Genomic DNA, 230,686 nt, shown 5'->3' with positions numbered 1-230,686 from the left:
AGATAGCTTTCAACTTGTTGCAGTGTATCAAGCACAACACCGACCATGATCAATAGCGATGTACCACCGAAAAACTGGGCAAAACCACTTGTCATACCCAGCAGATTAGCCATGGCAGGTAAAATCGCCACGATTGCCAGCATAACAGCACCAGGTAAGGTGATGCGGTCAAGAACAGTTCCAATGTATTCTGATGTCTGAAAACCTGGCTTAACACCCGGAATAAAGCCACCACTACGTTTCATGTCGTCAGCAATCTGAACCGGGTTAACCGAGATAGCTGTGTAGAAAAACGTAAAGATGATGATCAGTAAGGAAAACAGCAGATTGTACTGCCAGGTTGTATAGCTTTGAAATGCGTTTTGCACGCTAGCGGCAAAGTCACTCTTCTCGGCAAATAGACCTGCAACGTAGGTTGGAATAAACATCAGCGCCTGAGCGAAGATAATCGGCATGACACCGGCTGCATTCAACTTAAGCGGTAAATACTGACGTTGACCACCAACTACTTTATTACCAATAACCTGTTTTGCGTATTGAATGGGGATGCGACGGACAGCTTGTGTCAAAACAACAGCACCCATAATCACGAAAAATAGACCAACTAGCTCCAGGACGAAGATTAAGCTACCGCCCGTACCACGGGAAAGAGCTTCTCCATAAATAGCGCCTGGTAGACGCGATACGATCCCGATCATGATGATCATGGAGATACCATTGCCAATTCCTTTATCCGTAATCCGCTCACCAAGCCACATACAGAAAATGGTACCGGCTGTCAGAATGAACAACGAAGAAATGGTAAATAATCCCCGATCAATCAATAACGCTTCCTGAGGAATCGTCGTACGGATGTAGGTAATCGCCTGTACTGCCGTTACACCAATCGTAAGCACCCGAGTAATTTGATTCAATCGCTTACGCCCTGATTCGCCTTCCTTCTGCATTTTCTGGAAGTAAGGCAGTGCCAGGGTAAGCAATTGGATGGCAATCGAAGCCGAAATGTACGGCATGATTCCCAATGCGAAAATCGACGCTTTACTGAACGCTCCACCTAAAAAGGTGTCCAGCAAACCAAGTAATCCTTGCGGATTGAGGTTTAGTTTGTTGGGATCAACGCCAGGCAATACAATAGCCGAACCAAGACGAAACGCTGTTATAAATAACAACGTGTTCAGGATACGACCCCGCAGCTCGTCAATTGCAAAAATATTCTTAAACGTGGTGATGAGTCGATTCATAAAAGTATGTCGGCCGTTACGGTGCTCACAACTTAGTTAGCTGCTTCCTCTTTTGCATGTTTGTCAGGCACGATAGCCTTACCGCCAGCTTTCTCAATCGCTTCTTTAGCGCTGCTTGAAAAGGCATGAGCGTGGATTTCAACGGCTACAGTCAATTCTCCCCGGCTAAGTACTTTAACAAGGTCTTTTTTGCTCACCAGACCATGCTGGAGCAGAAAATCCATGTCAACTACCGTAGCTTTGGTTTCATCGACCAAGGCCTGAATCGAATCCAGGTTAAGAGGTTTGTATTCGACGCGGTTAATATTTTTAAAGCCGAATTTAGGTACACGACGTTGAAGAGGCATCTGACCACCTTCAAAGTGTGTTTTACGACTATAACCTGAGCGTGACTGCGCTCCTTTGTGACCACGCGTAGACGTACCGCCCATGCCTGATCCTTGTCCGCGTCCGACTCGCTTGCGCTCTCTAACGGAACCCTTTGCCGGTCTAAGGTTGCTTAAATTCATTTGATTGTTGGACAAAATAAGTAAAACAGGAACGGTAGAGTATCGTTAAATGGACACCCAACTGTTTATTGTACTGCTTTTGCCGCTATTTAGTGTTAAAAAGATGATTCTTTTGGCTCTTCGATGCCAGGGCAACCAAGGGTCGCCATGGCCTGAAAACCAAAAGAATCGCAAAGATAATTAAATTTCTTCAACCTTCACTAGGTGCTGCACCTTATTGATTGCTCCTTTCAGTGCGTCGTTGTATTCTAACTCGACACTGCGGTTGATTTTGCCCAAGCCTAACGACTTGATTGCGTTTTTCTGAGATAGCGGTCGTTTAATGGTGCTGCTGACCTGCGTGATGCGTACTCGTGCCATGTCTATTGCTCCTTTATATTAACCGTTAAATACTTTTGCCAAGCTGATCTGACGCTGGAAAGCTACCTGGTGTGGTAACCGCATTTTCAGCAGGGCGTCTAATGTCGCTTTTACTACGTTGTGAGGATTCGACGAGCCTTTCGACTTCGCCAGGATGTCGTGAATACCAGCCGATTCAAGAACGGCCCGCATAGCACCACCCGCAATAACACCAGTACCTGGAGCCGCTGGCTTCAGCAGGACGAAGCCACCGCTGAATTTGCCTTCCATTTCGTGGGGAACCGTACGCTTCAGAAGAGGAATCTGCACCAGGTTTTTCTTGGCATCTTCCACTCCTTTGGCAATGGCATCAGTTACTTCATTGGCTTTGCCTAATCCGTAACCAACGACACCGTTACCGTCTCCAACCACGACAATTGCCGAGAAGCTGAACCGGCGACCACCTTTTACCACCTTCGCTACGCGGTTGATGGCTACAACCTTTTCTTTAAGGTCGGCTTCGTTAAATTTTGTCGGTCTTGCTGAATTGATGTTCATCGCTTAGAACTTAAGGCCTCCCTCGCGGGCTGCATCGGCCAATGCTTTTACTTTACCGTGATATAAGTAGCCATTGCGGTCGAACACAGCAGCGCTGATATTCTTGGCAACTGCTTTCTCGGCCAACCGCTGGCCTACTTTCTTCGCCGTTTCGACGGTATTCCCTTCGGTTTCGCTTTTCAATTCAACCGATGAGGCAGATGCCAGTGTGTGGCCGCTAATATCGTCGATCAACTGCGCGTAAATCGCTTTGTTAGAGCGGAAAACGGATAGACGGGGACGCTCGGCAGTGCCAGAAACTTTCGCCCGGATACCAAACTTGATCCGCTGTCTTCTTTCTTGTTTATTCGTTGCCATGTTATTTGATTCCGACCAAATAGGCGTTTAAAATGTTTTTGGTTTTTAGTTTTCGATTTACTCCTGAACAGGTCAGCCATAAACCGAAAACTGAAAACCACTTTATTATTTCTTCGAAGAAGATTTACCAGCTTTCCGGCGAACTTGCTCACCGATAAAGCGGATACCTTTGCCTTTGTAAGGCTCAACTTTACGCAACGAACGGATTTTTGCGGCTACATCGCCCAAAAGTTGCTTATCTGAACCTTCCAGATAAACTTTTGGATTCTGACCTTTCTCCGTTACAGCCGTAACTTTGATTTCGGCTGGAACCGCTAAAAACACGTTGTGTGAATAGCCAAGTTGCAGTTCGAGAATATTATTAGCAACGGATGCTTTGTAACCCACCCCGATTACTTCGAGATCGAGTTTGAAGCCTTCGCTTACGCCCGTTACCATGTTATTGACCAGCGACCGATACAGACCGTGCAGGGCTTTGTGGCGCTTCTGCTCGGTTGGGCGGCTTACCTGGATATGACCGTCTTCAATGGCTACCGAAATGTCCGGGTCAACCGATTGGGTCAAGGTGCCTTTAGGGCCTTTTACCGTAACGACGTTCTGATTGTCGACAGACAACGTAACGTTGCTGGGTAGGGCGATTGGTTTCTTACCTATGCGTGACATCGTTCAGTTCGGATTAATATACGTAACACAATACTTCTCCACCAACGTTCAGCGTCTTCGCTTCTTTATCTGTCATCACGCCCTTAGAGGTAGAGATGATCGCTACACCTAGTCCATTCAGAATGCGTGGCAGGTTATCGGCTCCCCGATACTGACGCAGACCTGGACGGCTGATGCGTTGTAGGTCAACGATAGCAGGCTGCTTCGTCGTTGGGTTGTACTTGAGCGCAATCTTGATTGAGCCTTGTGGGGTGCTATCGTCGAACTTGTAGTTCTGGATGTACCCTTTTTCGTACAAAACCTTGGTAATCTCTTTTTTTATGTTCGAAGCAGGGATCTCTACAACCCGGTGCTTAGCCCGGATGGCGTTTCTAACACGAGTCAGAAAGTCTGCTATTGGATCTGTATTCATTCTTAGCGTTGCGTTACTTGCAAACCCCTCTTTTTGAGAAAGTTCGCAAAATTACGGAAACTGAATTACAAATAGAAATGGAATCTGGAATTACCAGCTTGCTTTAGTTACACCTGGAATCTTACCGGCCGATGCCATTTCCCGGAATGTTACCCGTGAAATACCAAACTTGCGCATGTAGCCCCGAGGACGACCCGTCAATTTGCACCGGTTGTGCAAACGAACAGCGGACGAATTTTTAGGCAGTTTATCCAGACCGATGTAGTCGCCGGCAGCTTTTAAAGCGGCCCGCTTTACAGCGTACTTAGCCACCAGTGCTTCGCGTTTCCGTTCCCGTGCTTTTATTGATTCTTTTGCCATTGTCTTAACCTTTTTGTCGGTTGTTATTTATCACTTTTAGCAAACGGCATACCCATTGCTTTCAGCAATTCGTAACTCTCATTGTCGGTGTTGGCCGTCGTCACAAACGTGATGTCCATCCCCGAAATGCGGGCTACTTTATCAATGCTGATTTCAGGGAAGATGATCTGCTCCTGCACACCGAAGGTGTAGTTGCCACGGCCGTCGAACCCTTTATCGCTAATGCCTTTGAAGTCACGAACGCGGGGCAGCGATACCGCCGTCAACCGGTCCAGGAATTCATACATCTTCACACCACGCAGCGTAACTTTCGCACCGATGGGCATTTTCTCCCGCAGTTTGAAGTTCGAGACAGCTTTCTTCGACAGTGTCGGAACAGCTTTCTGACCCGTGATGGTCGTCAATTCTTCGACGCCCACGTCCACCAATTTTTTATCGGCGACAGCGGCTCCAATACCTTTGTTGATGACAATCTTAGTTAGACGGGGCACTTGCATGACCGACTTATACTGAAACTTGTCCTTCAACTGAGGTACGATTTCGCTTAGATATTTTTCTTTCAGTCTTGGCGTTGCCATTTTCTTAGACCTGCTTAAGGTTATTTACGACCCGCGTCGGCGGACCGATCAGGAATAAAGTTGCCTGTCTTCTTGGAGAAGCGCTGCAGCTTTCCCTTTTCGTTTTCTTTACGACCCGTGCGGGTAGGTTCGCCGGTGGCCGGATCAACCAGTTTCAGGTTGCTGATGTGAATCGATCCTTCCGTTTTTTCCAGGCTCCCCTGCGGGTTAGAAGCCGTTGGCTTCAAGTGTTTGGTAATCATAGCGACGCCCTCAACACGAGCACGATCTTTCTCTACAATTACTTCTTTCACAACACCGCGCTGACCTTTCGAGTTACCACCAATCACGACGACGGTGTCGCCTGATTTGATATGGAATTTGTGCTTCGGTAGCGTTATTTTCTTCTCCATTGCCTTACAATACTTCCGGGGCTAACGATACGATTTTCATAAACTGCTTCTCGCGCAATTCACGAGCTACGGGTCCGAAAATCCGGGTGCCCCGTGGTTCATCGTTGTTATTGAGCAATACGGCAGCATTGTCTTCGAAGCGGATGTATGATCCATCTTTACGACGAACTTCCTTCTTGGTCCGAACAACAACGGCTTTCGATACCGTACCTTTTTTCATGCTACTGGACGACAGAGCCTGTTTCACCGTCACGACAATCTTGTCACCGACTGATGCATACCGCTTGCCTGTACCGCCCAGGACGCGGATAACCAGCACTTCCTTCGCGCCACTGTTATCGGCTACGCCTAATCTTGATTCTTGCTGTACCATGGCTTACTTCGCTTTTTCGATGATTTCGACTAAACGCCAACGCTTATTTTTGCTCATTGGGCGGGTTTCCATAACACGAACCGTGTCACCGATACCACACTCATTTTTCTCGTCATGAACCGTCAGTTTTTTCGTCTTGTTCATGAACTTGCCATACATCGGGTGCTTCACTTTGCGATCAATCGCAACAGTGATGGTTTTCTGCATTTTATTGCTGGTTACCCGTCCGATACGCTCTTTCCGAGCGTTGCGCTCCGAAGCCGATGCGGCAGTGCTCGTTGCTGGAGCAGTTGCTGTCGGCTGATCTGTTGCTGCTGCCGCCGGAGCTTGTTGGTCTACCTGCGGTGCTGGTGCTTGTTGCTCTTCCATTGTCGTGTCTTATTAGGCTTGCCGCGATTTAACCGTCAGTTCTGTGTTCAGACGAGTAATCCGTTTCCGGCTCTCGCGGATGCGCATTGGGTTCTCAATTGGAGATACCGCATGAGCGAACCTTAGTTTCAACAGTCGGTCTTGTTCAGCACCTAGCTCGGTACGTAACTCGTCGGCCGACAATCCTTTTAAATCTTCTTTTTTCATTTTGTTCGTCGCTTAGGGGTACTATTCTTCGCCTTGCTCCTGATAATCACGCCGGACAACAAATTTCGTCCGAACTGGCAATTTCTGAGCGGCCAGGCGCAGGGCTTCCATACCCGTTGCCAGATCAACGCCCGTTGTTTCGAACATAATCGTACCGGGCTTTACTACGGCTACCCAGTATTCTGGGGCACCTTTACCTTTACCCATCCGAACTTCGGCTGGCTTCTTGGTAATGGGTTTATCGGGGAAAATGCGAATCCAAACCTGACCTTCGCGTTTCATGGCCCGTGTTACTGAAATACGAGCGGCTTCAATCTGGCGGGCGGTGATCCGGCCGGGCTCCAGTGATTTGATGCCGAATGTACCGAAGGCAATCTCATGACCGCGTGAAGCGATACCTGGAATCCTGCCTTTATGCTGCTTACGGAATTTAGTTCTTTTTGGCTGTAACATAGCTCTAAAAGTTAGCGTCGATAGTGGTTAGTTGTTGATCAAGAGTAGTAAACTAATGACTGTGGACTGACGACTGACGACTGAATTTATCGTCTTGGACCTCCGCCACCACGGTTGCCACCCTGACCACCACCGCCACCGCGGTTTCCACCTGGGCCACCGGCATTGCCACCACGGTTTCCACCCTGGCCGCCACCGGCATTACCACCACGACCACCACGATCATTTCCACCACGGTTCCGACCACCACGGTCGTTGCCATCACGGTCGCCACGAGGGCCACGACGGTCGCCACGATCATTGGCTGCCGCTGTACGCTCACCGGCTTGCGCCTGGCTCATCATAGCAGCTGGAGACAGATCACGCTTGCCATATACTTCGCCTTTGAAAATCCACACTTTAATGCCGATTTTTCCGTAAACGGTTTGGGCTTCAGAAATAGCATAATCGATATCAGCACGCAGTGTGTGAAGAGGTACACGACCTTCTTTGTACTGCTCCGAGCGGGCAATTTCAGCACCACCCAGACGACCTGATACTTTTACCTTGATGCCTTGTGCACCTACCCGAATCGCTGATTGAATAGCCTGCTTCATGGCACGACGGAACGAAATACGAGCCTGTAACTGCTGAGCGATAGCCTCGCCAACCAGTTTAGCATCGATCTCAGGGCGTTTGATTTCGAAGATATTGATCTGGACATCTTTGCCCGTGATCTTTTTCAGCTCTTCTTTGATCTTATCAACTTCGCCACCACCTTTACCGATAACGATACCCGGACGAGCCGTGTGAATGGTTAGGGTTACGCGCTTCAGGGTACGTTCGATAACGACCCGCGCAATGGCACCTTTAGGGATACGGGCAGAGATATATTTACGAATTTTCTCGTCTTCAACAAGTTTGTCCGCAAACTCTTTACCGCCGTACCAGCTCGACTCCCAGCCCCGAACAATACCAAGTCGCAGGCCAATTGGATTTATTTTTTGTCCCATTTCTGTCTATTGTTCGTTTTCAGGGGTAGAAACTTCAGCCTGAGTCAATACAGTGTCCGCTGCGCTGTCAACCACAAGGGTAATGTGATTTGACCGCTTACGAATCCGGTGACCACGACCTTGTGGTGCTGGACGCAGACGCTTCAGCATCGGACCACCATCAACAAAAATCGTTTTTATGTAAAGATCCGCATCTTCGATACGGGCATCTTCATTTTTTTGCTGCCAGTTGGCAACGGCCGACAAAAGCACTTTCTGCAATACGTCGGCACCAGCCTGTGGCTGATATTTTAACAGGCCCAACGCCCGGCTAACGCGCTGACCACGAATGAGGTCGGCAATTAACCGCATCTTGCGGGGAGACGTGGGCACATCTTTAAGTTTTGCTACTGCTTCCATTTTTTTCAGTTTGTGGTTTGTGGTTTGTTGTTCGTGGTTTATAGTGATTTAGCTAACTACAAACCACAAACTACGAACTACGAACTGCTTATCGTTTGCCCTTGTCTTTCTTTGCGGTGTGTCCCCGGAAGTTACGCGTTGGCGAGAATTCGCCGAGCTTGTGACCTACCATGTTCTCCGTTACATAAACCGGGATAAACTTGTTGCCGTTGTGCACAGCGAAGGTATGGCCTACGAAATCCGGCGAAATCATCGAACGACGCGACCAGGTTTTGATGACCGATTTCTTGCCCGAATCATTCTGCGTCTGGACTTTATTGTCTAAACGAAAATCAATATAGGGGCCTTTTTTGAGTGAACGTGCCATTGTTATCTGTTACTTTTTGCGTCGGCTAATAATCATGCTTTCAGATGCCTTGTTCTTGTTCCGGGTCTTTTGACCTTTGGCGAACTGGCCATTACGTGAACGTGGGTGACCACCGGATGCCCGGCCTTCACCACCACCCATTGGGTGATCGACTGGGTTCATAACGACAGCCCGAACGCGGGGACGGCGACCTAACCAACGGCTACGGCCAGCTTTACCCATGACAACGTTCATATGGTCGGGATTCGATACCGAACCTACCGTTGCCATACCGGCGCTCAGAACCCGGCGTGTTTCACCCGAAGGCAAACGCAGGATAGCGTATTTATCTTCACGGCCTACCAACTGAGCATAGGTGCCAGCCGAACGAGCCATTGCACCACCTTTACCTGGTGTCAACTCGATGTTGTGAACGATCGTACCAATTGGCATCAGTGCCAAGGGAAGTGCGTTGCCAACGTCAGGAGTTGATCCTTCGCCCGACCGGATGGTCTGGCCAACGGTGATACCTTGTGGTGCGATGATGTAGCGTTTTTCACCGTCAGGATATTGCACCAGCGAGATGCGGGCCGAACGGTTTGGATCGTATTCTACAGTCAAAACTTCGGCAGGTTGGCCGACTTTGTCGCGCTTGAAGTCAATAATACGGTATTGCCGTTTATGACCTCCTCCAATGTAGCGCATAGTGCGGTGACCTTCGTTATTACGGCCACCGGTTCTCTTAATGGGCTCCAGCAGGCTTTTTTCCGGCTTGGAGGCTGTTATTTCCGCAAAGTCGGGTGCCACGCGAAAACGTGTACTCGGCGTTATTGGTCTTAGTTTTTTAACTCCCATGACTGATTAATTGGTAGAGCAGTGCTCGGTTTACAGGTCAGCGTAGATATCAATTACTTCGCCTTCAGCAACCGTAACAATTGCTTTCTTAGTGGTTGGGGTCTTACCCGATACAACACGTCCGTTGATGTTTTTGCTGCGTTTCTTTCCGTATACCCGGAATGTATTGACAGCTTCAACGTTTACGCCATACATTTTCTCGATGGCTTTGCCGATTTCGAGTTTGTTGGCTTTTAGTTCAACCTCAAAAGCATATTTGCCTTGCTTGTTAAGGCCCGTCATTTTCTCCGTGACGATTGGTCGTTTCAGTACGCTCATGGTTAATTTGCTCCCGATTATCGGTCGAACAACGTTTGAATGGTTGACAGGGCTTCTTCGCTAATGAGCAGTTGATCGGCGTTCATCAGGTCGTATGTATTGACCTGCGAAGCTGTCGTGACTTTCGTCTTCTGTACGTTCCGGCTCGACAAGACAACGTTCGTGTTGACGTCGGGCAGGATAAGCAGCGTTTTCTTACCCGTTACATTCAGATCGTTTAGGAACTGGATGTAATCTTTCGTGCGGGGAGCTTCCAGCGAGATGCTATCAATAACTGAAATCTTTTCTGCTTTCGCTTTTACAGCGTAAGCCGACTGGCGAGCCAGCGATTTCACTTTTTTGTTCAATTTGAAGCTATAGTCGCGGGGACGTGGACCGAAGATGGTACCACCACCAACAAATACGGGCGACTTGGCGCTACCTGCGCGGGCACCACCTGTACCTTTCTGCTTCTTGAGTTTACGCGTCGAGTGCGCATTCTCAGCCCGCTCTTTTGCTTTGTGCGTTCCTTGCCGTTGGTTGGCTAAGTATTGTTTCACGTCGAGGTAAATCGCGTGCTGGTTCGGCTCAATACCGAAGACCTCTTCCGGAAGCGTGACCTTTTTGCCTGTGTCCTCGCCTTTGCTGTTATATACGATTACTTCCATGACCTACTTCTCGATAATAACGTATGAATTTTTGGCTCCTGGAATTGAACCGCTAACAACGAGCAGATTTTGCTCAGGCAGAACGCGCAATACGCGAAGGTTTTGAACCTTCACACGGTTGCCGCCCATCCGGCCGGCCATCCGAAGACCTTTGAACACACGCGATGGGAACGAGCAGGCACCGATCGAACCTGGGTGACGACCCCGGTTATGCTGACCGTGCGTTTGACCGCCTACACCACCGAATCCGTGGCGTTTCACAACGCCCTGGAAACCACGACCTTTTGCTGTTCCGACTACGTCAACGAAGTCAGCTTCTGCAAATACATCGGCTACCGTAAGTGTTGCGCCCAGATCAAACGTTTGTTCGAATTCTTTGAATTCAACCAGTTTGCGCTTAGGCGTGGTACCCGCTTTTTTGAAGTGGCCCAACTCCGGCTTGTTGCTGTGCTTTTCTTTTTTGTCGCCATAACCCAGCTGCACAGCTGTGTAGCCATCTTTCTCGATGCTACGAACTTGAGTTACAACACAGGGACCCGTCTCAATCACTGTACATGCCAGAGCCTGCCCGTCCGCATTGTACACGCTGGTCATCCCGATTTTCTTGCCAATTAAACCAGACATTTGTGTTTGTTTAAAGTAAGCAGGTAAAAAATAGGTATTCATTTTCCGCTTCGGACCTTCCGAATCGGGCCGCAAAGGTAGGCAAATAATCAGACGAATCCTATATCTGCTTAACAATCAGGCCCCGAAACGACATAAAAAAAGGTCGGGCGCGCAGCACCTGACCTCAAATGGCAGACAAAACGATGCAATGCAAGGTTTGTTTGCCGAAAAAGTCAGATGTGGTTTCTACTAAATCGTAGCGATCTTAGCGGACCTTCACCCTCGTATGTCGTTGTCTCGATGTTCCGAGTTTGGGAGTGCAAAAGTAGGAAATAGTTTGGAGAAATAGAAAATTTATTTTAAAGAAAGTTTTTTGAAGCCAAATGGGTAGTTGATATGTCAATGGCGTAGCCTATAGTTCATTAACTTTTTGTAAGCTTATCTTTATATATTCTATTCATGAAGAAGCTACAAATCATTGTTTCGTCAACCTATAGTGACTTATTAAATGAGCGCCAAGCCTGCGTTGAACCAATACTGAGTTCAGGACACATACCGGCAGGTATGGAATTGTTTGCTGCAGGAAGCGAGAGCCAGCTTGAATGTTCGGTCGCTAGGCGACCAATAGTTGTAGGAACTGTTATTTTTTCTACAAACTTTTCGTCGATACACAACTAAGCGCTATCCCAGTTTCAGAGCTAGAATCCGTGGTGAAATTGACTTGTGGTCGCGCTAGCGACTTGATGTTTGTAGCTAAGACAGCTCAACGATATCTTTCGTCGCGTAGCGACGGAACTTCATTCCAATGGTTTGAAGAGATACCGATCGTCATAAGGCACTGCAAACTTTTGTAGGAATAATGTATACTCCTCGGCAAACGTTCGCTTTCGATGGTGCTCTTCCTGATTTAGAATATAATGAACGACTGAATCAATTTGGGACTGACTGTAGGAAAAAGCCCCGTATCCTGTCTGCCATTCAAAATGCCCCTTGACTAATCGCTTTTCATTTATCCATTTCGATGAATCACCCTTCAGGTCCTGCATCATATCAGAGATGGATTGCTTAGGATTGATACCCACGAAAACGTGGATGTGATCGGACATACCATTTATGGCGAGGAGCTTATGGCCTTGATTTTGCACGATGCCGGTCATGTATCGATACAAATCTTCTTTCCAGGCCTGTTGGATAAGGCCGTAGCGGTGTTTAACAGCAAAGACAGTATGTAAGTAAATTTGGGTATAGGTGTTTGGCATATACATCAGACGGGTGATTGTTGGTTCGGTCGCTAGGCGACCAGAGAATGGAAAAGCTTGTCAGGATGCTACAAACCTTTCGTCGCTAACGCGACTGTAATGGAAGCTGATGTACTACATATATTAAGATATTAAGAGCTTATTTGTCGGGATGAAAGCAAGTTGACATCTCGTACAGTAGGTTTATGTATTTTCTACATTTACTAGACAATTCCTGAAACGTCTGAATTCATTTCTCTACATGTCTCAATCTGTAACCCGTCGTCAAACGCTGACGGCTCTGACTGCCTCGGTGGGGGCAGCACTATCGACTGATTCGCTGGAAGCTGTGGCAGCACCATCCGCCCAGTCTCCATTTACGATTTGCCTCAACATGAGTACCATTCGGGGGCAGAAGCTCGGTTTCGTAAAAGAGCTGGAAGCCGCTTCGAAAGGGGGCTTCCGGTCGGTCGAAATATGGATTGAGACGCTACAGACGTACCTTAAATCGGGGGGGACAACGGCTGAGGCTCGAAAAATTCTCGCTGATCTGGGTATAAAAATCGAAAATGCCATTGGCTTCGCCCCCTGGATTATAGATGATGAAGCGGCCCGTGCTAAAGGACTTGCCCAACTTAGAGGTGAAATGGAGATGCTGGCCGAAGTAGGCTGCAAACGCGTAGCCACGCCACCGATTGGCGCCCAATCGCCCGGCAGCCCTAAGGTTGATCTGTACAAAGCCGCCGAACGGTATCGGGCTATTCTCGAAATTGGTGCTAAAACCGATGTGGTGCCGCAACTGGAATTATGGGGATTCTCGCCGAATCTGAGCCGGTTGAGTGAAGTGATGTTTGTGGCTATCGAGAGCGGTCACCCGTCGGCAAGGGTGTTGCTGGATATTTATCACTTATATAAAGGCGGTTCGGGGAATACTATGCTCCCACTGGTCGGCAAATCGGCCATCGAGGTATTCCACGTAAATGATTACACGGCCGATTTTACCCGTGAGAAAATAGTCGATGCGGATCGGGTGTTTCCGGGCGATGGCGTAGCGCCGATTCGTGAGACGCTCAAACTCATCAAGCGTACCGACCAGCCGATTGTTGTATCGCTGGAGGTGTTCAATAAAAATTATTACGCGCAGGATGCTCTGACCGTAACGAAAACGGCGATGGCGAAGATGAAAGCGATGGTGGCCGGACTTTAATAAGCCCAGGCCATCAGGCCACCATCCGCCGAAATCGTCTGCCCCGTTACGTAGCCCGATGCGGGCATGCACAGAAAGGAAACGACCGACGCTATTTCTTCCGGTTCGCCGACACGGTTCATCGGCGTTCGCTTCAGTATGCCCGCCAATTTCTCCGGGTTGGTCAGCACAGGCGTGGCCAATGGCGTTTTAATATACCAGGGAGCCACAGCGTTCACCCGGATACCATCGGGTGCCCACTCAACGGCGAGGTTTCGGGTGAGCTGCAGCATAGCCGCCTTAGTCATGCCGTATAGCGAACCGCTGCTGGTGTGTGCCAAACCCGATACCGACGAAATCATCACAATTTTGCCGGCCGATGATTCTTTTAAAAGCGGGTAAGCCGCCTGAGTGAGTTCATACGCTGATCGTAGATTCGTATTCAGCACATGGTCATACTCCGCCGGGCTATATTCCGAAGTAGGTTTACGGATGTTCGTTCCTGCATTGTTGACCAGAATATCCAGACTACCCCATATTACTTTTACTGCATCGATAACCTGAGTAGCTACCCCCGGCTGACTCACATCAGCGGCTATACCATCAACGATATGGCCTTGCTGGCGATAATCCGTTAACTGCTGCTGTAATAATGTATTATCTCGGGCAACGATAAATACCGATGCACCGAGGTCCAGAAATTGCCGGACAATGGCTTCGCCAATTCCTTTGGTTCCGCCCGTAACGAGGGCGCGTTGGCCATTAAGCGACCAGAGCGATTTGTTCATGAGTTAAAGGTCATTAATTTTAGCTTTTCTCCAAACTAAAATCATCTCATGAACAAACGAATGGGGCTTTTAGCGGTACTGACGCTCTCCACGAGTATGGTACTGGCTCAGAGTAAGCCCAAGCCGGAGGATGTACAAACGTTCACCCTGAAAAACGGCATGAAATTCATGGTTCTCGAAGACCATTCCATACCTAACGCCAACTTCTATTCATTCTGGAAAGTCGGCTCTCGCAATGAAGTACATGGTATAACCGGCCTATCTCATTTCTTTGAACACATGATGTTCAATGGAGCCAAGAAATACGGCCCCAAGCAGTTTGACCGCGTGATGGAGGCCAACGGCGGCTCGAACAATGCCTACACCACCGAAAATACGACCGTTTATACCGACTGGTTTCAGAGCGGTGCCCTTGAAACGATCTTTGACCTGGAGGCTGACCGGATTCGTGATCTGGCCATCGATCCCAAAATGGTGGAGAGCGAGCGGGGTGTGGTCTTGTCCGAACGAAGTACGGGTCTGGAGAACAGCAATTATCGGGTTATCAACGAACTGGTTCAATCGGTGGCGTTTGTAGAGCACCCATATATGTTTCCGGTGATTGGCTTTGAATCGGACATTAAAAAGTGGACGCAGGCTGACTTGGAGAAATACTTCAAAACGTATTACTCGCCCAATAACGCCGTCGCCGTTGTCGTGGGTGATGTAACGGTGGCGCAGGTAAAGAAACTGGCCGAGCAATACATCGGCTCGATTCCAGCCCAAAAATTACCCGATAGCCTGCGAACGGTAGAGCCGCCACAGAATGGTGAACGGCGGGCAACAACCTATAAAGATGTTGCGACGCCCAATATTCTGCTGGCGTATCATACCCCCGCCACGCGCCACCCCGATTATTATGCGCTCGATTTGCTCAGTGGGGTCTTGAGTTCCGGTAATTCGTCGCGGTTGGTCAAATCGCTGGTGCTGGATTCCACGGTAGCGTCTCGGGTGTTTACCAATGTAGAGATGTCATTCGACCCAAGCCTGTTTTCCGTGTACGCGATTGCCGGAAGTGGAGTCTCGGCTGAACAGCTGGAACGGTCCGTTCTGTATCAGATTGACAAGGTGATCCATGACGGCATTACTGATACGGAATTGCAGAAACTGAAAAATCAGAAGCTGATGGAGTTTTACCGGACAATGGAGTCCATCAACGGAAAAGCAAACTCGCTGGGTACCTACGAACTGTTCTTCGGCGATTATAAAAAGCTTTATGAAGCGCCGTCGCTCTACGAAAAGGTAACGAAGGAAGATGTGCAGCGCGTTGCTAAAACGTACCTCACCAGCCGCAACCGAACCGTCGGTTATCTGTTGCCGGAGCCCAAAGCAAATCCCGTTAAAAATAATTGATCATCAACTTTTTAACTCAGGCCTATAAGCCGGGCCCGCAACGGCGGACCGTGCCGATGCGGTTTTTGAAACCTTATAGGTCTCATACTATGAAATACGTACTTACTTTATTCATTACCCTTATAGTAACGGGAGCGTCGCTGGCGCAAACGTTCAAGGTGCCGCCGTACCAGAAATTCAAGCTCAGAAACGGCCTGACGGTTTATCTGATGGAGCAACATGAAGTGCCGCTCATCAATGTCTCGGCGGTATTCGATGCTGGGGCGGTGCAGGATGGCAGCCGGTATGGCCTGGCCAACATGACGGCGGAGGCTTTGCTGTTCGGTAGTTCGAAATACACGAAGGCCCAACTGGAAGAAAAAATTGAATACGTGGGAGCCAGCGTGGATACCTATGCCGGGAAAGAAGTAGCCAAACTGACCTCGTCGTTTGCGGTGAAAGATCAGGATTTACTGTTCGATATTATCCAGGATGTGATCACGAAGCCCACCTTCGATCAGGCTGAATTCGATAAGTACAAACAGCGGCAACTGCTTCAGTTGACTCAGCAGAAAGAAAGCCCAAGGGGCGTGGTTGGTTCTTATTTCAACAAGTTTGTCTTTGACGGTCATCCATACGCCAATCCGCTCACGGGTACGCCTGCATCGGTATCGGCGGTATCGGCCAGTGATGCCCGGCAGTTCTATCAGAAGAACTTTACCGCAGACCGGGGCGCGATTGCCATCGTCGGTGATTTCAATACGGCAGCTATGAAAAAGCGGATTACCGACTTGTTCGGTAACTGGAAAACGGCAGCAGCCACATCGCTCATACTCGCCGATCCAACGGTTGCATTCGATAAAAGTCGGGTGTTACTGGTCAATAAAGACGATGCCCGCGAAACTACGTTTTTGATTGGCGGGAAAGGCATCACGCAGAATAACCCCGATTTTATTCCTGTCACGGTTGTCAATACGATCCTGGGCGGACGTTTTACCTCCTGGCTGAATGATGCCCTGCGGGTAAACTCAGGGCTGACCTATGGGGCCAATAGTCGGTTCAGTACCTTTCGAAAAAGCGGCACATTTGCCATTTCGACCTTTACAAAAGTCAGCACCACCACGCAGGCCATTGACATGGCTTTGCAGGTACTCGACAGTTTGCATCGGACGGGCATCGATGAAAAAACGTTGTCATCGGCCAAAAACTACGTCAAAGCTGATTTTCCACCGCGCTATGAATCGGCCAGTGAGCTGGCTAATCTGCTGACCGATATGTTCAGCCTGGGCTTCGATGAGTCGTTCATTAACAACTTCCAGAAGAACGTCGATGGGCTGACGGTTGCCAAAACTCGCCAGATTATCGATCAGTATTTTCCCAAAGACAAGCTCCAGTTTGTGCTGATCGGCAAAGCCGAGACCATTCGGGATAAGGTGAAAAAATACGGAACCATCACCGAGAAAGAAATCAAAGCCGAAGGTTTTTAACAAACAATTCGGATCGCACGGGCGCCCCCGATCCTGTCCGTGTAGCCTCAATTCGCGGCTACACGGACAGGATCGGGGGCGCCCGTGCGATCCGCGCTACATATTCAACAAAAATAGTCTACCTTTGCCCCGAGTTTTCGGTGCCTGATGCTGCTTCGTGGCAGCCTGCAAGGCTTAATAGGGAAGTTGGTGTAAAACCAATGCTGTCCCCGCAACTGTAAGTCTTCAAAAAATCGGTTCAATCTACACAACCACTGCGCTATGGTTTAGCGTGGGAAGGTAAGAGCCGACAAGACGAGCCAGGAGACCTGCCGTAAACCATCCGTTGTTCTGGCGTTCGGAGGAAACGCCCCAATCGCGTGCTAATGGGCCACCAATTGGTTGGCCCGACGTTTTCGGGCACTCATTCGTAGTAAACAATTGAAACAGAACACCCTTCGCTGGTGGCTTATTACCCTATTGCTCGGTTTACTGGCCGGGCATGGTAGCTTCGCGCAAACGGATTCGTTGGCGCGGTCAGCAACCACTGTGTCTTTGTCGGCCGTAACCGTACGAGCCATTGCGCCCGAGCGGTTCTTAGCCGGTCAGAAACTTCAACGAATCGATTCGGCAACGTTGCTTCAATTTCGCTTTGGGTCATTGACGGATCTACTGTCGTTGAACACCCCTATAGCGTTTAAAAGCTATGGCCCTGGCCAACTGGCAACGGTGTCGTTTCGGGGAACATCGGCCAACCATACCGCCGTTCTTTGGAATGGCATCAACATTAACCAGCCAAATCTTGGTCAGACTGATTTCTCGACGCTGCCCGTAGCGGGTTTCGACCGATTAGCGGTTCAATATGGTTCGTCGGCCAGCGTTGTCGGGTCCGATGCGGTGGGCGGTAGCGTTTTGCTGGGAAGCAGTCCGGTTTGGCAGCCAGGTATACGCGTAACGTTTGGCCAGCAACTGGCTAGTTTTCAGAATAACCAGACCCAGTTGGGCGTGCAGTATAGTACGAGATTAGGAGCCGACTGGAACGTGTCGGGGAAGACGTTTGCCTACCGGAACCAGTTCAATAACGCGTATCCATCGGCTGAGCGCAAAAATTATTTCCTGGAACGATCGACAACCGCGCAACGGGGCCTCGTTCAGGATTTGTATTTTCTGCACAAAAGTGGTCGGCAAGTCTCCGTCAATGTCTGGCTGACGGATAATGATCTGATCCTGGCTCCGCAGGACACCATTGCCCGCGAACGCACGCGTACCCAATCGGCCCGATTTCTGACCACCTACGAGACCAACCACATAACCCTGCGTCTGGGCTGGACGCATGACATTCTGGACTATGCCAAAAGCAATTTCGCGTTGCCCAGTCACACCCAAACCGACCGGTTTATTGCTCGCGCCGAGCGGGAGTTCGTTTTAACACCCGCGAAAGCTAATCTATCGCTGAATCTTCGGGTAGGTGGCGAGTGGTCGCATTACCGAACCCAAACGGATGGCTACATAAACCCATTGATCGAAGAAGATCGGGGCGATTTATACGCCTTGCTCCGAATGCAGACCAGCCGGTGGCTGGTCTCGGCCACGGTACGGCAGGCTTTTGTTACGCGATTTAACCCACCCCTAACGCCCTCACTCGGTGCTGAATACCGGATTGTGCAGCGCCCAGGCTTTGGCTTAACGGCCAAGGGGGCCATCAGCCGGAGTTACCGGGTACCGACGCTCAACGAACGCTACTGGGCCGATCTAGGCAACCCCAACCTGATACCCGAAAGCGGACTGAATCTGGAAGCCGGGCTTGCTTCGACCTTTGTCTTTAATGAACGGCTCAATTTTACGGCCGAAGCCACGGTCTACCACAATCGGGTAGATAACTGGACCTACTGGAATCCAACGACCAATTACCATGTCGAGAATTTACAACTGGTTGTGGCGCGTGGGGGAGAGTTAACCACTTCGCTGGCGTATGTTCATAATGGCTGGCGAGCTGGCTTGCGACTGGGTTATGCCTTAACGCGTTCTTCGCAGGAGCGGGCCTATGATACGTATGCGGAGGACGTGATCGGGAAGCAACTAGTTTACGTGCCGATTCATACCGGAACGCTCAATGCCTATGTGCAGCGTGGCCAGACACGGCTGTCGGTACAAACACAAGCCAGCTCGCGCCGGTACATCACCTTCGACAACAGCCAGTTTTTTAAGGGCGTTACTTTAACGAACATACTCCTCGAAACGACAACTAAACTTGGGCCTGTGCCCGTTCGGGTGCAGGGACAGGTGAATAACGTATTCGATGCGCTGTCATTCAGTATAAAGCGAAACGCGTTGCCCGGGCGCAACTGGGCACTCAATGTAATTATCAATTTTCCATCTAATAAATCATGAAGTATCAAGTAACAAAAGGCATTGCACTGAGCCTGCTGGCCTTAAGCGTCTGGAACTGTAAAACGACTGATCCCGAGCCAACACCTTATGAATCAGGTGTATATATACTGAATGCTGGTAATTTTTTTAGCAACAACGGGACTATTTCCTTTTTGCCACGTACGGGCAACACGGTTGCTACCAACATTTTACAGACCGCCAATCCGTCTCTTTTGCCGAGTGGTGGCGTTCAGGGCTATACGGAAGTAAATGGGAAAGGCCTGATTTTGATCGATAATAGTTCTGCTGCTCAGGATAAGGTTGAAATTGTCGAAGCTGGTACCTTCAAGTCGCGCGCTACGCTGAAAACCCCCGATATTGAAAACCCGCGTCAGGTTATTGCCGCTGGCCCAAACAAGGCTTATGTGAGTTGCTGGGACGTTTCTGGCTCCGGTAATAACTTCTACAAAGATCCTGGCTACATTGCCGTTATTGATCTGAACACAGGTACACTGGTTAAGAAGATTCCGGCCGTTAAAGCGGTTGAAAAAATGGTTGTCGTTGGCTCAGAAGTATTCGTAGGGAGCAACACCTACAGCGGTGACCAAACATTGCTGGTTATCGATCTGAATACCGATACCGAAAAACAACGCGTTGCCTTTGGGTCAACGCCCGAGCCTATTGCGCTGGATGCAAACGGCAAACTGTGGCTACAGGCCGGTAAAGACCTGGTTCAAATGAACCCATCGGATCGGTCAGTTGCCAAACGACTGACGTTTGCTTCTACGCCTGGCTCGGTTACGATCAGTCCTGACAAACGAGCCTTCTATTATACCTTGAGTGGAAAAACATACCGTCTGCCCATTGAAGCAACGGCGTCTGCATCGGCCAACCAGGTTATCGCTCGTTCATTCAGCGCGTTAGGCGTTGACCCACAAACAGGACGTCTGTACGGAAGTCAATCTCCGCTCCTGTACACACAGGCTGGTTACGTACTGCGTTATGAGTCTACCGGCACGCTGGTCGATTCGGTAAAGGCTGAAATTGCGCCTTCAGGATTTTACTTCCGATGAGCCGGCAGCGGGCCATCATGAACTGGAGCGGGGGCAAAGATTCAGCCCTCGCCCTGTATCATAGCCTTCGGTCGGGTCGGTGGGATGTACGGACGTTGTTGACGAGTGTCAACGATGCCTATGGCCGGGTAAGCATGCACGGCGTTCGAACCGAGTCGATGGTGGCCCAGGCCGATCGGTTGGGCATTCCACTGCGGTTGCTCCGGTTGGCAGGTAATGTCTCCATGGAAGCGTACGACGCTCAGATGCAGAAGGAACTGCTGGACCTGACGCAGCAGGGAAATACTCATTCCATCTTTGGCGATATTTTTTTGGAAGACCTGCGTGCCTATCGGGAAACGCAGTTGCAGCGGGTCAACCTGTTAGGCGAGTTTCCACTCTGGCAGCGAAACACCACCGAGCTGGTTCACGAATTTGTCGATCTGGGTTTTCGAGCCGTGCTCGTTTGCGTAAATGAAAAGCAGTTGAGCGCCGAATTCATTGGGCGGGAACTCGATCTGGCTTTGCTGAAAGACTTGCCCAAAACGGTCGATCCTTGTGGCGAAAATGGCGAGTATCATTCCTTTGTGTATGATGGCCCAATTTTCTCCAGCCCCGTCTCTTTCACAAAAGGCGAAATCGTTCACCGAACCTATACTCGTTCTGACGGCACCGACACGCATACCGACCAGACCGATACCCGTTGGGACACGGGTTTCTGGTACCAGGACTTGCTCCTGAACGAGTAAAGCCAGCTTAAGTAAAAATACCCTAAACGTATAAAGGCGTACCGCGGTCATACCCCGTAGTACGCCTTTCTATGTTTGATTAAACTCGACCAAAAGCTTCGTATTGTGACTTTATTTTCATATTATTAAAGGAAATTTTACCACCGGGGCCTTCTGAAGCCCAAATAGTATTCATCACTTTATGAAACGTAGAGAAGCCATTCAACAAGCGGCCTTACTAATGGGCGGGATACTGTCGGCACCGACCCTGGCAGGCGCCATGGGCCGTGTGACCAACATGGGCCCGAGCGTTGCCGTCTCGCCCGACCAGGAAGCCCTGCTGGCTGAGGTTGCCGATGTCATCATTCCCACTACCACCACGCCGGGTGCCAAAGCGGCAGGTGCTGAAAAGTTCATAGTTCGGGTCATGCGCGATTGCTACCCGAAAGCTGATCAGGAGAAATTCTACGCGGGTCTGGCTAAGCTTGACACTGATAGTAAAACCAAATTCAGCAAGGGGTTTGCGGCTCTTGACACGGCCCAGAAAAATGAAATGGTCAAGCTGACCATGACGGAAGACAAACCGTTCTTCCTGCGCATGAAAGAGCTAACGACGACTGGCTACTTTACCTCCGAAATTGGTGCTACCAAAGCACTCGAATACCTGCCTGTCCCTGGTCAATTCAATGGCTGTATGCCCCTCAAACCTGGTCAGAAGGCATGGGCATTGTAACAAACCTGTGTCCTTCAATAATCTTTACCCCACAAGATAATGTATCTCAATATTGATTCTATAAAAGACCAGACTTACGATGCCATAGTGATCGGGTCGGGCATATCTGGCGGCTGGGCATCAAAAGAGCTAACCGAAAAAGGACTACGGGTGCTGATGCTTGAAAAAGGCCACCAGCTCGAACACGTCACCGACTACGAGTATGCCATGAAAGATCCCTGGCAAACCAAGTATAACGGTCGGCTTACGGAGGCCCAGAAAGAATCGCACCCCAAACTGGCCCGCGATTACCCGTATAATGAGATGACCCAGAATTACTGGATGAACGATTCGGATTCGCTTTATAAAGAAGTGAAACGGTTCGACTGGTACCGGCCAAATATCGTGGGCGGAAAATCCATTATGTGGGGGCGGCAATCGTATCGGTTGAGTGATATCGATTTCGGAGCCAATGAGCGAGATGGTATTGCGGTCGATTGGCCAATTCGGTATAAAGACGTTGCGCCCTGGTATAGTTATGTCGAGAAGTTCGTCGGCATTTCGGGAGAGAAACTGAACTTGCCCCAACTGCCCGACAGCGAATTCCTGCCACCCATGGAGATGTATTGCGTGGAAAAGGAAGTTCGTAAGCGGATTGAAAAGAATTTCCCCGGCCGCACGATGACCATTGGTCGGGTCGCTAACCTCTCCAAAGCGGGTCAGGCCCAATTGGGTGTGGGACGTGCGCCGTGCCAGTACCGCAACAAATGCTCGTTGGGTTGCCCATACGGCGCCTATTTCAGTACCCAATCCTGTACGCTTCCTCCGGCAGCCAAAACAGGCCGGTTGACGCTCCGGCCCGATTCGGTCGTTACGGAAGTTCTGTATGACGAAAACAAGAAAAAGGCCACGGGTGTCCGGATCGTTGATGCCGTAACCATGCAGCCTAAAGAGTATTACGCCAGCATCATTTTCGTTTGTGGCAGTACGCTGGGGTCGACATCGGTGCTGCTGAACTCAAAATCGAACCGTTTCCCCAATGGAATGGGTAATGATTCGGGCGAGTTGGGCCACAATCTGATGGATCACCACTTCCGTATCGGTGCCTCGGGTGATTGGGAAGGTGATCTGGATAAATATTACATCGGTCGTCGGGCAAACGGCATTTATGTTCCCCGCTACCGGAACATTGGTTCCGATAAGCGCGATTACATCCGCGGATTCGGGTACCAGGGTGGCGGCAGTCGGCAGGGCTGGCAGCGCAACGTTGCCGAAATGAGCTTTGGAGCCGATTATAAAGAGGAACTCACCAAACCCGGCCCATGGACAATGGGCTTAGGCGGTTTCGGGGAGACCCTTCCGTATCACGAGAACCGGATGTACCTCGACAAGAATGAAAAGGACAAATGGGGCATGCCGCTCGCCGTATTCGACGCTGAGTTGAAAGAAAATGAGAAGAAAATGCGGATCGATATGATGAACGATGCGAAGGAAATGCTTGAGTCGGCCGGGGTCAAGAACGTGAAAGCGTATGACCGGGGCTCGTATCTGGGCATGGCCATCCACGAAATGGGAACCGCTCGCATGGGCCGTGACCCTAAAACATCAGTTGTGAACGCTAACAACCAGCTCCACGCGGTTAAGAATGTGTTCGTAACCGACGGCTCGTGTATGACGTCGGCCTCCTGCGTAAATCCATCGTTAACGTATATGGCGTTGACCGCTCGTGCGGCAGACTTTGCCGTAAAGGAAATGAAGCGGAAAAGTATTTAAAGAGTGATGATAAAAAATCCCCCGCCGTACTGATTCGTCAGGATGGCGGGGGATTTTTAATGTATTTTCCGGATTAAATATGGCTCAGGCGCACGGCTCGATAAGCTACTTAGTAACTTTTGAAAGATCCTCCCCATTTATGCAATAGCTAATTCCAACGGGTAGTAGGTATAACAGACTCTTGGAGTAGTGAAAATAACCTTGACCATCCATCAAATGAGATCGTATATCCAATTCATTGCCTTTACTAGCTTGATGGCTTTAGGATGTAAAAATGAGTCGATACCCAAAGGGACGCCTGAATGCATTACCGATCTGATCAATCAGATCAAGAGCCAGGATAAGTGGGAGCCGCCAGCCAAAGTTTATCGCTATTCGTACAAGGGGCAAGTGGTTTACTTCATTCCGCAACGGTGTTGTGATATCCCCAGCATCTTACTTGACGAACAATGCAATACCGTTTGTTCTCCAGACGGTGGTATTAGTGGCAGGGGCGACGGAAAATGTGCTGACTTTTTCGCTTCCAGAACAGAAGAAAAACTGATTTGGGAAGACTCCCGGAAATAGGCTTCCGCCGTCTCAAGTAAATCTTAGATAATCTCAGGCCTCACTGACACGCCCTTATAAGGTCCATGCTTTAGTTTTGACACGTCTACTCAGTGTCTAACTTTTATAATTATGGACGATCAAACAACCCTTAGCCAGCTTTATCAGGATTTTAATGACCGAAATGTTGGCGCCATTTTACCTCTTTTGCATATGGACGTGACCTGGCCCAATGGGTGGGAAGGAGGTTACGTACACGGGCATGATGAAGTACGGGTGTATTGGCTCCGCCAATGGCAGGAGATCGACCCTACCGTAGTCCCGATCTCGTTTCACGTAAGACCCGGAGGAGAAATTGCCGTAGACGTTCATCAAGTCATTAAAGACTTAACTGGTCAGGTTCTGAGCGATGGTCAGGTAACCCATGTATACACCTTTGAGGACGGGAAAGTAAGAGCAATGATTATTGAACAGAAATAGAATACCTCTCTTTGCTTATTCTATATTCCTGGCGGTTATTAACTTTTACAACTGCCACATTAGCGTTAAACGCTTCAGGATAAAGTACAAAGGCCACATGACCGTCTGGTTTGGTAACTCCTGTACTTTATCCTGAAAGCCTACCTGTTAACAGCTCCTATAAAGGCCATACTTGGCTACATCGCTGTTGGCCTTGATTGACGTTAAAACAGTCGGCCCACAAAAATCAATAATACAGCACCGCCAACGGCAATCAGTAAGTTCATAAACAAGCCATCGTTCTCAGGATCGTTGCCAAGCTTGCGGGCAACAAAACCTCCGACAAAGCCACCCACGATGCCGAGAATGATGTTGATAAGAGCCGAATTATGGCTATCCATCAGCCGACTCGCAATGTAACCGGCAATGCCCCCAACTAAAATAGAATACAAAAAGCCCATGGTCTGACTGGTTAGAGAGTTAGTAATGTTACAGTGCAATGCTACACAAAAGATTGGCAATTGTACTATAGAGGGAATAATTGCGAAAAGAAAATGACTGTAAATGGGTATAAATCACCTACAATGTTATTTAACAGGGTAGGCATTTACTGTATCAGTTACTCGCTAACTCGCTCCTTTTTGAGCTGACTATATGACTCATTTCTTATCATCCAAACGCTCGGCTCTCACACGCCGAACAATCGCTCTATCAGCCGCCGGCCTGGTAATCGGCGGAGTTTTTGTCGGGGCTTATCAGAATCGAAACCTGAACGGGGCTTCCAATCAGTATCTGACAGGCCTGTTTGCTCAACTTACCGACGACGACAAGCACGATCCAAAGTATGCGGTAGGTAGTTTGAACGTAGCGCCGGGTCTGGAGGCAACCTTGTTTGCCGCTGAGCCAATGCTGTCTAATCCAACTGACATCGATGTGGATGCCCGTGGCCGGGTTTGGGTTTGTGAAGCGTATAACTACCGGCCTGCCATCAATGGCAACCCAACCCGCAAGGAAGGCGACCGTATTGTGATTCTGGAAGATCAGAATGGCGATGGAAAAGCGGACGTGTCGAAGGTCTTCTATCAGGGACCTGATATCGAGTCACCGCTCGGAATTTGGGTGCAGGGTAATAAAGTGATCGTGTCGGACAGCCCGAACGTTTGGGTCTTTACCGACGAAAACGGCGATGATAAAGCCGACAAAAAAGAACTGCTCTTTACGGGTATCGGCGGGGAGCAGCATGATCATGGTATGCACACGTTTGTCTTCGGGCCCGATGGTAAGTGGTATTTCAACTTCGGTAACGAAGGCGGACAACTGAAGGATAAAGACGGCAAACCAATCGTCGACATAGTCACCGGTAAAACGATCGATAAACAGAATTTCAAGATGGGTATGGTCTTTCGCTGCGATCCCGATGGGAAAAATGTGGAGGTGCTAGGCCAAAATTTCCGGAACAACTACGAAATAGCTGTCGATTCCTATGGCACGATGTGGCAGTCGGATAACGACGACGATGGCAACAAGAGCGTCCGGATCAACTATGTCATGGAGTATGGTAACTACGGCTACACCGACGAAATGACGGGCGCGGGCTGGCAGGCTAACCGGGAGAATATTGAGCCCGAAACACCCCGGCGCCACTGGCACCTAAATGATCCTGGGGTCGTACCTAATCTGCTGCAAACCGGGGCTGGTTCGCCAACGGGCATGATCGTATATGAAGGGAATCTGCTGCCGGAAGTGTTCCGGAATCAGATGATCCATTGCGATGCAGGCCCGAATGTGGTTCGGTCGTATCCGGTGCAAAAAGATGGCGCGGGCTATAAAGCCGAGATCGTCAACGTACTGGAAGGGGCTCGTGATCAGTGGTTCCGGCCCGCCGATGTGTGTGTGGCACCGGATGGCTCACTCATTATTGCTGACTGGTATGACCCCGGCGTGGGCGGCCACCAGGCGGGCGACCAGAGCCGGGGGCGCGTGTATCGGGTAGCCCCACCGAATTCGCCTTACAAAATGCCCAAGGTAGATCTGACAACGACCGAGGGCGCTATCGACGCCCTGCAAAGTCCTAATATGTCTATCCGTTATGCTGGCTGGCAGAAACTGTCCGGCATGGGAAAAAAGGCGGAGAAGGAATTGGCGAAACTTTACAAAACATCCACTAATCCCCGAATGCAGGCGCGTGCGCTCTGGCTGTTGAGTAAATTAGATAAAGGGCCGAAATACATCGAAACGGCCCTGAAAAGTGATAATTCTGATCTGCGCATCACCGCACTCCGTGCCGCCCGCGAGCTCAAATCAGACATTATTCCCTACGTAAAACAACTCGTCAACGACCCCGATCCGCAGGTGCGCCGGGAGTGTGCGATTGCACTACGCCGGAGCCAAAGCACGGAGGCTCCGGCCTTATGGGCGCAGCTGGCCAGTCAATACGATGGCAAAGACCGCTGGTATCTGGAAGCGCTGGGTATTGGCGCTGATACCAATTGGGATACGTATTACACTGCCTGGGTGAAACAGATGAACAACGACCCGCTGGCCAACGCGGGTGGTCGCGACATTGTGTGGCGTGCCCGCACGAAGGAGTCGGTGCCGATGCTGGCGAAGTTGGCGGGTGATCCGGCTGTCGATATCAACCAACGCTTGCGCTATTTCCGGGCGTTCGATTTTAATCCGGGTGCTACCGAAAAATCCAGTGCCCTATTGGGTATTTTACAGGCAAACAGTGGCTCCACGGAGGTAACTAAACTGGCTCTTCGTCACCTGGATCCTGCTTTCGTTAAAAATTCACCTGTGGCCACAAATGCCCTGAACAAACTCATGACCGACGTTTATGGAACCGCCGAATACGTTGAACTGGTCACGCGTTTTGAACCCGTATCCGAAAATGCGCATCTGGCCAAGCTGGCGGTTCAAAAACCATTGGAGGGCATAGGTCGTGATGCGGCCCGGCAATTGCTTAAGCAACAGGGCAGCCCCATGATTTGGGACGTACTCAATGGCAACGATCCGGAAGCAGCCGCCAACATGCTGGTCGCTTTGCGTCGGGTAGGTAACAAAGAGTCGATCGATATGTTGAAAACGGTGGCGCTGGACGAAAAACGGTCTGTTGCCTTACGCAAAGAAGCGACCCGGTCGTTGGGCGGTAGTTCAGAAGGGGCCGATATGGTTGTGGCCCTGCTCAAATCCGGCGACATCAAAGGCGATTATAAAAAAGCGGCTGTGCAGGGCGTGAGCAACGACTGGCGTAAAAATATTCGTCAGCAGGCCGCTAATTTCCTGGATGGCGGGCAAAGTGCCGAAGGGAAAAAATTACCGGCAATCAATGAATTGCTGGCTATGAATGGCGACGCTGCCCGCGGGGTTTCTGTTTTCAAGAACAACTGTAGCATCTGTCACCAGGTCAATGGCGAGGGGATGGACTTCGGGCCAAAGCTATCAGAAATCGGGTCAAAATTGCCCAAAGAAGGGCAGTATCTAGCTATCTTACATCCAGATGCGGGTATCAGCTTCGGCTACGAGGGCTGGGAAGTGAAATTTAAAGATGGAAGTGCTATGACCGGCATTGTATCCAGCAAAACCGAAACCGACCTGCAAATGAAGTTTCCGGGTGGAGTCATGCAGAATTTCAAAATGTCGGATGTCGTTTCGATGAAACAGTTGGACGCTTCCATGATGCCATCGGGTATACAGGAAGCCATGAGCACGCAGGAATTAGTGGATTTAGTGGATTATTTATCAAGTTTAAAAAAGAAATAGAAGCGGGATTTGTGTGATTTTTCTGATTGACTAGGACATTTGCTTTCAGCGAAAGCTTTATTTTGAATCATAGCCAGTCAGAAAAATCACACAAATTCCGGTTCATACAATCTCACATATGCAACGACGCAATTTCGTAAAATCAACAGTTGGTGCGGCTGGTTTAAGCCTGGCGGGTGCTGCCGTAACCGGCGAATCAGTAGCGGGCAGCGGGCAGTCGCAGCCGAATTCAATGGCCAAAAATACGTTCAAACTCAAATACGCCCCGCATTTTGGCATGTTTGAAAACAGCGCTGGTAAAGACCTTATCGATCAGCTCAAGTTTATGGCCGATATGGGTTTCACGGCTTTGGAAGACAATGGGATGATGGCGCGCGATCCGGCTATGCAGACTAAAATAGGGGAGGAAATGGCTCGCCTGGGGATGACCATGGGTGTATTCGTTCTTGAAAAAGGCGGTAACTCGCAGAATACCCTGGCAGCCGGGAAGCAGGAATACATTGATATTTTTCTGAACGGATGCCGCAAGGCCGTTGAAACCGCCAAGCGTTGCAATACCAAATTTACAACGGTTGTTCCGGGTGATTTTGAGCGGAACCTGCCTATCGGTATTCAAACGGGTAATGTCATTGACGCCCTGCGCCGTGGGGCCGACATTCTGGCACCGGCGGGCCTAACGATGGTACTCGAACCCCTGAGCGATTCTCCCAATCTGTTTTTGCGCACATCCGACCAAACCTACGAGATCTGCCGCGCCGTGAACAGCCCTTCGTGCAAGATTCTGTTCGACATTTATCACATGCAGAAGAACGAGGGACATATTATCCCCCATATCGATTGGTGCTGGAGTGAAATTGGCTATTTTCAGATTGGCGATAATCCCGGTCGTAATGAGCCAACGACGGGTGAAATCAACTACAAGAATATATTCAAGTACGTTTATCTGAAGCAAAAAGCCGCGGGTAAAGAGTTCATCTTCGGAATGGAGCACGGCAAATCGCAGAAGGGGAAAGAAGGGGAAGTTGCGCTCATCAAAGCCTACGTCGATTCCGATAGCTTTACGGTATAAAACGCAGTAGGATAAAACTATAAATGGGTGATTAAGCTTGTCGACAAGCCTGATCACCCATTTGTAGTTTTAATTTCTTGCTTAGAGAACAACCACTGAGTTCTCTTCAAATGAAACTCCGCTTGGAACGTATTTGTCAGCAGCCGTATCATTTGTCCATGTCGTACCATCCAAAACGTACCGGAACTGGTATTCGCCACCAACGGGCAATTCAACCGTAGTTTTGTAGGAACCATCTTTCTGTTTTTTCAGGGCCTGGGCATCCCAGCCATTGAATTCACCGGCCAGAGCGACCGTTTTAGCACCATTGACGGCTTCGGCCGACAATTCAAACGTTACTTTCGCAAGGGGCTTGCTTTTGAGGAATTGTTTGGCAACTGCCATAGGGGTTCACTGTTTGGTTTTCAATACAAAGTTATAATACAAAATCAGTAATATAATAGTTATCAGTAGGTTAAGCTTCGATATTCTTTATATAGTAATAATTAATATATCTTGTTTTATAATTGTTCGTCTAAAAAACGTACTATTTTATCTGTTATAGTTAAGTTAATCTATCAATTTGTTGGCAACAGATCGAACCGCCGTAAGCCGCTCTGAAAAAGGTCCGCTAACGAATGTATAAGAAAGCCTGCGCAGATCAAGCTCATTCCGAAACCGAGCCAGCATGTCAGCCCGTTGGTGTCCAAAATCACGCAATCCGTCGCTTACCCAGGGGACATCGATATCCAGCAGGACATAGGCGTCATATTGTATCTGACGCTCCAATTCGTATAGAATGGGTGGAACTTCCTGAAAATAGATAGCTGAATAAATCTGGGTCGTAAGCAGGTCCGTATCGCAAAATAGAATTCGGTTGGCCTGCTGCTCGGCAGCCTGGACGGCCTGTGTTTGCGCCCGGCCGATGTCAATTATATCACTAAGCGAAAAATCATTGGACGTGATCATTGTACGAGCCATCTCGGGTACAAAAGCAGTTTCGTATTCAGCGGCCAACTGGCGGGCTATTGTTGTTTTGCCAACGCTTTCGGGGCCGTACAAGCATAGTTTCCGGACGAAATACGGGCGAACAGGAGCCGGAATATAATCCCAGTAGCGGGCTGGATGTTGCCGGATGTTGGTAGCCGATACCGGAATTCTCCGGCGGGGTGGATCGAATGAAACGTGCCGTAAACCCGAATGATGCGCTAATGGGATCGCGTACTCTTCGGATGAAAAAAAGACACTTACTTCTGGAAAACGCCGTTTGATGAAAGCCGCCCACAATTTAGTGGCTTCCCAGAGCGGGAGCGTCGGGTCGTGAAAGTCGCCGGATTCGGCTACAACGTCGATGGTAGGATAGGAAGCCAATAAATCGGTTAGCCAGCGAAGTCGAAGGTCAGCCGGGATAGGATCATCCGGTGTAACCGTCATGGAGACTATGAGCCGGTCGCACTGCCTCCTGGCAAACTCAATCAACGCCAAATGCCCTTTATGAACCGGCATGAATTTGCCAAAAACCAAACCTGTGGTCATGCTTGTTTAATCTACACTTGAAAGCCTGACGAAAAAGCTAACGTACTGCTTATCTCCTAACGAAAATATACTCGCTCGTACCAAACGGATTCAGCGTTAGTCGACTCTCAGAGTTTGATACTACCTGTACCAATCGGCCATTTAATGACGACATGCATACCGCTATAATTCGTACCTTACTTCCTTCGATTTTGTAACTGCCACCGCCACAACCCAGAAAGCTATAATCGACAGGCTTCGTGTTTTCATAAAACTCGTTGAACTTGCCAGTATTATCGAAACTAACAAATACACCTTTATCAGAAGGCACATTGACGGTTGTACAAGTTGAATCACTTGTCGGTTTGCAGTAAGTGGTTAACTGCCAGACACCTACAAGCTCATTAGAATAGAGCATAGCATCCGGCTTTGAACACGATAGGATTGTTATTATTGAGGAAAGGAGTAGTATGTGTTTCATTATAAATATTTGTAATGATCTCAAAGCTAGACCCTTAGGGATCCTTATCGGTTGTAAGACAGTAGAGAATTAATCCCACCAAGTTAATTTACGACTTCTCGGACTACATATGACCGGTATTCCCGTGTCCAGTGCCAGGCTCCCTGAAAAGCAATCAGGCAAAAAATGGCGTACTCGACCCCAACCAGTTTTACGCCTTTGGTGAAATACATGAAGGTGCTGATGATGTCGACAAGCAGCCAGATCCACCAGCATTCGAGCTTTTTGTGAATCATCATAAATGTGCCGATAATACTCATTACGGTCGTGAACGAGTCGAGGTAAGGGAAAGCGCTGGGCTGACTGAATAGTACGGGAAACCAGATGTGCAGATTTTGGGCGAATGTGCCCAGAACCCCGGTAGCCACCAGCCCTCCGAGCAAAACCAGAACCAGCGGTCGTCCTATGAGCCGGGTAATACGGAGCTCATTATGCTGATCGGCCTCCTGGGCCTTAGGATGGGTCCAGCGCCACCAGCCTTGCAGGTTCGTGATGAAAAAGAAGACCTGCAGAAACATATCGGGGTAGAGCTGAATCTGAAAGAACAAAAAGAAAAACAGCAGGACGCTGGCGGCCCCGATTGGCCAGCTCCAGACGTTGGCACGAGCCGCCAGCCAGGTAGCTATCGACCCGGATAAAACCCCGAAAAATTCGAGGTAACTCATGGGATAATCCCACAGCGTAAAAAGAATGGTATGAATATCGAAAAACTCGACCATGAGTAAAAAATACGGTGGGTGTCTTCTATTTTAATGGTACGAAAGTACGGATTAACCATTTATCTAACCCCTTACCTATGCAACGTATTGCTATGCTTGGGGGCGGCTTCATTGGCCGCTTCTATGCCGAATCCATTCATGGCCAGCGCAGCCGGGATAAAGTTGTGGCCATTTATGCCCGTCGGGAAGAAACCGCCCAAAAATTTGCAACAGACTATGGCTGTGATTTTGCGTCGACCAACATGGAAGAGGTCATTGCGCATCCCGATGTGGACATGGTTTGTATTGCGCTTCCCAACAACATTCACGAAACGGCGGTCAACCTGTGCGCTAAACACAAGAAATCGGTGGTCTGTACGAAACCCCTTGGCCGTACGGCCGATGAAGCGTTACGGATGATGCAGACGGCTGAAGAAGCGGGCATTTTTGCCGGTTATCTGGAAGACTTATGCTACACCCCCAAGTTTCTGAAAGCGCTCGATAGTGTTAAAAACGGCGCCCTTGGCCGAATTCTCTGGGCCAAATCCCGCGAGACGCATCCGGGACCGCACTCCGACTGGTTCTGGGACAAAGAGCAGGCAGGGGGCGGCTGTATGCTCGATCTGGGTTGTCACTGTGTCGAAATAGCCCGAAATTTTATTGGTAAGGATGTAAAGCCGGTAGAGGTCATGTGCTGGGCCGCTACGCAGGTAAAACCCATCGATGCCGAAGACCATGCCATTGCGCTGGTGAAATACGAAAACGGCGCCATCGGGCAGTTTGAAGTAAGCTGGGCCTTCCGGGGCGGCATGGATCTCCGCGACGAAGTGATGGGGACCGAAGGCACTATCTGGATCAACAACTTCCTGCGAACGGGTTTCGAAATGTTCACGACGGGAAAAGGGGCCGATTACGTGGCCGAAAAAGCCGAATCTAACACGGGTTGGCTCTTTCCGGTTGGCGACGAGGTGAATGACCTGGGCTACAATCACATGTTTACCGACATGTTCAAATCGCAGGAGGAAGGCCGCGAACCCGCCGAGACATTCTATGATGGCTATGTCGTGAATGCTGTTCTCGACGCGGCCTATAAATCAGCGGAAACGAAGCAGTGGGAAAAAGTAAACTTACCCGTCTGGCGCGGACAGGAGGGGCTCAAGCCCGAATCCACGCTCGTCGAGTACGATGCTGATCACTACCTGATCAAACAGGAAATGACACACGATGGCCGGAACAAAGTGATCCTGAAGGAGAAGGCCAGCGGCAAGATTATTGAGCGGGATCTGGTATGATTTGGCGGTTTCGCCAACGTTGACCGGAAGCGCTCGATCCGTTAGCGAGCTATTGCTCATCAGTGGTCAAATTCGTTTCTTGCACGCTAAAATTTACCGATACGCTTATGTGGCTGGAGTCTAAAAAAATTGTTGTGGTTGGTGGCACAACCGGCATGGGCCTATCGGCTGCGCAGGCGTTTGTACGTGAGGGCGCACAGGTCGTCGTGGTGGGCCGTAACCCCGAAAGCTGTGCCGTAGCCGAAAGGCAGCTTGATGGCAACGGGCTGGCTATGTCCGGCGATGCATCCGATCCGCAGACGGCTCCCAAAGCTATTGCCTTGTGTCAGCAGATTTTCGGGGGTTTCGACGGACTCTTTCATGTGGCGGGCGGCAGTGGACGCCGTTTTGGCGATGGTCCCCTTCATGACCTTACGCTTGAGGGCTGGAATTACACAGTCAACCTGAACTTAACGTCCCTGATGCTCTCGAACCAGGCCGCCGTGCGGGCGTTCCGGGCGCAGGGTGGCGGTGGCGTCATTCTCAATATGGGTTCAGTACTGGGTTCCAGCCCATCGCCAACGTATTTTGCTACTCATGCTTACGCAGCCATGAAGTCGGCGGTAATTGGCTTTACCAAGTCGGTGGCGGCTTATTACGCCAACGATAATATTCGAGTCAACGTATTGGCACCCGCCCTGGTCGAAACCCCTATGGCGCAGCGAGCCACCCAGGATGAGCATATTGTCGCGTTCACGAAAACCAAGCAGCCGCTCGATGGCGGTCGCATTGGCCTGCCTTCTGACCTGGATGGTGCCGCCGTTTATTTTATGTCCGATTATTCGGCCTTCACCACGGGCCAGGTGCTAACCGTAGATGGCGGCTGGAGCGTGAGCGAAGGACAACTATGATTTACGATGTACGATGTACAATTTACGACTGTGTAGGGGTCTCTACTACGAATGAATAACGTGGAACTGAAAAATCGGACGAAGCAGTTTGCACTATGTATTATAGCGTTAGTGGGAAAATTGCCAAACACTCCGGCAGGTCGAACTATGAGAAATCAATTAAATCGTAGTGGAACCGCTATTGGGGCTAATTACCGGGCTGCTTGTAGGGCAAAATCAACCGCTGACTTTATTGCTAAAATTGACAATGTTGAAGAGTCTGACGAATCGTGTTACTGGCTTGAATTGATTGGTGAAGCTCAACTGCTACCCTGTGAAGTAGTAGGGCCGGTATGGCGTGAGGCAAACGAGCTTACTGCTATCTTCACAAAACAAGTATTACACTAAAACAGAAGAATCCTAAATAGTGGCAAATTGTATGCCTTACTAGTCAGACTGTTAGGTAAGAATCGTAAGCGGTAGCAACTCGTAATTCGTAACTCGTATATCGTAAATCAACACATGACCGCAATTGGCATTGACCTGGGGGGAACTTGGATTAAGGGCGTACTGATGGGCATCGAGACGGGCGATGTCCTGAAACAACTCTATCACCCGACTACCGGCGAGAAAGACTGGACGCAGGCGGTTGCCGAAACCGTTGCTGATTTGCGAAGGCAGTCGCCTGGATCGGTAGAGGCCATTGGGCTGTCGGCTCCTGGTTTGCCAAATAGCACCAATCAATGTATTGCCTTCATGCCAGGTCGGTTAAGCGGCCTCGAGGGGTTTCATTGGGGAAATTTTCTGAACGATACTGTCCATATTGTCAACGATGCGCATGCTGCCCTATTGGCCGAAAGTCGGTTTGGGGTGGCTAAGGGTCATCGTAACGTCGTTATGCTAACTCTTGGAACGGGCGTTGGGGGCGGGATACTGATTGACGGAAAGCTGTATCAGGGTAATTTCCAGAAAGCCGGCCATATGGGTCACGTAACCGTTGATGCCAATGGGGATCGGGATATAACTAGTATGCCTGGGAGTCTGGAAGATGCCATTGGGAATGCAACGATTGCCAAACGATCTTTGGGGCGGTTCACATCGACTTATGAACTGCTCGAAGCGTATAAAAAGGGTGATTATTTCGCGCAGTGGCTTTGGCTTTCGTCGGTTCGGAAACTGGCCGTTGGCATCAGTTCATTCGTAAATTGCTTCTCGCCTGATCTGGTCGTACTGGGTGGTGGCATCACACAGGCGGAAGAGGATCTGCTCTTGCCACTGGCGGAATTTATGAGTCTTTACGAGTGGCGTCCGGGCGGCCAATCGACACCAATCAAAATAGCTCGGTTTGGCGATATGGCGGGGGCCATTGGGGCCGCGAGTTTCGCTATAGAACAAGCGTATGCAACTAAGATGGATTGATTATCCAACTAATCCGAATGGTTACACTAGTTTAATTAGTTAGCTTTATTTCTTTAATCTGTGTTCCTGCCAGCCGATGGTAACTAATTACATTCAAAAATGCCGCCAGATTCTCGATACGGTGGAAGCACAAACAGCCCAGATTCAGGAAGCTGCCCGTTGGTTTGCCGATACGATTCTGGCCGGGCGTATGGTTCACGTATTTGGATCAGGTCATAGCCGGATCATGGTCGAAGAAATGTGGCCGCGTTATGGCTCATTTCCAGGATTCAACCCCATTGTCGAGTTGTCACTTACGTTTCATAACCTCGTTGTAGGCGCCAATGGACAACGGCAGGCCATGTTTCTCGAGAACGTACCGGGTCTGGCAGATCGCATTCTCCGGAATTACGACTTATCCGATCAGGATTCGGCCCTCGTCATTTCGTCATCCGGTTGCAATGTCGTACCGATTGAAATGGCTGAGTTGTTTCAGCAACAGGGCGTAAAGGTTGTCGCGTTGCTGACAAAAGAGCATTCGGAGCAGAGTACCAGCAAACGGGCCGATGGGAAGAAATTAAGCGATTTCGCCAACCTGATTCTGGATACGGGCGCCCCCGTTGGCGATGCCATGCTTACCGTACCCGGCCTCGATACACCCGTGGCACCGGGCAGTACTGTGGGTGGAGCCGTGATCGTAAACTGTATTAAAGCCGAGGTGGCCCGGTTGCTGACCGAAGCGGGTCATCCTCCTAAAGTACTTAGCGCGGGTGTAGTCGTTGGGGCAGAGCGAGCCGTTGACTTATTCGAGTCGGCTTACGATGAGCACGCACACCGGCTGGCCCGGCTCTACGCGCATGTCGGTATCCCAAGTTATGTGAGCCAGACAAACCGTTAATGGGCCATGATTGAAACGCCACGTCTGACCATTATCCCCCTCACGCTCGATCAGCTTCATCTTCATATTGCCAATAAGTATGAGCTGGAGCAAACCCTGGGCTTACAGAAAGGGTATCGGCAAGCCGTGGAGCCGGTGCGGAGTATTATCGTTTATTTTACGATACCCCGTTTGCAGGACCCTTCGCTGGATCCGCTTTTCCACACGATGTGGCTGGCCATCGATCGTCAGAAAAAACAGTTTGTGGCCGAAGCTAAATTCAAGGGTGAGCCCGACGAAACGGGAACCATTGAGATTGGGTACGGAACGTATCCAGGTCTGCATCGGCAAGGGTACATGACGGAGATGGTTGGCGGAATGGTGAACTGGGCTCGTCAGCAACCCGGCGTCCGTCGGGTGGTAGCTGATACCGAAGCGGAAAATGTAGCTTCCCAAAAAGTGTTGGAAAAGAATGGATTTCGCTTATTCGATCAGATAGAAAACATGCTGTGGTGGGAAATTAGTATATAAAGATCCCAACACCCTTTTTGACAACAAACCCCTACAGCCTTGCAGCCCGTTCCCATCAAAACCACCGTTGTCGGCTCGATGCCCTTTCCCGGATGGCTCGAATTTTCCAGCCAGAACCTTTCGCAATTCGGACCGGCCGATATCAACGAAATGATTGAAGATGCCGTTGTCGCATCGGTTCATGACCAGGTTTCGACGGGCTTGGATGTAATTACGGATGGGGAACAAACCCGTTTTGACTTCAACCTGTCCTTCTACGGCTACATTAACGGGATTCAGAATAACGAAACCGAATTGCGCCGGTTTGGTCCACCCGCACACGATCAGCGCGGTAAGCATAACATCGTCGAACCACTAACGGCCCCGAAAGGACTGGGTGTTGTTGAGGAATACCTCCGCCTGAAACGGCTTGCTCCCGAAGGACAAGGCCTGAAAGTGTCCATTCCCGGCCCCTATACGCTTAGTGGGCGGCTGCTGCCCGGCCATTTGTACGAAGATCGTTGGGCCGTGACGGAGGCTTTACTTCCTTTGGTAAATAAAGAAATTGCCGATTTAGTCGCTTTGGGCGTGCCGGAAATCTGCGTCGATGAGCCGTCAATGTCGTGTTATGCATATCGGGAAGACACCAGGCGTTTTGTCGATATCTTCAACCGAACGGTGGCGCCGGGCGTTGGCAAAACCCGCCTTTCTATGCATCTCTGTTTCGGAAATTACAAAGGTCGGTCGGTGGGTAAAAAATCCATTGCACCCATGCTTCCCGACTTTCTGGACATGACAGTTGATGAACTTCATTCCGAAATGACCATTCTCAACTTTTCTGAAGTGAACTTATTGGCCCGGTTCGCTGAAAAATTCGATGTGGCGGTAGGTGTCATCGACGTAAAAAGCTATTACATCGAAACGCCGGAAGATGTGGCCGAACGCATTCGTAAATGCCTGTCCTACGTTCCTGCTGAGAAACTGGCCGTTGCGCCCGATTGTGGCCTGAGCCAAACGGCCCGCTGGGCCACCAAACAAAAACTAACCAACATGGTGGCCGGGGCTAAGATTGTTCGTGGTGAACTCTAAACCGGGTTTTACTTAATTTAACGGATTCTTCTGGTTTAAGCCCCGAGAAATTAAGTTACTATTGAACGATCTCGCGGTTTAAATCAGAAGAATCCGCTAAATCAAGCAAATCCTGGTTCAGACGGTCTGATAACGCACAACGCTCTTTTGTCAATTTGCCAATGTTTTCCTTTACCAGCATCCGTGTTTTGGCGTTGTCGAAATGTTCACTGTAAGATGCCCGAAGCTCTTTGCGTTTCATGGCTTCCAGAAAACGCCGGACATCGTCGGGCGCTTCGAGCAGGAGGGGAGGTACTTCGGTCGGCTGGTCGGTATCGTCTTTCGCCACCATCGTGAAATACGAGGTGTTTGTGTGCTTGACCGTTCCTGTTTTCACGTTCTCGGCAATGACTTTGATTCCTACCACCAGTGAGGTTCGACCAACATAATTGACCGAGGCCAATAAAGATACTAACTCGCCTACATCGACCGGCTGCCGGAAGTTAACCCCATCGACCGATACCGTTACGCAATACTGACCCGCATGCTTTGCGGAACACGCATAGGCAACTTTATCCATCAGCGACAGCAATATACCGCCGTGCACGCGGCCTCCAAAGTTGGCATAAGACGGAATCATCAATTCGGTAAGTGTCGTGCGCGAATGGCTAACGGGTTTAGCTGTCATAACCGGGATTTATAGGAGTTGACTGATGGACTATGATTTTATCTTACAGCGCAATCTAACAATCTGCCTAATGCATTGGGCTTTGGGTAAATAAAAAAAGCCGCTAGTAAGCGGCTCTTCAAAATCAGAAAAATCATCTTTATCTCGTAAATCCTACCGGACCTTCGATGCAGTTTTAGACAGCAAAACTTTCTCCACAACCGCAGGTACGGGTTGCGTTAGGGTTTTTGAACTGGAAGCCTTTTCCATTCAGCCCGTCTGAAAAATCAAGTTCAGTACCCGCCAGATACAGTAAGCTCTTACGGTCTACCAGAATCTTAATGCCTTTATCTTCAACAAGATGGTCGGTTGGCTGCTGCGTGGCATCAAACTGAAGGTCATACATTAAGCCAGAACATCCACCGCCTTCTACAGCTACGCGGATGGCCGTATTTTCGGCAAGACCGTCTTTCTGACGGAGTTCAACAATCTTATTTTTGGCGATTTCTGAAACCGTAACCATAGTTGTAATCGAATCAATGTTGAGGCATATCAATGCTTTCTCTATAACTTTCGGCAAAACAGAAAAGTTCTTGTTGCATGTACCCGACCGCTTCTAGCTGTCGGTATATATATTATTAGCACCGACAGCTAGAAGCGGTCGGGTACAACATAACTATGTTAACCAACATCGAACACATCGGAATTGCCGTCCGCGATATGGCGGTATCCAATGACTTATTCGCCAAACTGTTGAATGTTCAACCCTATAAAGCCGAAACGGTTGCATCGGAAGGTGTAACAACGTCGTTCTTTAAGGTAAATCAAACGAAGATTGAACTGCTTGAAGCTACGAGCCCTGATAGCCCTATTGCAAAGTTTCTGGAGAAAAAAGGGGAAGGTATTCATCATATTGCCTTTGAAGTAGATGATATTCTTGCTGAAATTGACCGATTGAGAACCGAAGGATTTACCGTATTGAATGAGGTTCCCAAACGGGGAGCAGACAATAAATTGGTCTGCTTCCTGCATCCGAAGGGCACAAATGGGGTGCTGATTGAATTGTGCCAGGAGATAAAGGAGTACTAACGAATGAATAAACAGGAGAAAGGATTTTTAGTGGCCCTGCTGGCGCTGTTGACCGGTGTGGCTCATGCGCAACTACCGGGATATGCCGCCCGCTATACCCAGCTTGGCGTTGATGTGCTGCATTACGCGTTCTCGCTTACATTGAGCGATTCGACCAATCAGATTCAGGGCGAAACAGCCATACGATTTACCCGTGCCGATGACCGGCAAACGGTTTGGTTCGACCTGATCAGCCCCCGCGATTCGTCAGAAACCGGCATGCGTGTCCGCTCGGTGAGCTTACCCGACGGGAAAACGGTTCCGTTTAGTCAACGCAACGACCGGGTATTTATCAATCTGGCGGCTGCTCCCAACCAGCCTACCGAAGTCGTTGTCCGGTACGGCGGCACACCGGCACGGGGTCTGATTATTAGCCAGAATAAGTTTGGTGAACGTACTTTTTTCGGCGATAATTGGCCCAATAACGCCCGCAATTATCTGCCCGTCGTCGACCATCCTTCCGATAAAGCTACCTGTTCATTTGCGGTCACTGCTCCAGCGACTTATCGCATCATTGCCAATGGGAAACTGGTCAACGAAAGTGCTTTGCCGAACGGACGAAAGCTGACGCGCTGGCAGGAAAGTACGCCCATTCCAACCAAGGTAATGGTGATTGGCGCGGCAAAATTCGCCGTTGAAGAGGTCGGTTCCGTGAGTGGGGTACCCGTCCAAAGCTGGCTTTATCCCAGAGATAGCCAGAAGGGATTTGTCGATTACCGCCCGGCCAAGGAGATTTTGCAATATTTCATTAATAAGATCGGGCCGTATTCTTACGAAAAACTAGCCAATGTGGAGTCGACGACAATTTTTGGCGGAATGGAAAATGCCAGTTGCATCTTCTACAGCGAAAAAGTAATCGTTGGCAAGAAAGACTCCGACGTTGAAGCATTGCTGGCTCATGAAATAGCACACCAGTGGTTTGGTAACTCGGCTACCGAAGCCGACTGGTCGCAACTGTGGTTGAGTGAAGGATTCGCTACCTATTTTTCGGCGCTCTACCTCGAACATGCCTATGGCAAAGACACACTCAATGCCGTACTGAATCAAAACAAGAGCCAGATCTTTCGCTATGCGGCCTTAAAACCTAAAAGTACCATTGTCGATTCGACGTCGGCTAATTTGATGGACTTGCTGAATCCAAACTCGTACCAGAAGGGCGGTTGGGTTTTGCATATGCTGCGGCACGAACTTGGCGACGATGTGTTCTGGAAGGGCATACGTGCTTATTACGAGAAATTTCGGAACGCCAATGCCCAGAGCAGCGATTTGCAGACTGTCATGGAAACCGTTTCGGGTAAGAAATTAGGCTCCTTTTTTCAGCAATGGCTTCACCAGCCGGGCTATCCCGAAATTGTCTGGGGATCTAGTTACGATGCCGCCAAGAAAGCGTTGGTCATCGACGTTCGGCAGGCGCAGCGAACGGGCGCGCTGTTTGTTGTGCCGCTCACGTTCAGCATCCGGGGTGCCAATGGCCGCGAAACCAGCCGAACCGCCCGCCTGACCATGACTGAGCAAAACCAAACGTTTACTGTTCCCTTAGCCGCCAAGCCAGCCTCGGTCGTTATTGATCCGGATAATACAGTCCTGATGCGTTCGGTCGAAATGGGCAAGTAAATCGGTATCTTGCTCGTGAATTTATGTGCCAAACAGCCAAAGGTTGTTTGTGTATCAGACCTATTGCTACAACTACGACAACCATGCTCAAGCGCGTTTCCATCCAGAATTTCAAGAGCCTCAAGGACGTCACGCTCGACCTTCAGAAAGTCAATCTGCTCATCGGGCCGAATAACTCAGGCAAGACGAATTTTTTGAAGGCGTTGGAGGGATTTTCGATTAGTGGTTTAATGTCTGAAAATGTTGAATCATTAGAAGCGATTAGCTTTAAACATCAACAAGTTAGTATTACTTATCAGTTTGATTTTTCGCCTGACCCAAATGGATACATGGCTAAGAATTATGATATAGGTATTGAGAAAACTTATCATTATCGTCATAGGTACGAGTTGAGGAGTGATGATAATTTAACTTTTGTTGATACGGTTAAGGACGATTGGTTTACTGATGCAACTGGAGCCAAGTTAGATATAGAAGTACTTGGAGGACATCGGCGTGAATTTTTTGACTTTAAACTCACGAAAATTTTCCGGCCTGACCCCACCAAATTAGTTCAGCAAGTAAAGTTCTCTGCAGAGAACATTGAGCTTTTGGCAGATTGCTCGAATCTTATTTCATTTTACTATTACGTAGATTCTAATTTTAAAAGAAGTTCAAAAAGAATTCAGAATGACCTTTCCAAATGTATTCCCGAAATCGCATACTTTACTTTGCCACCTGTAAAAGTTGGTAATGAAAGTATGCTTGGCTTACGCTTTTTCGATAAAGGTGATAATGGTTACTGGGCTGATGAAGTATCCGAAGGCACTCTCTACTTCCTCGCTCTGCTCTGCATCATCAATCAGCCCAATCCACCCAAACTCCTGCTTCTTGAGGAACCTGAAAAGGGAATTCACCCGCGTCGGATTTTTGAGGTGATACAATTTATTTTTAGGCTGGCGGAGGAAAAGGACGTCCAGGTCATTATGACGACACACAGCCCAATTGTGGTTGATATGTTCAAAGACATGCCCGAATCCGTGTTCATCTTTGACAAAGATGACGAAGGTGCTACTCACGTCAAGAACCTACAGCATGATGTAATAGAACCAGAGACAACAAAAAGCAAAGAGTTGGGGATAGAGCCTCCGCATTATACGGATTCATTGGGTGATGCCTGGACAGTCGGTTTTTTGGGAGGAGTACCAAAATGAGCCGGATTATCACCTATGGTTTTTTCGGAGAAGATAGGGCTCAACGTAACTTTCTTGAAAAATACCTTCATCAGCACTATCCAGAAACATTCATTGAGGACGAGACCGAACGTTGGCGATTCAAAGCCGCAAACGGCACTCAGGTGGACAACCTACTGACGGAAGCTTTAAGACAACGGGCTTTACTCGGGTTAGATATATTGTTTGTCAGTCGTGACATAGATACCGAGCACAAACCAACAATTAAGACAAGGCAGGGAGTATATATAAGTAAGTGTGCAAACCACCCCGTAGTATTGATGCTTCCGGTGCAGTGTATCGAATATTGGCTTTGGTACATTAAACGCCATAGAGAAGAGGTAGGAAAGAACACCCCGTTAGAATCATATCCGCGTTTAGAAGCCAAGCAAGCCGTTTATGGAGATACAAATGTTGTTAGTAAGCAAATTCTTATAGCTGATGATATTTTGATCAATTTTGACGCTAACTGGTTAGAATCTCGTTCAGAGAGTTTTAGGCACTTCCACAATCAGGTAACCGACTTCCTCGCCCAATTCAGCAAGACCTAATAAACACGCCAGCGCCACGATCTCATGACCGTGGCGCTGGCGCGAATTACCCTTCTGATTAATTCAACGAGATCGTGCGCGTTGCCGACTCCACAGGCTTTGTGCTCAACGTAACCCCATGGACCGTTACGTTATTGCCAGAAGCGATTTCGACCGTATACGCTCCATCTTCCAGCGCAGATAAGTCAAATTGGAAACGGAAGCTTCCCTTCTTTTTGTCGACGGCTTGTTCACCCAACAGCTCTCCTTTTTCATCTTTTAGCCGAACGGTCATTGGCTTGCCTGGCTGACGTTCGACAAATACGTTGAGCTTGGCAGGTTTTGCCGATGGAAATACGGCGGCCTTAAACGAGTTTGTCGTCTCCGTTGGCTTAGTCGGTACGGTTGGGATTCGGGTAGCTGCAGAGGCTAACGTAGCGGTACTTAAGAGCAGCGCTGCGATTAATGTTTGGGCAATTGTTTTCATGATGTTTATAGTATTTGTTGGTTGTTAAAAAAGAACGAGTCAAAGATAGAGTGGCGCAAAGCGTTGATAACTAAGCGTTTGTATGGACTGTCTGAAATGCCCGACGAATGGTATAAATTGCCGCTTTAATCGTTTTTATAGGGTGGGGGCGTGGCTGTTGACGAAAGACCGCCAACGCTGGCCAAACGAACGGTTGGCTCAAAGCGTTTACTAGACGAAACAGAACCATAGATTGCCGCAACTGGCATTTACGAATATGAACTACTACAACTCCATCATAGACACCATTGGCAACACGCCCCTGGTGAAGCTCAACAAGGTTACCAAAGGCATTCGGGGGACGATTCTGGCGAAGGTCGAGTATTTCAATCCGGGCAATTCGGTGAAAGATCGTATCGCTGTGCGCATGATCGAAGACGCCGAAGCGCGGGGCGTACTAAAACCCGGTGGCACCATCATTGAAGGAACCAGCGGCAACACAGGTATGGGCTTGGCGCTGGCGGCCATTGGCAAGGGATACAAATGTATTTTTACGATGGCCGATAAACAGTCGCAGGAGAAGATCGACATTTTGCGGGCGGTGGGCGCAGAGGTGGTCGTTTGTCCCACGAATGTAGCGCCCGATGATCCACGCTCGTATTATTCCGTCGCCAAAAAGCTGAATCGGGACATTCCCAATTCGCTCTATCCGAATCAGTACGATAATCCGGCCAACACAGCTGCCCATTACGAAACGACCGGTCCCGAAATCTGGCGCGATACCGACGGCAAAATCACCCATTTTGCCGCGGGCGTTGGCACGGGTGGGACTATTTGCGGCACCTCGAAATTCCTGAAAGACCAGAATCCTAATCTAGTATCCATTGGCCTGGATACCTACGGCTCAGTATTTAAAAAATACAAGGAAACCGGCCAGTTCGATGAAGGGGAAATCTATCCCTACCTGACGGAAGGCATTGGCGAAGATATTCTCCCTCAGAATGTCGATTTTAGTGTGATCGACTATTTTGAGAAGGTGACTGACAAAGATGCGGCTATCATGGCCCGTCGGCTTTCCCGCGAAGAAGGACTGTTTGTGGGCTGGTCGTGCGGAACGGCGGTACATGGGGCGCTGGAATGGGCCAAAGAACACCTCACCGACGACGATGTGATGGTGATTTTGCTCCCGGATCACGGCACGCGTTACCTGGCCAAAATTTACAACGATACCTGGATGAAAGATCACGGTTTTCTGGAAGACCGCGCTTTCAAAACGGCCCGCGATATTATTCACCACAAAACGGGCCAGTCGCAGCTGACAACGATTGGGGCGGGTGTTTCGGTTAGCCAGGCCATTCAAGTGCTGAACCGGTATGGAATTTCGCAGATTCCGGTCACGGACGAAACCGGGCATATCGTTGGAAGCCTGACCGACTCAACGGTGCTGAACCGGCTCATCGACGATCCTGCCGTAAAAGACCATCCGGTTAGTGAAGTCATGGATAAGCCGTTCAAATTTGTCGGCCTCGATAATACCATCGACGCCCTGTCGTCCTTAATTGACCGCGACAACAAAGCCCTTTTAGTGCGCGATGAGCGCGAACAGGTACACATTATCACGCAAGCAGATTTATTGGCTGCCATGACAAATTAACACGTAGAGACGCATAGTTGCGTCTCCTGACCGGATGGTTTTGCTGACGCATGATGAGACGCACAGTTGCGTCTCTACTCTACCGTCGGTTATCGCCCCCTTCCATCATGCTCAGGTAGCTCATGTAGCGGCTTTCGGCAATGGTGCCTTCGGCAACGGCTTCTTTAATCGCGCAGCCGGGTTCGTTTATGTGTAGGCAGTTGTTGAACCGGCACTTGTTCAGCCGGTCGCGTATTTCGGGAAAGTAGTGGCCGATTTCGGTTTTCGACGTGTCCATCAGCCCCAGTTCTTTAATGCCCGGCGTGTCGATAATGTATGTATTAGGTGCCAGTTCAAACATTTCGGCAAAGGTTGTTGTATGAACACCTTTGTTGGCAAAGGTCGACACTTCGTTTGTCCGCAGGTTCAAATCCGGAGCAATGGCGTTCACCAGTGACGATTTCCCCACTCCTGAGTGACCCGCCACCAGCGTTACTTTCTGATCGAGTAAGGCACGGAATTCATTTATGCCTACCCCTTCAGTAGCCGACGTCGATAAACAATTGTAGCCAATGCGTTGGTATAGCTCGATAATTTCCTGTTGAAACTCCAGTCCCTCCTCATTCAGAATATCGATCTTATTGAAAACAATCGTCGTTGGGATACGGAATGATTCGGCTGAGACCAGAAATCGATCAATGAAGCCTGCCGACGTACGTGGCATGGCCAGCGTCGCCAACATCACCGCCTGGTCGATGTTAGCGGCCAGCATATGGCCGTGCGCCGTTTTATGAACCGACTGCCGGATGATGTAATTGTCGCGGGGAGTGATGTCGGTGATAATAGCTGTGTTTTCGGCTTCATCCTCTACATCAAACACTACCCGATCGCCCACAGCAATTGGATTCGTGACCTTCAGGCCCTTCAGTTTGAATTTTCCCTTTAGTCGGCCCCGGAAAATATGCCCGTCTGTGTTACGAATTTCGTACCAGGAGCCGGTGGACCGTAAGACTAAGCCGTTCTGCAATGTTTAATGAGTAAAAGAGTGAGACCGGGCCGCCGGTGCGGAGCGAAAGAGTAACAGCTAAATCGTTCTCGCCAGCTTAGGCGCTCGTTCGCTCGTTCACTCGTTCACTATTTAATTTCTGTATAACCTCCATAACCTTAGTCGTTGCCCCAATGTTCCGTTGCACGTACTGGCGACTAATTTGACTGGCTTTCTCTGCATTTTCATACTGTTTACCGAATGCAGAGGTTAACTCCGCAACGCTGCTAATCGGAAATGCGGCCCCCTCGTGCACCAGATCGACGGCTTCTTGGAATTTAGCGAATTCCGGCCCAAAAAATAACGGCATTCCGAAGGTCGCAGCTTCCAGAATATTGTGTAATCCCTGCTTGAACGCCCCGCCAATGTAGGCGAACTCACCGTATTGATAGAGTGATGAGAGCATACCGACGTTGTCGATGATAAGGATATCGGCTGTAGCCAGATCGACATTAGCTGCTTCTGAGAAGCGAATCGACCGTTTTGTCAATTGATTTCGCCACCGTTCGATTTCGTCGTCGTGAATTTCATGCGGAGCGATAATGACCTTAAGTGGTTTGGTAAAAGCGTTCAGAAAAGGGATCAAAACGGCCATATCGTCGGGCCAGACACTACCAACGACCAGTAATGGACTCGTGTTTTTGAACGCTTCGGCTATTGGAATGGCCTTTTTTGTGGTAACAACCTGAGCCACACGGTCAAACCGTGTATCGCCAGCAAGCGTTACGTTTGTGATGTCGATGCTGGTCAGTAAAGAAACCGATTCCTGATTCTGCACCAGAATATGATCAAAACAGTGAAGCATATTCCGATAAAACTGCCCCCACGGCTTGAAAAAAAGCTGACCTGGGCGGAAAATTGCCGAGAACGAAACGATTGGTACCTGAGCCGATTTTAACGCGCGGAGATAATTGTACCAGAACTCATATTTAATAAATAAGGCAATTTGTGGTTGTACCAACTGAATAAATTGCCGAGCATTGGCAGGCGTATCAGCAGGTAGATAAACGATGTAATCGGCACCGTCGTAGTCTTTGCGGACTTCGTAGCCAGAGGGCGAAAAAAACGTTAACAGAATTTTATAATTGGGGTAGGCCATGCGAAATGCTTCGATAACGGGACGTCCCTGCTCAAACTCACCTAAGGATGCGGCATGAAACCAGGCGATTGGTTTTTTGTTTCCGGCCAGTTGCTGCTGTAATTTGCGGGCCCAGTCGTGCCGGCCATCAACCCACAGCCGGGCTTTGGGTATGAAAGGTGATACCAGGTGCAACAGCGTCTGGTAGGCAACAATACCGGCGTTATAGAATCCTGAAAACAAGCGAAGAAAAGGTTGGTTATAGTACAAAGCTACACACTCATTTTTAAACCAAAGATCATCATGCAGTCCTACGAAACACTCACCGAAGCCCTTGACGGTTTACGCCAGCAAGGATTTACGCAGGATTATAACCTTAAGTCAGATCACCTGCACTGCCAGCCTGACGACATTCAATTACGGCCCGCCGACTTCGATGTCGTTGATGTGTACCGTTTTGAAGGAATGACCGACCCTGGTGATGAATCCGTTTTGTATGCCATTGAAGCAAAGAATGGTAACAAAGGTATACTCGTTGATGCCTATGGAGCCTACTCCGAGTCGATCTCACCTGAGATGGCTAAGAAACTGCAATACACCCCCGAAAGTTGACGAACTTTTACTAACCGAAATGGATTTACTGTCAATAGAAAGTATGTTGATACAATGAACTGGAATAAACTGACAAGTGACACTCAGCTTGACACGATTAAAGAGGAGTCGGCGAAGCAGCCTGTGTTGATTTTCAAACACAGCACGACTTGTTCTATCAGTGCCATGGCGCTCAGTCGGATGGAGCGTAATTGGAACGACCAGCTTGGGGTAAAACCTTACTACCTCGACTTGTTGGCCAATCGGCCTATTTCGGCTAAGATTGAGAATGAATTTGGCGTTGAGCACGAATCGCCCCAGGTGTTGTTGATTCGGAATGGCGAATGTGTTTATGATGCCTCGCACATGGGAATTTCGTTTGCGGGTCTACAGCAGGCGGTTTAATACAACCGTAAAGTGGACCGCCCGGGCGGTCCACTTTACGGTTATTCTTTCAATGTTATTCTGGCCCGATGGCAAACGCCCCCAATGGGCGGGTTGAACTTGGATACACTAACTTCAACTGCTTCCAAATCGCTGTAGGTTGTCCGAATTTCCTGAATAATCTGGTGAGCAATGTGCTCCAGCAATCGGGCGGGTTGCTTCATAACAGCCGCCGTAATCCGATACAAATCTTCGTAATTGACCGTAGCGCTTAGGCGGTCGCGCCGGGCCGCTTCCGTGAAGTCGGCTGTTACGATAATATCCACTGCGTATTTATTGCCAATTTTTTGTTCCTCGTCATAAAAGCCGTGGTACGAAAAAAACTCGAGGCCTTCCAGGGCAATTGTTCCCATAGGTTGTCAGATGATGAAGCACCCCGATCTTCCCGGCTAACGTAGCCATGGGAGCCAATCGGGGTGCTTCGTTACTTTATTATGAACCTGGTCAAACGCTTCTATAAGCCTGTTTTTGTTATTCTGACTGGGCCGCCGTTGCGGCAGGAAGAATAATAGAAAACAGGCTCATTAAATCTGGTCAAAAAAAGAGCCGCTCTTCTTGACGGAAACCTCCTCGGGTACGTCCTCTGTTGCCGGTCCTGACTCGGTCGTGTTTACTTCGGCTAGCACAGATGTCGAAGTGATTTCGTCACTGACGGCTGCGATTTCAGCGGTTGGCTGTGTGGCCTCCTCTTGCGGAGAGTGTAGCGCGTCGTCAAGCTTCTCGGTCACCGATTCATCGACAGGAATTGCCTCTGGAATAGACGTTTCGCGGTCGATCAATTCAGGGAGTTCAGCGGCTGCATGGACCTGTCCGTTCGATTCGGTTGAGGAGTCTGCTGTGGCCCCATCCTGAGATTCAGGCTCTTTCAGGTCGTCCTGAATCTGCGATGTTACCTCGTCAATTTTACCTTTCAGATTTTGCTTGGCAAACTTCTTTTCAAACCGGTCGACACTATCGACGGCGTTGCTGGCCAGCGTACGAATTTGAACCGCCAGGTTCTCTTTGTAGCTTTCCAGCGCTTTGAAATCGTGCTCTAATGATTTAATGTCGTTAAGGATATTGTCTTTCAAATAGCGGGCCTGGTTTTCAGCATCCTGAACCATCAGGGCCGAGCGTTTGCGGGCATCAGCTACGATCTCGTTGGCCTGTTGTTTGGCTTCGTCGACATATTTCTCCCCTGCTTTGTTGGCCTGCTCGGTGATTTGAGTGCTGGTATCTTCGGCCGTTTTAAGCGTACGAAACAGCGTCATTTCCACCTCTTTCAGCTTGCCTAGTTCTTTCTCGGCTATCTCAAGCTGCATCTTCAACATTTTATATTCGCCAGTTAAACGTTCCCATTCCTGGGACAACGAAACCAGAAATGCGTCAACGTCTTCTGTTTTGTAGCCGCGCAACCCTTTTTCAAATGTGTGTTGCCGGATTTCAATAGGCGTAATTTTCATTGGTGCGCTAAGGGTTTTTGTGTACTACTCGATAACCATGTAAAGGTGAATTAACGTCCTTCATACCTATTTTACAAAAAACAGGCCAAAAAAGAGGATAATCCTACTTAATCTAGCTGATTTAGTTCAATTTCCATACCGAAATCGTTCGATCATCGCTGGCTGAGAGTAATAATTCGTTGTAATCCGTCCAGAGAACCTTGTTGACCGAGGTACCATGACCAGCGTGCCTGGCCCGGTCAACAACCTTTAACAGCCTGTAAGAATCGGCATCCCAAATTTTTATGGACTTATCCATACTGGCCGTAGCCAGCAACGTGCCCGATGGGTTGAATGACAGGTGATTAATGGCAAACAGGTGGGCAACAATATCGTGTTGCAGGGCGTATCCCTGCTCCACATCCCAAACTTTCATGTGTGCATCGCGCCCGGCCGTAATCAGGTGCTGGAAATCGGGGGAATAAGCGAGTGTAAAAATGGAATTGCTATGCGCCTGAATAACCCGTTTGAGTTCATACGTTGTCAGGTCAAAAATACGAACAACATGGTCACTATAGCCAACGGCCAGCTCTCGTTCAACCGGATTTATGGCCAGGCATCGAGCCGACTGATCCGATGCCTTGATGTGTTTTCGGACCACGAGCGGGTTCGTTGTAACAACCGCTACCACCCCATCCGATAGCGCCAGAAAGGCATCGGTTTTATGAAACTTGATATCGAAGATCGCAGCTGTTGTCAACTTTAACGAAGCCACTTCCTGCTTCCTGATCGGATCAATAACATGGATACCTTCCTGGTTCTGGCCTACCCACAAAAGCCCACTGGCGGGGTGCAGGGCCAGGGCGTAGATAGACGTCGGTACTTTGGCGATCAGCTGGCCCAGATCGGGGCGGTTCAACTGCCATTGTACGACCTGACCATCGCCACCCGCCGAAAAAAACTGCTCGGCGAGGGGGCCACGTTCGAGTGTATAAACGGGGTCGCGGTGCCCACCAAACGTATCTATTTTTTCTACTACCACAGATTGAGATGACAAGTTGATGATCAAAGGTCGTTAATCCTTTCTTTTTCTCGAACGACTTCCGACTTTTGGTGGTGACTTTTCAACTAGACATTACCAGCGACTGTGTAGCCCGGCTCCAGGCTATCACCGAAGACGAATCGACGTTGCGGGCGGGGTTGCCGCTAACTGTGTCGGAACAGGAAGATTTAGCGGGCATTAGTCATCCATCCCAGCGTGTTGAGTGGCTGGCGTGCCGGGTGGCAATCAAGCAATTGACCGAGTCGCAGGGAATGCCCTATCATGGGCTTCAAAAAGATGAATTCGGGAAGCCGCATCTGATCGACTCCCCCTGGCACATTTCGCTGTCGCATACGGGCGGCTGGGCGGCTGCGGTAGTACACCGATCGCGGCCGGTCGGTATTGATATTGAGCCGATTCGGGAACAGTTTAAGCGCGTGGTGCCGCGTGTTTTGTCGGAAAGTGAAATTGCCCACGCTGCGGGGAACCCCAACCGACTGGCGGTTTACTGGTGTGCCAAAGAAGCGTTATACAAACTTTATGGGAAGCGGCAACTCACGTTTCGGGAGCATCTTCATATCGAACCCTTTGCCGACGGAGCCTCCCATTTGGTTGGTCATGTGCGTTTGCCAAACCACAAAGAGCAATTGATTATCCAATGCTTTCAGGCCGGACCTGGCCTGCTGGCCGTAGCGTATTGATATTTTTTCATTCTCACCGGGTTGAAACCCGGTGAGAATGAAAAAATATCAATACGCATCATGACTCCCTACCGTTGCGTATAATCCGAGAGCGGAAGGCCATCGCCATCGTCCCGAACCGTATTCAGGATTTGTTCTACTTCGCGGACCCGCTCCGTATCGCCGTTTTTTTCAAACGCCAGTGTCAGGTTTCGAAGCACCCGCCGAATGATGTCGGCATTCGTACACGGTTGATAAAACGTATCTAACCGTTTGATATTTAGCTGGTCAATGTACTGGTCGATGTCTTTTGTCGTAAAGACCAGCCCCCGGTTGAACACATTGATGTAAAACTGAACGCCAGTGCTGTTTTTATACGTCAACACAAACAGGTTAGGCAGGTTAACGCCATAAACAGGCAGGTTCAATCGTTTGGCAATGAGCATGTAGAGCACACAAAGCGTGATGGGGTTACCCCGTCGCGATTCGAGTACCTGATTGATCATTGAGTTGGCCGGGGAATGAAAATGCTTGGTATTCGGGGCAAATTTCAGTTTCGAGAAAAAGGCACTGTTCATCGCCTTGATCTGTTCGTCGGGGTGCATATCCGCTTTGAAATCGACCCAAACATCATAATATAACTGTTCTACCTCCTGTTTTAATCGGTCGAGTGAAAGGTCGGGATATTGATAAGTAGCTACGATCCATAGGCCTTCCAGCAGGTCCATTGCGCCCCCATTTTTCCAGTCGCGCATCCGGTCAAGAACGGATTCGTACTGAAGATCGTGGATGATCTCTTCAATCCGTTTTTGCAAATCGGGATTGAAGCTCCCTTCCCATTCCGATTCTAAAAAAGGGATCATTTGACCACCCATTTGTCGAATTCGCTGCTCAACGTGTTCAACGACCTCCCGGTCTTCGTCGTCCAGGAGCGAGATAAGGGCTTTCAATTCGTTGTCGTTCATTAGTTTGTGTCGCTTTAACAGAGTACCCCAGAATAAAAACTGTTTCCGAAACCTCCTGAATATACTACTTTTGTGCTGTTACAGGAGTTGCTATGCTAAAATAGCAACAAAAATTTTATAAAAAACGGTTTGACTCTCTCAGGCAATTCTCCCAAAATTCTGGTAACCGGTGGCGCCGGATTCATTGGCTCACACACGGTTGTATCGCTGGTCAACGCTGGTTTTGAGCCGGTCATTGTTGACGACTTTTCCAATTCCGAACGCTCCGCGCTCGACGGATTACGGGCAATTCTTGGTCACGACGTAACCTGTTATCCGGTCAACTGCAACGATGCCAGTGCCATGGAAGACATCTTCCGCAAGGAAAGTCCAACGGGTGTGATTCATTTTGCCGCTTATAAAGCAGTAGGAGAATCGGTGGCGCAACCGCTGAAATATTACCGCAATAATCTGGATTCGCTGATGCTTTTGCTGGAGCTGATGCCTGCTCACAACGTAAAGAATTTCGTCTTTTCGTCGTCCTGCACGGTCTATGGCCAGCCAGAGCAGTTGCCCGTAACGGAAGAAACGCCCCGCTTGCCAGCCCAGTCGCCTTATGGAAATACAAAGGCAATTGGCGAGGACATCATTCGGGATGCTGTGCACGCGAAGACACCTGTCAAGGCACTGGCGCTTCGGTACTTTAATCCCATTGGGGCGCATCCGTCGGCCGAAATTGGCGAATTACCGCTGGGCGTACCCGCCAACCTGGTGCCCTTCATTACCCAAACTGCGGCCGGTATCCGACCCAGCTTAACTGTATACGGTGATGATTATAATACACCAGATGGAACCTGCGTGCGCGATTACATCGATGTAATGGATCTGGCCGATGCACACGTGCAGGCGCTGAAGAAGCTCATTGAGGCCCAGGATGAATCGTCTTACGACGTTATCAATATTGGTACGGGCCGTGGCGAAACCGTCCTGAACGTGATCAAAACGTTCGAACAGGCCACAGGCGTCAAGGTAAACTACAGCGTTGGCCCCCGCCGGGCGGGTGACGTCGAACAGGTATATGCCGATGTCAGCAAAGCCAATCGTGTATTAGAGTGGCAAGCCAGGCGCTCACTGGCCGAGTCACTACGCGATGCCTGGCAGTGGCAGCAAAAACTGAGTGCAAAGCAATAACACCCTCGGGCGTTTGTGCTTATTAGGCCGTAATGATACTGACTCTAAAATAGATAACGCTAAAAATGAAACTTCTTATTACTGGTGGTGCCGGATTTATTGGCTCGCATGTTGTTCGGCTGTTCGTTACCAAATACCCTGAGTATCAGATATACAATCTCGATGCGCTGACCTATGCCGGTAACCTGGCAAACCTGTCGGATATTGAGCATGCACCGAACTATACGTTCATTAAAGGCGACATTACCGATGCTAAGTTTCTGGAGGATATGTTCGCTGAACTGTCGCTGGATGGCGTGATTCACCTGGCGGCCGAGTCGCACGTTGACCGGTCTATTACCGATCCGATGTCGTTCGTGATGACCAATGTGGTTGGTACGGTCAATCTGCTCAATGCGGCCAAGAACAGCTGGGCTGCCAGTGCATCAGGTTTTGAGGGAAAACGGTTCTACCATGTGTCGACCGATGAGGTGTATGGTTCGCTTCATAATCCCGAAGACTTTTTCACTGAGCAGACACCTTACGATCCACAATCGCCCTATTCGGCTTCAAAAGCGGCTTCGGACCATTTTGTGCGGGCCTACGGCAACACCTACAAATTACCGGTTGTACTGTCGAACTGTTCGAACAACTATGGCCCGAATCATTTCCCCGAGAAGCTGATTCCGCTGATGATTCACAACATACAGAGCAACAAGCCGCTGCCCGTATATGGCAAAGGCGAAAACGTGCGCGACTGGCTGTATGTCGTTGATCATGCCCGGGCTATCGATGCGGTTTTCCACAAAGGGAAAGAAGGCGAAACCTATAATATTGGCGGGTTCAACGAGTGGAAAAACATTGACATTGTGAACCTGCTTTGCCAGATCATGGACCGCAAGCTTGGTCGGCCGGAGGGTACGTCGGCTCAACTCATTACGTACGTTACCGACCGGGCCGGACACGATTTGCGCTACGCCATCGACGCGCATAAAATCATGAACGAGCTCGGCTGGCAGCCATCGCTTCAATTTGCGGAAGGCCTCGAAAAAACCGTTGACTGGTTCCTGGCTAACCAAACCTGGCTGGATAACGTCACCTCGGGCGCTTACCAGAGTTATTACCAGGGAATGTACGCGAACCGCTAAAGAGTAAATGCAAAAGCGGTCAGCCGTTCGTTCGCTCACTCACCAGTCACTCATTAAAAAATGAAAGGAATTATACTCGCCGGGGGCTCCGGCACCCGGCTTCATCCGCTTACATTGGCCGTATCCAAGCAATTAATGCCCATATACGACAAGCCGATGATCTATTACCCGCTGTCGATTCTGATGCTGGCGGGCATTCGCGATATTCTCATTATCTCGACGCCCCACGATCTGCCGCATTTCGAAAAGCTACTTGGCGATGGCACACGCATTGGCTGTACGTTCACCTATGCTGTTCAACCCAGTCCCGATGGTTTGGCGCAGGCGTTTATCATTGGGGAAGAATTTATTGGCGACGATAAAGTAGCACTCGTTCTGGGCGACAATATATTTTATGGCTCGGGTCTGTCGAAACTGCTTCAGGCCAACAACGATCCGGATGGCGGTGTCGTATATGCGTATCAGGTGCATGATCCCGAGCGGTATGGTGTCGTAGAGTTTGATGATGATTTCAACGTGTTATCCATTGAGGAGAAGCCAGAGCAGCCCAAGTCGAATTACGCCGTTCCGGGCTTGTATTTCTACGATAACGACGTTGTTAACATTGCTAAGAACATTAAGCCGTCGCCACGAGGAGAACTCGAGATTACGGACATCAACCGAGTATACCTGGAGCAGGGCAAACTTAAAGTAGGTGTACTCGACCGGGGAACCGCCTGGCTCGATACCGGAACGTTTGAGTCATTGATACAGGCTGGTCAATTCGTTCACGTCATTGAAGAGCGGCAGGGCCTGAAGATTGGCTGTATCGAAGAGATCGCTTACCGTATGAAATTCATTGATGCAGAGAAGCTCAGTACAATTGCCAAGCCGCTGGTTAAAAGCGGGTATGGCGCCTATCTGTTGAGCCTGTTGAAATAGAGTATTCCTGTCAAGTTAGAAAAAGCGGATACAAAAAACGCCGGAGCAAACTGCTCCGGCGTTTTTTCGTAAACCTAACCTATGAGAAATGTCCTGGCCAATGGCGGTGTGGGGCCTTAGCTACGATACAAAAGTAGTGCAGGATCCGCCGGTTACTGAGCGCAGAAACACCGGTTTTCAGACTGAGCCATGAAACAGGCAGAAGTCCGCACTTTAGTACGTAGAACTACGCATTGACAACTATTTTATATGGTTTAACTAGCTGACATTCAATGAAATTTACCGTTTTTTGATTTCGGTTTACAGCTTGTGCGTAAACATCGCTACCGTAATTTAGACTCGCTTTCCGATTTTATCCATCCAGACATCAACCTGTTCTATTTCGAATCTCTTTTTATATGGACGTTTTTACTAAAAATGCAGGGCGCATCCTCGACCCTCAGGAGACAAAAGCCATGACAGGCGCCTATCAGGAGCGCAAGCTAGAAGTAGGTCTATCTAAAGACGAATATATTCGTTCGGAGTATTTTGGTATCAACCAGGTTCAACATCTCCTCGATCAGCCTGGCTGTATCGGTTTGCGCATTCATCATGCCAAGCGCTGGGAAGATGCCGATGGCAAGCCTGCCGAGCCGGGCAAAGGCCAGCTCGTTCCCCGTGTGCTGTTGACTGGTGTCGATGCCAACGGGAAGGATATGCCTATTTACGCGGATAAATCGGGCATGAAAGATATGGCGGCAGATGGTGGCGGCAGATCTGTAGGAGATGGAATGCCTTGTCCACAGTATTGCTCAAATAATGGATAGATTAATCTATCTATTTCAAAAGCATCCGCTAAGTTTTGTTGCGGAGTCAATTTCGCTAATTCCGCTTCTATTAGGAATTGTATTTTGGAGATTGGCTAATAAAGAGGTAAAATACTTGACGATATATTTTGCGCTCATTTTTGTCAGAGATTTTACCTCTAATGTTTTTGCTTTTTATAAAAAAAGTAATTTATTTATTTATAATATATTTTCTGTAGTTGAAATACTTTTTTTGTACTTGTTATTTTATAAAATTTCAAATATCAATTCTGATTCCTTTAAAAAACAGGTATTATACGGAGGACTAATTGCCTTAGTTATAAGTGTATTATTATTTAAAATTAATGAGTTCTCTTCTTGGAGCTTTACAATTACTCGTATTTATGGTATCTCGATAATTATGAGTTTTTATTATCAACTGTTGACTAAATTACATGTTAGGAATATTGTCAATTATTCGTTGTTTTGGATAAGCGCAGGGCTTTTATTATACCAATCCGGCACATTTTTCATTTTTCTTTTAGGTGACGTTGTTTTATCGACTAGATCAAAACCGGAAATATTTCAACAATATTGGGATACCAACTTAATTTTTTACATAGTGTTTTGCCTTTTGGCTTCTGTTGGGATTTGGTTCAGTAAATACGATAAAGAAAATTTCATATAATCTCATACTTTATATTTTGTCTTTTTTATGTATTGCGTCCTAAACCATTTATACATATGAAAAAATTAATCCTATCAGCGGCTATAATTGCTGCTATGACCTTTGCCTGTCAAAATGACAAAGCAGGCCAAGTTACCCCCACAACCACTACTAATAATTTATCTGCCGATGAATTGAAGGTGGCTAGTAGCATCGGCCGTTTGGGTTCATCCTCCGAAGCCTTTGCTCAGGCTACAGCCTATCAAAAGGCAAATCCAAACAGCACATATGCTGTTACTATTAGCAGGGCAACTCTGGAAACTATTTTAGGTCAATCGCATACGGTTGGAATTCGGGCTTACTACGTTAAAAATAGCGAAGGAAAGCTGGACTTAGCGTTGGTGGGCATCGATAAGAATTTAAACAATCGCTACATAACCAATGCTATGTTCAGCGGAGGAAAATCTACTAGCGAAGAAAGTTTAAAACAGCAAATGGCTTCCTTTCAGAACGAAAACCCAACGGCTATTCGAGCGGTTGCTTTTGGCCGTCAGCTTCTGCTGGATATGCTTAGCCAGACTAACGGTGTTGGACTTCGCTTCTATTTCGTGACCGACAAGGATGGAAACCGTAATTTAATATTCGTTGCTGTCGACAGCCAGTCAAAAGACCTTCGTTATAACAGCCCAAATGCTCGTGCAACAGAAGATGGGGATGCAGGTACAAATGGCTTTCCTTGCCCACAACATTGTGGAAATTGACGCTCAAATTTGACTCTTTTTGCAAAGCCGGAGACGAAGTTTCTCCGGCTTTACCATTCTACCATTCACTCAATTGTTTTCCTTCCACATTGACATTCAATTATATATTTTTGAACTTTACTGATACAGCTTCTTTATAGCTAACGATAATGTCGATTGACTCCGGTTTTGTGATTGCCGTCGGTACGGCGGTGTTGCTGATAATGGCTGTGTTCATTATCATCTTCGTCGCCTATTACCAACAAAAACAGGCAAAACAGCAACTGGCCTACAAGGAAATGCAGGCGCAGCACCGGCGCGACCTGATGGCTGCCACGTTTCGGGGGCAGGAGGAAGAACGAAAACGGCTGGCCGAAGACATGCACGATGGCATTGGTACCATGTTATCGGTGACGAAAATGAGCCTCAATCAGCTGGAGCGGCAAGTGGGGGGCGATGTGCAACTGAGCTTTCAGTTTCAGAAAACCCGCTCGATGATCGATGAAACCATGACCAATGTTCGGCGAATCAGCCGAAACCTGGTCCCAACCACGCTCGAACGGTTTGGCTTGCTGGCCGCCCTGGAAGAATTGGCCGACCGCGCTACCGATAACGAAGTCGAAATCCAGCTAGCCTACACCGAGCCCGAAATGCCATTTCCGCCTGCTTTGGATCTGATGCTTTACCGCATTGCGCAGGAGTTAGTCAACAATGCCATTCGGCACGCCCGCGCCCGGCACATTATTATTCAATTATTCAGCGTCAACAATGAGGTGCGCCTGTCGGTGATTGACGATGGCGTTGGCTTCGATTTTGACGCCGTAACGGAAAATAAACAGGGCGGTCTGGGCCTGCGAAATATCGAAAGCCGATTGAGTGTGGTCAACGGCCACGTCACATTCGATGTTGCGCCGGGCCGTGGGTCGCAGATTCATGTACAGGTGCGTTTGCACGATGCGCAACCTGTTGATTTATTGAGTTAATTTGTTTTCCAAAGCCGCTTTCTTTACCCCCACAATCCCTACTCCTAACTCCTCTTCTGTTATGCGAAAAATTAAATTGGCTCTCTGCGACGATCATACCTTGTTCCGGGTTGGCATGTCGACTATACTCGGGCAGATTCATGATTTTGAACTGGTAATGGAAGCGGCCAATGGGCAGGAGCTGATCGATAAAATTGCCCGCAAATTGCCGGATGTCGTCCTGCTCGACTTACAGATGCCGGTGATGGATGGCACCGCTACGGCCGACTATCTGCGGGATAATTTCCCCCTCATCAAAATCGTCGTGTTAACCATGCACGACGAAGACCGGATGGTGCTTCACCTGCTCGAAAAGGGCGTGAGCGGCTACCTGCTGAAAGATGCCGAAGCCGGAGAGGTCGAAAAAGCCGTTCGGAAGGTAATGGACGAAGGCGTTTACCTGAACGAATTCGTTTCGAAGGCCATGCTGCGTAAGATGACCAACAAAACAACGGTAGCCAAGCCAATCAATTCGTTCTATAACAGTAAAATCCTTCTTTCCGAGCGCGAAAAAGAAGTCCTGATGCTCATCTGCGAAGGCCTTTCCACGTTGGAAATTAGCGAGAAAATATTCCTGAGCCCGCGCACTGTCGAAGGACACCGCTTACGTATTCTCGAAAAAACCGGCACTAAAAATACGGCGGGCATGGTTGCCTACGCATTTAAAAATAGCCTGGTTTAGAAAGCCGCGTTAAAGGCTCCCCGTCTTGCCGCCATCTACCGGAAGGTTAATTCCATTGATGGAGGCTGCTGCGGGTGTGCATAAAAACGCGATGGCTGCTCCTACTTCTTCCGGCGTAACGAATCGCCCGGTTGGGATTTCGGCTTCCATCTGTTGGGCTGTTTCGTCTTCCGATTTACCGGACGCCTTCGCTCGCATAGACAAAACAGATGCTAAACGAGCCGTTTGTGTATAGCCCGGCAGTACATTGTTCACCGTAATGCCAAAGCGGGCGATCTCCAGTGAAAGCGTTTTCGCCCATTGGGCAACGGCTCCGCGAATGGTGTTCGAGACGCCTAAGCCCACAATGGGCTGTTTGACGGAGGTGGAAATAACGTTGACAATTCGGCCAAACCCCGCTTTCTTCATCGCCGGAAAAACGGCCTGTACCAACGCCTGATTCGTTAGCAAATGATTATGGAATGTCTGCACAAACTCATCGGCTTTTGCATCGATCAATGGCCCACCCGCAGGACCGCCCGTGTTATTAATTAAAATGTGTACCTCCGGGAATTGGGCCAGATGCTGATCGACAGCAGATAGGACCGCCCCTGGCTGGCTAAAATCGGCTACCAGATAACGGTGGATTTGCCCTTGAGCCGTGTCCAGATCGGCCAGCGTTGCGTTGAGCGTTTCCTCATTTCGAGCCATCAATACGATCGTAGCGCCGAGGAGTGCCAATTCGACGGCCGCAGCGCGACCAATTCCCTGTGTGCTGCCGCAAACGAGGGCAGTTTTTCCAGTTAACGTTAGATTCATAACAGAAGAGCGCTTTGGTTCATACCGATCATCAAGACAAACAACGGCCAAAATAGCTAAAAAAACCTCTGGCGTAGTTTTACGTTTACAAAGTATTAGTTTTGGGCAACTTTGCTTCTAACATCAACCATTTGCATTTAAACAGGCCATGTCAAAGACATTAATTATCGTAGTGGTTATTGCCCTCGCTTTGGGTATGTACGGCTGTAGTTCTTATAACGGGTTGGTTCAGACAGATACGAACGTTCAGGAAAAGTGGGCGCAGGTTCAGACCCAATACCAGCGTCGGGCCGATCTGATTCCCAACCTGGTACGGACGGTACAGGGGGCCGCTAATTTTGAGAAGAGTACCCTGACGGCCGTTATTCAGGCCCGTGCCAGCGCAACACAGGTGAAATTTACGGCAGACCAACTGACACCCGAAAACGTCCAGAAATTTCAGGCCGCTCAGGATCAGTTAAGTGGCTCGCTGTCGCGCTTGCTGGCGGTGGCCGAAAGCTACCCGAACCTGAAAGCGAATCAGAACTTCTCGGAGTTGCAGGCTCAGCTGGAAGGAACTGAAAACCGGATCGCCGTTTCGCGGAATGATTTTAATGGTGCTGTGAAAACCTATAACCAATCGGTGCGGTCGTTCCCGAACAACATTTTTGCCGGTATCTTTGGCTTCCCCGTGAAAGGCTTCTTCGAAGCGTCACAGGCGGCCCAGAGCGCCCCAACGGTACAGTTTTAAGTTGTAGAGTCTTACCGGTTGTCTAGTTGTAGCGCGCTGTCGATGCAGTGAAGTCTGTAGCTAGACAACTTCTTTCTTTATAACGCCCATTCTATGAACAACCCTTTCACGCCCGACGAACAAAAGCGCATTGTGGAAGCCATCCGGCAGGCCGAGAAGGCTACATCGGGCGAAATTCGGGTGCATGTCGAACCGCACTGCGCTAATGCGGACCCTGTCCAACGGGCCATTGAGGTCTTTGCACACTTAGGCATGCATCAAACCAAGGAACAGAATGGGGTATTGTTTTACCTTGCGTATACTGACCGGAAGTTCGCTGTACTGGGCGACAAAGGCATCGATGCTAAAGTACCCGGCGACTTTTGGGAAAGCACCAAAGGCCTGCTTCGCAGCCATTTTGCTGCTGGAAATTATGCCGAAGGACTAAGCCTGGGTATTCAACGTGCCGGGCAACAGTTAAAACAGTACTTTCCTTACGCCAGCGACGACACCAACGAACTCGCCGACGATATTTCGTTTGACTGACACTGCTGTGAACGTACTCACCTTTTTTGCGAACACTACCCGACTGCTACGGCTCGGGTTTCTCTTCGTTCTCCTTGTTGTTGTAGCTCCCACGCTACAAGCGCAGGATACGGCAACGGATACCGGAACTTCCACCAATACGGCCATTCCAGACAAGCCAAATCCGCCCCGTCTGGTCAATGACTTTGTGGGTATTCTAAGTAGCACCGAGAAGGCGCAGCTGGAACAGAAGCTTCGTACCTACAACGACTCTACATCTACGCAGATCACGATTGTCATTGTAAAAACGACAGAGCCTTACCCCATTGGCGACTTCGCCTTTCAGGTGGGCCGCAAGTGGGGCGTGGGGCAATCCGGTAAAAACAACGGACTCGTACTGGCCTGGGCCACGCAAACCCGCAAAATCTTTATTGCACCGGGCTATGGTCTGGAAGGCGCTATTCCTGATGCCATTGCCAAACGCATTATTACCAATACCCTTGCGCCCGCCTTCAAACAGCAACAGTACTACCAGGGGCTGGACGAGGCTACCACAGAAATTATCCGGCGTGCCAGTGGCGAATACAAAGCTGATCCTGATACCAATAGCGATGGTGGAGGAGGAGGCTTTATTTTTATCATACTCATCGGTATCATTATTGTCTTTATAATCATCCGGCGGAACCGGGGCGGTGGCAACAACAACAGTCGTGGTGGCGGCTGGGGAGGGCCTATCTTTTTTCCAACAACCTATTCGGGCTGGGGCGGCTCCGGGGGCGGCAGTAGCTGGGGTGGGGGCGGAAGCAGCGGGGGCGGCTTCGGTGGCTTTGGCGGTGGTAGTTTCGGGGGTGGTGGCGCGGGTGGCGATTACTAACCAGACTACAGCCCGTATAGTATGGGCCGCCAATAAATGCGCTTAACGAGCCGTTCAACGAAAAATAGGCCCAGAATCGGATGAATGAGCCTATTTTTGCCGGTTAAGTCATTTTCACTGTATGTTTTCCGGCATTGGGCGATACGCTCTACTCATTCTACTTTTTCCGTCTTACATTGTCGCTCAAACAAATCCGGTTGCGCCAAACACAGCTCAGTCGGATGTTGTTCAGCCAGATTCGATACGAGCTGGTTTGCCTGATCAGGATGTAGTCGATGAGACACTAGCCACTGATCAGTCGGTTATTTTTGCTCCTTCTGCCAAGCGGAGAACCATTCGGGCCGTTGAAATAAAGGATAAGCTGAAGATCGATGGCCGGCTAGATGAAGCCGACTGGAAGCGGAGTACGCTCATCCGGCGGTTTGTGCAGGTCGACCCGCAGCAGGGCCGTCCGGCTACATTTGGTACCGATGTACGAGTGCTGTTTAACCGTCAATTCTTATACATAGCGGCTGTTAATCACGATACGCTCGGGCGGAAAGCCCTGCGGGTTCGCAACTTTAAGCGTGATTTCAATAGTCGGTCACACGATTTATTCGGTGTGTCCATTGATGGGTTTAACGACCGGCGCAATGCCATGACCTTTGTGGCCAATCCACACGGCACTCAGCGGGATCTGCTTTCCTTTGACGATCTGCTGTACGACGAAGATTGGGACGGTTTCTGGAAAGTACGGACCAGCCGTACGGATTCGGGCTGGGTTGCCGAAATGCAGATTCCCTGGCAAACGCTGCGGTATGCCCGCTCGGCAGACTCGATACAGACGTGGGGTATCAACTTCTTTCGTAACCGACGGTATTCGAACGAGCTGTCATCCTGGTCGCCTTTTCCCAGAGCTTTCACATCGAGCCGGATGGAGTATGCCGGGTTAATTACGGGCCTGAAGCCGCCCCCGCCTTCGCCCAATATTCGCATTCAGCCGTATGTGTTGATCAGTGATGATCGGGCCGATGGAACAGAGGTTGGCCACGGGCAGAGTGCTAAACTCAAGCTCGGGGGTGATCTTAAATGGGCCATTAACCCCAACACCGTACTCGACCTTACCCTCAACACGGATTTTGCCCAGGCAGACGTAGACCGCCAAGTAAACAACCTGACTCGTTTTTCGGTGTTGTTTCCTGAGCGTCGGGCGTTTTTCCTGGAAAACGCCAGCCTGTTTGGCGCGGGTTTACCGGGTAACAATAACACCGGCGAAGGAGGAAGTATGATTATCAAACCATTCTTCAGTCGCACCATTGGCCTGGCAACGCTCCCCGACGGTACCAGCGCTCCCGTGCCCATCGACGCCGGAGCGCGGCTGGTGTATCGTTCGATCAACCGCAATTATGGCGGGATGGTTATCCGGCAACGGGGCATTCCGGGTAGCCCGGCAACTGACTTTGTCGTTGGCCGGTATGTCGAAAATGTGGGTCGCCAAAACCGGATTGGTGCCTTGTTCACGTTGAAAAACGTGCATAGTACGGATAGTAGCGGAGGTCGTCAGAATGGGACGTTTGCCCTCGATGGATTCTTTCGTCTGAGTCAAAAATGGACGTATAACGCCATGTTGATTGGTTCGGCTAGTTCGGGCGGTACTGACCAGGGTATATCGGCCTACAGCCAGCTTATTTACCGGACCAATCAGGTGGTGGGATGGTGGACGCAATCACTTGTAACAAAAGGCTTCAACCCGGAAATGGGCTTCGTGTCGCGGGGTGATGTGATCGCTACGACACCGGGGCTATACCTGGTTAATCGCGCGAAATGGTTGCCTAAATGGGTACGTAATTTTGAGCCGGGCGCTTTCCTTGAGCTCTACCACAAAGCGTCGACGGGTTATTTGCAGGAAGCGCAATACAATTTCAACCCCATCTGGCTGACATTCCAGAACGGCGGAAATCTAGGTCTGTTTGTGAATCCAACTTATCAGCGTTTGGATGATGGAGACTATCGTCCGCTGGATCTAGCTATTGTCTCTGCTAAATACCGGTATGTCCGTTATAGTGTCATGTTCGGCACGGACCCCTCGAAGAAAGTATCGTTTCAACTCAATGGGGAAACGGGAGGCTATTATGACGGAAAGCTGAACTACGCTCGGACGTCGCTCATTCTGGCGCCTATTCCACATGCGGCTTTTACGTTCAATGCCGAAGTCAACGAGTTTAAGAATGTAGGCGGCTACACGGGCACCATATCGTTATACAGCGTGGAGAGCCGGATGGCCGTTAATCCGCGTTTGCAGCTAATCAGCTTTATTCAACGGAATACGTATAATGACAAGAATGCCTTAAATATTCGGCTCGCCTGGGAGTTTCAGCCGCTTTCCTTTTTGTATGTCGTCTATAACTACGGCACCTACGCCGGTTCTGTCCGAACAACAGACCGGCAGCAGGAGCAGCATATCATCGGCAAACTGTCATATTTGAAGCAGTTCTGAACCGGAATTTAGTGGATTGTTCTAATTAATCCCGGTTTAGATGACCTGTTTCTCAATCAGCAGAATAAACAGGTGAATCACTTTGATGTGAATCTCCTGGATTCGGTCGGCATAGCCGAAGTGGGGTACCCGAATCTCAACGTCGGCCTGGCCCGCGAGTTTGCCGCCATCTTTGCCGGTCAGCAGAATGACCTTCATGCCTTTTTGGCGAGCTGCGTCGACGGCCCGGATTATGTTGCCCGAATTGCCGCTTGTGCTCAAGCCTAATAGTACGTCACCCTCATTGCCGAGGCCTTCTATGAAGCGGGAAAACACAAACTCATAGCCATAGTCATTACTTACGCAGGAAATATGACTGACATCGGAGATGGCGATAGCCGCCAGCGCCCGGCGATTATCACGATACCGCCCCGATAGCTCTTCGGCAAAGTGCATGGCATCGCAATGAGAGCCGCCGTTGCCGCAGGATATAATTTTATGACCATTTTTAAGCGCGTTGGCCATTAGCACGGCCGCCTGTTCAATAGCCGAAAGTTGATCGGGGTTACTAAGAAATGTATCCAGAACTGACTGGGCTTCGGTCAGTTCCTGGCGAATAATATCGAGCATGGGATAAAGAAGTAAGTAGTGAAGTCGTAAACCCGTGAGGCCGAGCGACGTAAACATACTGCCAGCTTACGACTTTATGATCAAAAGACCCAATTTCGGTACGGAAGATTCCAGCGTATGGCAAAACTGGCCACCTGATCCGTATAACTATCAGGTTTATACTGGCTATCCTGGTAGCGATACAGGTAGCGCCCTTCCAGAAATATGTTGTGCCGGATCATGTAAGAAGCCCGAACATCGGCGTAGGTAACAACTGTTTTGCGGCCCTGGCCAATATAATTTCCTTCATCGCGAAAGCGAAATGTATAATCCTTCAGAATGTTTCCTCCGTAGTTAATAGTCGGGTCCGGATCGGTTCCGTACATCATTACGCCAAAAATACCATTGGCCGACAGGCGTTTGCGCTGGTACCGCACAATTCCCAACCCCTCCATAAAATTGCCGCCCAGCGGATGGGCCAGCGGCTGGCTATAGTGAGCATAATTGGTTTGGCCGGAGGTGACCGTTGGCGATGCTTCGTGCGAGTACGTATACGGGCGAGCCAGGTTGAACTCCGTTTGCAGATCGAGATTTGGTACCGAAAACGCGTCGATGTATTTCGCTCCTACCTGAAGCGCAAACTTATTGGTCCAGTCGCCTTTGCCCGCCAGCAGTGGTTTTAACCGGAATTCGTCCAGCATGAATTGGGTATAAACCAGAAAATGAGACAGAAAATTAGCTTTGAAGTCAATACCGATGAAGGCGTTGTCGCTACTGCCCAGGCTGGATTCAACGTAGCGGTATAAAATGATTGGGTTCAGGTAGCTTAGATCCAGCCGATCCCGGCTAAATACCTCAGCCTCAAACACGCCCAGGTTCATGTGGTCGTTCAGATTGATGCTCAGGTGGTGCATGGCCGCAAATTTGGGCGGAATCAGCTTGTCGTCCTGAGGCCTGGGAGCCTGGGTATTTTGTAAGGAAGTGAAGAGGTTCGTATATTGAATCCGGCGACCCAGCTTTGTGGATAGCTTCAGGAATAAATAAGCAGGACTATTGTCGGACAAAAACAATGATCGAAAGCCATTCCCAAAGAAATTCCGGTCGTGGCCAAACTGCACATTGATGACTTTAAGAGTATTGAACGTGATGTAGCCACGAGCCGTCAAAAAGTCCGCACCTGTCGTTCGATAGGGCTTTACAAAGCCTTCGCCCGGAGCCGTGGGTTGGGCTATCGCGGATACATTTTTATCCTGGCCATATGTCAGGCCATATTGCCGGATATATTCAGGGTAAATGGCCTGATTATCGGCGAAGAACGTGTAAAAGCCAAGTTTACGACCAATGGTTCCCCGTATCTCAATCCCTCTGGTATTGACAAATTGGGCCTGACTGCCGGTACTCAACGTCGTGGTTGAACCGGAGACATTTTCGGCACCAAAGCCAAAATAGAGAACAGGGTTAACGTGCAGATCAACATCGGGCGTTTGTAAACTATAGAAGTCCGCTTTCTTATGGTAAAAATGCTTCAGAAACGGCTGTTTGCTATCGCCAGGTGCTTCCTGCGGTTTTAGATGACGCGTAAACGGATCGGGCTTCAGCGAATCGTACGGCGCCACCCATTCCCAGCTGTCATTGCGCAGGTAATCGAAGTTAAAGTAGTCTGTATCTGAAAAATCCCGATTAGGGTGAGCCGCTACGCTATCGGTAAGTTGAATGATGCTCTGCCGATTGTAGGGCTTTACGGAGCTATGAAAGCCTTCTGCCCACTTGTTTTGGCGAATTTCGAGCCGATCTATTATATGGTAATAATCGGCGTTGAGCGGCACAAATGGGCTTTGCGCCCGAACCGAAAACGAAAGAAAAAGCGAACAGAAAAGATAAACGTTAATGCGCATGTAACTAACTGACTGGCGGTGTTATTAGGCTGATTGTTGTGGATCGATACAGGCTAAAGGCCGGTTAAATTAGGTATTTGGTTTGGATATACGCCAACCTTACGGCTAAATTACAGCGAAAGAAGCCTTTATACTATGTTTGTTTTTACACAACAGCCCTCATTGGCCAACCAGTACATTGCTGAACTTCGGGATGTATCGATACAACAGGACCGGATGCGCTTTCGGCGGAATTTGGAAAGACTTGGTGAATTGATGGCCTATGAAATCTCAAAAACGTTGTCGTATCAAACCATAGCCGTACAAACGCCCCTTGGTGTTTCGCACACGCAAGTTCTTCGTAAACAGCCCGTATTAGCCACAATTATGCGGGCCGGATTGCCCTTCCATCAGGGATTTATTAACTATTTCGATCAGGCTGAGAATGCCTTTGCTGGTGCTTATCGGGGCTATAGCTCCGGGGATAACGACGAATTTGAGATTGCTATGGACTATATCGTGAGCCCAGACTTAAGTGGGAAAACACTTGTCCTTTGCGACCCGATGCTGGCCACGGGCCGTTCGCTCGAAAAAGTTTATCATGCCTTGTTGCGCTACGGAATTCCTGCCCAAACACATATTGCAGCGGTCATTGCCAGCCCCGAGGGCGTTCGTCATGTGCAGCAACAACTGCCCCAGTGCCATTTGTGGCTCGGTGCGATAGACGACCACTTGAACGAACATTCGTATATAATACCCGGTCTAGGCGATTCGGGCGATCTGTCATACGGCGGAAAAGTATAGGCTATATCTAAGATTAAATAAAATAAAATTACGTATACAAGGTCTATCAGTTAGGTTCATATAATAAGAATTTTATAAATAACCGTCTAATTGCCATACTGTTAGCCTCTCATTTCTCCCATATTTGATATACCCGGCGTGCGTAACGCATTGGGCCGAAGCTTTACGTCCTGGCTGAAGATATAGGTCGTATCACCAGCTTGACGGCTGTCGCTTCGGATTCACTTGTGTATACCTCTTTATATCTTAAACCAAACTGGATCATGACTGAATTTCTACCGAAACGCAGTGCATCGGCTGTAGCCGTGCTGGCAATGCTGTGGCTACCAATGAGTGGTTGGGCACAAACGACAACTAAAGAAGATGCGAAGAACGCTAAAGTCACAACGGATCTACTCCCCCTCACGACCAATCCGACCAGCACGCAGACGCAAGTAGATGCGCTGCAAAAAACGAATTTGTTTCAGCAGCTTGGCAACACAATTGCTATTGAAGCGCTCCCGGTTGCTGGTCAGGACGCCCAGACTTTGTTACAGGCCTTACAGGCGTTGGGCCTTCAATACGGAAAAATTTACCAACAGGTTGTATTTGGTTTTCTGCCGGTTGATAAGTTGGGCCAGTTAAAGAATATTCCCAACCTTAAACTTGCGCGTCCGTCCTATAAACCCACGAAGAATACAGGGTCCGTCACGTCGCAGGGCGATGTGGCCTTACGGGCCAACACAGCGCGCTCGACCTACAACGTGAGTGGGGCGGGTATAAAAGTGGGTATACTTTCCGACTCCTATAACGCCCTGAATGGTGCAGCTGCCGGGGTTGCTTCCGGCGATTTGCCGGCGGGTGTACAGGTACTCACGGACTATCTAGCTTCCGATGCTACCGACGAGGGACGGGCTATGGCCGAAATTGTCCATGATATTGCCCCTGGCTCACCCATTGCGTTCAGCACGGCTTTTGTCGGGGGCGAAGCGGGGTTTGCCCAGAACATCAGGGGATTGGCTGCGGCTGGCTGTAAAATCATTACCGACGATGTCGGCTACTTTGCCGAACCATTTTTTCAGGATGGTCTGATTGCTCAGGCCGTCGATGCGGTAGTCGCTAACAATAATGTAGCCTACTTTACCGCAGCAGGAAACTCCGGCCGGTCTTCCTATCAGAGCCCGTACAATAGCACGTCGTTTAGTGACCCGGCTTATGCTCCCGGTACGTTTACGGCGCATAATTTCAGCGGTGGCGATACACGTCAGACCGTTACCATTCCAGCAGGAGGACAGATCATCATAAGCTTTCAGTGGGATGATCCGTTTTTCTCGGTTAGCGGAGCTCCAGGTGCCCGGACGGATATGGATTTGCTGGTTTATGTTAACAACATTTATCGGCCCACGCTTTCATCCGTCAACAATAATATAGGAGGGGACCCCGTCGAAATTATCGGCCTAAGTAATTCGGGAGGTTCACCGGTCAGTGTAGAATTAGTGCTGGTTAAACATGCCGGTCCTGATCCGACTCTGGTGAAGTGGGTTAATTTTGGCAGCACGGCCGCTACCGAATATGATACGCGAAGTTCAACAGCCATTGGTCACGAAAACACACGACTGGGGGTTAGTGTGGGCGCTGCTCCCTGGTATAATACGCCCGCTTTTAACTCAGCCCTGACCACGGCGATCATCGAGCCGTTTTCATCGGCTGGTGGTACACCGATCCTTTTTGATACCAATGGACAGCGTATTGGAACCGTTGTTCGGCAGAAACCCGACATCACATCCGTAGATGGTGGTAATACCACCTTCTTCTATGCTGACTCGCCTTCGGATTCTGATGCATTCCCCAACTTTTTCGGGACATCAGCGGCTGCTCCTCATGCTGCGGGCGTAGCCGCTTTGATGCAGGAAAAGTCGGGGAATACGTTATCGCCCGCTAACATCACCTCGATACTGAAGCAGACCGCTCTGGACATGGACGATCCGCTGACGCCTAACTTCGATACTGGTTTCGACTTTCGAACGGGTTCTGGCTTCATTCAGGCCGATGCCGCCCTACAGGCGACACCTGGCGGTAATACACCACCAACGGTTGCCAACGTCATTGGGCCTCAAAGCGCAACTGTAGGGCAGGCGTTTACGCTGGCCATCGCATCCAACACCTTTACCGATGCCGAAACACCTGGCAGTCTGACGATAACGGTAAGTGGCTTGCCAGCGGGCCTAACGTTTTCGGGAAATACCATTAGTGGAACGCCTACTGCACCCGGAGTGAGTACGGTTACGGTTACGGCGACAGATCCGGGAGGTTTGTCTGTAAGCACCACCTTTGTGCTGACGGTAAGCCCAGCAACGGTTGTTAACACGCCCCCAACCGTCGCCAATGTGATTAGCGACCGGACGGCTACGGTAGGGCAGCCCTTTACTTTCGTGATTCCGTCCGGCACCTTTACAGATACGGAGACGCCAGGCAGCCTGACGCTAACCGTGAGCGGCCTACCGGCTGGCTTAACCTTTTCCGGAAATACGATTAGTGGAACGCCTACCGCGCCGGGCGTTAGTACCGTTACAGTAACGGCGACAGATCCGGGTGGACTGTCGGCTAGTACAACCTTCAGGCTGATCGTAAATCCGGGCGGCAAAGGCATCAATACGCCACCAACGGTTGTCAGTACGATCGGGTCTGTGAGTACACTGGCAGGCCAACCGTTTAGTTTTACCATTCCAGCAAACACCTTCGCCGATGCCGAATCGCCGGCTAATCTGGTTCTATCGGTGAGTGGCTTGCCAGCGGGCTTAACGTTCTCCGGAAACGCCATTAGTGGAACGCCTACCGAGTCGGGCATGTATACTATCACGGTGACAGCGACGGATATAGGGGGGGTATCCGTGAGTACAACGTTTACGTTAACAGTCAGTCCATCGTCAACCATAACAACGCCTTTTGCCATCACAGGGGTGACAACGGTGAGTTGTACGTCTGTTGCAGCGGGCCAATGGACAGTAACATTTACGCCCCTGTATACGGGCCTCAATGGGCAGCCGGTGAGTTTTTCGGTGGTCGGTCTGCTGCCGCCTACAACGGCTCCGGGACCTTACACGCTTAACTTAGTCAGTAAACTGCCTAGTATCATATTACAGGCCAGGCAGAATGGTACTGCTGATGAAGCCAGCTTTACCTACGACTGGCTAGCAGCCTGCACAGCGGCCTCTGCAAGGCTAACGGCTTTCCAGGGCAACGAACCAGCGGCCAACCTGAACGTTCTAGTGTACCCAAATCCAGTTGGCGATGAGTTTGCCATTCGTATTCAGGGAGCTAAAGGCCAAACGGTCCAAATTGCCTTAACCGATGTTAACGGCCATTCGATCACCAGCACTTCCGTTGATGTGCTGGCGTCAGAGCATCGGGAACAACTACGGTTCAACCGTCAGGGCGCTGGTTTATATCTACTGCGGGTCAGCACTGATCAGCAGGCGGTTGTTCTTAAGGTCATTAAGCATTAAAAATTACTCTTACTACGACAAAAAGGGCTCCTTTGTCAGCAAAGGAGCCCTTTTTGTCGTATTGATAAGCAAATCAACGAAGATCAACTACTTCGACACCTGGATATTTTGCCTTGTCGAAGGCAAAGAAGGTGTCCGGCACATTTACATTGGGCGTAAACTTAGTAATAGTATACGACGTCTGTTTGCCGTCTTTGTTAATGATCAGCCAGTTACGAACCGATTTGTCGGCTTTGTCGACCGAAATCTGCACAGTTTTAATAGCACTTTTGGGCCGGTTGGAGGTCAGCTCGATGACTTCGAGCGTGCGTCCCGCCTGCTTCTGTTCTTTCAAAAAGCGGTAATCGAAGCCGCGCTTGTAGATGGTATAAATCTGGGTCGGATTCAGTTCACTATTGCCGTTAGCATCATAATCCTGTACGTTTACTTCATTCGACTCTTTGATGTAGGTAGACATCGTTTTGCCATCCGTAAATACTTCCTGCCCGCCCAGTAACAGCCGGAATTTCTCGTTTTTTACCGTCAGATCGCCCTTGTAAGATTCTTTAGCCGCACCACCCACGCTGGCAAACGTGAAATTTGCCTGATATGATTTCAGCGACTTATATTTTTTACTCATTGCATCTAAAATGCCCTGCGCTCGTTTATCTTTCTGAGCAAAAGCAGGCAGCGTCATCACAAACGCCAAACTTAGCATCCAAGCTATCTTCTTCATTTTCATTGATATTACCGTCGTATGTGGTTCTTTTGCTCGATTTAATCTGAAAACCGAGTGTATTGTTCTTAGACGGGAAAATAAGGGGAAAAGTTTAATTCTTTTAATTACTGCCGACTACCTGCCGGTGCTGTCCGGTAGTCTACTCACCTTTCAGACGCTTCAATATTTCTTCCAGTGTTTGTAAGTCCTGAACCAGCACATCGCGGGCTTTGCTTCCCTCAAAGGCACCCACGATTCGGGCGGCTTCCAACTGATCGACCAGGCGCCCAGCGCGGTTGTAGCCTAACTTAAGCTTACGCTGAATCAATGAAGTACTGCCCTGCTGATGAATAACAATGAGTCGGGCCGCTTCGTCGAACATCGGGTCACGATTGGCCATGTCCACATCCTTATCGTCACCCTGCCCACCGTCGTCACCCACAAATTCGGGTAAGGCATAAGCATCATCATAGCCGCGCTGATTCCCGACAAATTCGCAGATGTCCTCAATTTCGTTGGTATCCACAAAAGGGCACTGCAAGCGGACAATATCGGAATTAGATGAAAGCAGCATATCGCCCATGCCGACCAGTTGCTCGGCACCACCCGTATCCAGAATGGTTCGAGAGTCAATTTTAGACGTTACCTTAAAGGACAAACGGGCCGGGAAGTTGGCTTTGATCAGACCCGTAATGACGTTCACCGATGGGCGCTGGGTGGCCACAACCAGGTGAATGCCAATGGCGCGGGCCAACTGAGCCAGTCGGGCAATGGGTTGTTCAACTTCTTTGCCGGCCGTCATCATCAAGTCAGCCAGCTCATCAATGATCAGGACAATGTAGGGCAGAAAGCGATGACCTTTTTCGGGGTTGAGCCGCCGTTTCACAAACTTTGCGTTGTATTCTTTCAGGTTCCGGCAACCCGCGTCTTTGAGCAGGTTATACCGATTATCCATCTCAATACAAAGCGAATTGAGCGTATTAACAACCTTCTTGGTATCGGTAATGATGGGCTCTTCAGAGTCGGGCAGCTTAGCCAGAAAATGCCTTTCCAGCTTATTGAACAGGGTAAGTTCAACTTTTTTAGGGTCAACCAGTACCAGTTTGAGCTGCGACGGGTGCTTTTTGTAAATGAGCGAGGTCAGCAGTACGTTCAACCCAACGGATTTACCCTGCCCGGTAGCCCCGGCCATGAGCAAGTGAGGCATTTTGGCTAAATCAGCCACATATATCTCGTTCGAGATCGTCTTGCCCAGAACAATGGGCAGGTCAAACTTACTGTTGTTGAATACATCACTCGTAATGACCGACCGCATGGAGACCATCTCGCGGTTTTTGTTCGGCACCTCAATGCCAATCGTTCCCATACCGGGCATTGGTGCAATAATCCGGATACCGAGGGCGGATAAACTCAGGGCAATGTCATCTTCGAGGCTCTTGATTTTAGAAATTCTGACGCCCTTGGCCGGAATGATTTCATACAGTGTAACCGTTGGCCCGATAGATGCCTGTATGGAGTCAATTTCAATCCCGAAGTTACGCAGCGTATTTTCGATTTTCTCTTTGTTGGCCGTCAGTTCATCATCCGAAACTTGCGCCTTACGGCTGTTCGGATAGTCGGTCAGAAGATCAGAAAGGGGATACTGGTATTGTGGCAAATCGAGTGTTGAGTCATACAAACCATGCGTTGCCACCAGGTCATCTTCCTCAAACGGATCGGGTTCGAACGTAGGGGCCGGCACGGCACTAAGCTCTTCAGTTTCACCGCCGTTGTTGATTGTCGTGTCGCGGTTTTTGATAGTGAGCGTAACGCCCGTAGTTTGGGCGATGACTTCGGGTAACGAAGTAGCGGCCACTGTCTGTTCGGTAGGCGCTACGGTATTCGGAACAAACGAGTTAACGGGCTGGCTCTGCGGAGAGAAGGGCTCGGGTTCCGGTTCGTCGTCTGGCTCCATCGGTTCCTCTTCTTCGGGCTCCAGTTCACTTTCGGCGTACGTTTGCAATGGATCATCCGAACGCTTTTTGGCTCGCGGCTGTGCAGAACGTGAAAAGTCTGGTAGCTTGATATTTCGGACGTCGAAAAAATAAACGACGAAAAAGAACAGCATGAAGCCAATAAAGGCCAGATTTCCCCACCCGAACAAACTATACAGGACCACGTTGACCTCGTAGCCGATACCACCACACCAAACACTGGCAGTCTGGGCAGAATCGGTAACGAGTACAATATAGCCTAGCATCAGGCTGCACCAAACGGCGGCAAACAGCAATGCCTTGGTTGCTCGGCTCAACGGAACCAGCTCACTGCCAAAGGTGAGCTTATAGCCTGACAAAAAGACGATAACGGGTATGGCCAGCGCACCTACGCCGAACCAACGAAATACAAAGACCTGAGCAATATAGGCGCCAACCAGCCCGACCCAGTTACGGGTTTCGGTGCCGGTTTCGGCGAGCGGTTCCGTGAAAGCTGCGCCTACCACGCTCTGATCGGCTGGCCCATTGATGAGGTACGAGATAAACGCGACCATCAATCCCAGCGCCAGTCCCATTAGCAGCATGCCCAGGGTCAGGGCTGAGCGTTGGTCGGTGAGCCAGCGATCAAGGGCGGCTCCCCAGTTGAAAGACGGAGTTTTGAACCGACTGGATGATCCCCCATCCCGGTTGACTCGCGGACGGGGTTCATTGCGTTCGGCCGGGCGTCGGATTGTATTCTGACGGGGTGATGTAGTTGGTTGTGCCATACGTTGGGTTAGGGCGGTCGCTGCAGGTAAATTTCCCACTTTTTAACGAGAAACCACGATAAGAAGAGGTGCTGAGTGACAAAAAAAAGGCCGTACGGTAGGTAATCAAACGGAAGGAGTCCTATTTAACGAAAGTTCGCTTAGTAATGCCTTATTGATGCGTTTGGCGAGCGCTGGTCCTTCATAAATAAAGCTCGTGTACACCTGGACTAAACTGGCACCGGCGGCTAGTTTTTCTTTGGCGTCTTCAGGGGTTGCAATACCGCCAACGCCAATGATCGGAAAGGAGCCACCCGATTGCTGATGTAAATACCGAATCACTTCGGTAGCCCGCTCACGCAGCGGTTGGCCACTAACCCCGCCAGCGCCCATCTGAGCAACGGTAGCCGCATCGGTAGCCAGCCCCTCTCGGCTAATGGTCGTGTTGGTGGCAATAACGCCCGCAATCCCGGTTTCGGTGACGATGGCAATAATGTCGTCCAATTGGCCATTGGTCAGATCAGGGGCAATTTTCAGCAGAATCGGTTTGGGAGCTGGTTTCTGCCCATTTTCATGTTGCAGGGCGGCCAGCAGGCGCGTGAGGGGTTCACGCTCCTGTAAATCACGCAGGCCGGGCGTATTAGGCGAGCTGACATTGACAACAAAATAATCAACCGCGTCGAATAACTCACGGAAACTGATGAGGTAGTCCGTCAGCGCCTGTTCATTCGGGGTATCTTTATTTTTACCAATATTTCCGCCAATAATTACCTGTCGACTGCCCCTATTTTTGGCGAAATGCCGAAGCCGTTCGGCGGCCGGACCAGCCCCTTTGTTGTTGAAACCCATCCGGTTGATCAACCCACCATCGGCTTTCAATCGAAACAAGCGTGGACGCGGATTGCCTGGCTGGGGGCGGGGTGTTACCGTCCCGATTTCAACAAAACCAAATCCTAAATCACTTAGCTCACTGATCAACTCGGCATTTTTGTCGAACCCAGCGGCCATTCCTATTGGGTTTGGGAACGTTAACCCAAATACAGTGCGTGCCAAACGCTTGTCCTCGACAACATACAACGTTCGGCAAAGACTGGACATACCTGGAATAGATAAGACTATCTGCAACAGGCGCGTAACGGTATGGTGAATGGTTTCGGCATCGAAGCGGAACAGTATGGGCAGAATGATGTGCTTGTACATACAGGCAAAGATACTATAGGGCTGCCCGTCTACGGTTGGTTTCGTCTACAGAATCTTTGAATGGTTGAGTACCCAGATCAGGAGGGACTACTTTTTATCACCCAAATAGGTCGGATGAGAGATAGCGGTCGCCCCGGTCGCAAATGATGCAGACGATGACGCCGGATTCAAGCTCCTGGGCCAGTTGAAGGGCCGCATGAACCGATCCACCGCTGCTCATACCCGCAAAAACACCCTCCACATTGGCCAGCTTACGAGTCATGAGGGTCGCTTCTTCGGCCGACACCTCCATGACGCGGTCGACGCGCTGGGGTTCGAAAATTTTAGGTAGGTATTCAATCGGCCATTTCCGAATGCCGGGTATCGACGAGCCATCGGTGGGCTGACATCCAACGATCTGTACGTCCGGGTTTTGCTCTTTCAGGTAGCGCGACGTGCCCATAATGGTGCCCGTGGTGCCCATGGATGAAACGAAATGGGTGATCTTTCCGTCCGTATCACGCCATATCTCGGGACCGGTGGTTCGGTAATGAGCGAGGTAATTATCGGGGTTGGCAAACTGATTGAGCATCAGGTAGCCGCCCTTCTGCACCTGCGCGTCGGCATAATCGCGGGCACTTTCAATGGTTTCCGTCAGGGTAACTTTCGCACCGAATGCTTCCATGGTTAGCACTCGCTCGCGGGTGGAGTTTTCGGGCATGACCAACTCAATGGGAATATCATAGAGCCGTGCAATCATGGCCAGGGCGATGCCCGTATTACCACTTGTGGCTTCGACCAGGGTCATGCCCGGCTTAAATTCACCGCGAGACAGGGCACCCTGAATCATGCTGACGGCGGCTCTGTCTTTTACGCTGCCACCAGGATTATTGCCTTCAAGTTTGCCGTATACGGTAACGTTAGGATTTGGATTCAGGCGGTTTAACTCAACCAAAGGGGTATTACCGACTAAATCGAGCAGGGTTGCCATGCTGATTTGTAAGAGAATTGTTGTTTAGCTGTCAAGGCGAAAGCCACTCAATAAGTTCGTAAGTCAGGTATTTTCGAATAAAACAGGCAGCTTAGGGCAGGCGATTCACCGCGTTGACGCTCGGTTTAAGTAAGTATATTTACTACATTAAATAAATTTATTTCCTAACTAATTGCTTGAAAATGAAATTTCTGTAATTTGGTCTTACTACTAGGTAAGTGCTGGTTACTTCTTGAGTAGTTATATTTTTTCCAACTATTCACACGTTTAACAACTCGAGTATATGAGAGCAACAGTCGTTACTCATCCGCTTTCGAAGGGCCATGTCGAAAAGCTCGCAGGCCAGTTTTCTATGTCAGATCTTACGCTTCCATTCTGGGGATGCCGCAAAAAAATGCCTATGCACCGGATCGTGCGTTTGGAAGGCGAAGGGAATTACACCTTATTTCATTTTTCAGATGGTAGTCAGTTGATTGTGTCACTGACATTAAAAAAGATGGAGAGCCGTTTGTCTCCCAAGGTTTTTGCCCGTCTGCATAAAAAGAACATTATCAACTTATTGTACCTTGACAGCGTCTACCCCAGTCAGCAACAGTTGAGCGTGAGCCTGATCAATGGTGATCGGGTAGAGGTATCTCGCCGAAAAGCCAGCCGGTTCATCAAGCACCTGAAAGGATTTCAGCAGGAGCTGTCGATGCTGAACGATTTGGAAGTGGTATCGTAAGCCCAATCTGATCTAAAAGAGGCGTCCCGCCGTATGGCGGGACGCCTCTTTTAGTGTATGGATCAAGCCTATTTTTTTAGCTTTGTCAACTCTTCATCCCGCAGAGGCCGGCGAAGAATTTTACCGACGTTAGACTTGGGTAACTCGGTCCGGAACTCAATGAGCCGGGGTACTTTGTAGGGTGTCAGGTTCTCGCGGCAGTAGGCTTTGATGGTTTCAACGTCCAGGTTCGGGTCTTTTTTGACGACGAATATCTTGACAACTTCTGTCGATTTTTCGTCGGGTACGCCAATACAAGCCACTTCGAGAACGCCCGGGCACTGCGCCACAACATCCTCAATCTCATTCGGATACACGTTGAAGCCCGACACCAGGATCATGTCTTTCTTACGGTCAACGATCTTGAAGAAGCCGTCTTCGTTCATAACGCCAATATCGCCTGTTTTGAACCAATCGCCCAGCATAGATTGGGCCGTTTCTTCGGGCCGTTTGTAGTAACCCAGAAATACCTGCGGGCCACGAGCGACAATTTCCCCTGCTTCGCCAATGCTGGCATCCGTGCCATCTTCACGAATGATTTTTATATCGGTGCTGGGCCAGGGAATGCCAATCGTACCTACCCGTACGCTGCCGTCAACGGGGTTTGAGGAAAGTACGGGCGAGGTTTCGGTGAGTCCATAGCCTTCGCAGGGGGTGTTGCCGGTTAATTTGGCCCAGCGTTCGGCTACGGCCGTTTGCAGCGCCATACCTCCCGCTGAAGTAACTTTAAGGGTGCTAAAATCAACTTCGCCGATGCGTGGATGATTCAACAGGCCATTATAGAGCGTATTGACGCCCGTAAAGGCCGTGATCTTATACTTTTTCAGATCGTTAATAAAGGCGTTTAAATCACGTGGGTTGGTAATCAGCAAGTTCATAGAACCGCTTTTCAACGCAGCCAGCGCATTCGTTGTAAGAGCATACACGTGATAGAGGGGAAGGGCGGCTACAATAATGCCTTCGCCATCGGGAATGCCTCCTGGCTTCATCCAGAAATGCTGTCCTTCCACATTGGCGATAATGTTTCGGTGGGTCAGCATAGCCCCTTTCGAAACGCCCGTTGTTCCACCCGTATACTGGACAAAAGCCAGGTCTGTGTTCTGGATCGGTACGGGCTTAAATGGCTGGCTGCTGCCCCGGCTCAACGCATCGTTGAACGAAATAGCATCGGGCAGGTTATAAGCAGGAACTAGTTTCTTTACATATTTTACAACGGCGTTGACGATCTGCTTTTTGGGGAAACCCAGTAAATCACCAAGCTGCGTAATCACAACGTGCTGAATATCCGTTCGGTCGAGGATCTTCTCCAGGTTGCTGGCAAAGTTGCTGAGAATAACGATCGCCTTTGTTCCAGAATCTTTGAACTGGTGCTGCATTTCGCGGGGCGTGTACAGCGGGTTCGTGTTGACTACCGCCAGCCCCGCTCTGAGTGCCCCAAACATAGCGATGGGATACTGGAGCGTATTGGGCATTTGAATGGCAATACGATCTCCTTTCTGAAGCTTCAGATCATTCTGTAAAAAAGAGGCAAACTGGGCCGATAAATGATCCAGTTCACCAAACGTAATTTGCTTGTCCATGCAGGCATAGGCAGGCCGATCTGTGAATCGTCGGCATCCTTCTTCCAGCAAGGCGCCCAGTGACGTATAGGCATCAGGGTTAATCTCATCGGGGACGCCTTTTGGGTAAAAACGGCGCCATGGATATGGAGTTATTGTCGATTGCGTGTTCATGTAGTGTGCAGGTTTAGCGCCTAAATGATGTCTGGTTCCAAATCAGGACGTTTACCGACAAACAGCCAGGCGACGTTTGATAAGTCTCCCATCATCGATGCGTACAACAAAACTAAGTAAATTGTTCAATTCTCTAGGCCTCGGCGAAAAACCTTTCCGGGACTTGAAAAAGCAAACGCCGGGGCTTTTTCAAGTCCCGGCGTTTGTTGTACCCATTGGTATATGTATTCTGCCGTTTGTAATAAAGTGTACTCTGGCATGCAACATTAGGCCAATGTCTTGCGTCATTTGTCTGACGCTTTAAACAGCGTTTAAGTTAAGAAAAGAGTGCAGAAACGCCGGGCCACGATGTGTTCGGCGTTTTTTGGTTTTATGCACTACTGGCAAGGTAAGTAATATTCTTTTAGCCGCTATAAGTTGACGCATAATTTATGCTATACGGCTCAGAATGAATCGCTTTTGTGCTAACTCCTACAATCGCCTTTTATCTATCTTCGGATAGCTCCTCCTAACGTCATCGCTTCCGTCCATTGGCTTTCATCATAAGAACAGAGTCGGCAGGCTCCGCTTATCAACGAAGTACGTTTACCTATATAAAATTTTACCAATAAACATTAGGATAAAAATTATCGTTTATGGATAATCTTTTATGTATATATTTTACTTTATACCAGCGTTTTATGACAACTTTATACAAATTTATTGGGCGTATAGTAAAGCTGTATAGCCCAAAATTGGGAAGTGGTAAAATTAATCAATTGGTTGTTGCCCTGACTTTAGGGCTATCTGCTGTTGGACAGGGGTATGGTCAAACCTATCCGGCCAACTTTAGCCAGGTGCAGGTAGTCAGCGGACTGAGTGGACCTACGGCCATGGTATTTGCTCCCGACGGACGCATATTTGTGACCCAGCAGGGGGGGGCCTTGCGAGTCATTAAAAACGGAGCGCTGCTGACGACTCCGTTCATCCAACTGACAGTTGATGCAAATGGTGAGCGTGGCTTGATTGGTGTCGTTCTGGACCCGGCCTTTGCAACAAATCACTATATATACCTCTATCATACTGTTCCAGGCTCTCCGGCGCACAACCGAATTAGCCGCTATACAGCCAATGGCGATGTCGTTCTGGCCAATAGCGAGGTGGTTATTCTGAATCTGGACCCGCTGAGTGGCGCAACCAATCACAATGGCGGAGCCATGAATTTTGGGAAAGATGGTAAACTATATGTGGGCGTTGGCGAAAACGCAGCTCCGCAAAACGCACAAGACCTGAATACGTATCTGGGTAAGATTCTTCGAATTAACGCCGACGGAACCGCTCCAGCCGATAATCCGTTTCCAACTGGATCCGAGCAGCGCAAACGGGTTTGGGCTTATGGCGTACGAAATCCATATACTATTGCCGTTCAACCCGGAACGGGGCGAATTTTCATTAATGATGTTGGCCAGGATACCTGGGAAGAAGTGAACGACGCCACAACGGGCGGGCTTAATTTTGGCTGGCCAAACGCCGAGGGAACGAGTACTAATCCAGCTTATACGAACCCGGTTTTTAGTTATGCGCACGGTACGGGCGATGGCAAAGGATGTGCTATTACGGGTGGAACATTTTTCAATCCCACGATAACAACATATCCCGCCAGCTTCATAGGCAAATATCTGTATCAGGATTTCTGTAATAACTGGATCAATGCCATTGACATACCGGGAAGTCAGGCCACCCGATCGGCCTTCGCCACCGGTTTGCCAGGGCAATCCCTTAACATGTTGACTGGCCCCGATGGTAATCTTTATTATCTGAGCAGAAGTGCCGGTTCGCTTTATAAAATCGTATACACACCCACCATTTCTGATCTGACTCCGTCCATCATACTTCCTCAGGCTAATTTTCCTGCATCAGGGGGTGTGGCGAACTTCGTGGTTAGTGTAGCGGAAACCAATGGGTTACCCACGCCAATGGGCAACGTGTCTATTACTGTGACGGCTCCATTGGGCTATACGCTCGCGTTTGCACCGTCTATAACGACGATCAACGTATCGGGTGGCACAACTAACCCTGTGGCGGTGAGCAATGCGAACTGGACGGTGACAAATACGGTAGCGGGTCAACAAATCTCATTAGTGATGAAGGCGAATCAGCTTATCGGAGCGAACAGTAATGTGAACCTGGGTTTCACGATAACGCGCACCAATGTCAATTCAGGGAGCACATCAAATATCAACGTGAATGTAACGGATGATACGGCTGGTGTATACGACAGCAATAGCACAAATAACATTTACGTCCGCATTATCTCGGCGCTCTAACGAGCGGAAAAATAAATAATACCCACTTGAGAATAGTTCGGTTGTCCAATCGGGACACTGCAACAGGAGATTCCTCAGGTGGGTATCTGTGTTTAAGTCCGGGTTATGTCTTATAGAATGTTAAATAATTGTAAATCAGCGGCTTGTTAACACTTATTAACAGCTGAGTTGCTCTGTGCGAGCAGCTTCCGGGTGTAGTTTTGGCGACTCCTTACACAAACTCATGTCGCTAACGCTATACATTTATGGTAACTTTTAACCGGCTGAATACCGTCATCGGATGGCTCGTTTTCGCTACGGCGCTCCTTACGTACGTCCTGACCGTCGAACGAACGGCCAGCTTCTGGGACTGTGGCGAGTTCATCGCTGCTTCGTTCAAACTTCAGGTGCCTCATCCACCGGGAGCCCCCTTCTTCCTGTTACTGGGTCGCATCTTTTCCATGCTCTCGCTGGGCGATCTGACCAGAGTAGCCTACTGGGTTAATATGGCCTCGGTACTGGCCAGCGCCTTTACCATTTTGTTCCTGTTTTGGACCATTACCCTGCTGGCTCAGAAACTAGTTGGCAAATCAACGAGTGCGTACACTATGGCCGATTCGATGCTGGTTATTGGTACGGGCGCCGTTGGGGCATTGGTATACACCTACTCGGATACTTTCTGGTTTTCGGCCGTTGAGGCCGAAGTGTATGGAATGTCATCCTTTTTTACGGCTATTGTCGTATGGGCCGCTTTTAGGTGGGAGCGCATTGAGGATGAAGCGGCTGCTAACCGCTGGCTCATTTTTATGGCTTACCTAACCGGTTTGTCTATCGGGGTTCATTTGCTGAATCTGGTTGTTATCCCGGTTCTGGCGCTCATATATTACTATAAAAAATATCCTGTGCCTACCGTCCGGGGTGGCGTACTGGCGCTGGCTATCGGCCTGGTCGTGCTGGGCTGTATCAATGCGTCAATTCCAGGCTTACCCGCGCTGGCTTTTGCTGTGGAGCGGCTGTTTGTCAACGTATTTGGCTTGCCGTTCAACTCCGGAGTGGTTTTCTTTATTCTGGCTTTGGTGGTAGCCATCGGATATGGGATTGTCTGGTCGATTCGACGGCAGCGGGTTATCTGGAACACGGTTTTGCTTGCTCTGGCATTTCTGCTAATTGGCTATACGTCTTATCTACAGGTATTGGTACGGGCTAATTTTAATCCACCGCTCAACGAAAATGACCCCGCCGATGTGTTAAGCTTTCGGGCTTACCAGAGTCGGGAGCAGTATGGGAGCCGCTCCTTGCTGTATGGACCCATTTTCACCGCCCGCCCAATCGATCAGAAACGGGGTGCGCCTATGTGGAAAAAAGAAAAAGATAAATACGTCATCTACGATTACCAGCCGGAATACATTTATGCACCTGGCGATGAGATGCTGTTTCCCCGCCTATACAGCAGCCAGCTAAATCACCCTCAGCTATACCGCCAGATGCTTGGGCTGGCCGAGGGACAGAAGCCAACCATGGGCGATAATCTCCGTTTTCTGTTTACTTACCAGTTGAACCATATGTGGTGGCGGTACCTGATGTGGAACTTTGCCGGTCGGGAGAGCGATGAAGATGACGCGGGTTATTTGCTGCCCTGGTCATCCGACCAGCTCGCGCCCGACCTGCTGAAAGCCAACAAAGCGCATGATAACTTCTATATGCTGCCTTTGCTGCTGGGCTTGTTAGGCAGTATTTACCAGTATAAACGTCGGCGTCAGGATTGGCTCATTGTAAGCTTATTGTTTCTGATCACGGGTATTGGTCTCCAGGTCTTTCTGAACTCGCCCCCATCCGAACCACGGGAACGCGATTACATCTATGTCGGCTCATTTTACTTCTTTGCCATTTGGCTTGGCCTGGGTGTGGCGGCTTTGGCCGAAGGACTGCGCACGGTCCTGAAATCGGCCAGGCTACGTAACGAACTGGTGCTCGGCGTGTGCCTGCTGGTGCCTATGATGATGTGCGTAAAAAGCTGGGATAATCATAACCGCGACCACCGTTTTCATTCGGTCGATTTCGCTAAAAACATGCTGAACTCGTGCGCACCCAACGCAATTTTATTTACCGAAGGCGACAATGATACCTTCCCCCTTTGGTACGTGCAGGAAGTAGAAAGTTTCCGGCGCGATGTGCGTGTTTGCAACCTAAGTCTGCTGGGTACAGAATGGTATATTCAGCAAATGAAACGGAAGACCTACGAATCCGATGCCGTGCCTATGTCGCTGGAGTTCGATCAGTTTAACAAAGGGAAAAACGATATTATTCCCTTCTACGAGATTCCCGGCGTGAAAAGCGGTATTGATCTGAAACAGTACATCAACCTGGTGAAAGACAATAATCCGGCCATTCAACTGCCGCTCACCAGTGGCGAGATGACCAATGTACTGCCCTCATCCATTCTGTATCTGCCCATCGATAAGAAAGCCGTTGACCGGGCCCGGTTTGTATCGGCCGAGCTTCGGCCGTTGCTCAAGGACACGGTGCAATGGACGCTGGGCAAAAAAGACCTCTACAAACCCGATCTGATCATGCTGGACGTGATTGCGACCAACAATTGGCAGCGACCTATTTACTTTTCGAGCACCTTGACAACGGATCATTATCAGGGCTTAAAGAATTACATGCAGCTGGAAGGCTACACGTACCGCCTGATGCCGGTGGCTGTGCCGGGAGCAACGGATGGCTATGTTAACGCTACCATTATGTATACCAATATGATGCACAAGACCGTCTGGCGGGAGCTCGATAATCCTACTGTGTATTATGACCAGACGTACAAAGGGCCGCCCGTGGTCTCGGCCCGTATGGCGTTTTTCCGGCTGACGGACCAGCTTCTGCGCGAAGGTCAGATTGATAAAGCGCGTGAAGTACTGGAATTCTCCCTGAAAGTGATGCCGGATAAGAGCCTTCCCTATGACCAGATTTCGTCTAACTACGTCCGGTTCCTGTTTGCCCTCGACGAACCCCGTAAAGCCCTGGCCATCGCCGATACAATGGCTACCCGTGCTGACCAGAATTTAACCTACACCAAAAGCGGACAGGGACGATTTAGTAGCCCCAATGCTGATTTGTATATTCTGCAAATGATCGTCGAAGCTTGCAAAGATGCAGGCCAACCCACGGCTGCCGCCAGGTATGAAACTATTTTTCAAAAGCACCTGGCTGCCTTCGGCTGATACGTACTGGCCATAATCGTTATTGTTCTAAAGTGGACGTTAGCTGTCCATAATCGTACACATTTAGCGTAGCATGCTGAAGCATATGGCTGATAATCAGATTGCTGGTAGTCTGGTATGGTAGTTGATTCCTAAACAGCTATGGGGCTATCATCCCCACACTGGAGGGCGATATCTTTGTTTAGTTTAGGTTAAGAAAAATGAAAAAGCCATTCCCGCCTTTGAGGAATGGCTTTTTGTCTGACTTATCGTCAAACGGCAAGATACCGGAGCGGCTAATGCCAATTTGGCAATAAAGTGAAAAGTCGTTGTAATGTTTTCCCACCTGAATCGTCTAGGATATGCAGCCTGAAAAATATTTTTAATCCAGGATGCAACCTGTAGACCAAGAGTCCTATCCTTACTCCAACGAACGAATAAGACAGGAAACCGGATCCGTCTTACTCATTCATAAATCTTAATTATTCCCCGCCTACCGACTTAACCGCAATAGGTTCAATCGCTCCAAAATTCTGATGAAACATCTTTTCACGCTGCTTCTGCTTGGCGTATGGGTGACTAGTGCCCAGGCTCAAGCTATTCATTCCGGTAAATTAACAGGCTCGCTGACCGACTCAACGACTGCTAAGCCCGTTCCATTTGCTACAGCTGCCCTTATGGACGGTACTAAGCTAATTACGGGAACCACAACAGATGGCGCTGGCGCATTTGTATTACCCAACATACCGGTGGGTTCCTATACGCTCGCTCTGTCGTTTGTCGGCTACCGAACCAAACGAATACCCGTCACCCTCACCGCTGATCAGCCAGTGCGTCAGCTTGGTTCCATTTTACTGATGACCGAAGGGAAAACGCTTGGCGAGGTGACTGTGGCTGGCCAAAAAGCGCTGGTCGAGGATAAAGGCGACCGGTTGGTTTATAATGCCGAAAAAGACATTTCGAACGCGGGGGGCACGGCCGCCGATGTACTGAGAAAAGTACCCACCTTAAGCGTTGACCTGGATGGGAATGTGCAGATGCGGGGGAATGGCAACATTAAAGTCCTCATTAATGGGAAACCCTCGGCCATGATGGCCCGCAACCTGGCAGATGCCCTGCGTCAAATGCCCGCCAATGTCATTAAATCCATTGAAGTAATTACGAGCCCAGGTGCCAAATACGATGCCGAGGGATCAGCTGGGGTCATTAACATCATTACCAAAAAAGCGCTTGAAGGCTTTAATGGATCGGTGAATGTGACGGCGGGAAACTTGAATCGGGGCGTGGGGACCAACCTAAATTTGAAACGAAAGAAATTCGGTTTTTCTCTGTCAGCCAATGGCTACCAGTTTCGCAATATTCGGGAAAGCCAATCGACTCGTACAACGCTGATGCCCGTAAGTGATGGAACCAGCCAGCCATTGAATATACTAACCCAGAGCAGTCAGGCCGATAATACAGGTACGGGTGGGTATGGCGAGATGAGCGCCGACTACGATCCGGATTCGACCAGTCATTTCAATTTTGCCGCCAACGTCTGGGGAGGTTATTACCCCAACAACAATTCGGTGATTAATCGACTAACTAGCCCTACGGGCGATGTGCTGCAAGCCTTTCGAAATGATATCCGATTCAGTAATCCGTATGGCAATGGACAGCTTGACCTGGGCTATACGAAAACGTTTAAAAAGCCCGGACAGGAACTGTCCATACTGACGCAGTTCAGTCGAATGCCCGACAATTATTTTTATGATACCGATCGGTATAGCCTCTCCGACCTATTGACCTACCGCCAGCACAGTACCAATTACAGCAGCAACAAGGAATATACCGCTCAGGCGGATTACACGCATCCGTTTACTATTAACGGTGCTCACGACACGACCAATATCAAACTTGAAGTCGGACTAAAGGCCATTTTACGTGACATTGGCAGCGAATACCGCGTCACGCAGTCGCTGGATGGACGAGGTGATCTGCTCCCCGATTCGAGCCAATCGAATGACTTCAATTACACGCAACGGGTCTATTCGAGCTATACGTCCCTGCGGGTAGACAACAAACGACAATGGAGCCTGAATGCCGGGGCTCGCTACGAACATACTGCCATTCAGAGTGACTTTGTTACGAGCCAGACAAAACTATTCAGCCAGTATAACAACCTGATTCCGAGCGTAACGCTGTCGAAAAAAATCAAGACAAACACGTTTAAGATTAGTTATACGCAGCGAATTCAGCGCCCACTGGTATGGTATCTGAACCCGTGGCTCAACCAGAGTGATCCGAAAAATATTCAAACGGGCAACCCCTTGCTCAATCCAGAGCTAAGCCACGCTACTGAACTAGCGTATAGCCTGAGCGCTAAGAGCGGATTATCACTTAATACGGCCTTATACTGGCGGTTGACCAACAATGCTATCGAATACCTGGCGACTGTAGATGCTGCCGGCATATCCACCACGAAGCCCCAGAATATAGGCCAGCGGAAAGCGTACGGGCTGAACGTTAATATCAGTAGTCAGCCTACCAAAGACTGGTCACTCAATGGTGGTGGTGATTTGCGGTACGTTGATCTGAGCAGTCCCGCCCTCAAGCAGGGGAATAGTGGATTGGTATGGAACCTGAACCTGAACACCAGCTATAAACTGCCTAAAAACTATACCTTACAGGCAAATGGTAATTATAACTCTGGCTGGATTAGCTTACAGGGCACCAACACAGGTTTCTACTGGCACAGCCTTTCGGCCAAACATGATATCCTGAACAAGCAGGCCAGCCTCACGCTGGGTTTGAACAATCCATTTTATCGGGGTATTGCGCAAACGAGCCGCCAGTCTGCGCCCACGTTTGAGTCGGAGTCTCGTTTCTACATGATTCGTCGTTCCGTGCGGCTCACCTTCGAATGGCGATTCGGCCAGATGAGTGCCGGTGGCAGTAAGAAAGGCAAGAAGATCAGCAACGACGATAAAGATAGATAGCCGATACACAAACTTCCCTGTGTCCATAACCGAATAGCCGAAATAGAGAATTTACGGGCAGGCAAGTCACAAAACCAGTTGGCTTTCTGGAAACTACCCCCGCGCGTTTTACGTTGTTGTTTAGAATGAGCCAACCGAACGTGACAGAAGAAAAAGTAACCGAGCGCCAGGCCGGTCTAACTGATATAGAGCTGACGGGATACGACCAGATCGAAGTGCTGGGTGCCCGCGAACACAACCTCAAAAACATTGACGTCGTTATTCCCCGCAACAAGCTGGTTGTCGTAACAGGCATCAGCGGAAGTGGCAAGTCGTCACTCGCCTTCGATACAATTTATGCCGAAGGCCAGCGCCGTTACATGGAGAGCTTCTCGGCCTATGCCCGCTCGTTTATCGGCGATATGGAACGGCCCGATGTCGATAAAATCAACGGCCTCAGCCCGGTAATCTCCATTGAGCAGAAAACAACCTCAAAGAACCCGCGCTCAACCGTGGGGACAACGACCGAGATTTATGACTTTCTGCGTTTGCTCTACGCCCGGGCAGGCGAAGCATTTTCGTATGTGACGGGTCGTAAGATGGAGCGCCAGTCGCAGGATCAGATTATTGACATCATTCTGGAGCAGTATGGCGGTCAGAAAATAACCCTTCTGGCACCGATTATCAGAAGCCGCAAAGGACATTACCGCGAATTGTTCGTGCAGATTGCCAAAACGGGCTACACAAAAGTCCGGGTGGATGGCGTGGTGCAGGATATCGTACCGAAGATGCAGTTGGACCGCTACAAAATCCACGACATCGAAATCGTTATTGACCGGCTCGTACCAAAAACAGAGGACCGGTATCGGCTCAGCCAGTCGATCCAGACGGCCATGAAGCAGGGCAAAGGCGCGATGCAGATGCTGGATGGAAATGGCCAACTGGTCTATTTCTCGCAAAATCTGATGGACCCTGAATCGGGCATTAGCTACGACGAGCCATCCCCGAACTCCTTTTCGTTCAACTCGCCTTACGGTGCTTGCCCGGTCTGTAATGGATTGGGCGTTGTCGAGGAAATAACGGAGGAGTCCGTTATTCCTGATAAGTCGCTGAGCATCAGTCGTGGTGCTATTGCCCCGCTGGGCGAATACCGGGAGTTGTGGATATTCAAAGAGATTGAAGCAATTCTGAAAAAATACAAGCTTAACCTTACCACGCCGGTTGTTAAGTTTCCGGAGGAACTGTTGCATGCGCTCATGCACGGCACGGAAGAAGAAGCCACAGTGCCTTCGAAAAAGTACGTCGGCGAAGATTATTATAGCTTTAAGTTTGAAGGGATCGTCAATTTCCTGAAGCGACAGCAGGAAAACAGCACCGACAAAATTCAGGAATGGCTTAAAGACTTTATGGTCATCAAGCCCTGTCCCGAATGTGCGGGAGCCCGGCTCAAAAAAGAATCGCTGTATTTCAAGATTGACCAGAAGAACATCTCTGAACTGGCCCGCATGGACATTTCGGAGCTAACGGCCTGGTTCGAGGGGGTCGAAGATCGGATGACCAACCGCCAAAACGTAATTGGTAAGGAAATCCTGAAAGAGATTCGGAAGCGCATCGGTTTCCTGCTCGACATCGGTCTCGACTACCTGACGCTCGATCGTCCGTTACGGACCTTGTCGGGTGGCGAAGCGCAGCGTATTCGGCTGGCCACGCAGATTGGGACACAGCTGGTGGGCGTGCTTTACATCATGGATGAGCCGAGTATTGGGTTGCACCAGCGGGACAACGTCAAACTGATCGATTCGCTGAAGAATCTGCGTGACTTGGGCAATACGGTTCTGGTCGTTGAACACGATAAGGACATGATGCTTGAATCGGACTTCATCCTCGATATTGGTCCTGGCGCTGGTCGGCATGGGGGGCAGGTTGTCAACCAGGGAACGCCAGACGAGTTTCTGAAAAACCAGTATCTCGGCGTAGCGGGCAGCAGCACCACCGCCGATTACCTGAGCGGCCGTCGTGCCATCGAGGTGCCCGCCGAACGGCGCAAAGGCAACGGTAAGTTTTTGATCATCAAGAACGCAACGGGCAATAACCTCAAGAACGTAACGCTGAAATTACCCCTGGGCCGAATGGTGACCATTACGGGCGTATCGGGCAGCGGAAAATCGTCGCTCATTCACGAAACCCTGTTTCCGATACTGAACCGCCATTTTTTTCGGTCGAAACGCGAGCCGTTACCGTTCAAATCGGTGGATGGCCTGGAGCATCTGGACAAAGTAATCGAGGTCGACCAGTCGCCTATTGGCCGGACGCCCCGTTCCAATCCGGCCACGTATACGGGTATGTTCTCCGAAATCAGAACCTTATTTGCTGAATTACCGGAGGCCAAAATTCGGGGATACAAACCCGGTCGGTTCTCATTCAACGTCAAGGGTGGTCGTTGTGAAGATTGCGAAGGCGCGGGAATGAAAAAGATCGAAATGGAGTTCCTGCCCGATGTCCACGTTATGTGCGAAACCTGCAAGGGCAAGCGCTTCAACCGGGAAACCCTCGAAGTACGCTTCAAAGGAAAATCCATTGCGGATGTGCTCGATATGACGGTGGAGCAGTCGCTGGACTTCTTCGCGAGTCAGCCTAAAATTCTCCGTAAAGTATCTACGCTGAATGATGTAGGACTTGGGTATATTACGCTTGGCCAACACGCCACGACCTTATCGGGTGGAGAGGCTCAACGCGTAAAACTCGCCGAAGAGTTGTCCAAGAAAGACACGGGTAAGACCTTATACATCCTTGATGAACCCACCACGGGGCTGCACTTTCAGGACATCGCGCACCTGCTCGATGTATTGAACAAACTCGCTGACAAGGGCAATACGGTATTAATAATCGAACACAATCTGGACGTCATCAAAGTATCGGATCACCTCATCGACCTCGGTCCCGAGGGCGGTAACAAAGGAGGGTTCATCATCGCCGAAGGCACCCCCGAAAAGGTGGCTGAGGTGAAGGGAAGTTATACCGGCAAATTCTTGAAAATGGAGTTGGAAGGGTGAGGAGCTGCAAAATCCAGTATCTTCGCTGGTACGAAAACAACCTGCGAAAATCGATTTATGCGTAACCCCTCTTTTTACATTTTACTCCTGGTACTGGTCGTTCTGGACGCCTGGCTACTGGCACACCCCAACCTGATTGGCAAGGCTGGGGTGTTCTTTTTTGATTATACCTACCTCGAAACGTTTCCCAAAGCATTGGGTACCGTGTCTGTTGTCGTAGGGCTGACGCTGTTAATTTCCTGGGCCATCGGGCAACTAAATAAACCTGCATCCATCGGGATCACGGTTGCGTTGCTGACAGCATCGGTCTATTACTTGTTCCAAAGCTTCACACAGTACAACTCTGGCATTTACAAACTTACGGGCGCGGGCTTTCGGGCAGGCGCCATCTTGCTGCCGGGTTTGATTGTGCTGGTGTTTGGCGAAGGCTTACTCCGGCGGTTACGGTAACGTCTGGGCCATCACGCTTACTAAATAGATTTACCTAAAACCTGGATACAATGACGTTGAATAAATGGTTGATGGCCTTGTTACTTGTACCCGACAGCCTGTTGCTGTCGGCGAAATTTAATACTGCTCCTGTTTCACACCGACGGCAGGAGGCTGTCGGGTACCTGCTTCGGCCCGACCGGGTTTTCGACGGCGAAACTGTCCACGAAGGCTGGGTGGTTCGCGTGAAAGGAGACAAAATTGACGCCGTTGGACCGGCCAATTCGGTTCCGGTAGCGGGTGCTGAAGTCATTGACCTGAAAGGCCAGACATTAATGCCCGGCTTGATCGAAGGCCATTCGCATTTGTTGTTGCATCCCTACAACGAAACGCCCTGGGACGATCAGGTTTTGAAAGAAGCCCGCTCGTTACGCGTGGCACGTGCAACCGTTCATGCCCAGAAAACGCTACAGGCGGGCTTCACAACCGTGCGCGATTTAGGGACCGAAGGCGCCGAATATGACGACGTTGGCTTGAAACAGGCCATCAATCAGGGTATTATCGCCGGTCCTCGTATGATCGTTGTCACAAAAGCGCTTATTGCCACGGGGAGCTATGGTCCTAAGGGGTTTGGTCCCGACATCACCGTGCCACAGGGAGCCGAAGAAGCTGATGGACACGATGCACTGATCCAGGCGGTTCGACGGCAGATTGGCAAAGGGGCCGATGCCATAAAAATCTATGCCGATTACCGCTGGGGACTGATGGCCGAAGCGCGCCCAACGTTCACACTCGATGAGCTCAAGTTAATTGTGGAGGTGGCCCGGAGCAGCGGCCGGGGCGTAGTGGCTCATGCAGGTACGGCCGAGGGCATGCGTCGGGCCATTCTGGCGGGTTGCGAAACCGTTGAGCATGGCGACGCCGGAACGCCCGAAATCTTTGCCTTAATGAAACAACAGGGTACCGCACTTTGTCCTACATTGGCTGCGGGCGATGCCATCAGCCAGTATCGCGGCTGGAAGAAAGGACAGGATCCGGAACCTGAGCGCATGAAACAGAAACGGTTGACTTTTAAACAAGCATTGGATGCGGGCGTAACCATTTGCGCCGGGGGCGATGTTGGCGTGTTCAGTCATGGCGAAAACGCCCGTGAACTCGTACTGATGGTCGACTACGGGATGAAACCCCTGGCGGTCATGCGCTCCGTTACCTCGACCAATGCTGATGTCTTTCACCTGGCTGACCGGGGCAGGGTACGGGCTGGTTTGCTGGCCGACCTGGTGGCCGTGCAGGGTGACCCAACCAAAACGATTACCGATGTACAGCAGGTGCGGATGGTGATGAAAGGAGGTAACTTCTTTAAGCGGTAACGAGAAAACTTATTGTGAAATCTTTAGGTTACACGTTAATGCAAACGTAATACGGCTTTTTTTGTACGATTTCATCTGTCGTTTATGTTTTTGGACTAATTTCGCCCGACCAGTTCGCTGGCTATATTTCTGTGTTCTGACGGACATGAATAGCCTATTGGCGTGAGGCTCTCTTGTGGATTTATGTCCTGATAGTCAATCAATACCTAATTTAATGTTTCTGATTACTCTACCCTGATTTTTTATATGGCAAACTCCGCTGAATTAACCGTCGATGGTAAAACGTATTCTTTTCCAACACTAGAGGGAACCGAACACGAGAAAGCTTTCGACATCTCGAACCTTCGTGATCAGACTGGCTATGTTACGTTAGACCGCGGCTATAAAAACACCGGTGCCACAAAAAGCGCCATCACATTTCTAGATGGTGAGCTGGGCATTCTGCAATATCGGGGGTATTCTATTGAAGATTTGGCCGCCAAGGCATCGTTTCTGGAAGTTGCCTATCTGTTGATTTATGGCGAACTGCCAACCCAGGAACAGTTCACAACGTTTGAAACGGCCATTCGTCGGCATACGCTGGTGAATGAAGACATGCGGAAAATTTTTGATGGTTTTCCGGTGAAAGCTCACCCAATGGGTGTGTTGGCATCATTGGTAAGCGCCATGAGTGCCTTCTACCCCGACCTGGAAAACGGGAAAGACGATGATGTTGATCGGCATATTATCCGCTTGCTGGCTAAACTGCCCACCATTGCGACCTGGTCGTATAAGCGGGCGCTTGGTCATCCGGCCAACTACCCAAAAAACACGCTCGATTATATTCCGAACTTCCTCAACATGATGTTCTCGCTGCCCGTTGAGGACTATAAGGTCGATCCGGTTGTGGCAGAAGCGTTGAATGTATTGCTTATCCTGCATGCCGACCACGAGCAGAATTGCTCGACCTCAACGGTACGGCTTGTAGGATCGTCCCAGGCGAATATCTACTCGTCGATCTCGGCTGGTATCAGTGCGTTGTGGGGCCCATTACACGGCGGTGCAAATCAGGAAGTCATTGAAATGCTTGAGGATATCAAAGCAGATGGCGGAGATGTTTCTAAGTACATAGAGATGGCCAAAAACGCAAAAACAACGGGCTTCCGCCTATTTGGTTTTGGTCACCGGGTCTACAAAAACTTTGACCCACGGGCCAAGATCATCAAGAAAGCGGCTGATGACGTACTGGCCAAGCTTGGGGTGAATGACCCGATTCTGGAAATTGCTAAAGGGTTGGAAGAAGCCGCTCTTAACGACGAGTATTTCGTATCGCGCAAACTATACCCGAACGTCGATTTCTACTCGGGCATCATTTACCGGGCGTTGGGCATCCCAACAAACATGTTTACCGTGATGTTCGCCATTGGCCGTTTACCAGGCTGGATTGCTCAGTGGAAAGAAATGCGCGAAACAAAAGAACCAATCGGTCGGCCCCGTCAGATTTACACGGGCTCGACGTTGCGTGAGTTTGTACCGATTGAAAAACGGTAATTGCTTGAATAAGTCGATTAAACGAACAGAAAGCGCTGGCTATGTAGTCGGCGCTTTTTGCGTTATAAACCGTTAAAATTAATACTATCTGTTTTTGATAGTGTGTGCTTGTAGGCTGTTAGCTTGGTTGGCATATAGCTACAGCCATAAATATGAATGATCTTGTTAATTGATTGATCACAATTGTTGATCTGAGTAAATCAGTAAATAGCATGGCTACATATTTGTTGTTAATTAGTATGAAAATTGGCCTTTTTTATGTCAATTCCTGCACCGCTCAAGCCGGAAATGAAAGCTCATACACCTGTTCAAGAAGAAAGACCAGTTCGCATAAATCCATTATTCAAGGAAGAGTAATGGATAAAGAAACGGGTAATGGCTTGAAAATAGCGAGTATTAGACTAGAGAATAAACTAATTAAAGTGGATACCAACGGGTACTTCTCTTGCATAGTAGTACCCAAACGCTATAGTGTTACCGGCTTTTGTTATTCATATATAAGATTGGTTACTAAGTCATTAATGGTAGGGGAGGGTGAAACTATTGATCTGAAAATTTATCTTTTGATAAATTCAGAGGGTACAAATAACTGACACTTCTGGCCGTATAGATTACTGAAATAAGCCCCACTTCTAGGGTAGAAGTGGGGCTTATTTCAGTAACGCCTAGTTATTTCCATATCCAGCCCAGACGAAATAGCTTAATAGATGACGCATAACCTTGGCTACTGATTCTTCCAACATAGTTTGTTCGTACTCTACTAATTTGGTCCACTTACTTGGTTTATCTAAACCAACCTTCTCCTGGTGCGTTACAATCTCTAATAGATTCATTGATTCAAGCGTATTCGATCTCAACTATGAAAGCTGCAGTATTTCACAAACCCGGCGACATCCGGTACGAACAGTTCGATGATCCTACTATCGAAGACTCCCGCGATGCCATTATCCGCGTTACCTCCACCGCCATCTGCGGATCTGACCTTCACATCTACGATGGCTTTTTGCCTCAGCTTCGACCGGAAGTACTTGGACATGAGTTCATGGGTATCGTTGAAGAAGTCGGTTCAGGCGTAACAAACCTCAAAAAAGGCGACCGCGTAGTCGTGCCGTTCACGATTGCTTGTGGCAAATGTTTCTTCTGCCAGCACCACCAGGAGATGCATTGCGAAAACTCCAACAAAGAAGACTACGGTCCGGATGGCGGTTTGCTAACCGAAAAAGGCGGTGGCCTATTCGGTTACTCCGATCTCTATGGTGGCTATAACGGTGGTCAGGCCGAAGCGGTGCGCGTGCCCTACGCCGATTATAGCCTGCGCCATGTGCCGGAAGAATTGAAAGACGAACAGGTATTGTTCCTAACCGATATTTTCCCGACAGGCTGGAGCTCCATCGAGTGGGGTGAACTTAAAGGTGGTGAAACGGTAGCCATATTTGGATCTGGTCCGGTTGGCTTAATGGCGCAGAAATCGGCCTGGTTGCAGGGTGCCGGACGGGTGATTGCTATCGATCCGGTCAATTACCGCCTGGAACGCGCTAAACGTGTCAATAACGTTGAGACGCTTAACCCGAATGATGTCGACGTGGTGGAAGCACTGCGGAGTATGACGGAAGGACGCGGCCCCGATCTCTGCGTGGATGCGGTTGGTATGGAAGCCAGCCGGTCTGTGCTGGACAAGGCTAAGGCGGTTTTTAATCTGGAAAAAGGTACTGATAGTGTGCTCGAGACCTGCTTCCGGGCCGTCCGCCGAGGTGGTATCGTGACCATTGTTGGCGTTTACGGTACGCCTTTCGACAATTTTCCACTAGGTCGCATGTTCGATAAAGGCGTAACCATCCGGCAGGGACAGTCGCAGGTGCATAAAAACATTGACCATCTGCTGGACCTCGTCGTTCAGGGGAAAGTTGTGCTGGACGATATTGTTTCACACGTGCTACCCCTTACGGAAATTTCTCGGGGGTACGACATCTTCAAGCACAAAGAAGACGATTGTACGAAAGTTATTTTGAAACCTTAATTCAACAGGAGCATTTGCTGCTCCGCTTACTCAACGATGGAAACAAAAAATAATGGCAAAACGGTCCTGATTACGGGCGCAGCCAGTGGTATTGGTCGCGAACTTACCCGGTTATTCGCGAAAGACGGTTACAATTTGGTTCTGGTAGATATCAACCAGGAAGGCATAGAACAATTAGCCAGCAGCTTCTATAATCAATACGGCACACAAACGACCTTGATCAATAAAGATCTGGCAAGCCCTACTGCTCCCGACGAAATCTATGCCGAAACAACGGGCAAAGGATTTGCCATCGATGTGCTGGTAAACAATGCTGGCTTTGGTGAGTACGGTATGTTTGCTACGGAAACCGATCTGCAAAAGGAGCTATCCATCGTACAGGTTAACGCTATAGCGCTCATGCATCTGACCAAGTTATACGTAAAAGACATGGTTAGCCGCAATGAGGGCAAGATTCTGATGCTGGGCTCCGAGGTGTCAGTGGCTCCTAATCCACTGATGGCCGTTTACGGGGCGACTAAAGCGTTTATCAAATCGTTTTCGGAAGCCATTCGCGATGAGCTAAAAGACACTAATGTTACCGTGACGGTATTAATGCCGGGCGCCACAAACACCAATTTCTTCAAAGTAGCCGGAGCCACCGAAGCAAAAGGAGCTGATCCTAACAAAACGGCCGATCCGGCAGCAGTGGCCAAAGAAGGTTACGAAGCCTTGATGAGTGGCAAAGACCATGTTGTGGCCGGGTGGATGAATAAGGCTCGGGTGGCCATGTCCCATATTCTACCCGATCCGATGGTTGCGGCCAGCGTACGCAGCGACATGACACCCAAGGAACAAGCCGAGCAGGAGCAGAAGAAAACGGCGCTGGCGCTGACAATAGGAGCGGTTGTGGTGGGTGCCATTTGGTTCCTGACGCGTAACAACTCATCCGTGGTGCCAATCAGTTCGTACGATAAAGTCAAGTATCGTTATAAAGCGCGTAAGGCAGAACATAAGGCCAAGAATGCACTGGCTTCCGTTGGTGATTCCGTCAAGGGAGCCTATCACAACGCCAAAGCCGCTGTAGAGGAAGCGGTGGCCTAATTAGTTTGTGGTCTGCCGTTTGTAGTTGCCTGACGGACGGGCAACAAAATGACAGACCACAAACCACACAGTTGATATACGAACTCAATTTTATGGAATCAATAAAAACAAAAGCGTACGGAGCCAAGGCATCGCTTATCGATAGCCTGAGCACACTGTCCCGCATGGACATCGAGCGAAACGCGCCTGAATCGGATCAGGTGCTGATCGATGTGCTCTATTGCGGGGTTTGCCATTCCGATTTGCATCAGGTCAAAAATGATTGGGCCAATACTGTTTACCCCTGTATTCCTGGTCATGAGGTTGTTGGCCGCATTACTCAAGTGGGTACAGACGTATCCAAATTTAAGGTAGGTGATGTTGTAGGCGTCGGCTGTATGATCGATTCCTGTGGACACTGCCATTCCTGTACCGGGGGCGAAGAGCAATATTGCGAAGGGCCTGTTAGCTGGACCGCTACTTACAATGGCTATATGAAACCTGATGGTAGTGGGTTCAATACGTTCGGGGGTTATTCGACATCCCTGGTCGTGAAGGAATCTTTCGTATTGAAGATTCCGGATGCGCTCGATATCAAAGCGGCCGCGCCTATCCTTTGCGCAGGCGTAACAACCTATTCACCGCTTCGGCACTGGAATGTTCAAGCCGGCAGTAAAGTCGGTGTTGTTGGTTTGGGTGGCTTGGGACACATGGCGGTTCAATTAGCCAAAGCGATGGGAGCGGAGGTAGCCGTAATTACACATACGGAAGACAAACGAGCTGCCGCAGAAGCGCTTGGTGCGCATGAGGTGATTATCTCGACGGATAAGAAAGCTATGACGGCTCACGAACTGTCGTTCGATCTGGTCCTGATTACCATTCCCGATCCCTTCGACGTGAATGCCTACGTCACTGTTGTTAAGCGCGATGGAGCCCTTGTAACAGTAGGTCTTCTGGGCGACTACAAAAGCCCGCTCAACAACATGGAAGTGGCTATGCATCGGCGTACTGTATCGGGATCGCTGATTGGTAGCATCAAAGAAACACAGGATGTGCTGGACTTTTGTGCTGAGCATTCCATCCTTCCCGAGGTAGAAATGATTGAAATCCAGGATATCAATAAGGCATTTAGCCGAATGCAGGACGAAGATGTCCGCTTCCGCTTCGTGATCGATATGCAGTCCCTGAAAAACGAAGATTAATAGACCACTCATCTCTCAACGAACGCATGATTCAATCTTATTTGCGAGCCTTCCAGATTGGCGTTATTGCCGGAATGCGCGCTGCCGTAGCACCAGCGTTGCTCAGTCATAAATTAGTCAGAACGATTCCAACCAAACAACCGCAGAAGCCAGTTCATTATTTAGCGCAACCGCCTGTATCGATCGGCCTGAATATACTCGCTGGTGCTGAGTTGATAGGGGATAAAGTACCAAACGCGCCGGAACGCACCATACCAGCCCAGTTCATTTCGCGAATTGCCTCAGGTGCAACCTGTGGGGCTTTTCTAAGTGAGGTCGAGGGGAAAGAAGTACCGCTTGGTGCTATCGCTGGTGGTTTAGGGGCAGTAGCAGGAACCCTGCTTTTCTTTAACCTGCGCCGGTGGCTGGATCTCGAGGTTGGCTTACCGGATGCCGCTGTTGGACTTGCCGAAGATGCGCTGGCTATTGGCCTGGGCTGGCAGGTTGTTAATAGTATTGAGCCAGCCACCAAACCAGTCTAGTTACTTCTTGATGTGGCGTCGGGTTGACGAACCCGACATAGGAAGGTTTCTCAAAACCTACCGGTCAAGGCTAGTCAAGACGGTAGGTTTTAAAAGACCTCTCCTGTCAGTTTTAAGAACCGTTCGGGCGGCCCCGCCAACATCACCCTGGAGTATCATAAACAGGTCATAAAAAAACGTCCCGGTCAGTTGTGAAATAAATTCACACTAACCGGGACGTTTGCTATTAGAGCGTTAACTAATCGTCGATTTCGCCTTCATCGTCTTCAGCCGTGGCGGCAAGAACGGGGTCAAGAAGCGCTTCATCATCGGTTGCAATTTTTGCCCGGATTTTGCCTTCGATCTCACCCATTAATTCAGGATTATCAAGAAGTAGCTCTTTAACGGCATCACGGCCCTGCGCCAGGCGGCTGGTGCCATATGAGAACCACGAACCGGATTTCTTAACGATTTCCATTTCAACCGCCAGATCCAGAATTTCACCAACTTTGGAGATGCCCTGGCCATACATGATATCAAACTCAACTACTTTGAAAGGAGCAGCCAGTTTATTTTTGACAACTTTAACCTTGGTGCGGTTACCCACCACGTTATCGGCGCCTTCTTTAATCTGGCCAATACGCCGGATATCCAGACGAACCGACGCATAGAATTTCAGCGCGTTACCACCGGTGGTTGTTTCAGGGTTACCGAACATAACGCCGATCTTCTCCCGAAGCTGGTTGATGAAAATACAGCAGCAACCCGTTTTGTTGATCGTACCCGTCAATTTCCGCAACGCCTGCGACATCAAACGAGCTTGCAGACCCATTTTGCTTTCGCCCATTTCGCCTTCAATCTCAGCTTTTGGCACAAGGGCTGCTACCGAGTCAATAACGATAATGTCAATAGCTCCTGAACTGATGAGGTGTTCAGCGATTTCCAACGCCTGTTCACCATTATCGGGCTGCGAGATGAGCAGATTCTTCACGTCAATACCAAGCTTTTCAGCATAAACCCGGTCAAAGGCGTGTTCGGCGTCGATAAATGCTGCCAGGCCACCTGCTTTTTGTGCTTCAGCGATAGCGTGCAATGTCAGCGTTGTTTTACCAGATGATTCCGGACCATAAATTTCGACAACACGACCACGGGGTAAGCCACCTATGCCGAGGGCTAGGTCTAAGCCCAGCGAGCCAGTCGAAATAACCGGAACGTCTACGACTTTGCTTTCGCTCAGGCGCATGACCGTGCCTTTGCCGAAGGCTTTATCCAGTTTTTCGATGGTTGTTTGAAGGGCTTTTAATTTACTGTCATTAGCAGATGCTGTGGCTTGCGCCGTATCTGATTTTGCCATGTTAGGATGGTTGTTTAAACAGATAAAATTACCCAAAAATGGGCAGATTACCAAATGGATTTAGGAAATAGTTGAAGCCGTTTACCCATTGTCTGACGGGTAAATCACAGACGAAAAAAAAGTCTGACAACTACTTGGTTTTCAGTATAGTTGCCAGACTGTTGGGGCTTGTTTCAATTACAGGGTTGAGTCAGCAGTAGCGGGTTGCTGAGCCGGTGCCGGTTGCTGATTCTGGGGTTGTGCCTGTTGCGGCTGAACCTGTTGTGGCTGCCCCTGCTGATAGCCCGGATACGCCGACCCATCTCCATACGGACGAGCAGGCGGACCAACTATTTCGACCGATGTAATGTAGTACTTCGTTTCGCCATTCCAGGGAAACTTCAGAATTTTTTCTTCGTAATGCAGCGTCACGCGCTGGCCTGTCTTAACGGCCTGGGTGACCTGATTTGCTATAGCATCATCTTTCACCGAAAAATCAAAGTATTGGGGTGTAAGCGAACCGGTTTCACCCGAGAAGCCGCCTACATTCAACACGCCTTCGTATGTTTTGAAGAGGAAACCCCGCCGACTGAACTTGGAAACAGTTCCGGCACGCTCACCATCGCTATAGCTCCAGCCTGTGAGCGCGTAGAGTACGCCAAAAACAACTAACAGAAATAATAAAAAATACAAAAGTCCTCGCATAGGTACAGATGGTTTAGTGGCTGTTCTTAAGCTCACAAATAGACAACATTTTCTGGTAAATTCTGTTTCGAGACCCTATTGACCATGAATTATTCGTTAAGTCACGAACCAATCCCATTCCTTTTCTAAAGTTTTGCCCTGTATTTCGTTACTTTGCGGCTGGTTAGCTCATGAGCCTAACGGCTTGGTAGTCAAACCCGATAAACCGGTACGCCGGAACGATAGATTTTTTCGTTGTTAACCCTTCTTATTTTTTTGCAATGAGTACCATCCAAAGCATTCATGCCCGGCAGATTCTGGATTCACGCGGTAACCCAACGGTTGAAGTAGATGTCCGCACCGAAAATGGCTATCTGGGTCGGGCCGCTGTGCCCTCTGGCGCATCAACCGGCACCCACGAAGCCGTCGAACTTCGGGACAATGACCCTAAGGTATATGTTGGCAAAGGCGTTTTGAAAGCAGTTTCAAACGTAAACGAGTTGATCTTCCCAGAACTGGTTGGCATTTCGGTCTTTGAGCAAAGTATGATTGATAAAATTATGCTTGAACTGGACGGTACGCCAAACAAGGGCCGTTTAGGCGCTAATGCCATTCTTGGCGTATCGATGGCAGCCGCTAAAGCAGCCGCTCAGGAAGCAGGTTTGCCGCTCTACCGCTACATTGGTGGCGTTAATGCCAACACGTTGCCGGTTCCGATGATGAATATCCTGAACGGTGGTTCGCACGCCGATAACTCCATCGATTTCCAGGAGTTCATGGTAATGCCTGCCAACGCAGCCAGTTTCTCGGAAGCGCTACGTATGGGTACCGAAATTTTCCATACGCTGAAAGGGGTATTGAAAAAAATGGGCCTGGCAACCAACGTAGGTGATGAAGGCGGTTTTGCCCCCAACATCAAATCGAACGAAGAAGCGATCCAAACAATCATTCAGGCGATCGAGAAAGCGGGCTACCGCCCAGGCGAAGATGTCTGGATTGCTATGGATGCCGCTTCGTCGGAGTTCTACGATGCTGAAGCAGGCGTGTATCATTTCAAAAAATCAACCGGCGACAAACTGACATCTTCCGAAATGGCGGGCTTCTGGAAAGATTGGGCTAGCAAATACCCAATCCTGTCGATCGAAGACGGTATGGCCGAAGATGACTGGGCGGGCTGGAAAACCCATACCGACGAGCTGAAAGGTACGCCTGTTCAACTGGTTGGCGATGATCTGTTCGTGACCAACGTAACGCGCCTTCAGGAAGGTATCGACAAAGGGATTGCCAACGCGATCCTGGTTAAAGTAAACCAGATCGGTTCGCTGACCGAAACGATTGATACCGTTAACCTGGCTAAGCGTAATTCGTACAAGAACATCATGTCGCACCGTTCGGGCGAAACCGAAGATGCTACCATTGCTGATCTTGCTGTAGCGCTCAACACGGGCCAGATCAAAACGGGTTCGGCTTCGCGTTCAGACCGGATGGCAAAATACAACCAACTGCTTCGCATCGAAGAGGAACTAGGCGAAACAGCGTACTTCCCAGGACTTAAGTTTTAATTGTTTATGGTTTGAGGTTTACGGTTTGTGGTTGGCTGACGCAGGTAATACAGGCGTTAGCCAACCACAAACCGTAGACCGTATACCTACTCTACCATGTTTAACCGTCTTCTCCGCTACGGCCGTAATTTCTACGTCGCCACCGGCTTAGTGCTGGTAGGGTGGATGACGTTTTTTGATGCCAACGATCTGCCAACCCAGATTCGAAACTGGTGGGAACTGCGTCGATTGGACGGGGAGGCTAAATTCTATCAGGCTAAAATCAAAGCGGTCCAGACTGAACGTCAGGAAGTGCTCGGCAATGATCGCCTTCGGGAGAAGTTTGCCCGTGAAAAGTATTTAATGAAAAAGCCCGGCGAAGACGTGTTTGTTATTGTCGATGAACACAACGAACCGTTAGAAAAATGATGAATGATGAATAATAAATGATTGGCATGCTCACTCGTTATCATTCATCATTTATCATTCCTCATTAAAATGATAAACGTCCTCTTCGTTTGTTATGGCAACATTTGTCGGTCACCCATCGCCGAGGGGGTGTTCCGAATGCTGATTGACGAAGCCGGGCTCAATGAACAGATTCAGGCTGATTCGGCCGGAACGGCGTCTTTTCACATTGGTCAACTGCCTGACCGGCGCACCCGTGAAAACGCTATTGAACATGGCTTAACGCTGTCGCACCGGGCGCGTCGTTTAATTGGCGAAGATCTGGCTCAGTTCGATTATTTCGTGGCGATGGATGAAACTAACCTGGAAGCCATTGAAAAGCTGAATTACCGAAGTACAGGGCTATACACGAACGACACCATCTTTTTACTTCGTGAATTCGACCCGGATGTAAGCGACCAGCCCAACGTACCGGACCCTTACTACGAAGGACCGGAAGTATTTGAAGAAGTTTACCAGATTTGCTTACGCTGCTGTCGGCAACTACTTACGTATTTGGTTCAACAACATAATCTTAAAGAGCGAGAAAGTGAACCGGAACGCCGGAGCGGAGTGAACGAGTGAATTTGTCACAGACAGGCAATCATTCTTTCGCTCAGCTCCGGCGTTCCGGTTCGCTCTCTCGCTACTTCACTCTTTTATTTTTATGGACAAAAAAGTCATTCTCATCATTCTCGATGGCTGGGGCATTCCACTTAAGCCCGAAGTGTCGGCTATTGAAGCGGCTCATACGCCGTTCATGAATTCGCTGTATTCTCAATACCCAAATAGTAAGCTGGAAGCATCAGGACTAGCCGTTGGCCTGCCTGCAGGTCAGATGGGTAATTCCGAAGTAGGCCACATGAACCTGGGCGCCGGGCGGGTGGTGTATCAGGACCTGGTAAAAGTAAATAAAGCCGTTGAGGAGCATACCCTTGACAATGAGCCGGTTTTAGTTGATGCCCTTACCTATGCCAAAACCAACGGTAAGAACGTTCATTTTATCGGCCTGGTGTCGGATGGCGGTGTTCATGCACATATCGATCATATCAAAGGTTTATTGTCCATTGCGCACGCCCACGAACTGACCAATGTATTCGTGCATGCGTTTACGGATGGCCGGGACACGGACCCCAAAGGGGGTGTTGGTTACTTGACCGATCTGCAGGCGCATATGGCTGTGACAACGGGTCAGATTGCGAGCGTTATCGGGCGTTATTATGCCATGGATCGCGACAACCGTTGGGAGCGCGTTAAAATAGCCTATGACGCGATGGTAAAAGGAGAAGGTGAAAAAATCACCGCAGATGGCGTAACAAATGCGTTACAGGCATCGTATGATTCCGGGGTAACGGATGAGTTCATCAAACCATTAATTGTTACGGACAGTATCGGCTCGCCCGTAGCGGTTATCGAAGAGGGCGATGTAGTGCTATGCTTCAACTTCCGTACAGACCGGGGACGCGAAATCACGCAGGCATTGACGCAGAAGGATTTCCCGGAACAGGGGATGAAGAAGCTGTCGTTGAATTACATCACCATGACCAATTATGACAGTGAATTTGCCGGTGTAAAAGTCATTTTTGACAAAGATAACCTGCATAACACCTTAGGCGAGGTGATTGCTGACGCAGGGCGCAAGCAAATTCGAATTGCCGAAACAGAAAAGTATCCGCACGTTACCTTCTTTTTCTCTGGCGGTCGCGAAGAACCGTTCGTGGGCGAAAAGCGCTTGTTATGCCCGTCGCCCAAGGAGATGACCGTTCTTGATGCCAATGGTGTTGAAACCGTCATACCCGTAAAAACCTACGATCAAATTCCGGAAATGGCAGCCTATGCTATTCGCGACGCCATTATCCCTGAACTGGAGAAAGAAGAGGTAAACTTCGTTTGCCTGAACTTCGCCAATACCGACATGGTGGGCCACACAGGCGTTTTCGAGGCTGTTGTTAAAGCGGCCGAAACGGCGGATGCCTGTGCAAAAGCCGTTACAGAAACGGCACTGGCACACGGGTATACAACGATCATCATAGCTGATCACGGCAACGCTGAATTCATGGAAAACGAAGATGGTTCGCCCAATACGGCTCACACAACGAACCTGGTGCCCTGCATCCTGATCGACAAGGAGTACCATCCAAGTATGAAAGACGGTAAACTTGCTGATATTGCGCCAACGATTCTGCAACTAATGGGTATTCCTCAGCCTGCCGAAATGGGTGGTGTGAGTCTGATTGTAGAGTAATAGTATCGCGGGTTTTCAGTCCGCGCTACAACAAAAAAGCCGCTCCGAATATCGGAGCGGCTTTTTTGTTGTAGCGTTATGAATTACATATCGAATAAGATCCGGGTGGGATCTTCCAGAATCTGTTTTACACGAACCAGGAAGCTAACCGATTCTTTGCCGTCGATGATCCGGTGATCGTACGACAGCGCCACATACATAATTGGCCGGATAACGATTTCGCCATTAACCACTACGGCACGCTCAACGATGTTGTGCATACCCAGAATAGCAGACTGTGGTGCGTTGATAATCGGTGTCGACAGCATGGAGCCAAAGGTACCGCCATTGGTAATGGTGAACGTGCCGCCGGTCATTTGCTCGATCGTCAGTTTATTTTCACGGGCGAGACCAGCCAAGCGAACGACTTCTTTCTCGATCTGTGCAAAGCTCAACTGTTCGGCGTTCCGAATAACGGGTACTACAAGACCCCGATCCGACGAAACGGCGATTGAAATATCACAGAAGTCGTTGAATACCATCTGATCACCATCAATCTGAGCGTTTACTGCCGGGAAGTCTTTCAGTGCAATACAAACGGCCTTCGTAAAGAATGACATAAAGCCAAGCCCTACGCCGTTCTTCTCCTTGAATTTGTCTTTAAACTTATTCCGCAGGTCCATGATTGGCTTCATGTCTACCTCGTTGAAGGTAGTCAGCATGGCCGTTTCATTTTTAACGGCTACCAGTCGACGGGCGATTGTCCGGCGGAGAGATGTCATTTTCTCCCGACGTTGATTCCGACTACCAGGCGCTGCGGGAGCCGTTGCTGCTGGGGCTGGTGCTGCCGGTTTAGCCGCGGCTTGCGGAGCCGCTGGAGCCGGAGTTGGTGCTGGCATCGGAGCAGGAGAGGCTTTCAACGCATCTTCTTTCGTTAAGCGTCCGCCCACGCCCGTACCCTGAACCTGTTGTGCGCTGATACCTTTCTCATCAAGAATTTTAGCCGCTGCCGGCGATGGATAATGCGCGGCATATCCATTTCCGTTCTGACCATTGGCCGAGACTTCGGGTGCTGGTGTACTCGCTGCTGGCTGAGGGGCGGGTGCTGGTGTGCTGGCTGGTGCAGTTGCAGAAGCGCCTACTTCAATTTTAGCGATCAAGGCACCAATTGGCAGCGTTTCTCCTTCCTGAGCCACAATGCGGAGTATACCAGCCGCTTCGGCAGGAAGTTCAAACGTAGCTTTGTCGGATTCAAGTTCACACAATACTTCGTCGAGGGCAACCTGATCGCCGTCTTTCTTACTCCACGAAGCAATGGTTACTTCCGTTACAGACTCGCCAACGGCGGGCACTTTCATCTCGATCACACTCGATGCGGCCTGCGCAACAGGAGCTTGTACGGGTTCTGCCACCGCCTGAAGAGCGGGAGCGGCCTGTGGCGCCGGTGCGGCCGGTGCTTCGGCTTTAGCAGGCTCGGCAGCGGGGGCAGGGCTTGGTGCACTACCACCATCGTCAATTTTACAGATACTGGCTCCGATAGGCAGTACGTCACCTTCCTGAGCCAGAATGTGCAGAATACCATCGGCTTCGGCCGTTAATTCGAACGTAGCCTTATCGGAGTCGAGTCCGCAAAGTACATCGTCCATTTTTACGTGATCACCTTCTTTCTTATACCAGGTGCCAACGGTTACTTCGGTAATGGATTCCCCCACAGGAGGGATTTTCATGTCAACGGCCATTTTTTTGTAGTTTTCGGTTCGTAGTTTATCGTTTTATAAAACGCAGTAAGCCTTTGGCAGCACTACGAACGACAAACCACAAACTGCTTTTTATTCAAACGCTCTCCGAACGATATCGGCTTGTTCCTGAGTATGTATTTTTGGATAACCGGTAGCTGGTGAAGCCGCAGCTTTCCGCGAAATAATGGGCAGATTCAAACCAATGCGCAATAGGTAAGACCAGTAGCCCATGTTTGCGGGTTCTTCCTGTACCCAGATCAATTCCGCTTTTTTGTACTGTGCCAGCACCGCGTCCAACTGCGTTTTTGGCAACGGAGCCAGCTGCTCCAGTCGTACGATGGCCACGTCATCGCGCTGATCGGCCTGTTGCTTTTCGAGCAGGTCATAATAGATTTTACCCGTACAGAGCAACACCCGTTTTACCTTCTTCGCCTGTGCGTAGCTGTCGTCGATGATTTCCTGGAAGGACCCTTTCGTAAGATCTTCCAGCGGAGAAATACACTTCGGATGGCGCAGCAACGATTTCGGCGACATGATCACCAGCGGCTTGCGGAAGTTCCAGGCCAGCTGACGACGCATAATATGGAACAGGTTGGCTGGCGTGGTTACGTTCGCCACGATCATATTATAGTCAGCATACAACTGCAAATACCGTTCTGGGCGAGCGTTGGAGTGCTCAGGTCCCTGGCCTTCGTAGCCATGGGGGAGTAGCATCGTTACACCGTTCTGGATACCCCATTTCGACTCACCAGCCGCAATGAACTGGTCGATGATCAATTGAGCACCGTTCGAGAAGTCGCCAAACTGAGCTTCCCAAATGACCAGCGCGTGTGGATTGGCCATGGCGTAACCATATTCAAATCCTAATACGCCGTATTCCGACAACAACGAGTTGTAGATCTGAAACTTCTGTTGGCCATCCTCAATATAATCGAGCGACGAATACGACAGGTTCGTTTCGGCATCGTGCAAAACGGCATGGCGGTGCGAGAAAGTGCCCCGCTGAACATCCTGACCACTCAGCCGAACAGGTTTGCCGTCGAGCAGCAATGATCCGTAGGCCAGAAGCTCGGCCGTGCCCCAGTTCACCAGTTTGGTGTCGGTGAGCATGGTCTGGCGGTCTTTCAGCAGTTTATCGATCTGCTTCAGCGGCTTGAAACCTTCGGGCGTTTTGACCAGCGCTTTCCCAATGGTTTGTAGGACTTCGGCAGGTACACCTGTTTCGGGCGATTTCTCGAAATCGTTGGGCTCGCTAAACCGAAGCTCAGCCCAGTCGAGGTCCAGCCGAAGCGGTTTGTACGGAATTTCGGCTTTTTGCTTGACGCGGTCTAGCCGATCCTGTAGTTGCTTTTTGAATTCAGTATCCATTCGCGTTGCCAGTTCGGCATCTACGTCGCCCCGCTTGATGAGCAGTTCTTTGTAGATCTCGCGTGGATTCTGATGCTTCTCGATGATGTTGTACATCGTTGGCTGCGTGAACTTCGGCTCATCGGCCTCGTTGTGGCCGTAGCGACGGTAGCAAACCATGTCGATAAACACATCCCGGTTGAATTTTTCCCGGAATTCAACGGCCAGTTTCGCACAGAAAATAACGGCTTCCGGATCGTCGCCGTTTACGTGGAAAATAGGAGCGTCAATGATTTTCGCTACGTCTGAACAATAAATAGACGAGCGGGCATCTTCAAAATCGGTCGTGAAACCGATCTGGTTATTGATCACAAAATGGACCGTTCCACCGGTTGTATAACCGGCTAGTTTGGCCATTTGTGTCACTTCATAGACAATACCCTGGCCGGCCACGGCGGCATCACCGTGAATCAGGATGGGCATTATTTTCGTGAAATCACCTTTGTATTCCTCATCGGCCTGCGCCCGGACAAAGCCTTCCACGACGGGATTGACGGCTTCCAGGTGGGATGGGTTAGGAGCCAGTTTTACACTGATCTGCTTACCCGACTTGGTTTCGGTCAGGCTGGAATAGCCGAGGTGGTATTTTACGTCACCGTCACCGTGTACCTGTTCAGGTACGTTCCCTTCGAAACCGTCGAAGATCGACTCGTAGGACTTGCCCAGAATGTTGGCCAGTACGTTGAGCCGGCCGCGGTGCGCCATTCCGATCATCACTTCTTCGACGCCCATGTCGGCCGCCTGACTGATAATCGTGTCGAGCGCCGGAATCGTCACTTCGCCACCTTCAAGCGAGAAACGTTTTTGGCCGAGGTATTTAGTCGCCAGGAAGTTTTCGAAAACGGTGGCTTCGTTGAGCTTTTCGAGAATCCGCTTTTTCTCATCCGAGGTAGGCATGAAAACGAGCGCTTCTTTCTCAATTTTGTTCCGGAGCCAGTTCTTTACATCCAGCTCGCGGATGTACATATACTCGAACCCGATATCACCGGCGTAAATTTTACGCAGCGACTCCATGATGACACGGAGCGTGGCGGGTCCGATACCAAGCAATTTTCCTGATTCGAAAACGGTGTCCAGATCGGCTTCTGACAGCGCATAATCCGGCAAATCGACCCGAGGCTGACGATTTTTGCGTTCCTTGAGCGGATTTGTCTTAGCCAGTAAGTGGCCGCGTGACCGGTATGCCTTGATTAGGCTGGCAACCGACACTTCTTTTTCAGCATGGCTGGCATCTACCGGTTTGGCCGATGTCGTCTGGCCGTTTGCTGAACCATTCGATGAAACACCATTCGACTTTGCTTCAGCCGATTCACCGTTGTGGGTTCCATTGGCTTTTTCGCCGTAGGTGAGTGAAAACTCAAACCCTTTAAAAAATTGTTGCCAGCTTTCGTCAACTGTCTGTGGGTCTTGCTTGTAAGACTGATAGAGTTGATCTACGTAAGCCGCGTCGGAATTAGCGATATATGAGTACTGGTCCATGACGGGGGCGCGTCGTTGTTATGAGCCGCAAAGGTAATGGTTCGGCCAAACACTTGATCGCAAAAATTTTGTTTTTATTCTCCTGATTGTTAGTAACAATCCACTTTTAAGTACAACAACTGAAAATCGAAATTTATTGCTAAAATAAATTTCGGCCCGAATAATAGAGCCATGCTATTTATCGGATGTACATACCTGCTTCTACTGTTAACGAGGGAATGGCTCCTTGGGTTATAAAAGAGCCATTTCTACCCAGAGATGGCTTCGCTAACGTCATTCAGAACCATCATTTCTCGGCCGATACAGGCGGTTGACTTACTTATTCACAATGGGCCTATCCGCTTCTCAGGCGCTGTTGCTTATATTTGACCATAAAATTGTGTTGTAAATCCTGCTTATGCTTGTTGGTGTAGACGCTACTTCTCAACCTACTTCTTCTCAACGATGGCAGCGTATGCTGGGCATTCGGCCGGAGGAAAGCCGAACAGTAGGGTTATTTTTCATTCATAACTTTTTGCTTGGCATTGGCACTATCCTCATTTATGTAGCGGCTAATGCCATTTTGCTGGAAAATAACCCTGAAACCAGCTTGCCGGTCGCCTACATCGCTTCGGCTGTGGCTATGATCGGAGTTGGGAGGGTCTATGCCTACTTCGAGCACCACCTGGCACTACGCAGCCTTGCCGTTCGGGTGCTCCTGGCTGCCGTTGTAATGACTGTAGTCGTGGGCGTTTTGGTTGTGGTGGGCCACTCGGTGGCGGCTGCCGTGGCCATCATGGCGGGCTATCGCCTTATCTACCTGCTCACGAATCTTGAGTTTTGGGGCGTTTCGGCCGTGGTGTTCGACACCCGCCAGAGCAAACGGCTATTTGGGGTTATCAGTTCGGGCGATATGCCTGCCAAAGCCATCGGGGCTATCCTGGCCGCGCTGGTTCATGCTCATGCCGACGTGCTACGTCTGTTGCTGGTGGCGTTTGGCGCCTTTCTGGCAGCTTTGTATGTGCTGCAGTTAACGATTCAGTCGCACGATGTACACGCGCCCCACGGTGCTGACCGATCGACCCGCCGGGAACCGTCGAGGTTGATTGGGAAGCGGTTTGGTGGCAGCGAACTGATCTTCTACATGTGCCTGAGCCTGGCCGTTCTGGCGGCCGTGGCCACCGAGATCGAGTACAATTTCTTTATCAACGTGAAGCACCGGTTTCATGATCAGACCGATGTTATTCGGTACGTGAGCTATGTGCTGGCCTTAACCTATGGCGTGGCCATGCTGGCCAAACTGCTCCTGTCGCGGCAGGTGCTGGACCAGTTTGGGGTGCAACGTTCGCTATTGACCCTACCCTGGGTTGCGCTGGCGGGTCTGGCGGGTCTCGTAGTGCTACGTTATTTCGTGGCCAGTGAAACGGTAATGCTCATTTATTTCTGCGGTATTTACCTGGTTTTTGAAGTAGTCCGGCGGGCTTTGTTCGATCCGGTCTTTCTGGTATTATTTCAGCCACTACTTCCTCCGCAACGGCTGAAAGGCCATACGTTGGCAAAAGGATTATATGAGCCGATTGGTTTGGGACTGGCCGGTTCGCTGATCTTTCTACTGCACACAACGCTGGAATCTGGGGGAGCACTCGTCTGGATTACCCTCTTAGGCGGGGCCATATGGCTGTTGCGTCATACCTATACCCGATATCTCCACGAGCTTAATGATGCCATTGGACGCCGGTTTCTGGAACGCGACCAGTTGGCCATGCCCACGGTGGCGAAAACGAGTCTTGTGAGCCAGCTGCAAAGTAACCGGCCCGACGATGTACTAACGGCCATCAGCTGGCTCGATGCGCACAATCCGGCTGAATTAACCCAGCAAGTGCCAACCCTGCTCGAACACCCGAACGCCAGTGTCCGTCGGCGAACGCTGAATGCCGTTGGGCATATGAATCAGAAAGTGCCGGTTCGCCAGTTGATGCATATTGCCTTAACAGACGACGAACCGTCGCTGCGTCAGGAGGCTGCTTATTTGCTGGGCAGGCGCATCAACGCGGAGACGGCTGAACTCGCTCCGCTCATTCACCATACAGACCTGTCCATTCGGCAGGGAGCCATCAAGGGTGTACTCGAATTGAATCCGCACGATGCCGTAGCGCAGGCCGAGCTAGTTCAGTTGGCAACCGATGTAACCCCCTCGCATCAGCAAATAGCCCTGAATCTGATTGCTACCCTACACCTGAACGACCTTGCCCCCCTGGTTAGTGAGCGGCTGACAAGCGCGAATACCGACATTAAAAAGGCCGCTATTGCCGCGGCTGGTCAGCTGGCCAATGCCCAACTGACTACGTATTTGCTTCAACATCTGACAGACAGAGCCATTGGTCGATCGGTTACGCAGGCCCTGAAAGGACGTGGGAGCGAAACGATTCCTGCTTTGCGGGCCCTTCAAAACGGCACGAAAGACCGGCTTACCCTAGAACGGATAGCCACCGTTTGCGGGGCGATTTACACGCCTGAGAGCCGACAGCTATTAAATGGATTGGCTCAACAACCCGACCTGGTTGTCAGGAGGGCAGCTCTACGGGCGCTACGTCGTTTTTCGAACGAGCCTGCCGACGATGCCCTGTTCCGTACGCTTATGCAGGAAGAGCTACACCTGGCCCAGCGGCTGCTGCACGGCAGTATGACGGATGCTGATCTGACCGACACCCTTGATTATGAACTATCGGTGCTGGTACAGCGGCTGTTCGATATTCTGGCTCAACTGTACGATACCGAAACCATTACCGGAGCGCGTTTAGGTGTTGGGCATCCCGCCCGTGAGCGTAGGGCCAATGCCCTGGAGATGCTCGATAACCTGATTCCGAGGGCTACTTACCAAACATTACAGGTGCTGGTGGACGATTTGCCCCGGCAGGAAAAGAATCGTATCCTCGACGTTGAACTCGGTCCGTTTGCCGATACAGAATCCATTCGGGCGTTTATTTTGCGAAAAGGCGAACAGGTTTTTTCGGCCTGGACGGTCAACGTTGTGTTGCGCAGCCTGCCGCCAGCCGATGCGTTGCTGGCTCAGCAGACCCTGGAATCTCAGTTTGCTTCCTTATCCCCTTTACTTATGGCTCACGCTGCCCATTCGACCGACCAGATCTCGGCCTATGACCGGGTCTTATTGCTGGCGCAAACCAGCCTGTTTTCTCAAACGCCCGAAAACGTGCTGGCCAGTATTACGCCCATCATGAAAGAGGAAGAACACTCGGCGGGCGGGTCGATTTTTCATAAAGGCGACTTAGGGACGGGTATGTATGTGATCTATACGGGTGAAGTAGCTATTCTGGACGGCGATACGGAACTGGCCCGTTTCGGGCGGGGTGATTTTTTCGGCGAATTGGCGCTGCTGGATACTGAGTCCCGTTCGGCTACGGCCGAGGCAATCACGGATGTGCGGTTATTGCGCATCGATCAGGATGATTTTTATGATTTGATGGAAGAACGGAGCGAGGTTCTTCGTAGTATTGTCAGAAGCCTGTCGGGGCGCATTCGTCGGCAAAACGAAGTGCTGGCCAATCGGCCGACCTCATCGCAGTAGTCGTCTTGGCAGGCCGGTAATGTCGATACGCGGTAACGTATGAGGCAGTCGATGTTTTACGGCCAATTTTGGTAACCTTGTTGTTTGCGCCATTCCCTTTCCTTAACTCGTACTATGAATGTCTCGTCACCCGAAGGTATTGGCACCGTTTTGCTGGCGGCTGGTGCGTTTCAATTTACCCGCCGGTTTTTAGATACGCCAACCCGTTTACCCGCCTGGGAGCCCTTCATACAGAAAACCTGGGTTATTTTTGGGGTGCTCATTGGCCTCTCGGCACTTTTCTCCATCGACCTCTCGAATGGCTGGGTTGCGCTTGGGGTAAGTCTGGCTTATGTGTACATGCTGCTGCAGTTGTACGATTATCAACCCGCCCGGATGGTGCTTTTGGCGGTAGCTCCTTTTCTGCTTTTCTGGGTTGTCGGTAGTTTTATCGAACACTATGCCCCGGCCTATTATAAACGAAACGACGATTTTATTGATAATTCAATTGGCTTTTCTACGATCTGGCTGGGTACGTTTCTGGTGATCGCCAGTCGGCAGAAAAAAAGCTTGCTCAAGGTAGAGCAGGAGCGGGCTCGCGAAGCGGAGGAACGACGGATTATTGAAGCCAAAAAACAGGAACTGGAATACCTGGTTGCCGAACGAACAGCTGAAATTACCCAGCAAAAAGAAGAGCTTGAGCAGGCCCTTGTCGAACTGAAATCGACTCAGAATCAATTAATTCAGAGCGAGAAAATGGCCAGCTTAGGGGAGCTTACTGCGGGCATTGCTCACGAAATTCAGAACCCGCTCAATTTTGTCAACAACTTCTCCGAAGTGAGCATTGAGCTGATCGACGAGCTAGCCGAAGAACAAGCCAAACCCGACCGTGATCTTGAGCTGGAAGCCGAACTGCTAACGGATTTAAAACAGAATCTTCAGAAAATAAGCCATCACGGTGGGCGGGCGTCCTCCATTGTCAAAGGTATGCTTCAGCATTCCCGGGCCAGCACGGGCCAGCGTGAAGCGGTCGATATCAATGCGCTGTGTGATGAATACCTGCGGCTGGCGTATCATGGGCTGCGGGCAAAGGACAAGTCCTTCAACGCTCTGTTCACTACCGACCTCGATGCTTCATTGGGCGTCGTCAGCGTACTGCCTCAGGACGTAAGCCGGGTGCTGCTCAATCTGTTTACAAACGCCTTTTATGCTGTTCAGCAACGCCAGAAGAAGGGAGACACACCGGGCTATCAACCAACTGTATCGGTCAGCACCCGTTGTGCCGGAAATGAAGCTGTTATTACGGTAAGCGACAATGGAACGGGCATACCTGACGACCTCAAACAGAAAATTTTTCAGCCCTTTTTTACGACCAAGCCCACCGGAGAAGGCACCGGGCTAGGTCTTTCATTGGCTTACGACATTGTCACAAAAGGGCACAATGGCACACTGGAGGTAGAAAGCAAGGAAGGCGAAGGCACAACGTTTGTGATAAAGTTACCAGCCTGAGAAGCTGGCTGGATTTACTCGTTTGAAGAGACCACCCCTATACTCATCGTTATGCTCGTTCGGTTCATGATTATTCTGCTGATGCTGCTGAGCGTATCGGACCTTCGGGCGCAGGACTCGTTGCGGACTTTCCTGCAGACTCAGTTGGCCAGACATCCACAACCTGACACGCTGCGGGTAAACCGGCTCAATGAGCTAGCCTACGTGTTGCGGGGAGAACAGCCGGATTGTACAAGGGAGTTAGCCCAGGAAGCCCTAACACTGTCAAGAAAATTGACGTATCGGCGGGGCGAAGCAATGGCCTTGTATGGCATGGCCGTTGGATACGATACCTATTCGGCTCACTCGCAGGCCCTTCCCTATCTGGAACAGGCCCGGAAACTATTTACTCAATTGAACGACCGGGCTGGGCTGGCGAGGGTTATCAGCCAGATTGGCTGGTACCACACACAGCGTGGAGACTACGTTCCAGCCCTCACGTATAGCCTGCAGGCTCAGCAGCTAGCCGACAAAACGGGTGATCTTGAATTGATGGCCCGCACGAAAGCACGGCTGGGCGTTTTGTATACCATGCTGGGCGATTATCAGCAGGGGCTGGCCGCTCAGTCAGCAACCATTCAATTATACGAGCGCATCAACAGCCAGGAGGGTATTTGCCGGGTGCTGAACGGACTTGGCGAACTGCATCGCCTGGAAGGAAATTTTGAGCGGGCCAGCCGCTACTATAGGAAGTCGATTCGGTTGGCTGAAGATCTGAACAATCCCCGGCTGGCGGCCCAGGCAGAAAGTAACCTGGCCGCTGTTTACGTCGCCGAGGGGAACTACGATGAAGCCCTCAACATTGCGTACAAGGCTCTGACGGTGCTAGTCAACGGTCATGATACCGAAGTCGTGGCCTGGACGCAGACCGTGCTAGCCCGTGCTTATCTAAAACAAAACCGAATTGACGACGCGCTGACGTATGCTATGCGTGCCCGGGCATTAAGTCGGCAGATTGGGTATCGGGAGGTGGCCAGAGATGCGAATGCTATTTTGGCGGAGGCCTACGTGGCCCAGCGTAAGTTTGCCGATGCGTACGCCTATCAGCAGCAGTACCTGGCGTATGTAGATACCCTGACGGGTCGAAATACGCAACGGCAACTGGCAGTTCTTCAATATAACTATGGCCTGGCCGAAAAGCAGACACAAATCGCCTTGCTGAAAAAAGACAAAGCCTTACAAACAGAAGCCACCCAGCGGCAACAGCAATTGTTATTGGGAACACTCGTTGTGATGGTTCTGATTCTAGGACTGCTTTTCCTGCTTTACCGTAACAACCGTCAGAAACAGAAAGCCAACCTGATCCTGCAACAACAAAAAGCCGAATTACAGGCCCAGCGCGATCAGACGAATCAGGCGTTATCGGAGTTGACACTGACTCAAAATCAGTTAATTCAAAGCGAGAAAATGGCCTCGCTGGGGGAACTGACCGCCGGCATTGCCCATGAAATTCAGAACCCGCTCAACTTCGTCAATAACTTCTCCGAAGTGTCGGTCGAACTGGTGCAGGAGCTAAAGGAAGAACGGGGAAAAGGGCCCGCTCGAGACGACGCGCTGGAGGCTGAACTAATGGACGATCTGTCGCAGAATCTACATAAAATCATTCACCACGGCAATCGGGCGTCGAGCATTGTTCGGGGTATGCTGGAACATTCCCGCACGAGCAACGGCCAGAAAGAACCGACCAACCTGAATGCCTTAAGCAGCGAATACCTGGGTTTGGCCTATCATGGCCTACGAGCCAAAGACAAGTCGTTCAATGCGGAACTGGAGAAAGAGTTAGATCCGGCTGTAGGCATGATCAGCCTCAATCCGCAGGATATAGGCCGGGTGTTGCTGAACCTGTTCACAAACGCCTTTTATGCCGTTCATCAGCGTCAGAAACAGGACGGGGCTGGCTACCGACCCCGTGTGGTATTGCATACAGAGCGAGGCAGCAAGGAAGTTGTTATCAAGGTCATGGATAATGGGCTGGGTATTCCGGAAGAGCTGCAACAAAAGATTTTTCAGCCCTTTTTTACCACAAAACCATCGGGTCAGGGCACCGGTCTGGGTTTATCCCTGGCTTACGATATTGTTACTAAGGGCCACGGTGGTATCTTAAGCGTTGAAAGCAGGCAGGGAGAGGGCACCACCTTTGTCATTCGTCTTCCTTTCGCGTCTTAACGAATACAACCACTCATCAAACAATGCGTAAACTGTACATCATTACTCTCCTGATTGTAGTCCGGTGGACTGCTTTTGGCCAAAGCAGTCCACCGGGCCAGTCGACCGCGTCCGGTTCTCCAACGGCCGGTTCCTCGGCGGCCGCTCCGCCCACCGACCTGAACGAACGGGTGCGGCAGCTCGAAGAAAACCTGCGGTTCGCTAACCAGGCACTGGCCAAAACAGTCGATGATCTGCTCTGGTATCAGAAACTGGGCGACGTGGCCACGATCGACAAAATACGGTATGGTAGCAAACCACCCCACGTTGTCAAAAATCCGACGGGGCAGGGGGCAACCAACCCGGTCATTATTCCGGCGTATACGTTCCTGCCGAAGAAGTTTTCATCAGCTAAAAAGTTACCGCTCCTGATTTTTGTTCATGATGGTATTCACGGCGATTTCAGTACGCTTTATGCCCATGTCGTTCGTGAATTGCTGGATCAGGGGTATCTGATCATTGCCCCCGAATACCGAGGAACAGCGGGCTATGGCGGGGAATTCTACCGGCAGATTGACTATGGCGATTATGAGAATGACGACGTACTGGCCGGAAAACGCTGGGCTGTCGAGAATATGCCGCAGGTTGATCCCGACCGGGTAGGGATCATTGGCTGGAGTCATGGCGGTATGATTTCGCTGATGAACGTTTTCGACCACCCCGAAGACTATAAAGTGGCCTATGCAGGGGTGCCGGTTACCGACATCATTGCCCGATTGGGATACAAACCCCAGAGTTACCGGACTATCTTTTCGGAAGCCACCCACATCGGGAAAGATCCGTCCGACAACGTCGCCGAGTATCGCCGTCGATCGCCGGTCTGGAACGCTCAGAAGCTGAAAACGCCGTTGCTGATTCATACCAACACGAATGACGAAGACGTGAACGTACTGGAAGTTGAATCGCTCATCAATGCCCTGAAAGCGCACGACAAAAAGTTCGAGTACAAGATTTACCAGGATGCACCAGGTGGCCATAGTTTTAACCGGCTCGATACCAGACTCGCCCGCGATTCGCGGGAGGAGATTTACAAGTTTCTGGCCCGGTATCTGACTCCGCCGGGTGCTATCCGATAGTGCAGATGCGAACCGGATCGATGCCTCTATAGGGCAAATGTTCTATCTTTGATTTATAACCCTCCCTGTTTATGATGAAAGTTCTGGTGGTCGACGACGAAACAGACGTAAAAGATTTGTTTCTCCAGCGGTTCCGTCGGGAAATCCGTAACGCTGAATTTCAGTTGGCTTTTGCTAATTCGGGCGAAGAGGCCCTCACTTATTTAGCCAGTCATACATCGGAGGTTATCCTGATTCTGTCCGACATTAACATGCCGGGCATGAGTGGGTTTGAGCTTTTGCGTCATATTCGACAGGATTTTCAGGCGCCCCCGGCTCCGGTTGTGATGATGATTACAGCCTATGGAGACCCCGAATCGCAGGCGCAGGCCGTAACATTGGGCGCCAATGATTTTCTAACAAAACCCCTCGATTTCACACTCCTCAAACAAAAACTTCACGATTTAACATGAAGGCCAAAATATTGGTGGTCGACGATGAGACGGATCTTGAGCTACTTATCAAGCAGAAGTTTCGACGACAGATCCGGGAAAAACAGTACGAATTCGTTTTTGCCCACGATGGTGTAGAGGCCCTGAATACCCTTTCGCAACAACCCGATGTCGACATGGTGCTCACCGACATCAATATGCCCGGTATGGATGGGCTGACGCTGTTGGTTAAACTGCACGAAAATAACCCGATGCTCAAAGCCGTCATTGTCTCGGCTTACGGCGACATGGACAATATCCGGACGGCCATGAACCGGGGCGCTTTCGATTTTGTAACGAAGCCGGTTAACTTCGAAGACCTGGAGTTGACCATGAAGAAAACGATGGAGTATATCCTGCAACTCCGTCAAACGCTTCAGGCCATAAAAGAAAACAACATTCTGCGGATGTACGTGGACGAATCGGTGCTGACGTTCATGAATCGATCGGAGTTCGAAACGTCCTTATCGGCCAGCGAAACCATCGTAGCCACGGCCGTCTTTATTGACATCTGCGGGTTCACCGCCATTGCCGAACGCGAATCGGCAGATACCGTTGTTCGGTTGCTGAATCGCTACTTTGATGTCATTGTCAAGGAGATTATTGCGCAGGGAGGCTATGTCGATAAGTTTATGGGCGATGCGGTAATGGCCGTTTTTCGGGGAGATTACCACTTCGACCGGGCTATTGAGGCTGCGCTGGCGGCTCGTTTGCAGGTGGCCAAGCTCGAAGATAATTTGCCCAATCATGCCAATTATCACCCGCAAATATCAATCGGAATTAACACCGGCGAGATGGTGTCGGGCAACATTGGGTCGGCCACGCTCCGCCGTCTGGATTATACGGTTATTGGCGATGCTGTTAACATGGCTCAACGACTACAATCGGTAGCGCAACCGGGGCAGATTGTTATCGTAGAATCCGCCCAAAAGGAAATCGCCGAGTCGTTCACCTGCGAACGCATTGGCGAGGTAACCCTCAAAAACAAATCTGCTCCCGTCGTGATCTACAACGTGGTCGGGTAAAAAATGTATGATATAGGGTTAGTGAATATACCATATACCCTATATCATACATTTCTCTTCTTACTCTTCCGCCAGGGTTCGGGAGATGTTCATTCGATATACGCCCAGAGCTGGCAGGGCTGCCGCCAGAAGGCCAATGAAAATGGCAACGCCCAATAAAATCCATTCTTCGGGCAGAATGTTAAATGCCGCCAGATTATAATGGTATTCAGACGAGACACTGTTCGAGAACAGCCATAAGCCAACGCGGCTGAAAAGAACGCCCAGAGCAAATCCAATGAGCGCCAGCACCAGCCCTTCGAGCAACAACATCCCGAACAGTTGGGCACGGGTAGCGCCCATCGACAGCATCAGAGCCATCTCGTAGCGTCTTTCTTTCAGCGAATTGTAGAGCGATACAAACACGCTGATGCCTGAAATCAGCATGATCACTGCGGCCAGACCCCGCAGCGTTTCAACGCCAACGCCGAGTAAGGAAAACAACCGGTTGATCTCGATATTGGGCAAAGCCGCCTGAAGTTTAGAGTTACTGTTGATGCCTCGGGCCAGCATCATGCCCATCGGGTTCCGAAACTTGATGAGCATGCTGGTTATCTCACGTGGCGCTTCTTCATGCGCTTCCTCGTCGTGTGTTTCACCAGCTTCGTGATGGGCCTCATGGTGTTCATGAATGGCCCAAACGCTCGATAAAGGTGTCAGAATAAGCTGGTCGGCCACGGTATTCGTCGGGCTTAAGATGCCAACAACCTTGTACTTCGTGTCGGCATGGACGTCGCCGTCCTTGTCCAGCCCGTGCGATCCTGCAAACGTATCGCCGATCTTCAAACCTGTTACAGCTGCCACCCGCGGGCCTATTACGGTCTCTAAATCCTGCTGAAATAATTTTCCTTGAGCTATGGTCGCCCCGAAGTGATCGATGTATTTCTTGTTGGTGCCAACAATTCGGAATGACTGATAATTATCACCCATCGAGAGCGGAATAGCCGTTTTGATCATTGGGTTACGGGTCAGGCGCTCGGCTTCTTCGAGCGGCATGTTTCCCGTTGGCGAATCGATCTGATAGATACTGGACAAGATCAGTTGGAGCGGGCTTCCTTTAGCGCCCAGTACCATGTCGATGCCTTTGATATTTTTGCGGAACTGGTCGTCCAACTGCTTGTTGAGGAGCAGCAACAGCGAAATAATCGTGATGCCGAATGTCATGAGAAGCCCACTTAGAAAACTGCTCAGGGGTTTGTCTTTAAGATTACTCCAACTAATTCGGAACAGATTCATAGTAGCAGGTTATAACAGGAAGAGTAAAAACGGCCAGTGCAAAATACTACAGCAAATCCAGTTTAAAATGGTGGCTGGTTATATTAAATCCTTTGTTCAGATACAGCCGATGCGCATCGTAGCGGGCCGGATTCTGGCCGGAGTCGAGCGACACGCACTGGCAACCGGTCTGGCGAGCCTGTTCTACCACAAAATCGACTAAGGCACTGGCATACCCTTTTCCCCGCGCAGCGGGCAGCGTCGACAAATCGTCGATGTAGATCGTTTTGCCACTGTACAGGAAATTCAACGTTCGATAGCCCGTTACGGCGGGTGCTGGGGCCGTTGGGTCGTCACCCGCAATAAAAGCCAGCACGAAGCCTTCATTGGCTTGCTGAAAGCGAATCTGCTCAAAGGCTTGCTCGGGTGTCAGATGGGGGCGAAGCGCCAGCATAGCGGGCAAACAACGACGAATATCTTCGTCCGATTGGGCAATTTTAGGGGTCATAAGTGTGCGCGGATGTCTTGTAATAATGTGTCACCACCGCGTGCCAGGATGGCTTCGGCCAGCGAGTGCCCAATCAACGGAGATTCGTTTGGATCGCCAGCAAACGTATCCCGAATCAACTCACCACCGTCCAGACTAACCAGTCCACCCGTCAGGCTAATGGTATTCTCCTCGGTCCATTGAGCCAGTGCAAACGAGGGAATGCTGCAACCTCCTTCCAGCCGGGCCAGAAATGCCCGTTCGGCGCGCAGGCAGGCTGCCGTTGGGTCGTGGTTAACGAGTCGGGTAATAGCCTCGCTCACTTCCCTACTCAGGGAGGTCGCCACTTCAATGGCGATACTCCCCTGGGCCACGGCGGGTGTGAATTCGGCAAGAGGCAATCGTTCGACAATCAGGTCGTCGTAGCCCATCCGGTGAACGCCCGCGTAGGCCAGCAGAAGGGCGTCGCAGTGCCCTTCGTCGAGTTTACGAAGCCGGGTTTGCAGGTTGCCCCGCATATCGACGGTGGTTATGTGCGGGCAATAGTGCTTGAGCATGGCCACCCGTCGGGTAGACGATGTGCCAATTCGAAAGGCTTCTCCGCCGGTGAGCGAAAGAGTTTTATTTCGGCTAACCAGTACATCGTTGGCAGGTTCGCGCTCGGTAAACGCAATGATATGTAAATCAGCCGGTAGGTTCGAGGGTAAGTCTTTGGCGCTATGAACGGCAATATCAATGGCTCCCGTACGGAGTTGATCTTCCAGCTCCTGGGTGAAAACGCCTTTGCTACCAATCTTCGCCAGCGACCGGTCGAGTACCAGATCGCCTTTCGTTTCGATAAGAACCAACTCGGAGGTTAGTCCTCCTTTCTGCAGCAACGATTGTATATGTTCTGCTTGCCAAACCGCCAGGCGGCTGCTTCGAGTGCCAATTCTAATATGCATGATTGTACAAAGGTACGGCATGAAAACCGGCTTTTTGTAATTCAGATGCATTGTGGTAATGTGTAGAAAGACAACCACATACAGACCACAAATCGCAACACTATTTTTTTAGCGTCAATAGCCTGCGAAAAATGACAAAACAGGCATCTGCTGTGCCAAAACGGCATTATTTCGCCAAAATGGACGCTAATTTGCTGACAAGCTGGCTGAAAAATAATCGATTAATCTATTAGGCACGAGGTTTGTCTAAGAACTAGTACTAGAACAGTAAACAACATCCACTATGAAAGCGATAGAAAATGTGTTTCAGGGAACAGGCGGTCAAATCGACTTGCTGAATACGCTCTACGGTGGTTCGACTCAAACGACCATGAATGTTGAGCGTGAAGACGAGCGCCTGGTAATTACCCTGTCTGCTCCCGGCGTAAGCGCCAATTCGTTTAATGTGCTGGTCGAGGGCAATAAACTCGTTCTCTATACCTTATTGGTCAGCACATCCAACCAGTCTCTGGAAGACGGTACAAACCAGCGCTTGGCCGTACCTATGTTTCTGCGGGTTCTGGATATTCCGGCCTTCGTTGACGTCGATTCGATCGACGCCGTTCACGAACATGGTCGGGTGATGGTCATGCTGCCTTTTAAAGATAAAGAACACATGCACCGTCGGATCGACATCAAAAACCTCTTTTAAGTCAAGCCTCAGTATTTCCTTCCGGGGCCTCAAATTTGGTCCTGTAGCCTATAGATGAGTCCGAAGCCGCTTTCACGAAAGCGGCTTTATGTTTTCCATGACAGCTACATAAAAAATCCCTCTGATTCAAATCAGAGGGATTTTTTATGCCAAGTATGTTAAACGTGAATGGTGTTCAGGCGTTTATGATGCAGGTGCTATTTTTTAGCCGTGATGATGTTGTAATTTGCCGTCATGAAAAATTTCACCAATTACCTGCTTGTATCCCTTTTTGTTCTGGTAGTGTCGGGTTGTGGCACAAAGCCATTGGACAAAAAATATCGTAGCCAAACCATGTGGTACGACATACAGGTGGGGTCAAGTACTAAAAATGACTCGATCAACCATGAGCTTTGCCGCCTGGCTGTGGCCGATAATACCACGCATGGGGTAAAGAACGAAGACCTAACCTATCAGGAGTTGATCGATCATGGCTACGAGCTATTGGGCAAGACACACACCGAAGCCTATGTTGACAGCCTGCGCGAAATGTACGGTAAGCGCTAGCAACGAGGCTCCGTTTTATGAATCAGCCCGGAGGATACGTTCAATTTCTATGGCTCTCTCCTGCAGGCGGCTCAGTTTTGCGCTTCGCTCCTCAATGGAGCCTGAGCTATCCCATTCCGTTGGCGAGAAGTAAATCAGTTCAGCATCACTTTCTCCATGGGCCAGATTATAAGCGTTCACTTCAGCCTGGGTCTGGGCCTTTGGATAAACCGGTAGTTCATCGGCAAAGACTTTGATGGACGTAAATAAGGTTGATATAGTTTCGTTGTCGGCGGTCGGGGTCAAGTTGAGAAATTCACTGATTGCCTGATATAAATCCTGCTTAACTGTTTCGTTATCCATGCGTTTGTCCGGGCGTTAATGCGAGCCTCTACAGGTAACATGAAATACGGATTGATGGTTAGGCAATCTTACCGACAAAGGTTTGTTGATTTAGCGAAACGATAGAATCCTCCGCTATTAATCCTGGTAGGCAACGACTTCATACAGTTGCCGAACTTTATCCCGTGATCGTTTCAGCCGCATTTTTACGGCACTTTCTTTAATATTCAGGTGAGCGGAGATCTGTTGAATATTCATACCCTGCTGGTACTTCAGGCGTAGCAGGTCGGCATCCTGTGGCGACAGCGCATCCATGGCTCTGGTCAGGTCGCGCATTTGTTCTTCCTGTGGCGTATAATCGTCCGTATCTATATACTGGCTAGTCAGGGTATCGTCCAGAGAAGTGGTGTTTAGCCGATTCGATAATTTGATCTGATCCAGGCAGTAGTTAAACGAAATAGAATACAGCCAGGTCGAAAAAGTCGAGCGTTCCTGAAAACGGTCAAGACGGGCAAACGTCCGAATAAAAATATCGTGGGTAAAGTCCTCCGCTTTTTCGGCGTCTTTGGTCATCGACAAACACCGGTTGTAGACTTTACTAACATAGCGGTTGTAGAGGGTTTCAAAACAGGCGGTAGGATTTGTGGGTAAATACTGTCTGATCAGTTCTTCGTCATTGATTTGAGCTTTCATTTTTTTTCTAGTATTTATGGGCTTGGTAAACTGACTTCTTTCAAAGTCTGCTTGATAATGCAAATTTGACTGTTCGTCACCTCTTTATAAACTTAATTCGATGAAGTGCATATTTTGCCCGTTTTTTGGTAATGGAGCATAGCCTGGAACAGCTAGTGGCCTCGATTTTGGTGTCGGCGGGCGAAACTGAAGCAGGAGAAGAGAGGAGATGTACCAAAAAAGCGGGCCATCCTAAACCAGAATGACCCGACAAAACAAACTATAACTTGCCGAAGCTTAACGAGCTTTGGCGCGTTGATAACAGGGCTTTACTGAAGTGATTTTTTATCGTTAGCGAATGCGCTTTTCGCTTAGTTTATCGCTTTTGCGCAATAGTTCATGTTTTAATGATAGTCACCCTTATATATGATTTGATCATTTTTACTCGTCTAAATTATTAGATATGATAACTAAGCTACTTTTGTAGTATGAATCAACTTTCAAGAATGGTATAAACTTATGTACCTTATTAACTTGACATCTTCCTTTAAATGGGCTGCCTGCCTGTTTTTGGTCGCTGCCTTTAGCGCCTGTAAGGAGGACCCAATGCCTGCGGTGACAACTGCCTCACCCGCCCCGTCTGCTGGCACGCAATACCGACTAAAAAAATCCACTCGTAGTGGTAAAACGAACACCATCACGTATGCCTACGGGTATAATCAATTGGGTCAGTTGACGAATTATAGTATTCGGGTCGGATCTACTGACGATGCTGTCAGCCAAACTACCGTCTTTCAATATGATCTACAAGGACGGGTAACCAGTGCAGAGCGGCTGCCCGCTCCTTCGTTTACAACGGCCCGCCTGACCTATGGGTATGATGACAAAGGCTACCTGTCTCAGATTACCGTAAATGAAGATGTCAATAAAGACGGGCAATTCAAGCTAACGCAAACCATAACGCTGGAGTATGGAACCGATAAGCTACCTATAAAAACCACCGTACTGTCGAGTAATAGAGTAGAAGTCACCCGTTACACCTACGATCATGGCAATGTTATCAAAACGGAACATACGATAAATTCCGTTCCGGCACAGGTGCCAACCGTGCAGTATCGGCACGACGATAAACCTAATCCTACGTTTGGCTTGCTGATCGGGACGCCCAACGCTGAGATGTTCAATAAAAACAATATTATATACGAGGGTAGTGATATGACGTATACCAATGGATTGCTCACACGTATTCATACCAATGTGAAAGAATCCCCTGATGTTCAGTCATATATCAACTACGAATATGAGGCTTATTGATAGCGATGAGGAAGGTGTTCGAATAGAAAAGCTACCTGAACATCCCCACAGCCTGTATGGTAGGCTTATAAAAACAAAAAACGCTTAATTACTGGATGACCAGTTAATTAAGCGTTTTATTGTAGTCCGAGAAGGATTCGAACCTCCACAAACAGAACCAAAATCTGTCGTACTACCCTTATACTATCGGACTGTTTTGTAATTGCGAGTGCAAAGGTAATTAATGGATGAGGTTAAAAACAAATACCAGCGTAAAAAAAACAGCATTTTTACGCTGGTATTTGGCTTCCTGTTGATTATCAGATCACTATTTATTTACTGTATACCCGTGGCCGGGGTAGCCGGACTGATCTTTTTGATCAATCCCTGTAGTACTTTGCCTGGTCCGCACTCATAAAATTCGGTAGCACCGTCGGCCACCATGCGCTCAACAGACTGTGTCCAGCGAACGGGCGAGGTTAATTGCGCAATCAGATTGGCTTTTAGCTGCTGTGGATCGGTCACCGCAATGGCATTTACATTTTGGTAAACGGGGCAGCGGGGGGCGCTGAAAGGCATGTTTTGAACGGCTTCGGCAAATTCAGTTTGTGCAGGCTCCATAAACGGAGAGTGAAAGGCACCACTTACGGCCAGCGGCACTACCCGTTTAGCGCCAGCTGCTTTCAGGCGCTCTTCGGCCAGTTGTATACCCGCCAGGCTTCCCGAAATAACGACCTGACCGGGGCAGTTGTAGTTGGCAGGAACGACAATCTCTTCCGTAATTTCGCCACATACTCGCTCGATGATATCATCAGCAAGCCCAAGCACCGCTGCCATCGTTGATGGGGTGAGGTCACAGGCACGCTGCATGGCCGTTGCGCGAACGGATGCCAGTCTGAGCCCGTCTTCAAACGAAAGAACACCGGCTGCCGTAAGGGCCGAGAGCTCGCCCAGCGAATGACCGGCTACCATCGAAACGTCGAACCGGTCCGGAGCGAACGATTCGGACGTGAGGGCCAGTATTACACCATGCAGAAAAACGGCAGGCTGCGTATAAATCGTTTGTTTCAGGTCTTCGTCAGTGCCATCGAACATAATGCTGGTGAGGCTATAACCTAGTACCTCATTGGCTTGCTCGAATAATAGACGGGCTGCGTCAGACTGTTGATAAAGGTCCTGCCCCATACCCCGAAACTGAGAACCCTGACCTGGAAATACGTATGCTTTCATATAAAGAGATAAATCGGTCGAAGGGTGCAAAATAGATGGATAATTGTGGTTGTTCAAAAAGTAGTCAGCAAGTTCCGTGTTAAGACTCTGATAGTGAGTGTATTATTATTGACTCTCGTCTTATGCCAATAAATCGGGCTGACCCGGCAGGAGTTACCGAATTAAAAACAGGACGAAACGAACAATCGAGTAAAACAGGCTGTTCTTAAATTAGGCTATTTCTGTAATTTATATAGGCTGTAAATAAGTTATAAAATGGTTGATAGTAGCGCTTAATGTTGTTTCCATCGGGTTTGTGCTTTAGCTTTGAAGCGCCGTTTAAACCGGCTTTTTTTCAATCGTTTACACTATAATTTCGTGTCGTTCACCGTATGGCTTGGGTAACACAAACTCTGTCCAGCTCCCTCGGCCGCAAGGTCATAATGTCGCTGACGGGACTGTTTTTAAGTTCCTTTTTAATTGTACATATGGCTGGTAATCTCCAGCTATTCAAGAGTGATGGCGGTAGGGCCTTTAATGAGTATACGTACTTCATGACGCATAATCCGCTCATTATGACCGTATCGTACCTGCTTTACACCTCAATTCTGGTGCACGCCCTGATGGCTTATGTTCTTACTCGCCACAATCAGTCGTCGCGGCCGGTCAAGTACGCGTATAGCAAGCCCGAAGCGAATAGCGACTGGTCTTCGCGCAACATGGGTATTCTGGGTACGGTGCTGCTGCTGTTCATCATCATTCACATGCGTACGTTCTGGTACGAAATGCACTTTGGTTCGGTCCCAATGGCCGAGTACGACGGTAAACAATACAAAGACCTTTACGCAGTTGTGAAGGTGGCCTTTGGCGAGTTATGGTACGTCGTTTTGTATGTTATCTGTATGGTTGCTGTTGGCTATCACCTGGCCCATGGTTTCCAGAGTGGTTTTCAAACGCTCGGTGTCCGGCACAAAAAATATACGCCACTCATTGAGATGTTAGGCAAATACTTCTTTGCGATCATCATTCCGGCGGCCTTTGCAGCCATGCCGATTTACGTGTATTTACAGGTTCACCATATAATTTGAATGATTGATTAATTGAATGATTGAATTGATAAACGGTAAAGTCTACAGGCTAACCTTGATCAATTTAATCACTCAACCATTCAATCATTCGATCATTCAAAATTGACGAATGGAACTGGAATCTAAAATCCCCGCAGGTCCTCTGCCCGAAAAATGGGCACGGCAAAAGTTTTCCCTGAAACTGGTCAATCCAGCCAATAAGCGGAAATATGATATTATCGTTGTCGGCACAGGGCTGGCCGGCGCATCGGCGGCTGCGTCGCTGGCTGAATTAGGCTATAATGTAAAAGCGTTTTGTTTCCAGGATAGTCCCCGCCGGGCGCACTCGATTGCGGCTCAGGGTGGAATCAATGCGGCTAAAAACTACCAGAACGATGGCGACAGCGTGTTCCGGTTATTTTATGATACCATTAAAGGGGGTGACTATCGGGCTCGTGAAGCGAACGTTCACCGGCTGGCTGAAGTCAGCGTCAATATCATTGACCAATGCGTAGCGCAGGGCGTTCCCTTTGCGCGTGAGTACGGCGGCACGCTGGCAAACCGCTCGTTCGGTGGCGCACAGGTATCGCGTACATTCTACGCTCGTGGTCAGACGGGGCAGCAATTGCTGCTGGGAGCCTACTCGGCGTTGAGCCGTCAGGTAGCCAACGGAAAAGTAAAACTGTACCCACGAACTGAGATGCTCGATCTGGTGGTCGAAGATGGGAAAGCACGCGGAATCGTGACCCGGAATCTGATTACGGGTAAAATTGAGTCGCATTCGGCTCATGCCGTGTTGCTCTGTACAGGTGGTTATGGCAACGTGTTCTACCTGTCGACCAATGCGATGGGTAGCAATGTTACAGCCGCCTGGCGTGCCCATAAGAAGGGCGCTTACTTTGCCAATCCCTGTTTCACCCAGATTCACCCCACCTGTATTCCCGTATCGGGCCATTATCAGTCGAAACTGACACTGATGTCGGAGTCGCTGCGGAACGACGGCCGGGTGTGGGCACCAAAATCGAAAGAAGATGCCCGGCGAATTCAGAAAGGCGAGTTGAAACCAACCGATTTGGCTGAAGATGCCCGCGATTACTTCCTGGAGCGCCGTTACCCTGCTTTTGGTAACCTCGTGCCCCGGGACGTAGCTTCTCGGAACGCAAAGAACATGTGCGACGAAGGTCGTGGGGTGAGTAAAACGGGTTTGGCTGTTTATCTGGATTTTGCCGATGCCATCAAGCGCGACGGGCAGAAAACGATCGAAGCCAAATACGGTAACCTCTTCGAGATGTACGAAAAAATCACCGGCGAAAATCCATACGAAACGCCGATGATGATTTACCCTGCTGTTCACTACACGATGGGTGGTTTATGGGTAGATTACAACCTGATGACGACCATTCCTGGTTTGTATGCCCTTGGCGAAGCGAACTTCTCTGATCACGGCGCGAACCGGCTGGGTGCTTCGGCGCTCATGCAGGGGCTAGCCGATGGCTATTTTGTAATTCCGTACACGGTTGGCGATTATCTGGCCACAATTGGACCTGCCGACAAAATACCGGTTGATGCCCCGGTGTTCAAAGAAGCTGAAAAGAAAATTCACGACCAGGTCAACCAGTTACTATCCATCAAAGGCGAACGGCCTGTCGATGACCTGCATAAGGAACTGGGCCACATCATGTGGGAATACTGCGGTATGGCTCGGAACGAAGAAGGACTAAAAATCGCTAAACAAAAGATTCAGGCGCTGAAAAAAGAATTCTGGACGAACGTGAAAGTGTTGGGCGACTCGGAAGAGATGAACCAGGCGCTGGAACAGGCAGGACGCGTCGCTGATTTTATCGAGCTTGGCGAACTGATGGTCGACGACGCGCTGAACCGCAACGAATCCTGTGGTGGCCACTTCCGGGAAGAGTTCCAAACGCCCGATGGGGAAGCCCTGCGCGACGATGCCAATTACGCCTACGTGGCGGCCTGGGAGTATCAGGGTGAAGGACAGCCCGAACTACTCAACAAGGAGATTCTTGAGTTTGAGAACGTGAAACTGACACAGCGGAGTTATAAATAACAGTTCGTGGTTTGTTGTGTGCGGGTAGAGTTGCTAACAGCAAGAACCACACACGACAAACCACCAACCACGAACTATCATGAAGATTAACCTAAAAGTCTGGAGACAGAAAAATAGTAATACAGCTGGTAAATTAGTAGAATACCACCTGGACCAAGTATCGGAAGATATGTCGTTCCTGGAAATGTTCGACGTACTAAATGACTCGCTGACTCGCAAAGGTGAAGATCCCGTAACCTTCGACCACGACTGCCGTGAGGGTATATGCGGCATGTGTTCCATGTATATCAACGGTCGTGCACACGGGCCACAAACGGGCGCGACTACTTGCCAATTGCACATGCGGTCGTTCAACGATGGCGACACCATTGTAGTTGAACCCTGGCGGGCACGCGCCTTCCCAGTCGTTAAAGACTTGATGGTCGACCGGTCGGCTTTTGACCGGATTATTCAGTCGGGGGGCTATGTCTCCGTAAATACCGGCTCGGCACCAGACGCAAACGAGATTCTCGTTCCGCGTACCATTGCTGATGAGGCTATGGATGCAGCCGCCTGTATTGGCTGTGGTGCTTGTGTCGCTGCCTGCAAAAATGCGTCGGCTATGCTTTTTGTTTCGGCAAAAGTATCGCAACTGGCCATCTTGCCGCAGGGACATTCGGAGCACAAAGAACGGGCAGAACGCATGGTCGCTCAAATGGATGCCGAAGGTTTTGGTGCCTGTTCGTTTACGGGTGCTTGCTCGGTTGAGTGCCCTAAATCAATTTCGCTTGATCATATTGCCCGCCTGAATCGCGAGTATCTGGGAGCAAAATTATCGTCGGAAAACGTACAGGGATAGATAAAAAAGAAAGATTAATGATAAGAAAGTCTGGTCTTCGTGAGGAGGCCGGACTTTTATTTTTTGACGTACTTATTGGATTCCTGTAGGATCGCATACCGATTAATGGGAAATGCCATTTAGCTTTGCCCCCTTATTTATGAATTATGGCAGGTGGGCTTTTTAATCGCAGGGATATCCTTGCTTACTTTATTGTTGCCGCGATTGGGGCTACCGTACAACTTGTCGCAGGAAGTTTGTTTCAGGAGTGGTTTCAACTGAGTTACCAACAGGCCTTGCTGGCAGGCTATGTAATTGCGTTCGTTGCAGGCTTTTTCCTGACAAAACTCTTTGCGTTCAACGCGAAAAATTCGGCTAAAACACAGCGGGAAGCGATCAAATTTACACTTGTGTCAATTATTTCCTGCCTAATAACCGTGTATGGCGCTTCGATTCTTTACGACTTCTCTGTTAAAGAGTTTCAGATTGCTACCCTTATTATTCCGTTTTCTGTAAAAGTGGTAAATCTGAATAAACTTATAGCGCACACAACGGGCATGGGATTGAGTTTCATCAGCAACTATGTGTTACACAAATCATTTACGTTTCGTAACACAGGCTTTTATGAACGGCTGAAAAAGTTGCTGAATTTGTGAAGCTATTGCTGTCACATAGCCATCAACAAATAATCTGGTGAGTTCTGGAAAACGGCCCTATTCTCTGTAGTCAGCCCTATTTTTACTGACCAGAACCATAGAAACGAAAAATGGGTGTTTCCTGAGTCTGTGTGAAAACAGTCATGGAAGCACCCATTTCGATTAAAAATAAAATTAAACCGTTGCTCCTTCTTTCAGGCGTTCGGCGTTTTCGGCAATACGGAGTTGTTCGATGAATTCACCAATGCCGCCATCCATTACGGCAGGTAGGTTATAAACCGTCAGGCCAATGCGGTGGTCGGTAACCCGGCTCTGTGGGTAATTATAGGTTCTGATTTTATCAGACCGATCGCCACTGCCCACCATCGTTTTACGCTGGGACGCAATGGCGTCGTTATGTTTTTGCAACTCGATCTCGTAAAGCCTCGACCGAAGTACCGTAAGGGCTTTATCGAAGTTCTTCAACTGTGAGCGTTCGTCCTGACATTGCACGACTAAACCTGTAGGAATGTGCGTGAGCCGTACGGCCGAATAGGTGGTGTTTACCGACTGGCCACCCGCTCCCGACGAACAGAATGTATCTTTACGGATATCGTTCATGTTGATCTCAACGTCAACTTCTTCGGCTTCAGGCAGTACCGCTACGCTGGCTGCTGAGGTATGGATCCGGCCCTGTGTTTCGGTTGCCGGTACTCGTTGCACCCGGTGAACTCCTGATTCGAATTTGAGTTTGCCGTACACGTCTTCACCTTCGATCTCGGTAACTATTTCCTTATAACCGCCGGAGGTTCCTTCCGTGAAGTCGACAAGCGACATTTTCCACCCCATTTTTTCGCAGAAACGCTGGTACATCCGGAAGATATCACCCGCAAAAATAGCGGCTTCGTCGCCACCGGTACCTCCGCGGATTTCGAGAATAACGTTTTTGCTGTCGTTGGGATCTTTCGGCATCAACATCTCTTTGAGCGTTTCTTCCTGAGCTTCCCGGCGCGGCAGTAGTTCATCCAGCTCACCTTTGGCCATTTCCCGAAAATCTTCATCTTTTTCGGTAGCGATAACTTTCCTGGCGTTTTCAATTTCTTCAAGCAGTTGCTGATACGCTTGATACTGCACAACGATTTTTTCTAAATCTTTGTATTCTTTACTCAACTTCATAAATCGCTTCTGGTCCGAAACGGCTTCGGGCTGCACAATTTGTTGAGCTACTTCGTTGAAGCGTTCACGAATGGCTTCTAACTGATCAAGCATAAGTTTATACTTTTTTTGCCGCCTTTCTGGCGTAGCAAGAGAGATGACTGATATAAAAGGCAAATTTACGAAAATCCCGTGGTCCGGCAGCCCGGCAGGTAGACTTTGTCTTTGCTATTTGCAACCAAGCGGCTAATGGAATCGTTTTTCAGATAAATTACGAAACCCAACTTCATAAAGTTCCTGTTTATGATACGCTTCCTGCTACTTTGTGGTCTATTAATCAGCTTTCTAACGGCTTGTAATCCGGAGCGGGTACGTTATACGAACGAGTTAAAGCAGGAAATGGCCGACTCGAAGCTCAAGCGGATCACCAACGCCGATTTGATTGAAACGGTGGACAACCTGGGTGGGAAAATTAGCGCTGCCCTCGAAAAAGAACTGACTACCCAGCTTCAAAAAACGACAAATCCTGCTGAGCGGGCTAAACTTTGTCAGGTCAAAAACCTGCCCAGAGCCAAGGCTATTGCCGAGCGTTATGCCCTGGACATCCGTTTGCTGGGTGAGGTAGATATTCAGAATCAGGCCTTGAATGCCAAGGAAAGAGAAATTCTGGACGCGTATCTCTACAGCGCTAAACAGAAGGTATCGGCCATTTCCAATATTCAGAAAATCAACGATACCCTTTTCGTGTATAATTCACCTGTTCCATCTAAAAGCCTGATTTGCGAAGCCTGTTTTGGAAAACAGGAAACACGGTTCGCGGTCTGGCATTTAGGCTTTAGCAAGCGGGAAGTCATTCGCCGAATGAGCGACACTAAGAAAAAAAAGCGATAGTTAACCCTGTAGGACATTCGCCCACTCGATCAGCCGATTTGCCGTTTGCGTAGGGTTATCCTCCTGCGTATCGACAGGATAAAGGGTGGTTGGATTTCGTTGCGAAAGGCCGTGCAGGTACGCTTTATCGTAGTAGTCCAGCGTTAAGTCGGCCACGGTTGCGTAATCGTGCCGAGTCAGCGCATCAAGCGCATCTTTGGTCACTTTCCCGCCAAGTCGTTTGCGGATCCGTTCGGTGGCTTCGATCAGTAAACCGTGGTCAATATTGGCGTATTCGGCAACCAGACGATGCACACGCTTGTCTTTAGGCATGTCGATGAAGGCTACGGGTGCCATTCTCATCTGTTGCCACAAGGCCATCGGAATGAAACACGAACCAATGTTCCGGCTCTCATCTTCAATCCAGATCCGACGATTGGCGTCCAGCGTCAGTAAGGTATGAAACAGCTTATTCTCGAACTGTTCTGTGGCGGGTTGAGTCTGTTGGCCAATGGCCCCATAAGACGACCCTTTGTGATTCGCCAGTCCTTCCAGATCAATAATCTGTTCGCCTTGTCGGACTAATTCCTTCAGAATGTCGGTTTTGCCGCTGCCTGTTTTACCACCAATAATGATCAGGTTGAGCGGTCTGGCGAAGCTGGCCAGCACTTCATTCCGGTACGCTTTATAGCCGCCAATCAGCGTAGATGCCGTAAGGCCGGCGGTGTCCAGTAACCAGGCAAAGGAGCCGCTACGCATGCCGCCCCGCCAGCAATGAACCAGCACTTCCTTATCTTGAGGATTCAGCTTTTTCGATTGCTTGACAAAGCCCGCCAGTTTAGGCCCTACAAGGTTTAGTCCAAGCAGAACGGCCGCATCTTTACCTGCGTTTTTATATTTGGTGCCCACCTGTGCCCGTTCATCATTGTCGAAAAGTGGAATACTCACCGCCCCTGGAATGTGGGCATGGTCGTACTCGCCCGGTGACCGAACATCAATGATAGGTAGCGTATGCGCTTTCGTTAAAAACTCTTCAACGGATAATTGATGAACCATGGCTAAACCGGGATTTATCTGATTCTTCTGATAGACTATGATTTCGCTTTCGCAGAAAGTGGTCTGGTAAACTCATAGTCTATCAGAAGAATCAGATAAATCCCGATTTAGACAGCGCAGGTACATTTGAATTGTATTCTCCAATCCATAATAAAGGGCATCACTTATGAGCGCATGGCCAATAGAAACCTCTTCTAAGCCCGGCACTTGCTCATCGAAAAAGCGCAGGTTTTCCAGGCTTAAATCGTGCCCTGCGTTTAAGCCAAGACCCAAATCAAGGGCGCGTTTGGCAGCCCTGACGAAAGGAGCAACGGCGGCCTCACGGTTTTCAGCATAATGAGCCGCATATGGTTCGGTGTACAATTCGATCCGGTCGGTACCAACGGCTTTAGCCCCTTCAACCATGCGTTCGTCGGCATCCACAAAAATGGACACGCGGATGCCGTCTGCCTGAAATGTCTCGACCAACTGTCGAAGGTGGCCGGCATGGCGAATTGTATCCCAACCTGCATTGGAGGTAATGGCGTCGACAGCATCCGGAACGAGGGTGACCTGGGCTGGCTTTACCCGTTTTACCAAGTCGATAAATCGTTCATCCGGGTTGCCTTCAATGTTGAATTCCGTCGTTACTACTTCGTGTAAATCCAGCACATCCTGATACCGGATGTGCCGTTCGTCGGGGCGCGGATGAACCGTGATTCCCTGGGCACCGAAGCGTTCGCAGTCGAGAGCGACGTTGACAAGATTAGGGTTATTGCCGCCCCGCGCATTGCGGATGGTGGCAATTTTATTGATGTTAACGCTTAGCCGAGTCACAGGAAGGAATGATGAATTAGAAATGATGAATGATAACGGTATATGGTTTTGTTAACTTTGCCGAAAGGTAGTTGGTTCGTTCTGCCAGTGGTCATCATTCATCATTTCTAATTCATCATTGAACCGATGTCGTTAAAACAACAAATAGACGCCGATATTAAGCAAGCCATGCTGGCAAAAAATCAGGATAAGCTACGGGCCCTCCGGGCCGTTAAGTCCATGATTCTGCTTGAAGAAACTAAAGAAGGCCAGTCCGGCGATCTGAAACCCGAGGACGAAACCAAAATTCTGACCAAAGCGGTGAAGCAGCGGAAAGACTCGGCCGATATTTATCGTCAACAAAACCGGGCTGATCTGTTGGCCGTCGAAGAGGCCGAGATCGCGGTTATCGAACAATATTTGCCCAAGCAATTGTCGGAAGATGAACTGAAAGCAAAACTACAGGCGATCATGACCCGGCTTGGTGCATCGGTTCCTTCTGATCTAGGAAAAGTAATGGGCGTAGCTTCCAAAGAGCTAGCTGGCCAGGCCGACGGCAAGGCAATTTCGGCTCTGGTAAAGCAACTGTTACAACGATAGAATTTTGAATGATTGAGTGATTGAACTAGGGCATATGCCCTAATTCAATCACTCAATCATTCTGTCAATCAATATTTTATTGAATACGCTCGATTTACTAATGCTCGTTCCCCTCGCCTGGGGGGCTTTTAACGGATACCGAAAAGGTCTTCTGGTGGAGATCGTTGCGGTCATTGCGTTTGTGGTAGCAATGATTGTCGGGTTCAAATTTCTGGCGTTCGGTATCGAGTTGCTTAGTCCCTACATCAGCCGGGAACTGGCGCGTAAAATTTTGCCCTGGCTAGGCTTCTCCATTATATTTTTTCCGACGGTGGTGATGATCAACCAGATGGGTTTTGCCATCCGGCGATCGCTTAAGTACTCAGTATTAGGTACATTCGATAGCGTGGCGGGCGCAACGGTAGGCGTTTTTACGTGGGTATTTGGAATTAGTGTCATCCTTTGGTTGTTCAGCTATATGGGCATCAAAATGCCCGCCCGCCAAACGGAAACCGCTCTTATCTATCCGTATATCAGGCCAATAGCGCCGAAAGTAATGGACAAGGCCGCTGTTTGGGTGCCTAAAGGATTAGACGCCGGGAAGAAGTGGCGAACTGAAATTGTAAAGAGCGAAACCATGAATGAGTGAAAGAGCGCCAGTAAATGCGCCAATAGCCATTTTGCTCCTTCACTCCTTTACGATTCCGCTCTTAAAAGCTATGAAACAAGATATTCGCAAACTGACGGCTGTTCAGTTAAAAGACTGGTTTACAAAGAATAATCAACAGGGATTTCGAGCCAAACAGGTGCACGAATGGCTCTGGAAAAAGTCTGCGCTTTCGTTCGAGCAGATGACCAACCTGTCGCTGCCGACGCGGGAACTGCTGAACGAGCATTTCGAAATTCGGCCCCTGACCGTCGATCAACAGCAAAAAAGTAATGACGGGACCATTAAGTCGTCCTTTCGGCTATTTGATGGGAATCTGGTTGAAGGCGTTTTGATACCGGCCCTGCGTACTGACGACATAGATCGGATGACTGCCTGCGTATCGAGTCAGGTTGGGTGCTCGCTCACGTGTAAGTTCTGCGCAACGGGTTATATGGATCGGAAGCGCAACCTTGATGCGGCCGAAATTTACGATCAGGTGGTAGCCATTGACCGGCAGGCTAAAGACAACTACGACGCGCCCCTCACAAACATCGTGTACATGGGCATGGGCGAACCCTTGCTCAACTACAAAAACGTGCTGGAATCGGTCGATCGGATCACCTCGCCCGATGGGTTAGGCATGTCGCCCAAGCGAATCACTGTATCGACGGCTGGTATCGCCAAGATGATCCGGCAACTGGGCGACGATGAGGTGAAGTTCAACCTGGCGCTGTCGCTCCATGCGGCAAATGACCTGAAGCGCGACCAGATTATGCCCATCAACGAAAGCAACACGCTGGAAGTTTTAGGGGATGCACTTACCTACTTTTACAAAAAAACGGGTACACGCATCACGTTTGAGTATATTCTCTTTTATAATTTCAATGATACGCTGCAGGACGCGCAGGAGCTGTGGAAGTTCACAAAGCGGGTACCGGCTAAGATAAATATCATTGAATACAACCCTATTGCGGAGGCTAATTTTAAAAATACCGATCCCCAAACGCTGGATAAATTCGCTGGTTTTCTGGAGAACAAAGGCGTAACGGTGAATGTCCGTCGGAGTCGTGGCAAAGACATCGATGCTGCCTGTGGGCAACTGGCCGGTAAAAAGTAGCAAGAGGGGCGCCGATGATCAAATTGCCTATTTTGAGTACGAGAAGCTTTACTACTTTCCAGTTGTGCTACGTTGCTTAACAATTTGGTAATACGGCTGTGCCCAGTTTCACGTACTTTTGTGGCAATCATTAGCTTACGGACCCACCGTTCGCTTCATTACTGAAGATACTCCGCTTATGTTTGGATTAGAAACGGATGTTTTTATCCTCCTATTTATCAGCCTCTTCGCTGCCTGCGCTTTTGAGTTTGTCAATGGTTTTCATGATACGGCCAATGCCGTTGCCACGGTTATTTATACCAATTCGCTGAAGCCGACGTACGCCGTTGTGTGGTCAGGAATTTGCAATTTTACCGGTGTTCTGCTAGGCGGAATCGGGGTCGCTATGGGGATTGTCAATCTGCTCCCCGTCGAACTGCTGGTCGATCAGAATGTGTATCATAGCGTGGCTATGGTGCTGGCCCTGTTACTAAGTGCCATCATCTGGAACCTCGGCACGTGGTATTTTGGCTTGCCCAGCTCAAGCTCACACACCCTGATTGGGTCTATTCTGGGTGTCGGACTAGCGTTTGCTACCATGCCCGAAAATAAGACCGGGGCTGCTGTCAACTGGGAGAAGGCCATCGAAACGGGCTATGCCCTGCTACTGTCGCCCTTACTCGGTTTTAGTCTGGCCATCGTGCTGATGTTCATTCTACGCCGATCTGTACCTGAAGAAGCTAAAGACCAGTTGTTCAAAGAGCCCAAGAAAAATACAGAGCCGCCTACCTGGATTCGGTCTATACTGATTGCAACCTGCTCACTGGTGAGTTTCTTTCATGGCAGCAACGATGGGCAAAAAGGGGTCGGTCTGATTATGCTGATTCTGATTGGTATTGTGCCGTATCATTTTGCGGTTAAAGCCGACCTTGATCCGCGCCTGATGAAGACAAACATCACGACGATTCAACAAACGATGGGATCGCTTGACTCAACCCATTTGTCGTCGGCGAATCGTGCCCGTCTGGTGCGGACGAATGCAGAGCTTGCTGAGTTAAGCGGCTTAGTGAACGGCCCACTCGTTGACAACCGGATTCCAAATGAGAAACGGCTTGAAGTCCGCAGTGATTTGTTGCTGATCAATAGCAACGTAAAAAAGATTGTTGAAGACGAAGGGTCGAATTTAAGCGCCAGTCAGGTAGCCCAGTTGAACAAGAATCTAGGTGAAGAAGGTGGCTTGCGCCGTTTTACCGATTATGCACCTCTTTGGGTAATTCTGATGATCGCCCTATCGCTGGGGCTTGGTACCATGATCGGCTGGCGTCGGATCGTGGTAACGGTAGGGGAGAAGATCGGCAAACAACATCTGACCTACGCACAGGGAGCCTCGGCTGAACTGGTCGCTGCGCTGATGATCGGACTGGCGTCCGGCCTGAAATTGCCCGTTAGTACAACGCACGTGCTATCGTCCGGTATTGCAGGTAGCATGGTGGCTAACAAAGGGGTTAAAAATCTACAGGCAGGAACGATTAGAAATATTGCATTAGCCTGGGTACTGACCCTGCCCGTGTCGGTACTGCTGTCCTTCACCCTCTATATTTTCTTCCGCTGGCTTTTGTAATTAGTTTACAGTTTGAGGTTTACGGTTTGTGGTTGGCTGACGCGAAAGCAACAATTGTGCGTTAGCCAACCACAAACCGTAAACCATCCTACTCAACCCACTCCGGCGCATCCTGCTCGATGGCATGGCGAACTTTGGCCACGATGTCGTCAACCGTATCATCGGGTCCAAATTGAAGAGGTGCCTTAAACTGAACCGTAAGAAGCGTGTTCCGCTTTTTAAACCGCAATCCTTTCTTATCGAAGGCTCGTCGAAACCCATTAATGACAACAGGCACCACAATGGGTTCGTTGTTCTTGATTAGATGGCCGGTCCCTTTCCGAACGGGCGCATAGGGTGTTGTTGTGCCCTGCGGGAAACTAACGACCCAGCCATGGGCCAGGGCTTTCGCAATTTTTTCATTTGCCGTATTATCAACGGCCCGCTGCACTTCACGCCCTTCCGCGCGCCAGGAGCGTTCGATAGTGAGCGCCCCACCCGCAGCAAAAACGCGCGGGACAATTCCTTTCTTCATCGTTTCCGAAGCCGCCACATAATACTGCCGCGCTCTGGGGCCGAGTAAATACACGGGCGGCAGTAACGTGTTCTGAAATCCCCACTTAACTGCGCAAAAGATGTGGAAGAAGGCAATGACATCGGCAAAATAGGTCTGGTGATTCGACAGAAACAAGACGTTGTTTATGGGCAGATTCTCCAGGTTTTCAGTGCCCTGTATTTGAATTCGGTTCACCACCGTGTATCGGGCGTAGGTCAGCCAACCCACCAGTCCAATAATCATTCGCCTGACAACCAGTGAATTGCCAAAGGGGTCACACTCGAATAGACCGAGGATGTCCAATGGCATCAAAAAATTTGGCAGATAGCTAAATTTAGTAGGCTTTATATACTTCATTGGTAGGTTAGGGGTCGCACGTAACTGGTAAAGTTACGAGGCTACTAGAATGTTTTCAATAAAAAGTGCAACTGGCTCATTCACAAAGGAAAACACTTAACAGAGTTACCCGCGCTAATCGCCCTCAAAAAAAGATTCAAAAAATTTATGACTTACATTAATCCTTTACCCAACCAGGCTCTCTAACCGTCAAATTCGCCACTAAAACAGAAAGCTTATAGCCGACAGTGTACACAATCAAGTTCAGGTTTACCTTTTTCTCATCAGTTTTTCTATACAGCCATGAAACGAATTGTGCTTGCCGGTATCATCGCCCTGTTTGGCGTATTTGCTACTCAAACGTCTTTTGCTCAGGTCCAGATCGGTATCCGGGGCGGGGCCAACTGGGGTTTTGCTTCCAAACCAGATTACCTGGGTAGCCTGACTCCCAACTTTCACTCATCCGTAGGACCGACCGGTGCTTTGTTCCTGGATATTCCCCTGAGCGAGCGCGTATCGTTCCGTCCCGAAGTGGCGTATGTTCAAAAAGGCGTAGCGATAAAACAGGGCTTTGACCTTAATGTGGGCGGTTTTACCCTTCCGCTTGGCGCAACGATTGCTTACCAGTCACAACACATCGAAATACCGCTATTGTTTAAAGTCAATTTGACCGATGGCGCAGTGCAACCTTACTTAATTGCTGGTCCTGCCGTAAGCTATGCCTTCGATGGCCGCATCCGTACCCGGGCATCGGCGCTGGTTACGACCCGTCCGTTTGATGTAGACGTTAACTATGGCGGTATGATGAGTCGTTGGGATGTGGGTGCCGTTGGGGGACTGGGTCTGTCGATGGATGCTGGCACGGGCAAGTTCTTCATTGAAGGCCGCTATACCCAGGGCTTTACCCGGCAGGTGCAGGTGCCCGTTGTCAACGTCAATGTTCGGAATCGGGGCGTGGCTCTATCGCTGGGCTACTCGTTTCCAATAGGTTATTAAAAACTAATTCTACCATTCCTACATAATTTCCATTGAATCAACCTGAATCAGTAAAGGCGGAGTCTGTTGACTTCGCCTTTCTTGTTTGGTATGAGAATACCGTTAAAATAAGGGAATTTTGGTTGCATAAGTAGGGATTCAATCTGGAATTGTGTTAATTTTACTTCTCGTTATTTACCGAATCTGTATTGGCGACACCCAATTTATGACAATGCAAACTGATTTTGTTCGTTCGACCGCTTCCGAGCCTCATCGCATTCGTACCCGACAAATCCTAAAATCGCATCCTGAAATCAAAAAACTGATTGGGCAAAAGAACCCAACCACGTTTTGGGTTACCCTAGGCTGTGTTGTTCTGATGACTGGTCTGGCTTATCTAGTACGGGATCAATCGTGGTGGATCGTTGTGGCAACGGCTTGGTTTATTGGTGCCTTTCCGGCTCATACCCTGTTTGTCTGCATTCACGAAGCGGCCCACAACCTGATCTTCCGGAAGCCGGAAGCTAACATGTTGACGGGTATTCTGGCCAATCTGCCAACCGTATTTCCTACGGCCCTAACGTTCAAAAGCTTCCATATTAAACACCATGCCTTTCAGGGCGTTCATGAACTGGATGCCGATTTGCCCGACTGGTATGAGGCTAAATTGATCAAGAACTACGCTATCGGCAAGGCCATCTGGTTGTTGCTGTTCCCACTTTTTCAGGGTGTTCGCACACTCCGGATGAAAGAATTAGCCGTTTTTGACAAATGGGTAATGTTGAATTTTGCGGTTCAGCTAACCTTCGACGTATTAATCGTCGTATTTTTCGGCTGGAAGGCATTGGCTTTTATGGGCCTTTGTTTGTTCTTCTCCGTCGGTTTTCACCCACTGGGCGCCCGCTGGATTCAGGAGCATTTTCTAACCCTCGATCCTGAACAGGAAACCTATAGCTATTACGGTCCGCTTAACGGTCCTAATCTGAATGTAGGTTTTCATAATGAGCACCACGATTTCCCGTCTATTCCCTGGAATAAATTGCCCGAGATCAAGAAAAGCGCTCCGGAATATTATGACACGTTGAAATACCATACATCGTTTGTGAAGCTATTCTTCCGCTTCCTGTTCGATCAGGAGATTTCGCTTTTCTCGCGCATCGTTCGCAAAGAGCGCGGCCGTGTAAGCGTAACCGATCAATCGAAACCAGACATGGAATTGGTACAGGCTCAGGCAGTACATGTTGAGACGACTGTTTAGGCCGTTTTATCGTATTAATCAACAAAAATACCCGCCAGCGTCTGGCGGGTATTTTTGTTGATTAGGCCACGTTTTAGAATCGACTAGCCAAACCAATAACTAGAATGTGATTTGTTTCGTATCCGTGATCCGTAAGGACAAGGACTACAGATATAGCTTCAATCTATTCTGTTTGCCTTAACCTGACGGCTGTAGCGTTCACGTGACCACGGAAAAGCTTTAACTAATACGGGCTTTTCTAAAATTTCGCCTTGCCAGAGTCCAGAAACGCGACGAAATGCGCAACGTCCCGGTCGTAATTTTTGGGTGGTACAAGCAGTTTACCGTCAGTGTTAACCAGGCAGTAGTGCGGCTGAGCGTTGTTATTGAATTTGGTGATCTGCAAGTCGGCGTTTTGAGCGCCAATACTCTTCTTAACTTTCTGATCGTATGTGGACGTGTACCATTCTGCTTCGGGCAATTCGGTCTTGTCGTCAACATAGAGGGCTAAAATGACAAAGTCGTTCTGCAAGCGTGACATTACCGCCGGATCGGACCAGACACGGGCCTCCATTTCGCGGCAGTTTACGCAACCATGTCCCGTGAAATCAATAAAAACAGGCTTATTCACTTTTTTTGCGTAGGCCAACGCTTGTTTATAGTCGAAAAAGCCTTGTAAGCCACGGGGCAGGCGAAATAGATCGCCATATTTTGGCGTCTCGGTCAGGCTGTTCGCGGATGGAGCCGCCAATGTCTGATTGTTCAGGTTGAAATCCTGCGATGTTTCGGGAGGCAGGTAGCCAGACAGGGCTTTCAACGGAGCGCCCCAAAGGCCAGGAATCATATAGACCACAAACGACAGGGTAGCGATGGCTAACAGCAGTTTCTGAACACTGATGAATTTGGTTTCGCTATCATGAGGCAACCGAATTTTACCCAGGAAATAAAAGCCGATCAACGCGAAAATAACGATCCAGAGTGACAAAAATACTTCGCGGTCGAGCAGGCCCCAATGGTACACCTGGTCAGCAATACTCAGGAATTTCAGTGCCAGCGCCAGTTCCAGAAAACCCAATACCACTTTTACTGAATTGAGCCATCCACCCGAACGGGGCAAGCTTTTTAGCCATTGTGGAAAAGCCGCAAACAACGTAAACGGGATAGCGAAGGCCGACGAAAAGGCTGCCATGCCTAAAATGGGTTTAATCACTTCGCCCCCGGCTGAGGCAACCAGCAAACTCCCAACAATGGGTCCTGTGCAGGAAAAAGACACGAGCACAAGCGTAAAGGCCATAAAGAAAATCCCGGCAATACCACCCTGTTCCGATTTAGCGTCGGCCTGGTTGATGAGCGAATTGGGCAAAACAATTTCGAAAAGTCCTAAAAAGGAGAGACCAAAAATGAAGAAGATCGCAAAAAACAGGATGTTTGGCAGCCAGTGCGTACTAACGAAATTGGCAAATGCAGGGCCGTTGAACCGCGACACTACCGTGCCAATGAGCACGTAGATACCGATGATAAAAAAGCCATACAGAAGCGCTTTCCATTGGCCGCCCTGCTGGTTTGTAAAGAAGCTAACCGTAGCCGGAATAATCGGAAACACACAGGGCGTGAGCAGCGCAACCAGGCCCGACAGAAAAGCGGCCAGCATGAAGCTCAATAACGACCCGTCGGCTGCTTTGGCCGTTTCATCGACAACAACGTCTGGTTTATTAGCCGTGGCAGTGCTGGTTGCAGTTATTGGTGCAGTTGCTTCGGTAGTGGCTACGGCTGGTTCTGGCGTCGTGCCCGAAACGGCCGTTTCGGATGTTGGCTGCGTAATGGTCGATGTCGCATTTGGGGAAGAGGCTGCAACGGCCGGGGTGGCTGTTGACCCATCTACAAGCAAGCCCGTTATGGCAAAATCGTCATTCCCGGGAATACACTGTCCATCACTATCCGTACAGACTTGATAGTCGATATTTCCCTCAATGACAGGCTTATCCGTTAAGATTTTGATTCGTTGAGAAAACTGGGCAGGACCGTGCATAAGGTACGTATCCCCTTCAAATACCTCCTCGAACTTGGTTTCTACCTTACTGACCGGCTTTATTTTTCCAACCAGTTCATACGTTTTATTCGCCGTAAACTTAATGACCGTTGGCAGAGGACCATCAATTTTTGGATTTACGTCTGAAGAATAAATATGATACCCATTCTTGATGTTGGCGGTAAAACGAACCTCAACAATATCACCGATTTTAGCCGAAGACTTGGTTGATTTGTAGGTCCAGGAGACTGGTTTAATGATTTGAGCAAACGTAGTGAGGGGTAGTAACAGCCACACAACGAGCGTACTAATTGATTTCATACCGCTTTGGGTAAGTGATGGTTTGGTAGGTGAACAGCAATTGAACGAAAATATTTCCATTTCTCAGCTAACTATAAAAGAAAACCCCGGGATTGACCGGGGTTTCTTATTAGATATACGAATGCGGTTTATTAATAGCTGAATAAAATAGGATTCAGTTCATCTTGTGGATGGCTGCCGACCGGAACGTTGTTGAGCCACTTGACGTGGTCAGCCACCTGAAATTTGTTGCGTGGTGGCATAATAACTTGATCCATGTCCATATAAATCATTGTCATCACCTTGCGAGGCTGGTCGGAAACATTGGGGCCTGCCCGGTGGAATGTCCAGCCAGCATGGTAACTCACTTCGCCAAGGTCGAACGGCATATCGTGCATCGGAAAATTCTGCTGCCGTAAGGCGTCGGCAAGAATCTTCTCGCTGGCGTCACTGATCTCCATATTGCGCCCGATTTCAACATGTTGGCTGCCTTCGGCGAAAGCCAGCGGGCCCATTTCCATGGGTGTCGCCTGGAGCGGGATCCAAACCGTAATGGTATTGGGCGATGCCAACGGCCAGTAAAACTGGTCGGCATGCCAGGGCGTGATGCCGCCCGATGGCTCTTTGTATAACGCCTGATCATGGTAAATGCGAACGCCCTTCACACCCATCAGATCGGTGGCGATTTTGGCAAGCCGTTTGGAAAAAACGAACTCCTTCGCTTGGTCGTCTTCACGCCATAAGTTCATAATTTGAAGAAACGCCCGCTCGTAGGTAGTGCGTTCTTCCATCGGCTTGATCAGTGTATTGAGCTTGAAAACCAAATCGGTGATGATGGTGCCATAATAGGTAAGCACGGCCGGACTAAGTACATCTTTCAATTTGATGTAACCTTTCTCACGATAGGAGGCAATTGCTTCATGCCCGACGGTATAAGGGGTATTTAATTCATCAATTACTAATTCCCGATCAAGTGTAGCTTCCATTGAGGAATCGTTTAGACATAATTTATGAAACAAAAGTAAGCCGTAGATGCTGGACCTGTCAATATAGATTTTACAGATTCCTGTTTATTTTTGACCCATATATCATCGTACCTCCACCAAGTGTGTTAAAATAAGACTTCTTATGAAGGCCCTTTTCGAGAAAGTAATGTTCAATGAGCAGAGTTCACTGCTGGTTCGCCGGTTTGAGCTACTCTATTTTGACGCTCCCTGGCATTATCATCCAGAATATGAACTGACGTACATTGTCAAGAGCCATGGCCGACGGTTTGTTGGCGACCATGTAGAACCGTTTCAACAAGGCGATTTAGTGTTGCTTGGCCCTGATCTGCCTCATTTTTGGCGGAATGATGACGAATTTTACCAGCCTGATTCCATGTATCCGGCCGAATCGATTGTAGTGCAGTTTCCGGCTTCATTTACCGAACGGGGACTTGCATCGATACCTGAAGCGGCCATGGTGCGAGAACTACTTGAACGCGCCCGGTATGGACTTCGGTTTAGTCTGGAAATGAGCCAAACAGTTGCTGACAGGATGGCGCAATTGCCACTGCAGACGGGGCTAACGCAACTGCTGAGCTTGCTGGCTATCTTAAATGAGTTGGTGACCGACCAGAATGCCCAATTACTGGCAAGCGACGGATATCAGCTAGCGCCGGGTGTTGCCGAAACCGAGCGGATGAAGCGAGTGCTGGAGTTTGTGTTACGCCATTTTCGGGAAGAAGTCAGGGTCGAGCAGATTGCGTCTATTGCGGGTATGGCCCCGGCCGCTTTTTGTCGATACTTTAAGAATCGTACCCGAAAAACATTTATCGAATACCTCAACGAACTGCGCATTGGGCACGCGCGCAAGCTACTCACCAATGCGGATATGAGTATTGGACAGGTAGGTCTGGAGTGCGGATATAACAATAATTCCCATTTTCACAGGCAATTTAAGTTAAGTACGGGCATAACTCCATTTCAATACCAGGCGTTGGCAAGAGGAAAAGGGTAATGCCTGTAAAATTATAGTGTATAATGTTAGTCTGATCGTATAGGATAGCCTCCAAAATCTTCCAAATCCTACCATTTTCTGCCGTACCTTTGTGGTTTAATGAGTTGGTTGTTTGTCAGTTCGCAAAGGCAGCAGCCAGGAACAAAAATAACCGAATACAAAAACGCTCGTAGCATGACGACCGCCACCACCACCCGCGATACGCAGGTATTTGACCTTATTGCCAAAGAACAGCACCGGCAGGAGTCGGGTATTGAATTAATCGCTTCCGAAAATTTCGTATCACCTGCCGTTATGGAAGCGGCTGGCAGCGTTCTGACCAACAAATATGCCGAAGGGCTTCCCGGCAAACGGTATTATGGCGGTTGCGAAGTGGTTGATCAGGTTGAGCAAATTGCTATTGACCGGGCCAAAGAACTCTTCGGAGCTAGCTGGGTCAACGTGCAGCCGCACTCAGGTGCCAATGCAAATACGGCCGTATTTCTGGCCTGTTTACAGCCTGGCGATACCATTCTGGGCTTCGACCTGTCGCATGGCGGGCACTTGACCCACGGTTCGTCGGTCAATATTTCAGGGAAATATTTCCGTCCCACGTTCTACGGGGTAGAACGGGAAACCGGTGTCATCAACTACGATGTCGTTGAAGAAACCGCTAAACGTGAGCGGCCTAAATTACTTATCTGTGGGGCATCTGCCTACAGCCGTGATTGGAATTATGCCCGTTTACGGGCCATTGCCGACGAAATTGGCGCACTTCTGCTGGCCGACGTATCGCACCCGGCCGGTTTGATTGCCAAAGGTTTATTGAATGATCCACTGGCTCATGCGCACATCGTTACTACAACCACGCACAAAACGCTGCGGGGCACACGAGGAGGCATCATTATGATGCGGAATGATTTCGAAAACCCATTCGGTATTAAAACCGTGAAGGGTGAAACACGAACTATGTCGTCGCTGTTGGATTCGGGCGTATTTCCGGGTACACAGGGTGGCCCACTAGAGCATATTATTGCGGCCAAAGCTGTTGCGTTCGGAGAAGCGCTGAGCGACGATTTTTATGACTATGCGGTGCAGGTAAAAGCCAATGCCCAGGCTATGGCCAATGCCTTCCTGAGCCGGGGGTATGAAATTATTTCGGGGGGTACAGATAATCACCTGATGTTGATTGATCTGCGTTCCAAAGGGCTGACGGGTAAATTAGCCGAAAATACGCTTATTAAAGCGGATATCACGATCAACAAGAACATGGTTCCCTTCGACGATAAATCGCCGATGGTTACTTCGGGCATGCGGGTTGGCACGGCGGCAATGACAACGCGTGGTCTGAAAGAATCGGACATGGAGCAAATCGTCGTATATATCGACAAGGTGCTTATGAATCATGATGACGCGGCCACATTGGCAACCGTTAAAGAAGAAATCAACGAGTGGATGAAAGCATTTCCACTCTATAAAAGTTAACCATTAAAGGCGAAAGGGCGAAAATTGTAAGAGCGAAAGAGTGCCTACAAACTCACGTTACTTAGCTGTTTTCGCTCTTTCACTCTTACAATTTTTCGCTCTTTACATCAATGCCACTAGATCAACTGACTGACGAAGAAATCGAGTCCGAAGGCAAGGAAATGTCCTTTCTGGACCATCTGGAAGAACTCCGCTGGCACATTATCCGGGCCGTGGGGTCTATCTTCCTGTTTGCGATCATTGCCTTTGTTTTCATTGACGATATTTTCAGAGTTGTCATTCTGGGCCCCAAAAACCCCGATTTCTGGACGTATCGAATGATGTGTAAGCTAGCTGACACCACGGGTTACGCTGATTTGTGCGTAAAAAAACTCAATTTCGAATTGCAGTCCCTTGGCGTATCCGATCAGTTCACCATGGCCATGACTTCGTCGGCTATTATTGGTCTGTGCTTTGCCTTTCCGTACACGTTCTGGGAAATATGGCGGTTCATTAAGCCTGGTCTGCGTTCCGTAGAAAAGGAAGCCGCTCGGGGCGCTGTATTTTTTGTTTCCCTTCTCTTTTTGATGGGATTGCTGTTTGGCTACTTTATCGTTTCTCCTTTAGCCATCAACTTTCTGGCAAACTTCCAGATTACGCCTGAAATTAAGAACCAGTTCGACATTACGTCGTACATCGGCATTCTTGTCACACTCTCTCTGGGTTGTGCACTGATTTTCCAGATGCCGATGGTGGCATATGTCTTATCGAAAGTAGGCGTTCTGACACCAAAGTACATGCGCGAATACCGCAAACACGCCTGGATCGTGATTCTCGTTGTAGCGGGTATCATCACGCCATCGCCCGATATTTATAGCCAGGTGCTGGTCGCTTTGCCGCTGACGTTACTCTATGAAGTGAGTATCATCGTGTCGGGGCGCATTGAAAAAGCACGGATAAAAGCCCGGGCCGAACTGGATAAAATATAGTAGTACACCACCTGTTGAAGAGGCCCTTTTTAACCGAAAGGGCCTTTTTCTTTGTGGCTGATACGTGTATCTTTACTAAAAAGCGGATGGCTCGATTGGCGGATCTGCCCGAATAATTAGGTTTAAAAATGACACAGTACGATTTTAAAAAATACCATTACCGCTCTATCAATGCGGCTACCGATGCCGAGCGGGCGGCCATCAATCAGGAATTGAAAGACATGTATGCGTCTTTACCTGACTCGGAAAAAGAAGAATTTAACCGTCAGCTGCAGGCATTTCTGGCGAAAGAGATGGGGCGGCTAAAGTCTAATTATGAGTCAGTCAAAGGCAATCTGGGCGATAATTAGATAGCCTCAAATCATTCCCCGCGCTTTCAGCTCCAGATATTTATTAACGGTATTCGCGGTCAGGTTCTGCGGGGCCGTTAAAATGGTTTGAATGCCATACTGCGCTAACTCTTTCACAATCTGTTTCTTCTCGAACGTGAATTTTTCGCCAATGGTCTTAAGGTAGATCTGCTCGGTATCTGCGGCAGGCTGGTCGAGTAAGCTGCGTAGCTCCGTATTCTCAAAGAAGATAACTAAAAGCAGGTGGTCTTTGGCTAACCGACGCAGATAGGGCAACTGCCGGTGCATGGCATTCACCGTTTCAAAATTGGTGAACAGCAACAATAGGCTTCGCTGGCGAATGTGTGTCCTGACGCTAGCATAGAGACTTTCATAATCCGTTTCTAGGAATCGGGTTTTCTGGCGGTATAGCAGTTCCAGAATCCGGAGCATATGACCCGTACGTCGGTCGGCGGGAAGAAGTTGCCCTACCTGGTTGGAAAAAGTCAGAATACCGGCCCGGTCCTGTTTCAGAAGCGCAATGTTGCTCAATACCAGACTGGCGTTAATGGCATAATCCAGTAAGGTCAGGCCATCGAAGGGCGATTGCATCACGCGACCTTTATCGATCAGGCAATAAACGGGTTGCGAGCGTTCGTCCTGGTACGCATTAATCATCAACGATGTTCCCTGGGCATCACTCCGACGGGAAGTTGCTTTCCAGTTGATCGTTCTGACATCATCGCCGGTGGCATACGGGCGAACCTGCTCAAATTCCATACTATGGCCGAGTCGTCGGATCCGCTTTACACCCACTTCGTTCAGCCGGTTGGTAGCCGCCAGAAGCTCATATTGCCGCATTTGTAAATACGATGGATACACGGCCACCATTTTTCCCTGCTCGAATTGAAAGCGCCGTTTTAATAAGCCCAGGGGCGATAAGGCAAAAACGTTGACGGCACCAAAACTGTATTCACCCCGTCGGGTTGGCCGAAGCTCATAGCGAATAGCCCGTGTTTCGCGCGGGTTCAGGCTGGCTTTAAACAGGACATCCCGCCGTTGGAACTGGAACGGAATTTCGTCGATCACTTCTACATGGGTCTGAAAAGGATATTGATTTTCGAGGTAAATCGTGATCGGGTTTTCGTCGCCGTTCGACAGCCGATCAGGCACGTCACGACGGGCAAAGACACCAGTTCGGGCCTGGTGTCGAAACAGAAGCCAGGCGTCTAATCCAGTCAGAATAATGAATACCACAAAGGCGACTCGTACCAGCGGAAACAAAAGTGGAAACGCGTAGGCCGCCACAAACAACAACACAAGTCCGGCGAGTGTAAACCACAAACGGGTAGCGACGAAAAGGGGGCGAAAAAATGTCAATGGGTTGGGGTTTTTAGCTGATTAATGGCCTCGTCGATTTCTTCCTCATAAATCGGGTTAAAATCATCTTCCTGATAGTCGCCAGTCCGTTCGGCGCGCAGGGCTTTAACGAAAAAAGACGCATCCTGAAAAGCGGTCCGGGCTTCGGTTGTGCGGCCCAATTGTAAAAGTGCACGTCCCTTATAATAAGCGACAAGTGCACTTCGGGTGAAGTTTTTGCCGGCCTGCGCCAGATCAGTTAGTGCTTTTTCAGGCTGTCCGGTGGCCATATAACTCACTGCCCTGCTAACGAAATGCTTGTAGTTTACCCATTCGGCACCGTGCTTTTGGGATAGCGAGTCGATGGCGATGCAAAACTGCTCAATTGCTTTTGGGTGGTTATTAAGGCCTCGATAGGCCAGTCCTCGCATATAACTGACCGGGTTGTGGCTGATCATGTCATCGAAATTGGGCGTCAGCGCATCATAGGCATCAAGATGCTGGAGCGCCCGCGGGTAATCCTTTAACGATCTAAGGTAAACTTCTCCGACCATACCCTGTTCTTTTGAATAACGAGCGCCCGTTTTCTCCAACCACAACGTGGCTTCTTCATAATCATATTGCCAGAGATGATGAAAGGCACGGGCGCGATAATTCTGAGCAGAGGCTGATAACGTGTCAAGATGGCTTTTCTGTTGTCTTGTCACGCCCGAAAAAGCCGGTTCAGGACGTCGGTTATTGGCCAGCATAAATGCCGCCGACCTTACATATTGTTCGCCAGACTGAGCAAAAGCGGCTATACGAAGCAAAAGACAGAGAACGAAAACAGGCTTCATGGCAGAACGTCGGTTATAAGGCCATCTTTAAGCCGGAACGTAACCACAAGGGAAACATCGTGTGAAGCGTCCGTCGGTTGGGACTGGCGTAAGGCCGGGTCAGTTCCGACATGGTTCAGACAAATGGCTCGCAATTGATTCGTAATTCGGCTATCAAATGGTTTAGGACAGTAATCTTCATCAAATCCACTCAAGTCAAACGGCCCCTGTTTGCCTTCGCAGTTAACAACGAAACGAACCCGGACCAGGCCCGACTGGCCAGCCTGATGAACCGGCTGGTAGTATTTTTTGATCAACTGCGTAAGGTCATACCGTTTTGAGGGACTGCTAATTGACCTTGTGTGCCACGTCCGAGAGAAACAATTAGAGCAAGGTTGAAACTCGCTGGGCCGACACACATCACCCGGTGGTATGTCCTGAATTAACCGAAATGTTTCTGTCGTTACGGTACATCCATTCCAGCCAATGGCCTGCATCTGGTTTGACCGCAGCGTAGCAATTTGCCAAAGCGGTTTAAAGTCTCCATCCTTATTGTATTGGTTCCCTCGAATAACCAGAAACGCCGATGGCCCGAACCGCATTACCTGCCAGAAATGAGCCGTTTTCTTTTTCGTCGCTGTATTTTCTACACTAACCTGACCATTTGTATAGAAGCTAAATGTCAGGTTATCTGATTGCCATACTCGTCCTTTCAATTGTTGATACGTACTGGCTGAATCGATTGGAATAGGGTTGAGCTTCCGAAATACCATTGGATATAGTATGCCGATCCGAAGCAGATCGCCCTGGATATTGACCAATCGGGATGCATAATGAATGGTATCCAGACGCACTGTATCGCCCTCAATAGCCCAGGTTGAAACGAACGGCTGTGCCGAATTATCGACCATCCCAAGCTGGTAAGCCCCGTCGGTATCCAACCGAATGTACGTTGGCAGTGGACAGAAAAAATCAGCTTCCCACTCAGCGTGAACGCCAATCCAGGTACCGATCAACTGCTCACGACTGGGCGACTGCGCATGAAGCCAGGGTGCAGAAAGAATAAAAAGGAGAATAACATAGAACTTACGCAACACCGGATTGAAACCCGGCGTAGATAATCTAATTACTGCATTGCGCCGGGTTTCAACCCGGTGTTGCGTAAAGCGTATACCATACACGACTTGCAGTACCCACACAGTCACCTTTCCGGCAGGCCAAGTGTTGCTGACGTGCGGGTGCCTGTAAGCGTACAGGAAGTAGTCAACCAATAAGGTCTTTACTCGCTTCATTGGTATATAGTTTTTTTCTGCGCCAGTTACCCCGTATCCGTATCTCAGAGAGTCATTTAGCCATAGTTCATATTTTATCGGGGCACCTCAATTTTTTGCACCAGTTGGCTAACGACCTCATCGGCGGTCCCCCCTTCCATTTCTCGCTCGGGCGTGAGCAGTACGCGGTGGCGGAGCACCGAAGGAGCTAGTTCCTGCACGTCTTCGGGTGTGATAAAATCGCGTCCTCGGAGCGTAGCCAGGGCTTTGGCACTATTGAGCAGCGCCACCGACGCGCGGGGCGACGCACCCAGATAAAGCGATTTGCTAGCCCGGGTAGCCTGCACAATCTGAGCGATATAGTCGAACAGCTTGTCTTCAACATGAACCTGGTGTACCAATCCACGTAACGTTGCCAACTGGTCGGCAGTGAGAACGGCGCTAACGGCGTCGAGTGCATCGGCCAGATTTCGCCGTTGGTGGTTTCCCCGTAGGATATCGACCTCTTCACTGGCTGTAGGATAACCAACGATGATTTTAAACAGGAACCGATCCAGTTGTGCTTCGGGTAGTCGATAGGTTCCTTCCTGCTCAATTGGATTTTGGGTGGCCAGCACCATAAAGGGTTCATCGAGCGGATACGTTGTCCCATCATTGGTTACCTGCCGTTCCTCCATAACTTCAAACAGAGCCGCCTGGGTTTTGGCCGGAGCCCGGTTTATTTCGTCGATCAGGACCAGATTGGAGAAGATGGGGCCGTGTCTAAAGATAAAATCTCCGGTTTTCGGGGTGAAGACCGAGTTGCCCAATACGTCAGAAGGCATTAGGTCGGGGGTGAACTGAATCCGGCTAAAGCCCACCGACATGGTTTTGGCGAGTAGTTTAGCGGTGAGAGTTTTGGCAACACCCGGCACACCTTCAATAAGCACATGGCCGTCGGCGAGCAACGCTGTCAGTAATAAATCAACCGTCTGATGCTGTCCAACAATGACCTTTCCGACCTCGGCGCGGATGGCATCAACGGCAGTCGTGAGCGAGCTAAGATCTAAGCGAGTTTGTAATGAGTCCATAAAGGTTGCCTGAATCGGGATTTTATGATTTTTTTGATGAACTATGACTTTTAGATCAGTTTGCTCTCTGTGAAAGCAAAACCATAGTCCGTCAGATAAATCACATAAATCCAGGTTCAGATAGCTTGTTTAAAGTTTTCCATTGCCCGGTTCAGGGTAATCAAATCAAATTCCGATAAGGATATACTTTTCTGGGCGTCGCGCAGAAGTCGTACTAAATCAGCCGTTTCATCCAGGGGTGCGCCACTTTTACGGGCCAGAGTTTCGGTGAATTCTTTATCTAAGATGGTTGTGTTCAGTCCGTATCGTTCGCGAAGGTCAGCCAGGAAATACTGAATTTTCTTACGGGCGATGTTTTCATGGTCTCCCTGCTGAAAGTACATACGGCCAATGGTTTGCACAAACTCCAGCGACGTATTCGTTGGGGGCTCGACAACCGGAATGATCCGCTGCGTTCGCTTGCCGGCAAAAATCGCGTAAACTATCAAGCCAAACGCAACTATATAATAAGCCCAGTTAAGGGCTGGCTGGGAGCGAATATACCGGAAAATAGACTGCTCATCTTCGTTGAACCGACCCTGTTTCTGATACTCGTCCCAATAGGTTGGCTGGGCGGGTAGATAAGCGAGCGCTTTAAACGCATAATCAGCCGTTTTCTGGTCCAGCACGTAGTAATTCGTAAAAGCCAGCGGCAGGTTATGAATGAAGAATTGCCCTTTCCCGTAGTTGATACGAATAAAAGTAGGTTCTTTTCTGGCATTGCGACCCAAAACCGTAATCTGAGCAGGTTGCTTGATTTTTAAGTAGTTACGGCCATCGTCATGAAAAAAATTATAGCCTGTCGTTTTGTGCAACGATGGATTGACGAAGTTCTGCCGTAGTGTGGAATCCGCTTTCGACTCATCCTTCACCTCTGCTTTAAAGCCAAGGGCCACCCCCAGCGAATCGGGAATCTCATAAGCCGAAATAAACGCATTATTGCCACGGGCAACATAAGCCAGGAGTTGCTTCAGGTCATTTTTATCCGCATCGAATGCCTGACAGACCGCTATGTAATTACTGGGAGTCGGTAATGGGCTCTCTGTCAACAGCGTGTAGACCGGCAAACGAACCGTTTTGATCGTCGACGGTTGCATGACATCCGGCAGTAGTTCATACAAAGCCTGTGTGCCAAACGGGATTTTATCGTCGTTCTCATAGGTCGCCTTCCAGTCAATCGGTTTCGGACGGTAGTACTCGAAAAGTACATAGACCGTTATCGTGACAAGAAGGATGAGCAGGTATTTATTTGGTTTTCGCAAAATGGGTGGTGCCGGATTACCGGCCTCTGCTTAGGTTGTAGGTTGTCGTTGCCCCGATTTATTGAACGCAAGAAAGGCCGCTCGTAAGGAAGCAAACTGCGCTTCATCGACCGGGAAATCGCCATACCATACGAATTCGAACTGGCTCGTCAGGCGCTCAAAATCAGCCTGAAGTGGTGAGTTCGCCAGTTCATAAACATACTGGCGGTTGGTTTTTTCGGGCTTGTACGCAATACGGCCAGCATCGGTCAGTTGCTTGATCGTTCTGAGGTACAGAAGCCGTACGGCCACCCGGAAGTTTCGTTGACTGATAGCCTCCTCGATTGCCGTATCAAAATCAATTTCGTGAATATCCTCGGCCAGATTTTCATAGTCTAGACCTGCTGATTGCGCTTTTTTAGGAAAGAGAAACGTCAACACTTCGGCCTTCAGGAGCAGGTAGATGGCTCCTCCGGCGATGACAATCAGAATCACGTACTGCCAAACGTTTTCATAGGCTTTGCTCGACAGAAAAGCGCCAAGTTTTCGGAGAAACCAGGCCCAAAGCCGCGCAAGCGGATTTTCGGGCGGAGGGGCGTCATTTCCATACTGATAATCATGATCGGTCTGCAGATCGCGCAGGTGGTCTTTGTCGGGATAGCGTACCCGTAGCGGAGTTCGATCATCGCGTGTACTGACCGCCCTGGTCGTATCGGTCGACTGTGCCAACGCCACAGGTGAACCAAGGAGCAACAGGCATAGCCAACCAACAGCCACGCAAGACCGCCCTGGGCCTTTTACCCGTAAACCAGACAGGATGCCCCGTACATTAATACCCTCCTTCATCCGTTGCTCGAGGCTGAGTTGGTGATGTACCGATGGAGTCGATAGCCGAAATCAGGCCCCGGCCCTCCTGCCGTTCAACCAGGTTGGTGTATTGAAATCCAATAGCGGTGTATAGGATGACATTGAGTAACGTACGGCCCACCAGATTTATGACGTTGCCCAGAATGAGCCATGCCACCGAAATGTCAGGCAGCATTTTGGCGCCTGTCAGAAAGGCAATTACGCTAGCGGGTACGGCGAACAGAAGGCCAACAACGCCCACAATGATGCCCATAACCACAATCAGCCCGAACGTAGACCACCATTTATCCCGAATAAGCTGAAAACAACGAGACCATGTCGTGCCGAAATCGGTACCTTCGAAAGCCGTAACCGCCAGGGACAGAGACAGGACAACCGCCACATAAAGGCCCGGAATGAACAAAAACACAAACCCGATACCGATAATAATTGAGTTAAGGATCGAAATAATGATGGCTCGCCCAATCATCGGTTGCACTTCCGCCCAAACGTCGGCCACAGAAATGATGTTGCTCTTGGTTCGGTCGTAAATTCTCATGTGGGCATAGGTCGTCACAATAACGGCCACGTTCGCCAAAAGACTAAAGAACATCGCGAGCCAGAAAGTAGGCGATATGAATTTAGTCATCAACTGAAAGACTGCCATTGGGTTCTGGCTATTCATTTCGCCGGAGTTTCGGGCAAACTGAAGCATATCCGATTGCATAACACCGGTAGCAATACCCGCCACCAAGGCTACCGGCCCCACAATGTAAATGAGCGCCATGCCCAGAGTACGCATGTTCTGGATGATATACTGGAAAGTCGCGTTGATTTTGTTGCCAAAATCGCGTTGTTCGAAAAGTTGAATCATGGTTGTCGATTGCGGTTTAGGGATATAGGATACAGAATAAAATACCAGATAATGAAGGCCGCCGACGTCAGGATGATGCCACCGCTGACCAGGGGCGGCAGCGTTAATCGGGTTACGAAACTTTCCAGAAATCCCGCCATAATAAACACAGGGACAAGGCCAATAGCAATTTTAAGCCCTTGTTTAACCCCCCGCTTGAAGGACGTTAACCGTGAGTAGGTTCCCGGAAACAAGAGGCTATTGCCAACCGTCAGGCCCGCGCAACCGGCAATGATAATAGCGGATATTTCGAGTGTTCCGTGAATCCAGATCTTAAGAATTGAGTCGAGGAGTAATCCGCGCTCGTAAAAGAAATACTGAAAAGCGCCCAGCATGACGCCGTTGTAAAACAGCATCGCCATGGTCCCAAACGACGCAAACAACCCGAATATGAAGGTTCGGAACGCGACGTAAATATTGTTCAGCGTGATCTGGACAAACATCGTCGATTGACCGCTGCTGTTATAGACACCCAGCGGGTCGCCTTTTTTGATGTTTTCGAGCGTCATGTTCACGTATCGGTCGCCCAAAATGAGCTGTACGAACGTATTATCGTGGGCCGCCGATACCCATCCCAAAATACCAGCTGCCAGAAAAATACCCGCCGATACGGCCAGCAATCGGTGCGACTGCCGGAAAAGCATAGGCAGCTCATACATCCAGAAGGAGGTAAATCGGCTTCGGTCGTCGCGCCGGTTTTGCATAAGGCCCCGGTGCATTTGAGCGGCCAAGCCGTTGAGGTAACGCGTTACATTCGAATCGGGGTAAAATGTTTGAGCATACGACAGGTCGTCGGTCAGTTCCACAAAACGGGCCGTCAGTTCATCGGGGTCACGTGTTGGATTCTGCTCCATATCGCGCCATTTGTCCGTATTGCGTTTAACGAAAAGAGCTTCGCGCATAAGAATAGGCCGATGCACATCGGAAAATCGTGGTAAAGTATGTTAAGTTGAGGTAAAATTCTGTTTTTAGAAAGACTTAAGTCTCTTTTACCGTAAATATTTTGACCTCAATGCCGTACTTACGACTTTTGGCGTTTAGCCGCAGGGCGGTTCCGTTTTGATTTATACGCATGTCTGTTACAATCCGCACTTCCCAAAACGTTTCAGTAGCCTACGAACCAGCGAGCGTTGGCGACCGGATTCTGGCGGCCATGCTGGATTACCTGGTCATTTTCGGATGGGCACTACTCGTATTCGGTATTCCGGCCCGGCTGAACGTAACGCCGGGTACATTTTATGTCTTCGTCGCGCTCTTTCCGATTGTAGTTTATGACCTGTTGTCCGAATGGTTTCTGAATGGGCGTAGCCTTGGTAAAATTGCCATGGGTATCCGCGTCGTTATGCTGGATGGCTCGCAGCCCGGCCTGGGGGCTTATCTGATCCGGTGGTTATTACGGATTGTTGAGTCGGTCGCCTTTCTGGGTGGAGTTGTCCCGATTATTACCGTGGCAGCAAACGGCAAAGGCCAGCGGCTAGGTGATATTGCTGCCGGAACGACGGTCGTAAAACTGAAGCCAGCCGTTTCGTTAGACGATGTGCTGATTCGGCCGCTACCCGAGAATTACGTAGTACAGTTCCCTGATGTACGACTGCTTTCAGACCGCGACGTGGGCATCATCCGCCAAACGCTTCGCCAGGGCGACGAATGGGTAATTGGACGAACCGCCGATAAAATTAAACAGGTGACCGGTGTGCAGAGCGATTTGTCGGATCGGGTCTTTCTCGAAACGGTTATCAGCGATTATCAGTTTATAACAACACAATAGCGCGGTTTCTCAGCCGCAGCAACCGGATTTTAAAGGCGGCTTTCCGGCCGCATGACCTATGCTCGATTCCATAAAATCTCTTGCTCGCCAATACGCATCCGATATTGTTCAGACGCGCCGACATCTGCACGCTCATCCCGAATTGTCCTTTCAGGAACGAAACACGGCTCGCTTTGTGGCCGATCAGTTAAAAGCAATTGGCATAACTCCACAGGAAGGCGTGGCCGATACAGGTCTGGTTGCGCTCATTGAAGGCCGCAAAAGCGCCGGGGCGAAAGTAGTTGCGTTGCGGGCCGATATGGACGCCTTACCCATTCACGAAGCCAACGAAGTATCGTATAAATCGACGGTTGACGGCGTCATGCATGCCTGTGGGCACGACGCGCATACGGCCAGTTTATTAGGTGTTGCCCGAATTTTACACGTTCTGCGCGATCAGTTCGATGGAACGGTGAAGCTGGTTTTCCAACCGGGGGAAGAAAAAGCACCCGGCGGTGCTTCGCTGATGATTAAGGAAGGCGTTCTCGAAAATCCGGCTCCTGCCAGCATGCTTGGTCAGCATGTAGCGCCGAACATTCCGGTTGGCAAGATCGGCTTCCGCGAAGGAATGTACATGGCCAGTACAGATGAAATTTACATGACCGTACGGGGTAAAGGCGGCCACGCAGCCATGCCCGACAACTTGGTTGACCCGGTTCTGATTGCTTCGCACATCATTGTCGCGCTGCAACAGATTATCAGCCGCAATCGCCCCCCGGCCAGCCCGTCGGTATTGTCGTTTGGGCGGTTCATTGCCGATGGCGTGACGAATGTGATTCCAAACGAAGTGACCATCCAGGGCACATTCCGGTGCATGAATGAAGAATGGCGCGAAGAAGGAAAAAAGCGAATGGTCAAGTTGGCCGAAGGCATTGCAGAAGCCATGGGAGGCTCCTGTGAATTTACCATTGTTCATGGCTATCCTTTTCTCAAAAATCACCCTGAGTTAACCCGGCGCGTACGCGCACAGGCCGTCGAATACATGGGGGCCGATAATGTCGTCGATCTGGATCTGTGGATGGCTGGCGAAGATTTTGCCTTTTATTCGCAGGTTGTCGACTCGTGTTTCTACCGACTCGGTACCCGCAATGAGGCCCGGGGTATCGTTTCCGGCGTTCATACACCAACCTTTGATATTGACGAAGCGGCCCTGGAAACGGGCGCAGGGTTGATGAGCTGGCTGGCGGTTCAGGAACTGGGGGTGATGTAACTCCTGAAACAGCGTGTTGACCCGAAATGGACCCGGTTGACTTCGTTGATCTGGTCAAAAATCAGGCTCGTCAGTACCCGAATAGGAGGATACTGACGAGCCTGATTTTTGACCAGTCCGTAGCCTTATTCTAAATAGGGCCATTCCCCAAAACTGTGTCCTCAAATTGCACAATCCAATCCTTGATTGTTATACATTTGTACTTCCTAATATCGTTCTATTTGAAAGTTTAATTTCGCTCTACGCACATGAACAGAAGAGACGCCCTCATGCGGGTGGCCATGCTGGCTGGCGCAACCATGTCGTTGCCCGCTCTGGCTGATACACTCGAAGCTTCGGCTGCCCGACGTGCCCTGACGGGTAAGCCGCTTTTCTTGACGGCCGATCAGGATGCGACCGTTGCTGAACTGGCTGAAACCATTATTCCAACAACAAAGACCCCCGGCGCGAAAGCCGCCAAGGTGAATGAATTTATTGATCTGATGCTGAAAGATTGTTACAAGGCAGATGATCAGAAACGATTTGTAGATGGCCTGACACAGACCAATAAACTGAGCCAGGATACGTATAGCAAAGCCTTTGTACAGCTTGATCCAACCCAGCGGATTGAGATCGTGAAAAAATTACAGGCTGAAGCCAAGCAGGAACTGGCTCAGATGAATACGGGGAAAGCAGCTGCTAAAGTAGAAAACGCCCAGGCTGATCTACAGATGCCGGATGCCAAAAAACGGTATACACCTTTCTTTATGATTCTGAAGGACCTTACTATGACTGGCTATTTTACATCCGAAATCGGTGCAACACAGGCGCTTGAGTATGTGGCGGTTCCGGGCCGTTACGACGGTTGCGTTACGCTCAAACCCGGCCAAAAAGCGTGGGCTATCTAAATCAGTTTACAGATTTCGGTTTACAGTTGGCTGACATACGTACACTCTTGCGTCAACCAACCGTAAGCCGGAAACAGTGAACCGGAAACTTACAAAAACATGAATCTCAATATAGACGCAAAAAAAGATATGACCTACGATGCTATCGTCGTGGGATCAGGTATTTCGGGCGGTTGGGCTGCTAAAGAGCTTACGCAAAAAGGACTGAAAGTATTGATGCTGGAGCGGGGTCGTGATGTGAAACACATCGAAGGCTATCCAACAGCCACCAATAATCCCTGGGATTTTCCTCACCGGGGCCGAATTACAACACTGGCGGCCGAAGAGTATTGGGCCAACATGCGGACCGGCTATACGGCCAACGAAGAGTGGCGCCACTTTTTCGAAAATGATAAAGAAAATCCATACCTCGAAAAACGGAAAGTAGACTGGATTCGGGGGTACCACGTGGGCGGCCGATCGCTGATGTGGGGGCGCCAAAGCTACCGCTGGAACAAGGAAGACTTCATGGCCAATGGGAAAGAAGGCATTGGGGTCGACTGGCCAATTCGGTATGAAGACGTGGCTCCCTGGTACGATTACGTAGAAACCTTCGTGGGGGTATCGGGTAGTAAAGATGGTCTGGATGTACTGCCTGACGGCAACTATCAGCCAGCCATGCAGATGAACTGCCTGGAAAAAGAAGCCAAGAAGCGCATTGAAAAAGCGTTTCCGGCCCGTACCGTTACCATGGGGCGCACGGCTCACTTGACGGCACCGAAACAGATTCATTACGATCTTGGGCGGGCGGCCTGTCAGTTCCGTAACCAGTGTATGCGGGGCTGTCCTTACGGTGCTTATTTCAGCACGCAGTCGGGAACATTGCCGGCGGCTATGAAAACGGGTAAGTTGACCCTGCGTCCTGACTCGATCGTTTCGGAAGTACTCTTCGACGAAAAGAAAAATAAAGCAACCGGTGTTCGGGTTATCGATCAGAATACAAAGGAAGTACGTGAGTATTATGCCCGGATCATCTTCCTGAATGCATCGGCGTTTGCCAGTACATCCATTCTGATGAACTCGAAGTCGCACCGTTTCCCGAATGGCATGGGTAACGATTCCGATCAGCTTGGACGTAACATCATGGATCACCATCTGGCAGCTGGCGCGGCCGGGACATTCGACGGCATGGAAGATCAGTATTACTATGGTCGGCGTGCCAATGGCGTTTATATTCCACGCTACCGGAACTGGCATAACGACAAGCGCGATTACGTTCGGGGCTTTGGCTACCAGGGCGGTGCGGGTCGGGGTGGCTGGAACCGGGGCAATGGTGTTGATGGCTTCGGTGCTGAGTTTAAAGACAGCTTGTCAGAACCCGGCGGATGGACAATGAGTCTGGGCGGATTTGGCGAAATGATCGCGAATCCTGATAACCGCATGACCCTTTCGCCCGACCAGAAAGATAAGTGGGGATTACCCCTGATCGTGTTCGATGCCGCCTACGGCGAAAACGAGAAGAAAATGCGGATCGACATGATGAACGATGCGGCTGAGATGCTCGAAGCGGCTGGACTGAAAAACGTGACGCCTTACAACGACGAATCGAAGCATCCAGGTATTGGTATTCACGAAATGGGAACTGCCCGGATGGGTCGTGATCCCAAAACGTCGGTACTGAATGCACATAACCAACTACATTCGGTGAAGAACGTGTTTAATACGGATGGTGCCTGCATGACCTCGGCATCGTGCGTGAATCCTTCGCTAACCTACATGGCGTTGACTGCCCGTGCGGCCGATTTCGCTGTGAAAGAAATGAAGAAAGGTACTTTATAGATAGGTCTTACTGAGTAAGTCTTATTTAAGGTGAAAAAGCGGGTAATTGGCACAAGATGCTGATCACTCGCTTTTTATTTAGAAGAATGAACAAATGATATTAAAAAAAAAGTGAAAAAAATAAACACTCGCCAAGTAGTTTAGTTATACCATAGACTAAACAGTAAAACTAGTCGGAAAAACATAACTCAACGATGAAAAAAGTAATGATTATGGGTTGGATGCTAGTAGCTGGCATGACCCTGAACGCGGCAGCACAAACAACGAACTCGACAACTAATTCTGGTTCAACGGGTACGACTGGTACAACAACCGGAACAACGGGCACTGGTACCATGGGTACGAGTGGTACAACCGGAACCACTGGTACGGGTACCATGGGTACGACTGGAACCGGCACGATGGGTACTACTGGTACAACATCTGGCTCTTACCAGACGCAGTCACCAACCAACTCGAACCAATCCACAACGAACGGTACGACTACAAACGGAACGACGATGGGAACGAGTGGTACAACGGGTACAACCGGCACCGGTTCTACTACTGGTAGTGGCACCAGCACATATGGTACGGGTACGGGCACAATGAATTCAGGCACCAGCACTGGTACGATGAATTCAGGTTCTACTGTACCGCCAAGCACGACAGACCGCACGAACTCGGGTTCGACAGGTAATAGCAGCCGACGTACAAGAAGCAGTTCGTCAACGACAACTACGAGTCCAACAACGACTCCTACGACATCAACACCCCCTAGAAAATAGTAGTGTAAGTGCCGTAGAAAGTATTCGGGGCCATACCTTTGTGAAGGTATGGCCCATTTTTTATGCTCGAAGAGACTCCTTTAATCAGTTTAAATACATTAACCGTCCGGCGTAGTGGCGTGCCTATACTGCGTGACCTCACATTTCAACTCAAATCAGGTGAATGCTGGTGCGTCATCGGGCCAACGGGCAGCGGTAAAACAACATTTTTACAGACGTTGGCCGGGCAGTTTTCAACTTCTCCGGGAACCCTAACCCGTCGGGTATCGACTGAATTTGTATCATTCAAAGAACAATCCAGCCGGTTTTCGTATGGTAGTTACTTTTACCAGCAACGGTATCAGGCAACCATGAGCGACAACGCAGAAGGGAGCGATGCCGGGTATACGGCGATCCCTTTATTACGCGATTTTTTACAGATGCCTGCTACACCGGAGGCAACGACGCTGCTTGATCGTCTAGGTTTGCTGCCTTTGTTGGATCGCTCGTTTATCAAACTGTCGAATGGACAAACCCGAAAGGCGCGGATTGGCAAAGCCTTGTTGCAGCATCCGGCTATTTTGCTGTTAGACAACCCTTTTGTGGGTCTGGATGCTGCCTTCCGGATGGAATTAACCAACTGGCTGGGCGAATTGACGAAGCACGGCCTGACGCTTGTGCTGGTAACCGAATCGGAAGAGGTACCGCCGTTCGCAACGCATGTTGCCGTCATGGGGGAGGGGCAACTCCGTTGGGCGGGACCTGTAGAAGAATACCAGCCTGTGCATCGACTCGAAATAGAGGAAATAGCGTTACCTGTTCTACAAACAAAGCCAGCACTTACCGATTTTGCCGAGGCTTTTCAGTTACAGGATGTTTCTGTTCGCTATGGTGATACGGTGATATTGGACAGGATCAATTGGGTTGTTCGTGCGAGCGAGCGATGGGCCTTATTTGGACAGAATGGCGCGGGTAAATCGGTGCTTCTCGGCTTACTATATGGAGACCATCCACAAGCATATGCTAATAAAGTGAGTGTTTTCGGACATCGTCGGGGTAAATCCGGTGAAAGCATATGGGATGTTAAACGACGGATCGGGTTTGTGTCACCCGAACTGCATCTATACTTTCCCCAGCATTTATCAGTACGGCAAGTGGCGCTTACCGGCATGACCGACACCCTCACTCCCCCTGTTCGGGTCTCGCCCGAAACAGAGGCTGATTTGGTTAGTTTGCTTTCATATTTTGGTCTGGCACACACAGTCGCAAGGCCTTTTGGAACCTTATCGGCGGGTGAACAACGGGTAGTGTTGCTGATTCGTGCTTTTCTGAAAAATTCACCCGTATTGCTATTAGATGAGCCTTTTCAGGCTATCGACCAGCGGCATATCGAACGAGCACAAAAACTAATCGACAGCTTTACCGACAAAACAATTTTGTTTGTCACCCATAGCCAGAACGAGCTTCCCCAATCGATCGATCAAATTTTTACACTTTCTGCTCCTCACTAGACAGCTGCTTTTTAGAACCATATCAATCAGGGGCGATTCAGTCCTGTCTTACCAACAAAAAGCTGTTAAGGGACATCTCCTCATACAATTAGTTAACGATTTTCTTAATTTTTAACTAGTTGTATATACTACGTTATTTATCTTACCTACAGATAGTACAATGTTGGCATGGTTTATGAGGAAACAGCCCTGTTTTTTTACGAATTGATTAGACGCAGATATTCAGAAAAATCGGCGTTAGGAAGTACTACTATTGATTGAAAAAGTAACGATGAGCCTGGCCTATAAGGACAAAAAATAGGCTTGGCATGATATTCGTCCTGGTATCGCGTAATCAGCATTTCTACATGGCGATACAATTACCAAATAAAATTATCGGTAACTATTTGTATATGGCGATCTTGTTTCTGATGACAAGTCGTGGCGTTGCTGCTACGTATATACAAACCGATAGCTGCCAGCATCCCGCACCACCTGTAATAACAGGTTCGGCGACGGGTATCTGTCGCGGTGAGTCCGTACTACTCACGGCAACAGGCTGTACAGGTACAGTTATTTGGTCCAATGGCGAAGCGGGGGTTTCTATAGCCGTAAAGCCACAGCAAACGGCGACGTACACGGCTATTTGCCGTGCCCAACCCGGTTGCATAAGCTGCTTTGCTGATGTCTGGAAAATAACGGTTAACACACCCAACGTGCCCATCCTGACAACTTCGGCAAAAATAAGTTGCTCAACGGATGCAGTTAGCCTGACAGCAACAAACTGTGATGGTACTGTTCATTGGCCCGACCAAAGCACAGGTAGCATCTGGACAGGTAAATTGCCACAAACAACCACCTTCCAGGCTACCTGCGAACAGAATAAATGTTTTAGTAATCCATCGGCCAGGGTTACCCTGCAGGTAGCCGCTCCGGCTACTCCCACCATAGCCGCCAGTCAAACGGAGATCTGCGTTGGTCAATCAATCCAGCTTATAGCATCTGGTTGCTTGGGCACGATCCGTTGGGCAGATGGCAACGAAGGGTTGACGAGAACTGTAACGCCAGACAGAACAACGACTTATCGCGCTGTTTGCCAGATAGGAACATGCCGAAGTGATAGTTCCGAAGCGGTAGTGGTGGCCGTTCATTCGGCTGAGCAAAAAATAGTTTTGGTAAAGACACTGCGTAATGGATGCCCTTTTCAGACCGCTGATTTGTCGCAGGCAATTACGGCAAGAGACCCGTCCCTGAGCAATTACTATCAATTTCGGATGGGGCCGTCCATTAATTCCATCCCTGATCAGTCGCCGGGTGCCGTATTGGCGGGAACGTACTATATTTTTGTTCGAAATTCGGCGGGTTGCTACACCGATCCAGTAGCCGTAAGCGTCACAATTACACCCTGTGAGCAGGCCGTGCCACCCTGCCTGAGTAATCCGGCTACGGTTGCGATACGACTTGATTCGCTTGATTGGGCAAAAGGCATTGTTCGCTTAACGGCCCAATTAGGTGGCTCGGCCAGCGCACCGACCTGGGGAAGCGACGGTGGCGGTTTATTCACAACAAATGGGTTGACGGCCCGCTATCTGTTGTCAGAAACAGACCGACAACGGGGCAAAATGGTTTTCACCGCGTCTACACCAGATTCCGACGGTGCTGGTCCCTGTAGTGGTGTATCGGTGCAGCAAACCGTGGCGGCTCCAGCACGTGAAATGGTGGGACTTAGCAAAAAAGTAAGTGAACCTATCTGGTTAACGGAGCGTCCGACAAATCTGGTCGAGTTAACCTATCAGTTGACCGTATCAAACCTGGGCACGAATCCGTTAACTACTGTACAGATCGCTGATGATCTGGAAGCGGCTTTTTCTGCCACTGGCGCATTGATCCAGTCGCTTGCGGTTCGTGCTGACAGCGGTCTGGTCGTTAACCCGAAGTATTCTGGTCGAGGTGCGGATACAACCTTATTGAGTGCCGGTAATCTGGCATCTGGTCAACAAAGCCGGGTCTGGCTAACTGTTCGACTGGATGTAAGTCAGGCAAATACATTGACATTTACCAACAAAGCAACGGCAACGGGCGTTGATGTGAACGGGGTAATCTGTCGGGATCGTTCGACAAACGGCCTAGAAGCTGACCCTGATCAAAATGGTGATCCGTCGGATAACGACGAACCAACCCTGGTGACCCTGCATTCGCTTCGACCCGAAGAAAGTGAAACCGTATTTATTCCGGAAGGCTTTTCGCCAAATGGCGATGGGATCAACGATAGGTTTGTTATTCGGCACGTCGCTGTTGACCTAACCATACAGTTGGAAGTCTACAATAGGTGGGGACATCTCGTATACCGGAGTGACAATTACAAAAATGATTGGGATGGCACAGCCAATCAGGGCATTAATTTGTCGGCGGCTAAAGGATATCTACCCGATGGAACATATTACTATCAGATTCGACTGAGCGATGGCCGTGACTATGTACGGTTTATGACCCTGGCCCGATGAACGTTTAGTAATGATTTTAGGCAAATTCGTTTGCCGGTTGAATGTGAGCATAGCGCCTTAACGGCATGGCATAACGTCACAAATGAATAAGAACTGGAGAGTGTTAATTTTGGGAGGATTGCTGTGGTTAAGTTCATTAACGGCTTGGGCACAGACAGATTCTTTGTTGCAGCAGGCTAATCGGCTGCTCAGCTATAAAGCGTATGGTCGCGCCATTGAAGCGTACTCGGAGCTCTTGAACGAGTATGATACCCAACTTACCAACACACAGCGATTCGCCATTCAAAGTGGTCTGGCATCGGCCTATCAGCAAGTAGGCGATACGCAGAAAGCAGAGCGGTTTTTTCGGGAAGCCGCTGCCAATAGCGCCGAAGAAAATCCGCAGCAAATACTGGAATTTGCTCAGACATTAGTCAAAAATGGCAAGCTTCAGGAAGGACAAAAACAGTATGAGCGCTATTTACAGGTAAAAGCAAAGCAACCGGAACGAGCAATGCCAACCGGGCCAGTGGCTGGTACACGAAAAGAGGCTGTACGTTATCGGCTTGAATACCTGGCCCTGAATTCGCAGGGTGAAGAGTTTAGTCCGGCGTTTTATCAGGACGGCCTTGTGTATGTAGCGGGTAAAAAGGGGGGCGCAACCATCGAAACAACAGGCGGTGGGGGCGGTTCTGGTTACCTCGATTTATTTTATGCCCCGAATCGAAATAATTTGAAGATAGCCAGCATTATCAATGCTGATGGCAGCGTTAGCAAAGCGCCGGATACCCGCTCCAGGACTCAATATGTGGTGGGACAGGACAGCTACTCCCGGCCAACGGCCAATGACTCGCGCACGGTACCAAACTTCTACGAAGGTATTAACATCTCAGAAGGGCTGGGTTATCAGGAACAAAGCGTTGACCCGGCAAAACAGTTTAGCAAGACGTTAAATACGAGATACCATGAAGGGCCTGCCACTTTCTCGCGGGATGGATCGCGTATAATTTTCACGCGCAACAATTATAACAATGGCCGCGCCAGTAAAAGTACGACGGGTGTAAACAAACTTAAACTATATACGGCCACTCAGCAGAACGGTTCCTGGATGAATATTGACGAATTACCCTTCAACAATGACGAGTATTCGGTCGGCCATCCAACGTTAAGTCGCGACGAGCAGTATCTATATTTTGCCTCTGATATGCCAGGTGGTATGGGCGGTACGGATCTGTATGTGAGCCGATATCAAAATGGGCGATGGGGCCGCCCGGTCAATTTGGGGGCGACCATCAATACGAGAGGGAACGAGTTATTTCCCTTTGTGGATGATGCCGGAAATCTCTATTTTTCATCGGATGGCCGGAAAGGGCTGGGTGCATTAGACATATTTTTTGCAAAGCTGTCGGATGCCGTAACGGTGCAGACCGTCGAGCACCTTGATGCGCCCATTAACTCCGAGCAGGACGATTTTGGCTTCATAACCGATTCCGACAGGCGGGGTGGCTATTTTAGCAGCAACCGGCGTAACGGCAATGATGACATTTATCGCTTTGTCCGGGAAAGTTCGCTGTTTGGGTGCCGTGATCTGACCATACGCCTGTATGATACGAACTCAGAACAGCCGCTCGACAGCGTGACGGTACTGATTAAATCACGGGGCGAAGGCCAGCCCGACCGAACGTTGGTTAGTGATGTAAATGGGTTTATGCGAATTTGCCTGGAAGGTAATAATGCGTTCACTTTTCAGGCCAGTCGGGATGGTTATATTAATAGTACAGTAGGTTTCACTACAACTTCGTTAACTGACGATCAGCCCAGCCGGTTGGAAATTGGGCTCATTAAGCCAACTGTCGTTATGGATACCATTGCGACAGAAAATACCAGCCATGCTGGCCCGTTAACCCAATCGCGTATAAGTGGCGTGGTGATGAGCGCCCGTGATCGAAAACCAATAGATGGGGTAACTGTCCGACTTCGCAATGAATGTGATCGCTCCCTGCGCGAGTATGTAACTGGACCTGATGGCCGCTACACATTTAACGTGGTTGAAGGGTGCGATTACACGCTGGTTGCGTCTAAGCCGGAGTTCGGTACGAATACAAACCGAATCAAGCGGTTGCCTAAAAAGACGAAACCAAAGGAAGTTTCGGCTGACTTACGCATGTTGAGCGTTGGTGATGTTGTCACCATCGATAACATTTATTACGATCTGGACCGTTTCAGCCTACGAGCCGATGCCGCCCGCGAGCTGGATAAAGTTGTAGCAACCATGCGAAAATATCCTTCACTGGTTATTGAAATTCGCTCTCATACCGATAGCCGGGGTGAGGCTGAACATAACAAAGCCCTGTCGCTGCAACGGGCCAAAGCCGTTGCTAATTACCTGGTTTCGAAAGGTATAAGCCGACGCCGTATGTCGACGCTGGGCATGGGCGAATCGCAACTGGTGAATAATTGTACCGACGGCGTTATCTGTACCGATGCCGAACACCAGCGCAACCGCCGGACAGAGTTCCGGGTAGTTGAGATAAAGTAAGAGATGTTATGAATGATGAATGATATTGTTATTCGAAGCGTTGAGAGCATGTTAGCTGCATGCTACTCTGGTAATCATTCATCCTTTATCATTTATCATTCTTGTTAACCTTTCCTACCTGTAAGGTCAACATCGGTTTACGAATCACTGAAAAACGTACCGATGGCTTTCATAATCTGCAATCGTGTTTTTATCCGGTTCAGTGGGGCGACATTCTGGAAATAATACCTGCTACTGAATTCCGCTTCACGGATAGCGGCTTGTCTATTCCTGGAAGCTTGAGCCAGAATCTTTGCGTTAAGGCCTACAATCTGCTGAAAGCTGATTTTGATTTACCGCCCGTTCAGATGCACCTCCACAAAGTTGTGCCGATCGGGGCGGGCCTGGGCGGTGGCTCGGCCGACGCTGCCGTTACGTTGACACTGCTGAATGATCAGTTTAACCTGCAACTCAGTACAGCACAGTTGGAAGACTACGCTCGAGTACTCGGCAGCGACTGTGCGTTTTTTATCCAGAATCGCCCGTTGTACTGCACTGAAAAAGGCGATGTCTTTTCAGAAATAGCTGTTAACCTGAGCGGCTACCATATCGTACTCGTTTACCCCAACCTCGCTATTTCTACCGCCGAAGCTTATGCTGGAATAAGGCCCCGCGAAACCGATGTTCCCTTATACGATCAGTTATTGGCGCCTATTGATGAGTGGCCTAAAACCATTCATAATGATTTCGAAGACAGCTTATTTCCTAAGTACCCGCTTCTTGGTCAGATCAAGCAGCAGCTTTACGAAACAGGGGCTGTTTATGCCAGCATGAGTGGGTCTGGATCAACCGTTTATGGTATTTTCAACGCGCCAATAATTATACCAAACCAATTTTCAACTTACCGCGTTTGGGAAGGGAGGCTGTAAAATAGTTTAGTGTTTGTCGTTTTTCTTTGCTGAAAAATTGCGAATTCCGGACGACAAACGACGAACCTACCCTATGAGTAATATGATAACGAAACGGCGGGAGCCGTTCCGCTTTATGGTGTGGTTGGGCATTGCCAGTAGTGTGCTGTTATTCACAATACTGCTGATTGCTTATGTCGTTCGCCAAACGGGGCCGGGCTGGCTGGCTACCAAGTTGCCTAACGTATTTTTGGTTAGCACCGGGGTTATTTTGTTAAGTAGTCTAACGCTAAAGAACGCGATTCAGGCGTTTCGGCATGAGCGTTTCGGTACCTATCGCGCCAACATTGCCACTACCTTTGGGCTTGGTATTCTGTTTGTCATCCTACAGGCTTGGGGGTGGCGGCAAATGACCCGGATGGGCATCGAACTGAAGGGAAACCCGGCTGGTGGCTTTGTCTATATCATATCGGGTATCCACCTGCTTCACATCGTAATTGGTCTTATTTTTTTAGCTATTCTGCTGGTCGAAGCCATGCGCCGTCGGCTCTACGTCGATTCATTTGTATACAGTGTAAATCCCCCCAATTGGCTAAAAATCAGGCTTATTTCTCTATACTGGCACTTTGTTGATATACTTTGGCTTGGTTTATTTGCCTTTCTAGTGATTCACCACGGCCTCGAATTGCGCCTGTCTCTTTGAGAATTACCTGATTTCGGGTCTTTATACCGTTATTTGTTTTTATAAAGTCCGTATTCTATTATTCATGAAAAAAATCGCTCTCTGGGCAGGATTGTGGGCATTGAGTTCAATGTCCTTCGCTCAAACTGCACCTTCGTCAACCTCCGTTCCGGGGTCAAAATATGACCCGCTAGCCCTGTTTCATCCGTTATTTAACATGCAACCCGGTAATGATTATCGTACCGGTAGCGGTGCGCCTGGCCCCCGGTATTGGCAGAATCGGTCAGACTATCAGATCAACGTTGCGCTCGATGATCAGCAAAATACCATCACGGGTGAAGTGACCATTACCTATAAGAATAATTCACCTGAATCGCTGGCCTATTTGTGGCTGCAACTGGATCAGAATGCCTTCAGCGATACCTCACGGGCCTCGAAAACAACACCAGTTTCGGGTGGTCGTTTTGGGAATCTGGGCTTTGCTGGTGGATTGACCATTTCGAGTGTGACGGTGGAAGAGGGGAAAGGCAAGTTTTCGGTTATGCCTTATACCATTACCGATACGCGTATGCAAATCCGCCTGACGGAGCCCGTAAAACCAAATGGCGATGTCGTGAAAATAAAAGTCGCCTATTCGTTTAAAATTCCAGAGTACGGTTCCGACCGGATGGGTCAGTTGAAACGGAAAGATGGCATCATTTATGAAATAGCCCAGTGGTATCCCCGCATGTGCGTTTATGATGATATAGAAGGCTGGAACGTTCTGCCTTATCTGGGCGCGGGCGAGTTTTACCTTGATTATGGTGATTATGAATATACGATCACTGCGCCCTGGGATCACATCGTGGTCGGCTCGGGCGAACTGCTGAATCCAAACGATGTCTTGACCGCCGAACAATTGAAACGCCTGGAACAGGCCCGTAAAAGCGACCAAACAGTTATTATCCGGGGGAAAGATGAGGTGAACAACCCCAACAGCCGTCCGAAGAAATCGGGTACGTTGACCTGGAAATTCCGTTGCCAGAACACCCGCGATGTCGCCTGGGCTTCGTCGAAAGCGTTTGTGTGGGATGCGGCAAAAATGAACCTGCCCAGTGGCAAGCCTGCCCTGGCTCAATCAGTCTATCCCGTCGAAAGTGCGACCAACGATTCATGGGGCCGTTCTACCGAATACGTAAAGGGCTGTCTGGAGTTCTACTCCAAATACCTGTATGAGTTCAGCTATCCCGTTGCGACTAACGTAGCGGGTATTGTGGGTGGTATGGAATATCCCGGTATCGTTTTCTGCGATCATAAAGATAAGAAGGATGCCTTGTGGGGCGTAACCGACCATGAGTTTGGCCACAACTGGTTCCCGATGATTGTGGGTAACAACGAGCGTAAATTTCCCTGGATGGATGAGGGTTTCAATACCTTTATCAACACGCTCTCCACGGCTAACTTTAACAAAGGCGAATACAACCGGGAGCGGGGAACCATGCACGACATTGCCCCTGCACTGTTTTATCCTGCCGAACCCATCATGACCATTCCCGATGTGCAACAGCCACGGGCGTTGGGTATACTGGCTTATTACAAGCCGGGTATGGGCTTAAAATTGTTACGTGAGGTCATTCTGGGTCCGGATCGTTTCGACTTTGCGTTCAAGAACTATGTGAGCCGCTGGGCTTTCAAACACCCAACGCCTTACGACTTCTTCCGGAGTATTGAAGATGGGGCGGGTGAGGATCTGGGCTGGTTCTGGCGAGGTTACTTCTACGAAACCTGGAAATTAGATCAGGGCGTACGGGATGTAAAATATGTAGACGGTGCTGCCGATAAAGGCTCGTTGATCTCTATCGAAAATCTGGATAAGCTGGCGATGCCCGTCACGGTCGAAATAACGGAAAGCAACGGGAAGAAAGGCCGCGTAAACTTACCTATCGAAGTTTGGCAGCGTGGTGGCACCTGGACATTTAAATACAATTCGACGTCGTCATTGAAGACCGTGGTCGTTGACCCGGATCAGAAATTACCCGATGTCAATAGTAAGAACAACACCTGGCGGGCAGAAGCCCAATAAGGTATCGTAGTAATTAAAAAAGGTCAGCAAGTATGTACTTGCTGACCTTTTTTAATGAATGGTACTATCGTTTTATACTTCCACAAGCATAGCTCCGAACGAATACCCACCTCCGAATACCGTGATCACAATATGCTCCCCTTTTTTGAAGGTATCCCACCGTTCTGAAAGCGCAATGGCACAACCGGCACAACCCGTGTTGCCATATCGTTGAATATTCGAAATCAGTTTCTCCTCAGATAATCCCAGCGTTTTCATCACATTGCGCGAAATACGGAGATTAGCCTGGTGAGGGAGAATATAATCCACATCAGCAAGCTCCAGACCGCACTGTTCGAGCACCTGTAAACTGGCTTTAGGCATGTATACGCAAGCGTTGATAAACACGTCGCGACCGTGGGGCATGGTAACGCCCCCGTCGGCGGGTTTCATCATCACGCCTGTCGTGGCCTTTGGTGTGTGTGCGGCTCCCCCGGTTTGTAGGGCTTTAATCGCGAAATCGCCTTCGCTCTGGCGTTCTTTGGTAATCAGCAGAGCCGCTGCTCCATCGCCCCACAAATGCCCTGAAATGGTGTCTGTCTCATTGTAATACAGTGTATTATGTTCCGACACAATGACCAGCGCACGGCTAGCTTTGTTGAGCGCAAAATAGCCCTCCACCACCTCAATCGCGTTCAGTAAAGATGAACAGGCGGTTGAAATGGAAATTACCGGAATATCGGCGATACCAAGATAGTGCTGTGCTTCATGAGCAATGGAGACAATGGTATCGTAAGGCGTGTAGGTGCCGCCTACAATCAAATCGACATTGGTCAGGTCTGCTTTCTCCATGAGCCGTTGAACAACCTCAACCGTCATGGTATTTGTGTTCTCGCCGGGAGCGGCTTTGCGTCGCTCCACAATTCCTGTTCGCTCAATAATCCACTCGCTGGACAGACCATTGAGTTGCGTAAAATGTTCATTGCCGACTACCTGCGAGGGCAGATAATGGCTTACTGCATGTATGTACATCAGGCCAAATAAGTAGGGCTAATCCAGGTATAACCTGAATTAGGCCTTAAAGTTAAATCCTTCCGGGAAAACGTGGTATTGGTCATTAGAACAATACCATAACGTATTCGATTTTTCATGTAAATGCACCCTAAATTCACTATCTAGTTTGCATAAAGCACCTGCTCATAAAACTGAAGTAGCTTTTCCGATTCGCTGGTCCAGTTATAAAACTGTTCAACTGCTTTCTGTCCTCGTTGCCCCATACGGCGGGCCTCATCAGGATTCTCGATCAAATAGGCGAGTGCATCAGCCACCTGTACCGGGTCATAGGGTGAAACGCAGAAGCCGCACTTGTGTCGATCAACAATGGCACGATAGAGCGGAAAGTCAGTAGTAACGACGGGAAGGCCCAGAGCCATGTATTCGAACAATTTTGTTGTATACGATTCTGGATAATCACCAACGGGTTTGAGTAAAGCCAATCCCGCAGTTGCCCGGGCAGCGTAGGGAAAAGCGATGCGCTGATCGGTGTATCCATAAAAACAAAGATGATTCCGAACTAGGGCATACTTAGTCAGTTTCTCCAATTTATCGACTGTAAAGGTACACCGACCAAACAGATGGACAATAAACCGGGGATGTGTTATTTTTAATTCAGCCAAACTGGCAACGAGTGTGTCGATTGCCCGATCAAAACTAAGCAGGCCAATATAGAACAGCGATGGCTCTTCCTGATTCGGATTATAAGGGGTTTGAAACGGCTCCAGGAAAGAAAGAAGTGGATAATTGTAAATGATCGCATGGGGCCTGGCTAGCACGGGATAGGTACTTAAGTAGCCATGTTCCGTGAAAATAAAATAGAAATGCTGCCGGGCGAGCTGGTCGAACCAGCGAAATGCTTTTTCCAGAAAATAGCCTTTGTTGACGTCTTTCCGGTGCATCTTCTTGTGGAGGTTTTCCTGTACCTCATAAATTACCTTCGCGCCAAAGAGCCAAAACACATACGCAAATGGAATAAATTCGGGTACATAAACATGAATGAGCTGAGGACGCAGCCAAAGGCAGCGAAGCAGTACAAAGGGGCCGGTAATGAGCACCCGCCAAACGACACGCTGATAATAAGGGAGCCAGACAAAACGAATAGCAGGCGTGATGGACGCATCGGCGTGGGGAAGTGCGCAAAAGACGTCGTATGTTCCGGCAAGCGTTTGACATTGCTTGAACACCACCCGTGGGTCATGAGCAGGATGGACCGTACTGATGTGCAAAACGCGGATTTTCTTCATTTAATCACGCCCAGGCTACGTAGTTCGGCATCAATTTTTTGGTTCCAGCGTTCCTGAGCCGCCTGGTTCAGGCTATGGTTCGTTTCGTCATCGTACTGGGTTTGCAGTTTGCTCATCTCCCGAAACGATTCAATGAACTGGTACTGTGTAATGCTATTGTAATCTTCCAGCGTAAGACTATCGGGGTGGATTTTTCGCTTGAACCGCTCGACAATGATCTTGGTGATGTCGAAATGGCGTTGTTCGTGATTGAGCGCGTAGGCATTATGCGCGTCCTGACGCGCCCACGAGGAAGGTTTCAACATATACGCTTTGGCCTGAAGATTCAGAATGATGACACCATCCTTCACCGTACTCTTGCCTTCATACGAAAAGCTGGTAAATACTTCGGCAGCATAATGGCTACCTTTTCGGGGTGGGGCCTGAAAGTCGGCCCAGGTTAGTTTTCGAGCCGTATTATAATGAACCGTATCGTCGTCTGTTAGTCGGGTATCGTCGATGAAATTAATTTTCAGGCTACGGGCCAGTTTTTCATTTCGTCCGCTCTCCCGTTTCATGTACTCATTCAGGCTACGCAGCGAGGCCACAACTGCTTGCCGAATAGTGGGTTCGATAACGTCCAGATTCGACAGCGGCCGGGTGTAGGTAGTGCTTCCCTGATAGTCGGTCAAACGGGTACTTGTGGTAACACCGGCGTCATCTTTACCCAACAGTTCGAAGGTTACGGCAAACGAAAACTGCCCGGATACCCGATTGCCAATAGCGGTCTCGCTTACCCGACACTGCCGAACCCGCATGGCAATGGGCCGTAGCGCTTTACTCTGCTTTAATCCCTGATCAATAAAGTGTTGGAAACTACTGGCAACGCCTTTGTCCAAATCGACGGGTTGTGGCGCCTGGTTAAGAACTAAAGCTAATCGGGCAACGGGGCCTCGGTCGGGGCGTTGGTCGGTAACGGCGGCAATGTAAAATTCTTTTGGAGCAAAGGGGAGTTGCTCCGAGCGAAGCCGAATAGGGTCAGGAGCTACTGAAAACGCCAACGACCCAATCAGGAACAGAAATAAAAAAACCTTATTCATACTACCCTAATAACGGCTCGTTTTGGTAAAAAGTGCAGCGCTAGTTCTATTGAAACGTTGTATCAAATGCTATGCCAGTAGCACTGATTACGACTTGGTTATCAGGATATAAAACGAAATACCTTATCGACAAAAACGCCCCCTGAATGACCATTCAGGGGGCGTCCAATCATGTATTGCTAAACCTTTAGTCGATCAACATGGCTTTGCCACTGACAACATCATTCTCAACGGTTTTGAACTTGACATCCCGCTTGACGGAGCCGTCGACATACTGAACATTGACACGGGCATTGCGGTCTAGCTTGGCGACGCGCAAAGGTGCCTGGCGAGGAGGCATCGGTGGTGCTCCAGCGCCCATAGCATCGTTTTCGGCCATTCGTCGGGCGTATTCTTCGGGACCCGTAGCCAGATGATCATCGTCAAAATCCTCCATGTTCGTATGGAGTTGTGGCTGCGGCTGCGGACGTTGCTGCGCCGGCGCCTGACGGATCTCCTGCTGGACTTCTTCTGCGTCTTGCGCCGGAATGTCGGCTTTAGTCAGAAAGCTGATGGTGTCGAAATTAACTTTGTTCAGGAAGCGTTTGAACAACTCGACCGACTCGAATTTATAGACGAGCAATGGGTCTTTCTGCTCAAAAACGGCGTTCTGTACCGACTGTTTCAGGTCATCCATTTCGCGAAGGTGTTCCTTCCACTCCTGGTCGATCACCGACAGCGTTACGGCTTTCTCCATTTCGGTCACGATGTCGCGAGCGCCCGATTCAACAGCTTTCCGTAAATCAGAAACAACCGTCAGCTCATGCATACCGTCCGAGAATGGCACCACGATATTTTTGATCTGATGACCCTGATCCGCCAATACCTGTGTCAGAACAGGCAGGGCTTTTTCGGCAATGGCCTGATTCTTGGCCTGATAATTTGCTTCGGCCTCATCATACAGTCGACGAATTTGATCTGGCTTTTTCAGGCGGTTAAACTCATCGGCACTCAAGGCGGGAGAAAGGCCAAGCGTGGTCAATAACTGGAGTTTTATTTCCTCGTAATTACCCTCGGCGTTGTTTACGGTTTCTTCCACTACGTCGTACATCGTATTAGCAATGTCGAGTGGTAAACGATCCCCAAACAGGGCATTCCGACGGCGCTTATAGATGGCCTCACGTTGATAGTTCATCACGTCGTCATATTCCAGCAACCGCTTCCGAATGCCGAAGTTGTTTTCTTCGACTTTCTTCTGTGCCCGCTCGATCGACTTGGTGATCATGGAATGCTGGATGACTTCGCCTTCTTCCAGACCCATCCGGTCCATCACCTTAGCAATCCGCTCCGACCCGAATAAGCGCATGAGGCTGTCTTCGAGCGAAACAAAAAACTGCGACGTACCCGGATCGCCCTGACGGCCCGCCCGTCCGCGTAACTGCCGGTCGACCCGGCGCGACTCGTGGCGTTCTGTACCGATAATGGCCAGCCCACCGGCTGCCTTCGATTCGGGCGTCAGTTTAATATCCGTACCACGACCGGCCATGTTGGTAGCAATGGTAACCGTGCCAGGAAAACCAGCTGTGGCTACAATTTCGGCTTCGCGCTGATGGTATTTAGCGTTCAAAACCTGGTGCTGAATCTTACGAATGGTCAGGAACCGGCTTAATAGCTCGGAGTTCTCGACTGACGTTGTACCAACGAGTACGGGACGGCCCTTTTCAACCAGACTGGCAATTTCATCCACTACGGCGTTGTACTTCTCACGTACCGAGCGATAGACTTTGTCTTCTTCATCAGCCCGGCTAATGGCCCGGTTCGTTGGAATAACGACGACGTCCATTTTGTAGATCTGCCAGAATTCAGAGGCTTCTGTTTCAGCCGTACCCGTCATACCCGCCCGTTTGTGGTACATGCGGAAGTAGTTCTGGAGCGTAACCGTTGCGTAGGTCTGCGTGGCGTCTTCAACCTTCACATTTTCCTTCGCTTCAACCGCCTGGTGCAATCCATCCGACCACCGGCGACCTTCCATGATCCGCCCTGTTTGTTCATCAACGATTTTCACCTTCCCGTCCATGATAACGTACTCGGTGTCTTTCTCGAACAAACAATAGGCCTTCAATAATTGGTTTACCGTGTTAATACGCTGCGTTTTGACCGCGTAGTCACGAACGACAGCTTCTTTATGCAGAATTTTCTCCTGTTCCGAGAACTCGCTGTCTTTATCGATAGTATTCAAGTCGATGGACAGATCAGGCAGGATAAAGAAATTTGGATCTTCGCCCGATCCGGTAATGTAATCGATGCCTTTCTCGGTCAGGTCGATACCGTTATGCCGCTCGTCGATGGTAAAATACAAAGGAGCATCGGCTTCCGGCATCAGCTTCTGGTTTTCGGCCAGGTAGATCGACTCTGTTTTTTGCAGCAGGGCTTTGTTCCCTGTTTCGCTCAAAAATTTAATGAGCGGTTTGTGTTTTGGTAAGCCACGATAGGCTCTGAACAACGATAAGCCCCCTTCTTTCTCATCGCCTGCCGCAATCTTCTTCTTGGCATCGTTCAGGAAGTCGTAGACTAATTTACGCTGCGCTTCGACCAGACGCGATACACGAGGCTTCAGTTCAATATAATCCTGCTCATCACCACGGGGCACCGGGCCACTGATAATAAGCGGTGTCCGGGCATCATCGATCAGAACGGAGTCAACCTCATCGACCATGGCGTAATGGTGTTTACGCTGCACAAGTTCACCCGTTTCGCGGGCCATATTGTCGCGCAGGTAATCGAAGCCAAATTCATTATTGGTTCCGTACGTAATATCAGCCAGGTAAGCCAGCTTACGCTGCTCCGAGTTTGGCTGGTGCTTATCGATGCAGTCTACCCGCATGCCATGAAACTCAAACAAGGGCGCCATCCACTCGGAGTCACGCTTGGCCAGGTAATCGTTGACCGTGACAATGTGCACGCCCCGACCGGCTAACCCGTTCAGGAAGGCTGGGAACGTAGCCACAAGCGTCTTTCCTTCGCCCGTTGCCATCTCCGCAATTTTACCCTGGTGAAGCACAACGCCCCCGATAATCTGAACGTTGTAATGCACCATATCCCATTTGATGGGCGATCCGGCAGCATCCCAGGTATTGGCCCAATGAGCTTGATCACCGTCGATAACAACATTTTTTTTGCGGGAAGCGATCTCATGGTCAAAATCGGTAGCTGTCACGGTAAGCTGCTCGTTTTCGGCAAAGCGACGGGCCGTTTCTTTCACGACGGCAAAGGCGCGGGGTAAAATATCCAGCAAGACCCGCTCCAGTTCGGTGTTCCGATCTGCTTCGAGTTTATCGATCTGGTTGAAAATCCGTTCCTTCTCGTTAACGTCTACCTCTGTCTGGCTGCCAAGGTCGTTTAGTTCAGCCAATTGGGCATCGATATCGCCCAGTTCCTGAGCAATATGCGCTTTAAGTTCGGCCGAAACGCGACGTAGCTCGTCGTTAGAAAGTTCTTTTAACTGAGCAAATTCAGCATTTACCTTCTCAACATAAGGAAGCAGTTCCTTTATATCCCGTTGCGATTTGGTTCCGAAAAATTTAGCTATGAGATTAATCATCGTATCGTTAATAATTGGTCGTCAATGGTCTATAGTACAGGTCAACAGGAGTGGTCCCTGTTGACTGACCAACCGACTTTTTTCTACAAATTTAGTGCATTACAGCGGGACTACAACCTAAGAGGCTCATGGATAGCCACTCCTTATCCTAAGGAAGTGGTGTTTTGATGAGAATCCATTACTTTTGCAGTTCAAATTTTGGCCCAATAGCCATTGTTTATGTTTCTTAAGGACAAATTGTCACGCTTTACCCATCGCATTCGCCCCTGTCACGTTGTTTTCCTGTTATTTTTACTGACAGGGTCATACCAGGCTATTGCTCAACGACCCCGTTCCCGGGTTGACCAGCTGAGCGACGAAGACGTACAAAACTTTTACAGGAAAGCGCAGGCGAGTGGGCTTAGTGAGGTTCAGATTGAGCAGGCCGCTATGTCGCAGGGCTATACCCTCGATGACATTGCAAAGATGCGGAAGCGCATCGCCCAGATTCGTACACTAACTTCATTACCTCAGAACAACCTTCCGCCCGAAAGCTTCAAAGGCAGATCGTTCCCCTCAGATCTTTCCATGCGCAACGATTCGTTATCTCCTGACACGATGCGCCGGGATACCAGTCGCAAGCTTAAGGTGTTTGGAGCCTCCTTGTTCGAAAATGCCAAAATGTCATTTGAGCCAAACCTACGCATCGCTACGCCCCGTAACTATGTAGTGGGTCCAGATGATGAAATTAAGATCGATATTTCGGGCGCTTCAACGGGGGCTTTTGACTTAAAAGTTAGTCCGGATGGCACCGTAAAAGTGCCTGACCTGGCACCTATTTTCGTCAGTGGGTTGACGATTGAACAGGCAGAGCAACGCATCATTGCCCGATTACGGCAGGGCGGTTACCAGGGATTGGGAAAAGCAGGCAGCGGCACCAGCGCTAACGTAAGCTTGACGAATATTCGGAGTATCCGGGTTATTCTGGTTGGTGAGGTCGTTCGGCCAGGTACATATACAATCTCGTCGCTGGGTTCTGTTTTAAATGCGCTATATCTGGCAGGTGGACCTAATCCTGAAACAGGATCTTTTCGGAAAATTCAGGTTATTCGAGGTAACCGCGTCGTCAGAACCCTTGATCTGTACGATTTCATTCTTCGCGCTGACCAGCGGGATAACATACCCTTACGGGATCAGGACGTAATTCGCGTAGCCGATTACGAGACTCACGTTGAGCTAAATGGGCAAGTGCGCCGACCCGCTATCTTTGAAGTACTACCCGGCGAAACGCTGAAAACGGTGCTGAGTTTTGCTGGTGGGTTTGGTGACGATGCGTACCGGGCGTCTATCACGTTACGGCGCAATACGGCCCGGGAACGTCGCATTATTTCCATCACTGAAGAACAAATCGCTGCGTTCGTACCTAAAGCTGGCGATAAATACAACGTTGGTAAGATTTTGGAACGGTATGAAAACCGGATTCAGATAGCGGGTGCTGTTATGCGGCCCGGCGATTATTCGCTCGAACCCGGTTTAGAAACGGTGAAGCAATTAATTACGCGGGCTGAAGGTCTTCGGAAAGATGCCTTCACCAACCGGGCAACCATTATTCGCGAGCGTGCCGACATGGATCGGGAGAATGTGTCCTTTGACCTGGGCAGATTAATGCGGGGCGAAATAGCGGATATACCCTTACAGAGTCAGGACAGTCTAACCGTACTATCGATTCGTGATCTCCGTGAAGAATACTATGTCACCATCGAAGGCGCTGTAAACCACCCCGACACAGTTGAATTTGTGGCTAACATGAGCGTAGCGGATCTTATTGCCCATGCCGGGGGCTTTCAGGAAGGCGCCAAGCCTAACCTGATCGAAGTAGCCCGTCGAATTCGTCAGGACTCCGTTGGAGTACGTACAACAACGCAGGAAATACATCGTTTTTCAATAGACCGCAATTTGAAAATTACGGCCATGGAAGGCAATTCGGATAATACTTCATTTAGACTCCAGCCATTCGATATTGTTTACGTTCGTACCTCAATCAATTACGAGGCACAACGGCAGGTGAATGTATCTGGGGAGGTAATGCAACCGGGTAACTATGTTATTTACAACCGTCAGGAACGTATTGGTGATGTCATTCAGCGAGCGGGCGGACTAAAACCGGAGGCCTACCTGGCCGGAGCTCAATTTAAGCGAAAAGGCCAGTTGATTGGGAATGACTTACGCAATCTCATCGCCGATCCAGGCGGTGAAGAAAACCTGTTGCTTCAGGATGAAGATACATTATTTATTCCCCGGCGCTCCGAAATTATCACCGTGCAGGGTGCTGTCCTAAACCCGGCATCAGTCAGTTACAAAGCGGATTATTCATTTAACGATTACATCAGCGAAGCGGGAGGGTTTACGGACAATGCACGACAGAGTAAAGCTTACGTGAACTACCCAAACGGGCGTAAGGACCGAACCCATCATTTCTTGTTCTTTACATCCCGCCCCCACGTTGAACCAGGGTCGACGATAGTCGTTCCCTTCAAGCCTATTGATTCTAATCGATTAAGTTCAGCAGAACGAATCGGTATTTTATCCTTACTGGCGACAGTCTCTATTGCGCTCATTAACGTTATACTTCGTTAACTATTCCTTTTGTTATACTTATGTCAGTTACGGAGGCTAAAAAAGAAGAAAAAATAGACGATGATGAAATAGAGATTCGGCTAAGCGATATCGTTGCCTTTTTAAAAAGAAGCCGAAACACTGTTGTACTGGTTGGCCTGATTTTTATGGCTCTGGGTGCGCTGTATGCGTTTTCGAAGCCAAATTTATATAGTTCGCAGGTAACGGTGATGCCCGAAATTCAGCCTAAAGCTGGTGGATTAGGTGGCTTGGGATCACTGGCTGGTTTAGCGGGAATCGATATTGGTAGTGTGGCAGGTGGTAATACAGATGCTATTCGGCCGGATATTTATCCAGATGTGATAAAGAGTGTCCCGTTCGCTCTTCAACTTTTAAAAGAGCCTGTTTATTCTCAGCTGTTTAAAAAGGAAACGTCGTTACAAACCTTTATCGAGGAGCAGCAAAGTCAATCGTGGCTTGGGGGAATTCTGGGCTCTGGCGATGGGGATGAAACACCAGTACCAGACCCTAAAAATCGGAGCAGGACTTTACAGATTACTAAAAAGCAGGAAGAGCTCATCAAGCAAGTACACAGTGCTGTAGCGGCTACTTACGATAAAAAGTCGGGAATTATTACCGTAAGCGCTACAATGCCCGATGCTGTGGTTGCGGCCACCGTAGCCCGTAAATCTTTAGAATACCTGACGAATTACATTATCAGTTACCGAACCGAGAAATCCAGAAATCAGGTTCGTTTTTTAACTCATCAAGTAGATGATGCAAAAAGTAGGTATCAGCGGGCGGAGTATGCGCTATCCAGTTACCGAGATCGTAACCGAAGTTTGTTTTTGGAGACGGCTAAACTAGAGGAGCAACGGCTGCAGGCAGATTTTGTGCTTACCCAGAACCTATATAGCGAACTTTCCAAGCAGCTCGAACAGGCAAAGATCAAAGTATCTGAAGAGTCACCGGTTTTTAAGGTATTGGAGCCAGCGCTGATCCCTTTGCGGAAAAGTGGCCCCAAACGAACATTAATAATCGTAGGTTTCACGGTTGCTGGTCTTTTCTTGGGTCTATTTGCCCAAGGAGTACGTCAATTTGTAGTAAACTCAAAAAAATAACTTTGTGAAAACAGCACTAATATGTGGCGTATCAGGGCAGGATGGGGCCTATTTAGCTGAAATTTTACTAAAGAAAGGATACAAGGTTTTTGGCGGTTCCAGAGATGCCCAGATGTCGTCATTTAGCAGTTTAAAGAAGCTAAATATTCGTCAGGATGTAGAAACCGTGTCAATAAGTATAAGCGATTTTCGCTCTGTTCTACAGACTTTACAACGTACAAAGCCAGATGAGATCTATAATCTGGCTGGTCAAAGCTCGGTTGGCTTATCGTTTGAACAGCCCGTGGAAACGCTAGAGAGTATTAGTGTGGGTACGCTGAACTTGTTAGAAGCTATTCGTTTCAGTAATCTGCCAACCAAGTTTTACAATGCCGGTTCCAGCGAATGCTTTGGTGATACCGGTAGTCAGGCCGCCAATGAGGAGACACCCTTTCGGCCACGTAGTCCTTATGGAGTAGCAAAAGCAGCCGCCTTTTGGCAAGTTGCAAATTACAGAGAAGCCTATCAGCTCCACGCCAGTACAGGTATTCTTTTCAATCACGAGTCGCCTTTACGACCTGAGCGGTTTGTAACCCAAAAAATTGTGGCCTCAGCCTGTCGAATTGCAAACGGTAGCAAAGAGACCTTAACGTTAGGAAACATCGATATTGCTCGTGACTGGGGTTGGGCACCGGATTATGTAGAGGCCATGTGGCTAATGCTCCAGCAAGAGCAGGCTGACGACTTTGTCATTGCTACCGGGCAAACATACCAGCTTCGTGACTTTATCCGGGTTGTATTTGATGCTGTTGGTTTGAACTGGGAGGAACATGTTAGGACGGATGCTTCGTTTTTTCGTCCTACCGACATTGCCGAAGGCCATGCCAGTCCGGCTAAAGCACGTGAAAAGTTAGGTTGGGTGGCTCAACACAATATGGAAGAAGTGGGCCGCTTAATGGTGAAGGAGTACGGAAAGCATCGATAATTAGTTTTTGACTAAACGCGAAAAGCACTCACTTGCTGACAGTGCTCTAACACAACATAGCTGCTTATGGCTTTTCTGAGAAGCTATTAATACAGGTATGAGTGTGGTCTATATCAATTTCATTCATTTCAATTTTCTAAATGAAAGTAGTCATTCTTGCCGGGGGGTTAGGTACCCGACTTAGCGAAGAAACGATCATTAAGCCAAAGCCAATGGTAGAAATAGGCGGCAAGCCGATGCTTTGGCACATAATGAAGATATATGCTTATTATGGATTCGATGAGTTCATCATCTGCCTGGGGTATAAAGGGCATATGATTAAAGAATACTTTATCAATTACTTTCTATATAATTCAGATATTACTGTAGAACTTCATAACAACAAGCTCGACGTTCACTATTCTACGGCAGAATCGTTCAAAGTGACGCTGGTCGATACGGGCGTAGAGACCAACACGGCTGGTCGAATTAAGCGAATTGAGCCCTACCTGGGTAATGATGAGACATTTATGTTAACGTATGGCGATGGCGTTGCCAACGTCAACATCCAGGATCTTGTCGATTTCCATAAAAAGCATGGGAAGCTCGCGACATTAACATCCATTCAACCGCCCGGCCGATTTGGAAATATTGAAACGGATGGTGATGGGTCTGTACTGCACTTTGAGGAAAAACCTCATGGGGATGGCAATTGGATCAACGGTGGTTTTTTTGTACTGAACCGGGGCATATTCAACTTTCTGCAGGGTGACATGGATTCCATACAATGGGAGAAAAAACCCCTGATCGATATTGCCCGGCAAAATCAACTGGCCGCTTATAAACACGATGGCTTCTGGAAATGCATGGACGCCATGAGGGATAAGATAGAACTGGAAGAACTGTGGAATAGCGATCAAGCCTTATGGAGAGTGTGGTAATGCAGGAACAGTATAGAGCTGCCTATCAAAATAAGCGGGTTTTTTTAACCGGGCATACCGGTTTCAAAGGCTCCTGGATGCTATGCTGGTTACATTCGCTCGGTGCTATTGTAAAAGGGTATGCCCTACAAGCTCCTGAAGAAGGGCTTTATAATGATATTAATGGCGATGCTCTTTGTCAATCCGTTATTGCTGATATACGCGATCAGAAACGGGTAAGAGAGGAAATTCTGGCTTTTCAGCCTGATTTCATTTTTCATTTAGCAGCACAACCACTGGTTAGGCGTTCCTATGAGATTCCCGCTGAAACATTTGAAGTGAATACGCTGGGAACGGTTTATGTGTTGGATGCCGTACAGCATCTACAGAAGCCATGCACCGTGGTGTTGATAACGACTGATAAAGTGTATGAGAACAAGGAATGGCATTATCCTTATCGGGAGAATGATCGTTTAGGCGGCTATGATCCCTACAGCGCCAGCAAAGCCACGGCAGAGCTGGTTATTTCATCCTATCGCAGTTCTTTCTTCAACCTCGATAAATACCAGGAACACCGGAAAGTGATCGTATCGGCACGGGCGGGTAATGTAATTGGCGGTGGCGATTGGTCACAGGATCGTATTATTCCTGACATAGTCAGGGCGTTGCAGAGCGGTGTGTCTATACCTGTTCGGAATCCCAATGCCATTCGGCCCTGGCAACACGTTCTTGAGCCTATTAGTGGTTATTTATTACTGGGCGCTAAGGCTACAGTAGAACCTTCCACGTACACTGGAGCGTGGAATTTTGGGCCCCATATGGAAGATTGTTTGAACGTACAGACGCTGGTCGAAACGGCTATCCGTGTTTGGGGTACGGGTGACTATACGGTGTTAACGGGCACTAATCAGCCTCATGAGGCCGGTCTGCTGAAGCTCGATATCAGTAAGACGACTAATGAGCTGGGCTGGAAGCCTAAATATAATTCGCACAAAGCCATACAAATGACGCTGGATTGGTTTAAACGATCTTCGGAGAATCGGGAAACGATCTCGGAATTTACGGGAAACCAAATCAGGGAATACATGCAGCTATGAGAAAAATTGTGCTCACAGGGGCATCTGGCTTTATCGGATCCGCTGTTTTAAAGCAACTGGTAAAAGATGGTAATGAAGCTATTGTGTTAGCGCGCAAAGACTCGAAGCAAGACCGGATAGCATCTTTATCCGGTTACCGAACCATCTACTACGAGGATTTACGTAAACAAGAACTCATCGATACCTTAGCGCCACACAAACCCGATGCCTTCATTCATCTTGCCTGGAAGGGAGTGGGTGGAAAAGATCGAAACGAAGCGTTTCAAATCACAGAGAACCTGCCGCTCACAATACACGCTGTAGAGTTGGCAAACGCAATTGGATGCCAACACTGGATTGGTATTGGCTCTCAGGCAGAATATGGAAACCCAAATTGCAAAGTTGCTGAAACTGCTCCCACCAACCCAACCACCTTATATGGGAAAGCTAAATTAGCTGCCTGCTGGGCATCGCTCGGGCTGGCCGAAAGTCTGGAGATAAAGGGGAGCTGGATTCGAATATTTTCTACATACGGAGTGGGTGATGAGCCTACCTGGTTCATTCCCTATATCATTTCCGAAATCCGACATGGGAGCGCTCCTAAATTAACCGCATGTGAACAACTCTGGGACTATTTATATGTGGATGATGCTGCACGAGCCATCTTGAGCGTTCTATATAAAGAGCTGACCGGTATCTATAATATTGGCAGTGGCCAGGCGATAACGTTAAAATCTGTTGTTGAGCGGATTAAAGATGCGCTCAAGTCTTCTGTAAACGTAGATTATGGCGCCGTACCTTATAAGCATGATCAGGTGATGCACCTTGAAGCGGACATCTCGAAAATCCAGCAACTGGCCGGATGGACACCTAACATTACCCTTGAACAGGGTATTAACCGACTAGTTAATGTTGGCGCATAAGCCGGTTTAACATCTTTCCGCCGACGATAAGAATTATGGCGGCTATTTTAGTAAGCGCAAAAGTCTAATTTACAGATACAGAAAGAACGGACTGGCGATAGATTTGATATTCACTTTATTTTCTAACTAATTTTTGAAAGCCTTAGTCTTAACATTCAAAGAGCTCTTAGGTATAGATTTATCCATTTTCTATACTATTCTCGCCAGAGTTCTTCAGGCAGGAGGTGGTCTTATCGTTGTTGGCTTAATATCGTTGTTTTTGACGAAGGAGGAACAGGGATACTATTATACCTTCGGTAGTGTAATAGCCATACAGGTATTTTTTGAATTAGGCCTTACTTCCATCATTACCCAATACGTAGCTCACGAAGCGGTTGATTTACAGTGGGTATCAGCTACGGAACTAACTGGCCCGCCCGAAAAGTTATCGCGTATCTCCTCAATTCTTATGCTTTGTCTGAAAGTATTTGGTATACTGTCGGCTTTGCTTTTCGTTCTCTTATTGACTGGTGGCCTAGTTTTCTTTTCGACCTATAAGACTGGTTCATCGACAGTGAGTTGGCAATTGCCCTGGGGTATCATGTGTTTGTCAACAGCACTGATGTTGACCATAAATCCGCTATTGTCTTTTCTGGAAGGGTTGGGGCAAGTGAAAGAAGTGGCTCAATTGCGGATGAAACAGCAACTTCTTACCTTATTTATTGTGGCTATCGTTTTTAGCGTCAAAGGTGGTTTATATGCGCAGGGCATCGCAAGCTTAGCCTCCTTTATTCTGTTAGCGGGCAGTATTTTCTTTTCGGCTAACAAGACATTATTGACCAACATATTTCGGCAGGCAGGCGCCTGGAAAATCTCTTATCGAAAAGAGATTTTCCCCTATCATTATAAAATTGCACTCAGTTGGATAAGTGGGTATTTAATTTTTCAGTTATTCAATCCGATCCTTTTTGCAACAGAAGGTCCTATCGTGGCCGGTCAAATGGGCATAACACTTGCTGCTCTGAACGGCGTTTCGTCTGTGTCGATGAGCTGGATTAATACCAAAGTTACTTTGTTCTCATCTCTTGTCGCCCGAAAAGAGTATACCCTTTTAGACACGATATTTAATAAGACAGTTGCTCAGTTAGCTGCAATTAATGCTGTGTTATTAATTACATTTGTTCTTGCACTACAAGGGTTAACGCTATTTAGTAATCCGCTCAATGGTCGCTTTTTGCCCTTTTTACCTGTTTTGCTATTGTGCATAGCGGTATTTATCAATCAGTTCGTTTTCTCCTGGGCCACTTATCTACGCTGCCATAAAAAAGAACCCTTCCTCTGGATTTCAGTACTAAGTGGTATTCTGTGTATGTTTTCTTCGCTGATACTAGGCAAACAATTTGGCGTGATGGGTATGGTAACGGGCTATACCGTACTAACGGCCCTTATTAGCGGTTTAGGAGGCTATTATGTTTTTGTCACCAAAAAAAGAGAGTGGCATCGAATCCCGAGAGAAGATACGGCAACTGTGTGAGCTAGCAAAAAAAGATGTTTTCTAGGGACCCATACCTTATTGATTGAGTTAATCGTCTATAAACCAGTTCGAGCATTTGTAAGCGAATGGTGTTAAGACTTAATCGAAACGAAAATGAAAGTATCCGATTATATAGCTGCATTTATCCATAAGCAAGGCATACATGTAGTGTTTGAGATGGCGGGAGGGATGATCACGCATATGCTTGATTCCATCGCTAACTATGAAGATATCAAGATCGTAAGCATGCACCATGAGCAGGCGGCCTCTTTTGCCGCTGATGCCTATGGCCGGGTAACAGGCAGACCAGGTATTGCCTTTGCCACATCGGGGCCTGGCGCAACAAACTTACTGACAGGAATCGGAAGTTGTTATTTTGACTCTTCACCTGCCCTGTTCATAACGGGGCAGGTAAACCTCCACGAGCAAAAAGGAGATAAGCAGATTAGACAGCTAGGCTTTCAGGAAACCGATATAGTTTCTATGGCCGAGCCTATTACCAAGGCAGCTTATCGAATTACTGACGCATCGCAGATAGAAAGCGTATTCAATGAGGCATTCTCCATCGCATTAAGCGGCCGTCCCGGTCCCGTCCTGATCGATATCCCGATGAATATTCAACGGGCAGATATTACCGTAGAGCCCATTTCATACGTTACCAAAGTTCTGGATGAGCGCTATGATTCCGTAAATTATGCAGAGTTGTTCGACTTAATAAAAGCGGCTGAAAAACCGGTCGTTTTAGCTGGAGGAGGCATCCGAGCGTCCGGCGCATGGCCTTTATTCAAGGAGTTTATCGAAGCAACAAACCTGCCGGTTATTGGCTCATTGATGGGCGTCGATGTACTACCCAGAGATAATAAAAACTTCGTTGGATTTCTGGGAAGCTACGGCAACCGATGGGCCAACATGTCAATCGGTTCGGCAGATTTACTAGTAGTACTTGGCAGTAGACTGGATATAAGACAGACAGGGGCCGACACTAATTTTTTTAGCCAGAAGAAAATTATCCACGTCGATTGTGAACTGGCAGAGATCAATAACCGCGTTAAAAACTGTTATACAGTTCATGATGACTTGATCCGCTTTTTCGATGGCGCTCTCAATTTTCTGAGTACAAGTGGCCGGGAGATTGATTCATACAGCGATTGGCACGCAGAGATTGCAGCGTTGAAAGCCACCTGGCCCGACACGAACGAGTTGCCGATGGTAAATGGAATCAACCCAAATGTGTTTATGCATGAGGTTTCCAAAAACGCAACGGATATTTTCGCCTGGGTAGCAGACGTAGGCAATCACCAGATGTGGGCGGCTCAATCGCTGGAAGTTTCTGCAACGCAACGCTTTATTAGTTCTGGTGGCATGGGAGCCATGGGCTTCGCTTTACCGGCGGCTATAGGTGCTTGCCTGGCATCGTCGCAGCCTGTGGTGGTAATCGCCGGTGATGGAGGTATTCAATTGAACATCCAGGAGCTTCAGACCATTGTACGCAACAACCTGCCAGTCAAAATTATTGTCATGAATAACCGGAATCTGGGTATGATCCGACAGTTTCAGGATAGTTATTTTGATTCGCGGTATCAGTCAACATTTTGGGGATATACCGCACCCGACTTCGAAAAGGTTGCGATTGCGTATGGCCTTCAGGCCGTTACCCTTGAAAAAGAAGAAGACGTCGCTGAGGCTGTCAACTGGTTTTCAGATGATACTGCCGACATAAAAGGCAAGCTATTACAAGTGATGATAGACCCCTACGCAAATGCCTATCCAAAAATCGCCTTTGGGAAGCCATTAACCGAAATGGAGCCTCAATCCGAACCGATTGCCATGGAAAGCACTTAACCTGAACAGGCACGATTGGTAAGTAACAGAATCTTGTTACTAATTTTGTGCGTATAAATAAAACGAGTGACAAAGGCTCAGGCAGCTTTCTTCACGAGTAAGGCTTTTAATCTATTTTACTCCAGCGGAGCTAATGACATCTACTTTCACCAACATCGATAGCAGTCTACTCGAACAACTGCTACCTATTTTAAAAAAGAATACGACCAGAGAAATTATAGCTGGCAAAGATTACATCCCTGTAACAGGCAAAGTAATTGATGAACAAGATCTTCTGTTAGGAATAGATTCTGTGATGGATGGCTGGCTGACGACCGGGCGTTTCGGCAAGAAATTTGAGTACCAGTTTGCCAAATACTTCGGTGCCAAATCGTCTGTCCTTGTCAACTCGGGCTCTTCGGCCAACTTATGCGCATTTTATGCATTGACTTCGCCCTCGTTAAAAGAGCGTCAAATTAAGCCCGGTGATGAAGTGATCACCGTTGCCGCTGGTTTCCCGACTACGGTAAATCCAATGATTCAGTACGGAGCCATTCCCGTATTTATCGACGTCGACATTCCAACATACAACGTAAAGTCAGAGCTTATTGAGGCTGCGGTTTCTCCGAAGACAAAAGCGATTATGATTGCCCATTCGCTGGGTAATCCGTTCGACCTGGAAACAGTAATGGCAGTTGCCAAAAAGTATAACCTTTGGGTCATTGAAGATGACTGCGACTCATTAGGCGCTACCTATCAGGGACGTAAAACGGGTACGTTTGGCGATTTGGCCACCGTATCGTTTTATCCTGCTCACCACATTACTATGGGTGAAGGAGGAGCGGTGCTTATCAATAATCCCAGATTGAAAATGATCGTCGAAAGTTTCCGTGACTGGGGGCGGGATTGCTACTGCGAGACGGGTAAGGACAACACCTGTCGCAAACGATTCGAATGGCAATTGGGTGACCTGCCGTTTGGGTACGATCATAAATACACCTACTCGCACATAGGGTTTAACTTAAAGGTAACGGACATGCAGGCGGCTATTGGCTTAAGCCAGTTGCAGAAAGCAGATACCTTCGTTGAGAAGCGCAGAGAAAATCACAAATTGCTGTATAAGATCTTAAAGCCATTTGAAGAGCACTTTATTCTGCCTGAGTCGACTCCTAACAGTGAGCCAAGCTGGTTTGGTTTCATGTTAACTATTCGCGAAGGAAGTCCAATAAGCCGTAGTGAATTGACCCAGTTCCTGGAAGAAAATAAAATTGGCACTAGACTATTATTTGCCGGTAACCTCATACGCCAGCCAGCCTATACGGGAATCGAACACAGAATAGTCGGCGATTTGACCAACACCGATATAATTATGAATCGGTCATTTTGGTTGGGTGTATGGCCTGGCTTAAATGAGAGTCATTATAATTATATTGCTGAAACAATAGCTAATTTTTTAAAAGAGTAGACTCCCTGGCTGTATAAAGAAAGTCTCAAGACTAGAACAGTTCTATTGTAGAAAGCGCTGTTCTAGTCTTAAATTTATTAAAGACTAATAGTTTATTAGGCCCAGGCATGGAAACTACGATGGCGGAAATACTAGAATTATTTATCATCACCTATAATCGTTCAACACACCTTGATAGTACGTTGCATCAATTAGTCGGCTGTCCCTTTTCCGGGTTCTCAATCACTATAGTAGATAATTGTTCGACTGATAATACGTATGAGATTTATTTAGCGTACAAAGAAAAATTTCCAAGATTAAATTACATAAGAAACAAAGTTAATATCGGAGCCGATGCTAATGTATTACGAGCTGCTGAGCTAAGTAACAATACCTATACCTGGATTTTATGTGATGATGATGAATATGATTTTGCCGATTGCGACGACATACTCGACGTTTTAGAAAAGGAAGAAGTTGATGCTGTAATGGTTGGCTGTCCAGATGTCTTTGGCTGGCCCAAAAAGGGCTTGTTCGACACGCCTAAAAACTTAATAAAAAAAGACTTTGCTTACTTTGGTGTACCCAGTTTTGTGCCAGGAAGCATATTCAAAACAAAATTATTTCAGGAACAGATTAGAGTTTCATATACCAATATTGTCAATTTATTTCCAGCAATGACTTACTATGTGAAATTGTATAATGAAGATAGACTTGTATATGTATGTAAGAATAAAGTTGTTAATGCTGCCGCTAAAGCAGAATACCAGTATACATACCTGCGGGTAATGGATGCGATCATAAACACATTCTACCTAATAGACTCACCAGAGGTAAGACAGAAAAGCTTTGACCAGACCTATCCTAATTTACCTTATAGAAGAACGGTAAAACATGCACTTATGATGCAGCAGAAAGGCAGTCCTATGTCGAAACGAACCATATTTCGGTACGTTAGTCTAGTAAACTGGAAGCGGAAAATAATATTTGTTTTGGCTTATATGGTAGCTCCCATTCTGAATAAATCTTCTTTTCAAAACCTTTATTTAAAATACATCAAGAAGGAATTAGTTAATCCTGTTTAGCATCTTTACTAAGATCAGCTTTAAAAGTATGAGTTATGTATTCATTTATTTAAATTAGATAACTCTTATTCATGCCAATTTGAAATAAAATTAGTTGCGGTTTTTAACATTACTAGTAGCTAAACAAAATTACTAGTTTTTTATCATTAATTCTCAGAATTCACTTTCTGTAAGAGTTTAGTTTTAATTGTTATAATAAAATGGAAATAGTTGTAAATGCGCGTTTTTTAACACAGCCAGTGACCGGAACTCAGCGATTCGCTATAGAACTGTGTCGTGAATTGAAAAAACTGAAGCCAGAGATCGTTTTAATGGCTCCGAATAATATATTACATCCATCTATTGCTGAAGAATTAGATGTTCAAGTTGTTGGTCGGATAAAAAAAGGAATCATCTGGGAACAAGTTGAGCTTCCGTTGATATTACGCCGTAACGGTAATCCACTTTTAGTTAATCTATGTAATCTAGCCCCAATTTTATATAGCAATAACATAGTCTCTATATTAGACTTATCTTTTCATATACATCCAGAGTGGTTTTCTAAACAGTTTTCTACATTATATAACATCTTCATCCCTAGAGCTGCCGCGCGAGCGCGTCATATTGTCACAATAAGTGAAAGCTCTAAACAGGATATAGTAAACTATTTCGGTATACAGCCATCTGCAATCGACATTGTTTATCCCAGTGTTTCAAAAGAGTTTGAGAATCCGCCTATAATAGTTTCTAATAAAGCATATGGGAAATACATATTGGCTGTATCATCTATTGATCCCCGAAAAAATTTTATTGGCCTTATCAAAGCTTTTAAAGCGTGTAATCTAGAGGATACCAAGCTTGTAATTGTTGGTTCCGAATATAAGGTATTTGCCAATAATGATATTAAATCGGAAGTAGGGGATGATAAACGAATTGTCTTCACAGGGTATGTAACAGATGATGAATTAGTAAGCCTATATCGTGAAGCCCTTGTTTTTGCTTATCCCTCGTTCTTTGAAGGGTTTGGTATACCACCTTTGGAAGCAATGGCTTGTGGCTGTCCTACCTTAGTGTCAAACACAACCTCATTACCCGAAGTATGTGGTGATGCTAGTATTTATGTTGATCCCTACAGTATTGATAGTATTCAAGGTGGCTTATTGAGTATTATAAACAACGATGCGTTGAGGCGTGCACTTATCGTAAAAGGCTATAACCAAATATCTAAATTTAATTGGACAGAATCAGCAAAGAAATTGTTGACTATTATAAATAGAATAAATAGTTTGAATTAGAGTTTGATCAGTAAAGTATTTTACTTTTCCTTAAGTATTAACATTGTATATCTCTATGGATGAAGCATTTGGCGGTATAATTAGATACGATCCTTGGTTACTAATAATAGACTTTATCTTTATTGTATACTTTCTAATTGATTGGTATGGCAATTATCGAAAAACAGGATCATATATTAATTATTGGTATTTTAATATGTTTTTGGTTTTTTTTGTGCCAATATTAATAATGTATCCATTTAATAGTTCAACTCTAAATGTTTTTACAGTTTTAGGTCCAGTTAATCTTTCCGTAATCGAAAAATCTATAAATGAAGCATATATAGTTACTATTGTAGGTTTTACTGCAGTATATTTAGGGAAATATATATATGATAATTTTAAACCGGTTATTTTGTTAGAAGTGATTATTTCACTATTCTCTAAAACTCTTGGTAAATTCTTCTCAGCTGTAGCTAAAGATAATATAATTGCAAAATCATTTGCTGTATTTTATATTACTTTACTAATTGGGTTTGTATTCATAATGTTTGTCTCAGGCCAATTAAAAAATCCTCGGGAATTTTTTATGTTAAATAAACAGTATGCGCCAATTTACACTTTTATATTATCGACCTTTGAGGTTACATTTTTAATTATATCGACTAGGGTGTTGCAGTACAAGTTTAAAATTGATAAAGTACTTTTCTTTTTGTTAATTATATTAGGTTTCTTTTTAGGAGTAAGAGCACCTATAATATGGGGTGGATTAAGCTTTGGAGTATTATACGTTTTAACCCATAAAAACGGATACATTCCTATTTATAAAGTTACTTTATTTATTATGGCTACACTTGTTGTCATAATGGGTCTCTCATTCATACGGAACAGTAGCAGAGACAGTGATATTGAATTTAATTTTGATATTGCCATGCTTTCTTTCTTACCTGAAATATTTTATGGCAATACCTTTTCCGATCTAAGGGATTTTAGTTGGGTATTAGGCTATTGGAATAGAGAACATTATTGGGGGCTTAGTTATATAGCTGCTTTTTTATCATTTATTCCATCATCGATATTTCCCATACGGGATTTGTATGGGATAGGTAAGATTACGGTTAGGGCTGCGGGTTTAGATATTGATACTCATCCAGGTTTGAGAATGGGCATGTTTGGGGAAATGTACATAAATTTTGGTATAATTGGCGTTGTGTTATTTGGAATTTTGTGGGGATATATATATCGTCGCCTTGATGTATTGACGAAAAGGTATGCGAAGGAAGGTAACATAATAAAAGTTACTAGCATAGTGGTTTACTCAAGCTTTATATCTTACCTTACAGTTTCTGCTGGGTTCTGGGGGTTCTATATAACTTCTTTTGTACTAGCAGTTTTATACTTCTTTACTAGGGTAAAATTTTCAAAATAAAATTATTGCTATTGGGTAGTGGCTTAACTGCGTTGATCGTTGAATAGGCCGATTGTCGTATCGTGGATCGCCACTGACTTTGAGAAGCAAATAGTTCGGCGGGTCAGTCGCTTTAAGTGTGTTCGAAGAGTAAGATACTTCCGTTCAAACCCTTGCAGTGCTGCTTTACTAACTAAGCGCAAGCTTTGAGCTAAGCAATCAAAGTAAGTTCGCTCCAGCGGCCCGGCACCAAAAGCCTGTTATCCAACTAATTAGCTTAATTTTAGATTGCTCTATAAGGCTAAGTAGCTGGCGAAACGTTTGGTTGGTACAGCGGCCAAAGACAAATGCAATAATCTCGCTTGTCACTGCATCCTCCACCCATCACAGCCAGCGGGGCTGTTTTTTCTTACCTACGTAAGACCGCTCGGCGGCCCGGCACATCTCGTCAACTTTGAGGCTCATTTTCAAGCCTCAAAATTGACGTACAAGGGGTTAACATGAACCACTTCACTCCCGCACGGGCGGCCCCGTTTTTTTTTAACTGAGCGCTGACAGTGTTCTGGTTAACACCTAAGATACGGTCGGACCGCCGATGCGGCAGTATCTCGTATGCCTGCTCCGTTAAGGACCATTTGAGTGATCTGCTCTTTGACCAAGGGGTCGCCGGCCTTTTGAGTGTAGGTTTGAACAAAGCCGGGCCGCCCTTTAGGTTTAAGGGCTGGTAAGAAACCAAGATTGGGTAGCTTACCAGTAGTCAACCAGAGTAGGGGACCTAACGGGCCGCCAAGGAGCTAGACCTAAGCACCGATTTAGTCCCTACCCTGTTTTGCCTGCCTAGACTCGGCGGGGTGGCCCGAGCCATAGAAAGTAGGGTTCGCGGCCAATGAAAGGCGGTCGGCCGCTGCCGGTCGAGTGAAAGCAAGGTGTTGACTACTCACCTAAAACTAAACAGCCGTATGGGTTTTTGCTACTTTGTCGGCATTAACATCGCCAAAGACACACTAGATTGGGCAGTTTACACCCAGCATGGTGCGCAGTACAGTACATACACTCCCAACACGTTAGCGGGTATCAAGACTGCCCTAGGCGAATGTAAGGCATTACCTGGCTGGAATCCCAAACAGGCCGTGTTCTGCCTAGAGCATACCGCTCAGGCGGCCCTGCGGTATCTACAACGCCCATCTGCTGGAGCTACTCCATGAGTTGAAACTCGCCGTTTGGCTGTAATCATCCGTGCAGATCAAGCAGGCAGGTGGCATGCAACGAGGCAAAACTGATAAAGTGGATGCTCAGCGCATTGCTCAGTATGCTTATTGCTTTCGCGACCAAATGCGCCTTTGGCCGGGCCGCCGTAGCGGAGCCGCCACGCGAGGTTATGCAAAAGTTAACCTTTCCGAGCGCTACCCGTAAACGACTTAATCAGGCTTATAATTTATTGGCCGTACCCGTTGCCGAGCAGGAAACTTTCATCAATCGTTCACTACAAAAATCGCTCAAAGGTAATGTCAAGAAATCACTGCTGGCCCTTAAAGAGGAACAGAAGGCCGTCGAACAAGCCATCAAATAACTTATTGAAGCCGACACTCGGCTGAAAGAATTATTTGACCTGATGGTTTCGGTGCCGGGAATCGGACCGGTGATTGCGACTGAACTGCTGATCACTACTAACGAGATGCAGACCATTAATGATCCTAAAAAATTAGCCGCATCGGCGGTCCGACTGCCATGCTGGCGTTGCTCCTTTTGAGTACCGCTCAGGGAGTAGCATCCGAGGCAAGACAAGAGTGAGTCATCAAGCCCGCAAACGGCTGAAATCGCTGATCCATATGAGCACAATGTCGGCCATCCAGGTAAAGGGCGAACTTCAGGACTATTATCATCGTAAATTGCGGGAGGGCAAGCACACCATGTTAGCGCTCAATGCGGTTCGTAACAACGGGGCCGCCCGTGCGGCTGATTCATCGGGTTTGTGCTGTTATGCGTCGGGGTGAAAAATATGACAAAAATTATGCACCAGCCCTTGCATAGACCATAGAAATCGGTGTGGTTCTGTTGCAGTCAAAGCATCGATAGCGTTGGGTGCCTGCACGGGTAGTACCATAGCCGGTCCGCCGGTGCGGTTCGACATGTTGGGTTTGCCCACAATGCTTACAGGAGGCTGCTGCTACGGCGGACCGTTTCTAAGACCATTCACAAAGATATCTGAACAAACGCAGTTAAGCCACTAATTAGCCATCGTAGTTTTTACTACATCATTTTATATGAAATTATCGGTTCCTGAATTGTTAAATTTTAGATATATTCTTACCACTAAATCTATCACGAACAGCCGTTACCCTCTTTTCAAATATATTATATTGAATATAAGAGCCTACAAGGCTTACTATCCAAATCATAAAGAAATTTAGTAAAGGATGTGTGTGGAAAATATAGTCCATAATCACAATAACTATTGGATGCAGAAGGTATAAGGAGTAAGAAATTAGACTAATAGTAATTATTACTCCTTTACCTATAGTATTTTTCCACTCTAGAGTAGAGAAGAAAGGAAGTGCCAGAGCTAATGTGAAGCTTATAAAGCTAAAGAAGAAGGTTTCAAGAAATCGACTAACTTGCCCACTGGGCATATTTGCATCAATATTATAATTTTCAATAAAATCGAACTTTAACTCTATAAGAAGTAATATTAAAAGAGTTAAGCTTATGTAGGCTAATATGTTTTTTCGTTTATTCCAGATTTTTGGATAATAGAATTTACAAAATGCAGCAAATACTCCTATAGATATACTATCAAGGCGTAGAAGCAATACCTTTCTGAAACCTTCATCCCATGGCCAATTAAAATTTTCCGATATATAAATTCGCAGAAGTAAAAAGCCTAAAATAAAGATAGTAAGCGTTATAATTAAGGAAGAATACTTGCTACTACTTATATACTGTATAAGAAATAGACATAATGGAAATAGCACGTAAAACCACTCTTCTACACTTAAACTCCAAGAGACGTCAAAGAAGGGCAGATGCGGATATGCAGGAGTTAGATTTTGTAGAAAAAAAATGTATAAGATATTTTTTATATTTGAGAAGATGAAAGTTTTAGTTTGAATAAAATACAATAGTGTATATATAATAAGCATTAAGTAATAATTGGGTAATGTTCTAAACCATCGCCGAATCCAGAAAATTTTAATACTTTCAAATCGTGTAAAGTTTTCTTCATAATGAACCTTTATTAAGATAGTACCTATTAGGAAACCGCTAAGTACAAAAAAAATTTCTACCCCTATCACCGCCCCATAAATAGATGCTATTTTAATAATGGAATTATTACCGACTAATCTAAGTGTATGCGCTAGTAACACACAAAGTATTGCTAGCGCTCTGAGTAAGTCCAAACCGAATACACGGCCTTCTATAGTTGATCGATTAATTAGTAAACGCATTATAATGTCAGTTTATTCAAGATAAGTAGTAAGTGACCTGGAATTAATTTGTAAAGAAAGCAACTTTCACCGTAAATATGGATACTCATACTAATTCTATGGCTTTATAGAGGTGTGTACTGGCATATAACTTGATAGCCGACATATTGTCTAACGGTCGTATCTATGTATGCAGGCTTATGTGGGAGAAGACTTTGTGTGATTTTAAGAAAACTTTGCAGCCTTGTTATTGCAAACGGAATTTACTGATAATTTGGCATGGCCGGATGGGCTGAAAGCCCATAGTAGTGAAGAGGTCAGAGCCTTACTAGCTTTTCGGTCGAATTGAATCCAGCCAAAGCGTTTACTAGATTATAGCTTGTAACTCAATCCGGTGGAGTTTGTCCGGAGTTATTTGAAGTGTGATTTGAAAATAGTGTGTTTAATGACGTAACTATCTTATGAAAAGCGTCAAAGAAGTTAGCCTATTGGAGTAAGACCCTAAACTAGTCTATAACTTCTTTTAAAAGAAAGGAGTAAGCTTTACTACGGACTAATACCCTCCTCAATAATTCATTTGTCCAACGCAGAGAGTTCTATCTTTAATCTCGGGAAAATTTCAGTGTAGCATTTTATAATTATCTTTTTATATATCTCGTTGTATATGAAAAAAATGCAAGTATTTGTGGGAAAAAGTTAAATCGATGATGTTTTAATAAAGTATTAATTAGAAAAATATCACTTTAAAACTTGTGGTAATGGCAAATGCAATGCATTAGGCTGTTTCATATGTAGCCAATCAATAAGTGACCTAGTCATTTTATAATTATCCATACTGTATATTTTTAAATTAGTTATATCCATGCTACAGGCGTTTTTATTACTGTTATTCCCATATACAAAATCAAAATATAAACCAGGTTTTCGGACGATAAATGGAATACTTAGATGTGTCTTTTCTGTAAAAAATCCGTTGATAGGGCTTCCAGGTAATATAATATCATTAATTGTGAAATCTGTTAAGCGTAGATAAAATTGGCCATCACTATTTAAATTTACAGCGTTATTAAGCTTTAGATCACATTCAATAATATATATTCCTGCTTTGTTACTAATTGTTTTTGGAACGGGTATTCTCACAACTTCTATTTTTCCGTTTAAGTCGAATCTACTACCGTTTGGAATTGGAATTACACGGCCTGAGTTATTACTCCAAAGATTCGGTTGCGAAAAGTTTTGAATAGAGTCTGTTATGTTTTTATCTGAAGAAAATTTAATAGAAGTTCCTATTTGAATAGGACCTGAAAATTCATTATACTCGACCTCGTCGATAAATACTTTTGCCGTTGATTGGTTTATTATCGTATACTGAAATACGTCAAATTGATCAGTTCCCCTTTTCCTACCAGTAATATTGTTTAATTTGAATGTGCCATTTTTCGATTTAATATTAATTACAGTTTGCGGTAAATAGGCATTTAAATTTGTTATTCCTACTTCTCCACCAACACTACTTCCTGTTTCCACAAAGCTTTTTCCACTTTTTTTATCATTTACGGTTCCATTAACATTGCTTAGTTGTATTATATTAACCTTATCAATTAAAATAGGAGTAAAACATACATCAGCAGTAATATTGTTTACTTGACCCCAAGCTGAACCATTACCATAATCTACAAAATGTAAAACACTTTTATGGCCATAAGCGAAAATATTTGTTGCCTGTAACCCATCTACTTTTCCAATTACTACAGCTTCTCCATTGTATTGAGTATATTCTTTCGCTTTAGTACCCGCAGTTGCCCAGAAATCCCAGAAATGTACGTTTTCTAATCTACTTGCATCAAATAGCCTATCGAAGCGGATGCCAATATTAAACGTTTGTCCAAATATATTTCTAACATTTAATTGACCTCCATAATCGACATTAATGCCATTATAACAGTTGGTGAGCATTATGTCCTCAATTTGTATGTTATCTGCTCCAGATGGTTTTTCGGATGTTGTTATTGCCCAGCCGTATTTCAGTGGCGTAAAATTATTTTTAGACTGACGAGGCCAATAAAAAGCGAATCCTTTTATTGCCGACCCCATTTCTAATTTAAAGGCGGGAGAAGTTATTTTATCCTTAGGAGGATCTACTGAAACTAGAGCAAAATCTATTCCAAAGTTCGCTTTAAATGGAATTTTAGGCCCTCCTTGTAACGTCACCCCACTTTTTATAATGATTGTGCTTGTGATTTTATAATTTCCTTTTGGAACTGTAACTGCCTTTATTCCAGAACTGCTTGCATAGTTAATAGCGTTCTGAAAAGCTTTTGTATCATCAACTAAGCCATTGCCCTTTGCTCCATAATCCCTTACGTTGACCCCTTTTTGTGTATTGTTTATCCTTTTGTGTATACTGTACGTTTTGCCCGGTTCATTTTTTCTATTTAATATGTACAGATAGCATTCGCTTTCTACTAGCGGTGCTTTTACTAAATTGTTGTCTTTCAAGTAATTATCCTCGTTAAGGCTTGTTTTATGAAAGCATGAATTAATCTCTGTATTTAATAGTAATGAAATTGGTTCTTTATGTATTGGGATGTCAATGAACAGCATATATTAGTTGGTAATTGCTATAAAAGAAGAGTCGTCGAACGCAATATCCGTAGAATTTCAAGGCTATCCATGGTATTTAAGCTATTTCTACATAGGCAAAAGCATGCTTTTAATTTGTTCAAAGTTTAATGGTATAATTATTGCTTCGAAAGAGTAAACGAGCTTTGTTTATTAAAATTATGAAAATAATATTACAAGTAACTGTTTTGTTGGTAATGATAATGGCGAAAGCTTACTCACAAACCAATTATGTTTCGACGACACCGTCGTCTATCACACCCGGCTCCGACAATACACTAGTAGGTATCGGGGCTGGAAACCTTAATATGAGCGGGTCGAGTAACCTGTTTATAGGACGTGGGACGGGTACGGCTAACATGGCTGGAACTCAAAATGTGTTTTTAGGTGCATCAGCCGGAAATAGAAACTCTTCTGGCCAAAATAATTCCTTTTTTGGTTACAGCACGGGCTTTAATAACACAACAGGTAATAATAATACGTTTTCAGGTTCTGGTGCTGGATATACAAATGCTACAGGTTATAACAATGTATTTACAGGATATCGTTCTGGATATTTTAATGATGCTGGCAACAATAATTCCTTCTATGGTGCTGGTGCTGGCTATTCAAATTCTGCTGGTGCAGACAACACTTTCTTAGGTGCAGATGCAGGTGGAGGTAATACAACAGGTAATCTGAACGTATTTATTGGCTCACTCACTGGGTCTGCAAATTCAACTGGGGCTGGAAATACCTTTATAGGTGCTCAAGCTGGTCAGTCAAATACTACAGGAGCTGAAAATACATTTCTGGGCACCTTCTCGGGGAGGTCTAATGAAACTGCATCAAGTAATACGTTCATTGGTTATCTAACAGGTAATCAAAATACGAGTGGCTATCAAAACACTTTTATAGGTACTAGGGCCGGTTATAGCAATACAACAGGACAATCTAATTTATTCATCGGCTTCTTGACGGGTGCTGCGAATAACGTTGGGGTAGGTAACACATTTTTAGGGGTTGGAACAGGTATAGTTAATACAAGTGGTAACAACAATACTTTTATAGGCTCTAACTCAGGCGTTAACAATATAAATGGCTCGGCCAATGTATTTATAGGAACTCAATCGGGTGTCAGTAACCAATCAGGGAGCAGTAATCTGTTTTTAGGTACTCAAGCCGGTTACTACAATGTAAGTGGTATTGGAAATACATTTTTAGGTAATACGGCTGGTATAAGTAATACAGGGGGAGGGGGTAATACTTTTATTGGTACAAATGCTGGCGCTAATAATACTATAGGTATTAACAATGTCTTTTTAGGGGGATCGGCAGGACTAGGTAACCTAACCGGTTCGAATAATTTGATACTAGGAAATGGCGCTAATACTGGACCCTCAAGCCTTTCTAATGCAGCTGCTATAGGATCTAATGCTCAAGTAACAGTGAGTAATGCCATAGTACTTGGCAACAACGTCAACGTTGGTATTGGTAACACTGCTCCTAAAGCAAAGCTTGAAATTACTTCATCGACGTCTGGCGTGAGCGGTCTACGGCTTACTAATTTAACGAGCGCAACTTCCACAAGCTTAGTAAACCAAACTAAATTCTTAACTGTAAACGCCCAGGGCGATGTCGTACTTGGTAGTACGAGCGGAAGCGGTGCTCGGATAGCTGCAGATGCAGATGGAAGCCAATGGAAAATAGAAGGAAATAATATTAAAAATATAAATGAAGGCGGTGTTATCATTGGTGATGGCATTCAACAAACACCTGCTGGTTATCGGCTGTATGTTTCCGATGGCGTTTTAACGGAGAAAGTTAAGGTAGCTATCAAAACGACTGACGACTGGTCGGATAAAGTATTCGAACGTAGTTACAAGCTGAAAAGCTTGTCAACGGTTGAAAAGTATATCAATAAAAATCAGCACCTCCCTGGCCTGCCTTCTGCAGAAGAGGTTGTGAAAGAAGGAGTTGACGTCGGCGCCATGGAAGCCAAGTTGCTGGAAAAGGTCGAAGAGCTTACGCTTTACATGATTCAGCTGAAAAAGGAGAACGACGCGCTAAAGCGCCAGAGTGTACGCATGGAAAAGCGTATCAATTCGTTACAACGTCTAAACCATAAGTAACATGCGCATTATATTGAGTATTGTCGGATGTTTATTAATGGTTAAGGCCACAGCTCAGGAGATACATAAGCAACAGTATATTCAGCTTACTTACACGCCAAACAGAGCTTATGTTGAGCAGGCTACCGAAAAAATAGCGGCTGTTAATACCGTACTAGCCAGAACTACCGTTGAATACCGGGCGGGGCATACTGTAGAACTTCTTCCTGGCTTTCAAGCTAAGCAGGGCTCCGTGTTCACTGCCCATGTGCAGGAGGTGCATGGCGCGAGCCTACGATTGGTGGCTTTCCCAAATCCATTTGATAAATCCACAACGATTAGTTTTGATCTACCCGAAACTGGAGTAATCAACTTGTTTGTGGTCAATGAAAAGGGGCAAATTGTTGAGCATTTGCTAGAGAACAGCCAACTACCTGCTGGAAAGCACCAATTTGAGTGGAGGGCTGATGCTCATTCGTCTGGCATTTATATACCTGTATTAAAGACTGGGCGACAGCAAGTAAGCAGCCGAGTAGTAAAAAAATAAAAGACAAAAGCCTGTGGAAACAGGCTTTTGTCTTTTCCAGATTGTATTGCCTACTTTTGTAAGCGTTTGTCATACTATTATTCGTTTATGAAGATTGCTTTAGTGCAGGATGGGCTCATGTGTCGGGCGGGCGGTGAACAGGTTGCTCTGTGTTTCCATAAGGCATTTCCAGATGCTCCCGTCTACACACAATGTTATCAGCCAGATCTAACGTTTGCTGAATTTAAAGAGTGTGATATAAGAACTTCTTGGTTACAGTATATAGCTAAGACTGATAATATAATGAAGGGACTTTTCTTTCCTCTTGGTATATGGGCAATGCAATCACATGATTTAACGGAGTTTGATGTAGTTTTAATCTCGTCAACGCATTGCGCTAAATACGTAAAAATAAGCCCGTCAGCGTTAGTCATCAATTACTGTCATACTCCTTTTAGATTAGCTTGGGATCCCTCTTCATATGCTCAGTACGTTAACGCAAAAGGGATCAAACGAATTATTTTTGATTATGTCATTAAACGCATGCGTTCAATTGATTACAAAGCAGCACAAAGACCAGACTATTATTTAGCGAATACTAAAGAAACTGCCGAACGTGCCCGTACGTCTTATCAATTGGATAAGCCAGTTGAAGTGCTTTATCCCCCTGTTAATGTGCAAAATTTTTACAATTCTAAGGAGCGGAAAAAATATTTCTTAGTTGTATCAAGATTAGAATATTACAAGAAAGTCGATTTAGTAATTGAAGCATTCAACCAGCTCGGCTATCCTTTAGTCGTTGTTGGAAAAGGTCTGCAGGAAGATGAAATTAAGGCGGCAGCCAAGAGTAATGTGAAGTTCATGAGCGGGTTGTCCGCTAAAGAATTAGCTGATGTATATGCAAATTGCCGGGCCTTTATATTTCCCCAGCATGAGGACTATGGCATTACACCCCTGGAGGCTAATGCCGCTGGAAGGCCTGTAATCGCATATGGTACGGGTGGCGTATTGGCGACCCAAATTCCGGTTATGGATGAACCCTCACGAGCAACCGCCCTATTCTTCAGCAATCAAACAGTCGAAGATTTAACGAATGCTGTCAAACAATTTGAAACCATAGAGCATCGTTTTGATCCCTCCTTTATCCGATCACATGCTGAATCTTTTGACGAGTCTAAATTCATTGATCAGATCAGAGTATTCGTTGCCGATAAATTTGCTCAGCATCGTAAAACAAAGTCATCAACTATTAAATAATACAGGATCGCTACATTTGTGAATTGCTTTATCCCCTATCATGACAATTAATTGATGTATATATTATCGAAGCTGTATACCTATTATGCGCCAATACTTTTGCTAAATGGGCTGGTGATTACCCTCAATGCTCAGCCAATCCGCCAGCCTTCTCACTACTTTGGTGAAGTTGGAACCTATCAGTCCTCCTCTACAGAAACGCCGTTCTGGCTACGAAGTAACCAGTATGGTATCGTGCCAAATCGTTCTCCTGTCCTAACCTTGCGGGCCGGTATTTATAGCGATTACGATAGCAGCCGACATAGCACCGGGCGTTGGAAGACCTCGAAATATGATTTTGGCTATGGCATAAACGTAGTCGCGAATGCAAATCGGAATGAGTTGGCTTACGAAAGAAATATACTGTTGCCTGAAGCCTATGTAAAAGTTCGCCGTGGTATTTGGGAGCTTTACATTGGCCGACGGCGCGAAAAGTTCGGGTTAGCCGATTCTACATTGTCTACAGGCTCCTATGCCTGGTCTGGTAATGCCATGCCGGTGCCTAAAATTCAATTGTCGATCCCTGTTTTTACACCAATAGGCTTCACAAAAGGTTGGCTGGCGGTTCAAGGGACCTTTTCCCATGGCTATTTAGATGCCAACGGGTTTGTGTCGAATACCATGCTTCATCAGAAGTCGCTTTACCTGCGGTTTGGCCGGGAAAAAGATGTCGTTCGCTTATATGGCGGTTTCAATCATCAGGTCGTTTGGGGAGGGCATACCGATAAATTAAAAGGAACTGGTCTTGTGCCTGACGATGGTAAGCTCCCGTCAAGTTTACGTGATTACTACTATGTTATTGTTGGAGACCGTTTCAGCCGTACAGACTCAAGTGCCTACACAAATTTTGAGATTACCAATCGGGTCGGTAATCATCTGGGAAGTATAGATATAGGCGCTGAAATAGATCTAGTGCGTCATACACTGTATTTCTACCGGCAGAATATATATGAAGATGGCTCGCTATTTTATTTAATCAACATTGCGGATGGGCTAAACGGATTACGCATCAGACGTAATGATCCGACAGCTGTCGTTCGGGATATACTTTTTGAATTCCTAAATACAACCAGCCAGGGCGGACCAGAATTTATTATTGGTGATCCTTACAAGCAGGGTAAAGATGATTATTTCAATCATCAGCAGTTTAGGGAAGGCTGGGCATACCGCCAACATACGATTGGTACTCCATTTATTCCGCCCGCTCTGGGTCCTCAGGATCAATATCCGGATGGGACTTTTACGGCAAATAATCGTGTTTACGTATTCCATGCAGGGCTGGCCGGAAGCTTACCTACTCGTTGGCGGGTATTGAATGGACCATTGGCCTATCAGGTCAAACTATCTTATAGCCATAATCTGGGGACTTATAACAACCCCTTTACAGTGCCCAAAAATCAGTTTTCGACCTACTTTAATGTTGTGGCCCCGTTGGACATTTTAGGTGGAGTACAATTAACGGCAAGTGTTGCTACTGACGTAGGTTCGCTTTATCAGAATGGAGTAGGCAGTTTTATAAGCATACGGAAGAGTTGGGGAAAATAGCTCTCATAAGTAACCTCTTTGTTTTACGGTTAACAGACTTGGTTATTTAAAGCTATATTTGTGATTAATTTACTTCCTGACCCGTTAAGCCGTATAATAATATTCGTATTATCTCATCGACTGTATGCTCTAATTTAGCGTACTATAGTTTGACGACACATCTTTAAAACGGTTGATCAGTAAATTTTGGAGGAATGAGGCATCGCTATTCTATATTATTTTTTCCGCTTCATGTAATCGTTGATTTCCTGAGCTTAAATGTAGCTTTTGTAGGCGCTTATTGGCTTAAATTTCAGCAGGTTGAACCTGTTACGCAGCCGCCCTATGCCGCTTTCTGGGCGCTGTTCAATCTGATTTGGTTATTAGAGATCTTACTAATTAAGCCATACACGTTTCCTCGACAACTATTCAAGGTCTACCATTTAATAAGAAAATTATTAATTCTGATGGCTATTCATATAGCTATTATTTCAATCTATTGGGTAGCCGTAAAAGGGTACTATTATTCCCGAGAACATTTACTGTATACGTACATACTATTTACAGGCATGGCCATGGCTTTTCGTGTTGGAAGCCTGGTCTTCTTAAGGGAGTATAGATCCAGAGGGTACAATAATAGACGATATGTAATTGTCGGATACGGTAAGTTGGCCGTCTCCATTCAAAATTTCTACAATGCCCATCCTGAAATGGGGTTTCGTTTCCACGGCTATTTTGATCAGCCTTCCAGCGAAAATGTTGGCTTGCTCAAAGGGAGCTATGATGATCTTTCTGCCTACATCAAGCAACATAAGATAGATTGCGTATATTGTTGCATGCCGTACATTGATAATAGATATTTGAAGGTCATTGTTGAGAATGCTGAAGCTGCGGATTATCAAGTAAAGCTATTGGTTGATTTTAGAGGATTTTTAGCTCGTGGAGCTTCGGTAGAATACCATGATTTTTTGCCTGTGCTGAGTCTATCATCACAGATGTTGGCTGATTTTCAGGTCAATACGCTCAAACGCTCGTTCGATCTGTTATTTTCTGTGGCGGCCCTTGGTCTGGGAATGCCCTTGTTCCTTGCTCTGGCTGCTATAACGAAATGTACCTCATCAGGCCCGGTTTTTTATGCACAGGAGCGTATTGGGAGGGGAGGTAAGCCGTTTAAGATATACAAATTTCGAAGTATGTATGTCGATTCGGAGAAATCGGGCCCGGTACTTTCTGGTGGCTTACTCGATAGCCGAATTACACCCTGGGGCCGATTCATGCGTAGCACCCGCCTTGACGAAGTGCCTCAATTTTATAATGTGCTGATTGGGGATATGTCCGTTGTAGGGCCTCGGCCGGAAAGACAACATTTTATTGATCAGATTGTTGAAATTGCTCCAGAATATCGCTCTTTGTTAAAGGTCAAGCCTGGCATTACATCCATTGGCCAGATTAAATACGGGTATGCCTCGAATATTGATGAAATGGTTCAACGGCTGCGGTACGATCTGCTCTATCCAAAACGTCGGTCATTCTTATTTGATATGTGGATTATTGCCCAAACATTGCGGGTAATGGCGCAGGGCCGTGGCAAGTAATTGCTCTTGTCTGATCAATTATAAATCGGCCTGACTTCTATGAGATTTTTATTTTTAAGCATCTGCTATGGGGCAATGACTGCTGCAAGTTTTACCATCGGGTACGGGCAGCGTATTAGTCAATACCAGGTAGAAACGGGTGCGCTGGGTTCATCGGATCAAACACCCTTCTGGCTACGAGCCAATCAATACGGAATTGTTCCGCTTAAAAATCCGACGTTTCGACTGAATGCTAGCCTTCATTCTGATTATCGGCTCGCTGATAGCTTGGGCCATAAACCCAAGGCAGATTGGGGCTATGGGCTTAATGCTGTGGCTAACATTGGAACAACCAATCAATTCCTGCTTCCTGAAGCCTACATAAAAGGACGTCTCGGCGCGTTTGAACTTTATGCCGGGCGCCGAAAAGAAATTATTGGGCTGGTCGATACCCTGCTGACAAGCGGTTCCTACATCTGGTCAGGCAATACATTACCGTTCCCGAAAATACAGTTAGCCGTTCCCGTTTTTACCCCGCTCCCCTTTACGAAAGGTGTCCTGTCGGTGATGGGTACATTTTCACATGGCTGGTTCGAAAATGCCGGTCGCCTGGTGCAGGGTTCTTATCTGCACCAATCATCTTTGTATGGCCGAATAGGAAAGCCTTCTTGGCGAGTACATTTTTATGGCGGATTTAATCACCAGGTAATGTGGGGTGGGCACTCTGATTATTTAAATAATAGCGTATCCGCGAATGGTAAATTGCCTTCGAGCATCAAGTACTTTCCTGCCGTTGTATTGGGTACTCGGAATCCCTACCCAGACGATCAAAGTCTTCAGACAATTTCTAATTTTGAGGAAAATCGGGTCGGAAATCACCTTGGTTCTGTTGACCTGGCTATCGATGTCAATCTAAATCACTGGAGTCTGTTCGCGTATCGGCAGTTTCTGTACGACGATGGGTCGCTATTTTATGGAACGAATCTAGTCGATGGTTTGAATGGTCTGCGGATACGGAACCGTGATCAACCGACTGGAGCAACTTTTTTTCTAAAACAGATTACACTGGAATATTTGTTTACCGGAAGCCAAGGGGGAGACTTATTTGTCTTAGAAGATCCTGAGAAACGGGGACGTGATGATTATTTTAACAATAGTCAATTTATTGACGGCTGGACGTACTTTGGTCGTACGGTTGGAACGCCTTTTCTAACTCCTCAACAAGAGGTAAGTTCGGCGTTGCCACCTCGCTATGGAATTGCCAATAATCGGGTTAGCGCTTACCATCTTGGTCTTAGCGCGCTTGTCGCCAATAAAGTGGATATAATTGCCAGACTGTCCTATAGCCAGAATGCTGGAACCTATGCTGTTCCTTATTTAACGATTCCCACGCAATTTTCGGGGTTGTTGACGGCTTCGGTGCCTATCGGTTTGTTCGGTGGCACTGTTCTTAATGGTTCGCTGGCGCTTGATTCAGGTAAACTTTTACCAAATAGTGTGGGGGGCTATATCAGCTTACGAAAAACGGGCGTTTTAGGAAGAAATCGTCAGACGATCGTTTCGCCACGAAGAGGATTCTAACAGACCTTAGTTGGATCGATTAGCCCGCTTGCGAACTTTCATCTTTTTTTAAGGCCTATAGCGGTTCGTTCATAACAATCAACTGCTATTTTTACCCGGACTTCTTCTTAATTAATCACTCAACGAATACGTGGGTTTGGATGGTGCGAATGAATAGTTTCTTGAGTTGGTTTTGCGTTTTAGCATTAATTGGCATTGGTATATCCTGTGGACAGGATCAGAAAAACCTGAATAAGTCGGCGCGTGCCTTACGTAGTTGCGCTGATGAGCAAATTCTGACAAGTTCAGAACAAGCGACCATTCGCCAACAGATTAATGCCGATGAGAAAAGCCGAAAGGTTGAGGACATCTTCAGGCAGAAAGTCCGGGGCGGGTTAAACGGTAATGTGCTGGTGGCGCAAAAAGGCATTGTTTTGTATAAAAACTGCTTTGGTCTAGGCCACTTTGAACGAAATCAGCGCGATACGTTGGTCGAAGACTCAAAATTCCAACTGGCATCGCTATCCAAAACGTTCACGGCCGTTGGTACACTGAAACTCATTGAAGCGGGTAAACTCAAGTTCGAAGATACCATCCAGCGGTTTTACCCCGATTTTCCCTATCACGGTATTACGGTTCGCGAATTATTGAGCCACCGCAGCGGTCTGCCAAATTACCAGTATGCTTTTGACGATAGCATGAAGGTGAACTTCTATAAGAAAGAGAAGCCTTACCCGTCAAACGCCACAATTATGCACTGGTTTGCTACGGTCAAGCCAACGCCTAAGGCCTACAACATTCCTGGACGAGGGTTCAGTTACAGCAATACCAACTACATGGTGCTGGCGTCGATCATTGAGAAAGTGACTGGTCAAAGCTACGAAGCCTTCATCCAGAAGAATATCTTCGAGCCGCTGGGCATGCACCAGACGTTTGTCGCGACAACGAAAAACGACTCCATAAATCATCATCGAACGGCGGGTTACCAGTGGAACCGACGCATTCCCAAGGATTATTATGACGATGTCGTTGGTGATAAGGGGATCTATTCAACGACAGGCGACCTGTTCAGGTGGTATCGGGCTCTAAATGGCGACTGTTTATTACCGAAGAAAATGCTCGCCGAAGCCTTTGTTCCACGCAGTTTTGAAAAGAAAGGCGCCAAGAATTATGGTTACGGTTTTCGAATGATGCTCAATGATAATAATCAGCCCGAATATATTTACCATTCAGGTTGGTGGAAAGGCTACAATACCATGTTCTGGTTCAGTCCTAAAGATGAGTATGTGATTATTATTCTTGGAAATCGCTATAACACAACCGTTTATCAGGTCAAAGAACTTATCGAGGTCTTGCACGGCGGGTCGAATAATAAGGTATCGACCGAAGAAAGTGAGGTAGAAATATGAGTAGAGCCGACCTGAAGGTCGGCTTTTTCCGTTTTTACTACTTAATGCTCCTGATTGAGCCCATAATTCTTCATGCGTTCACTATTACTTAGTATGCTATTGGCCACTGCATTACCCAACCTTGCCTTAGCGCAGGAAGTTATCAAACTCTGGCCAGATGGAGCCATTCCCAATGCGATTACGGGGGCGCAGATCACCGAAAAGTCGGAAACTGATGCGAATGACATTCTCCGGATCAGCAATGTATCGGTGCCGACATTGACGGTGTATTTACCACCAAAAGATAAAGCAACCGGAGCCGCCGTGATGATTTGTCCCGGTGGAGGCTACGGAATTCTGGCGGCCAGCCACGAAGGCTCAGACGTAGCGCACTGGTTCAATGAGATGGGCGTCGCTGCTTTCGTATTGAAATATCGGTTACCTAACCCGGCTATCATGACGAATCAGCAGGAGGTTCCCCTTATGGATGCTATGCAGGGTTTAACCCTTATTCGGAAAGAGGCCGCCCGCTATGGAATCGACCCAAATAAAATTGGCGTAATGGGTTTTTCAGCAGGAGGGCACCTGGCTGCTACGCTCGCTACGCACTACAATAAGGGACCGAAGGCGAGTGAGCAGGCCAAACCAAACTTTGCTATTTTGATGTACCCCGTCATCACCTTTGGTGAGAAAGCGCATGCCGGATCGCGGAATAATCTATTGGGTAAACTGGCGTCATCGCCGGAGATGGTCGCTTACTATTCCAATGAATTACAGGTTACAGCCCAAACACCGCCTACTTTTTTAGTCCATGCAGAAGATGACAAAGCCGTGCCCGTTGAAAACAGCATCGACTTTTACCTGGCTTGCCTAAAAAGCGGTGTTCCTGCCGAAATGCATCTGTATCCAAGTGGTGGACATGGTTTTGGGCTCCGAACGGCTAAATTTGGCTCACTCAACGCGTGGCCCGATGCCTGTAAAGCCTGGCTGACCAGTCTATACACAAAGAAATAAGCTGTGGACTTAGTTGCTTTACTCAGAGGGCCGTGGAGACACGGCCCTCTGAGTAAAGTTTCGGCTTGATGCTGACAAAAGAAAAGTAGGAATCGGTCTAGACCCGCAAAAACGTTTTTTTCTTATACAGAAAATAGAGGAAAACCCATTTAACCGCCAGAAAGGCAACGACACTGCCCACCGCCTGAACGGGTTCACTAAAGAAGTGTAGCAAGCCGGCAAAAAGAAAATGGGTGGCGTATTCGAAGTCAATGATTCTGCCTGCTAAATAGATGAGAATGGAGTTCGTGCCAATGACAACAAAGAAAAAAGTCCATCCATGATTATTTTTTACGTCGATGATCCAGTAAAACAGACTCAATATCAGCAGGCTCCAACCACCAGCGACCAACACAAACGAACTTGTCCAAAGATTTTTATTGACAGGAAACACGATATTCCATAGCCAGCCCAGAGCAACGCAGCTTACACCCGCCAAAACGAGCTGTTGAATTTTTCGATTGTCGGAAAGGCCATGGCGACGCAGGACAGTGCCGGCAAAAACACCCAGTAGACCAGTGCAGATTGCGGGTAAAGTCGACAGGAGTCCTTCCGGATCATGGACAACTTTATAAAGTCGTCCGGGCATAAACAACCGATCTACATACCCAACCAAACTTCCCTCCATGGTTAAATTGCCGGCGCCAAACCCCGGCACGGGGACGAGCATCAGCAAAGCCCAGTAGAGCAGCAGGATGCCCACAAAAATGCCATAGCGAGCTCGTTCGTTGCGGACGTACAGAAATATAAGTTGGGCAAACATTCCCGCCAGGCCAATCCGGCCCAGAACACTGCCAAACCGCATTTCGGCCAAGGGTTTCATGAATAAACCGTTGTTATAAACAATGCCCAAAATGACCAGAATGAGTCCTCGGGTAATAACTTTTCGAGCTAGCATCGTTCTGTCATCACCTTTCGCTAACCGGCTACCTAGTGAGTATGGTGTTGAAACACCCGCCAGAAATAGGAACAAGGGGAAAATGCAATCATAAGGCCGAAACCCATTCCAAGTGACGTGGGTAAATTGGTCGGCCAGAAAAATAGCCCATGCCCAGCCAGTTGTTTTGGCTACTACATGAAAAAGTTCTTCTCCTCCCATGATCCAGAACATATCGAAACCCCGCAAGGCGTCGAGGGATAAAAGACGACGGATAGGAACGGGTTGAGCAAGGGCAGGCTCCTGAGTAGAGGTTATATGTTGCATAGAGTGGGGACTGGGGAGGAAGCAATGATAGCAAAAAAAGAAGCCCTATCAAACCAGTAAGGCCTAATAGGGCTTCTTTTGTGTGGTGTAAGCCTGTCTTCTGTAAAGACCTGGTTATGATGGCCTACTGTTATTTATCCGTCAACATGAGCGGAACGTTTCCGCGACTACCCATAATTATGATCTTGGCGTTCGGCGAGGCTGCCAGTTCGCGCTGGGCCTTTATCTGCTCATACTGCAGTTGCTTATCGCTAAGACCCGTCGATAGAATCTTTTGGTAATCGGCAATGCCCTGGGCTTCTACCCGTTTCCGTTCGGCTTCCTGCTTTTCCTTCTGCAGAACAAACTGCATTTTTTGGGCGTCCTGTTCTGCATTGATCTTGGATTCAATCGTCTTCTTGACCGACGCGGGTAAGTCAATATTTCGAATTAATAACTGTTCGAGCATAAGCCCACGCTTGCGGAAGTCAGCTTCGATGGTTTTGTAGATGCGGGTCTGAAATTCGTCGCGCCGGGTCGAATACAAGGCAATGGCATCATAATAGACGGCGTTGTCCCGAATACGGGTACGGGTAATGGGACGCACAATCTTGTCCATGTAATCGGCACCGATTTCGCTGTAAATTTTGGGCGCATCGGCCGCAACAACCCGGTAGAGTACCGTCAAGTCAATCACCACTTCCAGCCCGTCGGCGGTGAGTACCCGAATGGCATCGTCGCCTTCTTTCTGCCCTTCATCGTGGCTGGCCGACATGGTGTAGTTCTGGGTTTTTATGTCAAACTCGGTGACGTTCGCCAACGGGTTAACGAAGTTAAGACCAGAGCTTAACGGGTGATTGCCAACGTTACCGAATAGGGAGGTGACGCCAACTTGTCCAGCGTCTATCTGTCGGATGCTGGACGTAATAAAGCCCAAAACAATGAGAATAAGGCCCACTACCTTGGCGGGCCGGGAGTAATGCGAAAAGGCAATGGCAGGGGTATTGATGGCAAATCCGGCGACAAGCACCAAAAAGCCAAGGACTAGAAAAAACATAGTTCAGGTGGGTATAAGCTGCCAATCTGCGTTTATACGCAGTCTGCCAGCGAGGTGAGAATAATAATCGAAAAGTATGTGCTAAAACGGGGCCGATTTATCGGCGTTGGGGCGGAGCCATAGGAAGCTTAAGTCAGAAGACGCCCCAAAAGTAACTGATTATCAACTCGCAAAAAACGGGTATTGGAAGAGCGGATGCCGGGTTTGTCAGTCGGTTGCCGGACAGGATGAAAATGTTTAGGCGCAAAAAAAGGCATCCGGTAAACAACCAGATGCCTTTCTTAACCACACTATTAACCCTTCAGTGAATTAGCGTGAAGTTTTGGTACTCTTTTTCTTGTCTTTAGCCGCAGGTGTCGTAGCGGCAGGAGCAGCGGCTGTTTCAGCAGCAGCAGCGGCAGAAACGACTTCACCTTTCAGATACAGAACAGCCTGACCGGCTTCGGCATTGCTGGTTACGGTTACCGATTTGTTGAATGGACCGGCAGCGGCAGCATTATAGGTAGCCGAGATAGAACCTGTTTTGCCAGGCATGATTGGCTCACGCGAGAAACTTGGTTTTGTACAGCCGCAGGATGCCTGAGCATCGTTGATAACAATTGGATCTGTACCTGTATTCTTAAATTCGAATACGTGAGTTACCGGCTTGCCTTGCTCAACTTTACCGAAATCGTGGGTTTCTTTCGTAAATTTCAAAACTCCTTTTTGGGCGTAGCTAACAGCAACCAGCATGAACAAAGCTACGAAAAGTGAAAAAGTCTTTTTCATCGGACTAAATGGAATTATGGTTTGGTTTTAAAAATACTAAGTCTTGTGTACTAGGGCACATAGCAAACAGTCTGCCAAAAACGTTAATAGTTTTCATTCGGTCAACAAATAAACTCAAAAAATCGTTTTTTTGAAAGCTGACTTGTTTTACCTTACTTTTACTTTCGCTAGGGAATCGACAACTCGGTACCAGCTACTTCATCGATAAATTGATTGTTAGACGATTCCAACCCGTAGCTCTGTTGTGATAGCAAACGAACAACTCCGCTCGACTGATATTTTAAGTCGTGAAAAAATCTTATCAGATTACCGATTGGCTTGTGAAAGCCGACAGGTGAGCTTATTAGGTCGGCGTGATGTGATGGGAGGAAGGGCTAAGTTCGGCATATTCGGCGATGGCAAGGAATTGGCGCAATTAGCGGCAGCCAGTGCGTTTAACCGGGGTGATTTCCGTTCGGGCTATTACCGCGATCAAACATTCGTGGCGGCTCTGGGCGAACTTCGCTGGACAGAGTTCTTCGCTCAACTTTATGCCCATACCGATCTGGAAGCTGAGCCTAACACCGCCGGTCGATCCATGAATGGGCACTTTGCCACCCGCTGGCTCGACCAACAGGGGTTGTGGCGTAACCAGACCGAACTCTATAATTCTGTTTGTGATATTGCGCCCACGGCAGGCCAGGTTCCGCGTGCACTTGGGCTGGCATATGCCTCCAAACTTTTCCGCAATAACCATGCCTTAAGCAATCTGACTACTTTTTCGCACAACGGAAACGAGATCGTTTTTGCTACTATTGGCGATGCTTCAACGTCGCAGGGAATGTTTTGGGAAACAATGAACGCGGCCGGGGTACTGCAGGTGCCTTTGTTGATGTCGGTATGGGATGATGGCTATGGCATATCGGTTCCGGTCGAGTACCAAACCATAAAAGGCAGTATTTCAAAGGCGTTGGCGGGGTTTCAGCGCGACGGCCATGATAAGGGCATGGAAATCTTTACCGTAAAAGGCTGGGATTATGCCGCGCTACTGGAAACGTATCAGCAGGCCGCCCATATTTGCCGTACCCAGCATGTGCCGGTGCTGGTGCATGTGCAGGAACTGACCCAGCCCCAGGGACACTCGACATCCGGTTCGCATGAACGTTACAAATCCAGGCAGCGCCTGACCTGGGAAGCCGAGCACGATTGCAATCGGATATTCCGGCAGTGGATTTTAGAGAATGGATACGCCACTAATGACGAACTGGAAGCCATAGAGGCCGAGGCCAAGCAAGTAGCTAAAAGCGCCCGCATCAGCGCCTGGAATGCTTTTCAGGCATCGCTGAAAGGTGATTTTGACGAGGCACTTGATCTGCTTCAGCAAACGGCTCGCCATAATGCCAAATCGACGGAATTGATGGCCATTCGGGAAGAGCTTCGTAAGACGTTTTCGCCCGTCCGCCGGGATGCCGTCTCGGCCGTGCGGAAGGCCTTGCGTGTATTGCGCAACGATACCAGTACGGGTCGTCAACGCCTGAAGGCGTGGCTCGAACGTACGGATGCTGAAAACGCCGACCGGTTTAGCTCGCACCTGTACAGCCAGTCTCCGGAATCACCGATGCTGGTCAAGGCAGTACCCGCACAGTTTACCGACGAAAGTCCGGTGTTGGATGGTTATTTACTGCTTCAGCGTTATTTTGAGAGTGTATTCACGCGTGATGAACGAGTGGTCGCTTTAGGGGAGGATGTGGGGCAGATCGGTGACGTCAATCAGGGCTTTGCGGGATTGCAGGAGAAATTTGGCGAAATACGTATTACCGACACGGGTATTCGCGAAACGACGATTATTGGCCAGGGTATTGGCATGGCGATGCGCGGCCTTCGCCCCATCGTCGAGATTCAGTATTTCGATTATGTTTATTATACCCTGGCAACGCTCACCGATGATCTGGCTACGTTGCACTACCGGACAAAAGGTGGTCAGAAAGCCCCGCTGATCATTCGAACGCGCGGCCACCGGCTGGAGGGTATCTGGCATTCGGGCTCTCCAATGGGCACTATGCTGAGCAGTTTGCGCGGCCTTCATATATTGGTGCCGCGGAATATGACCCAGGCAGCCGGGTTCTACAATACGTTGCTCAAAGGTGATGATCCGGCTCTTCTGATCGAATCATTGAATGGGTACCGATTGAAAGAAACATTGCCTGCTAATCTTGATGAGTTCTGCGTACCCCTGGGTGTACCGGAAATCCTGCGTTCCGGCTCCGATCTGACGGTAGTGACCTATGGCTCCATGTGCCGAATCGTACTGGAAGCGGCTGGCCAATTAGCGGAGTTAGGTATTCAAATTGAGGTAATCGATGTGCAGACGTTGCTGCCGTTCGACGTCCACCAGGTGATTGTTGAGTCGATTAAAAAGACAAACCGGGTGCTGTTTGCGGATGAAGACGTGCCGGGTGGTGCATCCGCCTATATGATGCAGCAGGTGGTTGAAGGCCAAAACGCCTATCGTTATCTGGATTCGGCTCCGGCCACACTATCGGCTAAGGCACACAGGCCTCCGTACGGTTCAGACGGCGATTATTTCTCGAAGCCAAATGCCGATGATGTCATTGAAGTCGTCTATTCTATTCTGAGTGATGCTGACCCGGAGCGGTTTCCAAAATTATAATTTTGACTGATAGATTGATTGAATAGGCCTATGCGCCATTTATTCAATCAATCTATCAGTCAATCATTCAAAATGTCATACTTTAAAGACATACAATCGGGCATCCGAACAACCATAAAAGGACTGAGCCTTACGCTGAGGCACCTTCGGCAGGCCACAAAGCGCCGAACACCCGAAGGAATCGCCAGCGATAATTATTTTGACTTACAAAATGGGTTAGTTACGCTTCAGTATCCACATGAACAGCTTCCCATACCCGATAATGGCCGTTACAAACTTCGTAATGAGATCGAAGATTGCATCGTTTGTGACAAATGTGCCAAAGTGTGTCCAGTCGATTGTATCACCATCGACGCCATCAAAGCCACCGAGGAGGTAGGGAAAGCCTCGGATGGGTCGCCGATTCGTTTATACGCGGCCAAGTTTGACATCGATATGGCCAAGTGCTGCTATTGCGGCCTGTGCACCGTGGTTTGCCCCACCGAGTGCCTGACCATGGACAAAAAATTTGATTACAGCGAGTTTGAACTAGGCAAGTTGACATACAGTTTTGCCGAACTGACCGCTGAGCAAGCCGACGAAAAACGAGCGCTGTATGAACAGTACGTTCGCGAAAAAGACGCAGCAAAAGCTGCTCAGCTAGCTGCTAAAGCGCCGGTTGCCGAAGACGATGCCGTTGCTCCTAAACGACCCGTGTTTCGGCCAACGGCTAAGCCGAGCGTACCGACATCACCTCCCGCTGAACCAGCTAACTCGGAAGGCTCATCCATCGAGCATCCGCTAACCGATGCAACGCCGGACGAGATGCAGCAGATTGCGCAGGGTGGTCTTGAGGCCGCAAAACGGCCCGTATTTAAGCCGACGAAAAAGCCCGTAGCTCCTATCGCCGATGTGCCGGATGAAGCAGTGCAGGCCGCGTCTGAGTCGGTAGAGAAACCGGATGCTCCCGCCCCCGTTGCCAAACCGGCTGGTTTCCGGCCAACCATGAAGCCGCCGGTTGCTAAAACCGGGGAGCCCGCAGCAGAAGCGCCTGTACCGGCCGAGCCAGCAAAGCCTAAGCCTGCTTTCCGGCCGACGATGAAGCCACCCAAAGCCGCAGAAACGAAGCCGGAACTAACACAAAACCCCGTCGAAGTGCCGGAGGAAGCCCAGAAGCCCAAACCAACGGCTTTTCGGCCGACGATGAAACCCGCAAAATCGGTTGAATCAGAGCCAGCGCTAACGTCGAATGAACAGACAGAGGTGCCGAAACCGAAACCAGCCGCTTTCCGGCCGACGATGAAACCCGCCACGGCGCCACCGAAGCCAGCCGAGGAACAGCCACCCGTTGAATCGAAAAGTCCGATTTCAGAGCCAACCATTGACAAAACAGCTGAGCCAGCGGCTGAACCTGTCAAGCCTAAACCCGCTTTCCGGCCGACAATGAAACCCAGGCCGAAGTCTGATGGGGAGACATCAGCCTGATCAATCTTATTAAAAAAAACAGTGGTTCAAGTAGCCTTTTATGCTTTTTCAGTGCTGACGCTCGGTAGTGCACTAGCCGTCTTGCTGACCCGCAACGTGCTGTATGCGGCCTTTTTTCTCCTACTGACTCTGTTTGGTGTGGCCGGGTTGTTTGTATTGGCGAGTGCTGATTTTCTGGCCATAGCTCAAATCATGATTTACGTTGGGGGCGTACTGGTTCTGGTGATTTTTGGTATTATGCTCACGCACAGACCTGAACTTCCGACGGATACAAACAGCCAGCAACCAAACCAGATTGCTTCCCGGAACCGCTCTGGCCTGGTGTCGGGCTGGGTGATTGCCCTATTGGTGTCGGGGGCTTTGTTCATGGCTTTATACACACTGCTGGCCCGCGCTAATTTCACCATACTCAATCGACCAGTCGGCTGGCAAAGCACCATGCATACAATAGGAAAACAGCTTATGACGGAATACGTAGTGCCGTTCGAAATAGCAGGAATTCTATTACTGGCGGCCCTCGTTGGCGCTACCTATCTGGCCGCTCCACAAACTAAATCTCCACGAAATGCAACCCGTTGATAGTCATCTTTTTTTGCTGGTGGGGGCTGCTCTCTTTAGCATCGGGCTGGCAGTCGTCATTCTCAAGCGCCATGTTATTGTGGTATTGATGGGCATTGAATTGATGCTCAATGCTGTCAACATCAACCTCGTTGCCTTTAGTCAGTACGATCCTGACCGGTTGCAGGGCCAGATGTTGACGTTATTTGTGATGGTTGTTGCGGCTGCCGAATCGGCGGTGGCGCTGGCCATTGTTTTGCAGGTTTACCGTCATTTCCACACGGCGCAAGTGGATGAGTTAAACGAACTCAATTCTTGATAATACCCTTCGAGACTATCATCAACGGTATATTGACTGATGGCTACGGCATTGCAGATAATTTTATAACACCTGATGAAGTGGTCGCCCTTGCTGACCAACTGCACCAACGGCGGAGTGCCGGAAAATTTAAAGCCGCCGGTACCGGAAATGAGCAGGTTGCGGTCGCAAATGCAGTCCGGGGCGATGAAATTATGTGGCTGGACGATGCTACGGCCACACCGGTTGAAAAGGCATTTCTACTTCGGATCGACGAATTTGTTTCGTACATAAACCAGACTTGTTACCTGGGACTGCGCAATTTTGAATTTCACTATGCTCGCTATCCAATAGGTACTTTCTACAAACGCCACCTCGACCAGTTTCGTAGCGACTCGCGTCGAAAACTCTCCGTCGTATGCTACCTGAATACGGATTGGCAGGAGATGGATGGCGGACAATTAGCCCTTTATCTTCCCGGCACTGTTCATGACCCGGAGCAGCAGGTTGTGATCTCCCCCATAGGCGGCCGACTGGTGTGTTTTGAAAGCGGATTATTACCCCACGAGGTATTGCCTGCCACCCATGAACGACTTAGTATAACCGGTTGGTTGAAGACAGAATAGTTCGGCGACTTGCCTTTTCATTTTTTCTTGATCGAAGAAGGGCTAATTCGCTATTTGCATCCCCACGGGATATTCGGGATATTTGCGCCCAATTCTGACTAATCTCGAATGCCCGCCGACATTTCCTACCTGCTTCCTGCGCTGATGGCCATCTTACTGGGGCTTCCCTTTGCGAGCTTTCTGGTACTGACGGCTGCTACTCGACGAACAGCCGGTTTCATAGCGGTACTGTCTACCAGTGGGGGACTGGCCTTATCCATCATATTGGCTATCGCCTTGCCCGAACAGCCCTTATTAATACAGGCGGACTGGGCAACGTTCTCGGGCATATCTTTTGGCTTTAGCTTGCGGCTCGATGCCCTTGCTGCGCTAATGCTCGTACTGGTGCATTTTGTCGCCTTGCTCGTGCAGCTTTATTCGCTTTCCTACCTGCATGATGAACCGAAACTGCGCCGATACTTCTCCTATCTGCAATTATTCGTGGGCGCCATGCTGGGAATCGTTCTGGCTGGAAATCTGCTGGTTATGTATGCCTTCTGGGAATTGGTTGGTTTGGTATCCTACCTGCTGATTGGTTTTTATGCAGAGCGGTTGGCCTCATCAAAAGCGGCTCAGAAAGCGTTTCTAATGAACCGGGTTGGTGATATAGGCTTTCTCATCGGTATCTTCTTAACGTACTATCAGTTCGATACGCTGGACTTTGCTATGTTGGCAACCCTCGGTGGGCAGGCTGTATTACCCACGGCGCTTGGCTTATGCCTGTTTATGGGTTGCATTGGTAAATCGGCACAATTTCCGTTACTAAGCTGGCTTCCCGATGCCATGGAGGGCCCTACACCTGTGTCGGCATTACTTCATGCCGCTACAATGGTTGCGGCAGGCATTTTCCTGTTAGCGCGAATTCACCCGCTTCTTTCGGCCGATGCGCTGGTTGTCGTCACTATCATCGGTACCGTTACGACCCTTTGGGGCGGCTATTCGGCGCTTTTTCAAACCGACATTAAGAAAGTTCTGGCTTTTTCAACCGTTTCGCAGTTAGGGCTGATGGTGGCGGCTATGGGAACAGGTAATGTGAGCGGAGCCATGTTTCATTTACTGACGCATGCCTTTTTTAAAGCCGGTTTGTTTCTGAGCGCAGGCGCTATCATTCACGCTGTCCATACGCAGGATATGCGGCAGATGGGTGATTTACGGAAGGCATTACCTACCACCTTTGTTGCTTACACGGTCTGTGCGGCTGCCTTGTCGGGTTTGCCCTTCTTTTCCGGCTTTCTGTCGAAAGAGGCCATTCTGGGAGGGGCTTTTGTTTGGGCGGCTGGTCAGGAAAATGGCTTTGGCTTGGTTATTCCACTCTTATTGTTGTTTTCGTCTGGTCTGACGGCGCTTTATATGGCCCGGCAATGGCGGCTTATTTTCTTCGGTGACTACCGCAACCAGGAAGTACCGTTGAGCCAGGCGCATGAACCCGATTGGCTCATGCGCGGTCCTGTGCTAGTACTGGCTGTGTTATCGGTTTGGGTCTGGTTTTCAATCAATCCCTTTTCAGGACACGGGAGTTGGTTTTTTCGCTTACTCCTAACTCAGGAAGAAGAAAACTTCTGGTGGCTTGCCCCCGTATCTATTAGCCTGGTACTGCTGGGCGGCTGGCTGGGTTTCCGCATGCGGGAGCCGAGAGCGAATACCAGTTATGTCCGTCTTTCGATCGAGTACGGCTTTCTGGATTCGTTTATCAAAGTAGCCGCCATCAGACCATCATTGCGTCTGGCCGCATTTCTGAACAAAACTGATCATCGGGTAATCGATGGAGCCGTTAATGGCGCCGGTGTTACGACCGTGGTCATCGCGCATATAACAACGGGTTTCGACCGTCTGGGCATTGATGGTTTGGTGAATGGAGTTGCCTGGCTGGCTGGTCGGTTAGGTCAGTTGACGCGGTCTATTCAGAATGGTCGGGTACAATCGTACATTACGGCGGCAGTGGTTAGTTTGCTGGTGGTACTATGGTGGTTGCTTTGACGTCTGGACTGGGCAGAAGCCTGGTCTTTGGTAAATAGAGTCAGGCGGGAGCTTGGTTCAGGACACATATATGATTCTTTCGTTACTCATTTTTCTTCCTTTGCTAGGCGCGTTGATCGTGGTGCTCCTGCCCGATAACCAGGCTGTTCACTACCGACGGATCGCGCTGGCGGTAACCCTGGCCGAGGTTGTGCTGGCGGGTGTAGCTTATGTCGGATTTGATAAAACCATTGGTGGTTATCAACTACTCGAACAGGCCAACTGGATTACGCTGCCGTTGGGTAACTTGGGCGTTGTTTCCATCGATTACCTACTTGGCGTCGATGGGATCAGCCTTCCGCTGGTTCTCCTGTCGGCGGTTGTGATGCTCGTTGGTGTGGTATCCTCCTGGCCGATGACTCATCGGCAAAAAGCCTACTACTCGCTCTATCTGCTGTTGACGGGTACGATAATGGGCTGCTTCTTAGCCCTCGACTTCTTCCTGTTCTTTCTGTTTTTCGAATTCATGCTCCTGCCGATGTATTTCCTGATCGGCTTGTGGGGCGGCCCGCGTCGGGAGTATGCGTCCATCAAATTCTTTCTGTACACGTTGCTGGGATCGTTACTGATTTTGCTGGTGATGATCGGCCTGTATTTGTCCGTTATGGATCCGGTGAGTACGGCTGTTGCGGCTGGCCTGGTAACCAATCCTTCAGATGCAACAGCGGAGGTTATTCGGGCTGTACAGGCCTACCTTCAGAATGGTCAGCTAAACACCGCTCAGGTTGTTCACACGTTCGATATGCGTTATCTGGCCGATGGGGGTAACTACTTACCCAATGCCTTTCTGAACCCGTCTGCCGAACCTATTGTCGCCGGGCTTCCTGGCCGAATGCTGGCCTTTTGGGCTATTTTTATTGGCTTTGCCATAAAGCTCCCCATCGTGCCGTTGCACACCTGGCTACCCGATGCCCACGTTGAAGCACCCACCCCTGTATCGGTCGTTCTGGCGGGGGTCTTGCTTAAAATAGGCGGGTATGGTTTCCTGCGAATTGCCTGGAATTTCTTTCCCGATGGTGCTGCGGAATATGCTTTTCCGCTGGCCGTATTAGGCGTACTATCCATCGTGTATGGCGGTTTGAACGCGCTTGCACAGGCTGATCTTAAGAAAATGATTGCTTACTCATCAGTGTCACACATGGGATTTGTCCTGTTGGGTGTTGCCTCACTCACCGCCGAAGGCATCAATGGTGCCATATATCAGATGGTTAGCCACGGTGTTTTGTCGGCCATGCTGTTCCTGATTGTAGGCGTCGTATACGACCGTACCCATGACCGGCGAATTGACTCATACCGTGGGTTGATGCAGTCCATGCCAAATTACACGACCCTAACCGCCATTGCGTTCTTTGGCTCATTGGGTTTGCCCGGATTCTCCGGGTTTGTCGGTGAGCTATTTACCCTGATGGGGAGCTTTCAGTCGGAGTGGATACCTGGCTGGCTCACGGCTGTTGCCACAACGGGTATTTTGCTAGCGGCTGCCTATTTCCTCTGGACGCTTCAGCGGATGTTTTTTGGCTCTTTATGGGTGCGGCCTTTCGAGTCAAAAGCTGGCTCAAGCCATTCGCTCACGGATCTGACCGCCCGCGAAAAACTCATGCTGATTCCGTTGGGTGTTATGGCGCTGGTGCTGGGATTATTTCCCAATCTTATCTTTGATCTTACGAATGCAACGGTAGCGCAGTGGCTGGTCAAGTTTGCCGTGGAGTAGCCTCGAAAACTTAGTCGTATCGCTGATTTCTAGCCTGTACGGGCTCATTTTCCGTATTTTCTGCGCCGGGCTACCTGCCAGACCAGCCCCACAAGGCCGACTAAAGCTAAGGGACCTAACAGATTTAGTAGTTGCCAACTGGTGCGGTTCGCATCTACCTTGATCTTGTCCAAAGGACGAAGGGTAATGGTTCGGGTGCGGGCTGCAATGACGCCGTTCGGGTCGACCAGATAGTCAAGTGCATTCAGCGCAAAATCTTTGTTGGCGAATGTGGTGCGGGTGAACCGGTCGAATCCCAGTGGATAAGGGGCATTTCGCTTGTAATCCACATCGTTTACGATCAGGTCACCGTCGGAGCAAACGAGTACGCGTGAAGCTACGCCTTCGGACCGGAAACCAGCTGCCCGGGGATCGCCCGGTAGAATTCGGTTGGCGAATAGCGATTTAAACTGACCTTCAAGCAGACAGGCAATGAGTTTAGGGCCTTCATTATAGGTTTGCGGGTCGGGCTGCTGACGGGCTTCGTTGTATGAGATCAGCGCCGGGGCCTTTAACACTTTCGTGTAAGGGGAGGTTAGCAACAGCGGTGTTTTCTGTATGCCCGCTGCCTGTACTGTATCGAGGGTGCTGATAAAACGGCCCAGAATGGCATCGAGATTACGCACAATCGGGTTTCCTGATGTGCCAAAATTGTTGAGCAGTGGATAAAACCGCCAGGGTAATAATTGAATATTCGGCTTATCGCCCAGGTTGCCCACGTTGAGCGGAATGGGGGCACAACGCAGATCTTTCACTACGTCGCGGTTGAGCCGGACGCCCCAGCGGAAAAATAAATCGTCGAGGTTCAAACTAACGGGCTGCGCATACGTGCCTTCGTTATTAACGCTGTCTACCCGTTGGCCATCCACAAAAAACAAGGCCCGGCCACCCTTCACGACAAACTGGTCGAGTTTAAAAATATCTTCTTCCGAAAAGGCTTTATCAGGTTTAGGGACCAGAATCGCATCCAGACCGGCAATGGGGCCGGGTTTGGTCATGTCGATGAAATACAGATCGTAGGTCTGCTGCACGGAGGCCAGCAAATCGGCGAAGCGGGAGGGAGGTACCTGCGTGTGGCCATAAAGCAACCCAACTCGCCGGCGATTTCCTTCCGTTTGAGTCAGCTTACGAATTGCCGAGGCCAGTTGAAATTCGACACCTTCATACGACTGGTTTAGCTGTTCTTCGGGCGAGGCCGCTTTATTGCCTTTTAAGAATTGAACGGCGGTTTCCTGTCCTTTGTAGGAAACAAGAGCGCCGGGGAATACCAGTTTCTCTGTGCGTTTGCCGCCTTCGCTGGCAAACAGATTGGTTGGCAACAAACCGCGTTGCTGTAACTTATCGATGAGCTTATTTTTCTCGTCGGGGTTTGTAATCAGGGCAGGATCAATAAATCGATAGGTGATGGTCTTCCCGGCCTGTGCTTCAAACTCATCCAGTGTCTCCCGAACGGCGGTTTCGAGTCGTTTGAACCCCGGAGGGAGGTCGCCGGTCAAATACACATCGATATGAATATCATCCGGTAAATTGGCTAACAGGTTTTCTGTGGGTGCAGAAAGGGTATATCGTTTTTCCTGGGTTAAATCGAGCCGAAAAAACACAAAGGCCGACAACACATTGACGGCGACTAACGCAGCAATAACAAAAAGAATACGCAGGGAAACGGGTTTCATACGGAACGTTAACGAACAACTAGGCCGAAATGGTTTATAGACTATTGAACAGTCCGGCTAATGAGGCTTAATTCAGCCTCAGTTCAGAAATGGCCGTTAGATTAATCGCCTTCGCATCGTCCTGAGCCGTCTGCAGGGTGTCCAGTTTCTCGGGCTCAATACCCAGCTCCTTCATGAGTCGATGTTGCCGGGCTTCAATATAAGTTAACCGGGCAAGTATCTGATTCATTCGGTAGTCCTGTTCATCCTGTCGCTGGAGCAGGTAAGCCGTTTTTGCTTCCAACTCGTCAAGGCGTTGTTTATCGCGGTCAGTCATAGTTGTTTCCGGTGAGATTAGACGAAGCAAGTTAGCGTTTTTGGTTTGCTTTTAGCAGACTAGAACCCGCCCCGGTCGTAGAAACTCCGGCGACGACTGAGTTTAAGCTCCTGAAGAATGGACGACCGTGCCCGCAAATCGAATGAATAATTGCCCGACCGAAAATTATTGCCCGAATAAGGCGTCCAGTTAAACGCCATTTCCCAACAGTGCAGGTCGCGGTTGATGCCAATCGTGGTCAGCGTCGGGCTTTGGAATACGAAGTCATAGCCCGTATTGATCGTCACCTTCCATTTAGGCGTTAAGCTGAGGTCGCCCGTCAGCGTTAACGCCTGAATCACCTGCGACTGAATGGGCGTCAGTTTGGTCAGACCAAATGTGTAGCTCACATTCATGGACCAGGGCACGTTAAAATCGACGTACAACTCCGGGTTATTATTGATCGCCTTCATGGTGGCGTCGGATGCGTTGGGGCTCGATTTCTTCTTGTCAGCCTGCTTGGGCGCAAAGCGTGCGCTGACGTAGGCCTGTAAGTTCGTCATACGAAGTAGTCCCTGACCCGCCTGGAAGGCATACAGATTCGGCACCCGAATGTATTGCTGATCGACGTAGGGCTGCTCGGCATTCAGGGCCAGAATGGAAGGGGAGAACGCCAGTGGGGTGGGCGTCGTCGAGGTTGGGAACATGTACTGCGCCGTACCGCCGTAGGGCCGGTATGCATATGGATCGAAGGTAGACGAGAAGTTGAAGCTGATATTTTTAAATATCTGCGTATTGGCGCTGACAGCAATGGGCGATAATTTATAGTCAGGGGCTAGCAGGTTGTAGCTACCGTTGATACTCAGGTTATCGAAAATAGGAATCTTCTTGAAATCCTGCCCCGACGAATCACTGCGGGTGCGGACTTTCATCTCCAGTTGGTTCACAATACCGAACGAGATGAAAGCCGATTGGGTACTCGATGCGCTTCCTGCACTACCGCCCAGGCCCCGGAAAACCGATAGCGTCCGGCGATAAAGCGGCAGATTAGCCAAGGCTCCTTCGGCGGGTAGTATCTGAAATTGCCCAAAAGACGGGTTCGTAAAGTCGGGTACGTAACTAAACGAAATAGAAGGCGCTACCGTGTGCCGGATCGCTTCAATGCGTTTTCCCCGAATAAAGTACGTGCCATAGAAACGGGTGTTCATGCTGGCATTGACCGAAAAGTTATAAGACGGAAAAAAGCCACGTGCGGTGTCGATTCGTACCGCATTTCGGTCGCTCAGGTAGGTGTAACTAAGTTTTTTGCTGTAGATGTCACCTTGCAGAGCGAAGCCTGGCGTAACGTTGATGTACCGTAATAATTTAATGTTAGGCAGCGAAATGGGTATACTATACCGGGCCTGTATCACCCGGTTCTCCCAGATTCTATTGGCATTGGCAATGCTGAATGGAATCAGGTTTGGATCCGATTCTACAATACCAAAGCGCAGATTATTAGCCCGTCGGGTGCTGTCGGCAATGCGCTGAAGGGTATTAACCGCAGTGATTGTGGTATAAATGGGGAAGCCCAGACCAGTTGTATCCACCTGACGCCGGATGGTGTTGCTGACGCCGATAGAGCCACTCACATCCAAACCTACCCGGAAACTTTCATAC

General features: G+C 48.6%; 206 protein-coding genes, 1 tRNA gene and 1 riboswitch (2 of these 208 only partly in view). Of the genes, 123 read left to right on the top strand and 84 right to left on the bottom strand.

The window, feature by feature from the left end; genetic code table 11:
* The 21 genes from secY to rplC form a co-directional block, all read right to left on the bottom strand.
* On the bottom strand, positions 1–1,241 hold the 5' portion of the coding sequence (secY, locus tag ACYVAM_RS13560) for a preprotein translocase subunit SecY (RefSeq protein WP_460936763.1). It extends 79 nt beyond the left edge of the window; the window shows 1,241 of its 1,320 coding nt (coding positions 1–1,241); the start codon lies at positions 1,239–1,241; its stop codon lies beyond the left edge, outside the window.
* Positions 1,242–1,273: 32 nt separating this feature from the next.
* Positions 1,274–1,750, bottom strand: a complete 477-nt coding sequence (gene rplO / locus ACYVAM_RS13555; protein WP_461067785.1) for a 50S ribosomal protein L15 — start codon at positions 1,748–1,750, stop codon at positions 1,274–1,276.
* A 180-nt stretch (positions 1,751–1,930) separates the two neighbouring features.
* Positions 1,931–2,110 (bottom strand): 50S ribosomal protein L30, encoded by a 180-nt coding sequence (gene rpmD, locus ACYVAM_RS13550; protein ID WP_046577840.1) that lies wholly within the window; start codon positions 2,108–2,110, stop codon positions 1,931–1,933.
* 18 nt (positions 2,111–2,128) lie between these two features.
* The gene (gene rpsE, locus ACYVAM_RS13545; RefSeq protein WP_012930225.1) at positions 2,129–2,647 is read right to left on the bottom strand and encodes a 30S ribosomal protein S5; all 519 of its coding nucleotides are present in this window, start codon (positions 2,645–2,647) and stop codon (positions 2,129–2,131) included.
* A 3-nt stretch (positions 2,648–2,650) separates the two neighbouring features.
* The gene (gene rplR, locus ACYVAM_RS13540; protein WP_461067783.1) at positions 2,651–3,004 is read right to left on the bottom strand and encodes a 50S ribosomal protein L18; all 354 of its coding nucleotides are present in this window, start codon (positions 3,002–3,004) and stop codon (positions 2,651–2,653) included.
* 105 nt (positions 3,005–3,109) lie between these two features.
* Complete coding sequence (gene rplF, locus ACYVAM_RS13535) at positions 3,110–3,667, bottom strand: 50S ribosomal protein L6 (RefSeq protein WP_046577836.1); 558 nt, start codon at positions 3,665–3,667, stop codon at positions 3,110–3,112.
* A 13-nt stretch (positions 3,668–3,680) separates the two neighbouring features.
* On the bottom strand, positions 3,681–4,079 hold the full coding sequence (gene rpsH, locus ACYVAM_RS13530) for a 30S ribosomal protein S8 (RefSeq protein ID WP_046577835.1): 399 nt from the start codon (positions 4,077–4,079) through the stop codon (positions 3,681–3,683).
* 90 nt (positions 4,080–4,169) lie between these two features.
* Positions 4,170–4,439, bottom strand: a complete 270-nt coding sequence (rpsN, locus tag ACYVAM_RS13525; RefSeq protein WP_100989112.1) for a 30S ribosomal protein S14 — start codon at positions 4,437–4,439, stop codon at positions 4,170–4,172.
* Positions 4,440–4,462: 23 nt separating this feature from the next.
* Positions 4,463–5,017: a 50S ribosomal protein L5 gene (rplE, locus tag ACYVAM_RS13520; protein ID WP_460936774.1), complete on the bottom strand. Its 555-nt coding sequence runs from the start codon at positions 5,015–5,017 to the stop codon at positions 4,463–4,465.
* A gap of 20 nt (positions 5,018–5,037) precedes the next feature.
* A complete protein-coding gene (gene rplX / locus ACYVAM_RS13515) occupies positions 5,038–5,409 on the bottom strand; it encodes a 50S ribosomal protein L24 (protein ID WP_461067780.1) in 372 nt (123 codons plus the stop codon).
* A gap of 4 nt (positions 5,410–5,413) precedes the next feature.
* The gene (gene rplN, locus ACYVAM_RS13510) at positions 5,414–5,782 is read right to left on the bottom strand and encodes a 50S ribosomal protein L14 (protein WP_018618706.1); all 369 of its coding nucleotides are present in this window, start codon (positions 5,780–5,782) and stop codon (positions 5,414–5,416) included.
* Positions 5,783–5,785: 3 nt separating this feature from the next.
* Positions 5,786–6,151 carry a 30S ribosomal protein S17 gene (gene rpsQ, locus ACYVAM_RS13505; RefSeq protein ID WP_461067778.1) on the bottom strand — a complete coding sequence of 122 codons (366 nt, stop codon included), beginning with the start codon at positions 6,149–6,151 and terminating at the stop codon, positions 5,786–5,788.
* Between the two features lie 12 nt (positions 6,152–6,163).
* Entirely contained in the window at positions 6,164–6,358 is a 195-nt protein-coding gene (rpmC, locus tag ACYVAM_RS13500) for a 50S ribosomal protein L29 (protein ID WP_046577826.1), read from the bottom strand.
* Between the two features lie 21 nt (positions 6,359–6,379).
* On the bottom strand, positions 6,380–6,811 hold the full coding sequence (gene rplP / locus ACYVAM_RS13495) for a 50S ribosomal protein L16 (protein WP_046577824.1): 432 nt from the start codon (positions 6,809–6,811) through the stop codon (positions 6,380–6,382).
* An 86-nt stretch (positions 6,812–6,897) separates the two neighbouring features.
* The gene (gene rpsC, locus ACYVAM_RS13490; RefSeq protein ID WP_461067776.1) at positions 6,898–7,803 is read right to left on the bottom strand and encodes a 30S ribosomal protein S3; all 906 of its coding nucleotides are present in this window, start codon (positions 7,801–7,803) and stop codon (positions 6,898–6,900) included.
* Between the two features lie 6 nt (positions 7,804–7,809).
* Entirely contained in the window at positions 7,810–8,202 is a 393-nt protein-coding gene (rplV, locus tag ACYVAM_RS13485) for a 50S ribosomal protein L22 (RefSeq protein WP_046580146.1), read from the bottom strand.
* Positions 8,203–8,290: 88 nt separating this feature from the next.
* Positions 8,291–8,569, bottom strand: a complete 279-nt coding sequence (rpsS, locus tag ACYVAM_RS13480; RefSeq protein ID WP_018618700.1) for a 30S ribosomal protein S19 — start codon at positions 8,567–8,569, stop codon at positions 8,291–8,293.
* A 9-nt stretch (positions 8,570–8,578) separates the two neighbouring features.
* Positions 8,579–9,403 (bottom strand): 50S ribosomal protein L2, encoded by an 825-nt coding sequence (rplB, locus tag ACYVAM_RS13475; protein WP_461067774.1) that lies wholly within the window; start codon positions 9,401–9,403, stop codon positions 8,579–8,581.
* Between the two features lie 30 nt (positions 9,404–9,433).
* Positions 9,434–9,721: a 50S ribosomal protein L23 gene (gene rplW, locus ACYVAM_RS13470; protein ID WP_012930240.1), complete on the bottom strand. Its 288-nt coding sequence runs from the start codon at positions 9,719–9,721 to the stop codon at positions 9,434–9,436.
* A 17-nt stretch (positions 9,722–9,738) separates the two neighbouring features.
* Positions 9,739–10,368: a 50S ribosomal protein L4 gene (gene rplD, locus ACYVAM_RS13465; protein ID WP_461067772.1), complete on the bottom strand. Its 630-nt coding sequence runs from the start codon at positions 10,366–10,368 to the stop codon at positions 9,739–9,741.
* A 3-nt stretch (positions 10,369–10,371) separates the two neighbouring features.
* Positions 10,372–10,992 (bottom strand): 50S ribosomal protein L3, encoded by a 621-nt coding sequence (gene rplC, locus ACYVAM_RS13460; RefSeq protein ID WP_461067770.1) that lies wholly within the window; start codon positions 10,990–10,992, stop codon positions 10,372–10,374.
* 441 nt (positions 10,993–11,433) lie between these two features.
* Here rplC and ACYVAM_RS13455 point away from each other — a divergent pair, with 441 nt between their 5' ends.
* On the top strand, positions 11,434–11,652 hold the full coding sequence (locus tag ACYVAM_RS13455) for a DUF4062 domain-containing protein (RefSeq protein WP_461067768.1): 219 nt from the start codon (positions 11,434–11,436) through the stop codon (positions 11,650–11,652).
* 119 nt (positions 11,653–11,771) lie between these two features.
* Here ACYVAM_RS13455 and tnpA read toward each other — a convergent pair whose 3' ends face one another.
* Positions 11,772–12,233 carry an IS200/IS605 family transposase gene (tnpA, locus tag ACYVAM_RS13450; RefSeq protein WP_461067766.1) on the bottom strand — a complete coding sequence of 154 codons (462 nt, stop codon included), beginning with the start codon at positions 12,231–12,233 and terminating at the stop codon, positions 11,772–11,774.
* Positions 12,234–12,474: 241 nt separating this feature from the next.
* Here tnpA and ACYVAM_RS13445 point away from each other — a divergent pair, with 241 nt between their 5' ends.
* Positions 12,475–13,419 (top strand): sugar phosphate isomerase/epimerase family protein, encoded by a 945-nt coding sequence (locus ACYVAM_RS13445; protein WP_461067764.1) that lies wholly within the window; start codon positions 12,475–12,477, stop codon positions 13,417–13,419.
* Here ACYVAM_RS13445 and ACYVAM_RS13440 read toward each other — a convergent pair.
* A complete protein-coding gene (locus ACYVAM_RS13440) occupies positions 13,416–14,186 on the bottom strand; it encodes an SDR family oxidoreductase (protein ID WP_461067762.1) in 771 nt (256 codons plus the stop codon). The two genes, ACYVAM_RS13445 and ACYVAM_RS13440, sit on opposite strands and share 4 nt — an antisense overlap.
* 48 nt (positions 14,187–14,234) lie before the next feature.
* On the opposite strand from ACYVAM_RS13440, the gene ACYVAM_RS13435 reads away from it, so the two are divergent.
* From ACYVAM_RS13435 to ACYVAM_RS13395, 9 genes are all read left to right on the top strand, one after another.
* Positions 14,235–15,578, top strand: a complete 1,344-nt coding sequence (locus ACYVAM_RS13435) for a M16 family metallopeptidase (RefSeq protein WP_461067760.1) — start codon at positions 14,235–14,237, stop codon at positions 15,576–15,578.
* 89 nt (positions 15,579–15,667) lie between these two features.
* Positions 15,668–17,044: a M16 family metallopeptidase gene (locus ACYVAM_RS13430; protein ID WP_461067758.1), complete on the top strand. Its 1,377-nt coding sequence runs from the start codon at positions 15,668–15,670 to the stop codon at positions 17,042–17,044.
* A 141-nt stretch (positions 17,045–17,185) separates the two neighbouring features.
* Positions 17,186–17,374, top strand: a riboswitch (cobalamin riboswitch).
* Between the two features lie 90 nt (positions 17,375–17,464).
* Positions 17,465–19,414 (top strand): TonB-dependent receptor plug domain-containing protein, encoded by a 1,950-nt coding sequence (locus ACYVAM_RS13425; RefSeq protein ID WP_461067756.1) that lies wholly within the window; start codon positions 17,465–17,467, stop codon positions 19,412–19,414.
* Complete coding sequence (locus ACYVAM_RS13420; RefSeq protein WP_461067754.1) at positions 19,411–20,466, top strand: YncE family protein; 1,056 nt, start codon at positions 19,411–19,413, stop codon at positions 20,464–20,466. Before ACYVAM_RS13425 ends, ACYVAM_RS13420 begins: the two co-directional genes overlap by 4 nt.
* On the top strand, positions 20,463–21,194 hold the full coding sequence (locus ACYVAM_RS13415; RefSeq protein ID WP_461067752.1) for a Dph6-related ATP pyrophosphatase: 732 nt from the start codon (positions 20,463–20,465) through the stop codon (positions 21,192–21,194). The genes ACYVAM_RS13420 and ACYVAM_RS13415 overlap by 4 nt, the downstream gene beginning before the upstream one ends.
* Before the next feature lie 181 nt (positions 21,195–21,375).
* Positions 21,376–21,906: a gluconate 2-dehydrogenase subunit 3 family protein gene (locus ACYVAM_RS13410; RefSeq protein WP_461067750.1), complete on the top strand. Its 531-nt coding sequence runs from the start codon at positions 21,376–21,378 to the stop codon at positions 21,904–21,906.
* A gap of 39 nt (positions 21,907–21,945) precedes the next feature.
* On the top strand, positions 21,946–23,658 hold the full coding sequence (locus tag ACYVAM_RS13405) for a GMC oxidoreductase (protein WP_461067748.1): 1,713 nt from the start codon (positions 21,946–21,948) through the stop codon (positions 23,656–23,658).
* Positions 23,659–23,874: 216 nt separating this feature from the next.
* Positions 23,875–24,225: a DUF6970 domain-containing protein gene (locus tag ACYVAM_RS13400; RefSeq protein WP_461067746.1), complete on the top strand. Its 351-nt coding sequence runs from the start codon at positions 23,875–23,877 to the stop codon at positions 24,223–24,225.
* A gap of 111 nt (positions 24,226–24,336) precedes the next feature.
* Positions 24,337–24,684, top strand: coding sequence for a nuclear transport factor 2 family protein (locus tag ACYVAM_RS13395; RefSeq protein WP_461067744.1), 348 nt, complete (start codon positions 24,337–24,339; stop codon positions 24,682–24,684).
* 203 nt (positions 24,685–24,887) lie between these two features.
* On the opposite strand, the gene ACYVAM_RS13390 is transcribed toward ACYVAM_RS13395, so the two are convergent.
* Positions 24,888–25,124 (bottom strand): GlsB/YeaQ/YmgE family stress response membrane protein, encoded by a 237-nt coding sequence (locus ACYVAM_RS13390; RefSeq protein ID WP_461067742.1) that lies wholly within the window; start codon positions 25,122–25,124, stop codon positions 24,888–24,890.
* A 193-nt stretch (positions 25,125–25,317) separates the two neighbouring features.
* Between ACYVAM_RS13390 and ACYVAM_RS13385 the strand changes: the two genes are divergently transcribed.
* Together ACYVAM_RS13385 and ACYVAM_RS13380 are read left to right on the top strand one after the other, a co-directional pair.
* Positions 25,318–28,425, top strand: coding sequence for a PVC-type heme-binding CxxCH protein (locus tag ACYVAM_RS13385; RefSeq protein WP_461067740.1), 3,108 nt, complete (start codon positions 25,318–25,320; stop codon positions 28,423–28,425).
* Positions 28,426–28,543: 118 nt separating this feature from the next.
* Entirely contained in the window at positions 28,544–29,494 is a 951-nt protein-coding gene (locus ACYVAM_RS13380; protein WP_461067738.1) for a hydroxypyruvate isomerase family protein, read from the top strand.
* An 81-nt stretch (positions 29,495–29,575) separates the two neighbouring features.
* Here ACYVAM_RS13380 and ACYVAM_RS13375 read toward each other — a convergent pair whose 3' ends face one another.
* From ACYVAM_RS13375 to pnuC, 4 genes are all read right to left on the bottom strand, one after another.
* Positions 29,576–29,878, bottom strand: a complete 303-nt coding sequence (locus ACYVAM_RS13375; protein WP_046577778.1) for an isoamylase early set domain-containing protein — start codon at positions 29,876–29,878, stop codon at positions 29,576–29,578.
* A 165-nt stretch (positions 29,879–30,043) separates the two neighbouring features.
* A complete protein-coding gene (locus ACYVAM_RS13370; protein WP_461067735.1) occupies positions 30,044–31,009 on the bottom strand; it encodes an AAA family ATPase in 966 nt (321 codons plus the stop codon).
* Positions 31,010–31,058: 49 nt separating this feature from the next.
* Complete coding sequence (locus ACYVAM_RS13365; protein ID WP_461067733.1) at positions 31,059–31,406, bottom strand: lipocalin family protein; 348 nt, start codon at positions 31,404–31,406, stop codon at positions 31,059–31,061.
* A gap of 146 nt (positions 31,407–31,552) precedes the next feature.
* Positions 31,553–32,227, bottom strand: a complete 675-nt coding sequence (pnuC, locus tag ACYVAM_RS13360) for a nicotinamide riboside transporter PnuC (RefSeq protein ID WP_461067731.1) — start codon at positions 32,225–32,227, stop codon at positions 31,553–31,555.
* 77 nt (positions 32,228–32,304) lie between these two features.
* Here pnuC and ACYVAM_RS13355 point away from each other — a divergent pair, with 77 nt between their 5' ends.
* From ACYVAM_RS13355 to ACYVAM_RS13325, 7 genes are all read left to right on the top strand, one after another.
* Complete coding sequence (locus ACYVAM_RS13355) at positions 32,305–33,498, top strand: Gfo/Idh/MocA family protein (protein WP_461067729.1); 1,194 nt, start codon at positions 32,305–32,307, stop codon at positions 33,496–33,498.
* A 107-nt stretch (positions 33,499–33,605) separates the two neighbouring features.
* Positions 33,606–34,388: an SDR family NAD(P)-dependent oxidoreductase gene (locus tag ACYVAM_RS13350; RefSeq protein ID WP_461067727.1), complete on the top strand. Its 783-nt coding sequence runs from the start codon at positions 33,606–33,608 to the stop codon at positions 34,386–34,388.
* Between the two features lie 51 nt (positions 34,389–34,439).
* A complete protein-coding gene (locus ACYVAM_RS13345) occupies positions 34,440–34,775 on the top strand; it encodes a four helix bundle protein (protein ID WP_461067725.1) in 336 nt (111 codons plus the stop codon).
* A gap of 114 nt (positions 34,776–34,889) precedes the next feature.
* Positions 34,890–35,786 carry an ROK family protein gene (locus ACYVAM_RS13340; protein ID WP_461067723.1) on the top strand — a complete coding sequence of 299 codons (897 nt, stop codon included), beginning with the start codon at positions 34,890–34,892 and terminating at the stop codon, positions 35,784–35,786.
* Positions 35,787–35,862: 76 nt separating this feature from the next.
* The gene (locus ACYVAM_RS13335) at positions 35,863–36,663 is read left to right on the top strand and encodes a sugar isomerase domain-containing protein (RefSeq protein WP_461067722.1); all 801 of its coding nucleotides are present in this window, start codon (positions 35,863–35,865) and stop codon (positions 36,661–36,663) included.
* 6 nt (positions 36,664–36,669) lie between these two features.
* Positions 36,670–37,173, top strand: a complete 504-nt coding sequence (locus ACYVAM_RS13330; RefSeq protein WP_461067720.1) for a GNAT family N-acetyltransferase — start codon at positions 36,670–36,672, stop codon at positions 37,171–37,173.
* A 39-nt stretch (positions 37,174–37,212) separates the two neighbouring features.
* Positions 37,213–38,241, top strand: coding sequence for a methionine synthase (locus ACYVAM_RS13325; RefSeq protein ID WP_461067718.1), 1,029 nt, complete (start codon positions 37,213–37,215; stop codon positions 38,239–38,241).
* A gap of 58 nt (positions 38,242–38,299) precedes the next feature.
* On the opposite strand, the gene ACYVAM_RS13320 is transcribed toward ACYVAM_RS13325, so the two are convergent.
* Positions 38,300–38,908 (bottom strand): acyl-CoA thioesterase, encoded by a 609-nt coding sequence (locus ACYVAM_RS13320; protein ID WP_461067716.1) that lies wholly within the window; start codon positions 38,906–38,908, stop codon positions 38,300–38,302.
* Between the two features lie 175 nt (positions 38,909–39,083).
* On the bottom strand, positions 39,084–39,410 hold the full coding sequence (locus ACYVAM_RS13315; RefSeq protein ID WP_046577768.1) for a HesB/IscA family protein: 327 nt from the start codon (positions 39,408–39,410) through the stop codon (positions 39,084–39,086).
* A 155-nt stretch (positions 39,411–39,565) separates the two neighbouring features.
* Between ACYVAM_RS13315 and mce the strand changes: the two genes are divergently transcribed.
* From mce to ACYVAM_RS13295, 4 genes are all read left to right on the top strand, one after another.
* Positions 39,566–39,976 carry a methylmalonyl-CoA epimerase gene (gene mce, locus ACYVAM_RS13310; protein ID WP_461067714.1) on the top strand — a complete coding sequence of 137 codons (411 nt, stop codon included), beginning with the start codon at positions 39,566–39,568 and terminating at the stop codon, positions 39,974–39,976.
* Between the two features lie 3 nt (positions 39,977–39,979).
* Positions 39,980–41,629 carry a M1 family metallopeptidase gene (locus tag ACYVAM_RS13305; RefSeq protein ID WP_461067712.1) on the top strand — a complete coding sequence of 550 codons (1,650 nt, stop codon included), beginning with the start codon at positions 39,980–39,982 and terminating at the stop codon, positions 41,627–41,629.
* A gap of 83 nt (positions 41,630–41,712) precedes the next feature.
* Complete coding sequence (locus ACYVAM_RS13300; protein WP_461067710.1) at positions 41,713–42,822, top strand: AAA family ATPase; 1,110 nt, start codon at positions 41,713–41,715, stop codon at positions 42,820–42,822.
* On the top strand, positions 42,819–43,391 hold the full coding sequence (locus tag ACYVAM_RS13295; RefSeq protein ID WP_461067708.1) for a hypothetical protein: 573 nt from the start codon (positions 42,819–42,821) through the stop codon (positions 43,389–43,391). The genes ACYVAM_RS13300 and ACYVAM_RS13295 overlap by 4 nt, the downstream gene beginning before the upstream one ends.
* Positions 43,392–43,449: 58 nt before the next feature.
* On the opposite strand, the gene ACYVAM_RS13290 is transcribed toward ACYVAM_RS13295, so the two are convergent.
* On the bottom strand, positions 43,450–43,857 hold the full coding sequence (locus ACYVAM_RS13290; RefSeq protein ID WP_461067706.1) for a hypothetical protein: 408 nt from the start codon (positions 43,855–43,857) through the stop codon (positions 43,450–43,452).
* A 256-nt stretch (positions 43,858–44,113) separates the two neighbouring features.
* Between ACYVAM_RS13290 and ACYVAM_RS13285 the strand changes: the two genes are divergently transcribed.
* On the top strand, positions 44,114–45,490 hold the full coding sequence (locus tag ACYVAM_RS13285) for a cystathionine beta-synthase (protein ID WP_461067704.1): 1,377 nt from the start codon (positions 44,114–44,116) through the stop codon (positions 45,488–45,490).
* Between the two features lie 79 nt (positions 45,491–45,569).
* On the opposite strand, the gene rsgA is transcribed toward ACYVAM_RS13285, so the two are convergent.
* Positions 45,570–46,496, bottom strand: a complete 927-nt coding sequence (gene rsgA / locus ACYVAM_RS13280; protein WP_461067702.1) for a ribosome small subunit-dependent GTPase A — start codon at positions 46,494–46,496, stop codon at positions 45,570–45,572.
* Between the two features lie 76 nt (positions 46,497–46,572).
* A complete protein-coding gene (locus ACYVAM_RS13275) occupies positions 46,573–47,835 on the bottom strand; it encodes a 3-deoxy-D-manno-octulosonic acid transferase (RefSeq protein WP_461067700.1) in 1,263 nt (420 codons plus the stop codon).
* Between the two features lie 60 nt (positions 47,836–47,895).
* On the opposite strand from ACYVAM_RS13275, the gene ACYVAM_RS13270 reads away from it, so the two are divergent.
* Both ACYVAM_RS13270 and ytxJ read left to right on the top strand, forming a co-directional pair.
* Positions 47,896–48,204, top strand: coding sequence for a phosphoribosylpyrophosphate synthetase (locus ACYVAM_RS13270; RefSeq protein ID WP_461067698.1), 309 nt, complete (start codon positions 47,896–47,898; stop codon positions 48,202–48,204).
* A gap of 54 nt (positions 48,205–48,258) precedes the next feature.
* Positions 48,259–48,588 (top strand): bacillithiol system redox-active protein YtxJ, encoded by a 330-nt coding sequence (gene ytxJ, locus ACYVAM_RS13265; RefSeq protein WP_461067696.1) that lies wholly within the window; start codon positions 48,259–48,261, stop codon positions 48,586–48,588.
* A gap of 41 nt (positions 48,589–48,629) precedes the next feature.
* Here ytxJ and folB read toward each other — a convergent pair whose 3' ends face one another.
* From folB to ACYVAM_RS13250, 3 genes are all read right to left on the bottom strand, one after another.
* Positions 48,630–48,980: a dihydroneopterin aldolase gene (folB, locus tag ACYVAM_RS13260; RefSeq protein WP_461067694.1), complete on the bottom strand. Its 351-nt coding sequence runs from the start codon at positions 48,978–48,980 to the stop codon at positions 48,630–48,632.
* 171 nt (positions 48,981–49,151) lie between these two features.
* Positions 49,152–50,069, bottom strand: a complete 918-nt coding sequence (locus tag ACYVAM_RS13255; RefSeq protein ID WP_461067692.1) for a DivIVA domain-containing protein — start codon at positions 50,067–50,069, stop codon at positions 49,152–49,154.
* A gap of 121 nt (positions 50,070–50,190) precedes the next feature.
* Positions 50,191–51,090 carry a WD40 repeat domain-containing protein gene (locus ACYVAM_RS13250; protein ID WP_461068319.1) on the bottom strand — a complete coding sequence of 300 codons (900 nt, stop codon included), beginning with the start codon at positions 51,088–51,090 and terminating at the stop codon, positions 50,191–50,193.
* Between the two features lie 71 nt (positions 51,091–51,161).
* Between ACYVAM_RS13250 and ACYVAM_RS13245 the strand changes: the two genes are divergently transcribed.
* On the top strand, positions 51,162–51,791 hold the full coding sequence (locus tag ACYVAM_RS13245; protein ID WP_461067690.1) for a 4'-phosphopantetheinyl transferase family protein: 630 nt from the start codon (positions 51,162–51,164) through the stop codon (positions 51,789–51,791).
* A gap of 68 nt (positions 51,792–51,859) precedes the next feature.
* Here the strand turns inward: ACYVAM_RS13245 and ACYVAM_RS13240 are convergent, their stop codons facing one another.
* Entirely contained in the window at positions 51,860–52,735 is an 876-nt protein-coding gene (locus ACYVAM_RS13240) for a transglutaminase-like domain-containing protein (protein ID WP_461067688.1), read from the bottom strand.
* A gap of 129 nt (positions 52,736–52,864) precedes the next feature.
* On the opposite strand from ACYVAM_RS13240, the gene galE reads away from it, so the two are divergent.
* From galE to ACYVAM_RS13205, 7 genes are all read left to right on the top strand, one after another.
* On the top strand, positions 52,865–53,905 hold the full coding sequence (gene galE / locus ACYVAM_RS13235) for a UDP-glucose 4-epimerase GalE (protein WP_461067686.1): 1,041 nt from the start codon (positions 52,865–52,867) through the stop codon (positions 53,903–53,905).
* Positions 53,906–53,970: 65 nt separating this feature from the next.
* Positions 53,971–55,032: a dTDP-glucose 4,6-dehydratase gene (gene rfbB, locus ACYVAM_RS13230; RefSeq protein ID WP_046577743.1), complete on the top strand. Its 1,062-nt coding sequence runs from the start codon at positions 53,971–53,973 to the stop codon at positions 55,030–55,032.
* A 60-nt stretch (positions 55,033–55,092) separates the two neighbouring features.
* A complete protein-coding gene (rfbA, locus tag ACYVAM_RS13225; protein ID WP_461067684.1) occupies positions 55,093–55,953 on the top strand; it encodes a glucose-1-phosphate thymidylyltransferase RfbA in 861 nt (286 codons plus the stop codon).
* Between the two features lie 455 nt (positions 55,954–56,408).
* The gene (locus ACYVAM_RS13220) at positions 56,409–56,759 is read left to right on the top strand and encodes a hypothetical protein (protein ID WP_461067682.1); all 351 of its coding nucleotides are present in this window, start codon (positions 56,409–56,411) and stop codon (positions 56,757–56,759) included.
* Between the two features lie 723 nt (positions 56,760–57,482).
* Positions 57,483–58,166: a hypothetical protein gene (locus ACYVAM_RS13215; protein WP_461067680.1), complete on the top strand. Its 684-nt coding sequence runs from the start codon at positions 57,483–57,485 to the stop codon at positions 58,164–58,166.
* A 149-nt stretch (positions 58,167–58,315) separates the two neighbouring features.
* The gene (locus ACYVAM_RS13210) at positions 58,316–59,128 is read left to right on the top strand and encodes a sensor histidine kinase (RefSeq protein ID WP_461067678.1); all 813 of its coding nucleotides are present in this window, start codon (positions 58,316–58,318) and stop codon (positions 59,126–59,128) included.
* A gap of 61 nt (positions 59,129–59,189) precedes the next feature.
* Complete coding sequence (locus tag ACYVAM_RS13205; protein ID WP_046577730.1) at positions 59,190–59,849, top strand: response regulator transcription factor; 660 nt, start codon at positions 59,190–59,192, stop codon at positions 59,847–59,849.
* Between the two features lie 9 nt (positions 59,850–59,858).
* Here the strand turns inward: ACYVAM_RS13205 and ACYVAM_RS13200 are convergent, their stop codons facing one another.
* The gene (locus ACYVAM_RS13200; RefSeq protein ID WP_461067676.1) at positions 59,859–60,647 is read right to left on the bottom strand and encodes an SDR family oxidoreductase; all 789 of its coding nucleotides are present in this window, start codon (positions 60,645–60,647) and stop codon (positions 59,859–59,861) included.
* A 148-nt stretch (positions 60,648–60,795) separates the two neighbouring features.
* Between ACYVAM_RS13200 and ACYVAM_RS13195 the strand changes: the two genes are divergently transcribed.
* The 4 genes from ACYVAM_RS13195 to ACYVAM_RS13180 all read left to right on the top strand — a co-directional run bounded on the left by ACYVAM_RS13195 (position 60,796) and on the right by ACYVAM_RS13180 (position 65,231).
* Positions 60,796–61,377: a LemA family protein gene (locus tag ACYVAM_RS13195; protein ID WP_046577725.1), complete on the top strand. Its 582-nt coding sequence runs from the start codon at positions 60,796–60,798 to the stop codon at positions 61,375–61,377.
* Positions 61,378–61,470: 93 nt separating this feature from the next.
* A complete protein-coding gene (locus ACYVAM_RS13190) occupies positions 61,471–61,902 on the top strand; it encodes a TPM domain-containing protein (RefSeq protein ID WP_461067674.1) in 432 nt (143 codons plus the stop codon).
* A gap of 7 nt (positions 61,903–61,909) precedes the next feature.
* Complete coding sequence (locus ACYVAM_RS13185) at positions 61,910–62,755, top strand: TPM domain-containing protein (RefSeq protein WP_461067672.1); 846 nt, start codon at positions 61,910–61,912, stop codon at positions 62,753–62,755.
* Between the two features lie 121 nt (positions 62,756–62,876).
* Positions 62,877–65,231 carry a carbohydrate binding family 9 domain-containing protein gene (locus ACYVAM_RS13180; RefSeq protein WP_461067670.1) on the top strand — a complete coding sequence of 785 codons (2,355 nt, stop codon included), beginning with the start codon at positions 62,877–62,879 and terminating at the stop codon, positions 65,229–65,231.
* A gap of 36 nt (positions 65,232–65,267) precedes the next feature.
* Here ACYVAM_RS13180 and lpcA read toward each other — a convergent pair whose 3' ends face one another.
* Together lpcA and ACYVAM_RS13170 are read right to left on the bottom strand one after the other, a co-directional pair.
* On the bottom strand, positions 65,268–65,840 hold the full coding sequence (gene lpcA / locus ACYVAM_RS13175) for a D-sedoheptulose 7-phosphate isomerase (RefSeq protein WP_461067668.1): 573 nt from the start codon (positions 65,838–65,840) through the stop codon (positions 65,268–65,270).
* 80 nt (positions 65,841–65,920) lie between these two features.
* Positions 65,921–67,714 carry a hypothetical protein gene (locus ACYVAM_RS13170; protein WP_461067666.1) on the bottom strand — a complete coding sequence of 598 codons (1,794 nt, stop codon included), beginning with the start codon at positions 67,712–67,714 and terminating at the stop codon, positions 65,921–65,923.
* A gap of 135 nt (positions 67,715–67,849) precedes the next feature.
* Between ACYVAM_RS13170 and upp the strand changes: the two genes are divergently transcribed.
* Together upp and ACYVAM_RS13160 are read left to right on the top strand one after the other, a co-directional pair.
* Positions 67,850–68,497, top strand: a complete 648-nt coding sequence (gene upp, locus ACYVAM_RS13165) for a uracil phosphoribosyltransferase (protein ID WP_461067664.1) — start codon at positions 67,850–67,852, stop codon at positions 68,495–68,497.
* Between the two features lie 263 nt (positions 68,498–68,760).
* Positions 68,761–71,982, top strand: coding sequence for a putative Ig domain-containing protein (locus ACYVAM_RS13160; protein ID WP_461067662.1), 3,222 nt, complete (start codon positions 68,761–68,763; stop codon positions 71,980–71,982).
* A 73-nt stretch (positions 71,983–72,055) separates the two neighbouring features.
* On the opposite strand, the gene ACYVAM_RS13155 is transcribed toward ACYVAM_RS13160, so the two are convergent.
* The 4 genes from ACYVAM_RS13155 to cysM all read right to left on the bottom strand — a co-directional run bounded on the left by ACYVAM_RS13155 (position 72,056) and on the right by cysM (position 77,568).
* Positions 72,056–72,697: a LolA family protein gene (locus tag ACYVAM_RS13155; RefSeq protein ID WP_461067660.1), complete on the bottom strand. Its 642-nt coding sequence runs from the start codon at positions 72,695–72,697 to the stop codon at positions 72,056–72,058.
* A gap of 142 nt (positions 72,698–72,839) precedes the next feature.
* Entirely contained in the window at positions 72,840–75,419 is a 2,580-nt protein-coding gene (locus tag ACYVAM_RS13150) for an FtsK/SpoIIIE family DNA translocase (RefSeq protein WP_461067658.1), read from the bottom strand.
* A gap of 105 nt (positions 75,420–75,524) precedes the next feature.
* Complete coding sequence (locus ACYVAM_RS13145) at positions 75,525–76,598, bottom strand: quinone-dependent dihydroorotate dehydrogenase (RefSeq protein WP_461067656.1); 1,074 nt, start codon at positions 76,596–76,598, stop codon at positions 75,525–75,527.
* Between the two features lie 97 nt (positions 76,599–76,695).
* The gene (gene cysM / locus ACYVAM_RS13140) at positions 76,696–77,568 is read right to left on the bottom strand and encodes a cysteine synthase CysM (protein WP_461067654.1); all 873 of its coding nucleotides are present in this window, start codon (positions 77,566–77,568) and stop codon (positions 76,696–76,698) included.
* A 283-nt stretch (positions 77,569–77,851) separates the two neighbouring features.
* Here cysM and ACYVAM_RS13135 point away from each other — a divergent pair, with 283 nt between their 5' ends.
* Positions 77,852–78,292 carry a LytR/AlgR family response regulator transcription factor gene (locus tag ACYVAM_RS13135; protein WP_461067652.1) on the top strand — a complete coding sequence of 147 codons (441 nt, stop codon included), beginning with the start codon at positions 77,852–77,854 and terminating at the stop codon, positions 78,290–78,292.
* A gap of 68 nt (positions 78,293–78,360) precedes the next feature.
* Here the strand turns inward: ACYVAM_RS13135 and ACYVAM_RS13130 are convergent, their stop codons facing one another.
* Entirely contained in the window at positions 78,361–80,064 is a 1,704-nt protein-coding gene (locus tag ACYVAM_RS13130) for an AMP-binding protein (protein ID WP_461067650.1), read from the bottom strand.
* 680 nt (positions 80,065–80,744) lie between these two features.
* On the opposite strand from ACYVAM_RS13130, the gene ACYVAM_RS13125 reads away from it, so the two are divergent.
* From ACYVAM_RS13125 to ACYVAM_RS13075, 11 genes are all read left to right on the top strand, one after another.
* Positions 80,745–82,370 carry a PQQ-dependent sugar dehydrogenase gene (locus tag ACYVAM_RS13125; protein ID WP_461067648.1) on the top strand — a complete coding sequence of 542 codons (1,626 nt, stop codon included), beginning with the start codon at positions 80,745–80,747 and terminating at the stop codon, positions 82,368–82,370.
* A gap of 245 nt (positions 82,371–82,615) precedes the next feature.
* The gene (locus tag ACYVAM_RS13120) at positions 82,616–85,567 is read left to right on the top strand and encodes a protein O-mannosyl-transferase family (protein ID WP_461067646.1); all 2,952 of its coding nucleotides are present in this window, start codon (positions 82,616–82,618) and stop codon (positions 85,565–85,567) included.
* A 515-nt stretch (positions 85,568–86,082) separates the two neighbouring features.
* Positions 86,083–88,524 carry a TonB-dependent receptor gene (locus ACYVAM_RS13115; RefSeq protein ID WP_461067644.1) on the top strand — a complete coding sequence of 814 codons (2,442 nt, stop codon included), beginning with the start codon at positions 86,083–86,085 and terminating at the stop codon, positions 88,522–88,524.
* Between the two features lie 125 nt (positions 88,525–88,649).
* Entirely contained in the window at positions 88,650–91,556 is a 2,907-nt protein-coding gene (gene uvrA / locus ACYVAM_RS13110; protein WP_461067642.1) for an excinuclease ABC subunit UvrA, read from the top strand.
* A gap of 57 nt (positions 91,557–91,613) precedes the next feature.
* Positions 91,614–92,006, top strand: a complete 393-nt coding sequence (locus ACYVAM_RS13105) for a hypothetical protein (RefSeq protein WP_461067640.1) — start codon at positions 91,614–91,616, stop codon at positions 92,004–92,006.
* A 50-nt stretch (positions 92,007–92,056) separates the two neighbouring features.
* A complete protein-coding gene (locus ACYVAM_RS13100; RefSeq protein ID WP_461067638.1) occupies positions 92,057–93,355 on the top strand; it encodes a metal-dependent hydrolase family protein in 1,299 nt (432 codons plus the stop codon).
* Between the two features lie 246 nt (positions 93,356–93,601).
* Positions 93,602–94,885 carry a citrate synthase gene (locus ACYVAM_RS13095; RefSeq protein WP_461067636.1) on the top strand — a complete coding sequence of 428 codons (1,284 nt, stop codon included), beginning with the start codon at positions 93,602–93,604 and terminating at the stop codon, positions 94,883–94,885.
* Between the two features lie 859 nt (positions 94,886–95,744).
* Positions 95,745–96,902, top strand: a complete 1,158-nt coding sequence (locus tag ACYVAM_RS13090) for a zinc-dependent alcohol dehydrogenase (protein WP_461067634.1) — start codon at positions 95,745–95,747, stop codon at positions 96,900–96,902.
* Positions 96,903–96,938: 36 nt separating this feature from the next.
* Positions 96,939–97,985, top strand: a complete 1,047-nt coding sequence (locus tag ACYVAM_RS13085; protein ID WP_461067632.1) for an SDR family NAD(P)-dependent oxidoreductase — start codon at positions 96,939–96,941, stop codon at positions 97,983–97,985.
* Between the two features lie 92 nt (positions 97,986–98,077).
* Entirely contained in the window at positions 98,078–99,166 is a 1,089-nt protein-coding gene (locus ACYVAM_RS13080) for an NAD(P)-dependent alcohol dehydrogenase (RefSeq protein WP_461067630.1), read from the top strand.
* 26 nt (positions 99,167–99,192) lie between these two features.
* Positions 99,193–99,687, top strand: a complete 495-nt coding sequence (locus tag ACYVAM_RS13075; RefSeq protein WP_461067628.1) for a DUF4126 family protein — start codon at positions 99,193–99,195, stop codon at positions 99,685–99,687.
* A 238-nt stretch (positions 99,688–99,925) separates the two neighbouring features.
* Here ACYVAM_RS13075 and recA read toward each other — a convergent pair whose 3' ends face one another.
* Entirely contained in the window at positions 99,926–101,020 is a 1,095-nt protein-coding gene (gene recA, locus ACYVAM_RS13070) for a recombinase RecA (protein ID WP_461067626.1), read from the bottom strand.
* A gap of 177 nt (positions 101,021–101,197) precedes the next feature.
* Complete coding sequence (locus tag ACYVAM_RS13065; RefSeq protein ID WP_461067624.1) at positions 101,198–101,704, bottom strand: hypothetical protein; 507 nt, start codon at positions 101,702–101,704, stop codon at positions 101,198–101,200.
* Between the two features lie 260 nt (positions 101,705–101,964).
* Here ACYVAM_RS13065 and eno point away from each other — a divergent pair, with 260 nt between their 5' ends.
* The 4 genes from eno (at position 101,965) to gpmI (ending at position 105,916) form a co-directional block, all read left to right on the top strand.
* Positions 101,965–103,245 (top strand): phosphopyruvate hydratase, encoded by a 1,281-nt coding sequence (eno, locus tag ACYVAM_RS13060; RefSeq protein WP_461067622.1) that lies wholly within the window; start codon positions 101,965–101,967, stop codon positions 103,243–103,245.
* Between the two features lie 96 nt (positions 103,246–103,341).
* A complete protein-coding gene (locus tag ACYVAM_RS13055; RefSeq protein ID WP_046375135.1) occupies positions 103,342–103,653 on the top strand; it encodes an FtsB family cell division protein in 312 nt (103 codons plus the stop codon).
* A gap of 69 nt (positions 103,654–103,722) precedes the next feature.
* Positions 103,723–104,256: a low molecular weight protein-tyrosine-phosphatase gene (locus tag ACYVAM_RS13050; RefSeq protein ID WP_461067620.1), complete on the top strand. Its 534-nt coding sequence runs from the start codon at positions 103,723–103,725 to the stop codon at positions 104,254–104,256.
* A gap of 82 nt (positions 104,257–104,338) precedes the next feature.
* Positions 104,339–105,916 (top strand): 2,3-bisphosphoglycerate-independent phosphoglycerate mutase, encoded by a 1,578-nt coding sequence (gpmI, locus tag ACYVAM_RS13045; protein WP_461067618.1) that lies wholly within the window; start codon positions 104,339–104,341, stop codon positions 105,914–105,916.
* Positions 105,917–105,999: 83 nt separating this feature from the next.
* Here the strand turns inward: gpmI and odhB are convergent, their stop codons facing one another.
* Together odhB and ACYVAM_RS13035 are read right to left on the bottom strand one after the other, a co-directional pair.
* Complete coding sequence (gene odhB, locus ACYVAM_RS13040; protein ID WP_461067616.1) at positions 106,000–107,634, bottom strand: 2-oxoglutarate dehydrogenase complex dihydrolipoyllysine-residue succinyltransferase; 1,635 nt, start codon at positions 107,632–107,634, stop codon at positions 106,000–106,002.
* 90 nt (positions 107,635–107,724) lie between these two features.
* Positions 107,725–110,520: a 2-oxoglutarate dehydrogenase E1 component gene (locus ACYVAM_RS13035; protein WP_461067614.1), complete on the bottom strand. Its 2,796-nt coding sequence runs from the start codon at positions 110,518–110,520 to the stop codon at positions 107,725–107,727.
* A gap of 397 nt (positions 110,521–110,917) precedes the next feature.
* Between ACYVAM_RS13035 and ACYVAM_RS13030 the strand changes: the two genes are divergently transcribed.
* The 6 genes from ACYVAM_RS13030 (at position 110,918) to ACYVAM_RS13005 (ending at position 120,388) form a co-directional block, all read left to right on the top strand.
* Positions 110,918–114,085, top strand: coding sequence for a cyclic nucleotide-binding domain-containing protein (locus tag ACYVAM_RS13030; protein WP_461067612.1), 3,168 nt, complete (start codon positions 110,918–110,920; stop codon positions 114,083–114,085).
* Between the two features lie 114 nt (positions 114,086–114,199).
* Positions 114,200–115,573 (top strand): ATP-binding protein, encoded by a 1,374-nt coding sequence (locus ACYVAM_RS13025; RefSeq protein WP_461067610.1) that lies wholly within the window; start codon positions 114,200–114,202, stop codon positions 115,571–115,573.
* Positions 115,574–115,624: 51 nt separating this feature from the next.
* Positions 115,625–117,778, top strand: coding sequence for a sensor histidine kinase (locus tag ACYVAM_RS13020; RefSeq protein WP_461067608.1), 2,154 nt, complete (start codon positions 115,625–115,627; stop codon positions 117,776–117,778).
* Positions 117,779–117,801: 23 nt separating this feature from the next.
* Entirely contained in the window at positions 117,802–118,893 is a 1,092-nt protein-coding gene (locus tag ACYVAM_RS13015; protein ID WP_461067606.1) for an alpha/beta hydrolase family protein, read from the top strand.
* 71 nt (positions 118,894–118,964) lie between these two features.
* A complete protein-coding gene (locus tag ACYVAM_RS13010; protein WP_046375142.1) occupies positions 118,965–119,345 on the top strand; it encodes a response regulator in 381 nt (126 codons plus the stop codon).
* Positions 119,342–120,388, top strand: a complete 1,047-nt coding sequence (locus ACYVAM_RS13005; RefSeq protein WP_461067604.1) for an adenylate/guanylate cyclase domain-containing protein — start codon at positions 119,342–119,344, stop codon at positions 120,386–120,388. Before ACYVAM_RS13010 ends, ACYVAM_RS13005 begins: the two co-directional genes overlap by 4 nt.
* A 60-nt stretch (positions 120,389–120,448) precedes the next feature.
* Here the strand turns inward: ACYVAM_RS13005 and ACYVAM_RS13000 are convergent, their stop codons facing one another.
* From ACYVAM_RS13000 to hemC, 3 genes are read right to left on the bottom strand one after another with little or no spacing between them, the layout of a single operon-like run.
* Positions 120,449–121,663 (bottom strand): ABC transporter permease, encoded by a 1,215-nt coding sequence (locus tag ACYVAM_RS13000; RefSeq protein ID WP_461067602.1) that lies wholly within the window; start codon positions 121,661–121,663, stop codon positions 120,449–120,451.
* Between the two features lie 46 nt (positions 121,664–121,709).
* Positions 121,710–122,150, bottom strand: coding sequence for a GNAT family N-acetyltransferase (locus ACYVAM_RS12995; RefSeq protein ID WP_461067600.1), 441 nt, complete (start codon positions 122,148–122,150; stop codon positions 121,710–121,712).
* The gene (gene hemC / locus ACYVAM_RS12990; RefSeq protein ID WP_461067598.1) at positions 122,147–123,073 is read right to left on the bottom strand and encodes a hydroxymethylbilane synthase; all 927 of its coding nucleotides are present in this window, start codon (positions 123,071–123,073) and stop codon (positions 122,147–122,149) included. The genes ACYVAM_RS12995 and hemC overlap by 4 nt, the downstream gene beginning before the upstream one ends.
* Before the next feature lie 283 nt (positions 123,074–123,356).
* Here hemC and ACYVAM_RS12985 point away from each other — a divergent pair, with 283 nt between their 5' ends.
* Both ACYVAM_RS12985 and ACYVAM_RS12980 read left to right on the top strand, forming a co-directional pair.
* Positions 123,357–123,764 carry an Hsp20/alpha crystallin family protein gene (locus ACYVAM_RS12985; RefSeq protein ID WP_461067596.1) on the top strand — a complete coding sequence of 136 codons (408 nt, stop codon included), beginning with the start codon at positions 123,357–123,359 and terminating at the stop codon, positions 123,762–123,764.
* Positions 123,765–123,998: 234 nt separating this feature from the next.
* Positions 123,999–124,310, top strand: coding sequence for a hypothetical protein (locus tag ACYVAM_RS12980; RefSeq protein ID WP_461067594.1), 312 nt, complete (start codon positions 123,999–124,001; stop codon positions 124,308–124,310).
* A gap of 15 nt (positions 124,311–124,325) precedes the next feature.
* On the opposite strand, the gene ACYVAM_RS12975 is transcribed toward ACYVAM_RS12980, so the two are convergent.
* Complete coding sequence (locus ACYVAM_RS12975; protein ID WP_461067592.1) at positions 124,326–124,652, bottom strand: hypothetical protein; 327 nt, start codon at positions 124,650–124,652, stop codon at positions 124,326–124,328.
* A gap of 117 nt (positions 124,653–124,769) precedes the next feature.
* A complete protein-coding gene (locus ACYVAM_RS12970) occupies positions 124,770–125,324 on the bottom strand; it encodes an RNA polymerase sigma factor (RefSeq protein ID WP_461067590.1) in 555 nt (184 codons plus the stop codon).
* Positions 125,325–125,822: 498 nt separating this feature from the next.
* On the opposite strand from ACYVAM_RS12970, the gene ACYVAM_RS12965 reads away from it, so the two are divergent.
* Positions 125,823–126,617, top strand: a complete 795-nt coding sequence (locus ACYVAM_RS12965) for a hypothetical protein (RefSeq protein ID WP_461067588.1) — start codon at positions 125,823–125,825, stop codon at positions 126,615–126,617.
* Between the two features lie 122 nt (positions 126,618–126,739).
* On the opposite strand, the gene ACYVAM_RS12960 is transcribed toward ACYVAM_RS12965, so the two are convergent.
* Positions 126,740–126,810, bottom strand: a tRNA-Gln gene (locus tag ACYVAM_RS12960).
* A 122-nt stretch (positions 126,811–126,932) separates the two neighbouring features.
* On the bottom strand, positions 126,933–127,826 hold the full coding sequence (gene fabD, locus ACYVAM_RS12955; RefSeq protein WP_461067586.1) for an ACP S-malonyltransferase: 894 nt from the start codon (positions 127,824–127,826) through the stop codon (positions 126,933–126,935).
* A 371-nt stretch (positions 127,827–128,197) separates the two neighbouring features.
* On the opposite strand from fabD, the gene ACYVAM_RS12950 reads away from it, so the two are divergent.
* From ACYVAM_RS12950 to ACYVAM_RS12935, 4 genes are all read left to right on the top strand, one after another.
* Positions 128,198–128,893 (top strand): succinate dehydrogenase cytochrome b subunit, encoded by a 696-nt coding sequence (locus tag ACYVAM_RS12950; RefSeq protein WP_082111472.1) that lies wholly within the window; start codon positions 128,198–128,200, stop codon positions 128,891–128,893.
* Between the two features lie 109 nt (positions 128,894–129,002).
* Positions 129,003–130,940, top strand: coding sequence for a fumarate reductase/succinate dehydrogenase flavoprotein subunit (locus ACYVAM_RS12945; protein WP_461067584.1), 1,938 nt, complete (start codon positions 129,003–129,005; stop codon positions 130,938–130,940).
* Between the two features lie 79 nt (positions 130,941–131,019).
* On the top strand, positions 131,020–131,778 hold the full coding sequence (locus ACYVAM_RS12940) for a succinate dehydrogenase/fumarate reductase iron-sulfur subunit (protein WP_461067582.1): 759 nt from the start codon (positions 131,020–131,022) through the stop codon (positions 131,776–131,778).
* A 146-nt stretch (positions 131,779–131,924) separates the two neighbouring features.
* Entirely contained in the window at positions 131,925–132,413 is a 489-nt protein-coding gene (locus ACYVAM_RS12935; RefSeq protein ID WP_461067580.1) for a GtrA family protein, read from the top strand.
* A 174-nt stretch (positions 132,414–132,587) separates the two neighbouring features.
* Here ACYVAM_RS12935 and prfA read toward each other — a convergent pair whose 3' ends face one another.
* The gene (gene prfA, locus ACYVAM_RS12930) at positions 132,588–133,661 is read right to left on the bottom strand and encodes a peptide chain release factor 1 (protein ID WP_461067578.1); all 1,074 of its coding nucleotides are present in this window, start codon (positions 133,659–133,661) and stop codon (positions 132,588–132,590) included.
* Between the two features lie 189 nt (positions 133,662–133,850).
* On the opposite strand from prfA, the gene ACYVAM_RS12925 reads away from it, so the two are divergent.
* On the top strand, positions 133,851–134,438 hold the full coding sequence (locus tag ACYVAM_RS12925; RefSeq protein ID WP_461067576.1) for a hypothetical protein: 588 nt from the start codon (positions 133,851–133,853) through the stop codon (positions 134,436–134,438).
* Here ACYVAM_RS12925 and mnmH read toward each other — a convergent pair whose 3' ends face one another.
* Both mnmH and ACYVAM_RS12915 read right to left on the bottom strand, forming a co-directional pair.
* A complete protein-coding gene (mnmH, locus tag ACYVAM_RS12920) occupies positions 134,439–135,473 on the bottom strand; it encodes a tRNA 2-selenouridine(34) synthase MnmH (protein WP_461067574.1) in 1,035 nt (344 codons plus the stop codon).
* A 72-nt stretch (positions 135,474–135,545) separates the two neighbouring features.
* Positions 135,546–136,289 (bottom strand): pyridoxine 5'-phosphate synthase, encoded by a 744-nt coding sequence (locus ACYVAM_RS12915; RefSeq protein ID WP_461067572.1) that lies wholly within the window; start codon positions 136,287–136,289, stop codon positions 135,546–135,548.
* Between the two features lie 126 nt (positions 136,290–136,415).
* Between ACYVAM_RS12915 and ACYVAM_RS12910 the strand changes: the two genes are divergently transcribed.
* From ACYVAM_RS12910 to ACYVAM_RS12895, 4 genes are all read left to right on the top strand, one after another.
* Positions 136,416–136,868 carry a GatB/YqeY domain-containing protein gene (locus ACYVAM_RS12910; RefSeq protein ID WP_461067570.1) on the top strand — a complete coding sequence of 151 codons (453 nt, stop codon included), beginning with the start codon at positions 136,416–136,418 and terminating at the stop codon, positions 136,866–136,868.
* A gap of 100 nt (positions 136,869–136,968) precedes the next feature.
* Entirely contained in the window at positions 136,969–137,496 is a 528-nt protein-coding gene (locus tag ACYVAM_RS12905; protein ID WP_461067568.1) for a CvpA family protein, read from the top strand.
* A 70-nt stretch (positions 137,497–137,566) separates the two neighbouring features.
* The gene (gene rlmN / locus ACYVAM_RS12900; RefSeq protein ID WP_461067566.1) at positions 137,567–138,613 is read left to right on the top strand and encodes a dual-specificity RNA methyltransferase RlmN; all 1,047 of its coding nucleotides are present in this window, start codon (positions 137,567–137,569) and stop codon (positions 138,611–138,613) included.
* Positions 138,614–138,791: 178 nt separating this feature from the next.
* On the top strand, positions 138,792–140,213 hold the full coding sequence (locus tag ACYVAM_RS12895; protein WP_461067564.1) for an inorganic phosphate transporter: 1,422 nt from the start codon (positions 138,792–138,794) through the stop codon (positions 140,211–140,213).
* A gap of 88 nt (positions 140,214–140,301) precedes the next feature.
* On the opposite strand, the gene ACYVAM_RS12890 is transcribed toward ACYVAM_RS12895, so the two are convergent.
* A complete protein-coding gene (locus ACYVAM_RS12890) occupies positions 140,302–141,105 on the bottom strand; it encodes a lysophospholipid acyltransferase family protein (protein WP_461067562.1) in 804 nt (267 codons plus the stop codon).
* A 282-nt stretch (positions 141,106–141,387) separates the two neighbouring features.
* On the opposite strand from ACYVAM_RS12890, the gene ACYVAM_RS12885 reads away from it, so the two are divergent.
* Positions 141,388–142,080: a porin family protein gene (locus ACYVAM_RS12885; RefSeq protein WP_461067560.1), complete on the top strand. Its 693-nt coding sequence runs from the start codon at positions 141,388–141,390 to the stop codon at positions 142,078–142,080.
* A 211-nt stretch (positions 142,081–142,291) separates the two neighbouring features.
* Positions 142,292–143,317 carry a fatty acid desaturase gene (locus tag ACYVAM_RS12880; RefSeq protein WP_461067558.1) on the top strand — a complete coding sequence of 342 codons (1,026 nt, stop codon included), beginning with the start codon at positions 142,292–142,294 and terminating at the stop codon, positions 143,315–143,317.
* Between the two features lie 238 nt (positions 143,318–143,555).
* Here the strand turns inward: ACYVAM_RS12880 and ACYVAM_RS12875 are convergent, their stop codons facing one another.
* Positions 143,556–145,646, bottom strand: coding sequence for a protein-disulfide reductase DsbD family protein (locus tag ACYVAM_RS12875; RefSeq protein WP_461067556.1), 2,091 nt, complete (start codon positions 145,644–145,646; stop codon positions 143,556–143,558).
* 131 nt (positions 145,647–145,777) lie between these two features.
* Positions 145,778–146,611, bottom strand: coding sequence for a phytanoyl-CoA dioxygenase family protein (locus tag ACYVAM_RS12870; protein WP_461067554.1), 834 nt, complete (start codon positions 146,609–146,611; stop codon positions 145,778–145,780).
* Positions 146,612–146,753: 142 nt separating this feature from the next.
* Here ACYVAM_RS12870 and ACYVAM_RS12865 point away from each other — a divergent pair, with 142 nt between their 5' ends.
* From ACYVAM_RS12865 to ACYVAM_RS12850, 4 genes are all read left to right on the top strand, one after another.
* Positions 146,754–147,626, top strand: coding sequence for an AraC family transcriptional regulator (locus tag ACYVAM_RS12865; protein ID WP_461067552.1), 873 nt, complete (start codon positions 146,754–146,756; stop codon positions 147,624–147,626).
* A 174-nt stretch (positions 147,627–147,800) separates the two neighbouring features.
* Positions 147,801–149,090: a serine hydroxymethyltransferase gene (locus ACYVAM_RS12860; RefSeq protein ID WP_461067550.1), complete on the top strand. Its 1,290-nt coding sequence runs from the start codon at positions 147,801–147,803 to the stop codon at positions 149,088–149,090.
* A 110-nt stretch (positions 149,091–149,200) separates the two neighbouring features.
* A complete protein-coding gene (gene tatC / locus ACYVAM_RS12855) occupies positions 149,201–150,058 on the top strand; it encodes a twin-arginine translocase subunit TatC (protein ID WP_461067548.1) in 858 nt (285 codons plus the stop codon).
* Positions 150,059–150,186: 128 nt separating this feature from the next.
* On the top strand, positions 150,187–150,408 hold the full coding sequence (locus tag ACYVAM_RS12850) for a hypothetical protein (RefSeq protein ID WP_461067546.1): 222 nt from the start codon (positions 150,187–150,189) through the stop codon (positions 150,406–150,408).
* A 6-nt stretch (positions 150,409–150,414) separates the two neighbouring features.
* Here the strand turns inward: ACYVAM_RS12850 and ACYVAM_RS12845 are convergent, their stop codons facing one another.
* From ACYVAM_RS12845 to ACYVAM_RS12810, 8 genes are all read right to left on the bottom strand, one after another.
* Positions 150,415–151,767, bottom strand: coding sequence for a DUF58 domain-containing protein (locus ACYVAM_RS12845; protein WP_461067544.1), 1,353 nt, complete (start codon positions 151,765–151,767; stop codon positions 150,415–150,417).
* Entirely contained in the window at positions 151,764–152,582 is an 819-nt protein-coding gene (locus ACYVAM_RS12840; protein ID WP_461067542.1) for a tetratricopeptide repeat protein, read from the bottom strand. The genes ACYVAM_RS12845 and ACYVAM_RS12840 overlap by 4 nt, the downstream gene beginning before the upstream one ends.
* Positions 152,579–153,853, bottom strand: coding sequence for a hypothetical protein (locus tag ACYVAM_RS12835; RefSeq protein ID WP_461067540.1), 1,275 nt, complete (start codon positions 153,851–153,853; stop codon positions 152,579–152,581). The genes ACYVAM_RS12840 and ACYVAM_RS12835 overlap by 4 nt, the downstream gene beginning before the upstream one ends.
* Before the next feature lie 74 nt (positions 153,854–153,927).
* Complete coding sequence (locus ACYVAM_RS12830) at positions 153,928–154,902, bottom strand: AAA family ATPase (RefSeq protein ID WP_461067538.1); 975 nt, start codon at positions 154,900–154,902, stop codon at positions 153,928–153,930.
* A gap of 116 nt (positions 154,903–155,018) precedes the next feature.
* A complete protein-coding gene (locus ACYVAM_RS12825) occupies positions 155,019–156,203 on the bottom strand; it encodes a DUF4350 domain-containing protein (protein ID WP_461067536.1) in 1,185 nt (394 codons plus the stop codon).
* 30 nt (positions 156,204–156,233) lie between these two features.
* Positions 156,234–157,028, bottom strand: a complete 795-nt coding sequence (locus ACYVAM_RS12820) for a DUF4129 domain-containing protein (protein WP_461067534.1) — start codon at positions 157,026–157,028, stop codon at positions 156,234–156,236.
* Positions 157,012–157,902 carry a hypothetical protein gene (locus ACYVAM_RS12815; protein ID WP_461067532.1) on the bottom strand — a complete coding sequence of 297 codons (891 nt, stop codon included), beginning with the start codon at positions 157,900–157,902 and terminating at the stop codon, positions 157,012–157,014. Before ACYVAM_RS12815 ends, ACYVAM_RS12820 begins: the two co-directional genes overlap by 17 nt.
* Positions 157,899–158,843, bottom strand: a complete 945-nt coding sequence (locus tag ACYVAM_RS12810; RefSeq protein WP_461067530.1) for a stage II sporulation protein M — start codon at positions 158,841–158,843, stop codon at positions 157,899–157,901. Before ACYVAM_RS12810 ends, ACYVAM_RS12815 begins: the two co-directional genes overlap by 4 nt.
* Before the next feature lie 170 nt (positions 158,844–159,013).
* On the opposite strand from ACYVAM_RS12810, the gene ACYVAM_RS12805 reads away from it, so the two are divergent.
* The 11 genes from ACYVAM_RS12805 to ACYVAM_RS12755 all read left to right on the top strand — a co-directional run bounded on the left by ACYVAM_RS12805 (position 159,014) and on the right by ACYVAM_RS12755 (position 174,552).
* Positions 159,014–159,709, top strand: coding sequence for an RDD family protein (locus ACYVAM_RS12805; protein WP_461067528.1), 696 nt, complete (start codon positions 159,014–159,016; stop codon positions 159,707–159,709).
* 58 nt (positions 159,710–159,767) lie between these two features.
* Positions 159,768–160,958, top strand: a complete 1,191-nt coding sequence (locus tag ACYVAM_RS12800) for a M20 metallopeptidase family protein (protein ID WP_461067527.1) — start codon at positions 159,768–159,770, stop codon at positions 160,956–160,958.
* Between the two features lie 248 nt (positions 160,959–161,206).
* Positions 161,207–161,845 (top strand): gluconate 2-dehydrogenase subunit 3 family protein, encoded by a 639-nt coding sequence (locus ACYVAM_RS12795; protein ID WP_461067525.1) that lies wholly within the window; start codon positions 161,207–161,209, stop codon positions 161,843–161,845.
* 99 nt (positions 161,846–161,944) lie between these two features.
* Positions 161,945–163,663 (top strand): GMC oxidoreductase, encoded by a 1,719-nt coding sequence (locus ACYVAM_RS12790; protein WP_460933891.1) that lies wholly within the window; start codon positions 161,945–161,947, stop codon positions 163,661–163,663.
* Positions 163,664–163,857: 194 nt separating this feature from the next.
* Positions 163,858–164,430: a hypothetical protein gene (locus tag ACYVAM_RS12785; protein ID WP_461067523.1), complete on the top strand. Its 573-nt coding sequence runs from the start codon at positions 163,858–163,860 to the stop codon at positions 164,428–164,430.
* A 62-nt stretch (positions 164,431–164,492) separates the two neighbouring features.
* Positions 164,493–165,920: an ATP-binding cassette domain-containing protein gene (locus ACYVAM_RS12780; RefSeq protein ID WP_461067521.1), complete on the top strand. Its 1,428-nt coding sequence runs from the start codon at positions 164,493–164,495 to the stop codon at positions 165,918–165,920.
* A 347-nt stretch (positions 165,921–166,267) separates the two neighbouring features.
* Positions 166,268–168,403, top strand: a complete 2,136-nt coding sequence (locus tag ACYVAM_RS12775; protein WP_461067519.1) for a T9SS type B sorting domain-containing protein — start codon at positions 166,268–166,270, stop codon at positions 168,401–168,403.
* Positions 168,404–168,485: 82 nt separating this feature from the next.
* Positions 168,486–170,921, top strand: coding sequence for an OmpA family protein (locus ACYVAM_RS12770; protein WP_461067517.1), 2,436 nt, complete (start codon positions 168,486–168,488; stop codon positions 170,919–170,921).
* A gap of 101 nt (positions 170,922–171,022) precedes the next feature.
* A complete protein-coding gene (gene ispE / locus ACYVAM_RS12765) occupies positions 171,023–171,829 on the top strand; it encodes a 4-(cytidine 5'-diphospho)-2-C-methyl-D-erythritol kinase (protein WP_461067515.1) in 807 nt (268 codons plus the stop codon).
* A gap of 73 nt (positions 171,830–171,902) precedes the next feature.
* A complete protein-coding gene (locus ACYVAM_RS12760; RefSeq protein WP_461067513.1) occupies positions 171,903–172,511 on the top strand; it encodes a cytochrome c oxidase subunit 3 in 609 nt (202 codons plus the stop codon).
* Positions 172,512–172,575: 64 nt separating this feature from the next.
* Positions 172,576–174,552: a M1 family metallopeptidase gene (locus tag ACYVAM_RS12755; RefSeq protein ID WP_461067511.1), complete on the top strand. Its 1,977-nt coding sequence runs from the start codon at positions 172,576–172,578 to the stop codon at positions 174,550–174,552.
* 72 nt (positions 174,553–174,624) lie between these two features.
* Here ACYVAM_RS12755 and ACYVAM_RS12750 read toward each other — a convergent pair whose 3' ends face one another.
* The 4 genes from ACYVAM_RS12750 to secA all read right to left on the bottom strand — a co-directional run bounded on the left by ACYVAM_RS12750 (position 174,625) and on the right by secA (position 181,490).
* Positions 174,625–175,563 carry a 3-oxoacyl-ACP synthase III family protein gene (locus ACYVAM_RS12750; protein ID WP_461067509.1) on the bottom strand — a complete coding sequence of 313 codons (939 nt, stop codon included), beginning with the start codon at positions 175,561–175,563 and terminating at the stop codon, positions 174,625–174,627.
* Between the two features lie 143 nt (positions 175,564–175,706).
* Positions 175,707–176,831: a glycosyltransferase gene (locus tag ACYVAM_RS12745; RefSeq protein ID WP_461067507.1), complete on the bottom strand. Its 1,125-nt coding sequence runs from the start codon at positions 176,829–176,831 to the stop codon at positions 175,707–175,709.
* Complete coding sequence (locus ACYVAM_RS12740) at positions 176,828–177,910, bottom strand: hypothetical protein (protein WP_461067505.1); 1,083 nt, start codon at positions 177,908–177,910, stop codon at positions 176,828–176,830. Before ACYVAM_RS12740 ends, ACYVAM_RS12745 begins: the two co-directional genes overlap by 4 nt.
* A gap of 187 nt (positions 177,911–178,097) precedes the next feature.
* Positions 178,098–181,490 carry a preprotein translocase subunit SecA gene (gene secA / locus ACYVAM_RS12735; protein WP_461067503.1) on the bottom strand — a complete coding sequence of 1,131 codons (3,393 nt, stop codon included), beginning with the start codon at positions 181,488–181,490 and terminating at the stop codon, positions 178,098–178,100.
* 219 nt (positions 181,491–181,709) lie between these two features.
* On the opposite strand from secA, the gene ACYVAM_RS12730 reads away from it, so the two are divergent.
* The 12 genes from ACYVAM_RS12730 to ACYVAM_RS12675 all read left to right on the top strand — a co-directional run bounded on the left by ACYVAM_RS12730 (position 181,710) and on the right by ACYVAM_RS12675 (position 197,613).
* Positions 181,710–184,106 carry an SLBB domain-containing protein gene (locus ACYVAM_RS12730; protein WP_461067501.1) on the top strand — a complete coding sequence of 799 codons (2,397 nt, stop codon included), beginning with the start codon at positions 181,710–181,712 and terminating at the stop codon, positions 184,104–184,106.
* A 20-nt stretch (positions 184,107–184,126) separates the two neighbouring features.
* A complete protein-coding gene (locus ACYVAM_RS12725) occupies positions 184,127–185,206 on the top strand; it encodes a GNVR domain-containing protein (RefSeq protein ID WP_461067499.1) in 1,080 nt (359 codons plus the stop codon).
* Positions 185,207–185,210: 4 nt separating this feature from the next.
* Positions 185,211–186,170 carry a GDP-mannose 4,6-dehydratase gene (locus ACYVAM_RS12720; protein ID WP_461067497.1) on the top strand — a complete coding sequence of 320 codons (960 nt, stop codon included), beginning with the start codon at positions 185,211–185,213 and terminating at the stop codon, positions 186,168–186,170.
* A 140-nt stretch (positions 186,171–186,310) separates the two neighbouring features.
* A complete protein-coding gene (gene rfbF, locus ACYVAM_RS12715; RefSeq protein ID WP_461067495.1) occupies positions 186,311–187,090 on the top strand; it encodes a glucose-1-phosphate cytidylyltransferase in 780 nt (259 codons plus the stop codon).
* Positions 187,075–188,166, top strand: coding sequence for a CDP-glucose 4,6-dehydratase (gene rfbG, locus ACYVAM_RS12710; protein WP_461067493.1), 1,092 nt, complete (start codon positions 187,075–187,077; stop codon positions 188,164–188,166). The genes rfbF and rfbG overlap by 16 nt, the downstream gene beginning before the upstream one ends.
* Positions 188,163–189,068 carry an NAD-dependent epimerase/dehydratase family protein gene (locus tag ACYVAM_RS12705; RefSeq protein WP_461067491.1) on the top strand — a complete coding sequence of 302 codons (906 nt, stop codon included), beginning with the start codon at positions 188,163–188,165 and terminating at the stop codon, positions 189,066–189,068. Before rfbG ends, ACYVAM_RS12705 begins: the two co-directional genes overlap by 4 nt.
* 133 nt (positions 189,069–189,201) lie before the next feature.
* Positions 189,202–190,581: an MATE family efflux transporter gene (locus tag ACYVAM_RS12700; RefSeq protein ID WP_461067489.1), complete on the top strand. Its 1,380-nt coding sequence runs from the start codon at positions 189,202–189,204 to the stop codon at positions 190,579–190,581.
* A gap of 114 nt (positions 190,582–190,695) precedes the next feature.
* Entirely contained in the window at positions 190,696–192,423 is a 1,728-nt protein-coding gene (locus ACYVAM_RS12695; RefSeq protein WP_461067488.1) for a thiamine pyrophosphate-binding protein, read from the top strand.
* A 133-nt stretch (positions 192,424–192,556) separates the two neighbouring features.
* Positions 192,557–193,867, top strand: a complete 1,311-nt coding sequence (rfbH, locus tag ACYVAM_RS12690) for a lipopolysaccharide biosynthesis protein RfbH (RefSeq protein WP_461067486.1) — start codon at positions 192,557–192,559, stop codon at positions 193,865–193,867.
* A 107-nt stretch (positions 193,868–193,974) separates the two neighbouring features.
* On the top strand, positions 193,975–194,931 hold the full coding sequence (locus tag ACYVAM_RS12685) for a glycosyltransferase family 2 protein (protein WP_461067485.1): 957 nt from the start codon (positions 193,975–193,977) through the stop codon (positions 194,929–194,931).
* Positions 194,932–195,131: 200 nt separating this feature from the next.
* The gene (locus tag ACYVAM_RS12680) at positions 195,132–196,205 is read left to right on the top strand and encodes a glycosyltransferase family 4 protein (RefSeq protein WP_461067483.1); all 1,074 of its coding nucleotides are present in this window, start codon (positions 195,132–195,134) and stop codon (positions 196,203–196,205) included.
* Between the two features lie 55 nt (positions 196,206–196,260).
* Positions 196,261–197,613, top strand: a complete 1,353-nt coding sequence (locus tag ACYVAM_RS12675; protein ID WP_461067481.1) for an O-antigen polymerase — start codon at positions 196,261–196,263, stop codon at positions 197,611–197,613.
* Positions 197,614–197,636: 23 nt separating this feature from the next.
* Here ACYVAM_RS12675 and ACYVAM_RS12670 read toward each other — a convergent pair whose 3' ends face one another.
* Together ACYVAM_RS12670 and ACYVAM_RS12665 are read right to left on the bottom strand one after the other, a co-directional pair.
* A complete protein-coding gene (locus tag ACYVAM_RS12670) occupies positions 197,637–197,831 on the bottom strand; it encodes an IS1 family transposase (RefSeq protein WP_461068317.1) in 195 nt (64 codons plus the stop codon).
* A 327-nt stretch (positions 197,832–198,158) separates the two neighbouring features.
* Complete coding sequence (locus tag ACYVAM_RS12665) at positions 198,159–198,353, bottom strand: IS1-like element transposase (protein WP_461067479.1); 195 nt, start codon at positions 198,351–198,353, stop codon at positions 198,159–198,161.
* Positions 198,354–198,551: 198 nt separating this feature from the next.
* Between ACYVAM_RS12665 and ACYVAM_RS12660 the strand changes: the two genes are divergently transcribed.
* The 4 genes from ACYVAM_RS12660 to ACYVAM_RS12645 all read left to right on the top strand — a co-directional run bounded on the left by ACYVAM_RS12660 (position 198,552) and on the right by ACYVAM_RS12645 (position 199,586).
* Entirely contained in the window at positions 198,552–198,797 is a 246-nt protein-coding gene (locus ACYVAM_RS12660) for an IS110 family transposase (RefSeq protein WP_461067477.1), read from the top strand.
* Between the two features lie 104 nt (positions 198,798–198,901).
* On the top strand, positions 198,902–199,162 hold the full coding sequence (locus ACYVAM_RS12655) for a hypothetical protein (RefSeq protein WP_461067475.1): 261 nt from the start codon (positions 198,902–198,904) through the stop codon (positions 199,160–199,162).
* Between the two features lie 42 nt (positions 199,163–199,204).
* Complete coding sequence (locus tag ACYVAM_RS12650) at positions 199,205–199,342, top strand: transposase (RefSeq protein ID WP_461067473.1); 138 nt, start codon at positions 199,205–199,207, stop codon at positions 199,340–199,342.
* Positions 199,343–199,379: 37 nt separating this feature from the next.
* A complete protein-coding gene (locus tag ACYVAM_RS12645; protein WP_461067471.1) occupies positions 199,380–199,586 on the top strand; it encodes a hypothetical protein in 207 nt (68 codons plus the stop codon).
* 294 nt (positions 199,587–199,880) lie between these two features.
* On the opposite strand, the gene ACYVAM_RS12640 is transcribed toward ACYVAM_RS12645, so the two are convergent.
* Positions 199,881–201,038, bottom strand: coding sequence for an acyltransferase family protein (locus ACYVAM_RS12640; RefSeq protein WP_461067469.1), 1,158 nt, complete (start codon positions 201,036–201,038; stop codon positions 199,881–199,883).
* Between the two features lie 717 nt (positions 201,039–201,755).
* Positions 201,756–203,516: a glycosyl hydrolase family 28-related protein gene (locus ACYVAM_RS12635; RefSeq protein WP_461067467.1), complete on the bottom strand. Its 1,761-nt coding sequence runs from the start codon at positions 203,514–203,516 to the stop codon at positions 201,756–201,758.
* Between the two features lie 482 nt (positions 203,517–203,998).
* On the opposite strand from ACYVAM_RS12635, the gene ACYVAM_RS12630 reads away from it, so the two are divergent.
* The 8 genes from ACYVAM_RS12630 to ACYVAM_RS12595 all read left to right on the top strand — a co-directional run bounded on the left by ACYVAM_RS12630 (position 203,999) and on the right by ACYVAM_RS12595 (position 214,611).
* Positions 203,999–205,750 carry a beta strand repeat-containing protein gene (locus ACYVAM_RS12630; RefSeq protein WP_461067465.1) on the top strand — a complete coding sequence of 584 codons (1,752 nt, stop codon included), beginning with the start codon at positions 203,999–204,001 and terminating at the stop codon, positions 205,748–205,750.
* A 1-nt stretch (position 205,751) separates the two neighbouring features.
* A complete protein-coding gene (locus tag ACYVAM_RS12625; RefSeq protein WP_461067463.1) occupies positions 205,752–206,276 on the top strand; it encodes a T9SS type A sorting domain-containing protein in 525 nt (174 codons plus the stop codon).
* Between the two features lie 87 nt (positions 206,277–206,363).
* Complete coding sequence (locus ACYVAM_RS12620; protein ID WP_461067461.1) at positions 206,364–207,512, top strand: glycosyltransferase; 1,149 nt, start codon at positions 206,364–206,366, stop codon at positions 207,510–207,512.
* 54 nt (positions 207,513–207,566) lie between these two features.
* Positions 207,567–209,096, top strand: a complete 1,530-nt coding sequence (locus tag ACYVAM_RS12615) for a capsule assembly Wzi family protein (protein ID WP_461067459.1) — start codon at positions 207,567–207,569, stop codon at positions 209,094–209,096.
* 194 nt (positions 209,097–209,290) lie between these two features.
* Positions 209,291–210,670 (top strand): sugar transferase, encoded by a 1,380-nt coding sequence (locus tag ACYVAM_RS12610; protein ID WP_461067457.1) that lies wholly within the window; start codon positions 209,291–209,293, stop codon positions 210,668–210,670.
* 75 nt (positions 210,671–210,745) lie between these two features.
* Complete coding sequence (locus ACYVAM_RS12605) at positions 210,746–212,230, top strand: capsule assembly Wzi family protein (RefSeq protein ID WP_461067455.1); 1,485 nt, start codon at positions 210,746–210,748, stop codon at positions 212,228–212,230.
* Between the two features lie 140 nt (positions 212,231–212,370).
* Positions 212,371–213,618, top strand: coding sequence for a serine hydrolase domain-containing protein (locus ACYVAM_RS12600; RefSeq protein WP_461067453.1), 1,248 nt, complete (start codon positions 212,371–212,373; stop codon positions 213,616–213,618).
* 72 nt (positions 213,619–213,690) lie between these two features.
* Positions 213,691–214,611, top strand: a complete 921-nt coding sequence (locus tag ACYVAM_RS12595; protein WP_461067451.1) for an alpha/beta hydrolase — start codon at positions 213,691–213,693, stop codon at positions 214,609–214,611.
* A 97-nt stretch (positions 214,612–214,708) separates the two neighbouring features.
* Here the strand turns inward: ACYVAM_RS12595 and ACYVAM_RS12590 are convergent, their stop codons facing one another.
* From ACYVAM_RS12590 to ACYVAM_RS12580, 3 genes are all read right to left on the bottom strand, one after another.
* Positions 214,709–215,854: an acyltransferase family protein gene (locus tag ACYVAM_RS12590; protein WP_461067449.1), complete on the bottom strand. Its 1,146-nt coding sequence runs from the start codon at positions 215,852–215,854 to the stop codon at positions 214,709–214,711.
* Positions 215,855–215,984: 130 nt separating this feature from the next.
* Positions 215,985–216,890 (bottom strand): prohibitin family protein, encoded by a 906-nt coding sequence (locus ACYVAM_RS12585; RefSeq protein ID WP_461067447.1) that lies wholly within the window; start codon positions 216,888–216,890, stop codon positions 215,985–215,987.
* Between the two features lie 309 nt (positions 216,891–217,199).
* Positions 217,200–217,658 carry a DUF1573 domain-containing protein gene (locus ACYVAM_RS12580; RefSeq protein WP_461067445.1) on the bottom strand — a complete coding sequence of 153 codons (459 nt, stop codon included), beginning with the start codon at positions 217,656–217,658 and terminating at the stop codon, positions 217,200–217,202.
* A 244-nt stretch (positions 217,659–217,902) separates the two neighbouring features.
* Here ACYVAM_RS12580 and ACYVAM_RS12575 point away from each other — a divergent pair, with 244 nt between their 5' ends.
* The 7 genes from ACYVAM_RS12575 (at position 217,903) to ACYVAM_RS12545 (ending at position 227,020) form a co-directional block, all read left to right on the top strand.
* On the top strand, positions 217,903–220,308 hold the full coding sequence (locus ACYVAM_RS12575; protein WP_461067443.1) for an alpha-ketoacid dehydrogenase subunit alpha/beta: 2,406 nt from the start codon (positions 217,903–217,905) through the stop codon (positions 220,306–220,308).
* 72 nt (positions 220,309–220,380) lie between these two features.
* The gene (locus ACYVAM_RS12570) at positions 220,381–221,772 is read left to right on the top strand and encodes a 4Fe-4S dicluster domain-containing protein (protein ID WP_461067441.1); all 1,392 of its coding nucleotides are present in this window, start codon (positions 220,381–220,383) and stop codon (positions 221,770–221,772) included.
* A 21-nt stretch (positions 221,773–221,793) separates the two neighbouring features.
* Positions 221,794–222,351: an NADH-quinone oxidoreductase subunit J family protein gene (locus ACYVAM_RS12565; RefSeq protein WP_461067439.1), complete on the top strand. Its 558-nt coding sequence runs from the start codon at positions 221,794–221,796 to the stop codon at positions 222,349–222,351.
* On the top strand, positions 222,338–222,649 hold the full coding sequence (nuoK, locus tag ACYVAM_RS12560) for an NADH-quinone oxidoreductase subunit NuoK (RefSeq protein ID WP_461067437.1): 312 nt from the start codon (positions 222,338–222,340) through the stop codon (positions 222,647–222,649). Before ACYVAM_RS12565 ends, nuoK begins: the two co-directional genes overlap by 14 nt.
* A complete protein-coding gene (locus ACYVAM_RS12555) occupies positions 222,646–223,254 on the top strand; it encodes a 2OG-Fe(II) oxygenase (RefSeq protein ID WP_461067435.1) in 609 nt (202 codons plus the stop codon). The genes nuoK and ACYVAM_RS12555 overlap by 4 nt, the downstream gene beginning before the upstream one ends.
* Positions 223,255–223,362: 108 nt before the next feature.
* Positions 223,363–225,270 (top strand): NADH-quinone oxidoreductase subunit 5 family protein, encoded by a 1,908-nt coding sequence (locus ACYVAM_RS12550; RefSeq protein ID WP_461067433.1) that lies wholly within the window; start codon positions 223,363–223,365, stop codon positions 225,268–225,270.
* Positions 225,271–225,340: 70 nt separating this feature from the next.
* A complete protein-coding gene (locus tag ACYVAM_RS12545) occupies positions 225,341–227,020 on the top strand; it encodes a complex I subunit 4 family protein (protein WP_461067432.1) in 1,680 nt (559 codons plus the stop codon).
* 44 nt (positions 227,021–227,064) lie between these two features.
* Here ACYVAM_RS12545 and gldG read toward each other — a convergent pair whose 3' ends face one another.
* From gldG to ACYVAM_RS12530, 3 genes are all read right to left on the bottom strand, one after another.
* Complete coding sequence (gene gldG, locus ACYVAM_RS12540) at positions 227,065–228,732, bottom strand: gliding motility-associated ABC transporter substrate-binding protein GldG (protein WP_461067431.1); 1,668 nt, start codon at positions 228,730–228,732, stop codon at positions 227,065–227,067.
* 67 nt (positions 228,733–228,799) lie between these two features.
* Complete coding sequence (locus tag ACYVAM_RS12535) at positions 228,800–229,048, bottom strand: hypothetical protein (RefSeq protein ID WP_461067429.1); 249 nt, start codon at positions 229,046–229,048, stop codon at positions 228,800–228,802.
* 59 nt (positions 229,049–229,107) lie between these two features.
* Positions 229,108–230,686, bottom strand: the 3' end of a protein-coding gene (locus ACYVAM_RS12530) for a putative LPS assembly protein LptD (RefSeq protein WP_461067427.1). The gene runs 1,985 nt beyond the window's last position; only the last 1,579 of its 3,564 coding nucleotides appear in the window; the start codon falls outside the window, past its right edge — the gene reads right to left on this strand; its stop codon occupies positions 229,108–229,110.

The organism is Spirosoma horti, assembly GCF_054776595.1.
The sequence above is the reverse complement of the archived record's forward strand: the minus strand, read 5'-3'. Positions and strand labels throughout refer to the sequence as shown.

What these genes read in the sequence shown, in the direction of transcription:
- rplO (WP_461067785.1), bottom strand. Translation starts at nt 1,750, where the DNA reads ATGAATTTAAGCAACCTTAGACCGGCAAAGGGTTCCGTTAGAGAGCGC.
- rpmD (WP_046577840.1), bottom strand. Translation starts at nt 2,110, where the DNA reads ATGGCACGAGTACGCATCACGCAGGTCAGCAGCACCATTAAACGACCG.
- rpsE (WP_012930225.1), bottom strand. Translation starts at nt 2,647, where the DNA reads ATGAACATCAATTCAGCAAGACCGACAAAATTTAACGAAGCCGACCTT.
- rplR (WP_461067783.1), bottom strand. Translation starts at nt 3,004, where the DNA reads ATGGCAACGAATAAACAAGAAAGAAGACAGCGGATCAAGTTTGGTATC.
- rplF (WP_046577836.1), bottom strand. Translation starts at nt 3,667, where the DNA reads ATGTCACGCATAGGTAAGAAACCAATCGCCCTACCCAGCAACGTTACG.
- rpsH (WP_046577835.1), bottom strand. Translation starts at nt 4,079, where the DNA reads ATGAATACAGATCCAATAGCAGACTTTCTGACTCGTGTTAGAAACGCC.
- rpsN (WP_100989112.1), bottom strand. Translation starts at nt 4,439, where the DNA reads ATGGCAAAAGAATCAATAAAAGCACGGGAACGGAAACGCGAAGCACTG.
- rplE (WP_460936774.1), bottom strand. Translation starts at nt 5,017, where the DNA reads ATGGCAACGCCAAGACTGAAAGAAAAATATCTAAGCGAAATCGTACCT.
- rplX (WP_461067780.1), bottom strand. Translation starts at nt 5,409, where the DNA reads ATGGAGAAGAAAATAACGCTACCGAAGCACAAATTCCATATCAAATCA.
- rplN (WP_018618706.1), bottom strand. Translation starts at nt 5,782, where the DNA reads ATGGTACAGCAAGAATCAAGATTAGGCGTAGCCGATAACAGTGGCGCG.
- rpsQ (WP_461067778.1), bottom strand. Translation starts at nt 6,151, where the DNA reads ATGGAAGAGCAACAAGCACCAGCACCGCAGGTAGACCAACAAGCTCCG.
- rpmC (WP_046577826.1), bottom strand. Translation starts at nt 6,358, where the DNA reads ATGAAAAAAGAAGATTTAAAAGGATTGTCGGCCGACGAGTTACGTACC.
- rplP (WP_046577824.1), bottom strand. Translation starts at nt 6,811, where the DNA reads ATGTTACAGCCAAAAAGAACTAAATTCCGTAAGCAGCATAAAGGCAGG.
- rpsC (WP_461067776.1), bottom strand. Translation starts at nt 7,803, where the DNA reads ATGGGACAAAAAATAAATCCAATTGGCCTGCGACTTGGTATTGTTCGG.
- rplV (WP_046580146.1), bottom strand. Translation starts at nt 8,202, where the DNA reads ATGGAAGCAGTAGCAAAACTTAAAGATGTGCCCACGTCTCCCCGCAAG.
- rpsS (WP_018618700.1), bottom strand. Translation starts at nt 8,569, where the DNA reads ATGGCACGTTCACTCAAAAAAGGCCCCTATATTGATTTTCGTTTAGAC.
- rplB (WP_461067774.1), bottom strand. Translation starts at nt 9,403, where the DNA reads ATGGGAGTTAAAAAACTAAGACCAATAACGCCGAGTACACGTTTTCGC.
- rplW (WP_012930240.1), bottom strand. Translation starts at nt 9,721, where the DNA reads ATGAGCGTACTGAAACGACCAATCGTCACGGAGAAAATGACGGGCCTT.
- rplD (WP_461067772.1), bottom strand. Translation starts at nt 10,368, where the DNA reads ATGGAAGTAATCGTATATAACAGCAAAGGCGAGGACACAGGCAAAAAG.
- rplC (WP_461067770.1), bottom strand. Translation starts at nt 10,992, where the DNA reads ATGTCTGGTTTAATTGGCAAGAAAATCGGGATGACCAGCGTGTACAAT.
- ACYVAM_RS13455 (WP_461067768.1), top strand. Translation starts at nt 11,434, where the DNA reads ATGAAGAAGCTACAAATCATTGTTTCGTCAACCTATAGTGACTTATTA.
- tnpA (WP_461067766.1), bottom strand. Translation starts at nt 12,233, where the DNA reads ATGCCAAACACCTATACCCAAATTTACTTACATACTGTCTTTGCTGTT.
- ACYVAM_RS13445 (WP_461067764.1), top strand. Translation starts at nt 12,475, where the DNA reads ATGTCTCAATCTGTAACCCGTCGTCAAACGCTGACGGCTCTGACTGCC.
- ACYVAM_RS13440 (WP_461067762.1), bottom strand. Translation starts at nt 14,186, where the DNA reads ATGAACAAATCGCTCTGGTCGCTTAATGGCCAACGCGCCCTCGTTACG.
- ACYVAM_RS13435 (WP_461067760.1), top strand. Translation starts at nt 14,235, where the DNA reads ATGAACAAACGAATGGGGCTTTTAGCGGTACTGACGCTCTCCACGAGT.
- ACYVAM_RS13430 (WP_461067758.1), top strand. Translation starts at nt 15,668, where the DNA reads ATGAAATACGTACTTACTTTATTCATTACCCTTATAGTAACGGGAGCG.
- ACYVAM_RS13420 (WP_461067754.1), top strand. Translation starts at nt 19,411, where the DNA reads ATGAAGTATCAAGTAACAAAAGGCATTGCACTGAGCCTGCTGGCCTTA.
- ACYVAM_RS13415 (WP_461067752.1), top strand. Translation starts at nt 20,463, where the DNA reads ATGAGCCGGCAGCGGGCCATCATGAACTGGAGCGGGGGCAAAGATTCA.
- ACYVAM_RS13410 (WP_461067750.1), top strand. Translation starts at nt 21,376, where the DNA reads ATGAAACGTAGAGAAGCCATTCAACAAGCGGCCTTACTAATGGGCGGG.
- ACYVAM_RS13405 (WP_461067748.1), top strand. Translation starts at nt 21,946, where the DNA reads ATGTATCTCAATATTGATTCTATAAAAGACCAGACTTACGATGCCATA.
- ACYVAM_RS13400 (WP_461067746.1), top strand. Translation starts at nt 23,875, where the DNA reads ATGAGATCGTATATCCAATTCATTGCCTTTACTAGCTTGATGGCTTTA.
- ACYVAM_RS13395 (WP_461067744.1), top strand. Translation starts at nt 24,337, where the DNA reads ATGGACGATCAAACAACCCTTAGCCAGCTTTATCAGGATTTTAATGAC.
- ACYVAM_RS13390 (WP_461067742.1), bottom strand. Translation starts at nt 25,124, where the DNA reads ATGGGCTTTTTGTATTCTATTTTAGTTGGGGGCATTGCCGGTTACATT.
- ACYVAM_RS13385 (WP_461067740.1), top strand. Translation starts at nt 25,318, where the DNA reads ATGACTCATTTCTTATCATCCAAACGCTCGGCTCTCACACGCCGAACA.
- ACYVAM_RS13380 (WP_461067738.1), top strand. Translation starts at nt 28,544, where the DNA reads ATGCAACGACGCAATTTCGTAAAATCAACAGTTGGTGCGGCTGGTTTA.
- ACYVAM_RS13375 (WP_046577778.1), bottom strand. Translation starts at nt 29,878, where the DNA reads ATGGCAGTTGCCAAACAATTCCTCAAAAGCAAGCCCCTTGCGAAAGTA.
- ACYVAM_RS13370 (WP_461067735.1), bottom strand. Translation starts at nt 31,009, where the DNA reads ATGACCACAGGTTTGGTTTTTGGCAAATTCATGCCGGTTCATAAAGGG.
- ACYVAM_RS13365 (WP_461067733.1), bottom strand. Translation starts at nt 31,406, where the DNA reads ATGCTCTATTCTAATGAGCTTGTAGGTGTCTGGCAGTTAACCACTTAC.
- pnuC (WP_461067731.1), bottom strand. Translation starts at nt 32,227, where the DNA reads ATGGTCGAGTTTTTCGATATTCATACCATTCTTTTTACGCTGTGGGAT.
- ACYVAM_RS13355 (WP_461067729.1), top strand. Translation starts at nt 32,305, where the DNA reads ATGCAACGTATTGCTATGCTTGGGGGCGGCTTCATTGGCCGCTTCTAT.
- ACYVAM_RS13350 (WP_461067727.1), top strand. Translation starts at nt 33,606, where the DNA reads ATGTGGCTGGAGTCTAAAAAAATTGTTGTGGTTGGTGGCACAACCGGC.
- ACYVAM_RS13345 (WP_461067725.1), top strand. Translation starts at nt 34,440, where the DNA reads ATGAATAACGTGGAACTGAAAAATCGGACGAAGCAGTTTGCACTATGT.
- ACYVAM_RS13340 (WP_461067723.1), top strand. Translation starts at nt 34,890, where the DNA reads ATGACCGCAATTGGCATTGACCTGGGGGGAACTTGGATTAAGGGCGTA.
- ACYVAM_RS13335 (WP_461067722.1), top strand. Translation starts at nt 35,863, where the DNA reads ATGGTAACTAATTACATTCAAAAATGCCGCCAGATTCTCGATACGGTG.
- ACYVAM_RS13330 (WP_461067720.1), top strand. Translation starts at nt 36,670, where the DNA reads ATGATTGAAACGCCACGTCTGACCATTATCCCCCTCACGCTCGATCAG.
- ACYVAM_RS13320 (WP_461067716.1), bottom strand. Translation starts at nt 38,908, where the DNA reads ATGACAGCTAAACCCGTTAGCCATTCGCGCACGACACTTACCGAATTG.
- ACYVAM_RS13315 (WP_046577768.1), bottom strand. Translation starts at nt 39,410, where the DNA reads ATGGTTACGGTTTCAGAAATCGCCAAAAATAAGATTGTTGAACTCCGT.
- mce (WP_461067714.1), top strand. Translation starts at nt 39,566, where the DNA reads ATGTTAACCAACATCGAACACATCGGAATTGCCGTCCGCGATATGGCG.
- ACYVAM_RS13305 (WP_461067712.1), top strand. Translation starts at nt 39,980, where the DNA reads ATGAATAAACAGGAGAAAGGATTTTTAGTGGCCCTGCTGGCGCTGTTG.
- ACYVAM_RS13300 (WP_461067710.1), top strand. Translation starts at nt 41,713, where the DNA reads ATGCTCAAGCGCGTTTCCATCCAGAATTTCAAGAGCCTCAAGGACGTC.
- ACYVAM_RS13295 (WP_461067708.1), top strand. Translation starts at nt 42,819, where the DNA reads ATGAGCCGGATTATCACCTATGGTTTTTTCGGAGAAGATAGGGCTCAA.
- ACYVAM_RS13290 (WP_461067706.1), bottom strand. Translation starts at nt 43,857, where the DNA reads ATGAAAACAATTGCCCAAACATTAATCGCAGCGCTGCTCTTAAGTACC.
- ACYVAM_RS13285 (WP_461067704.1), top strand. Translation starts at nt 44,114, where the DNA reads ATGAACTACTACAACTCCATCATAGACACCATTGGCAACACGCCCCTG.
- ACYVAM_RS13270 (WP_461067698.1), top strand. Translation starts at nt 47,896, where the DNA reads ATGCAGTCCTACGAAACACTCACCGAAGCCCTTGACGGTTTACGCCAG.
- ytxJ (WP_461067696.1), top strand. Translation starts at nt 48,259, where the DNA reads ATGAACTGGAATAAACTGACAAGTGACACTCAGCTTGACACGATTAAA.
- folB (WP_461067694.1), bottom strand. Translation starts at nt 48,980, where the DNA reads ATGGGAACAATTGCCCTGGAAGGCCTCGAGTTTTTTTCGTACCACGGC.
- ACYVAM_RS13255 (WP_461067692.1), bottom strand. Translation starts at nt 50,069, where the DNA reads ATGAAAATTACGCCTATTGAAATCCGGCAACACACATTTGAAAAAGGG.
- ACYVAM_RS13240 (WP_461067688.1), bottom strand. Translation starts at nt 52,735, where the DNA reads ATGAACGACAACGAATTGAAAGCCCTTATCTCGCTCCTGGACGACGAA.
- rfbB (WP_046577743.1), top strand. Translation starts at nt 53,971, where the DNA reads ATGAAACTTCTTATTACTGGTGGTGCCGGATTTATTGGCTCGCATGTT.
- rfbA (WP_461067684.1), top strand. Translation starts at nt 55,093, where the DNA reads ATGAAAGGAATTATACTCGCCGGGGGCTCCGGCACCCGGCTTCATCCG.
- ACYVAM_RS13220 (WP_461067682.1), top strand. Translation starts at nt 56,409, where the DNA reads ATGACAGGCGCCTATCAGGAGCGCAAGCTAGAAGTAGGTCTATCTAAA.
- ACYVAM_RS13215 (WP_461067680.1), top strand. Translation starts at nt 57,483, where the DNA reads ATGAAAAAATTAATCCTATCAGCGGCTATAATTGCTGCTATGACCTTT.
- ACYVAM_RS13210 (WP_461067678.1), top strand. Translation starts at nt 58,316, where the DNA reads ATGTCGATTGACTCCGGTTTTGTGATTGCCGTCGGTACGGCGGTGTTG.
- ACYVAM_RS13205 (WP_046577730.1), top strand. Translation starts at nt 59,190, where the DNA reads ATGCGAAAAATTAAATTGGCTCTCTGCGACGATCATACCTTGTTCCGG.
- ACYVAM_RS13200 (WP_461067676.1), bottom strand. Translation starts at nt 60,647, where the DNA reads ATGAATCTAACGTTAACTGGAAAAACTGCCCTCGTTTGCGGCAGCACA.
- ACYVAM_RS13195 (WP_046577725.1), top strand. Translation starts at nt 60,796, where the DNA reads ATGTCAAAGACATTAATTATCGTAGTGGTTATTGCCCTCGCTTTGGGT.
- ACYVAM_RS13190 (WP_461067674.1), top strand. Translation starts at nt 61,471, where the DNA reads ATGAACAACCCTTTCACGCCCGACGAACAAAAGCGCATTGTGGAAGCC.
- ACYVAM_RS13180 (WP_461067670.1), top strand. Translation starts at nt 62,877, where the DNA reads ATGTTTTCCGGCATTGGGCGATACGCTCTACTCATTCTACTTTTTCCG.
- lpcA (WP_461067668.1), bottom strand. Translation starts at nt 65,840, where the DNA reads ATGCTCGATATTATTCGCCAGGAACTGACCGAAGCCCAGTCAGTTCTG.
- ACYVAM_RS13170 (WP_461067666.1), bottom strand. Translation starts at nt 67,714, where the DNA reads ATGCGCATTAACGTTTATCTTTTCTGTTCGCTTTTTCTTTCGTTTTCG.
- upp (WP_461067664.1), top strand. Translation starts at nt 67,850, where the DNA reads ATGTTTGTTTTTACACAACAGCCCTCATTGGCCAACCAGTACATTGCT.
- ACYVAM_RS13160 (WP_461067662.1), top strand. Translation starts at nt 68,761, where the DNA reads ATGACTGAATTTCTACCGAAACGCAGTGCATCGGCTGTAGCCGTGCTG.
- ACYVAM_RS13155 (WP_461067660.1), bottom strand. Translation starts at nt 72,697, where the DNA reads ATGAAGAAGATAGCTTGGATGCTAAGTTTGGCGTTTGTGATGACGCTG.
- ACYVAM_RS13150 (WP_461067658.1), bottom strand. Translation starts at nt 75,419, where the DNA reads ATGGCACAACCAACTACATCACCCCGTCAGAATACAATCCGACGCCCG.
- ACYVAM_RS13145 (WP_461067656.1), bottom strand. Translation starts at nt 76,598, where the DNA reads ATGTACAAGCACATCATTCTGCCCATACTGTTCCGCTTCGATGCCGAA.
- cysM (WP_461067654.1), bottom strand. Translation starts at nt 77,568, where the DNA reads ATGGCAACCCTGCTCGATTTAGTCGGTAATACCCCTTTGGTTGAGTTA.
- ACYVAM_RS13135 (WP_461067652.1), top strand. Translation starts at nt 77,852, where the DNA reads ATGAGAGCAACAGTCGTTACTCATCCGCTTTCGAAGGGCCATGTCGAA.
- ACYVAM_RS13130 (WP_461067650.1), bottom strand. Translation starts at nt 80,064, where the DNA reads ATGAACACGCAATCGACAATAACTCCATATCCATGGCGCCGTTTTTAC.
- ACYVAM_RS13125 (WP_461067648.1), top strand. Translation starts at nt 80,745, where the DNA reads ATGACAACTTTATACAAATTTATTGGGCGTATAGTAAAGCTGTATAGC.
- ACYVAM_RS13120 (WP_461067646.1), top strand. Translation starts at nt 82,616, where the DNA reads ATGGTAACTTTTAACCGGCTGAATACCGTCATCGGATGGCTCGTTTTC.
- ACYVAM_RS13115 (WP_461067644.1), top strand. Translation starts at nt 86,083, where the DNA reads ATGAAACATCTTTTCACGCTGCTTCTGCTTGGCGTATGGGTGACTAGT.
- uvrA (WP_461067642.1), top strand. Translation starts at nt 88,650, where the DNA reads ATGAGCCAACCGAACGTGACAGAAGAAAAAGTAACCGAGCGCCAGGCC.
- ACYVAM_RS13105 (WP_461067640.1), top strand. Translation starts at nt 91,614, where the DNA reads ATGCGTAACCCCTCTTTTTACATTTTACTCCTGGTACTGGTCGTTCTG.
- ACYVAM_RS13100 (WP_461067638.1), top strand. Translation starts at nt 92,057, where the DNA reads ATGACGTTGAATAAATGGTTGATGGCCTTGTTACTTGTACCCGACAGC.
- ACYVAM_RS13095 (WP_461067636.1), top strand. Translation starts at nt 93,602, where the DNA reads ATGGCAAACTCCGCTGAATTAACCGTCGATGGTAAAACGTATTCTTTT.
- ACYVAM_RS13090 (WP_461067634.1), top strand. Translation starts at nt 95,745, where the DNA reads ATGAAAGCTGCAGTATTTCACAAACCCGGCGACATCCGGTACGAACAG.
- ACYVAM_RS13085 (WP_461067632.1), top strand. Translation starts at nt 96,939, where the DNA reads ATGGAAACAAAAAATAATGGCAAAACGGTCCTGATTACGGGCGCAGCC.
- ACYVAM_RS13080 (WP_461067630.1), top strand. Translation starts at nt 98,078, where the DNA reads ATGGAATCAATAAAAACAAAAGCGTACGGAGCCAAGGCATCGCTTATC.
- ACYVAM_RS13075 (WP_461067628.1), top strand. Translation starts at nt 99,193, where the DNA reads ATGATTCAATCTTATTTGCGAGCCTTCCAGATTGGCGTTATTGCCGGA.
- recA (WP_461067626.1), bottom strand. Translation starts at nt 101,020, where the DNA reads ATGGCAAAATCAGATACGGCGCAAGCCACAGCATCTGCTAATGACAGT.
- ACYVAM_RS13065 (WP_461067624.1), bottom strand. Translation starts at nt 101,704, where the DNA reads ATGCGAGGACTTTTGTATTTTTTATTATTTCTGTTAGTTGTTTTTGGC.
- eno (WP_461067622.1), top strand. Translation starts at nt 101,965, where the DNA reads ATGAGTACCATCCAAAGCATTCATGCCCGGCAGATTCTGGATTCACGC.
- ACYVAM_RS13055 (WP_046375135.1), top strand. Translation starts at nt 103,342, where the DNA reads ATGTTTAACCGTCTTCTCCGCTACGGCCGTAATTTCTACGTCGCCACC.
- ACYVAM_RS13050 (WP_461067620.1), top strand. Translation starts at nt 103,723, where the DNA reads ATGATAAACGTCCTCTTCGTTTGTTATGGCAACATTTGTCGGTCACCC.
- gpmI (WP_461067618.1), top strand. Translation starts at nt 104,339, where the DNA reads ATGGACAAAAAAGTCATTCTCATCATTCTCGATGGCTGGGGCATTCCA.
- odhB (WP_461067616.1), bottom strand. Translation starts at nt 107,634, where the DNA reads ATGGCCGTTGACATGAAAATCCCTCCTGTGGGGGAATCCATTACCGAA.
- ACYVAM_RS13035 (WP_461067614.1), bottom strand. Translation starts at nt 110,520, where the DNA reads ATGGACCAGTACTCATATATCGCTAATTCCGACGCGGCTTACGTAGAT.
- ACYVAM_RS13030 (WP_461067612.1), top strand. Translation starts at nt 110,918, where the DNA reads ATGCTTGTTGGTGTAGACGCTACTTCTCAACCTACTTCTTCTCAACGA.
- ACYVAM_RS13025 (WP_461067610.1), top strand. Translation starts at nt 114,200, where the DNA reads ATGAATGTCTCGTCACCCGAAGGTATTGGCACCGTTTTGCTGGCGGCT.
- ACYVAM_RS13020 (WP_461067608.1), top strand. Translation starts at nt 115,625, where the DNA reads ATGCTCGTTCGGTTCATGATTATTCTGCTGATGCTGCTGAGCGTATCG.
- ACYVAM_RS13015 (WP_461067606.1), top strand. Translation starts at nt 117,802, where the DNA reads ATGCGTAAACTGTACATCATTACTCTCCTGATTGTAGTCCGGTGGACT.
- ACYVAM_RS13010 (WP_046375142.1), top strand. Translation starts at nt 118,965, where the DNA reads ATGATGAAAGTTCTGGTGGTCGACGACGAAACAGACGTAAAAGATTTG.
- ACYVAM_RS13005 (WP_461067604.1), top strand. Translation starts at nt 119,342, where the DNA reads ATGAAGGCCAAAATATTGGTGGTCGACGATGAGACGGATCTTGAGCTA.
- ACYVAM_RS13000 (WP_461067602.1), bottom strand. Translation starts at nt 121,663, where the DNA reads ATGAATCTGTTCCGAATTAGTTGGAGTAATCTTAAAGACAAACCCCTG.
- ACYVAM_RS12995 (WP_461067600.1), bottom strand. Translation starts at nt 122,150, where the DNA reads ATGACCCCTAAAATTGCCCAATCGGACGAAGATATTCGTCGTTGTTTG.
- hemC (WP_461067598.1), bottom strand. Translation starts at nt 123,073, where the DNA reads ATGCATATTAGAATTGGCACTCGAAGCAGCCGCCTGGCGGTTTGGCAA.
- ACYVAM_RS12985 (WP_461067596.1), top strand. Translation starts at nt 123,357, where the DNA reads ATGAAAGCGATAGAAAATGTGTTTCAGGGAACAGGCGGTCAAATCGAC.
- ACYVAM_RS12980 (WP_461067594.1), top strand. Translation starts at nt 123,999, where the DNA reads ATGAAAAATTTCACCAATTACCTGCTTGTATCCCTTTTTGTTCTGGTA.
- ACYVAM_RS12975 (WP_461067592.1), bottom strand. Translation starts at nt 124,652, where the DNA reads ATGGATAACGAAACAGTTAAGCAGGATTTATATCAGGCAATCAGTGAA.
- ACYVAM_RS12970 (WP_461067590.1), bottom strand. Translation starts at nt 125,324, where the DNA reads ATGAAAGCTCAAATCAATGACGAAGAACTGATCAGACAGTATTTACCC.
- ACYVAM_RS12965 (WP_461067588.1), top strand. Translation starts at nt 125,823, where the DNA reads ATGTACCTTATTAACTTGACATCTTCCTTTAAATGGGCTGCCTGCCTG.
- fabD (WP_461067586.1), bottom strand. Translation starts at nt 127,826, where the DNA reads ATGAAAGCATACGTATTTCCAGGTCAGGGTTCTCAGTTTCGGGGTATG.
- ACYVAM_RS12950 (WP_082111472.1), top strand. Translation starts at nt 128,198, where the DNA reads ATGGCTTGGGTAACACAAACTCTGTCCAGCTCCCTCGGCCGCAAGGTC.
- ACYVAM_RS12945 (WP_461067584.1), top strand. Translation starts at nt 129,003, where the DNA reads ATGGAACTGGAATCTAAAATCCCCGCAGGTCCTCTGCCCGAAAAATGG.
- ACYVAM_RS12940 (WP_461067582.1), top strand. Translation starts at nt 131,020, where the DNA reads ATGAAGATTAACCTAAAAGTCTGGAGACAGAAAAATAGTAATACAGCT.
- ACYVAM_RS12935 (WP_461067580.1), top strand. Translation starts at nt 131,925, where the DNA reads ATGGCAGGTGGGCTTTTTAATCGCAGGGATATCCTTGCTTACTTTATT.
- prfA (WP_461067578.1), bottom strand. Translation starts at nt 133,661, where the DNA reads ATGCTTGATCAGTTAGAAGCCATTCGTGAACGCTTCAACGAAGTAGCT.
- ACYVAM_RS12925 (WP_461067576.1), top strand. Translation starts at nt 133,851, where the DNA reads ATGATACGCTTCCTGCTACTTTGTGGTCTATTAATCAGCTTTCTAACG.
- mnmH (WP_461067574.1), bottom strand. Translation starts at nt 135,473, where the DNA reads ATGGTTCATCAATTATCCGTTGAAGAGTTTTTAACGAAAGCGCATACG.
- ACYVAM_RS12910 (WP_461067570.1), top strand. Translation starts at nt 136,416, where the DNA reads ATGTCGTTAAAACAACAAATAGACGCCGATATTAAGCAAGCCATGCTG.
- ACYVAM_RS12905 (WP_461067568.1), top strand. Translation starts at nt 136,969, where the DNA reads ATGCTCGTTCCCCTCGCCTGGGGGGCTTTTAACGGATACCGAAAAGGT.
- rlmN (WP_461067566.1), top strand. Translation starts at nt 137,567, where the DNA reads ATGAAACAAGATATTCGCAAACTGACGGCTGTTCAGTTAAAAGACTGG.
- ACYVAM_RS12895 (WP_461067564.1), top strand. Translation starts at nt 138,792, where the DNA reads ATGTTTGGATTAGAAACGGATGTTTTTATCCTCCTATTTATCAGCCTC.
- ACYVAM_RS12890 (WP_461067562.1), bottom strand. Translation starts at nt 141,105, where the DNA reads ATGAAGTATATAAAGCCTACTAAATTTAGCTATCTGCCAAATTTTTTG.
- ACYVAM_RS12885 (WP_461067560.1), top strand. Translation starts at nt 141,388, where the DNA reads ATGAAACGAATTGTGCTTGCCGGTATCATCGCCCTGTTTGGCGTATTT.
- ACYVAM_RS12880 (WP_461067558.1), top strand. Translation starts at nt 142,292, where the DNA reads ATGCAAACTGATTTTGTTCGTTCGACCGCTTCCGAGCCTCATCGCATT.
- ACYVAM_RS12875 (WP_461067556.1), bottom strand. Translation starts at nt 145,646, where the DNA reads ATGAAATCAATTAGTACGCTCGTTGTGTGGCTGTTACTACCCCTCACT.
- ACYVAM_RS12870 (WP_461067554.1), bottom strand. Translation starts at nt 146,611, where the DNA reads ATGGAAGCTACACTTGATCGGGAATTAGTAATTGATGAATTAAATACC.
- ACYVAM_RS12865 (WP_461067552.1), top strand. Translation starts at nt 146,754, where the DNA reads ATGAAGGCCCTTTTCGAGAAAGTAATGTTCAATGAGCAGAGTTCACTG.
- ACYVAM_RS12860 (WP_461067550.1), top strand. Translation starts at nt 147,801, where the DNA reads ATGACGACCGCCACCACCACCCGCGATACGCAGGTATTTGACCTTATT.
- tatC (WP_461067548.1), top strand. Translation starts at nt 149,201, where the DNA reads ATGCCACTAGATCAACTGACTGACGAAGAAATCGAGTCCGAAGGCAAG.
- ACYVAM_RS12850 (WP_461067546.1), top strand. Translation starts at nt 150,187, where the DNA reads ATGACACAGTACGATTTTAAAAAATACCATTACCGCTCTATCAATGCG.
- ACYVAM_RS12840 (WP_461067542.1), bottom strand. Translation starts at nt 152,582, where the DNA reads ATGAAGCCTGTTTTCGTTCTCTGTCTTTTGCTTCGTATAGCCGCTTTT.
- ACYVAM_RS12835 (WP_461067540.1), bottom strand. Translation starts at nt 153,853, where the DNA reads ATGAAGCGAGTAAAGACCTTATTGGTTGACTACTTCCTGTACGCTTAC.
- ACYVAM_RS12830 (WP_461067538.1), bottom strand. Translation starts at nt 154,902, where the DNA reads ATGGACTCATTACAAACTCGCTTAGATCTTAGCTCGCTCACGACTGCC.
- ACYVAM_RS12820 (WP_461067534.1), bottom strand. Translation starts at nt 157,028, where the DNA reads ATGAAGGAGGGTATTAATGTACGGGGCATCCTGTCTGGTTTACGGGTA.
- ACYVAM_RS12815 (WP_461067532.1), bottom strand. Translation starts at nt 157,902, where the DNA reads ATGATTCAACTTTTCGAACAACGCGATTTTGGCAACAAAATCAACGCG.
- ACYVAM_RS12810 (WP_461067530.1), bottom strand. Translation starts at nt 158,843, where the DNA reads ATGCGCGAAGCTCTTTTCGTTAAACGCAATACGGACAAATGGCGCGAT.
- ACYVAM_RS12805 (WP_461067528.1), top strand. Translation starts at nt 159,014, where the DNA reads ATGTCTGTTACAATCCGCACTTCCCAAAACGTTTCAGTAGCCTACGAA.
- ACYVAM_RS12800 (WP_461067527.1), top strand. Translation starts at nt 159,768, where the DNA reads ATGCTCGATTCCATAAAATCTCTTGCTCGCCAATACGCATCCGATATT.
- ACYVAM_RS12795 (WP_461067525.1), top strand. Translation starts at nt 161,207, where the DNA reads ATGAACAGAAGAGACGCCCTCATGCGGGTGGCCATGCTGGCTGGCGCA.
- ACYVAM_RS12790 (WP_460933891.1), top strand. Translation starts at nt 161,945, where the DNA reads ATGAATCTCAATATAGACGCAAAAAAAGATATGACCTACGATGCTATC.
- ACYVAM_RS12785 (WP_461067523.1), top strand. Translation starts at nt 163,858, where the DNA reads ATGAAAAAAGTAATGATTATGGGTTGGATGCTAGTAGCTGGCATGACC.
- ACYVAM_RS12780 (WP_461067521.1), top strand. Translation starts at nt 164,493, where the DNA reads ATGCTCGAAGAGACTCCTTTAATCAGTTTAAATACATTAACCGTCCGG.
- ACYVAM_RS12775 (WP_461067519.1), top strand. Translation starts at nt 166,268, where the DNA reads ATGGCGATACAATTACCAAATAAAATTATCGGTAACTATTTGTATATG.
- ACYVAM_RS12770 (WP_461067517.1), top strand. Translation starts at nt 168,486, where the DNA reads ATGAATAAGAACTGGAGAGTGTTAATTTTGGGAGGATTGCTGTGGTTA.
- ACYVAM_RS12760 (WP_461067513.1), top strand. Translation starts at nt 171,903, where the DNA reads ATGAGTAATATGATAACGAAACGGCGGGAGCCGTTCCGCTTTATGGTG.
- ACYVAM_RS12755 (WP_461067511.1), top strand. Translation starts at nt 172,576, where the DNA reads ATGAAAAAAATCGCTCTCTGGGCAGGATTGTGGGCATTGAGTTCAATG.
- ACYVAM_RS12750 (WP_461067509.1), bottom strand. Translation starts at nt 175,563, where the DNA reads ATGTACATACATGCAGTAAGCCATTATCTGCCCTCGCAGGTAGTCGGC.
- ACYVAM_RS12745 (WP_461067507.1), bottom strand. Translation starts at nt 176,831, where the DNA reads ATGAAGAAAATCCGCGTTTTGCACATCAGTACGGTCCATCCTGCTCAT.
- ACYVAM_RS12740 (WP_461067505.1), bottom strand. Translation starts at nt 177,910, where the DNA reads ATGAATAAGGTTTTTTTATTTCTGTTCCTGATTGGGTCGTTGGCGTTT.
- secA (WP_461067503.1), bottom strand. Translation starts at nt 181,490, where the DNA reads ATGATTAATCTCATAGCTAAATTTTTCGGAACCAAATCGCAACGGGAT.
- ACYVAM_RS12730 (WP_461067501.1), top strand. Translation starts at nt 181,710, where the DNA reads ATGTTTCTTAAGGACAAATTGTCACGCTTTACCCATCGCATTCGCCCC.
- ACYVAM_RS12725 (WP_461067499.1), top strand. Translation starts at nt 184,127, where the DNA reads ATGTCAGTTACGGAGGCTAAAAAAGAAGAAAAAATAGACGATGATGAA.
- rfbF (WP_461067495.1), top strand. Translation starts at nt 186,311, where the DNA reads ATGAAAGTAGTCATTCTTGCCGGGGGGTTAGGTACCCGACTTAGCGAA.
- rfbG (WP_461067493.1), top strand. Translation starts at nt 187,075, where the DNA reads ATGGAGAGTGTGGTAATGCAGGAACAGTATAGAGCTGCCTATCAAAAT.
- ACYVAM_RS12705 (WP_461067491.1), top strand. Translation starts at nt 188,163, where the DNA reads ATGAGAAAAATTGTGCTCACAGGGGCATCTGGCTTTATCGGATCCGCT.
- ACYVAM_RS12695 (WP_461067488.1), top strand. Translation starts at nt 190,696, where the DNA reads ATGAAAGTATCCGATTATATAGCTGCATTTATCCATAAGCAAGGCATA.
- rfbH (WP_461067486.1), top strand. Translation starts at nt 192,557, where the DNA reads ATGACATCTACTTTCACCAACATCGATAGCAGTCTACTCGAACAACTG.
- ACYVAM_RS12685 (WP_461067485.1), top strand. Translation starts at nt 193,975, where the DNA reads ATGGAAACTACGATGGCGGAAATACTAGAATTATTTATCATCACCTAT.
- ACYVAM_RS12680 (WP_461067483.1), top strand. Translation starts at nt 195,132, where the DNA reads ATGGAAATAGTTGTAAATGCGCGTTTTTTAACACAGCCAGTGACCGGA.
- ACYVAM_RS12675 (WP_461067481.1), top strand. Translation starts at nt 196,261, where the DNA reads ATGGATGAAGCATTTGGCGGTATAATTAGATACGATCCTTGGTTACTA.
- ACYVAM_RS12660 (WP_461067477.1), top strand. Translation starts at nt 198,552, where the DNA reads ATGGGTTTTTGCTACTTTGTCGGCATTAACATCGCCAAAGACACACTA.
- ACYVAM_RS12655 (WP_461067475.1), top strand. Translation starts at nt 198,902, where the DNA reads ATGCTTATTGCTTTCGCGACCAAATGCGCCTTTGGCCGGGCCGCCGTA.
- ACYVAM_RS12650 (WP_461067473.1), top strand. Translation starts at nt 199,205, where the DNA reads ATGGTTTCGGTGCCGGGAATCGGACCGGTGATTGCGACTGAACTGCTG.
- ACYVAM_RS12640 (WP_461067469.1), bottom strand. Translation starts at nt 201,038, where the DNA reads ATGCGTTTACTAATTAATCGATCAACTATAGAAGGCCGTGTATTCGGT.
- ACYVAM_RS12630 (WP_461067465.1), top strand. Translation starts at nt 203,999, where the DNA reads ATGGCTGGAACTCAAAATGTGTTTTTAGGTGCATCAGCCGGAAATAGA.
- ACYVAM_RS12625 (WP_461067463.1), top strand. Translation starts at nt 205,752, where the DNA reads ATGCGCATTATATTGAGTATTGTCGGATGTTTATTAATGGTTAAGGCC.
- ACYVAM_RS12620 (WP_461067461.1), top strand. Translation starts at nt 206,364, where the DNA reads ATGAAGATTGCTTTAGTGCAGGATGGGCTCATGTGTCGGGCGGGCGGT.
- ACYVAM_RS12615 (WP_461067459.1), top strand. Translation starts at nt 207,567, where the DNA reads ATGTATATATTATCGAAGCTGTATACCTATTATGCGCCAATACTTTTG.
- ACYVAM_RS12610 (WP_461067457.1), top strand. Translation starts at nt 209,291, where the DNA reads ATGAGGCATCGCTATTCTATATTATTTTTTCCGCTTCATGTAATCGTT.
- ACYVAM_RS12605 (WP_461067455.1), top strand. Translation starts at nt 210,746, where the DNA reads ATGACTGCTGCAAGTTTTACCATCGGGTACGGGCAGCGTATTAGTCAA.
- ACYVAM_RS12600 (WP_461067453.1), top strand. Translation starts at nt 212,371, where the DNA reads ATGGTGCGAATGAATAGTTTCTTGAGTTGGTTTTGCGTTTTAGCATTA.
- ACYVAM_RS12595 (WP_461067451.1), top strand. Translation starts at nt 213,691, where the DNA reads ATGCGTTCACTATTACTTAGTATGCTATTGGCCACTGCATTACCCAAC.
- ACYVAM_RS12590 (WP_461067449.1), bottom strand. Translation starts at nt 215,854, where the DNA reads ATGCAACATATAACCTCTACTCAGGAGCCTGCCCTTGCTCAACCCGTT.
- ACYVAM_RS12585 (WP_461067447.1), bottom strand. Translation starts at nt 216,890, where the DNA reads ATGTTTTTTCTAGTCCTTGGCTTTTTGGTGCTTGTCGCCGGATTTGCC.
- ACYVAM_RS12580 (WP_461067445.1), bottom strand. Translation starts at nt 217,658, where the DNA reads ATGAAAAAGACTTTTTCACTTTTCGTAGCTTTGTTCATGCTGGTTGCT.
- ACYVAM_RS12570 (WP_461067441.1), top strand. Translation starts at nt 220,381, where the DNA reads ATGTCATACTTTAAAGACATACAATCGGGCATCCGAACAACCATAAAA.
- nuoK (WP_461067437.1), top strand. Translation starts at nt 222,338, where the DNA reads ATGCAACCCGTTGATAGTCATCTTTTTTTGCTGGTGGGGGCTGCTCTC.
- ACYVAM_RS12550 (WP_461067433.1), top strand. Translation starts at nt 223,363, where the DNA reads ATGCCCGCCGACATTTCCTACCTGCTTCCTGCGCTGATGGCCATCTTA.
- ACYVAM_RS12545 (WP_461067432.1), top strand. Translation starts at nt 225,341, where the DNA reads ATGATTCTTTCGTTACTCATTTTTCTTCCTTTGCTAGGCGCGTTGATC.
- gldG (WP_461067431.1), bottom strand. Translation starts at nt 228,732, where the DNA reads ATGAAACCCGTTTCCCTGCGTATTCTTTTTGTTATTGCTGCGTTAGTC.
- ACYVAM_RS12535 (WP_461067429.1), bottom strand. Translation starts at nt 229,048, where the DNA reads ATGACTGACCGCGATAAACAACGCCTTGACGAGTTGGAAGCAAAAACG.